Here is a 225,146-nt window from a genome sequence, read left to right as displayed (position 1 = left end):
GCGCAGCCCGACACGCTGGTGTGCGATGCCCTGCTGGACCAGGACCTGTTTGCGGGGGTGGGCAACATCATCAAGAACGAGGTGCTGTACCGCATCCGCCTACACCCGCTTTCCACCATCGGTGCCTTGCCCGCGCCCAAGCTGCGCGAGCTGGTGAAAGAGGCCCGGCAATACAGCTTCGACTTTCTGGCGTGGAAAAAGGCGTTCGTACTCAAGCAGCACTGGCTGGCCCACCGCAAGACGCTGTGCACCCGCTGCAATGTGCCGCTCGCGCGGGCCAAGCTGGGCACGCACATGCGGCAAAGCTACTTTTGCGAAGTGTGCCAGGTGCAGTACGGCGCCCCGGCACCCGCGTCCGGTGCGGGTGCCGCCCGTGCCGAACCTTCCGCCAAAGCGGCTAAGCCTCGAAGGCGCAAAGGTGCAGCGCAGGGCACAGAACCTAGCACGCACAAGCGTTAGGACACGCCGGCACCAGGTACAGCCACCAAGGCGACAGCCCGCCGCGCTGTACGCCAGTACCGCCGAATACCATTGCGGCACGAGCGCGCACCACGCGCCCCCTGTGTTTGCATCGTCCCTACCTCGATCCGCCGTCTGCGCCTGCCCTGCGCCACTGCCATGTACATCCCGACCAAGCCCTCTCGCAGCAGCACCCTGGCCATGCGCCATCTTCAATACCACGTACGCCACTGGGGGCCGGAAGCGTCTGGCGATGGGTTGCCCACGCTTGTGCTGCTGCACGGCTGGATGGATGTGAGCGCCTCATACCAGTTTGCGGTGGACGCGCTGCAGGGCGACCGCCGCATCATCGCGCCCGACTGGCGCGGCTTTGGCCTGAGCTCGGGCGGGCCTGTGGACCACTACGTGTTTGCCGACTACCTGGCAGACCTCGACCTGCTGCTGGACCACTACGCACCCGGCGAGGCCGTGGACCTGGTGGGCCACAGCATGGGCGGCAACGTGGCCATGATGTATGCCGGCGTGCGCCCCCAGCGTGTGCGCCGCCTGGTCAATCTGGAGGGCTTTGGCATGCCCGCCACCCGGCCCGCCCAGGCCCCCACCCGCTATGCCCAGTGGATCGACGAGATCAAGCACCTGCATGCAGGCGACAAGACGCTGAAAAGCTACGACACCGCCGAGGGCGTGGCGCAGCGCCTGATGAAGACCAACCCCCGCCTGTCGCGCGACAAGGCCGAGTGGCTGGCGCAGCACTGGGCCCGCCCCAACGCAGAGGGACGCTGGGAAATCCTGGGCGACCCGGCGCACAAGATCACCAGCGCCCAGCTTTTCAGGCTGGACGAATCTTTGGCCATCTATGAGCGCATCACCGCCCCCGTGCTGGCCGTGGAGGCCGACAGCGACAGCCTGGGCCAATGGTGGAAGGGCCGCTACGACCTGAATGAATACCACCAGCGGCTGAGCCATGTGCCTGACTGCCGGCAGGCGGTGGTGACCGAAGCGGGGCACATGCTGCACCACGACCAGCCGCAGCAGGTCGCACGCCTGATCGAGGACTTTCTGGCCCTCCCCTGAGCGTTTTCAAGCCAAAACGGGCTGTAGCGCTTGATTCATATGCCCCCATTGCTATCATTTTCGATTAGTCAGAACTGAAGGGCGCTAGCCTTCCGGCACATCGTCACGCTGCGCAGCCATGCCAAGGGCCATTGGCTGGGCCGCACCCCATCCCATGAGAAAATCGCGGGTTACTCCACAGAACACCCAAGGCAAGCATCATGGACGCAGAACGCATCAACCTCATCGGCAACACCCTTTCTGACCTGGCGGTGCGAACGCAAGAGTTACGGAGGTATCTTTGACTTCGATGCCAAATTTGAACGTCTGCGCACGGTAAACGCCTCGCTCGAAGACCCTGCCGTCTGGAACGACCCCAAGAAGGCGCAGGAGCTGGGCAAGGAAAAGAAATCGCTCGATGGCGTGGTGCTCACGCTCGACCGCCTCACGCAGGAACTGGCCGACAACGCCGAACTGTTCGAGATGAGCAAGGAAGAAGGCGATGACGATGGCCTGATGACCATCGAGACCGAAACCGCCAAGCTCAAGCCCGAGATCGAGCAGCTGGAGTTCCGCCGCATGTTCCGCATGGAGGCCGACCCGCTCAACTGCTTTGTCGACATCCAGGCAGGTGCCGGCGGCACCGAGGCCTGCGACTGGGCCAGCATGCTGCTGCGCCAGTACCTCAAGTACGCCGAGCGCAAGGGCTTCAAGACCACGGTCGAGGAAGAAACCGCGGGCGACGTCGCCGGCATCAAGAGCGCCACCATCAAGGTCGAGGGCGAGTACGCCTACGGCCTGCTGCGCACCGAAACCGGCGTGCACCGCCTGGTGCGCAAGAGCCCGTTCGACTCGTCCGGCGGCCGCCACACCTCGTTCGCCTCGCTGTTCGTCTACCCCGAGATCGATGACTCGATCCAGATCGACATCAACCCGGCCGATGTGCGCACCGACACCTACCGCGCATCGGGCGCGGGCGGGCAGCACATCAACAAGACCGACTCGGCCGTGCGCCTGACGCACATCCCCACCGGCATCGTGGTGCAGTGCCAGGACGGCCGCAGCCAGCACGGCAACCGCGACATCGCGTGGCAGCGCCTGCGCTCGCGCCTGTACGACTTTGAAATGCGCAAGCGCCAGGAAGAGCAGCAAAAGCTGGAGGACACCAAGACCGACGTGGGCTGGGGCCACCAGATCCGCAGCTATGTGCTGGACAACAGCCGCATCAAGGACCTGCGCACCAACGTCGAAATCTCGGCCACGCAAAAGGTGCTGGACGGCGACCTCGACGCGTTCATCGAAGCCTCGCTCAAGCAGGGCGTGTAAATGACGCAACCCACGCCCCTGGCCGCGCTGCGCATGTACACCGACGCCATCATCTTCGACATGGACGGCACCATGATCGACTCCATGCCCTGGCACGCCCAGGCATGGGTCGAGTTCACACGCCGCCGCGGCATGCAGATTGACGTGCCCGACCTGATGGCCCGCACCACGGGCAAGAACGGCACCGAGTGCATCGTGGAGCTGCTGGGCCGCCCCGTGTCGCAGGACGAGGCAGACGCCCTCACGCACGAGAAGGAAACCATCTACCGCGAGCTGTTTGCGCCGCGCTTTGCCGAGGTGGCGGGCTTTCGCCAGTTTGCGGGCCAGGTGCACGCCCGCGGGCTGAAGGTGGCGGTGGGCACGGCCGGCGACATGGGCAATGTGGAATTCGCGATGGGCCACCTGGGCATGGCGCCTGCGCCGCTGGCTATCGTGCGTGGCGACGAAGGCCTGCCCGGCAAGCCGCAGCCTGCGATTTTTCTGGAGGCAGCGCGCCGCATCGGCGTTGCGCCCGAGCGCTGCATCGTGTTTGAAGATGCACCCTTTGGCATCGAGGCCGCGCGCCGCGCCGGCATGCGCGCCGTGGCCATCTGCAGCACCCACACGCCCGAACAACTGGCCGGGCCGCATGTGCTGGCCGCCGTGCGCGACTACACCGAACTCATGAACACCGACTTTCTGGAGAGCATCCATGTTGCAACTGCATAACGCAGACGGAAGCGGCGACGGCGCAGGCCCGGCCATTGCCGTCCGGCGCGAGGATTACGCCGCCCCCGCCTACTGGATCGACAGCGTCGACCTCACCTTCGACCTGGACCCGGCCAAGACACGCGTGCTCAACCGCATGACGCTGCGGCGCAATCCGGCGGTGGCAGCGCAGCCGCTGCGCCTGGACGGTGAAGACCTGAACCTGGCGCGCGTGCTCGTCAACGGCCAGGGCACGTCGTTCAAGATGGACGGCTCGCGCCTGGTGCTGGAGAACCTGCCCGAGGGCGAGGAACCCTTCGCGCTGGAAATCTTCACCACCTGCTGCCCCGCCAAGAACACGCACCTGATGGGCCTGTACGTGAGCCAGGGCACGTTCTTCACGCAGTGCGAGGCCGAAGGCTTCCGTCGCATCACGTACTTTCTGGACCGCCCCGACGTGATGGCCAGCTACACCGTGACGCTGCGGGCCGACAAGGCGCAGTACCCCGTACTGCTGAGCAACGGCAACCTGGTGGACAGTGGCGATCTGGAAGACGGCCCTAACGGCGCAAGACATTTTGCCAAGTGGGTGGACCCGCACAAGAAGCCCTGCTACCTGTTTGCCCTGGTGGCGGGCAAGCTGGTGGCACGCGAGCAGAAGATCAAAAGCCGATCGGGCACCGACCACCTGCTGCAGGTGTATGTGCGCCCTGGCGACCTGGGCAAGACCGAGCACGCGATGAATTCGCTGATGCACAGCGTGGCCTGGGATGAAGCCCGCTTCGGCTTGCCGCTGGACCTGGAGCGCTTCATGATCGTCGCCACCAGCGACTTCAACATGGGCGCCATGGAGAACAAGGGCCTGAACATCTTCAACACGAAGTACGTTCTGGCCAGCGAATCCACCGCCACCGACACCGACTTTGCCGACATCGAAAGCGTAGTTGGCCACGAGTACTTCCACAACTGGACGGGCAACCGCGTCACCTGCCGCGACTGGTTCCAGCTGAGCCTGAAGGAAGGCCTCACTGTCTTCCGCGACCAGGAATTCAGCATGGACCTGGCCGCCAGCCCGTCGGCCCGCGCTGTCAAGCGCATTGAAGACGTGCGCGTGCTGCGTACCGCCCAGTTCCCTGAAGACGCGGGCCCTATGGCCCATCCGGTACGGCCCGACAGCTACGTCGAAATCAATAACTTCTACACCGTCACCATCTACGAAAAGGGTGCCGAGGTGGTGCGCATGCAGCACAACCTGGTAGGTCGCGACGGCTTCGCCAAGGGCATGAAGCTGTACTTCGAACGCCACGACGGCCAGGCCGTGACCTGCGATGACTTCGTGCAGGCCATGGCAGACGCCAACCCGGCCAGCGCACTCACGCAACACCTGGCGCAATTCAAGCGCTGGTACAGCCAGGCAGGCACCCCGCGGGTGCAGGCCGTGGGGCATTACGACGCCGCCACGCGCTGCTATGCGCTCACGCTGTCGCAAAGCTGCGCAGCCACGCCGGGTCAAAGCGAAAAGCTGCCGTTCGTGATCCCGATTGAACTGGGATTGGTGAATGCGTCCACCGGCGCCGCCCTGCCCCTGCATCTCGCAGGCGAAGGCAGTGCAGACGCAGCATCGGCCGCCACGTCGCGCGTGGTGGTGCTGACTGAGGCATCGCAGACGCTGACATTCACCGGCATCGACGCCGAGCCCGTGCCATCGCTCTTGCGCGGCTTCAGCGCGCCGGTGGTGCTGGACATCGACTACACCGACGCACAACTGCTCACCCTGCTCGCCCACGACACCGACGCCTTCAACCGGTGGGAAGCGGGCCAGCGCCTGGCACTTCGATTTGCTATCAATTCAATAGCTTCTGAGGCAAATGATACAAGCGCTACCGGCCATTTTGACCTCAAAATCCTGCCTGACGCCTTTGTCGAGGCCCTGCGGACGGTATTGCGCAATCCGGGGCTGGATGCCGCGTTCAAGGAACTGGTCCTCACGCTGCCGTCAGAGACCTACATCGCCGAACAGCTCGACGTGGTGGACCCACAGCGCATCCACCTGGTGCGCGAAGCCATGCGTGCGCAACTCGCCCTGGCGCTGCAAGCCGACTGGGCATGGGCGTGGGAGCAGCACCATGACACCGGCGGGTACAGCCCCGATCCCGTCTCATGCGGCCGCCGCGCGCTGAGCGGCCTGGCACTGCACATGCTGTGCATTGCCGCCCAAGCCAACGGTGATGCGGTGTGGCCCGGCAAGGCATTCCAGCGCTTCAAGGATGCGGGCAACATGACCGACCGTTTCAACGCACTCACGGCTCTGGTGGCCAGCGGCAGCGAGCTGGCGGCCCCTGCGCTGGCGCGGTTTCATGCATTGTTCAAAGACGACCCGCTGGTCATCGACAAATGGTTTGCCCTGCAGGCCGGCGCGCCCGACCGCGGCGGCAACATCTTGCCGGCGGTCCGCAAGCTCATGCAGCACGCCGACTTCAGCCTCAAGAACCCCAACCGCGCCCGCAGCGTGATCTTCAGCTACTGCAACGGCAACCCTGGTGCCTTCCACCGCGAAGACGCAGCGGGCTACACCTTCTGGAGTGATCGCGTCATCGAACTCGATGCCATCAACCCGCAGGTCGCCGCCCGCCTGGCGCGCGCTCTCGACCGCTGGAAGAAGCTGGCCGAGCCCTGGCGCAGCGCAGCCCGCGAAGCCATCGCCCGCGTCGCCGCAAGACCGGATCTGTCCAACGACGTGCGCGAGGTCGTCAGCCGCGCGCTGGCCGGCTAAACCAACAATAAGGAACCCACCAACATGGCAAAAAACATCAGCCTGACCCGTTACCTCGTTGAACAGCAACGGATGGACGGGCTTATCCCTTCGCAACTGCGCCTGCTGCTGGAAGTGGTGGCCCGCGCCTGCAAAAGCATCAGCCACGCCGTGAACAAGGGCGCGCTGGGCGGCGTGCTGGGCGCTGCCGGCAGCGAAAACGTGCAGGGCGAGATCCAGAAAAAGCTCGACATCATCGCCAACGAGGTGCTGATCGAAGCCAACGAATGGGGCGGCCACCTGGCCGCGATGGCGTCTGAGGAAATGGACGGTATCTACCTGGTCCCCAACCGCTACCCCCAGGGCGAATACCTGCTGCTGTTTGACCCGCTCGATGGCTCGTCGAACATCGACGTGAACGTGAGCATCGGCACCATCTTCAGCGTGCTCAAGAAGCCTGATGACGACCGCGGCGTGGAAGAAGCCGACTTTCTGCAGCCTGGCACACAACAGGTGGCGGCCGGGTACTGCATTTACGGCCCGCAGACCACCCTGGTGCTCACCGTGGGCGACGGCGTCGCCATGTTCACCCTGGACCGCGAACAGGGCTCGTTCGTACTGACCGAAGAGAACATCCGGATCCCTGAAGACACCAAGGAATTCGCGATCAACATGAGCAACATGCGCCACTGGGACGAGCCCGTGAAGCGCTACATCGACGAATGCCTGCAAGGCCGCGACGGCCCGCGCGGCAAGGACTTCAACATGCGCTGGATTGCCAGCATGGTGGCCGACGTGCACCGCATCCTGACCCGCGGGGGTGTCTTCATGTACCCCTGGGACAAGCGCGAGCCCCACAAGCCAGGCAAGCTGCGCCTGATGTACGAAGCCAACCCCATGGGCTGGCTGGTAGAGCAGGCCGGCGGCGCTGCCACCAACGGCAAGCAGCGCATCCTCGACATCCAGCCCAGCCAGCTTCACGAACGCGTCAGCGTGATCCTCGGGTCGAAAAACGAAGTCGACCGCGTGACCAGCTACCATTCCACGCTATAATCGAAGGCTTAAGCCGGTGTAGCTCAGTCGGTAGAGCAGCTCATTCGTAATGAGAAGGTCGGGTGTTCGATTCATCTCTCCGGCACCAAGTCAGCAAAAGAAACCCCGCTATCTTATTGATAGCGGGGTTTTTCATTTCTTGGTACTTACAGACTGTTTACAGACTGTGAAGCAGGGTTTTGGGAACCGAAGGTGGTGTCCCAATGCAGGCGCTGAACGACGAGCAACCCGCGTGAAGAAGCCAGAAACAACTTGAGCTGCCCGACATATGTGCACGCTCGTGGATCCGCTTGTCGAGCTCGATCACGACCACCCAACCTCAACGTTTGACCTTTCATGAGCAGAAAGTCCAACACTCCCCCAGATGCCGTCGAGCGCGCCCTACTCACAACCGAGACCACGCAATCTGCGATCGAACTTCGCCGCGCGTTAGCGGTGACGCTACCAGCGCTCCACGGATTGCCTCTCAAAGAAACAGCGAGCGTGCTTGGTCGGTCAGTGACCTGGGTAGCCAAAGAGCGCCGTGCGTTCATCCATGAGCTCAAGGAGCCGGAGACAAAGGTCGGCCGGGGCGGGCGACGAAACCAGCTCATCCCGGCGGATGAAGAGGACGCGTTTGTAGAAGCGATATGCGAGCGCTACTTACGGATGAGTGCAGAGTGGCGGTCGCCTTTTCTACGTTCAAAACTTTCGTATGAAGAAGCTACTCAACCCTTTGTGGAGTTTGCTCACGCCGAGCTTGAGCGGCACATTCAACGGAAAACTACAAGAACTTCTGTCTACAACCTTCTCTCTCGTACAGGCAAGCGCATCTTCCCGATCTATCAACCGTTTAGATGGAAATCCAAATGCGAAGAGGAAATTTACAAGCGCCTAAATCGCTGTAATGAACCGCCCCGGGTTTCGAGGAGGCTCAACACTCTGAGAGGATTGAGCCATGAAGAAGACGAACAAGTTCTCGCCTGAGGTGCGTGAGCGCGCAGTGAGGATGGTGCAGGAGCAGCGCGGGGAGTACCCTTCACTGTGGGCCGCCATCGAGTCCATCGCCGCCAAGATTGGCTGCGTGCCACAGACACTGAACGAATGGGTCAAACGCGCCGAAGTTGATGCAGGTACGCGAGAAGGTGTCACCACGGCCGAAGCCCAACGGGTCAAGGAGCTGGAACGCGAGGTCAAAGAATTGCGCCGGGCCAACGAGATATTGAAGCTGGCCAGCGCGTTTTTCGCCCAGGCGGAGCTCGACCGCCGGTTGAAGTGATGTACCGGTTCGTGGACGAACACCGCGAAGTCCACGGGGTCGAGCCGATGTGCAGGCTGCTGCAGATCGCCCCGTCGGCCTATCGCAGGCATGCAGCCCGGTTGCGCGACACCGGCCTGCTCAGCCACAGGGCCCGGCGCGATGCGGTGTTGATGCCGACCATCGAGCGGGTGTGGAACGCCAACTTGCAGGTCTACGGCGCCGACAAGGTGTGGATGCAGCTGAACCGCGAGGGCGAGGTCGTTGCTCGGTGCACGGTCGAGCGCCTGATGAAGCGAATGGGGCTGCAGGGTGTCAGACGCGGTAAGGTGATTCGCACGACCATCAGTGACCGTAAGGCACTGTGCCCGCTGGACAAGGTGAATCGGCAGTTCCATGCACAGCGGCCGAACCAGCTGTGGGTCTCGGACTTCACCTATGTCTCTACCTGGCAGGGCTGGCTCTATGTGGCATTCGTCGTTGACGTCTTCGCCAGGCGCATCGTGGGCTGGCGCGTGAGCACATCGATGACCACGGACTTCGTTCTCGATGCTCTGGAGCAAGCGCTGTACGAGCGGCAACCCGAGCGCGACAGCAGCCTCATTCACCACTCGGATCGCGGCTCGCAGTACGTTTCGATTCGGTACTCGGAACGCTTGGCAGAGGCAGGGGTCGAGCCGTCTGTGGGCAGCAAAGGCGACAGCTACGACAACGCCCTGGCCGAGACGATCAACGGCCTGTACAAGGCCGAGGTGATCCACCGACGGACTTGGAAGACCCGCGAGGCAGTCGAGCTCGCCACGCTGACGTGGGTCTCGTGGTTCAACAACCATCGTCTGATGGGGCCGCTGGGCTACATCCCGCCTGCTGAAGCTGAGGCAAACTACTACCGCCAACTCGTCGAGCAATCAGCTGCAGTGGCATGAGCACTTAAACCAAACAGCCTCCGCGAAACCCGGGGCGGTTCACCTTGGTTGTTTTTGTTGCAACGACCTTGATAGGTTTTGCAGCAACAGCCTTGCCGGCCACTTGCTTGGAACGAGTGGAGGGAGTCGAAATGAGTTTTACCGCTCCGCCACCCAAAGCACCAGCGCCTGCCGCTCCTGCCGCAGTAACTACTGCGGTACCTCCCGCCATCCCTAGTCCCCCTGCTGCGAGACTTCCTCCACCAAGCGCAGCAAGCCCTGCAGATGAAGCAGCTGCCCCCGACAAAGATCCTGCAGCGACTCCCAAACCAGCTGCGCTTGCCATGGCTCCTATTGCCGGAGCGACAGCCCAGGCAGCGGGTCCACCAATAGCCACCCCTGCTGCAACGGCAGACTTGATCGGATTGTCCGCGACGAAATCCACTGCTTCGGACAGCTTGTCACCCAAGTAATTGAACAACGACATATTTGCTCCTAAATCATAGAAATTGCGGTCAGGAATCACTCAAAAAAGTTCGATAACAGTTTGCCTGCACCGTACGCCAGAGTACCGACAGCCGCACACGCAAGCGTACCGGCAACTATCGGGCCGCCGATGGTGGCGATTCCCACGCTAAGGGCTGCCCCGCCTAAACTCGTGCCCGTCGCCGCACCTATCGCTCCAGCTACCTGCTGGGCAACGATGTATCCACCGAGGTTCGCCGCAGGCCCGGTCAAGCTCGCCGTCGCCGTTGTAAGAACTGCACCCGTCAAGGTAGTACCCGCTGCTCCCGCTGCTACAGATTTGTCCATCACGTCCTCACATGCATGAAAAAGGAATGCACAAATCTTACATTAAAGATTTCACAAAAGTCAAACTGACTTTTTCATGAGCTAAATTGTCTATTACATTAGACAATAGATGTAGCTTACACTGGATTAAACTGACGGGACTGCATATGGCAATAGACAACAACAAAGCCGCCCAAAAAGATGAAGAGCTTGATCAGCTTACACATCAAATTGGACGCGTCATCGCATCAAAACGTGCCACGCGCCGGATGAGTCAAGTGGATCTGGCAGCTGCATCCGGTGTCTCCCGAGCAGCGATTGCACTCTTGGAGCGCCCAGGCAAAGGTGGCGATCCGAAGCTGTCCACTTTACTTTCAATAGCACGTTCTTTGAACACGACTTTGCCGATGTTGCTGTACGAGGCCCAAGCGTCAAATGTTTCGGAACCAGGCTCTGGTGAGGGTACTGTTGCGCAAGGGGAGGCTCCCTTGATCAATCCGAATACAGCAGTTCTACTCGGGGCGCTCGGCGGTCCACTCGGTTTGGGATTAGGTGCCCTTTTAGGAGCTATCGCTTCTCGGCCCGATCGAGCACCACATTCGCCTCAAGTATTGCCAAACGCAGCCCCATCGCCAGAGTTTCCGTCCGCGACTGTTCCAAATCGAAAACTAGATCAGCCTTGATAGCAAAACTCCTCACCTCTAGCTTCGGCGACTCAAGAATCAACGACCCGAGTCACGCGCCCTGAGCGCTTCGTACAGTTGACCAGGGCCTAATAGGACGTCCTTGAGCCCGGCACGTACTCTTTCACTGTCTAGGGCCTGTTTGCTCATCGAGGTGTAGGCCCCGAAGGCATCGATAATCGCGTCGGTCAAGGCGCTGTCAAGGTCGGGCGAGTTGTCGAACTGGCCCTTGCTGTTGTTGCTGGCCTGCTGGACCAGGATGTCCGATTCCAAGAGCTTCGTCTTGACGTGGTTCACGTACACCAACCGGTCATCATCGCTGAGCTCACCGTCGAACAGATCGTTCACCTTGGCCAGGATCTCGGAGAGCAAAACCTTCTGCTTTTCCTGAACGGCACCAGCGCCGGTGTCGGTCAAGGGCTGGAGCTTGTGCTCGCCGGCACCGTCCTCATCACCGAGCGCCAGGGTGCGCTGGCCCTGCTCTTTCAGCCGGTGGTGGGTCAGCACCACCTTCGACAGGTCCACGCCCTCACGCTCGCGCCCAAAGTCCAGCAAGGGCAACAGACGCTTGAAGAACATGGCGCGCTTTTCGATCGCGGTGTTTCCGTAGTCGAAGACCTGCGCCAGAAATGCGTACACGCGCACGAAGGTGCCCAGATCACGCTTGAACAGCAGCAGGGCCGCCAGGTCATCCTTTGCCTCTTGCGTCGCGGGACCGTCCTGCGTTGATTGCTGGGCGTACGCAAGGTCTTGCTGGGCCGCCTTGTAGCGCTTGAGCAGTCTGTCAGCGACAGGCTCGATGGCGGCCGCCAGCATGGCCTGCGTGGCCTTGGGGTTCATCTCGACCTGTACTACCCGCTCGACCTCAAACTCGTCGTAATGGCCCGAGGCATCGAGCTTGGCGCGCAGGTCGTAAACCAGGTTGGGGTCGGTCACTCCGGCCAGCTCGGCGGTCTCGTAGTAGGTCTTGAAGGCGGCCAGAACGTCGTCCGGCTCGTTGATGAAGTCCAGGATGTACGTCGTGTCCTTGAGGCCGTACGGGCCGCTATAGGCCCGGTTCAAACGGCTGAGTGTCTGCACCGCCTGGATGCCGCCCAGGCGCTTGTCCACGTACATGCCGCACAGCAAGGGCTGATCGAACCCGGTCTGGAACTTGTTGGCCACCAGCAGGATTTGGTACTCATCGGTGGCGAATGCTTCGCGCATGTCACGGCCTTTGAGGTTCGGGTTCAGCTGGGTGCTGTTTTCTGTCACCGGGTCGGGCAGGCTTTGCGGGTCGTTCACCTCGCCAGAGAAAGCCACCAGCGCACCGAGCTTGTAATTGTTGTCCTGGATGTACTTCTCGATGGCGAGCTGCCAGCGCACGGCCTCTTGCCGGCTGCCTACCACCACCATGGCTTTGGCATGGCCATCCAGCAGGGGCTGCACGTTTTCCCGAAAGTGCTCGACCACCACCGCCACCTTCTGGCTGATGTTGTACGGGTGCAGGCGCACCCACCGCATGAGGCCCTTCATGGCCTCGCTGCGCTCGACGGACTTCTCGTCCCACTCCTTGCCTTCGTTGGCGAGCTTGAAGGCCAACTTGTACGGCGTGTAGTTCCTGAGCACGTCGAGGATGAACCCCTCCTCAATGGCCTGCCGCATGCTGTAGGTATGGAATGGCGCCGGCAGGTTGCCTGGCCCTGCGGGCAGGTCAGGCTGGGGCCGACGGCCAAACAGCTCCAGCGTCTTGGCCTTGGGTGTCGCGGTGAACGCCACGTAGGTGATGCCTTTGTCGTTGGCCCGGGCCGCCATCTGGGCAGCCAGCAGGTCCTCGGTGCTCACCTCGCCGCCATCGGCCAGGTCCTTGATCTCTTCAGCGCTCAGCAGCTGCTTTAGCTTGCTGGCGGCCTCGCCTGTTTGGCTGCTATGCGCCTCGTCCGCGATGACGGCAAAACGCTTGCCCTGCGTAGCAGCCAGCTCCTGCACGGCCTTGAGCGCGAACGGAAAGGTCTGGATCGTGCAGACCACGATCTTCTTGCCGCCACCGAGCGCTTCGGCCAGCTCGCCGCTCTTGCTGCCGGCGTCGCCCTTGATGGTGGCCACCACGCCCTTGGTACGCTCGAAGTCGAAGATGGCCTCCTGCAACTGCGCGTCCAACACGTTGCGGTCGCTCACCACCAGTACGCTGTCGAACAGCTTGTTGTTCTGCTCGTCGTGCAGGTCCGCCAAGAAATGGGAAGTCCAGGCGATGGAGTTCGTCTTGCCGCTGCCGGCACTGTGCTGGATTAGGTACTTCTGCCCTGCCCCTTCGGACAGCACGGCCGCCTGCAGCTTCCGGGTCGCGTCGAGCTGGTGGTAGCGCGGGAAGATGAAGCCTGTGACCTTCTTCTTGCTGTCGCGCTGGGTGACGAGGTAGCGCCCGATGATCTCCAGCCAGCTGTCGCGCTGCCATACCTGCTCCCACAGGTACGCGGTGCGGTGCCCGTTGGGGTTTGCTGGGTTGCCGGCACCGCCGTGATCGCCTTGGTTGAAGGGCAGGAACCGCGTGGCAGGGCCTTGCAGACGCGTGGTCATCATCACCGTGCGGTTGCTCACCGCGAAGTGCACCAGCGCGCCCCGGGGGAAGTCCAACAAGGGCTCGGCAAACGGCCGGCCCTTGGGTTTCGGGATGCGGTCAAAGCGGTACTGGTCCACCGCGGCATTCACGTCCTGCGTAAAGTCGGTCTTGAGCTCCGCCGTGGCGACCGGGATGCCGTTCAGAAAAAGCACCAGATCAATGATGTCGTCGTGGTTGGTACGGCACTGGCGCACCACACGCAGGCGGTTCGCTGAGTAGCGGGCCTGCAGCTCCGGGTTCATGGCGAGCGCGGGCTTGAACTGGGCGAGCTTGAGCGGGCTTTTAAGGCCCAGCATGTCGATGCCCACGCGCAGCACCTCCAGCGCGCCGCGCTCGTCCAGCGCCTTGCGCAGGCGGTCCAGCAGCATGGCTTCGGCAGCGGCGCCGTGGTTTTTGCTCAGTGCCTCCCAGGCTTGAGGCTGCGTGGCCTGCACCCAGGCCAGCAGGTCGGCGGGGTATAGGGCGCGGGGGGTGTCGTAGCCCTTGGCATCGCCCTCGACACCTGGTGGGGCATATAGCCAACCCTGGTCCGCGAGATGGTTGCAGATGTCGAGCTCGAACTGGATCTCGTTATGCAGTGAGCTCATCACGACGCTACCTTCAAATTGTTTTCGTATTCGGCTCGTGCCGACTGGTTGACCATGCCCACGTAGCCGGGGAGATCCGGATCGACGCCGTACTTGGAGCGGAATGCTTCGCGCGCCTCAAGGCGAACGATCATGAATGCCTGCCGCTGGTTGGGCGTGAGCTGCTCCAGCCACTGACAGAAGCCCATCCGAGGTTTGGCAGGCTCATCGCCGCGCTTCTTCAAGCTCCGCTGAGGTCCGGCGGTTGAGCCCTTTGCAGGGACAGGACGAGGTTCAAACTCCAGCTGATGCAGACGCTCCGCTTCGAGCTGCTCGATGAACTGTCGTGTGTTTTCTAGAAGCATCTGGCGCTCTGCATCGGTCAGGCGCCTTCCGCCCCAGGAGCCATACTGCGGCGTTGCGGCATCCACATCCAGATGCCCGTAAAGGCGGTGAAAGCAGCTCTCGCCCAGTGTGGTCAGTCGGCCTTGGTCTTCGACAACATGGATGCGCTTGAATACCCCGCGACCGCAACCCTCCGCCTGGCAAAGCACCTTCTTTTCCTCCGAGACCTCGACGACAGTCAGCAGGCGTGCAGTGCTCATGGTGACTAGTCCACGGTTACCTTGATCTGGCCGGTGACGGCGGCAGAGATCAACGCGGTGCGGCGTTCTTGGAGCAGGGTGACGGCGGTGCGGGCTTCGGCCGTCAGGGTGTCGAGCTTGGCGGTTTCGCGGTTTAGGAACGCAATAATGATTCGCTGCTCTTCAAGAGTTGGAACTGGCAGCACCAAGTTTGCGTATTTTTCTGCACTTACATTTTGAATAGTCGATTGAATCTGACTTCCAACCACATACACCCAATAAGAATCAGTTCGACAGAAATAGTTAAACCATTGCGGAAGGCACCGTCTCTGGCTAAGCCGCACGCGAATCAAGTAACCAGCAAAGCATGCCTCACCCCAGTGACGCTCATACATGAAGCTCTTACCGACAGTGGCACCGCTGCGAGCTAACAATACATCCCCCTCCCTCAATAAAAATGGTTCTGCAATTTCACGGGGAAGTGATCTGAATGTTTCGTCTCGTAAGGCACCGCTTTCGGTCACGTCCGTGATTCGGACAAACCTAGGAAGCGATGGATCGTCCAGCTCTGCAGCCTCATTGGCTCCGTACTTCAACGGCTCGTCGGCTAGGTTCTTGAGGCGCTCGACTTCCCAATGCCCCGGCACCGCCTCCAGCCACTCCACGCCTGAGTCCTTCATCGGCACGCTCGAGTCCAGCCCCTTGGTCACGGCGTGGGATATGACGGCTTGGCGCTTTTCCTGCAGCAGGGCAATCAGCTTTTCCTGCTCGGACACCAGCGCGTCGATCTTGGCGGTTTCACGGTCGAGGAATTTTGCAATCGCTGCCTGTTCCTCAAGAGGAACTACGGGCAGATCTACCTGTGCAAAGTTGGAATACCGCAGCTCTTGCCCGTCACGAATCAGGTCCGTGGTTGTACGAAGCGCTTGAATGTAAAGGCTAGATTTGAGGAGGTGGGCGAAGAAGGGGGGGTGAACCTCCTTCACCGGTTTCAGCATCACGTAGTGGAAGCTGGTCGATCCTCGCAATTTGCACCATTCGATGCCACCCTGAAAGCTCCTCATGCTGATGATGAAGTCATCTGGCTCGACATGTTTTAGGTTGGCAATGCCCAAAATCACTTCAACAACACGACGCCCTTCTCGTTCAACAAAGTCGGACTGGTACAAGACACCATGTTTTTGAGATGCGGTGAGCATCTCGTCCGACTCCAGAGCCGGCTCGCTTCTGACTGCAAACATTCGCCTGCTTTGGGAGACACCCCAATGCGCCGGCACCTCCCCCAGCCACTCCACCCCGCTGTCCTTGTACTCCGGGTATCTCGGAAAGCTCATGCCGACAGCCCCTTGATCATGTCCAGGATGCGGTCTGTGGTCTGCTTGAGCTCGGCGTCAATCTCCGCCAGCGCGCGCGGTGGTTTGAACACGTAGAAGTGCCGGTTGAACGGAATCTCGTAGCCCACCTTGGTCTTCTCGGCATCAATCCAGGCGTCGGGCGCATGGGGCAGCACCTCGCGCTTGAAATACTCGCCCACGTCTTCGGTGTACGGGACGTTCTCGGTGTCGCGCAGTGCGCTATCGGGCTGCGGCTTGCCCTTTTGCTTGCCCTTGACCCCAAGCACCACGTTGCCCTCGTCGTCGCGCAGCGGGCGCTCGACGGTGATGGTGTGGTAGCCGAACGCCTCGTTGTCGAAGATACGGCTGATGGGGGTGCCGTCGTCTTCATGTGCCTCGACGAAGTCGCCGAACAGCCGGGTGATTCGGTCGATGTGCGCGTCGCTCAGCTCCTTACGCTTTGACCCCAAGCTCTTGCGCATCTTCTGCCACATCCCGCTGGCGTCGATCAGCTGCACCTTGCCCTTGCGCGCAGCCGGCTTGCGGTTGCTGATCACCCAGATGTAGGTACTGATGCCCGTGTTGTAGAACATGTCTGTAGGCAGACCCACGATGGCCTCGCACAGGTCGTTCTCCAGCACGTAGCGGCGTATTTCCGATTCGCCCGAGCCCGCGCCTCCGGTGAACAGCGGCGAGCCGTTGAGCACGATGCCGAATCGGCTGCCGCCCTCTGAGGCAGGCCGCATTTTGCTGAGCAGATGCAGCAGGAACAGCATCGACCCATCCGAGACGCGGGGCAGGCCCGGGCCGAATCGGCCGTTGTAGCCCTGCTGTTCGTGCTCCTTACGAACTTCTTTTTCGACCTTTTTCCATTCCACGCCGAAGGGCGGGTTGGACAGCATGTAGTCGAACTTCTTGTGGCTATGGCCGTCGTCGCTCAGGGTGTTTCCGAATGCGATGTTGGCCACGTCCTGGCCCTTGATGAGCATGTCGGCCTTGCAGATGGCGTACGACTCAGGGTTGAGCTCCTGGCCAAAGACCGTCAGGCGCGCCTTGGGGTTGTGCTCAGCCAGGTACTCGCCGGCAACGCTGAGCATGCCTCCTGTGCCCGCGGTCGGATCATAGATGGTGCGAACCACGCCCGGCTTGCTCAGGATGTCGTCATCCTCGATGAAGATCAGGTTCACCATGAGCCTAATGACCTCGCGCGGCGTGAAGTGCTCCCCGGCTGTTTCGTTGCTGATTTCCGCGAACTTGCGGATCAGTTCCTCGAACACCAAGCCCATCTGCATGTTGCTGACGACCTCGGGATGCAGGTCGATCTGGGCGAATTTTTCAGTGACCTGGTACAGCAGCCCAGCCTTCGCGAGGCGTTCGACCTGGATGTGGAACTCGAAGCGCTCGAACACGTCACGCACTGCGGGCGAGAACGCCTGCACGTAGCTGAAAAGGTTCTGCGCGATGTAGTCGGGGTCGCCGAGCAGCTTTTTGAGATCCAGCGTGGAGGTGTTGTAGAAGCTCTGGCCGGCCTTGCGCAGCAAGAAGGGCTCGGGGTTGAGGTCCTGGGCCTGCTTGGCTGCCAGCTCGGCCAGCACGGCGGGCTTCGTCGCTTCCAGCACGCAGTCAAGGCGGCGTAGCACGGTGAACGGCAGGATGACCTTGCCGTAGTCGGACTGTTTGTAATCGCCCCGCAAGAGATCGGCGACGGACCAGATGAAGGCAGAGAGGGTTTGTTGGTTCATTCGAGAGCGGCACTGACAATTTTTTACCAGGGGCAGTATGCCAGTGCCATCAGGTCGAACAACCCCCGCACACCCGCGTTTCCCTCGCAGATTCCGCCCTGCGATCCAACCTCAGCAATCTCTAATGAATGCAGTCGGTCACACGTTGCAGACCGCGATTTTTGAGGTATTGATGAAGGACAAAAGTACGCCGCGGTGGCTGCCAGATCAACGGGTTTCGAACAGCGGTCCAAGCATGGGATGGGCCGGCGCCCTGGACTGCGCATCTCGCTACCAGGAGCCATGGTCCTGTCCTTTTTCAGCGGGGCCCCCTCGGCACTTCAGTGGTGGAATGACTTGGAGAGGTCAGGTGCTCGATAGGCCCAGTGCCGTACTCAAGCTGTGTGCCGATGGGCAACGCCTGTCACCGTTAAACCGCATCTTGGAAGGGTGCAATGTCACCGTTGCACTATGCCTGTCACCGTTAAACCGCATCTTGGAAGGGTGCAATGTCACCGTTGCACTATGCCTGTCACCGTTAAACCGCATCTTGGAAGGGTGCAATGTCACCGTTGCACTATGCCTGTCACCGTCAAACCGCATCTTGGAAGGGTGCAATGTCACCGTTGCACTATGCCTGTCACCGTCAAACCGCATCTTGGAAGGGTGCAATGTCACCGTTGCACTATGCGTGTCACCGTCAAACCGCATCTTGGAAGGGTGCAATGTCACCGTTGCACTATGCGTGTCACCGTCAAACCGCATTTTGGAAGGGTGCAATGTCACCGTTGCACTATGCCTGTCACCAGGGCAATCAGAGACCAGGCCGAATCTTGCAGAAAGAAACGCCATCTTCACCGCGATGCTTCAGGTCGAGGCTTTGGACGGTCGCAGCGACAACAGAACGTGTATCGGCGGAAGCGCCAGAGCAGACCTTCGACATTGAACAACCAACACCTTGCACCCCCTACGCCGACCTGCACACGGTTGTGGCCCCTCATGCCGTTTTTCCTGGCATTGCCAGGAGCGTCCTTATAGGGCCAGTGCAGAGCGGGCCATCGGAGTTAATCGGCCTCCTCACTGCGGCGCGGTACGGCTTGCATGTGCGGCGCAGCTCCGCCAAGGGCTGCCAGTCTTTTCGCATTCTGAACTCGAACAAAGGTTTTCAGGGCTTCACTGACGAGCTCGCTCGGATCCAAACCAGCATCCGCGAGGTCCATGGCCCTTGCGTACAGCTCGTCATCGATGGTCATCATCACCTGCATAGATGGCCTCTTACCTGAAAGTAAATGCCGACGCGCTTACAGCGTTTGAGTAACTGGCAATGCCACAACCAGTGTCGCATCCAAAGGACCATGGGTAAACCTTTCAATCGACGGCGGGCGGATTAGCGGATCAGCTTGGTCGATGCTACCGTGCAGCCAAGCATCCCAGTCATCCTTTTCCAGCGGCACCACGGTACGCTTGTCCTGCATGTCGGGGGCGCGCTTAGGATCGGGCCGGTGCATCAGGTTAAGTACCGGCGTTTCATCACAGTTCTGCGTGATCATGGTGTAGCTGGGTATCACCTCGCCCGTGTCCGGGTCGGTCCACTCGCTCCACAGCCCAGCAAGGCCCCAAGGCTCTCCATCGGCTCGCGAGAACCGCCAAGGGATATGCTTGCCCGTACCCCAATAGGGCTCCACGTACAGCTCCGCTGGGATGATGCAGCGCTGGCCTCGGCGCCATGGGCCTCCATAGGTCCACGACTTGGACATGCCCTCGCGCCTCGCGTTCACGGTGCTCAAGCGTTTCCCGTCTTTGGCGGAAGGCATATGCGTTTGCGAGTTTGGAGGAATCATGCCCCACTGCCCGACGACCAGCTCGCGAGACTGCCCCTTGGCGCGAAGAAAGGGCCCACGGTAGAGCGGGCTCATCTTGTCTCGCCACTCACCCTGCGGGAGCTCCCGAAATGAAGGACCAGACGCTCCCGGCCCGGGACCTCGTAGTAGGTACACATGGCAACATTCTGGCAGCCGACAGATATACTGTGTATATGCACAGTATTTTCGACTCTCCCCTGCCCGTTCCGTACGACCAAGCAGTAGAGGTCCTCGCCCTGCCCGTCGGTGGGGTAAGCGTACGTGCAGGCTTTCCCTCCCCTGCAGATGACTTCGTCGTCGAGCGGCTGGACGTGATGCAGCTGCTGGTCAAGCATCCGCAGGCCACCTACTTCTGGCGTGTCCGAGGTGACTCCATGCGCGAAGCTGGCATCGATGACGGTAGCATCATTGCCGTGGACCGCGCCGTGCGACCCAAGCACGGCTGCATCGTTGTAGCGCTCGTCGATGGGGAGTGCACGGTGAAGTTTCTGTACCAGCGCGCCGGCCGGATCAAGCTGAAGGCCGCCAACCCGACGTATCCCGACATCGTTCCGCGCGACAGCCAGACCATTGAGGTTTGGGGTGTCGTGCGAGGCTGTGTGAAGCTATTCATCACGTCCTGACCGACAGATCTCCGAGGGCTCCGGCATGTACGCGCTCGTGGACGGAAATAATTTTTACGTGAGCTGCGAGCGCGTCTTCCGGCCCAGCCTGAACGGTCGGCCTGTTGTCGTGCTCAGCAACAACGATGGGTGCGCTATCGCACGCAGCAACGAAGCCAAGGCCCTGGGCATCAAGATGGGCGCCCCGTGGTTCCAGATCAGGCACATGGAAGAGACCGACGGCCTGGTAGCCCTGAGCGCGAACTTCACGCTGTACGGCGACATGAGCGACCGGATGATGAGCTTGGCGGCGGGCCTGGGACCTACCCAGGAGATCTACAGCATCGACGAGTCGTTCATCGGGCTGCAAGGCGTGCGCGGCGACCTGACCGAGCGCAGCCGTGCGATCCGCGACCGCATTGACAGGTGGGTAGGCATCCCATGCGGTGTGGGCATCGGCCACACTAAGACTTTGGCGAAGCTGGCAAACCACATCGCAAAGACGGCCGAGCGCAAACCAGGCAGCTACCCGACCGAGCTGGCCCAAGTGTGCAACTTGACCGCCCTGCCGGCTCAGGACCTCGAAGATGTGCTGGCAGCCATACTGGTCGAAGAAGTCTGGGGCGTGGGCCGCAAGATCGCAGCCCAGCTGCACGAGGGTGGCGTGCACACCGTTCTGGACCTGGTCCGCATGGACCCGGCGACCGTACGCAAGCGATGGAGTGTGGTGCTGGAACGCACTGTGCGGGAGCTGCAGGGCATGCAGTGCATCGACCTGGATGACGCACCGGCGCCCAAGAAGGAGATAGCCTGTACCCGGTCGTTCGGTCAGGCGGTCACAGAGCTGCCGCCGCTGGTCGAGGCCGTGAGCGAGTTCGCCAGTCGTGCAGCCGAGAAGCTACGCAAGGAGGGTAGTTTGGCCAGCCAGCTGCTGGTGTTCTGCCACACATCGCCGTTTCGGCCCGGGCCCCGTTTCAACCGCAGCGTCGTGGTTCCGCTGCGCCGGCCCACCGCGGACACTGGCAAGCTGGTGTGGGCAGCCACCGCTGGCATGCAGCGTATCTATGAGCCTGGCTACAAGATGGCCAAGGCCGGGGTGATGCTGCTGGACTTGATACCGGACAGCGTCATGCAAGGCGAACTGGATCTGGAGCAGGAAGACCAGCGGGACCGCAGCAAGCTGATGGTGGCGCTCGACGCCCTCAATCAGCGCTACGGCAAAGGCACCGTGCACTCGGGCGCCACGGGCGGCACCAACGCGAGCAAGGACTGGGGGATGCGGCAGGAAAGGCGCACGCCTCAGTACACGACGCGGTGGGAGGATGTTCCGATCGCGCGAGCCTGACCCGAGCAGCGAACCTGCATGTGAGAATGAACTCGTCTAGCTTGCCTAGCCTGTATAGCTTGTATAGCTTGTCTAGCTTGTCTAGCTTGTCTAGCTTGTCTAGCTTGTCTAGCCTGGATAGCCTGGATAGCCTGGATAGCCTGGATAGCCTGGATAGCCTGGATAGCCTGGATAGCCTGGATAGCCTGGATAGCCTGGATAGCCGCCGGTCGCTCTAAAGCCCTGCGAAGTTTGAGCAATCCAGCCGCAATTGAGAAACTAAAAGTGCTCCAATCGAGCACGTCTTTACTTCACTCGCTCGACCCATCCTGTGAATCGCTTGTTCTCTTCTGCGTGCCGTGTGCGTCTGGCAGCGATGCTTGCCCTAGCTCTCGCTGGTGCAGCTCTCCCCCAGCTTTCCTGGGCACGGTCTCCACAGTTCGACAGTGCAGCCCTGCTCACGCCCGAGCCCACTTCCTTCGCACACTGCCCGCAGTTCTTTGCGAATGGCGTACCACCCGCCATAACGCCCCGGCCGCAGCTGCGGGAGCTTTGCTATGAAGCGTTTGCGGTGCTGCACTCCGGGACGACCAAGACACCGGTGTTTGTGGCCCAGCGCCTGAACCGCAGGCTCATCGAGGATGCTGACGAAAAGCGGGCGAAGCGATTCTTCGCCGATGCTCGCCTGCCAAGCGGCGAGCGGGCCGAGCTGGAGGACTACAAGAACTCAGGCTACTCCCGAGGGCATATGGCGCCAGCGGGAGACATGCCGACGCCGACGGCCATGGCCCAGAGCTTCAGCTTGGCCAACATGGTTCCGCAGAATGCCCAGCACAACGGTGGCGCCTGGAACAAGATTGAGCAGGACACGCGGCACTACGTGAAGCGGGCCAAAGGAGATGTGTTTGTGATCACCGGGCCGGTGTTCACGGATGCAGGACCGCGCATTGGGGCCAATGGGGTGAAGGTGCCGGCCTATCTGTACAAGCTCGTATACGACGCCACAACCAACAAGGCGTGGGCGCACTGGCAGGAGAATCGCGAAGGGGAGATGGTGGGTCGGCCGATCAGCTACCAGGAGCTGGTGAAGAAGACAGGAGTGCGGTTTCTCATGGGGGTCTCAGCGCAGCCCTGACAGGCATTCCGTCACCCGACCTATCCAGCACATCTGGTGAAGGGAGGGAACGCCAAGAAGTGCAGCATGCCATGTTTTGAATTGCAAATCGGCAAGCAAACACCCATGGTGATTGGGCCTCGAAGTGTCTCGAAGCTGGGAGCTGTCATTCGCGTCTACGTTGGTGACCGACTGCCGTCGACGGCTCGCGACCTCATACTGAGCCAGTTGTATCGAGGTGAAAAGCGCTAAGGGTCCCGCACATCAACTCCCGACAATGACAGAGCTTACAACGCTATATTCCATCGGTATACGCGCTCCGGTGTCACTGTGAACAGCGCGAGTCCAGAGATAGTGTCCACGCGGCCAACGATGAGCATCAGCAGTGCATTGCTGTTCAGCTGGGACCGCGCCAACAGCAGTTGCATCGCTTCATCGTCCAAGCCCGACGCGTCAGGGTAGTCCTCGGCGTGGGTGTGCCACTCGCCAAGGTACAGGAGGCTCGTTCGCGACTGCTCTTGGATGGCAAGCTGTGCCGCGACAGGATTAGACCGATATCGATAGCGCGAGCGCTCGTCGCCGGAGTATGGGCCAGTGGCCTTGGTCACCTCGATGAGTTCTGGCGTGATCGTTCCGAACAGTTGGCCACCTGCCTCCGTTGCTCTGGATGAGAGCTGTCGATGCGCTCGTACATGCGACAGGACATCCACACCCAGGCAAACACGCTGATTGACATTCGCGAGACGCCCCACCACTGGCATCACCGCAACACGCATTTGGCGGAAGAGGGTCACCACGAATACTGCCTCACGGCATTGACTTCGGTGAAGCTTTTGCGGACGACTCCACCGAGGATAGCTACTGTCTCCCGGTCACCGAACCAGACGCGGCGACACGAAGCGGGAACCCTGCCAAGCAGGGCGTCCAGCGCAAGCTTGGCAGCCATGGCTATCGGCGTCTGAAGGTCGACCGCGCCGTGAGGCTGAAAAACATTGCCGCAGCCCGCCTCGACGATGAGGGCGCCTGAGCCCGCAGGCCAGTCAGTCAGGCGAAAAGCAGGATGTTCGCCCTCGAACCGGGACATCAGATCGTCCTTCCCGAAGAGCAGCACTGCATGGCCGGCGAGCGCGTACGCTTCCACCCATATGCTGAGATATGCGGGCGGACGGTCGAGCGTTTGCCGCCAAGAGTTCACAGCCGCCTCACCCTCAATGTCGAGCCCAGCCGTGACGATCATGTCCATGCCCGCGAGCTTGTCGAGGTCCGCAGGTCTGAGATGTTCAAACTTCGACGTAAATGTAGAGCCGATCCTCAAGTGCGGCAGCCTCCGCCGCAACTCGGTAGCTACGGCAATGGCCTTGTTCCAACCGAGGTAGGCGATTCCCAGCGTGTGGCGGCTCAAATTTGCGGACATCAGACTGTCGCTGTCAACGAAGCTCAGCTCGCCGACGCCGGCCTTGGCCAGCAATCCTGCGACTTCCGAGCCGACTGAGCCGCAGCCGATGAACCCAACCTTGCGAACCTGAAGCGACGTCTGGTCGGAGAAGTGGCCTCGGCCGTGGACCCATGGTGCATCGACGCGGCTGACCACTACGCGCTCAACGCGCTGCTGCGCCATGGCTCGCTTGATGTGCTCAGTGGGCACCTTGTTCCAACTGCGGAATCCGTTCTTGATCTTGTCGCTTTTGGCCCCGCTCGCAAGCACCGCCGCGAATACTGGTCCGGTGGCAGTTGTAGCCTCGAAAAGGAATACCGACTTCCGACTGGGCAGGAGCGTAGCGCGCACGGCATCCTCAGGCAGGCCGTTCACGGTGTCGCCCACGGTCTTCGGAAACTCAGCTGGAGCCCAAGGCTTCTTTAGCCGCACGAGAAGACACGGTAAGACGTCATGGTCACCGATCGGCGCTCCCGCGCCGACAAGCCATGCCTGGACATCCGCCTTGGTGTCAGCGACAACTAGCCTGGACATCCGGCTGTCTAGATGAAATGACACTTGGCGGGATTTCCCACCTGGCTTGACCAGGCTGACCACGCGCAAGTTCTCTTGCGGCCGAGTTGCCTGCTGAGCCCAATACGCTCCGAACTCTCGCGCGAACTCCATTGCGCATTTCTCCTCGGAGTAGTTCAAAAGCTCAAGCGCATCGCCAAAGTGGTGGCGGACGCGATCGGCGGCAGGTGCCGCCACTGTTGTGGGGCGTAGGCACAGCAAACCCTTGGGCTCAACATGAGGCCACCGGAAGTCACTACCCATGCCGGGCGCAAGAATTCGCAGTTGCGAATTCGGAAACGCCGCGTCGACGACCAAAAGGAAGTGATCAACACCAACCGGCCGGATCTCATTCTCAGATATCTCTACCCGCCACCCGTATTGAAAAATACGTGGAGACTGCTCGCGCAATTCCTCGGCGCTCATACGCCGCCAGCGTCCGGGACGTAGGCTCTGGAGTTCGGCCTCTATGGCCGAGATCAACTCGTGCGACGTCATCAGCCGAAGCGACCTCCGCCATCATCGCGCCGCGCGGGTTCGACCTTCGTCACGTTCATGACTGAGCCGCCGCCGGCGGCCTTCTTGGCTGCATCTGGATCGGGCTGGTCGGAAAAGAACGTCGTGTCAAAAACATCATCCCACGCCTGGCGGGCCTGCGCGCGGGTGCAGTCGTCCTTATCGAGCACGGCGAGCGAGTCGAGTGCCACCTGCAGGCAGGTACGGAAGTGCGTCACTTGCTCGTCGCCGTTCTCCGCTAGGTTCTTGTCGACGACGGGGTGAGCGATCTGTGTGGACCTGGCTATTGCCGCGTGGATCTTTCTCCAAGTCTCGCGCAGCGCAGTGTCGTCGCGGTTGGCACTAACCATGAAATGGTCGACGACCAGCTTGGTAATAGTGATGCCGCTGGTGGTCTTGGCCTTCCAGTCAGCGCGCCGCGCGAACTTCTTGGTCAGCTTGGTGATGCGTCGCAGCTGACTGCCGTCGGACTGGCCCTCGTCCAGTTCGCCGTCGTTTTGGTTGAGTCTCTTTACCTTGTCGTTGAACCAGCGTGTCACAGCCCGCGCGTCCGAAGTGATCCATTCATCGCCGCTAGCCAGTTCGTAACGCTCGGTTTCATTGCCCTGCCAGTCCTTCACGAAGATGATGCGGTACACGGGAACATCGATGTGATAGCCCACGGCGTAGGCTTGGCGGACACAGTTATTTTTGACCTCGGCCTCTTGCTTGAAGCGGCCGTCCCACTTAAGGGCATCGCAAACTCGTTGACGGGCGGCCAGCGGCGTCAAATGCAGGCCATCACCGTCCTTCAGGTCGTCATTCTGAAAGTAGGCTCCGTCATCGATGTCGTAGTCGTTCTCCGGGTCCTGCACCATGGTGCGCATCTGGTAGGACCCCTGGGACCGGACCTCTCGCGGCTGAGGTTTGCCAGCGGTGTCGAGGCCGTTATGAAGCCGCGTGCGACCGGCGTCGCGTCGCGTGCGCATATCCTGCTGCTGCTTCAGTGATAGCGTGACCTCGTCACTGTGGTAGGCGGTCATCTCGGCGTTGCAGTTGATATCAGCCATGGCTCATCCTGTTCTATGGGTGCAGCGGGGACTCGGAAAGCGCGGTCCGGAAGGCTTGCATGTGTGGGTTGTGCGCCTGGCCTGCCCAAGCGTAGTCGACGTCGGAAATGGCCTGACGCGCAAGCGCGTTGAGCAGCTTCGGCCGAGCATCGTCCATGTTGGATATCAACTCCTGCAACACCTTGGACGGGCACTGGGCAGGAAGGCGGTACGCGAAACTGCCGTCGTGACGTAGCTCCGCGACCTTGTTAGTAAGGTAGCCGTAGCCTACGGCCTGGGCATTCATACCCGCCTCGATGGCTTTTAGGCCGAATTTCCATCCCGGCGCGCCACGGTAGCGACCGCTATCGGTGACTTCTTCGCCGCCTTGGGCAGGTAGCGTGCCCAACATGAAGAGCTGGATTGGGCGCTCCTCCTCACGGTCATGAAGGATTTCGACCGCTTCCATCATGCCGACCAAGCCGGGATTGTTTGCCCACAGGCCCCCGTCGACGTAGGTGGCCGTGGTCGCACCATCACCGCCTGGTTCCTCAAGTTGGGCCATTGAGCGCAGGATGGGAGCTGCAGTGCTTGCCATGCAGAGATCGACCAGTGTGCGGCGATCGTCGCGGCCGTTCAAGCGACTCAGGTGCTTGGTTTTGAAAACTACCGCTGAATGGCGGTTGAGGTCGAGAGCTGGAATAGCCAACGCGATCTTGCGAGTCTCGTAAACCTCGCCAACCGTCGTTGTGCCCAACTTCGAGCTGAGGGCCTCACGCAAGGCCGCTTCGCCCTCGCGCAGGCCGCAACCGAAGTTGCGGATCAGGAAGTTCCCGATGACAGGCATAGACCGTAGCGTTTGGTACGGAAAGATCTTGCTCCCGTACTGTGCGTAGAGGTCCTGCACTGCCTGCAAAGGGATGCCTTTGGCCAGAGCGCTCGCGACTATGCCTCCTGTGCTCGTGCCGACGATAAGGTCGAATGCCTTGCCGATGTCGAGAGAGACGTTGTCGTGCCCCGCCTGCTTGGCAATACGCCCAGCGAAAGTAGAAAGGTAAGCGGCCTGATAGACCCCTCGCATGCCGCCTCCATCAAGGCACAGTACTCGAAAGGGTTTGCTTTCTACCGAATCATTCACCGCAATTTCCCATCAAATGTGTATTTTAGGATTGCACCTCAATTCAAGTGCAGCAACTTTTAAGGTCTTCCCTTGGGTTTTCTCTGAGCTAGACCAAAGTCCACAATGCTCCAGATGCCTTACTAGCTTTCTCATGACTAAACACGTATGAACTCTTTCCCCTCGTAGTAAACACTGATGTCTCCATCAGAGCTTATCTTAATGGCAAGCCCGTAGAATGAGGCCCCAATTGCAGCTTTAGTTCGGCTTCCCTCAGAACCATGTAATTCTCCAGGCGATTGTGGCTGGAGTACCGCGCCATATGCGGCGACTTCACCAGAATTCTTCAGCACCACAGCACCGTCTAGCGAAGCAAGCTCAACCGCTACAGATCGCGGCAGCGACTGAAACATTCGCGGTGCAACGACTTCATCAAAAGATGCGTCCGTGCTCTGACGGCCGGGATCACCAATCGCGTCGCCTAGTCGGACGATTTCGTGCAGCTTCTGCTTGTTGTGCAGAATTACAAGCAGTCCACCCGAACGCCGAAATGAAACATCTAGTGCAACGCGGTAGATCTTACCTACTACTCTCCCAAGGACCTGCTTGCGCACGCGCTGCGCCTTGGCTCTGTCACGAAGCAGCTTGATGAGATGCACATGGTTCCAATACTGCCACTGACCAAACCGATAAGAAAGCCGTAAGGTGCCTTCATCGAACACAAGAATGTCACCCTGGCGGCTCAGGGCGATTCCGCAACGACCGCCTCGGCTGGCTTTGGCGATTGACTCGGTCCAGTCAGGGAAATGATGCTTCTCCGATAGAGTTGCGGAATTTGCTCGGTCCAAGTCAATAAAGTCAACAAGGGCGCCATTTGTGGAGATGAGGTATGCCGTGCGAAAACCATCAGATAGTGCCTTGTACTTCTTACTCCGTAGGAAATCGCCGGGGAAAATATCAGAACCTGCAGGAGCGGGGTTATCTGGATCAAGGATACAGCCGAAGGTCAACGCCTTATTTTCATAACTCTGTTCCGACAGTGTGTGCAGCGTACGCAACACTTTTGAGACCGGCAACTTGAGTTTGTGATGCTGTTGTATGTGATCCGAAACAATGGATTCGTCAAAATCCCGAGACACCGCCTGTAGGGAAATCGGATCAAGGCGAAGAGTTGGAGAGTTTGAAAGAATTTCAGATATTCGCCGAGCAATCAAATCGCAGATATGGTGCTCTCGAATATCGATAATTTCAGAAGCCACGGAGCTGGCACCAGGAATGCTCCGGCGTCTCACTAAGGCACTGAGAGATACTGAATTTGGATTGACCTTTGCTCCAAAGGTAATCGTGATCCGAACTTCTCGTCTCTTGGAGTTTGTCCATACACACCCTGCATTGGCCCAAGAGGCTTCATGCCAACCTGTAATTTCCACGTGGGGAAGAAGGCGTTGCACTGCGCCTGCCGCGTGGTATACAAATGTGATTCCATGCTCTCCGAGATTTTTTTGCAATGAAGCCGAAAGCGCGAAATTTAACATTACTACAAATTTTTAACGAATAGTGATTGACATTTCAACTCAATCCCGGCACGCCGATCGGCAATATCCACCGCAAAAAATTGACGTAGACGAGTATCCGCTCTTGGCAAAGAGCTATGTTCTAAGCGAAAGGAAGATGAACCGCAATCACCGAACAGCCGAATTGGTTAAGCACCCAACGCGCTAAGACCTCGTTTACGCGAGGTTCCAAAAAATTCATAATAGTTCTCTACCCACCGGCCCGCTCATAAAGAACATGTCGGCCTTTACGGCTTCCAGCGCTGTGGGGTCAGTTTGGGCAATAAGCTCCTCCAGCGTGGAGCGGGGTGTGACCTTGGGCTCGATGATGACCATCTTGGATGGACATGCTCACAGACGCCCCGGCGTCAAGGCGCAGCTGGTTAAGGAACCAGGGCGGAATAGCCAACATGACAGAACCGCCTACATTGCGTAAATGAGTGATGTACATGGCTCGCTCCAGCCTGTTTGCTTTGGCTTAAATGCGCGTCTTGCAAGGGCACTGTGCTGCATCACAGCCAACCAAACCCTCGCAAACGCAATGAATGTAAACGAGATGTCGGTCAGCGACTAACTTCTACCCTCTCGTCCGAACCCACATCTGCAACGGCAAGACCTGAGAGCTTGAGGATATGCCTCTCAATGGTCAGTGCAAATGGCCTCAAGTCATCCAAAGGTAGGATGGCATACCCATCAGCGGTCCCAGATGGCCTATGGCCCTGCATTTGATCAACAGCTCCATGGGGAGCTACAGACCGTCCACGCTGCTTGTAAGCGCGACGCAGACCATGCAGAGTGAGGTGATCGATACCCGCCGCCTTGAGTGCCTTGGAAAGACTGGCACGAGCATCAACAATATGTCCACGCTTTCCGGTGCCTGCGAAGATGAACTCATTGATTTTTGGCTGGGCACTCAACAGCTTCGCGAGGAACGGAGTAAGGGGTATCACCCGCGCGCCCTCGACTTTGTCTGCCACGGTCAACTTCATCCAGCGGAAATCCACATCTACCCATTTGAGCGCCGCAAGCGCTTCTCTGCGAACCCCCGTCAGGAGCAGCGCCTGTAGATAACGCGCCGCCGTTCGATTCGGGAGCTGATCAACAGCATTCCACCAGGGCACCATCTGAGCGGTTTCAAGCACATCCGTCCGACGCGTCATTGGCGGCAAATTCTCCAGAATCGCGGCAGAGCGACCGGCATCCCTATTGACGATACGACGATACTCTGGACGACCAGAACACCAGCGAAGGAAGCCTCTGAACATCATCAAGGCCCTGGCAGCTTGATGCCGGCCACGAAGTGACTCTTGCTCGTACCAACCTTGGAGTACGTCTTCATCAACGGATGCCAATGGCTGCCCCATCAGTGGAAACAATGGCCCTGACTTGGTCAGCCCTGCGCCCCGCTTTTTCTTGACGCCACCTGGGCTGGACATTGCGTGGAGATCAGCAAGATAACGAGGCTTCCAACCGTCTTTGCGCTTGGGCTTACCTTGGACTAGGTACAACTCCCATACATCCCCAACCAAGATCGACTGGGCTGCAGCCTGCTCAGCCTCCTGCTGGACTGTCCTCGCGAGCTGGGCTGCTTTTTCAGCTTCGCCAAGCCTAGGGTCAACACCTTGCTCAGTCAGACCCCGCAAGCGGTGGGCCTCAGAACGTGCATCGGCAATGGAGATAGTGGGCCATTCACCAAGGGCGCGGGTAAAGAGCTTGCCTTTCACCCGAGTCTCAAACTGCCAGTGCTTTCCACCAGCAGCCGTCACTCTGAGGCGTAGTCCTTTCTTCTCTGCATCCTTGATGAGAACAAATGATTTGCCAGGTGGGCAGACCGCGCGATCAAGCAAGCCATGAGTCAGGTCGTGAGAAACGGTGAAATCGATGATCGCGTTTTTGCTGGGGCGTGCCATAAAGCCATGTCCGTAAAATTTACAGACATTTTACAGACTGACAGTTTCAATTTTTAGGCATTCAAATCAACAGCAACGTTTACGGCGCGTGCATGTTTCGGACGTATGTTGTTGTTCTATATAGGATTTATAACATACATCAATTGCCATCAACACATCAAACATCTCATTCGTAATGAGAAGGTCGGGTGTTCGATTCATCTCTCCGGCACCAGTCAGAAGCCTTTGGTTCGCAAGAACCAAAGGCTTTTTTGTTGGGGCACGTAAAAACACCCTAGAAGCCCCCTCCGCGCACTGCACTGCAGGGCTGCGCATTTTTTGTTTTGCAACAGGCAAGCTGTGCGACAGACTTGCAGATGCGCAGCGTACGCGTGGGGCACCTGATACCGCGCGTACCAAGCATCCATCCATTGCAGAGCATCACCATGACATTCGAGCGCAGGGAGCCTGTTGACCGGCGATCCGGAAGCGACCGGCGACAGCAAGAACAAGGGCCACCCAGCACCTTTGAGCGCAGGCGTGCGGTGGAAGCGCGGCAGCCTGAGCTCACAGAACTGCACCTGACCGAAGATGAACTCAAAGCGCTGGGCTTTGCGCCGGTGAAGCCGATGAAAATAACGGCCAAGCCGAACAATTAGCCCAAGCGGGTGCACCCGGTAATGCCTGGCCACGCCACCTTGCCAGCAGTGCTGGTATGCCGTATTCAGTCCTGGGCTGGATTGGATTCGAGCAGCGATTCGGTGACAAGTGCTCTATGGGCCACCATGTCGAGCGCAGGGCGCGCGTTGCCTTGCTTGTCCGTCCATACGCGCGGCGTCAGGGCCCCGGCCAGCGCTACCGCGTCGCCTTCACGCAGCCGCCGGAGCCCATCCTGGCACGCCGCGTCGAAAGCAATCACATTCACCAGGACGCCCTCGCCCTCTCCCGTGCTGGCCTTCATCTTGACCACGGTGAAAGCCTTGCCAAACTTGTCGACGCGCTGCTCTGCATCGGTGTGGAGCCGGCCGGCGACGATTCCGTCAATCATGTCGATTCCTCAGCCCGGTGGGCAGATCTGTTGGGTCAGGCAGCAGTGCGCTGCGTGACAAGTCGCGGGAGGTGCATTACGCGACAGGTCACGGCGCAAGATCGGCGCGCCACCCGGACAATGGCGCCCACTCCCCGGCAAGCATTCGAACGCACAGCAAAAAAGCCCAGAACCTTTCGATTCTGGGCTTTTGCTATCAATGGTCGGCGTGGCGGGATTCGAACTCGCGACCCCTTGCACCCCATGCAAGTGCGCTACCAGGCTGCGCTACACGCCGACAGGACTTAGATTATATGCAGAAAAACAGGTCAGTTCGGGGAAAGCAGCGCACGGATTTCAAATAATTCCTTGCGCATTGCGTGGGCGTCGAACGCCATGTCCCGCGTCTCAATGGAAAGATCCTGAAGTCCATCCCTCAACAACTCGGGGGGCACGGAATCGGCAAAATCCTGATCACCGCCTGCCTCCGGCGCCCGGCCACTCTGCACCAGCTCCTGAAGGCGGTTGCGCGCCCCACTGATGGTGAACCCCTGGTCATATAGCAGATCGCGGATGCGCCGGATCATCAGCACTTCATGGTGCTGGTAGTACCGGCGGTTGCCCCGGCGCTTCATGGGGCGCAACTGCGTGAACTCCTGCTCCCAGTACCGCAAAACGTGCGGTTTGACGCCGCACAGCTCCGCAACCTCACCGATGGTGAAGTAGCGCTTGGCAGGGATGGAAGGAAGGGCGGTTGCCATGTTGTGCGGATCCAGACCGGTGAGCCGGCAAGCGTACTGCAGACGTGCAGTTGCCGCCAGCCACCGATGGCTATCCCATCAGGTATTTGACAAAAACATCACGTCGCAGATGCAGACTGGATCTGTTCTTTGAGCTTGCTGCTGGCGTGGAACGTGACCACACGCCGTGCCTGAATGGGAATGGCCTCACCAGTGCGCGGATTCCGACCGGGACGCGGAGCCTTTGTACGAATCTGGAAATTGCCAAAACCCGAGAGCTTGACGTCGCGCCCTTCGACCAGGCTTTGGGACACTAGGTCGAAAAACGCATCGATCATGTCCTTGGACTCGCGCTTGTTCAAACCGATCTGGTCAAACAGGAGGTCGGCCAGCTGCGCCTTGGTCAGCGCAGGAGTCTCCAGAGACTCCACTGCAAATTCGATCATGGGTCGCACCTTTGCTTCATCAGCCATGTGTCAGACGCGCAGCCGTGCGCCGGCGCGCTCTTTGAGCTGCGCGATCACCAGCTGCACTGTCGACTCGATTTCCGCGTCGGTCAACGTGGCTTCGTCCCGGCCAAGCGTCAGCCTGACTGCGAGGCTCTTCTCGCCCTGCCCTACCTGCGCAGCAGCAGGCGCTGCTTCACCGTCGCGCAACGGCTTGGGGCGGTATACGTCAAAGAGCACGGCAGAGCGCAGCAAACCGCCAGGTACCGCTTCGCGGACTGCTGCCATCACCTCGGCATGCGTCACGCGCTCGGCCACGACCACGGCCAGATCACGCTCCACAGCTTGGTGCTTTGCCACCGGCTTGAACACGGGAACCGACCGGGCGAGCACAGCGTCCAGATCCAGCTCGAACATCAGCGGGGCCTGCGGAAGATCCCAGCCCTGACGCCACTGCGGATGAAGCTCGCCCACGAAGCCGATGGCGCGCCCATTGAGTACAACCCGCGCACAGCGGCCGGGGTGCATGGACGGATGATTGCCCGGCTCAAAAGATGCCTGCAGCGGAGCCAGCAAGGCTTCCACGTCACCCTTCACATCGAAGAAATCCACGCCCTGCTCGGTGCGGCCCCACTGGAGTGCATCGGCAGGACCATAGGCCAACCCTGCAACCCGCATCGGCTGGTGGAAACCCTCCACCGTGGTGTCGGTGTTGCGCACGCCCTCGTCACGCAAGAACACCCGGCCGAGTTCGAATACGCGCACCCGCTGAGCCTTGCGGTCCAGGTTGAACTTCAAAACTTGTAGCAACGAACCCAGCAAAGACGAGCGCATCACGTTCATCTGGCTTGCAATCGGGTTCAGCAGGCGTATGGGCGTGTCGTTGCCGGCCAGCTCGCGCTCCCAGCGTTCTTCCACAAAGCTGAAGTTGATGGTCTCCTGATACCCGAAGCCAGCCAGCGCATGGCGCACCGCAAACGCGCTGCGGGTGGCTTCTGCCGGTAGCTTGGGCGTGATGGGGGCCAGCGGCGGCGTGGTGGGCAGGCTGTTGTAGCCAACGATCCTCGCGATCTCTTCGATCAGGTCTTCTTCGATGTTGATGTCGAAACGGTAGGCGGGAGGGATAACGGTGAGCGTGCCTTCGCCTTGTGCGACGTCCAGGCCCAGGCGCTGCAGTGCACCTGCGCACTGCACTTGGCTCAGAGGCATGCCAATCACCTTGGCGGCGCGTGCCACACGCAGCGTGACCGGCTTCGCCGCCGGCATGTTGACAGTCTGGTCATCGATAGGGCCGCAGGCAGTGTCGGGAGTGCCGCAGATGTCGATGATCAACTGCGTGATGCGCTCAATGTGCTCCACCGTCAGGCTCGGGTCCACGCCACGCTCGAATCGGTGCCCCGCATCGGTCGAGAAGTTGAACCGGCGCGACCTGCCGGCCACAGCCTTGGGCCACCAGAATGCAGCTTCCACGTAGATGTGGCGTGTGTCATCGGACACCGCCGTGGCGTCGCCGCCCATGATGCCGGCCAGCGATTCCACCGCCTGGGCATCGGCAATGACGCCGACCTTATCGTCCACCGTGATGGTGTTGCCGTTGAGCAGCTTGAGCGTCTCGCCCAGCTTTCCCCAGCGAACGTCCAGACCGCCGTGGATCTTGTCGAGGTCAAAGATGTGCGAAGGGCGGCCCAGCTCGAACATCACGTAGTTGGAAATGTCCACCAGCGGCGACACACCGCGCTGGCCGCAGCGTGCGAGGCGGTCCAGCATCCACTGCGGCGTGGCCGCGCGGGTGTTGACGTTGCGCACGATCCGGCCGGAAAAGCGGCCACACAGATCCGGCGCGCTGACCCGCACAGCGAGCTTGTCCGCCAGCGTGGCTGAAAGGGACGGGTACTGGGGTTGCACCAGCGGCGCGCCGGTCAGCGCCGACAGCTCGCGCGCGATGCCAAACACGCTCAGGCAATGCGCCAGGTTGGGCGTGAGCTTGAGCGTGAAAAGCGTGTCGTCCAGATCCAGGTGCGCCCGGATGTCTTGCCCCACGGGCGCATGGGCCGCGAGCTCGAGTAGCCCGCCATGGTCTTCTGACAGCTTGAGTTCGCGGGCAGAGCACAACATGCCCTGGCTTTCCACACCACGCAGCTTGCCCACCTTGATGAGAAACGGCTTGCCGTCATCGCCCGGCGGAAGCTCGGCCCCCACCAGCGCGCAAGGCACCTTGATGCCCACGCGCGCATTGGGCGCGCCACACACGATATTGAGCATCGAGCCCTGCCCCACGTCCACCTGGCAAATGCGCAGACGATCGGCATCAGGGTGCTGCACAGCCTCCTTGATTTCGCCCACCACGATCTTGGAAAAAGGCGGCGCCACGGGGCGCAGCTCTTCGACTTCAAGACCAGCCATGGTGAGCGTCTCTGCAAGCTCGGCAGTCGTCAGAGGTGGGTTGCAAAATTCGCGCAACCAGGATTCAGGAAATTGCATAGTCAGACATGTATTCGGTGGGTGCCGACACGGCACGGGCGCATTTCAGGCGCGGCTGTCTTACTGGAACTGCGTCAAAAAGCGGATGTCGCCGTCAAAGAACAGGCGCAGGTCGTTCACGCCGTAGCGCAACATGGTCAGGCGGTCGGGCCCCATGCCAAACGCAAAGCCGATGTATTTTTCAGGGTCCAGCCCCATGTTGCGCACCACGTTCGGGTGCACTTGGCCCGAGCCAGCCACTTCCAGCCAGCGACCAGCCAGCGGGCCTGTCTGGAACTGGATATCGATCTCGGCACTGGGCTCGGTGAACGGAAAGAAGCTCGGACGGAAACGCAGGACCAGGTCGTCGCTTTCGAAAAAGGTACGGCAAAAGTCCGTGAAGATGACCTTGAGATCCTTGAAGCTCACGTTCTCGCCGATCCACAGGCCTTCGCACTGGTGGAACATGGGCGAATGGGTGGCGTCGCTGTCCACCCGGTAGGTGCGGCCGGGTGCAATCACGCGGATCTCGGGCATGGCCTGCCCGGCATCCAGTGCCGCACGGTGCTTTTTGACGTGCTGGACCGCATGGCGGATTTGCATGGGGCTCGTGTGCGTTCGCAGCAGGTTGGGAGCGGTGGCAGTGCCGCCCTCAACATAGAAGGTGTCGTGCATCGAACGCGCCGGATGATCCACGGGCGTGTTGAGTGCCGTGAAATTGAACCAGTCGGTCTCGATCTCGGGGCCCTCGGCCACGTCAAAACCCATGGAGCCGAAGATGCGCTCAATACGCTCAAGGGTGAGCGACACAGGGTGCAGACCGCCCTGGCCACGCTGGCGGCCCGGCAGGCTCACGTCGAGCGCTTCGGCTTTCAGCTGGGCCTGCAACTCCGCGTCGGCGAGCGCCTGACGACGGGCGGTCAACGCAGCTTCGATCGCCTGCTTGGCGACATTGATGGCTGCCCCGCGCGATTTCTTTTCCTCGACGGAAAGCTGCGCCATGCCTTTCATGAGCTCGGTCACGCGGCCTGACTTGCCCAGAAACTGGGCCTTGGCATTTTCGAGCTCAGCAGGAGTGTTCGCTTGCGCAAACAGTTGCGCAGCGCTTTCGACCAGGGAATCCAACTCGTTCATATCGACTCTTGAAAATAAACAAGGGCTAGTGCCTTTTCAAGCTCTAGCCCTTACTGTTATTGCGCAAGAAGCTATCAAAAAGATAGCCCCTTATCGTGATCTCAAGCAGCCAGCTTGGCCTTGACTTGGTTCACGATGCTGCCGAAGGCAGCCTTGTCGTGCACGGCGAGGTCGGCCAGCATCTTGCGGTCGATCTCGATGGATGCCTTCTTCAGGCCGTTGGCGAACTGGCTGTAGGTCAGGCCCAGTTCACGGGCAGCGGCGTTGATACGGGCGATCCACAACTGGCGGAACACGCGCTTCTTGGTGCGGCGGTCACGGTAGGCATATTGCCCAGCCTTCATTACCGCCTGTTTGGCGATACGGTAGACATTACCGCGGCGACCACGGAAGCCCTTAGCAAGGGCGAGAACTTTCTTGTGACGGGCACGGGCCGTTACACCACGTTTGACGCGAGGCATGTATGTACTCCTTGTTCGTCAGTAAATTAAACGCCCATGCCGGGCAGCATCTGTGAAATCGAGCCCATATTGGTCTCGTGCACAGCGACTGCACCACGCAGGTGGCGCTTGTTCTTGGTGGTCTTCTTGGTCAAGATGTGACGCTTGAAGGCTTGACCGCGCTTGACGGTGCCACCGGGACGAACGCGGAAACGTTTTTTCGCGCTGCTCTTGGTCTTCATTTTGGGCATGTGAATGCTCCTTTTTCGTTGTGCTCGTGAGGCGTTTGCAAACCGATCTGCAAACTTGTTGGCCCCGAGCCACTTTTACGAAAGGCTTTCGCCTTTCGGTGTGGCAGCGCTTGCGCACTGCCTTTTGACGCCATCTCCCCAAAGGGAGGCAGCGCGCAAATTTCTATCGATCATCCTCGCCTGACGCCGCGAGCGTCAGGCTGCAGATCCTTCAGCTGCAGGCTTGGCGGCAGCCGGCTTCTTCTTGCCGGGTGCAATCATCATGATCATCTGGCGACCTTCCAGCTTGGGAAACTGCTCGATGATGATGGTGTCGGCCAGCTCGTCGCGAATGCGGTTGAGAAGTGCCAGACCCAGCTCCTGGTGCGTGATTTCACGGCCACGGAACCGCAGCGTGATCTTGCACTTGTCACCATCCGCCAGGAAGCGACGGATATTGCGCATCTTGATGTTGTAGTCGCCATCGTCCGTACCCGGACGGAACTTGACTTCCTTGATCTCGATGACCGTTTGCTTGGCTTTGGCCTCAGCCGCACGCTTTTGCTCCTGGTACTTGAACTTGCCGTAGTCCATCAGGCGGCACACCGGAGGGTTTGCCGTGGCAGCAATTTCAACCAGATCCACGTCCAGTTCACCAGCCATGCGCAAGGCCTCCATCAGGCTCACAACGCCGAGGGGCTCATTTTCCGGTCCGGAAAGTCGAACTTCCGGGGCCATGATTTCACGGTTCAGGCGGTGCTTGCGCTCTTCACGGTGGCGACGATCACGAAATTCAGTAGCGATGGCTATCTTCCTTCAATCAAAACACTACAAATCTTGTAGCAACAACCGCAAGCAAGGCGCGCGTCAAAGCAGGTTTCAATTAAAAAATCAGGCTTTGTTGGCGATGTCTTGGGCAATCAGCTCTGCGAAGGCCTCTACCGACATCACTCCGAGGTCTCGATTACCCCGGGCACGCACCGCTACGGCTCCAGCAGCCTTCTCCTTGTCGCCCGCGACGAGGATGTAAGGCAGCTTTTGCAACGAATGCTCCCGTATTTTATACGTAATCTTCTCGTTACGCAGATCGAGGGCCACCCTAAGGCCTTGATTGGGCAGCGCTTTTTCCAGTTTTGCAGCGATTTCGCGACAGTAATCGGACTGAGCGTCGGTAATGTTGAGCACTGATACCTGCACAGGAGCGAGCCAGGTGGGCAACGCGCCTGCGTGCTGCTCGATCAGGATCCCGATGAAGCGCTCCAGGCTGCCCACGATCGCCCGGTGCAGCATGATGGGCCGGTGGCGTGCACCGTCTTCGCCCACAAACTCGGCATCCAGCCGCTCAGGCATGTTGGGATCAACCTGGATCGTTCCGCATTGCCATGGGCGCCCCAGCGCGTCCTTGAGCGTGTACTCGATCTTGGGGCCATAGAACGCGCCTTCGCCAGGCAGGTACTCGAACTCGCAACCGGACGCCCGCAGGCCTTCTGCCAGCGCGTTCTCGGCGCGGTCCCAGCTTTCTTCGCTGCCGATACGTTTTTCAGGCCGGGTGGACAGCTTGTAGATGATGTCCTTGAAGCCGAAATCCCGGTAGACCTTTTGCAGTAACGTGGTGAACGCAACCACTTCCGACTGGATCTGGTCTTCGGTGCAAAAAATGTGGCCGTCGTCCTGTGTAAATGCACGCACGCGCATGATGCCGTGCAGGCCACCGGTCGGCTCGTTGCGGTGGCACTGACCAAACTCGCCAAAGCGCAACGGCAGGTCGCGGTAGCTCTTGATACCCTGCTTGAAGATGATGATGTGCCCGGGGCAGTTCATCGGCTTGAGCGCGTAGTCGCGCTTTTCCGATTCGGTCACGAACATGTTCTCGCGGTACTTGTCCCAGTGGCCAGTTTTTTCCCACAGCCCCTGGTCCAGAATCTGCGGCCCCTTGACTTCCTGGTAGCCGTTGTCGCGGTACACGCGGCGCATGTACTGCTCCACTTCCTGCCACACCGTCCACCCCTTGGGGTGCCAGAACACCGTGCCTGGCGAGTGCTCGTCGATGTGGAAAAGGTCCAGCTCACGGCCGAGCTTGCGGTGGTCGCGCTTCTCGGCCTCCTCCAGCATCGTCAGATACTGCTGCAGCTCATCCTTGGTAGCCCAGGCCGTGCCATACACCCGCTGCAGCATCTCGTTGCGGTGGTCCCCGCGCCAGTAGGCACCTGCGACCTTCATGAGCTTGAAGAACTTGAGCTTGCCGGTGCTGGGTACGTGGGGTCCGCGGCACAGGTCTTCAAAATTCCCTTCGCGGTACAGGCTCACATCTTCATTGCTGGGGATGCTGGCAATGATTTCCGCCTTGTAGTGTTCACCCAGGCCTTTGAAGTACGCCACCGCCTCATCGCGCGGCAACACACGGCGTACCACCGGCTCGTCCTTGGCTGCCAGTTCGGCCATGCGTTTTTCAATGGCGACCAAGTCTTCAGGCGTGAAAGGACGCTTGTAGGCAAAGTCGTAATAAAAGCCGTTCTCGATCACCGGACCGATGGTGACTTGCGCATCGGGAAACAGCTCTTTCACGGCATAGGCCAGCAAGTGCGCGGTGGAGTGGCGGATCACATCCAGCCCATCTGCATCCTTGGCCGTGATGATGGACAGCGGGCTGTCTGCCGTGATCTGGTGACTGGTGTCCACCACCTTGTCACCAATCTTGCCTGCCAACGCGGCCTTGGCCAGGCCCGAACCGATGGAGGCAGCAACTTCGGCCACCGTGACGGGGCCTGGAAAATCGCGCTGGGAGCCGTCGGGAAGCGTGATGTGAACCATGGAAAAACTCTTTCTTTTCAATCAGTGCAATGGGTACGGGCACGCGCCAGGCCCAGAAAACAAAAAAGCGCGGAACGGGTCCGCGCTTTCTGGAGGGTGTGCAATCTCGTGCAGGCGCGAACAGCCAGCCTTAGAGGCCGGTCAACATCTCCGATGTAGTTCGCGGTGTCATAACCAGATTGCCTTTCTCGCTCTTGTGCAGTGAATTTGCCCCGATTTTAACCTGACTACCCAGTAAAAAAGCCCGAAGCAGCTGCTTCGGGCTTTTGGCGAGTGCATTTTGCGCCACAGCAGAGCGGCACAAAAAGCCCTCAGATCAGTGGAACTGCTCTTCTTCGGTCGAACCCGTCAGGGCCTTCACGGAGGACGAACCGCCCTGGATAACGGTGGTCACGTCGTCGAAGTAGCCTGCGCCCACTTCCTGCTGGTGCGACACAAAGGTGTAGCCCTTTTCACGGGCTGCGAATTCAGGCTCCTGCACCATGTTCACGTAGTGCTTCATGCCTTCGCCGTTGGCGTATGCATGGGCGAACTGGAAGGTGTTGAACCAGTTGATGTGGATACCGGCCAGCGTAATGAACTGATACTTGTAGCCCAGCGCCGACAGGTCTTCCTGGAACGAAGCGATCTGGCTGTCGTTGAGGTTCTTCTTCCAGTTGAACGATGGCGAGCAGTTGTACGACAGCAGCTTGCCTGGGCAGGCAGCGTGCACGGCTTGCGCAAACTCACGGGCGAAGCCGATGTCTGGCACGCCGGTTTCGCACCACACCAGGTCAGCGTAGGGGGCGTAAGCCACGCCGCGGCTGATGGCTTGCTCCAGGCCGTTCTTGACGCGGTAGAAACCTTCTTGCGTGCGCTCGCCGGTCAGGAAAGGCTTGTCGTTGGCGTCATGATCGGACGTAATCAGGTTGGCGGCTTCTGCATCGGTGCGCGCCAGCACGATGGTGGACACGCCCATCACGTCGGCTGCAAAGCGGGCAGAAATCAGCTTTTCGCACGCTTCTTGCGTAGGCACCAGCACCTTGCCACCCATGTGGCCGCACTTCTTCACGGCGGCCAGCTGGTCTTCAAAGTGAACGCCTGCTGCGCCCGACTGGATCATGTTCTTCATGAGTTCGAATGCGTTCAGCACGCCGCCGAAACCGGCTTCTGCGTCAGCAACGATGGGCAGGAAATAGTCGATGAATTCCTTGTCGCCGGGGTTGATACCGCGGCCCCACTGGATTTCGTCAGCGCGCTTGAAGGTGTTGTTGATGCGGCGGACCATGGTGGGCACCGAGTCGTAGGCGTACAGCGACTGGTCGGGGTACATGGTTTCCGACGTGTTGCCGTCCGCTGCAACTTGCCAGCCAGACAGGTACACAGCTTCCAGGCCAGCCTTGGCCTGCTGCATGGCCTGGCCGGCGGAGATGGCGCCAAAAGCGTTGACGTAGCCCTTCTTGGCGCCGCCGTTGATCTTGTCCCACAGCTTTTCAGCGCCGCGCTTGGCCAGCGTGTGCTCGATAGGCAGCGAACCGCGCAGGCGCACCACGTCGGCTGCGGAGTAGCCGCGCTTCACACCCTTCCAGCGTGGGTTCTGGGCCCAGTCTTTTTCCAGGGCGGCAATTTGCTGTTCGCGGCTGAGTTGTTCGTTCAGGGATTGGGGCATGAGATCACTCCAAAGGTAGGTTGAAAACGGCGGGCTGCCTTTGCCGCCCTTGGGGTGTACTTTAAGTCTTCTATAAGACTCGCGCAAGCTCTTATGTCTTATAGAAGAGATAAATTATTTGCTTATGAATCAATGACTTGCATATCGCATTTCTCAATACGGGAAACAATCTCTCATATTGAGAAAATTTGACGCATTGCAGCAGAACAGAATTCCGCAATACAAAAGCCGTTTTCCGTATCGCAAAAAATCAGCGGCCTACTTCCGCCAGCCAGTCACCCCCCGATATCGCTGCGGCCGTCGCCACATAAGCAGGATTGATTTCATACAAGAAACACTCGACATCCACACCATCCACCCCGACTAAAACGCTCCGCTTGGCGTACTCATCGGTAGGCTGCGGTCCAAGGTCCTCAATGATGTCGAGCACGGCTTCGAGCGCCGGCTCCACCTCGTAGACCTCGCCGACGACCCAACCTCCGGCTCCAAGCTTCAGACCTGGATAGGCGCCGAGGCAATACAGCGTGCCCTGCACTTTTGACATCCCGATAAACCGCGGCGCAGGCTGCAGCCGAGTGATGTCGTTGGAGCCCCCACGGCGCAGCGTACCGTAGACGAAAACGCGTCGTGCGTGATCTGACCCTGTGCGTCCATCAGGCATGATTCGGTCACCTTTGATGTTGAAGAAACCGCAGTCTAGTGAACACGCCTTCCCGTCCCGTTGCCTACGCTTGTCTGGCCCTGAGCATGGCGCTCGTGGGCAGCTATGTGGCGCTCTCCAAACCGCTGGCGGCCGTGTTACCCGTCTTTTTGCTCGCATGGCTGCGCTTCGGCATCGGTGGCCTGGCGATGCTTCACTGGCTGAAGAAGCCTGCAGACGAGCCACCGCTCACACCGCACACCAAGCGCCTGCTGTTCCTCGAATCGTTTTTGGGCAACTTTCTCTTCACCATCTGCATGATCTACGGCGTCAGCATGACGGATGCCGTTTCTGCGGGTGTGACCATGGCTGCCATTCCTGCGGCCGTGGCGCTGATGGGGTGGGCGTTTCTCAAGGAACGCGTGGCGCCCCGCACCTGGGGCGCTATCCTGTGCGCGGTGGTGGGCATCGCCCTGTTTTCGCTGGCCAAGCCAGACGCTGCGGCGCACGGCGGTGCAAGCACGCCCCCGCCGGGCGGCGCTGACCGGGCATGGATGGGGCAACTGCTGTTGATAGGTGCCGTGCTGTGCGAGGCCGCGTATACGGTCATTGGCAAGAAGCTGACCGGGGCCATGGGCCCTAAGCGCATCACCTCGCTCATCAACGTGTGGGGCTTTGCGCTGACCACGCCGTTCGGCCTGTACCTAGCGCTAGGCTTCGACTTTGCGGCCGTGGGAACAGGCACGTGGCTGCTGCTCGTTTTTTATGCCCTGGCGGCCTGCATGTGGACGGTGTGGCTCTGGATGACAGGCCTGAAGGTTGTCCCCGCAGCACAGGGCGGTGTGTTCACGGTCATGCTGCCGGTCAGTGCCGCCGCCGTCGGCGTGGTGGCACTGGACGAGACGCTGACCGGCCTGCAGGTGCTCGCGTTTGCAATCGCGCTGGCCAGCGTCCTGCTGGCAACGCTTCCATCGCGGGCGGCCTGGCGCAGCGGGCGCAAGCCATAAAAACCTGTTCAAAGGCCAGGCTGCATCAAACTGACAGCGGCCCTGTGCTCACCACCATGCCGTCAGCGTCGGCATACAGCCAGTCGCCCGGCTGAATGCGCACCCCCTGAATATGGACTGCAACGTCGCGCTGCCCTTCGTTGCGGCGCTCGGTAGGCAGCGGAATCAGCGCCAGGGCGGCAATGCCCACCTGGGCCGCATTGAGTTCGGCGACATCGCGCACGCACCCGTCCACCACGATGCCGGCCCAGCCGTTGCGTGCAGCGGCTGCGGCAAGGTTGCCACCCACCAGCGCCCGCCGCAGCGAACCGCCACCGTCCACCACCAGCACCCGGCCCTCTCCGGGTGATTCCACCGCTGCCTTGACGTGCGTGTTGTCCTCATGGCACTTGACCGTGCTGACCGGCCCTGCAAACGCCGCAAACCCCCCATAGCGCTTGAAAACCGGCGGCAACACGCGGAATGACCCGGACGTATCCGCCTTGTGGACATCACAGAAATCGCATGTGCTGAAAGCGTGGACAACAGAAGCCGACATGGTGAAAAGACCTTTCTGAAAATCACGAAAAAACCGAGCGACGGTGCTGCGGGCGTGGGCTCCACCGCAAGAATGGCCGACGCGCATGCCAGCGCATCAACGCGAGCGCAGCAGTTTGCCGCAGCGAAAAGACTGCAGGCCATCACGGGCAAGCACTGCTGCGCCTCCCCAGCCCTGCCCACTGGCCCCGTAGTGCCACCAGCCGGGCGCAGCACCGCAGCTACAAATTGAGGCAAAAAAGCATTTTCTCCCTTGGAAACGCGATTTTTTCCCAGTAGCATCGCCATGCCAGAAGAAAGCACGGTTTTCGCTGGTGACACACTTACCTCCAACAAGGAAAACCCAACATGGCAACTGCAAAAAAGGCTCCGGCAAAAACAGCAACGGCAGCCAAGAAGGCGCCCGCCACCAAGGCCGCCGCCGCCCCCACCAAGAAGCGCACACCCAATGCCGCGTTCATGAAGGCGCTTACGCCCAGCCCCGCATTGGCCGCTGTGGTGGGCTCGCAGCCGCTGCCCCGTACGGAGATCATCAGCAAGCTGTGGGTCTACATCAAGGCGCACAACCTGCAGGATGCAGCCAACAAGCGCAACATCAATGCAGATGCCAAGCTCAAGGAGCTGTTCGGCAAGCCACAGGTGTCGATGTTTGAACTGGCTGGCCTGATTGGCAAGCACGTCAAGTAATCCCGCTGCCCCCCCGAAAAAGCCGGCACCGCCGGCTTTTTTTCGTCTGTACGGCGCGCAAGTGTGGCGCAATAGCGTCAATGCAAATGAGAATGACCCGCATTCGTTGTAACATTCTGGAGTTCGACCCCGCACAGCCATGTTGATCTAGCCACTGCCAGTCGCCCTTTCGCGGCGCGCCCTGCGCCGATTTGCACATTTCCACCGAAGGAGGCCATCTTGGCTCAATCACGCGCTGCGCGCCGCCGTTCCCTGTCGCGCCCCGACGCATCCCCCACACTCCAGCAAGCCACCACGCCGGCACGCGTATCCCCCGCAGACCTCTCGCTGATTCCCCTGGGCGCGCTGATGCTCGCCGCATCCATGGGCGCCATTGCGCAGGGCACCACGCCCGAAACCACCATGTCGACGGTCACCGTCAAGGAGTCGGCCGAAGTCCAGGGCAAGGACACCCTGCTTATCAAGAAGACCACGGTGGGTAAGGGCAAGCAGGACATCAAGGACATCCCGCAGTCCGTCACCGTCTTCACCGAAAAGCTGATGAACGACCGCAACCAGGATGACTTCCGCGAAGTGCTGCGCACCACTGCTGGCGTCACCTTCCTGGCGGGCGAAACGGGCGAGGAGGACGTCCGCCTGCGCGGCTTCTCGCTGGGCCAGGCCGGAGACATCTACATCGACGGCATGAAGGACGCACCGCTGATCGAGCGCGACACCTTCAACCAGGACCGCGTCGAAGTACTCAAGGGCTCGGCCTCCATGCTGTTCGGCAAGGGTTCCACCGGTGGCGTGGTCAACCAGGTCAACAAGTACCCCCTGCTGATCGACCAGCACGAGGCGGGCTATACCTTTGGCACAGGCAACTACCACCGCGCCACGGGCGACTTCAATTTTCTGACTGGCGAAAACCAGGCCTTCCGCCTGAACGCCATGGTGCAGGAGGCCGACAACTACGGGGCCAAACAGGACAAGCGCGGCATTGCACCGACCTATGCGTGGGGCATCGGCACGCGCGACGAGTTCTCGATCGGGCTGTATTACCTGGAAGCCAAGGGCCGTCCCATTTACAACCACCCATGGCGCCTTTCGCCCGACGGCAAGATCAACACGCCGCTGCCCGCGCGCAACTTCTACGGGCTGGAGAGCGACTACAACAACACCTCGTCGCAGTACGCGACGCTGGGGCACATCCACCGCTTTGGCGATGGCGGCGAATTGAACACGCGACTGCGCTACGGCACCTACAAGCGCGACATGCTGGCCAGCACCATCGGTTTTCAGAACAGCGCCATCACGCTCGACCAGATCAATGACAGCACCGTGCTGACGCGCGGCTCCAAGGGCCGGATCGGCGAAAGCGACGTGCTGCAGGTGCAAAGCGATTACTCCAACACCTTCAACTGGGGCGGGCGCAAGCACGCCATCCTGAGCGGCGTGGATTACTACGACGACGACGCCAAGCGCAACCAGAACTACGCCAACACCGCCACGCGGCCCACCACCACGGTGGGCACGCCAGACAACGGCGCATCAGTGGTGGACGCCCGTGCGCCGGTGCAATGGAACACGTTCAAGTCGCGCAACCTGGGCCTGTATGTGCAGGACACCATGTCGATCACCGACACGGTCAAGATCGTCGCCGGCCTGCGGTACGACAATTTCAAGGCAGCCTACCGCAACGCGGCGGGCAACCTGAGCAACGAGCGCTCCGACAGCCTGTTCAGCCCCCGCCTGGGCGTGATCTGGCAGCCTGACGAACTGTCTTCGTACTACGCGTCGTACGGCACCTCGTACAACACGTCGGGCGACACGTACCAGTTTGCAAACCCGGGCAATCTGACGGCCCGCGCCGCCAACACGCCGCCCGAAAAGAGCCGCAACATCGAGATCGGCAGCAAGTTTGAACTGTTCGAGCGCCGCGCGCTGCTGGGCGTGGCGATGTTCTACAGCGAGAAATACAACGAGCGCAACACCGATCCCGACACTGCAGCCGCGCAGGAGTTGCTGTCCGGCAAGCGCCATGCCACCGGCATGGAGTTCAACCTGGCCGGCCGCCTGACGCCGAAGTGGGAAGTGTTCTTCAACCACACCTGGATCCCGAGTGCCAAGATCGACCGCAGCAACGTGGTGCGCAACGCGACGGGCACTGGCGCACAGCTGCAGGGCGACCGCCCAGGCCTCACCCCCAAGCACAGCGGCAGCATCTGGAGCACCTACGCCATCACGTCCAAGATCCGCGCTGGTGCGGGCCTGACGTACCGCGGCAAACAGGCCCCCGAAGGCCAGCGCACGTACTACGCCAGCGGCTTTGCCACCGTGGACGCCATGGTCGAGTACGCGTTTGACGACAAGACCTCCCTCAAGCTGAACGTGAGCAACCTGACCGATCGCGTCTACGCCGATGCGCTGTACCGCGGCTTCTACACCCCTGGCGCGGCACGCACGGTGCAGATGACGCTCAAGACGCGCTTCTGATCTACAGCACTGCTGCGCCCCACGCATCCAACCTTTAACCAGAGCCCCGCCGATGTTCCTGCACATTCCTGATGTCCTTACGCCGCAGGAGGTGGCGGAATTCCGCGAGGCTCTGGGGCCGGATGCGCCTTGGGTGGACGGCGCGCGCAGCGCGGGCGGGCAGGCCGTGCACCACAAGAACAACCTGCAGCTTTCGCAGGGCAGCGCGCAGTCGGCCAAGCTGCAGGCGCTGGTGCGTGCGGCGCTGCAGCGCAATGCGCTGTTCTTTTCGGCCGCCCTGCCGCGCCGCACGTTCAACCCGCTGTTCAACAAGTATGGCGATGGCGCCAACCACTACGGCGACCATGTCGACAGCGCCGTCATGCACTCGCGGGCCGACAGCTGCTGGGTGCGCAGCGACCTGTCGTGCACCCTCTTTCTGACCCCGCCGGACGACTATGAAGGCGGCGAACTGCTGATCGCCGAGGGCATGGGCGACAAGCGCATCAAGCTCCCCGCAGGCGACATGGTGCTGTACCCCAGCAGCACCGTGCACCAGGTCACACCCGTCACCCGGGGGCACCGCATCAGCAGCTTTTTCTGGGTGGAGAGCATGGTGCGCGGGCTGGAGCAGCGCAAGCTGCTGTTTGACATGGACATGGCGCTGCTCCGGCTGCGCCAGCGCGTTGGCGAAACCGACCCCTCGGTGATTGCGCTTTCGGGCACTTACCACAACCTGCTGCGCATGTGGGCCGACGTCTGACTCCACAGCCCCAAGCCCCAGCTTGACACTACTATTTTGATAGCAAATGGTGCATATGAATCAAGCGCCTGGGGCTTTTTTGACCATGAAAAGCACTCCAGCACTGCAAAAAGTCCCTCCCGGGCTCTTCACGCTCGCCGACCACGAGCGGCATGCCCTGCAGGCGCTGGATGACAACGCTGCCGCCTACTTCTGCGGCGGTGCTGCAGACGAAATCACGCTGCGCAGCAACCGCGCGGCCTGGGACAGCCTGCAGCTGTGGCCCCGCGTACTGCGGCCCCTGGCAGGCGGCCACACCCGCGTGCAGCTGCTGGGCCGTGAGCTGGCCCACCCCATCATGCTGGCGCCCGTGGCGTACCAGCGCATGGCGCACCCCGACGGAGAACGCGCCACCGCCTTTGCCGCCGCGGCCCTCGGCGCGGGCATGGTGCTCAGCACCCAGGCCAGCGAATCGCTGGAGGACGTAGCCGCCACCGTGCTGCCCGACCCGGGCCGCGGGCCGCTGTGGTTTCAGCTCTATCTGCAGCACGATCGGGGCTTCACGCAGGCACTAGTCCAGCGCGCAGAGGCAGCGGGCTATGAAGCGCTGGTGCTTACGGTGGACGCCCCCACCAGCGGCATCCGCGACCGCGAGCGGCGCGCCGCCTTCCGGCTCCCCGCGGGCATCCACGCTGTGAACCTGCGCGGCCTTGCACCGCTGCCTCCGCGCCCGCTTGCGCACGGCCAAAGCGCTTTGTTCGACGACCTGCTTCACCATGCCGCCACCTGGGCTGACGTCGAATGGCTGCAGTCCATCACACGGCTTCCAGTGCTGCTCAAGGGCGTGCTGCACCCGGCCGACGCACGCCAGGCGGCCGCTCTCAACGTCGCTGGCCTGGTGGTCTCCAACCATGGCGGGCGCACGCTGGATACCGCGCCGTCCACCGCAGCCGCCCTGCCCCGCATCGCACAAGCGGTACAGGGCTGCATGCCGCTGCTGGTAGATGGCGGCATCCGCCGCGGCACCGACGTACTCAAGGCCATGGCGCTGGGCGCCACGGCAGTGATGGTGGGGCGCCCGTACATCCACGGGCTGGCCAACGCGGGCGCAGCTGGCGTGGCGCACGTCATCCGGGTGCTGCGCGATGAGCTGGAGGTGGCCATGGCGCTGACCGGTTGCGCCACGCTGGCTGGTGCCACGCCGGACATGCTGACAGCGGCAGACCGCAGCTAACCACGGCGCCACACCGGCCCAGGCAGGCCGCTCGCGTCACCTCAAACCCATAGCCAACGGGTACGCGCTACACGCTGCAACGGCCACCCGCGGGGCGACTGCCCGCCATTCCGGCGCAGAGGCCGCTCCGCAAAAGCCTGCGTCAGGCTCAGCGCTGGCGGGCCGTTGCCTTCGCTGGCAGGCCGTCGAGCAACGGCGCGTTGGCGCTGCTGGCAAGGGTCAGGGCCAGGCTGTCGCTGGCCACCAGCCCGCCCCATTGCTGGTTGGCGCCCCCGGTGCAGTTGTAGGTGATCAGCCTGCCGACGTTGTTCGTCAACGACCCCCCGCTCAGATCCAGGCAGCGCCCTCCCCTGGCAATACGCAGGGAAACACTGGTATCCCAGACCTGGTTGTCAGCACGTGTGTCGCACGGCGTAAGCCGCACCGCATTGGCTCCGCCCTGGTCCGCCAGGCACAGCGACAGGTCCGCACGGCTGCGGATACTGCCTCGCCCGTCCAGAATCCACTGCTCGCCTGCCCCGCCAGAGCACAGCGATTTCGCCGCCACCTGCACTTCGCTGCCGGTCTTTTGCACGCAGTTACCGTTGGGCATGGTCATGGGCTGTGCGGCAGGCACCAGCGGCGGCTGGTAAAGCCCGAGCGTGCTCAGAAACTCGATGAAAGCCGTCTGCGCAGCAGGCGCTCCTGCCTTGAGCGCAGGCCCGTAGGCATTCATCCAGCGGTTGAGCCGCATGGCCTGCTGCTGTTGCTCCTGGTAGCGCTGCAGCTGCGCGCGGGCAGGCGCCGAAAGCTCCTGGGCATGTGCCGAATGGCTGTCGAGCAACACCTGGGAGGCCGCGCTCAGCGAAAGCACTCTCTTGCCATCCAGCGCCAGCAGCGCCGATTCCAGCGAAGGCAACTCGCTGCGCCGCAACGCCGTGTACCCCGCTTCCTTGCCTACCACCACCGGTGGGTCCATCGCTGGATGACTGGTGGGGATATCGACCGTGTACAGATCCTCGGCCGCAAGACCAGGCGTCTGGCAGGCCAGCGTGGCGCGGGTGGGCTGCTCGCTCTGCGCCAGGTTCACGTGCAGCTTGTTCACCAGGTCGGCCTGCATGCGCCGCCCCGCCAGTGCAATGCGCTGCGAAGCCTGGGCCGCAAAGTCCACACGCAGCCAGCACTGGCGCGGCTCGGTCGTGTCCACGGCCTTGTCGGGCAGCGCAAACACGTTGCCCCAGTTGGAGCGCAGCGGTGCATAGACAAGCGCCTTGCCGGTCACGGGGTCGTACCCACCCAGCAAGGTCACCACAGGCACGCCGTGCAAACGCGGCGCAGGAAACTTGCCGGTGGCGCTGTTGAACCACACGGCACTCTGGCTGGGCACTGGCGGGGCAAATTCGGCCATGGTGCGCGTCGCCGCATTCCACTTGCGGTAGCCGGTAGCCGACGTGGCCGAGGGCACGGATTTGTCCAAGCTGGGCTGGATGGCCCGGCGGGTGCTGTAGCCGGTGTAGTGCGTGTAGCGCGACAGCGCACTGGTGAAGTCGCCACCCGCCATGGCGTCTGGCGCAAAGCGATAGGTGTTGTCGAGCACAGGCACACCGCCCAGGCCGCCCGTGGTGGCGCGGTTCCACAGCACGTTGCCGCGCATGCGCTTGCGGTGCCCCATGTAGCCCCACCCGCTGTCGTGGTGGTGCGCCGCCCAGAAGTAGTTGTCGCCCACCTGCCCGGGGTAGTGGCCCAGGCCGAAGTGATGGCCGATCTCGTGGCTGAACTCGTTGCCCTGGCTGCTGATGAGCGTGAGGATGCTGTTGCCGCCGCTCAGCCCATGCGTGACAACGCCGTTGGTGTACACGCCGCGCGCATGGTGCACCACCACGCTCTGGAACACCTGTGGCTGCTGCTGCGACTGCATGCCCGAACTGGTCACGCCATAGTTCGCCAGATTGATGCCGACGCTGAACGTGGACTTGGCGGTGTTCTCGCGCATGTCCCCGCTGTAGACATCGCCGCTGGTGGCGCTGGCGCTGTCATAGATCGCGCCCGAGGCCACCATGACCTTGGGCAAGGTGACGTCTTCGTAGTAGGCGGCCGTGAGGCGCGCTGCCGGAATGGTCTGGAAGTAGTCGGTGGCAGCCGACGCTGGCTGGCTCAGGAACCACTGGTTGGCATCGTTGCGCTCGGGCGCCGTGAGCATGCCCAGCCGCACGCTGTGCACGACAAGCTCCGCCGCCGATGCGAATTCGATACCTGCGGCGCCCAGACTGCCCGAGCGGCTGCGGTTGTCGCTCACGCGCAATTCAAGGCCGGGCTGTACCCAATCCCACGGCAGCACCACCGACCAGGCCCTGCGCGAGTACACATAGTCGGGCCGGCCGTCGCTGGCGGCATAGTCTGACCGGTAGATCTCGTTGGGATGCCGCATCGGCAGCGTGCCCTTGCTCAGGCCGTTGACCGACACCTGCACCTGAAGGCTGTCGATCTCGCCCAGCGAAGGGTCGGGCGTGACCAGCAGCAGGGCCTCGCGTTCCATCGTGAGCATCGGCATCTCACGCGCCGCATTGCCCGAAGGGTCGACCGTATGGCTTTGCGCAAACTGCACCATGGCCGGCAGGGAGCCGCCCAGGTCGTTGCGCACTATGCGGGTCTGCCCTGCCTTGTCGCGGTCGTAAAAGCCCACGGCATCGACCGGCAGGTACTTGGCGCCAACGGGCTCCATGTACGGACCGGGGCCCGGGGGCGGCGCGGGCACGGGCGAAGGAGCGGGACCTGGGATTGGTGAGGGAGACGGCACGGGTACAGGCGCCGGGCCGGGCGCCGGTGCGGGGACGGGCGCCAGCGGTGGCGGGCCGCCCGGTGAGGGCGATGGTGCCGGCGGTATCGACCCCGGCGGTGGCGCCAGCGGTGGCACCGCCGGTGGCAGGCCGGTAGCGCCCGGGTTATTCCCGCTATCCCCGGGGTTCCCCCCGCAACCTGCCAATGCGGCAGCCCCCATGAGCAGCGCGAGCAGTGCCCCCCGTTTTTTGTTTTTCATTGTTTTACTGCGTGGTAACCAGGCCGCGAATTCTAGGTACGGCTCGGTACCACCCCTCAGTACCGGCCGCACCGTTTCAAAGATTTACATCGCTGCCCCTCAGCCATTCCACCTTTACTCGAATGGGTCAATGGTCACGATTGCAAATACAACCAATTCGCATTTATACTTTCGCTATCGTATTGCCAGCCCTTGCTGCTCCACCCCATGATCGTCTGTGTCTGCCGCCGGATCTCCGACCGCGAAATCGCCCGCCATGCGCGTGCTGGCATGAGCTTTGATGAAATCCAGTTCGAGCTGGGCGTAGCCACCCAGTGCGGCTGCTGTGAGGGTTGCGCGCGGGATGTGGTGGCGCAGTGCAGCCCCACCCGCCCCGTGGCGGCCTTGCACAATGAAGCGGCTGCACACACCATGGCGGGCGCCTGCCCCGCTCGGTAATGCCAGGCTCAGATCTGGTTTTTACACTCGCCGGCAGTGTGGTCCTGGTGGCTGCATCGGCCTGGTGGATTTTTCGCGGCTGAACCGCATTTTCGAACCCCGTTTGAGGTCTTTTGGCCGCTAGCGCTTGCTCCATAAGCGCTTAGTGCTATCTTTTTTATGTCGAACCCAGATCGTTTTGCCAAGCCCGGTGGCGTCAGCCGCAATGCCGTCATCGTCGGCTCGGTGGTGGCGCTGCATGTGGCTGCCCTGTGGGCACTGCAATCGGGTCTGTTGCGGCGCGCGGTTGAAGTGGTGGTGCCTGCCGAACTGATCAGCGAGTTCATCGCGCCGCCAGCGCCCAAGGCGGCGCCGCCTGCTCCGCCCGCGCCGTCTGTGCCGCCTCCGGCTCCGCGTCCTAAGCTAGCGCCGCCGCCACCCCCGGCGCCGCTGGCCATTGCGGACCCCACACCCGCACCCAACGCACCCACCGGTGTGACGCGGCCGCAGCCCCCCGCGCCCTTGGCGGAGGCGCCAGCCCCGGTAGCACCGCCTGCCCCCGCCGCGCCCCTGGCGCCGCCCGCGCCTCCCGCACCGCCGCGCATCGAGATGCCCTCCAGCGATGCGGCCTACCTGAACAACCCCAAGCCTGCCTATCCCGCCATCAGCAAGCGCATGGGCGAGCAGGGCAAGGTCGTGCTGCGCGTGCTCATCGGCACCGACGGCCTGCCGCAAAAGGTCGAAATCAGCCAATCGAGCGGCTTTGATCGCCTGGACCGCCAGGCGCAAGAGGCCGTGATGCGCTGGCGCTTTGTGCCAGGCAAGCGCAACGGCATCCCCGAAGCGATGTGGAACCTGGTTCCCGTCAACTTCGTCCTCGAATAAACACCATTACCGCACAGGGAGCTCTCTCATGGAATCGCAATTCGGCATCGCCAACGTCTGGATACAGGGCGACTTCGTCACGCGCGCCGTTGCCGTCATCCTGCTGGCCATGTCACTGGCCTCGTGGATCGTCATCCTCATCAAGGCGCTGGACATCATCAAGTTCAAGAAGCACACCCGCAGCGCGCAGGACTTCTGGCACAGCGAGGACTTCGCGGCAGGCCTGGCCAAGCTCGGCAACGACCCAACCAATCCATTCCGCCACCTGGCCCTGGAGGGACGCGAGGCTACGGCCCACCACCGCAATACCAAGGCGCACCTGCACGACGCGCTGGACGTGAGCGACTGGGTCACGCGTTGCCTGCGCAACTGCATTGACGAGTTCACCGCGCGCCTGCAGTCAGGCCTGGCCATACTGGCGTCGGTGGGGTCGACTGCGCCGTTCATCGGGCTCTTTGGCACGGTGTGGGGCATCTACCATGCACTGCTGGCCATTGGCACATCCGGCCAGTCCACCATCGACAAGGTGGCCGGGCCGATTGGCGAGGCGCTCATCATGACGGCGCTGGGCCTGGCGGTGGCCATCCCGGCCGTGCTGGGATACAACGCGCTGGTGCGCGGCAACAAGTCCATCCTGGGCGGGCTCAACAGCTTTGCCCACGACCTGCACGCCTACTTTGTGACCGGCGCCCGCGTGAACGCTGGTGGTGACCAGGGCAGCAAGGTACTGCCCCTGAAGAAAGGCAACTGAGCCATGGCTTTCGGAACACAGGACGATGCCGACGAGGTGATGAACGAGATCAACATGACGCCGCTGGTGGACGTCATGCTGGTGCTGCTCATCATCTTCATCATCACGGTGCCGGTGATGAAGCACTCGGTCAACGTGGACCTGCCACGCGCCACCAACCAGCCCGAGGACATCAAGCCCGAAACGGTGCGGCTGTCCGTGGCAGCCGACGGCAAGTACTTCTGGAACGAATCGCAGGTGAGCGACGAAGACCTTCTGGCCCGCCTGCAAGCCGAAGCCGCCAAGCAGCCCCAGCCCGACCTGCACATTCGCGGCGACAAGGAAGTGCGCTACGAACGCGTGGCCCAGGCCTTGGCCGCAGCGCAGCGGGCGGGTGTGCGCAAGATCGGCTTTGTGACTGAGCCGCAGCCCTGAACTCGAAGGGCACGCGGAGCGCAGGCAAGGCAGGCCTGCCGCGCACCGATTCAGTGACCCAGAGGTCCGTTCCGTCTGGCTGACGCGGCACGCATACCCGCACCGAAGAGCTGCCAAAAACGCGGCACGCCAGCGACTGCCGGATGTTTGTAGCGCCCTGCGCCTCCCGATTCACACACTGAAACGAAAATCCCGGTTGACTTGTAATTGCGAATCGTTATCATTAGCGATATTGCAGAAACATCTCACCTGCCACAGGAAAACTTCATGCAAGCCACCTTGACCGCCGCCTCGATCATGCTCCGCACACCCGGCGATGACTGCCAGGCAGCCGCCCGCCCCCATGCGCTCAATACCAGCGAACCCTCAGCCGCCGTGGACAGCAGTGCCCTGCTGCAGGGCCAGAAGGCAGTGTCCATCAGCCACAACGGGTCGGTATACCGCCTGCAGGCTACCAAGCTCGGAAAACTCATCCTTACCAAGTGACGGATGTGCGGGCCCGACTACCGGCCTCGCACCCACACCGGTTCACTACTCATCTGCACAAGGTTTCATCGTGGGGCGACTCCGGGGCTGATCGCAGTCCCAAAGGGTCGTTTTTGCCAGCCAACGGGGCAACCCGCGTAGCCAGGCTTTTTTTCAGGTGCCCACACGATGCCACTGCACGCAAAACGCAAAAAACCGGCACTTGGCCGGTTTTTTCATGGGTCTGAAGCCAAACTGGCCTCAAGCGCTTGCAACTGAATGCCCAATTGCTATCAATTAAATAGCAATCCATTCTGGCGGCAGTCACCGCAGCTCTGGGGGCCGCGTGCTGGCCGCCACGCGTATCAAAGCCCGATGGCAGCGATGCCCGCGCGGGCCACTTGCGCATCTTCGGTCGACTTCACACCGCTGACGCCCACAGCGCCCAGGCACTGGCCGTCCTTCATGATGGGCACGCCGCCTTCCAGCAGGCCGTCAATGGTCGGAGCGCTCAGGAACGAGGTGCGGCCGCCGTTGATCACGTCTTCATACACCTTGCTTTCGCGGCGGCCCAGCGCAGCGGTACGCGCCTTCGACGGCGCGATGTGGGCCGACACGGCAGCGGCGCCGTCCAGGCGCTGCAGCCACAGCAGATGGCCGCCATCGTCCACGATGGCGATGGTCACGGCCCACTGGTTCTTCAGGGCTTCTGCTTCAGCGGCAGCGGCAATGGCCTTGACGTCGGCGAGTTCGAGTTCGGGTTTGGTTTTCATGGAAGCAAGAGGTGCTGGATAAAGGGCGCGCCCGCCGGCGCGGGCCGGCAGCAACGGGGAAGTCCGAGCATATCGGGAAGTACCGGGCTGCTCACCCCCACCCAGGGTGAAAGAACCCTTACCAAAAGTAGGTAACCGGGCGTGGATTTAGGGGTCCCAAAATGCCGCGCGCCGTAAAATTGCGGCTGTCTGCGACTTGCAGGCCAACTAGGAGAGACGCAAGATGATGAACGAACAAGTCACCACCCTGGGCCACTCTGCGGGTTATGGCATCTCGCAGGAGGAGCGCCACAAGGTGCTTCGCAATACATACTGGCTGCTTGCCCTGAGCATGCTGCCTACCGTGCTGGGCGCCTGGATTGGCGTGGCCACCGGCATTACACGCTCGCTGAGCGGCGGTCTGGGGCTGATCGTCTTCCTGGGCGGCGCCTTTGGCTTCATGTATGCCATCGAAAAGACCAAGCGCTCGGCGGCAGGCGTGCCCGTGCTGCTGGCATTCACGTTCTTCATGGGCCTGATGCTGTCGCGCATGATCGCCATGGTGCTGGGCTTCAAGAACGGGTCGGAGCTGATCATGACGGCGTTTGCCGGCACGGCAGGCGTGTTCTTCGTAATGGCCAGCCTGGCCAGCGTGATCAAGCGCGACCTGTCGGGCATGGGCAAGTGGCTGACGGTGGGCGCGCTGGTACTGATGGTGGGCGCTGTGGTCAATGTGTTTGTAGGCTCCACCGCCGGCATGATGGCCATCTCGGTGGCTGCCATCGGTATCTTCAGCGCCTTCATGCTCTATGACCTCAAGCGTATTCTGGACGGCGGCGAGACGAACTACATCAGCGCCACCCTGGCCCTTTACCTGAGCGTTTTCAACGTGTTCCAGAGTCTCCTGGCCCTTCTGGGCATCATGGGCGGCGAGCGCGAGTGACGACTGGGGCATCGCTTTGATGCCCTCACCCTGCAAAAAGGCTCCTCCGGGAGCCTTTTTTCTTGCGCGGCGAAAGGTCAACGCTCAATACGGCGGTGGACGTGCCGATAATGAAAGCACATGTATCGCAAACCTGCCCTTCCCGTGGTCCGCCTGCTGGCTGCAGCCGCCGCCGTGTTGGTGCTGTCTGGCTGCAACAAGATTCCGGGCCTCGGACCCGATCCGCGGGTAGCGCAGCGCGAGGAAGAAGCCAAGGCCATCGGCGGCGCCTGCCGCCACGCACTGCGCGGGCTGGAAGACTGCTACACGCTGAACCCCAAGTCGGGCAAGGCTGCCATCTTTGCGGGCTGGAAAGAAATGGATGCCTACATGCGCGAGAACAAGCTGGAAGGCGCGCCCTCCGTGCTGGGCAAGGCCGAAAAGCCCGCGCGCGACAAGCCGGCCCGTTCGGACGATATCGAAACCGAGCCGCGCGATTCAGGTACTGGGCGCAGCCGCAGTTAGCTTACTTACCCGGTAGCAGGGCAGCGGCGCACGGCCCGTCCTGACTGCCCACCTTCCCCAGCGGACACTTCCAAGGCAAGCCTGCCGGCCTCCATTCCAGGCTGGCCCGCTGATCCTCAAACCCGGTCGAACACCGCCATGCTTTCCACATGCGCTGTGTGCGGGAACATGTTCACCATGCCGGCTGCCGTGCACTGGTAGCCGCCCAGGTGCACCAGCAGGCCCGCATCGCGCGCCAGCGTGGCGGGGTTGCAGCTCACGTAGACAATGCGCTTGGGCGGCGTCCAGCCCTCGGCGCCCGCGGGCAATGGCTCGGCGCCCTCGGCACCAATGCGGGCTTGTTCCAGGTCGGCCAGCGCCTTGGCCAGTGCAAACGCGCCCTCGCGCGGCGGGTCTACCAGCCACTTGTCGGCCGATCCATCTGCCACCAGCATCGCAGGTGTCATCTCAAACAGGTTACGCGCTACAAATTGTGTAGCTGCCAACGCTTTATGGTCGTGCGCTACCGCCCTATTGAGCTCATAATTTTCGCGCGAGCGGGCCACCAGGGCCTCGCTGCCCTCGATGCCCAGCACCTCACGCGCCTGCGTGGCCAGCGGCAGCGTGAAGTTGCCCAGCCCGCAGAACCAGTCGATCACGCGCTCGTGCGGCTGCACATCCAGCAGGCGCAGCGCGCGCGAAACCAGCACGCGGTTGATGTGCGGGTTGACCTGCGTGAAATCGGTGGGCTTGAACGGCATGGTGATGCCGAAATCGGGCAGCGCGTACGAGAGCTGCTCGCCGCCCTCATCCAGCAGATGCACCGTGTCCGGCCCCTTGGGCTGCAGCCACCACTGCACGCCGTGCTCGGCCGCAAAGGCGCGCAGCCGGGTCAGGTCGTCGGCGCTCAGGGGTTCCAGGTGGCGCAGCACCATGGCGGTCACGGTGTCGCCGCAGGCCAGTTCGATCTGCGGGCAGGTGTCGCGGGCGTCCATGCCGGCGATGAGTGCACGCAGCGGCATCAGCATGGCGTCCACATGGGGGGGCAGGATCTTGCAGGTCTGCATGTCTGCGATGTAGCGGCTCTTGCGCTCGTGGAAACCCACCAGCACCTGGCCCTTCTTGATGACATGGCGGACAGCTAGGCGCGCGCGATAGCGGTAGCCCCAGGCGGGCCCCTCGATCGGCCGCAGCACCATCTGCGGGCGCACTTTGCCCAGGTGCCACAGGTTGTCTTCCAGCACCCGCTGCTTGACGGCTACCTGCCCCCCTACATGCAGGTGCTGCATCTTGCAGCCACCGCAGGCGCCGCCATGCAGGCCGAAGTGTGGGCAGCCGGGACGCACGCGCTGGGAGGATTCGCGGTGGATGGCCGTCAGGCTGGCCTGCTCCCAGTTGTTCTTCTTGCGGTGGGTGTTGGCAGTGACCTGCTCGAACGGCAGGGCGCCATCGATGAACACCACTTTGCCGTCAGGCCGGCGGGCCACGCCCTGCGCCTCCAGGTCCATCGACTGCACCTGCAGCCAGCCCGGTGGCAAGTCATCCGCTCCCTGGACGGCGGGTTCAAACGAGGGGGATAGTTCTTTCGGTTCGCTCATCCCCCGATTGTCTCAGGCTGCAGGGCCTGCCCGGCTGCCACAGCCTGACCGGGGTCCCGTGCAGCGCGCAGCCCGAAGCGGGCCGCTCAGCCGCGGTCAGCCCGGGCGGCGCGGGCCATGGGCGTGGCGGTGGAGGCCCCTTGCGATGCCATCAGCGGCAGCTTGTTGATGGTGATCTCGCAGCCAGTGTTATCCGAAGAAAACACCAGGGTCGCACCGGGCGCCACAAAGGGCAGGGTTTCATGGATCTGGCGCGACATGTCGACCGGCGGCTCGGGTGCACGGTAGATGATTTCCTGGCCGGGGCTGTACACCACATAGCAGGCTGCGGCGGCGTTCTGGGCGAACAGGGCTGCCAACAGGGCGGCGGCAATAGGCAGGGCTTTGTGCAGTGCTTTCATGGGCTTTTCTCCTCACGGGCGAAGGGTCCGTTTCGGCGGATTATGCGGGCATTGGCCTGCAGCCCCAAGGCGGCGCAAAGGCCCTTTGTTTCCGTGCTGTCCCTAGCGCAGATGCAGGTGGTTGGTGTGCTTGACCTCTTCCATCACGGCATAGGTGCGTGTCTCGCGCACGCCGGGCAGCTGCCACAGCACGTTGCCGGCAAACACCCGGTAGGCGTTCATGTCGGCCGAGCGCGTCTTGAGCAGGTAGTCAAAGCCGCCCGCCACCATGTGGCATTCCATGATCTCGGGGTGCACCTGCACGGCAGCCTTGAACTGGTCGAACACGTTGGGCGTGGTGCGGTCGAGCAGCACCTCCACAAACACCAGCATCCCGGCGCCCAGCTTCAATGGATTCAGGCGCGCCTCGTAGCCCAGGATGAAGCCATCGCGCGTGAGGCGCTGCACGCGCGCCAGCACCGCCGTGGGCGACAGGGCTACGGCTTCGGCGAGCTTGAGGTTGGCGATGCGCCCGTCTTCCTGCAGGATTGACAGGATCTTGCGGTCAATGCGGTCCAGATCGGGCTGGTTTTCAGTCATGGCTAGATTTTTGTGCGGTGCTTCTACCGATTTTCGAACATTTATTCATCGAATGCTCGTACATCATCGCATTCATGCCGCCGCACGCAACGGTCGGCCACACCCCCCGAAAGACCGCCATGACGCAACCCACCGCCGTGACCGCAATGACCGCCGCCGCACCAGCAACCCCTTTCGCGCAATTTGCGCCGCGCACGCCGCTGGCGAGCCCTTTACGGGCAGCCATCACGGCCGCGTATCGCCGCCCCGAACCCGAGGCGCTGGCGGCCCTGCTGGCCGAGGCCCGCCTGCCGCAGGATCAGGCCGCAGCGGCCGGCCAACTGGCGCTGCGCATTGCCAAGGCACTGCGCGAGCGCAAGGCCAGCACCGGCCGCGCAGGCATCGTGCAGGGCCTGCTGCAGGAGTTTTCGCTGTCGTCGCAGGAAGGCGTGGCGCTGATGTGCCTGGCCGAGGCGCTGCTGCGCATTCCCGACAAGGCCACGCGCGATGCGCTCATCCGCGACAAGATCAGCCACGGCCAGTGGGATGCCCACCTGGGCAAGAGCCCGTCGCTGTTCGTCAACGCCGCCACCTGGGGCCTGCTGATCACCGGCAAGCTGGTGGCAACGCACAGCGAAGGCAGCCTGGGTAACTCGCTCAGCCGCCTGATCGGCAAAGGCGGCGAGCCCCTGATCCGCAAGGGCGTGGACATGGCCATGCGCATGATGGGCGAGCAGTTTGTGACCGGCGAAACCATCGACGAAGCCCTGCGCAACGCCCGCACCATGGAGGCCGAGGGTTTTCGCTATTCGTACGACATGCTGGGCGAGGCGGCGCTGACCAGCGAAGACGCCAAGCGCTACTACGCCTCCTACGAGCAGGCCATCCACGCCATCGGCAAGGCATCTGCCGGGCGCGGCATCTACGAAGGCCCGGGCATCTCCATTAAACTGTCTGCACTGCACCCGCGCTACAGCCGCGCCCAGTTTGGCCGCGTGATGGACGAGCTGTACCCGCTGGTGTTGCGCCTCACGGCCCTGGCCAAGCAGTACGACATTGGCCTGAACATCGACGCTGAAGAAGCCGACCGGCTGGAGTTGTCGCTGGACCTGCTGGAGCGCCTGTGCCACGAGCCCACACTGGCGGGTTGGAACGGCATTGGCTTCGTCATCCAGGCCTACCAAAAGCGCTGCCCCTTCGTCATCGACTACGTGGTGGACCTGGCCCGCCGCACCCAGCGCCGCCTGATGGTGCGTCTGGTCAAGGGCGCGTACTGGGACAGCGAGATCAAACGCGCCCAGGTCGATGGTCTGGAGGACTACCCCGTCTACACCCGCAAGGTGCACACCGACATTTCTTACATCGCCTGCGCACGCAAGTTGTTGGCCGCACCCGAAGCCGTGTACCCCCAGTTCGCCACCCACAACGCCGAAACGGTGGCCACCATCTATCAACTGGCGGGCAGCAACTACTACGCCGGGCAGTACGAGTTCCAGTGCCTGCACGGCATGGGCGAGCCTTTGTACGAGCAAGTGGTGGGCGCCGTCACCGCGGGCAAGCTGGGCCGCCCGTGCCGCATCTATGCACCCGTAGGCACGCACGAAACCCTGCTGGCCTACCTGGTGCGCCGCCTGCTTGAAAACGGCGCCAACACGTCGTTCGTGAACCGCATTGCCGACGAAACGATTGCGCTGGATGACCTGGTGCGAAGCCCTGTCGAGGTGGTGGACGCGCAGGCAGCGGCCGAAGGCACCGCCGGGCTTTCGCACCCACGCATCCCCCTGCCGCAAGGCCTGTACGGCGCGCACCGCACCAATTCACGGGGGCTGGACCTGTCCAACGAAAACACGCTGGCGGCACTGGGTGCGTCGCTGCAGGGCTCGGCTGATCACGGCTGGATGGCCAGCCCGCTGCTGGGCGATGACGGGAACGACCACCCTGCAGGCCCCACGCTGCCCGTACGCAACCCTGCCGACCACAGCGACCTGGTGGGCCATGTGCGTGAAGCCACCGACCAGGATGTCGATCAAGCCCTGGCCTGCGCACAGGCGGCGGCGCCTGGCTGGGCCGCCACCCCGCCTGCAGACCGTGCGGCCGCTCTGCTGCGTGCGGCCGACCTGCTGGAAGACCGCACGATGCCGCTCTTGGGCCTGCTGATGCGCGAAGCCGGCAAGAGCGCCGGCAACGGCGTGGCCGAAGTGCGTGAGGCCGTGGACTTCTTGCGCTACTACGCTGCGCAGGTGCAAGGCACGTTCGACAACGCCACCCACGTCCCGCTAGGCCCGGTGGCCTGCATCAGCCCGTGGAACTTCCCGTTGGCCATCTTCATGGGCCAGGTCGCTGCAGCGCTGGCCGCAGGCAACCCCGTGCTGGCCAAGCCCGCCGAGCAAACCCCGCTGATTGCCGCCGAGGCCGTGCGCCTGCTGTGGCGCGCGGGCGTGCCCCGCGCCGCCGTGCAGCTGCTGCCCGGCGAGGGCGAAACCGTGGGTGCCCGGCTGATTGGCGATGCCCGCGTGATGGGAGTGATGTTCACGGGCTCCACCGAGGTGGCGCGCATTCTGCAGCGCACCGTGGCCGGTCGACTGGATGCCTCAGGCCGCCCTATCCCGCTGATTGCCGAAACAGGCGGGCAAAACGCGATGATCGTGGACTCGTCTGCCCTGGTCGAACAGGTGGTGACAGACGCCGTGTCGTCGGCCTTTGACAGTGCAGGCCAGCGCTGCTCGGCCCTGCGCGTGCTGTGCGTGCAGGACGACGCCGCCGACCGCGTGGTGGAGATGCTGCAAGGCGCCATGGGCGAGCTGCGCGTGGGCAACCCCACCGAGCTGCGCGTGGACGTGGGCCCGGTGATCGACGTCGAAGCGCAAGCGGGCATCGTCCGGCACATCGACCGGTTCAAGGCCAAGGGCCATCGCGTATTCCAGCACCCAAACCATGTCTCGGCAGCGAGTGCACACGGCACCTTTGTGTCGCCCACGCTGATCGAGCTGAACCACATCGGCGAGCTGCAGCGCGAAGTTTTCGGCCCCGTGCTGCACCTGGTGCGCTACGCCCGCAATGACCTGGACCAGTTGCTCGACCAGATCAACGCCACCGGCTACGGCCTCACACAGGGGGTGCACACCCGCATCGACGAAACCATTGCCCGGGTGGTAAACCGCGCTCATGCGGGCAACGTGTACGTCAACCGCAACATGGTGGGTGCCGTGGTCGGGGTGCAGCCCTTTGGTGGCGAAGGCCTGTCGGGCACGGGCCCCAAGGCGGGTGGGCCGCTGTACCTGCTGCGCCTGCTATCGCAGCGCCCGGCGGATGCCCTGGCCCGCACCTTTGCAGAGGCCGACCGCGCCACCGCGCCCGACGATGTCCAGCGCCAGCGGCTGCTGCAACCGCTTGCCATGCTGCAGCAGTGGGCGCAGAGCGAGGGCAACGCTGAACTGGCGGCCGCCTGCCAGCGATTTGCAGCCGACACGCAAAGCGGCACCGCACGCACCCTGCCCGGACCCACCGGAGAGCGTAACGTGTACACCCTGGCCCCACGCCAGCATGTGCTGTGCCTGGCGCAGAGCGAGAGCGACCTGCTGGTCCAGACCGCGGCAGTGCTGGCCACTGGCGGCGCCGCGCTGTGGCCTGGCGAGCGTGCAGCACTGCGCAGCCGGCTACCCGCGGCCGTTCAGGCCCAGGTGGCCCTGCAAGACTACGTGCTGGAAAGCGGCTCGGCGGCGCTGGACGCGGTGCTGCACCATGGCGACGCCGCTTCACTGCAGAAGGTCTGCCAGGCACTTGCCCGGCGAGCCGGCCCCATCGTGAACGTGACCAGCCTGGCGCCCGGTGCCACCGATGTCCCGCTGGAGCGGCTGATCATGGAACGGGCGCTGAGCGTGAACACCGCGGCCGCGGGAGGCAATGCCAGCCTGATGACCATCGGTTGACGACCCCGGAGGCCGATTTCAAGCCAAATCGGCCTGTAGCGCCTGATTCATATGCCTCTATTGCTATAAAACATATAGCAACTCACACAGGGCTGGCCAGCGGCAGGTTCAGCAGCAGGTTCTGCGGCTTGATGCGCACCACGCCATCGGCGGTGGTGGCCAGGCCCAGGTACACCGGCTTGCCCGCCACATCGGCCCGCATCTCTGCGGGATTGGCAAACGTCAGCGTGAACAGGCTGATCAGGCGCTGCATGCGGTCGGCATCCACCGGGCGGTCTTCATACAGATCGTTCAGGATGGCCGTAGACTCCACATCCAGCCCCACATGCCAGCGCCAGGCGCTGTCGGTGATCTGGTGCGCAGGCTCGATACGCACCTGTACACCCAGCAGGTGCGCCACCCAGCGCTCCAGCACGCGGGCCAGGCCCTTGAGGCCCGACCGCGAATGGGTCATCTTGAAGGTCAGGCCGTGGCTCAGGTCTTGCGTCAGCTCGTGCGTGAGGTCCAGCAAGAAACGGAAGCGGGTGCTGTCCTGCCAGTACTGCGCGTCCGTGTCAGCGCCCAGCACCTGCAGTTCGATGCGCGGCTGCAACGCGCCACTTTCCAGCAGCAGCCGCCCCATTTCGCCCAAGCCCGCCGTCTCGTTGAACATGTCCAGCGTGGCACGGTCTCCAGCCAGCATGCGCCCGTCCTGCCGCGTCACGCGCTGCGGGCGAAACAGCATCTCGGCCGCGCGGGCCTCCACGGCGTCGTTGCAGTCGTTCAGCAGATTGCGCAGCATGGCCTGCACCAGCGCGTCGATAAACACTGCCGGCACGTTGACCGATCCGCCGCGCATCAGTTGCAGGTAGTACGCCTCCAGCGTTCCGGCGGCGCACAGCGCATCGCGAAAACGCAGAAACACCGCGTAGTTCTCGCGGGCATCGGCGTCCTCCAGCGCTTGCAGCTCGGCGGGCGCCACGGGCCGCAACGGCTGCGCGGCCAGAGATCCGTGCAATGCGACCTCTGCAGTGCAGGATTCAGGCACCAGCGCGAGCTCGGGCCGCGCCAGCAGCCACTGCACATACTCCGCGGTGGGCACGAGCCAGCCGCGTGCGTTGCGCTCAAGCCCGGTAAAGCCGCAGTCTGGCCAAAAATCGTGAGGGGATGGCATGAAAAATAGGTTCAGATAAAACTTGAGCCATCGCTCGGGTTGTGAGTCTCGCACACAGCACTCAAAGCTGTTGCCGCCTTGCGCGCCAGGCCTGCAGTAGGGTCGGAAATCCGGCATAGGCGGGAAATGAACCGTTATTCGACCGCTCATGCCGCAATCAAGGAAGGGCCTGAAGCGGATCATTGGACCAAAGCTCTATCCACGCTGCGCAGCTCCAGCCGAGCGATCAAGCTAACCTAGGAGTCATCCGATGCTAGGGAAGGTCTGCACAACGCTCGTTGCGACGAGTGCTGATGCGCGAGTTTTCAGATGGCGGCAACTGCGCCCTGATTCGGGTCATTCGAGGGCCGATTCGCGCCCCGTTATTGGCCCTTTCGGCCGCTGCGGACGCACTCATCCCCGGGCCCCCTGCAAAAGCGTTCGCCGCACCATCCACAGGTTGGAGAGCGCAAACAGCGTGTGCAGCTGCGCCGTGTTCTTGGCCAGGCCGCGGTAGCGCACCTTCACATGCCCGAACTGGCGTTTGATGACACGGAACGGGTGCTCCACCTTGGCGCGGATGCTGGCCTTCACATGTTCGAGCTTGTCCATGATCGCGCCCATCGGCTTGCTCTTGTCCAGGGCTCTGCGTTTGCCCGGGCGCAGCGCCACGTGCCAGTTGGCCTCGATGCCTTGTGTCTCTTCGCGTTTAGCCACGCCTTGGTAGCCTGCGTCGGCGAACACATCAGCTTCTTCGCCATGCACCAGCGCGCCGGCCTGCGTCACATCGTTGACGTTGGCCGCCGTGCCAATGACCGTGTGCACCAGGCCCGAGTCGGCGTCCACCCCGATGTGAGCCTTCATCCCGAAGTGCCATTGGTTGCCCTTCTTGGTCTGGTGCATCTCGGGGTCGCGCTCGCCGCTGCTGTTCTTGGTCGAGCTCGGCGCGGCAATGAGCGTGGCGTCCACCACCGTGCCGCTCTTCAGAAGCAGGCCCTTGGCGCTGAGCGTGGCGTTGACGGTAGCCAGGATCTGCAAGCTCAGGTTGTGCCGCTCCAGCAGGTGGCGAAAGCGCAGGATGGTGCTCTCATCGGGCAGGTTGTCCTCGCCCATGTCCAGCCCGGCGAATTCACGAAACGTCGGCGTGTCGTACAGCGCTTCTTCCATCGCCGGGTCCGACAGGTTGAACCACTGCTGCAGGAAGTGGATGCGCAGCATCGTCTCAACAGCAAACGGCGGGCGGCCACCCTTGGTGCCCGGGGCCGGCGCGTGCGGCGCAATCAGTGCCACCAGCTCGGCCCACGGCACCACCAGGTTCATCTCGTCGAGAAACTCGCGCTTGCGCGTGCGCTTGGTCTTGCGCTCGTATCCGCTCTCGCCCAGGCTCATTTGCTTCATGTCGGCAATGTCTCACATCACGAGGGTGGCGGCAGGGTTGTGCAGACCTTCCCTAGACATTTCCCAGACAACCAACCTGCTGACATCCATCGGCGTGACCGGCACTTTGGCTGCGCGAGCGGCAGAGCGTACCGCCCGGGACCATCCGCAGGCGGATCCGCTCACGTTTCTCAAGGAGCTGCGGAACACGCTCGAGCAGCTGGGAGGCACGGCCGCCGCAGGCAGCCCAGAACCGACAGCGACACCTGCTGCTCAGGCAACCGCGTACAAACCAACGGCAGGCGCCTTCAGTCAGAGCGTGGTGCAAGCACCGAGCGCGGCTGTCGCACTGAATACCAAACCTGCTAGCGCGCCGGCGGCCGCACCATTCAACAACCTGGAAGAGTTTAGAGCATGGGAAAAGGGCTTGGGCGATACATTTGCCGCCGACTATGAGCCGCCAGACTACATCCGCGTGGTCTCTATGGTCATGAGCGGTGGAGAAGACACTGTCGTCGACCGCTACATGTTCTTCAAGAACCATCCAGAGTTCGCTGCGGATTACGAAGCGGTCCGCAACGGGCAGCTGTCCAAATTCCCCACAGATGGATCGACGCTGGTAAAAAGCGACCTTACCTCCATGTCGCCAGAGATCGCCGCATATTACGAGGAACATCCGGAAGCACTTCTGGCTGCCGAGGGCTTCAGCATGGACCCGACCCTCGCGAGGCAACGAATGACCGGAGAGATCGAGTCCCCCTTCGGCGTCAACATCTCGGAATGGCTGACCCAAAACAAGTGGACCCCTGAGGGCGTCGTGGCAGAGAACAACCGGGTCAAGTACGCCAATGCCGACTACATAGGCATGGACGGCAAGGGCGCCGGTACATACAAGCTGCCCCGCCTGGACCTGGCCACCGGCAACATCATCAATTTTGATGGCCGGATCTACGACCCTGTGACCGGCGAACCCAAGGCCTGAAGCCCTCGCAATACCAGCGTCAACGCTCCTGACAGAGGATGACCGAACCTGCTCTTATTCATGCCCGTCATTCTTCAGGTGGTTGACGGACTCAGCCCCTCCAGATCGGTAGGGCTGAAGGGAGGGCAGATTCATTCCATGTTTTTTATCCGGCCTGTCAATCAGCTCTCCTTGTGAAAGCCGATCTACAGGATGACGCCACAGAAGTGTATTGATCGCACCAGAAATCACGCGGCCACGAGGAAGCGAGCGATTGAAGCCGCAAGCGCACCCACCTCCGTACAGTCTGAGGCGCGTTGAATTGGGCCCATTCCCTGCAGCGGTTATCGATCAATGATCATTCAGCTCGCGGCGAATAAAGTCAATCGCCTTGGCGAAATCCATTGTCTGAACGACGTCATCCAGGGGCGCCCACCGGCCGGTGACCCCTGTGGCCAGAAGATTGTCCATTTCGGTAAATACCTCCATGTCTGACTCCTCCAGCAGAGGCAGCATCCGCACAAGGATCTCGTGCTCGGCACTTGTCAGTGTGGATTGCTTAGGCTCGTATTCAGCCTGCTCTTGAGGTGGTGCGTCGATACCCAGATCCTGAAGGCCCTGGCGGGTCTGTGAGGCGATGGCCTGCAACCGTTGCAGATCCCACTGTGCACCTTGCTTGCAGGACTGTTCTGCCTGTCGTGCCACATCAGCCAGAGCATCTGCGCCAACCACTGAAGCCACACCTTTCAAAGTGTGTAGCGAACGCTGCGCTTCGGCGGCACCGCCAGCGCGGTGCGCGTCTTCGCAGGCCTGGAGCAGTGTCGGCAGATCGCCCAGGAACTGGGCACTGAGCTTGTCGAGCAGGCTGTCGCTACCACCGACCCGCGCCAGGGCAGCAGCCCGGTTGAGCAGCGGCAGGCTTACCTGTGGGTCGGCCATCGGCTGGGGATCGGACGACAGCCCTCCCCCGATGGTCTCGCCATTGAACGGCGCGACCCCCATCTCTCCCCGGGTCCATTGCAAAAGGGTGGCGGTAAGCCGAGCGAGGTCGAAGGGCTTGCCGACGTGATCGTTCATGCCCGCGGCCAGGCAGGCCTCCCGGTCACTGGCCATGGCGTTGGCGGTCATCGCGATGATGGGCAGGTCGGCCAGGCAAAGCCGTTCGCGTATGGCACGGGTCGCGTCCAGTCCGTCCATCACAGGCATCTGCATGTCCATCAGCACCGCGTGGTAAGGGTTGTGTGCCGTCATCGACGCTTGCACCGCCTCCACGCCGCGCAGCCCGTTGTCAGCGATATCGACCAGAGCGCCCTGGCCAGTGAGGAGTTCTTCTGCCACCTGCTGGTTGATGGCATTGTCTTCCACCAGCAGGATGCGCAGGCCCGCCAAAGGGCGCACGGCGCTTTTGGTGACCCGGGGGCCCGAGGGCTTGCTGTCCACATTGAGCGCGTCGCGGATCGCGTCGGTCAGCATGGAGGCCGTCACGGGCTTGACCAGGTAACCGTCGATCAGCGCCTGCACCTCGGTGGTTTGCTGGGCCAGCATTTCGCGCCCATTGGCGCTCACCATCAGGATCACCGGTGGCAAGCCTCCACCCGGCTCTTGTGCTGCCAGCTGGCGGATTCGGGCACTGGTCTGCCAGCCATCCATGTCAGGCATCTGCCAGTCGATGAAGATCGCCCGGTAAGGCGTACCCTGATCCAGGCGCGCGTGAACCTGCGCAAGACCCGCTTCACCGCCTTCTGCCACCTCGACTTCCCAGCCGATGGTGCGGCCCATCGTCGCCATGAGCTCCCGCGCCAGGGGGTTGTCGTCCACCACCAGCACCGGTCCGTCCAGTGCGGGCGATGCGCCGGTATCGCCAGACCCGGGCGCAAAGGCGGCGGTCTCTTCGATGCCAGCGTTGCTGACCAGCGGCAGCGCAATGGTGAACGAAAAGGTGCTGCCATGTCCCATGGCGCTTTGGAGTGCCAGTTGCCCGCCCATCATCTCGATCAACCGCCGGCAGATCGACAGGCCCAGTCCCGTGCCTCCAAAGCGCCGGGTCGTGGACGCCTCCGCCTGGGTGAATCCTGTGAAGATCTTGTCTTGGTGTTCGGGCGCGATGCCAATGCCGCTGTCTCGCACGGCAAAGTGCACCCGCGCATGGCGGGCGCTGCCTTCGCCTTCAAGGCCCTCAAGGCGCACGTGCAGCACCACTTCGCCGCGCTCGGTGAATTTGATGGCATTGCCGCCCAGGTTGATCAGTATCTGCTGCAGCCTCAGGCTGTCACCCACCAGATGGCGCGGAACGCGCGGGTCGATGTCGAACAGGACCTCCACGGGTTTGTTGCCCACGCTGGCAGCAAAGATGACCGACAGATCGCGCATCAGCTGGTCGGTATTGAAAGGCTGCGGGTCCAGCGTCATCTTGCCCGCTTCCACCTTGGAAAAATCCAGGATGTCGTTGAGCAAGCCCAGCAGTGATTTGGCTGCGCCTTCCGTCTTGCTCACATAGTCGACCTGGCGTGGTTGCAAAGGGGTGTTGTGCAACAGCTTGAGCATGCCGAGGATCGCGTTCATCGGCGTTCGGATCTCGTGGCTCATGTTGGCCAGAAACTGGCTCTTGAACTGGCTGGCCTGCTCGGCGTGGGTTTTGGCCGCCAGTAGCGCTTGAGCTTGCAGGTGCCGTTCGGTCACGTCCTGGATGCAGCCGATCAAGGCGACCGGCTCATCGTTTTGCACCTCCACCTCGCCCAGCATACGCACCCAGATGGGTCGGCCCTGGGCCGTGACTACGGGCAGCACCACATCCCAGCTTTCGCCCGTCTCCAGTCCGCGGGCTACCAGGTCCTGTATGACGGGCCGCGCCTCGGGCGTGAAATAGTTGAGGGCCTCGTCCAGGCTCGGCTGATCGCCCACGGGTACCTCGTGGATACGGCAAGTCTCGGCCGACCATTCGAGCACCCGGGTGCGGAGGTCTACGCGCCAGGCGCCGACCCTGGCAATCTGTGCGGTACGGTCCAGCAGAGCGGCCCCGCGCGCAATCTCGAACTCGGCATTCTTGCGGTCACTGATGTCCGAGCCCGAACCGATGTAGCCCACAAAGTCGCCCGCCTCGTCATACCAGGGCGCGCCGTTGATGGACCAGTAATGCACCCCGTCCGCATCGGTACGCCGGTACTCGAAATCGCGAATGACCATGCGGCTCTCCATGAGGGCCTGGTGCTCAGCCCAGGTGGAGCTGATGGGCTCAACGTCCATTTCCCACCGCCGCTTACCCACTGCCAGGGTATTGAGCTGCTTCAGCAGCGCCGTGTCACCGCATTGGAAGCGTGTGAACCGAAACTGGGCATCCGTTTCCCAGAACCACTGTGCCGAAAGCTCGGACAGGGTTTTCGTCCGGGCCTCGCTCAGGCGCAGCGCGAGTTCGGCCTGTTTCTGTGCCGTGATGTCCTGGTGCGTTCCATACATCCATCCGGGAGACCCATCTGTTTCGCGGCTCGCGAGCTGGCCCCTGTCGTGCACCCATACCCAGTGCCCGTCCCGATGCCGCATCCGCCCCTGCACTTCGTAATAGTCCGACTGTCCGGAAAAATGTCTCTCCAGAGCCTCCTGTGATGATTGAAGGTCATCCGGGTGCGCCAGTCTGGCCCATGTATCAATGGACACGGGCTGCAGTTCCTCAAGGGTGTAGCCGACCATCGCAGCCCAGCGCTCGTTGAAAACCGTCTGCCCGCTCGGGACGTGCCACTCCCAGGTGCCTACGTTGGTACCACGGATGATGTTGTCCAGGCGCGTGCGCTGCGTTTCGATCTCCAGCTGTGCACGTTTGTGCGCGGTGATGTCGATGCGGATGGAGATGTATTTCTCAACCAGGCCATCCACTCCCAAGAAGGGCACGATGGTCGAATCGACCCAGTACAGCGAGCCGCCTTTGGCGCGATTGCAGACCTCGCCGTGCCACACCTGACCTGTCGAGATCGTCGACCATGCCTCGTGCCAGAGGCTGTCGGATTGCACTCCGGACTTGAGCAACCGGTGATTGGCGCCAATCAACTCCTCGCGGTCATAGCCACTGATGCGTACAAACTCGTCGTTGAGATCAACGATGGTGCCTTGCAGATCGGCCACCGAATAGATGGTGCCCTGATCAATCGCATTCATGAGCGCCTTGTTCTCGCTCAAGGCTTGACGCAGCTTCATTTCCTGCCGCTTCTGCGCTGTCGTCTCACGTGTTGTTCCCCGGTAACCCACGAAGTGTCCGAAGGTGTCGAACACCGGAAAGCCACTGGCAGCGTAGAAATGGATTTCGCCGTTGGGCAACTGCCGCAGGTACTCGAAATTGCGGTAGCTGGCCCGGCGGTCATGGGCGGCGATGTGCTCGCTCCAGTCGCCATTCAGAGGTTTGGCGCCCGGGATCTCCCAGCGCCGCTGGCCAACGTCCGGCATGGTGAGAGCACCCGCGTCTGCGTCATACGTAACTACAAGATTGGTGAAGAGGTAATCGGAATCGGTCTCCCAGTACCAGTCGGATGCCACTTCCAGCAGGCTCTTGAAGTGTTGTTCGCTTTCGCGCAGGGCACGTTCGGCCTCCTTGCGGTCGGTGATGTCGGACTCGATGGCCATGAAGCCGATATGCTGGCCTTCGCTGCTGTAACGCGGCTGAATGGCCAGCGCCAGCCAGTACAGCCGGCCATCCTTCGCGCGGTTGAGGATTTCTGCCTCGCACGGCCGCAGCGCTGCTATGGCCTCGTGCAGTTCCCGCACAGTCACGGGGTCGGTTCCGGAACATTGCAGGAAGCTCCCGGGCTTGCGACCTCTCGCCTCTTCTAGGGTATAGCCCGTAATGCGCGTGAAGCCCTCATTGATCCATTCGACAAGACCCTCGGTATCGGTGAGCACGACCGCATTGGTCGCCTCGCGTGCCACCTGCGCCAGCAGATCCAGCTGCTGCTGCTGAACGTCTGATTCCAGCAGCGCCTGCAACAGCCGTTCATTGGTCTCGCGTTCTTTTGTGATGTCCAGCCCGATCTCGATGAAACCGGTCAGCTGGCCCGTCTCGTCGCGGATGGGTTGCACCTCGGTATCGATCCAGTATTCCCGTCCGCTCTTTGCCCGGTTGAGGATTTCGACGCGGCAGGCCGTGCCTCGGGTGCTAGCCTCCGTCAACGCCGCCAATGCGGCGGGGTCTGCCTTGCCGCTGCTCAGCAGTTCACCGGGCGTTTTGCCCCGTGCTTCATCCAGGCTGTAGCCAGTGACGCGCGAAAAGCCATCATTGACCCAGACGATACGCAGGTGCGGGTCGGTCATCAGCACGCTATTGGCAGTGCGCTGAGCCACCAGGGCAAGCTTGCGCAGTTCCACAGTCATGCGCTGGGCCGTGGCGATGGCCCGTTGTCGGCCGCTGGTGAGCTGCCAGATAGACAAGGCCAGCAGAACGCTGAGCACCAAACCGGCAGCACCCAGGCCATACACCATCGGGCGATTGGCAGTGGCCTCAAAAGCCGGCGTGCTGTCGGCTGTGAGATACAGCGTTTCGCCCAAAAGCTCAAGCGCCTGCTCCTTTCGCAGCCCTGAGTGGCCTGCGTCATTCGCGCCAAGTTGGATCAGTACCTTCCCGCCTTTGGACGCTGGCTCGTCCGTCAGCTGTAACCGCAAATCACTGGCCAGCAGCGAACCCAGACCAGGCTCCAGCAGTTCTTCAAGCACGATGGGCGCATAGGTCGCGCCGCGAAAAGCCGCACGACGCTGTTCGGGCGTGCCCAATGGCTGCCCCGGGTGGTACACGGGGACGAACAGCAGGAAACCTGGACGCGACAGCTGGTCCTGCACCAAGGTGATGATTCCGGTCAAGGCAGGCTGTCCGCTGCGCGCGGCACGTTCAATCGCTTCACGTCGCACCGCTTCGGATCCGACATCCAGGCCCTGGGCAGCGCGGTTGCGTGCCAGCGGTGCGATGAACTTGATCACCATGAGGTCGGCGGCGTCACCCTGCGTGCGCACCTCGAATTCGGGCGCACCATCGGCACGCTCACGTGCAATGAAAGCCGCCAACTGAGCGCGTTCGACCCGCTCGATGAAGCCGATGCCGCGCACACCGGGAAATTCCTGCTCCAGGTTGCGCGAGGCCACATAGCGATCGAAGGCCGCCCTGTCGACAGACCCGTTGACTGCGTACACCCCCCGCGCACCGGCCAGCCCGTAAACGGGTGTCTGGAAACGCCGTGTGATGTCGTCGCTCACCCGGCTCATTTCGCTGTCAAAGCGCGTTTGCAGACGCTGGCTCTGATAGTTGTACAGCGTCGCGGACATCCACGCCGTCAGCGCGAGCCCCAAGCAAAGCGCGAGGGCGGCCCACAACAGGGGAGGTAGTAGATCGCGTCGGTCCGCCGGGACGGCGGTTTCAGTGGAAGGGGCGTGAAACATGGGACGCGACGACGTGACCTTCAGATTCTGTTCGCCGCACTCTATCAAATTGGTTTACATTGAAAACACATTGTTACGCAATGACGGGGCCTCCGCCATACTGAGCGGGCGCTCAGTTGCCAAACATTCAAGCCCCATGAACGCAACAAGACTTGACGTGGTGAAGCTAACCCCTTTAGATCATCGGGAGCGGTACATCGTGTTGTCGCACCCAGCATGCCGGTCTCACTTCACCAGTTGGCAATCTGTGCCCGCGCGCCAATCCATTGAAGCGAAACGAAGATTGAGCTCGCCGGTTCGCGCCAATGCATTGACAAGCAACACAGCGAGCCCGTCGGCGTCGTGCAGCCGCGGGAACGATCCCGTTCAACGGTGCGGATTCGCAGAGGCAGTGGCGCAGCTGGAAGACCCGCCGACGATGGTGCCGCAGTCGTTTCACAACGGCTCGCTCAAATCGCTCGCAAGCCAAGCGTGCGAACAATCGCCCACATTTCATCGGGTCCCCGATGAGAAGTACACCAGGGGCCATGATCGCCTTGACGTGCCGCACAAACGCCTCCCCTGTGCATTACGTGCAACGCTCGTTGCACAAACCGACGGGCTGGATCTGCTTGATGTGTCCGCAGCCGCGGCCGTGAGCCAAACGCGGCAATACCCTCCTTTGGCAATCCCGTCATGAGCCTGGCCCCACCTAAAAAACTGCGAGTCCTGGTCGCTGATGACCACCCCCTGAACCTGCGCCTGGCGGTGCGTGTTCTGCGTGATATGGGGCATGGCGGGGTCGTGGTATCTGATGGCGCTCAGGCGCTGCGCGCCATGGAAGCGCAGGATTTCGACCTCGTTTTGATGGACGTCACCATGCCCGTGCTCGACGGGGTGCGCGCCCTGCACGCGATCCGCCAGCGTGAGGCAGGTGCGACCCGCACGCCGGTCATCATGATCACCGGTCACGACTCCGCCGACGACCGTGCCCGGCTGCTTGGGGAAGGGGCCGATGGCTACCTCCCCAAACCGCTAGACAGCAATGCACTGCAGGGAGAGTTGCAACGCTTGAAACTTGTGTGAGGTGGTGGCCTGTGTGCTTGTTTCGCCTGTAAAGATGCCGCTTTTGATCGTTTTGCCAATGTTGACGTGCCCCATATTCAGTTTCCTGGGGCGCTGTAACGGGCGCCCATCGTGTGAGAAGCCAGCGTGGGTCGTAAGACCGGATCCTTTTGGAGACAACGAATGAGAAACAACCAACCCGTAACGGGAAAGGCGTATCGGTTTCCAGCCGATCAGACATTGATTTCGGTGACGGACCTGAAGGGCAGGATCACGTACTGCAACAACAACTTCACCATGACCAGCGGCTTCCAGCAGGACGAGCTGTTAGGCCAGCCGCACAACATGGTGCGGCACCCCGACATGCCGGAGGAAGCCTTCCGTGACATGTGGGACACCATACAAAACGGCCGCCCATGGAGTGCGCTGGTGAAAAACAGGCGCAAGGACGGCGACCACTACTGGGTGCGAGCCAATGCCACGCCGGTGCGCAGTGGGGACAAAACGGTGGGGTTTCTGTCGGTTCGCACCGCGCCGGACGACGACGAGGTGGAGGCCGCGGAGCGGCTCTATGCCACCATGCGGGCCGAAGCTGCGGCAGGCAAACGCATCACGGTGCTCAAGCAAGGGCGAGTGGTGCGCAACAGCCTGATGGGGCGCATGGCGCAATGGTTGAACCTTGGCACCGGTACCCGGATTGCCGGCCTGATTGCCCTGCCTGCCGTGGTGGCGATTGCGCTGGAGGCGCTGGGACTGCCGCTTTACCTGGGGCTCGCAGCCACCGCTGCCATCGTGGCGCTGAGTACCGCACTGGCCTACCGCATGCTGGTCCAGCCCATGGTGGATCTGCTGGACACCGCCAACCTGCTGGCTGCCGGCGACCTGACCCGTGCCGTCAAAGTCAATGCCAGCGGACCAGCGGGCGAATTTCAGCTCGCCCTGGCTCAACTGGCAGTGAGCGTGCGCACTGTGGTGCGCGACGTCCGCCATGAAGTGGCCAACCTGCGCGGAGGCACCCAGGAAATCGCTGCGGGCAACAACGACATGTCTGGACGGACAGAGTCGCAGGCGAGCAGCCTGGAGCAGACCGCTGCATCGCTGGAGGAAATTACCGGCACCGTGCGCAATACCGCACAGATGGCCACCGAGGGCGCTGATCTTGCACAGGAGGCCGCAGCCACGTCGCGGCGCAGCCATGAAGCGGTGCAGCTGGTGGCAGAGACCATGAAGGAGATCTCACAGTCGTCCAACAAGATTGGTGAAATCCTTCAAGTCATCGAAGGTGTGGCGTTTCAGACCAACATCCTTGCTCTCAACGCAGCGGTCGAGGCCGCGCGCGCCGGCGAACAGGGTCGAGGCTTTGCGGTGGTAGCGGCCGAGGTGCGGGCGCTCGCACAGCGCACGTCAGGCGCGGCCCGTGAAGTGCGCGAGCTGATCACCGACTCCCGCGCCCGTGTCGAGGCCGGTACCCGTATCACCGGCGAAGCGCAGTCCCGCATGGACGAGGCGATGGCGTCGGTCGAAAAGACCGTCAACCTGCTGGTCCAGATACGCACCGCCAGCACGGAGCAGGAAACAGGGGTAAGCCAGATCAACGAGGCAGTGGCGCAACTGGACGGCATCACGCAGCAAAACGCCGCGATGGTCGAAGAACTGGCCGCTGCTGCGCAGTCACTGGACCGCCAGGTGGCGCTGGTGCACAACACCATCCGGGTTTTCAAGCTGACCGACAAAGACATCACCCTGGCCGAGGAAGATGCCGTGGCCATGCGCAAGGAACGGGTGAGCTCGCATGTGGAAGAGGACGAACTGGATTTCGAGAAAGCCCTCGCGGCCCACCAGCAGTGGCGCATCACCCTGCGCAACGCCGCCTTGAAAGGTGGCAAAGTGGATGCAACCAACCTGCGGCGCGACGACTGCTGCGAACTGGGTACCTGGATCTATGGGGGCGGTGGTCGCAAGTGGGGCCGGGTGCCGGCGTTCAGCGAACTGGTGCGCCATCACAAGAGCTTTCATGAAGAGGCTGGCAAGGTGGCTGACCTGCTCAACCAAGGACAGGCCAGCCGCGCCCAGGCCCAGCTGGAGACTGGCACGCCGTTCATGAAGTCTGGCCAGATGGTGGGCAGCAGCCTGCGGCAGTTGCGCGGCATCGTGCAGGCAGGCGGTGCCACGCCAATGGTCCACGATGTGCAGGCCGCCCCGACGCCCGTCAGGCGTGCCGCCACTGCGGCGCCGAAAACTCTGCCGGTTACGGCGGGGGCCGGCAGCAACAACGACGACTGGACGTCGTTCTGATGCAGGCTGTTTCGCCGCCGTGAATATGCGGTCAGGCGGACAGGTCGGGCGATGAGCACCTCGACAGGGCGCGACTTCATGCAGGGGAGCGCCAACCGCAAGACCGCGGTCGTCAGGAGCAAGGCGACTGCGCCTGCCCCCGGCCGGCGGGCATTCGCCTCCGCACGCCGAGGTGCAGCATTGCGTCGATGAAGGCCTACGCAGCTCACGGCGTTCGCCGCACAGCAAGCCGTTGGCATGCATTGGCCAGTGCGTGAGGCAGCTGCGGGAAGTGCGGCGAGATCTTTTGCGCAGGGTTGCAGCCGACACAGGGACTAGCGATGCCCCGGCCCCGTGCCGGGTGTCGGCAAGTCGACCGCGGTTACGGTGGTCGCTTCAGGCCATGGTCCCCATCGTGCTGGGCCCCTGGCGATAGCCCACCCGGCGAACCGCCCTGACATCGCGAACATCTCGCGCCGCCGCTCAACGCCGTGAAATCTCTGCGCACTACTCCCACTCAATTGTCAACCGGAACGAAAGCTTGGACTTCTTCGTTCGGTGTTGCATCAATTGAGATGGTACGAGCGATTCGTCCAAAGTCGTCCATACCGTCAGCTTTACCGTCATGGTTTGTTGTCGATTTGGGCGTAGTCCAGAAAAACCCAACTACGCCCTACTCCGTCCGAACATACAGCAAACTTAACGGCATTTGGTTGTTCATCGAAATCCCATGGGATTGAGTATGTCCGCGGCTACGGCATCGCTTCGCGTAGCATCGCTTCTAGAGCCGCGCGTACAGGCGCCGGGTCACTGCGCTTTGGGCAGATGTCTCTCAACAAACGTCAACATCTCGCTCCGCGTAATGTCCGTGAACTTGTTGCTGCTGCAGATGGGGAACGGGTTGTATTTGTTGAGCGCCCGAGTGCACACGTTGTCTTCCGCCCGACGACCGACACCTCGGGTTGGCGAGTCCCATGCATGCGTGGCGCCCTCAAAGTTCGTCCACTTCTCGACGCCCTTGAATACTTTGTCCACGTTGCACTGAGACAGCGGCGTGGCGGTGTCGGCAGTTCCGGTGAAAGCGATCACAGGTGCCACATAGTTGCCTAGCGGAGGAGCGTCTTCCTTGTCCGTACTGCCGCTAGGCGAACGACCGAAGATGGACTCCTTCACGTAGCAGTTGGGGTAAAGCGACACACCACCGGCTAGCAACGCCTTCACTTCGCCACTGAGGTTGTGATTGGAGAACGTGAACCGCCCCGGGTTTCGAGGAGGCTCAACACTCTGAGAGGATTGAGCCATGAAGAAGACGAACAAGTTCTCGCCTGAGGTGCGTGAGCGCGCAGTGAGGATGGTGCAGGAGCAGCGCGGGGAGTACCCTTCACTGTGGGCCGCCATCGAGTCCATCGCCGCCAAGATTGGCTGCGTGCCACAGACACTGAACGAATGGGTCAAACGCGCCGAAGTTGATGCAGGTACGCGAGAAGGTGTCACCACGGCCGAAGCCCAACGGGTCAAGGAGCTGGAACGCGAGGTCAAAGAATTGCGCCGGGCCAACGAGATATTGAAGCTGGCCAGCGCGTTTTTCGCCCAGGCGGAGCTCGACCGCCGGTTGAAGTGATGTACCGGTTCGTGGACGAACACCGCGAAGTCCACGGGGTCGAGCCGATGTGCAGGCTGCTGCAGATCGCCCCGTCGGCCTATCGCAGGCATGCAGCCCGGTTGCGCGACACCGGCCTGCTCAGCCACAGGGCCCGGCGCGATGCGGTGTTGATGCCGACCATCGAGCGGGTGTGGAACGCCAACTTGCAGGTCTACGGCGCCGACAAGGTGTGGATGCAGCTGAACCGCGAGGGCGAGGTCGTTGCTCGGTGCACGGTCGAGCGCCTGATGAAGCGAATGGGGCTGCAGGGTGTCAGACGCGGTAAGGTGATTCGCACGACCATCAGTGACCGTAAGGCACTGTGCCCGCTGGACAAGGTGAATCGGCAGTTCCATGCACAGCGGCCGAACCAGCTGTGGGTCTCGGACTTCACCTATGTCTCTACCTGGCAGGGCTGGCTCTATGTGGCATTCGTCGTTGACGTCTTCGCCAGGCGCATCGTGGGCTGGCGCGTGAGCACATCGATGACCACGGACTTCGTTCTCGATGCTCTGGAGCAAGCGCTGTACGAGCGGCAACCCGAGCGCGACAGCAGCCTCATTCACCACTCGGATCGCGGCTCGCAGTACGTTTCGATTCGGTACTCGGAACGCTTGGCAGAGGCAGGGGTCGAGCCGTCTGTGGGCAGCAAAGGCGACAGCTACGACAACGCCCTGGCCGAGACGATCAACGGCCTGTACAAGGCCCAGGTGATCCACCGACGGACTTGGAAGACCCGCGAGGCAGTCGAGCTCGCCACGCTGACGTGGGTCTCGTGGTTCAACAACCATCGTCTGATGGGGCCGCTGGGCTACATCCCGCCTGCTGAAGCTGAGGCAAACTACTACCGCCAACTCGTCGAGCAATCAGCTGCAGTGGCATGAGCACTTAAACCAAACAGCCTCCGCGAAACCCGGGGCGGTTCACAACTTGCCTCTCCTTGAAGCCAGATTCACCCAGTCAGATAGAACGACACGGCATCCGCATAGCAAGCTCAATCCATCTGTAGCGCAAGTGATCTGTACCCATGATCTCGAAGGCGTCTTGCACGCTCAAGTTGTTTGCGAATAGCGCTTGTATGTTCCTGTGATGTTGCTAAATCTGGCCTTATGGGATCAACGTAGCTCCTGTGCTCTTTTCCTTGGGCGTCTGTGTAAACTTCTCTTTCAAGTTTTCTGAGCTTTATCGCAATATCTAAATCAGATACCCCTTGGTCATGGAGATCGAGAATTGCAACATATGAAGCAAAAACACCTTGGCGGCCTTTCCTTGACGGAAGCGCATCAATAAAGCCTGCTTCCTGCAACTCTTTTTGTTGCTCAGCCAAGTAATTTTTAACAGCCTCTATCTGGTACTCGATAGGGAGGCGAGCATCAAAGGTAGCACGAACCAGCGTGTCGCCGTCAAGTGAAAGTGGTTCGGGATCGCGTCCAATGGGTATTCGCTGACCATCAACTGGATGAAAAGACGGGGGCGAGGAAAAATTGTCCATTATAAAAATAGCGCCATTAATTCCCCTTTTCAAAGGAAGTATTTCAGACTGAACTGGTCTATTTATTTTATTCTTCACACCGCCTGAATCAATCTCTACCGCCTCTTTAATACCCAAAAGAACTTCCCTGCCTACCCCTTTCCAATCGGACTTTTCAAAGCTAATGTCTTTATCATCAAGCCAAGGCGCTCTCACCAACGTTGCTTCCATGGGGACTGAGTAGAACCAAATCGCATCTGCCTGTTCCGCGGTCATTTCTTCAATGCCTGGATCGATCCATTCAAACAATCCGTATTGATCTGCACGAAACTCAGGCATGACTCGCAAAATGAGATCATCGACGTCTTCAGCAATCGACAGGTAATGCTTTTTTGCTTTTAAAAATCGCTTTCTCGAAATCTTGACATATTCATCGAGAGTCTTATTTTCGTCTTTTTCGTTCCACAAATAGTTGCGATCAAAGAGCTTTACTGGCAGCGATCCAAGTTGGGACCAATTCTCAGCATATGAATCCAGCTGTCCACGGATTAGCTTTTCAAACACTGCTCGCTGCTCTTCCCTAAGTGAGGCTAAGAAAGCGTAAGCATCCCGATAAACACGATTACGCCGTAAAAACTGCCAAGCCCATTGACGATTTGTTTTATTGACAATCGAAGATAATTTCTTTGTTGCCATAAAAATATCATCCTATTTTCATATCAACATCCGCCGCAGCCACTTTTGCAGCGCGAACGATTTCTCGCACGCTTTCGTCACGGCTCCAAGCCTCGATCATGTCGGCCCAGGCTTGGAGCATGACTCGCCGTTGCTCGCCATACTCGGCTTTGTTGTAGACACCCCGGATACTGCCCTCTTCGTACGCGAGGCATTTTTCGATCCAATCGCGGTTAAAGCCAGCCTCGTTCAGTAGCGAAGATGCTGTGCGCCGCAGGTCATGGACCGTGAAGTTCTGAAAGTCTTCACCCTTGGCTCGAATGGCTTCCACTGCAACCTCAATCACAAGGTTCAATGTTGCGTTGCTGATGGGCGTATCCATGTCGTATCGACCGGGATGCAGATAGCGTGATGACGCAAAGCAGGTTTTGAACGTCACCAGCACGTCTTGCGCCTGTGTGCTGAGATACACCACATGAGGTTTGCCTGTCTTCATTCTCTCTTTGGGGATCGTCCAAACGGCGTTGTCGAAATCGACTTCACCCCATGTTGCGTTCACAAACTCACCCTTGCGCACCATCGTCAGCATTACGAACCGCAACGCCAAGCGCAGGGTCGCAGAGGTTGCCGTTGTGTCCAGTACGGCAAGGAAGCGACGAATTTCTGTGGGATTCAGCGCACGGTCGCGTGCCTTGAATGTGGCAATGTCGCTGGGTCTGATGGCTTCAGCAGGATTCGTCACAGTGAGTGACTTGTCCTTGGAAACAGCGAAGCGGTACACCAGCAAGACGATTTCCCGGACTTGGACGGCTGGGGCAGCGGCACCCTTCTCGCGGATGCTCTCGCAATGCTTCATCAGTTGGGCAGGATTGATTTCGTCCAGCTTGAGCTTGCCGAACGGTCCTTCCAGATACCGCTTGTAGACCGAGCGCCGCATTGCCAGCGTGGAGTCGGCCAGACGAGCACCGTTGTTGGGATCGGCCTTGTCTGCGAAGTATTTTTCTGCCCAGCGCCCGAATGTCAGGGAGTCTGCTGCTTCTTGGCGCTTTTCGACTTTGGTTCTGGAGGGTGACTCACCGCGTTCCACACACCGTCTGGCAACCGTGAGCAATGAACGGGCTTCGGCCAACGAGACCGTCATGCCGAAGTCGAGTTCAGCCGGGTCACGGGGATGCTTGGCACCCGCCGTGTCGTCGTATCGGCCAATCGTCAGTGTTTCTCGTCGGCCATTGAGGCGGTAGTCATAGCGAAACGACTTCGTACCTGCGGTCGAGACGGTCACGTACATGCCGTCTCTGTCAGCGACTTTGAAAGTTTTTTCTTTTGGGCGCAGTTTGCGCAGTTCTGTGTCTGTGAGCATGGTGGCTTTCCTTGTAAAACTTTACCGTCAAGGCCCTTGTCGGTAAAGGAAAGCAGCGCCTCAGAGATTCACAGATTTACCGTCACAGCTACCGTCTAAAACTTTGGCTTTGGCTGCATCCCGCTAGGTGCCTTTGGATGCATAAGCTATTGATTCTCAATGTAATTTTGTGAAATTCAAGACGCTGCTGAACGTCTTGAAGTCACTGTACATTATTCCCACTCAATCGTCGCAGGCGGCTTGCTCGACACGTCGTACGTCACGCGGTTGATACCACGCACTTCGTTGATGATGCGGCCAGACACCTTCTTGAGCAGCGCGTAGGGCAGCTCGGCCCAGTCGGCAGTCATGAAGTCGCTGGTCTGCACGGCGCGCAGCGCCACCACGTAGTCATACGTGCGGCCATCGCCCATCACGCCCACGCTTTTGACGGGCAGGAACACGGTAAAGGCCTGGCTGGTGAGGTCGTACCAGGTCTTGCCGGTGGCGTCGTCGACAAAGTTGCGCAGCTCTTCGATGAAGATCGCGTCAGCGCGGCGCAGCAGGTCGGCGTATTCCTTTTTCACTTCGCCCAGGATACGCACGCCCAGGCCGGGGCCCGGGAACGGGTGGCGGTAGACCATCTCGGGCGGCAGGCCCAGGGCCACGCCCAGTTCACGCACTTCGTCCTTGAACAGGTCCCGCAGGGGCTCCAGCAACTTCAGGCCCAGCTGCTCGGGCAGGCCGCCCACGTTGTGGTGGCTCTTGATGGTGACGGCCTTCTTGCTCTTGGCGCCGCCGCTCTCGATCACGTCGGGGTAGATGGTGCCCTGGGCAAGGAAAGTGGCGCCCTTGTGGCCGCCGTCGCCAGCCTTCAGCTTGGCCGCTTCGGCCTTGAACACGTCCACAAACAGACCGCCAATGATCTTGCGCTTGGCTTCGGGTTCGCTCACGCCGGCCAGCTTGCCCAGAAAGAGATCCGCCGCATCCACGCGGATCACCTTGGCGTGCAGCTTGCCGACAAACATGTCCATCACCATGTCGCCCTCGTTGAGGCGCAGCAGGCCATGGTCCACAAACACGCAGGTGAGCTGGTCGCCAATGGCGCGGTGGATCAGCGCTGCGGCCACGGACGAGTCCACGCCGCCCGACAACCCCAGGATCACTTCCTCGTCGCCCACCTGCTGGCGGATCTGCTCCACGGCCTCGGCAATGTGGTCGCGCATGACCCAGTCGGGGCGCGTACCGCAGATGCCCAGCACAAAGCGCTCCAGCAGCGCCCTGCCCTGCACGGTGTGCGTGACTTCGGGGTGGAACTGCACGGCGTAGAAGCGGCGATCTTCATCGGCCATGCCTGCGATGGGGCAGCTCTCGGTGCTGGCCATGAGCTTGAAGCCCGGGGGCAGCTCGGTGACCTTGTCGCCGTGGCTCATCCACACGTTGAGCATGCCGTGGCCTTCGGCCGTGGTGAAGTCGGCAATGTCCTTGAGCAGCGCGGTGTGGCCGCGTGCGCGCACGGCCGCAAAGCCGAACTCGCGCTTGTGGCCCGTTTCGACCTTGCCACCGAGCTGCTGCGCCATGGTCTGCATGCCGTAGCAGATGCCCAGCACGGGCAGCCCGAGGTCAAACACCGCTTGCGGTGCGCGGTCGGTGGTGTCTTCGGTCACGCTGGCGTGGCTGCCCGACAGGATGATGCCCTTCAAGCTGCCGTCGGCGGCGTATTCGCGCACCCACTCGTCCGTCACATCGCAAGGATGCACCTCGCAGTAAACATGCGCCTCGCGCACACGGCGGGCGATGAGCTGAGTGACTTGCGAGCCGAAATCGAGGATGAGGATTTTCTGGTGTTGCATGGCAGGCGGCGGAAAAGGGCTGAAGGCTGGGGCTTGAAAAACGACAAAGGCCCGAACACCTGGGAAACGGGTTCGGGCCTATGGTGGCTGGGAGGTCAGTCCGCGCGGTAGTTGGGCGCTTCCTTGGTGATCTGCACGTCGTGCACGTGGCTCTCGCGGATGCCGGCGGTGGTGATCTCCACGAACTCGGCCTTGTTGTTCATCTCTTCGATGGTGGCGCAACCGCAGTAACCCATGGAGGCACGCACGCCGCCGGCCATCTGGTACACGATGGAGACCATCGAGCCCTTGTACGGCACGCGGCCTTCAATGCCCTCGGGCACGAGCTTGTCGGCGTTGGGGTTGCCGGTGCTTGACTCCTGGAAGTAGCGGTCGGCACTGCCCTGCTGCATGGCGCCAATCGAGCCCATGCCGCGGTAGCTCTTGTAGCTGCGGCCCTGGAACAGGATGACCTCACCGGGTGCCTCTTCGGTGCCCGCAAACATGCCGCCCATCATCACGGTGCCCGCGCCTGCGGCCAGGGCCTTGGCGATGTCGCCGCTGTAGCGGATGCCACCGTCGGCAATCAGCGGCACGCCCGTGCCCTTCAGCGCCGTGGCCACGTTGTCGATGGCCATGATCTGAGGCACGCCCACACCGGCCACGATGCGCGTGGTGCAGATGGAGCCCGGGCCGATGCCGACCTTGACGGCGTCTGCGCCCGCCTCGACCAGCGCCAGCGCCGCCGCGCCGGTGGCAATGTTGCCGCCGATCACGTCGATTTGCGGGTAGTTCTGCTTGACCCAGCGCACGCGGTCGATCACGCCCTTGCTGTGTCCGTGGGCGGTGTCCACCACGATGGCATCGACGCCGGCCTTCACCAGCGCTTCGACGCGCTCCTCGGTACCCTCACCCACGCCTACCGCTGCACCCACGCGCAGGCGGCCAGCGGCATCGCGCGCGGCATTGGGGAAGCTGGTCTGCTTGGTGATGTCCTTCACCGTGATCAGGCCCTTGAGTTCGAACTTGTCGTTGATGACCAGAATGCGTTCGAGCTTGTGCTTGTTGAGCAGCGCCTTGGCCTCGGCCGGCGTGGTGCCGTCTTTTTCATTGACCGTGATGAGCTTTTCGCGCGGCGTCATGATCTGGTGGACCTTGACGTCGTAGCGCGTCTCAAAGCGGAGGTCTCGGCCGGTCACGATGCCCACCACCTTGCCGCCGTCGCACACCGGAAATCCCGAAATACCCAGTTGTTCGGACAGTTGCAGTACCTGCAGCACCGTGTGCTCTGGGGTGATGACGACAGGGTCGCGCAACACGCCCGACTCGTAGCGCTTGACCTTGGCCACATGGGCAGCCTGCTCCTGCGCTGTGAGGTTCTTGTGCACGATACCGATGCCGCCCTCCTGGGCAATGGCAATGGCCAGGCGCGCTTCCGTCACGGTGTCCATGGCGGCGGACACGAGCGGCAGGTTCAGCTGGATGTTGCGGGAGAGTTTCGTCGCGAGGGACGTGTCCTTGGGCAGGACCTGGGAGTACGCTGGCACCAGCAACACATCGTCGAAGGTGAGCGCTTTTCCAAGAAGGCGCATGAGAAAGCTCCAAAAGACGGATTGTACCCGTGCAGCTGTGGTGCAAAGCCGACGTTGTCCTGCACGCCGGACCCGCGCGCCGCCCTTTGCGCCCGGCCTTTTGCCCGACGCACGGTCGCAGCCCTTTGCAAGGGCGAGCCAAGCCACTGGCGGGCCACGGGTGGCACCGCTAAACTTGCCCGCATGAAAATGCACAAGCTTCTCCTGCTGGCCGTGGCCTGCACCTGGGCCATGGGCGCATCGGCCCAGTGGCAATGGATCGACAAGGATGGCCGCAAGGTGTTCAGCGACCGTCCGCCTCCACAGGAAATCCCTGAAAAGAGCATCCTCAAGCAACCGGGAGGTCCGCGTCCTGCACGCGCAGCAGCGCCAGCGGCCGGGACTGAAGGCGCGGACGCGCCGCAGCCCGGTGCAGCGCCTGCGGCTGCTCCCAAGGTGGCTGCGAGTTCCACCAAGGACAAGGAACTGGAGCAAAAGAAGGCCGCGGCTGAAGCTGCCGAGGCGGCCAAGGCAAAGGCCGAGCAGGAAAAAATCGCGAAAGCCCAGGCAGAAAACTGCACCCGCGCTCGCCAGGCCAAGGCCACCTATGACAGCGGTCGCATCATCACGCAGACCAATGCCCAGGGCGAGCGCGTGTTCATGGACGAAGCCGCGCGCAATGCAGAGACGAAGCGCATTGACGGCATCATCGCCACCGACTGCAAACGCTGATCCCAGACGGCGGCCTTGTTGCCGGCGGGGTGGACGCCCCGGGCACTGCGCCGCTCAGTAGCCCGCCTTGCCGCCCGGGCGCTGGCGCGCAAACAGGCCGGTGGTCCGCGCACCCTGGCGTGCAAAGCGCTCGCGGCGGGCGACCTTGGGGTCGACCTTGAGCGGGCGGTAGACCTCCACACGGTCGAGATGAGCCACCGGAGCATCCAGCCCGGCGCTGCGGCCCCAGATGCCTGCGGCGATCCCGTTTTCTGCTGGCGCCCCATCGTCCCCGAGCAGCGCCTGGACCGCAGGATCTTCACAAGCCAACAACGCGTCGCGCAGCGTGGCGGGCGCTGCAAGGCGCACCACCCACTCCCTTGTCTCCCGCGGCCCGACACACGCGACGATGGTGACCTCCATGCCTTGAGGGGCTGCCGCGTCAGCCATACACCTGCTCTGCACGCTTGACGAAGGCGTCCACCATGCTGCTGGCGATGCGGTCGAAAACAGGGCCCACCAGCGCTGCCAAGGTGGCGCTTTCAAAGCCATAGTTCAGGCGTAATTCCACCTTGCACGCCCGCTGGGTTCCGTCCCCCACCGGATGAAAATGCCAGTCGCCGTCGAGCCGCGAGAACGGGCCCTTGATGAGGTGCATCTGCACACGTCGCCCGTCTTCGTGGGTGTTGCGCGTGACGAAGGTCTGGCGGATGCCGCTGAAGGCAATGCCCACCTCGGCGGTCATGCCGTCTTGCACGGTTTCGAGCACGGCCGAGTGATCGCACCACGGCAGGAACTGCGGGTAGTGCTCCACCCCGGTGACCAGGGCAAACATTTCTTCGGGGCTGTACCAGATCAGGACGGACTTGTGGACGGTTTTCATGCAGACAGGGCCGGCGGATGCACCGCCAGGGGCGGGCGCGAAGGCCGGAGAAATTAGAATCGCCAGCTTGCGAGATGGCATCCATTGTAGGGAGGGCCTTTTATCTTGCGGAGCGGACCCTATCTTCGATGGGTCCGCAAGACTTTCATGGATCAGGGCACCGGCGTCTGCAAGACGCGATCTGACCGGAAAGCCCTGCGACACGAGGTCGTGAAGCTAGTTGTCCCCCGACCCTGATGGCTGGGCTCCTGTGGCCCGACCCGAACACTCCAGCGCATACAACCCTGCCGCCTGACCGACCGATTAGCCGACCGAAGTGTTCTACTCGCTGATGCGCCTGCATCCTGCGGTCAGGCAGACAACCAGAATTTCGCGGCACGCAAAGTGCGAAACACGCTCAATCCCATGGCCAAAAAACCTGACCCCACCGCCCGCATCGCTGACAACAAAAAGGCGGCTTACAACTACTTCTTCGAGGAGCGCCTCGAAGCCGGCATGGTGCTGTACGGCTGGGAAGTCAAAGCCCTGCGGGAAGGCAAGGTGCAGCTGACTGACGGTTACGTTCTCATCCGCGAAGGCGAGCTGTTTCTTCTGGGTTGCCAGATCAACCCGCTCAAAACCGCGTCGACGCACGTGAACCCCGACGCCATACGCACGAAAAAGCTGCTGCTCAAGAAGGACGACATCAAACGGCTGATCGGCAAGGTTGAACAAAAGGGCTACACGCTGGTGCCGCTTAACCTGCACTGGAAGAACGGCTTTGTGAAATGCGAGATCGCCCTGGCCAAGGGCAAGGCCGAACACGACAAGCGCGACACGATCAAGGACCGCGAAGGCAAGCGCGAGGTCGAGCGCGCCATGAAGAGCCGCAACCGCTGAGCAGGGTACGCCCAGCGGTGCTACCTGCCAGATTGCGCTGAGCGCCGTGACCCTGGATCACAGCCGCAGGGCCCGCGCCACCCACCATCGGTGGACAGCGCGGTGCGCATAGCCATCAGACCAGGGAGACCAGCGGGTGCGCGTGTGCCGGCCAGGGGCTGGCAAAGAAAGGCGCCACCATGTCGGGCGTCACGTCTTCAATGCGGGCCGGGTTCCACTTCGGAGCGTGGTCCTTGTCTACCGCCAGGGCGCGGATGCCTTCCACCGTCTCGCTCTGCCCCGGGCGCAGGTAAAAGCAGTGGCGCACCATGTCGCGCTCCATCCGCAGATCGTCGGCCAGGCCCATCGCGTGGGCACGGCGAATCTGCTCCAGCACCACATGCAGCATCAGCGGGGAGCGCTTGCGCAGCGTGGCCGCCGTGGCGCGCGCCCAGTCAGACGAAGCGCTTTCAAGGGCCTGGACGATCTCGCCCACGGTCGGCAAGGCGAAATATTGGTCAATTTCGGCCCTGGCCCCGGTGATATTTGCCTCACAAGCTATTATTTTTGTAGCAACATATTCTTTTACGGCGGCGCCGCTGGCAAAGTGCTGCGTGCCCAGCGCTTCCCACAGAGGCGCCTGCTGGTCCGAGGGCAGGCAGCCATCGGCCAGGCCCACGGCAATCGCATCGCCCGCGCCGATGGTGTCGCCCGTCAAGGCCAGCCACTCACCGGTACGGCCTGGACAGCGGCTGAGGAAGTAGCCACCGCCCACGTCCGGGAACAGGCCAATGGCTGTTTCGGGCATGGCCATCTTCGTGCGTTCCGTCACCACGCGCAGGGCTGCGCCCTGGCTGATGCCCATGCCCCCCCCCATGACGATGCCGTCCATGAAGGCGATGTAGGGCTTGCCGTAGTTGTGGATGAGGTGGTTGAGCGCGTATTCCTCGGTAAAAAAGTCTTCGAGCTGCGGATTGCCCTGGCTGCCTGCCTGGTGCAAGAAGCGGATGTCCCCGCCCGCGCAAAAAGCGCCAAACGGGCCCTCCTTGTTGCTGCCGCGTATGGCCACCGCGAGCACCTTGTCGTCGTGCTGCCACGCCAGCAGCGCGCCCATCAGTTCGCGCACCATGCCCAGCGACAGCGCATTGAGCGCGCGCGGGCGGTTCAGCGTGATGAAACCAACCTGGCCCCGCACTTCACTCAATACTTCCGACACAACCGTCTCCGTCATCGTTGTTCCTTCCAACCCAAAAGTTCATTGAAAACCAGCGCACCAATCACCAGTGCACCGCCTGTCAGCACCGCAGTGTCAGGCCGTTCGCCGGCGCCCAGCCACGCAAGCAGGATGCCAAAAATCACCTCCAGCAGCCCCAGCAAAGCCATTTCCGGCGCCTTGAGCACGCGGCCGCAGCGCACCGCCAGCACGCAGGGAATGGCCAATTGCACCACGCCCAATAGTGCCAGCAAGGCCAAGTCATGGCCTGACGCCTGAAACGGCAGCGCCAGCGGCAGCGTGGCCACGACGGAAATCACCGCGCCTACCAGCACGGCGGGCACCAGATCCACCGCATGGCCGTGGCGCTGCGAAAGCTGCACCACCGTCCAGTTGACGGCTGCCGCCACCGGGACACACAGTGCCACCAGCGACCCGGCCAGCGGCAGGCCAGCCACCTGGGACCCGTACATCCAGGCAATGCCCATCCCGGCAACCGTAATGGCCGCCCAGGTGCGCGGAGCAATGTGGTGACCGATGAAAACCCGTGCAAACAGCGCGGTGAGCAAGGGCCCCACCGCCATCGTCACCAGCACGTTGGCTACGGGCATGAGCACCAGCGCCACCATGAATGCCGTGAACATCACGCTCCAGCACACGCCCGAGATCCACAGCGCGCGGCCACCCTGGCGCATCGACGCAAACACGGCGCGCCCCTGCAGCACGGGCAGGATGACCAGGAGCGCCAGCAGAGTGAAAAGGCTGCGCCAGAAGGTCACCTCAAAACGGGCCGCATGCTCCAGGTGGCGCGTGACCACGCCGGCGATGGACCACATCAGGGTCACGGCCACCATGAGCAGCACGGCTCGGGAATGTGTGAGTTTCAGCATGGACCTTGCAGTTCAGACGGAAAAAAGGCCACTGGAGTGCAGTGGCCTTTTGCAATGCGCGAGTGATCAGGAACGGCCTGCGCGCTTGCGCTCATTTTCCGTCAGGAACCGCTTGCGGATACGGATGGACTTGGGCGTGATTTCGACCAGCTCGTCGTCCTCGATGAATTCCACGGCGTATTCCAGCGTGGCATCGATCGGAGGCGTGATCTTGATCGCGTCTTCCTTGCCACTGACGCGGAAGTTGGTCAGCTGCTTGGTGCGCGTGGCGTTCACGATCAGGTCGTTGTCACGGCTGTGGATGCCGACGATCATGCCTTCGTACACGGGGTCGTTGGCCTTCACGAACATGCGACCGCGGTCGTCGAGCTTGCCCAGGGCGTAGGTGAAGATTTCACCGTCGTCCATGGAAATCAGCACGCCGTTCTTGCGACCGCCGATGTCACCCTTGTGCGGCTCGTAGCTGTCAAAGATGTTGCTGATGAGGCCCGAGCCACGCGTCAGGTTCAGGAATTCGTTGGTGAAGCCGATCAGGCCGCGCGCAGGAATGCGGTACTCCAGGCGCACACGGCCACGGCCGTCCGGCTCCATGTTCACCAGCTCGCCCTTGCGCTCGCCCAGAGCCTGCATCACGCCACCCTGGTGGCCTTCTTCGATGTCGACCGTCACGAGTTCGATAGGCTCGTGCTTTTCGCCGTTCACGGTCTTGAAGACAACGCGGGGCTTGGAAACGGCGAGCTCGTAGCCTTCGCGGCGCATGTTTTCCAGCAGGATGGTCAGGTGGAGTTCACCGCGGCCCATCACTTCAAAGATGCCTTCTTCGTCGGTTTCCGAAACGCGCAGCGCCACGTTGTGCTGGAGTTCCTTTTGCAGGCGGTCCCAGATCTGGCGGCTGGTCACGAACTTGCCTTCACGACCGGCCAGTGGCGACGTATTCACGCAGAAGTTCATGGTCAGCGTGGGCTCATCCACCTTGAGCATGGGCAGCGGTGCGGGGTTGGCCGGGTCGGTCACGGTCACGCCGATGCCGATGCCTTCGATGCCGTTGATCAGCACGATGTCGCCAGGGCCGGCCAAAGGCGTCTGCATACGGTCCAGGCCCTGGAAGGTCAGCACCTGGTTGACACGGCCCTTGATGGTCTTGCCTTCGGGGCCTTCCATCACCAGCACGTCCTGGCCGGGCTTGATGGTGCCCTGGCTGATGCGGCCCACGCCGATGCGGCCCACGAAGCTGGAGAAATCCAGCGCCGAGATTTGCAGCTGCAGCGGAGCGGCCGGGTCACCGGAGTTCGGTGGCACGTGGCTCAGGATGGTGTCGAAAAGGGCCGACATATCGGGGCCCCACTGCTCGCCCGGTGCGCCCTCTTCCAGCGAAGACCAGCCGTTGATGCCCGAGGCATACACCACGGGGAAGTCCAGTTGTTCGTCGGTGGCACCGAGCTTGTCGAACAGATCGAACGCGGCGTTCACGACCTTGTCGGGGTTCGCACCGGGCTTGTCGACCTTGTTCACTACCAGGATGGGGCGCAGGCCCAGGGCCAGGGCCTTCTTGGTGACGAAACGCGTCTGGGGCATGGGGCCTTCCTGCGCATCGATCAGCAGCACCACACTGTCCACCATCGACAGGGCGCGTTCGACTTCGCCGCCGAAGTCCGCGTGGCCGGGGGTGTCCACGATGTTGATGTGGGTGTCTTTCCAGCTCACGGCGCAGTTCTTGGCCAGGATGGTGATGCCCCGCTCTTTTTCGATGGCGTTGTTGTCCATCACGGTGTCGACGACCTTTTCGTGGTCGGCAAAAGTGCCGGACTGGCGCAGCAGCTGGTCAACCATGGTGGTCTTGCCATGGTCAACGTGGGCAATGATCGCGATATTGCGGATTTGTTTAGTCATAGTTTTTCCAATGTGCCGCTGTGCGCCATCGACGCGGAATGCGGCGTGCTTTCCAAAATCTGTTGAATTTCCAGCGGACTCAGGAGCCTGTCCGGCACCAGCTCCCCGCCCACGATATGGCCCACCCCCAGCAAGGCCGGGGGGGATTCGCCAAACACCGCCACGGCACTGGCGTCAGGCCAGTTGCCACGTCGACGCACGCCCGACAGGAATCGGGCTGCATTTTCACCATCCAGCGTGACACGCATGTGCTGCGCCAGCAGCGACTCGGGTGCCTCCAGGCTGGCCAGGCGATCCGCCTCGGGCATGGCCTCCAGCTGCGCCAGCGTGACACAGCGCTCGACCCCCAACCCACCCGTATCGATGCGACGCAAAAAGGTGAGATGGGCACCACAACCCAACGCCGCACCAATGTCTTCGCCCAGGGTGCGGATGTAGGTACCCTTGCTGCAGGTTACTACTATTTTAATAGCAAACAGTGCATGTTCTGTCTGCACCAGGGCCAGTTTCAATGCATGAATGACCACATCGCGCGCTTCGCGCTCCACGGTCACGCCAGCCCGCGCGTACTCGTACAGCGCTTTGCCGTCCTTCTTGAGCGCGCTATGCATCGGAGGCACCTGGCGGATGGGGCCGGTGAACTGCTGCTGTACAGCAGCCAGGCGCTCAGGCACCAGCTGGGCTGGGTCTACATCGCAACGCTGCACCACATCACCCTCGGCATCTCCGGTGGTGGTGGTAACGCCCAGCAATGCAACGGCTTCGTAGGTCTTGGGGGCATTCAGCTGCAACTGGCTGAACTTGGTGGCGGCACCAAAACACAGGGGCAGCACCCCGGATGCCAACGGATCAAGCGTACCGGTGTGCCCTGCCTTTTCGGCGCGCAGCAGCCACTTGGCCTTTTGCAAGGCATCGTTGCTCGAAAGGCCGAGCGGTTTGTCGAGCAGCAACACCCCATGCACAGGGCGCCGCTGCACCCTGGTGCGTGGCGCGTGCATGGACTATTCCTCTTTCGCGCGCGAAGAAACCGCCTTGGCGATCAAGGCGTTCATGTCGGCCGCACGCTCGGAGGTGCGGTCGAACACGAAGTGCAGCGTAGGCACGGTGTGAATGTGCAGCCGCTTGAACAGGCCATTGCGCAGGAAACCCGCAGCCTGGTTAAGCGCCGCCTGCGTTTCCACAGGGTCGCCCGTCAGCAGGCTGAAGAACACCTTGGCGTGGGCATAGTCGGGAGTGACCTCCACGCCTTGCAACGTCACCATGCCCACGCGCGGGTCTTTCAACTCGCGCGCGATCAGCTCCGTCAGATCGCGCTGGATCTGATCGGCGACCTTGAAGGCCCGGTTGGGGGTGGAAGATTTCTTCGCAGCCATGTCGTCGTCACCGATGCTTTACAGCGTCCGTGCGATTTCCTTGATGTCAAAGAATTCGAACTGATCACCTTCCTTGATGTCGTTGTAGTTCTTGAGCTTGATACCGCACTCAAAACCTTCCTTGACATCACGAACATCGTCCTTGAGGCGCTTGATCGAGTCGACTTCGCCGGTGTAGACCACCACGTTGTCACGCAGCAGGCGGAAGCGTGCGTTGCGATGGACCATGCCAGAGGTGATGTACGAACCGGCAATCGTGCCGATCTTGGTTGCCACGAACACAGTGCGAATCTCGGCCGTACCGATGATTTCCTCGCGCTGCTCGGGGGCCAGCATGCCGGACATTGCAACCTTGAGCTCATCGACAGCGTCATAGATGATGCTGTAGTAGTGCAGATCGACGCCATTGTTCTCGGCAAGCTTGCGCGCACCGGCATCGGCGCGCACATTGAAGCCGATCACGATGGCCTTGGAGGCAATCGCCAGGTTGATGTCGGACTCGCTGATGGCGCCCACAGCGGCGTACACCAGTTGCACCTTGACTTCGTCGGTAGACAGCTTGAGCAGCGACTGGGCCAGTGCTTCCTGCGAACCCTGCACGTCGGCCTTGACGATGATGGGCAAGGTCTTGACCTCGCCCGCTGTCATGTCGGCGAACATGTTTTCCAGCTTGGCAGCCTGCTGCTTGGCCAGCTTGGTGTTGCGGAATTTGCCCGCGCGGTACGTCGAGATCTCGCGGGCACGGCGCTCGTCGGTCATCACCATGAAGTCGTCGCCCGCCTGGGGCACTTCGGTCAGACCCTGGATTTCCACCGGGATTGATGGGCCTGCCGTCTTGGCGGTCTTGCCGTTTTCGTCCAGCATGGCACGCACGCGGCCGTAGGTCTGGCCTGCCAGCACGATGTCGCCGACTTTCAGGGTACCCGACTGCACCAGCACCGTCGCCACAGGACCGCGTCCCTTGTCGAGCTGGGCTTCAATCACAAGGCCCTTGGCCAGTGATTCGACCGGGGCGCGAAGCTCCAGCACTTCAGCCTGCAGCAGCACCTGCTCCAGCAGTGTGTCGATGCCCATGCCGGTCTTGGAGGACACCGGCACGAATGGTGAGTCGCCACCGTATTCTTCAGGCACGACCTGCTCCACCACCAGCTCCTGCTTGACGCGTTCGAAGTTGGCATCCGGCTTGTCGGCCTTGGTGATTGCGACCACGATAGGAACGCCGGCCGCCTTGGCGTGCTTGATGGCTTCCTTGGTCTGGGGCATGACGCCGTCGTCGGCAGCCACCACCAGAATCACGATATCGGTGGCCTGTGCACCGCGGGCGCGCATGGCCGTGAAGGCTTCGTGACCAGGGGTGTCGAGGAACGACACCATGCCGCGTGGCGTTTCCACGTGGTAGGCACCGATGTGCTGCGTGATCCCGCCGGCTTCGCCTGCAGCCACCTTCGCACGACGGATGTAGTCGAGCAGCGAGGTCTTGCCGTGGTCCACGTGGCCCATGACGGTGACCACAGGTGCGCGTGGCAGCAGTTCGACGTCTTGCTGCGCCGTATCGTCGTCGGTAAAAGCTTCCGGATCATCCAGCGCCGCCACCACGGCCTTGTGGCCCAGTTCTTCCACCACGATCATCGCGGTGTCCTGGTCCAGCGGCTGGTTGATGGTGACCATCTGGCCCATCTTCATCAGCGCCTTGATGACCTCGTTGGCCTTGATCGACATCTTGTGCGCAAGTTCGGCCACCGTGATGGTTTCCGGCACGTGCACTTCAATGATGCGCGCCTCGACCGGTGCCGACTGCTGGTGATCGTCACGCTGGTCGCGGTTGTCGCCACGGCGGCCACGCGGGCCACCGCGCCAGTTATTGCGACCGACACCGCCGCTGCTGTCGCCGCGGGTCTTGATTTCTTTCTTCTTGGCCGTGTCGTTGGCCCAGCTGGAGGACAGCTTGGCAGACTTGACTTCCTTGCCTGCACCAGGGGCCGCAGGCGCGGCAGCGCCGGCACCGGTGCGGGGCACGGCAGAGCCCACTGCGGGCTTGTGCAGCGTGCCCTTCTTGGCGTCACCCACGGCAGCTGGCTTGGCCACTGGCTTGGGCTCTTCGGGCTTCTTGGCGACCATGACCGCCTTCTTGGGCGTGGCCATCATCGAGCGGATAGCCGCTGCCTCGGCCTCGGCCTTGCGACGACGCGCGTCGAGGTCGGCAGCGCGTGCAGCCTCTTCGTCAGAACGGGCCTTCGACTCGGCGGCAGCCTTTTCGCGCGCTTCGACCTGGGCTGCACTGCGTGCGGCCGTTTCGGCAGCCTGCTCGCGAGTGGCTTCCTGCTTCACAGCCGATGCCTGAGCCTTCTTCTCGGCTTCCTGGGCAGCGTAGGCGGCGGCACGCTCTTCGGCTTCGCGCTCGCGCTTTTCGCGGGCTTCACGCTCGGCACGCTTTTCGGCCAATTCAGTTTCCTGGCGGCGGATCAGCTCGGCCTGGCGGCGGGCTTCTTCCTCGCGGCGGGCCAACTCCAGGTCTTCACTGGAAGGCGCGGGCTGCTCGAAGGCCTCTTCGCGGTTTTCCACCGTGGCTTCGGCGCCGTCTTCGCGCTGGATGAACGTGCGCTTCTTGCGCACTTCCACCTGGATCGTGCGCGCCTTGCCCGTGGCATCGGCCTGCTTGATCTCGCTGGTGGATTTTTTCACCAGCGTGATCTTCTTGCGGTCCGCCGAAGCAGTGCCATGGCTGGCCTGCAGGTAAGCCAGCAGTTTTTGCTTGTCCGACTCGGTGAGCGGATCCGCAGGGGAAGCCTTGCCCACGCCGGCAGCCTTGAGCTGGTCGAGCAGGGTTTCAGGCGATTTCTTGAGTTCGGTAGCGAACTCGGCGACAGTATTACTGGACATATTTGGTTCGTGCCTCCCTGACCTTTACTCTTGCCCCGCGAACCAGTGTTCGCGCGCCTTCATGATCAAGGCTTTGGCATCTTCTTCAGACTGTCCGGTCAGGTCGGTCAGTTCATCAATGGCCAGGTCGGCCAGGTCGTCACGTGTATGCACACCGCCGTCGGCCAGCTTGGCAATCAGCTCGGGTGTGAGGCCTTCGAGGTCGCGCAGGTCCTGGGAGACCTCTTCCACGCTTTCCTCGCGGGCGATTTCCATCGTGAGCAGCGCATCCTTGGCGCGGGCGCGCAGCTCGTTGACGGTGTCTTCGTCAAAAGACTCGATCTCCAGCATTTCCTGGAGTGGCACATAGGCCACCTCTTCCAGGCTGTTGAAGCCTTCAGAGATCAGGATTTCGGCGATTTCCTCGTCGACATCCAGCTTTTCCATGAACAGCTTGCGGGCGGTGTCGGTTTCGTTGGCTTGCTTCTGGGCGCTTTCAGCAGCGTCCATGATGTTGATCTTCCAGCCGGTGAGGTCGGAAGCCAGGCGAACGTTCTGACCGCCGCGGCCGATGGCAATGGCGAGGTTTTCCTCGTCCACCACCACGTCCATGGCGTGCTTTTCTTCATCCACCACGATGGAGGACACATTGGCAGGCGCCAGTGCACCGATGACAAACTGGGCCGGGTCTTCAGACCACAGCACGATGTCAACACGCTCACCCGCCAGCTCGTTCGTCACGGCATTCACACGGGTGCCACGCACGCCGACGCAGGTGCCGATGGGGTCCACGCGCTTGTCGTGGCTCAGCACGGCGATCTTGGCGCGGGAGCCGGGGTCGCGAGCGCAGGTCTTGATCTCCAGCAGGCCTTGCTCGATCTCGGGGACTTCCTGGCGGAAGAGCTCGATCATGAACTCGGGGGCCGAACGCGACAGGATGATGGGCGCGCCGCGCAGGGTCAGGTCGACCTCCATGATCATGGCGCGCACACGGTCGCCACTGCGCAGGTTTTCCTTGGGGATCATCTCGCTGCGGCGCAGGCGGCCTTCCACGCGACCAGACTCGACGATGATGTCGCCCTTGTCCATGCGCTTGACAGTACCCGTGAAGATCTTCTCGCCGCGCGACATGAAGTCGTTGAGCAGCATCTCGCGCTCGGCGTCACGGATCTTTTGCAGGATGACCTGCTTGGCCGCCATGGCACCGATGCGGCCGATGGGCACGGACTCGACACCCTCTTCGATGTATTCACCGACTTCGATGTCGGCGATCCGGTCGCGCGCATCCATGAGCAGCTCTTCGGCTTCCGGATTCTGCAGGCCGGCGTCGTCAGGAACCACCAACCAGCGGCGGAAAGTCTCGTAATTGCCGCTGTCGCGATCGACAGACACGCGGATGTCCACCTCGCCCTGGTACAGCTTCTTGGTGGCCTGTGCCAAAGCGGATTCCACGGCACCCAGCACCACGTCCCGCTCGACGTTCTTTTCGCGCGAAATGGCCTCAACCAACATCAACAATTCGCGATTCATGCGACGACTCTCCTGTTTCAATCATGCGAGAGCGCTCTGCGTGCAGCAGCCAGCGCCCGTTCATTCAGCAGCCAACAATCAGGTTCAGGCAGGCGCAGCCCCCGCCTTGCCCGCGCGACCCTTGAAATCCACAATGGGCGCGAGACGGGCATCCCGTATCTCATCAAGGGTGAAGCCCAGTGCCTGCAAAGGGGCCGGAGCCCGCTTCTTGCTCACTTTCTGACCTGGTTTGACCGGGGGCTCCTCGCTCCAGACGATTTGCCAGCCACCGGATTCGGCCCGCGAGAGCAGGCCCCGAAATTTCTTGCGCGTGGCGTTGACCTGGCCCGCCGCGGCAGCAACGCCGATGGGCGCCTTCAAGGTAATGTCGATGACCGAACCTGCGAAGCGGGTGAAATCCTGCTCGTGGCGAAGGGGGCGGTCGATTCCGGGGGAGGAAACTTCAAGGCGCTTGTACTCGGCGCCATCGACTTCCAGCGCAAATTGCAGCTGGCGCGTGACTTTCTCGCAGTCTTCCACCGTCACGAACTGATCGAGCGCTGGCGCCACCGTATCTGCAGACGGCCGCACCCACGGCAAGTCAATGGTGACACGCAACAGACCACCCGCGGAGCGCTCGATCTCCACCAGGTCATACCCCAGGCCGGTAACGGTTTGTTCTACGACTTGCTGCAGTGCCACGTGATTCAGTTCAATCCCGGAAAAACAAAAAACCCGATAACCCCCGGAGACTTCCCCGACAGCTTCGAGCTCGAAAAGCAATCGACCAAAAAAAACGGGCGGTTGGTACCCGCCCGCTTGGTCGTGAGGCTCTTATTGTAGCGCGTAAAGCATTGATTTGCAAAGAGACGCGGGCGCAGTAATCACTCATCCGTGTTGTTTGCACGCCAGCAGGCGAGAGCCAGGCAAACCCGGAACGCTTTACAGACGAAGCGAGGATCGATCTCAGGCCCCAGAACCACCATCGGCCTGCCCACGGACGCCGCCGCCAGGCCAGAACGCGTCTCAAGTCATCTGGCGCGCGCCGTTCGCACCCGCTCGAAAACGGCCTGGGCATCGTGGCCCGCGCTGGCGGGCTCATTCGCAGCCTGCAGGCTGCCGAGCAAGCGGGTGAACACCGGGGCCTGCGGGAGCAAAGGCCCCAGAAAAAGGGCCCGCGCCCCGTCGGCGATCAACAGGGTCGGGAATGTTTCCACATCAAGGTCTCCCGCCAGTTCCGACTCATCCTCGATGTCCACCCACTCAAACCGCACGCCAGGATGCGCACGGGCCAGGTCCTCAAAGATGGGGCGGTAGTCGCGGCAAGTGCCACACCAGCCAGCACACAGGCACACCGCCCACCACGTGCGCGCTGCGTCCGTGCCGGGGCGTGCAGCGAACTGGGGCGAGACTGGGGTGCTGTCCATGGGGAAAAATTTCCTGATGCGGTGGTGTGAGGTGCGCCGCTGTCCTGCTGGGACGTGGCGGCTACAGGCCGCGACGCTCGCGCGCGCGGTACACCTCAATGGTACCTACAGCCGGCGCCCGGTTGCCCCAGCTGTTGCGGATGAAGGTCGCCACGGCGGCAATCTCTTCATCGCCCAGAAGGTGCTGAAACGGCGGCATTCCATGCGGTCGCGGGTTGCCGGCCGTGGCCGGCAAGTACCCACCCTGGAGCACCACGCGCACGACGTTGGTTGGATCGCCCAGCACAACGGCGCGGTTGCCCTTGAGCGGGGGGAACGCTCCAGGCTCTCCGCCCCCCTGCTCCCCGTGGCACTGCGCGCAATGCTGCTCGTACACCTTGGCGCCGCGCTCCAGCGCCGACGCGGGCGGGTTCGACACAGCCACGGCAGCTGGCTCGTGCGGTGGCAATGCCTGCAGGTAGACGGCCATGGCCTGGGCGTCTGCCTCGCTCAGGTACTGCGTACTGCGGAACACCACTTCGGCCATCGGCCCCAGTACCGACCCTTGCGGGCCCACACCCGTTTTGAGCAGCGCAACCACGTCATCGGTGGGCCACTGGCTCACGCCCGCCTCAGACGCTGCATTCAGCGCGGGTGCATACCAGTTCTGCACCGGGATCAGCCCGCCGGTGAAGGCCTTGGCGTCTGTGGTGGCGCCCAGGGCGTTGCGGGGCGTGTGGCAGGCAGTGCAATGGCCCAGCCCGTTGACCAGGTATGCGCCGCGGTTCCATTCGGCAGTCTGGGCTGCGTCGGGCTCGATAGCGCCCGGCGCAAAGAACAGCGCCCGCCACACGCCGAGCGCTGCCTGGGTGCTGTACGGAAAACGCAGCGCGTGCGGGCGGTTGGGCTCGGCCGCAGGCGGCACGGTTTTCAGGTAGGCGTAGATGGCGTCCGAATCCTCACGCGTGACGTGCGTGTAGTTGGGGTACGGGAATGCGGGGTACAGCAAGCGGCCGTCCTTGCTGCGGCCGTGGTGCATGGCGCGCCAGAATTCGGCCGAAGACCAGCCGCCAATGCCGTGGGCCGCATCGGACGTGAGGTTGGAGCTGTGCACCACCCCAAAGGGCGTTTCGATGCCCCGGCCGCCGGCAAAGGGCGCACCGCCCTGGGTGGTATGGCAGGCCATGCAGTTGCCTACGCGCGCCAGGTATTCGCCCCGCGCCGCCAGTGCCGGGCTGAGCACAAGCGTTTCCGCGGCTGGCAGTTCGGCCTCGCCGCGCAGGTTGAGTGTGACCACTGCAGCGGCGACAACGCCGAGCGTGGCCATGGCTGCAGAAATCGTCCAGAGGATGCGTTTCATGGCGGCACCCCCTCAGCGCACGGCCACGGGCAATGCCGCGCCCGCAGTGGCAGAAGCGGCAGGTACCTCGGCTACCCCGCCGCAGCGCAACGGCATGGGCGCAGGCAACGCTGCCACGGGCTTTCCGCCGCCCGGCACCGGCTGCGCCGCCAGCCAGGCAGACACGGCACTCACATCATCTGGAGTGAGCTTGCGTGCAATGGCTGCCATGCAGTCGGGCGCTTGTGCACGGCGCTGGCCGGTCTTCCAGGCGCCGAGCTGGCTGTTGAGATAGTCGCGCGGCAGGCCCAGCAAGCCAGGGATGAACGGCTGCACACCGGTCATGGCTGCGCCATGGCAAGACACACAGGCCGGGACGTCGCGGGCTGCATCACCGCGCTCGACCAGCAGGCGGCCACGCTCCAGCACCGCGGCCGGGGCCTGCGGGGCGGGGGGCGGAGCGTAGGGCAGGTCCAGCGCGGCAAAGTGCGCTGCCATCTCGTGCAGGTACGCATCGGTCAGGTGCTCGATCAGGTACGTCATCTGCGGATAGCTGCGCCGACCGTCCCGGAAGTTGATCAGCTGATTCGCCAGATAGCCCGCGGGCTTGCCCGCAATGCGCGGAAAGTAGCCTTCTTGTGTGGCCCTGCCCTCCTTGCCATGGCACGCCGTGCATGCCAGCACGCGCGGCGCCATACCCTCGGGTGACTTGTCGGTCGCTCGCATTGCGGGGGCAACGGCGGCAGCGAGAGCACCGCCCGCCGGTGCGCTGGCCGCCGCGAAAGCTATCGAGCCCCCTACGCCCAGGCACAGCACACCGAGCAAGGCCGTCGCCACTCGCCCGGGAATACGCAAACGGACCCCGCACACAGGAGTTTTTGAATGAAAGGGAAACATTGGAAAACGATAGCGGGAAAAACAGCGAAGAAAGAGTGCGTGCAATACCGGGCGGCGTGTCAGGCACCATGCCGATCCTTACAGGACGCCATGGGGGGCACGCAGTCGATGCACCATCAGCAATGTGATAGGTGAATCACGGAATCGCTTGCAGTTGCAAGCTCCACAGCACACCAGGCAGGCAGCCAGAGACCCACGGGCAAGAATACCTGACCTCCTCTTGCTTCGCAGACCACGGGATTCACGGCCACGGTGGCCTGCAAAGTTGCGTTGATCGCTGCACACAAGGTGTCACATGCGCCCAAGTGCTATAAAAACTATAGCAATCTGATCAATCAATGAAGCGCTCACGGGCAATTTACCCGGACATGATGCGTTGACGGTCGCTGAAGTGCTCGCCGGGGCAATGCCCGCCGCTCGCGTCCTTACGCCGGACTACCCACGACCCGCTTTCATACCGCTGACAGCGCACCCCCGCCGTTGTCTGGTCCCCACCTTCGGGTTCACCCTGCTTTCGGGAAGCCTACCGGCGCGCATACTTGCCGCCGCCGCACTGCGGCATCCCTCACCGCACCGCCCTCTCCTCCATCCTTGCCTCTACCCTGCATTCATGGCAGCCCCACAGCCTGTTCCCGCCCTGACGGTGGAAGACGAAGATGACTGGATCGTCCGGTTTGCCCTGGGAACCCCGGGTGGAGGGCATCTCACGCTCACGCGTGCGCCACGTCTGGAGTTCATGGTCCAGCCGGAACGCCGTGGCGTGTCGGTCGGCGGAGATGCGGGCCAGCGCGCCGCATTGCTGGTAGCGGTGACTTGGGGCAAGACCAGCGTGGATGTGGTGTCCACCGAGCGGCGCTACTGCCTTGATATCACCCGAATCGATCAATCCAGCCGTGCTGCGGCATTGCGGGTGCTGGGCAAGATGAACTTCGATCAGCGGTTCCAGCTCGCAGGAATCCAATAAGCCCGTGATAACGGGGGCAGCAGCAGAGCGCTGTTGATGCTGGCACCGGCCTCTCGGGCGCACAAAACGCATCATCAATCCGCCCCGCCCGCAGATCCTGACGAGGATTGCAGATCATGGAGGACCCAGCGACGCCGTACCGGCCGGGCCGGTCGTAAACATTCCTCTTGTGGGCCTGGCCCTCCGCAGACGGTCCCTGAACGGGTGACGCCACCTACCAGCCCATGGAGCATGGCCCATGCGCCACGTTGCTGGTCACGCAGACGACTTGTGCGCAAGCAGCGCCATTGCATACTGCCCGCCCGCCAGACAGCAAGAGCTACCCGGCACCGAAACCCAAACAACAAACGACGGGAAGAATTTCATGCGATCCAACACACGCCTGCTGGTGCTTGCAACCAGTGTTTTCGCGGTGGCGACACACGCCACTGCCCAGACGGCGACGTCCGTCTCACCGCCGCAGCAGGCAAAGCCCGCAGCTGCCAAGCCCGCAGCCGCTGCACTTGCGGCCCCTGCCTTCAGCGGCCTGCGCGAGAAGCTGGTGGTGGCCATGCCCAAGACCTATGCAAAAAGCGAAACCATGCTGCTGTGGGGCGACTACTTCAACCACCTGGCCCGGTGCGGGAACATCGACCTGCAGAATGCGCAGGGCGAATCGCTGGACCGCAGCACCAATATCGACACCCTCAGCGAAAAGGAGCTGATTGACGGGGTTGCCAGTGGCCGCGTGCAACTGGCGCAGGTCAACCCTGGCCTGGTGCCGCAACTGGTGGCGCTGGGACAGCCCGCGCCTTTTGCGGTGCCCGGCAACAAGGCGAGCGGCCAGCGCAACTCGTACAAGCTGATCCTTATCGCGCGCGTCGACAGCCCGTTTACCAAACCGCAAGACCTGGTGGGCAAGAAGATCGCGCACACCACGCCCACGTCCAACTCGGGCAACATGGCACCGCGTGCGCTGTTCCCGGCACTGGGGCTGGTGCCTGACCAGAACTATGAGGTGGTGTTCTCCAACGGCCATGAGCGGTCGGTCACGGGCGTGATGCATGGCTTCTACCCTGCGGCGGCGGTGGCCAGCGACCTCTACCAGCGCATGGTCGTCAAGGGCGACGTGAAGGGTTCCAGCATTCGCACGCTGTGGGAAAGCCCGCCGTTCATGACCGAGACATGGACCCTGAGCAAGGATGTGTCGCCCGAGCTGCAAAACCGTGTGAAGAAGTGCTCTTACAGCTATGCGTTTTCGCCCAAGCTGCGGCAGCTGCTGCCGGGCAACGACACCTTCCTGCCCATCAACTTCGAGCGCGATTTCGCCACCGTGATGGAAGTCTTCAACAAGACGCAGAAGGCCCAGACGCCCAAGCCCGGCTGATCACTGCGGCTCAGAAGCACGGCGGCAGCCGCGCCAGGCCCCGGGCGCCGACAGCGAGTGACAGCCGCGGCCTACACCACCAGGGCCGGGCGATTTCTACAGTGCATACACCCGCTCCAGATGCATTCCGCGCCTGGCGGCCGCCGGAGACGCACCGCCATGCCTGCAGCACAAGCCACCCCTCCCCGCCGTTCCGCCTGGACCATCGCGGCGGGCGCCGTCCTGCTTCTGGGCGTGGCAGCACTGGCAGCATGTTCGACCCCGCGCGTGCCCGATGGCATCCAGGCCGTCATCGGGTTTGACGTGAACCGCTACACCGGCCACTGGCACGAGGTGGCGCGCATCGACCATTCCTTTGAACGCGGCCTGACCCGCACCAGCGCCACATATTCCCGCAATGACGACGGAACCATCAAGGTCGTCAACCGGGGCTACGACGCGCGGCGCAAGGCATGGAAGGAAGCCGAAGGCACGGCGCAATTTGTGGGCGACCCGGAGCGCGCGGCACTCAAGGTGTCTTTCTTCGGGCCGTTTTACGGTGGTTACAACGTGGTGGCCCTGGACGAGAACTACCAGTGGGCCATGGTGGTCGGTTCCAGCCTGGACTATCTGTGGATCCTGTCCCGCACGCCATCGCTGCCGGCCGACGTGCGTGAGCACCTGCTGGAGCGTGCCACCCAGATGGGCGTGGACGTGAACCGCATCCTGTGGGTGCCCACCGCTGGTGAGCAGCTGGCCGTGCGCCCCATGCAACGCTGACGCGCCGCGCGGGGGCAGACTGCGCTTGTTTGCAGGACGGACGGGGATCTAACGCAAGGCAGCTAAATTGCTATAAACAACATAGCAATCAAGGCATATAGATCAAGCGCCACAGGCCAATTTCAATCAAAAATCAGCCTTCGACGCCTGCAGCAGCCACCAGCCGCTGCGTGTAGGGGTGGCCTGGCGCATCCAGCACCTGCGCCACGGTCCCGGTTTCCACAATCGCGCCGTCCTTCATCACCACCACGTCATGGGCCATGGCGCGGATGACCTGCACGTCATGGGTAATGAGCAGGTAGCTCAGGCCCTTTTCCTTTTGCAGGCGCTGCAGCAGGCTCAGCACCTGCTGCTGGATGGTCACGTCGAGTGCACTGGTGGGCTCGTCAAGCACCAGCACCTGCGGCTGCACGATGAGTGCGCGTGCAATGGCCAGGCGCTGGCGCTGTCCCCCTGAGAACTCGTGCGGATAGCGCTCCAGCAGGCGCGGGTACTGCGCTTCAGCCAGGCCCACCTCGTGCAGGGCGGCCTCGACGCGCGTGCGGCGCTGGGCCACGTTCAGCCCGGGCTCGTGCACTTTGAGACCCTCGCCCACGATCTCCTCGACCGTCAGGCGCGGCGAAAGCGACGAAAACGGGTCTTGAAACACCACCTGCACCCGGCGGCGCAGCTTCTGGTTGGCCGGGGTGTTTCGCATGGCCGGCTGCTGCCACGCGCTGCCGCCCACCTGCAGATCCCCCGCATACGGCAGCAGCCCCAAAATGGCCTGCGCCAGCGTCGACTTGCCCGAGCCCGACTCGCCTACCACCCCCAGCGTCTGCCCCGGCAGCAGCTGCAGCGTGGCGGCCTGCACCGCCACAAACTCGCCCTTCTTGAACCAGCCCTTGATGCCGGGTAGCGGCGTGGGGTACACCACGCGCAGGTCCTGCGTCCGCACCACGGGCGGTGTGCCCGCAGGCGGGTCGGCCTCGGCGACATCGCGGCGGGGCTGGCTGGCGATCAGGCGGCGCGTGTAGGCGTGCTGGGGCGTGCCGAACACTTCGCTCACCGGTCCCTGCTCCACCAGCACGCCCTGCTCCATCACCGCCACGCGGTCGGCAAAGCGGCGCACCAGGTTCAGGTCGTGTGTGATCAGCAGCACGGCCATGCCGGTCTGGCGCTGCAGGTCGCTCAGCAGGTCCAGGATCTGGCCGCGCAACGTCACATCCAGCGCGGTGGTGGGCTCGTCCGCCAGCAGCAGCTTTGGACTGCTGGCCAGTGCCATGGCAATCATGGCGCGCTGTCGCTGCCCGCCAGAGAGCTGGTGCGGAAAGCTGTTGGCACGCCGCGCGGGCTCAGGGATGCCAGTCTGCGCCAACAGTTCGATGGCGGCCTGCGCGCACTGCGCGCCCGTCAGGCCCTTTTTCAGCTGCAGGATCTCGGCGATCTGCATGCCGATGGTCATCAGCGGGTTGAGGGCGGTCATGGGCTCCTGGAACACCATGGCGATGTCGCCACCGCGCACGCCGCGCATCTCGCGCTCGGTCAGCGCCAGCAGGTCGCCGCGGCCCTGCAGATGTGCATGGCCGGTAATGACCGCATCGCCCGCCAGCCGCAGCAGGCTGAGCGCGGTGATGGTCTTGCCCGAACCGGATTCGCCCACCAGCGCGAGCTTTTCGCCCGCTGCAATCGAAAAGTTGACGCCCCGCACCACGTCCTTGGTGCCAAAGCGAACGTACAGGTCCTGCACCTGCAGCAATCGAAGATGGCCCGGGGCGTTCACTGGTCGGCCTTTCGAGGATCGAGAGCGTCGCGCAGCGCGTCCCCCATGAAGGTGAGCAAGAGCAGCGTGGTCACCAGCACTGCAAAGGTGGAGAGCGATATCCACCAGGCATCGATGCTGTTCTTGCCCTGGCTCAGCAGTTCGCCCAGCGATGGAGTGCCGGGCGGCACGCCCAGGCCCAGAAAGTCGAGCGAGGTCAGGGCCAGGATCGCAGCGCTCATGCGAAACGGCAGGAAGGTGACCACGGGCGTCAGGCTGTTGGGCAGGATGTGGCGCCAGATGATCTGGCTGTTGCTCACGCCCAGCGCGCGCGCGGCCTTGACGTAATCCAGCTGGCGGTTGCGCAGGAACTCAGCACGTACATAGTCGCTCAGCCCCATCCACCCAAACAGGCTGAGCAGGATGAGCAGCAGCGAAATGCTGGGCGCAAACACTGCGCTGAAGATGATGAGCAGGTACAGCTCGGGCATGGAGCCCCACACTTCGATGAAACGCTGGAACGCCAGATCGGTCTTGCCGCCAAAGAACCCCTGGATGGCGCCGGTGATCACGCCCAGCAGCACACCCGTCACCGTCAGCGCGAGGCCAAACAGCACACTCACGCGGAATCCGTAGAGCAACTGCGCGAGCAGGTCGCGCCCCCGGTCGTCGGTGCCCAGCCAGTTGGCCGATGTGGGCGCCGACGGGTTGGGCGACTTGGCAAAGTAGTTGAGCGTGTTGGGGCCGTAGCGGTTGAGGGTGTACAGCGCCCAGTTGCCGTCCGCGCTCAGGCGCTGCTGGATAAATGGGTCGAGGTAATCGGTGGGGGTGAGGAAATCCCCGCCAAAGGTGGTCTCGGGGTAGTCCTTGAGCATGGGGAAGTACGTCTGCCCCTCGTAGCGCACGACGAGCGGCTTGTCGTTGCTCACCAGCTCGGCAAACAGGCTGACCACCACCAGGGTGCAGAAGATCAGCAGGCTCCAGTAGCCCAGGCGGTTGCGCTTGAAGCGCAGCCAGGCGCGGCGAGATGGGGAAAGGGATGTGGCTGGGGCGGTGCTCATGAGGGGCGGTCCGTCCGGTCCTAGTCAAACTTCACGCGGGGGTCTACCCACACGTAGCACAGGTCGCTGATGAGCTTGGTCACCAGGCCGATCAGCGTGAACAGGTACAACGTGCCCAGCACCACGGGGTAGTCGCGGCGGATCACGCTTTCGTAGCTGAGCAGGCCCAGGCCGTCGAGCGAGAACAGGGTCTCGATCAGCAGCGATCCGGCAAAGAACGCGCCGATGAACGCGGCCGGGAAGCCGGTGACGATGGGAATCAGCGCATTGCGGAACACGTGCTTCCACAGCACCTGCCGCTCAGAGAGGCCCTTGGCGCGGGCCGTGAGCACGTACTGCTTTCGGATCTCTTCCAGAAAAGCGTTCTTGGTGAGCATGGCCGTCACGGCAAAGCTGCCCAGCACCATGGCCGTGACCGGCAGCGTGATGTGCCACAGGTAATCGACGATGCGCGCACCCCAGCTCAGTTCTTCCCAGTTGGAGGACGTGAGCCCGCGCAGCGGAAACCACTGCAACTGGCCGCCAAAGATCACCAGCAGCGCGACGCCCAGCACAAAGCCCGGGATGGCGTAGCCCACCAGGATGATCAACGTGGTGACCAGGTCAAACCGCGAACCGGCTCGCACGGCCTTGGCCACGCCCAGCGGCACGGCCACCAGGTAGCTGATGAAAAACGTCCACAAGCCCAGGCTGATGGACACCGGCAGCTTTTCCTTCACCAGCGTCCACACGTCCTTGTTCTGGAAGAAGCTCTTGCCCAGGTCAAACCGGGCGAACTGGCCCAGCATCTGAAAGAAGCGCTCGTGGGCGGGCTTGTCAAAGCCGTACAGCGCCTTGATCTGCTCCAGCCGCTTGGGGTCCACGCCCTGCGCGCCGCGGTAGCTCATGCCGCCGCCTTCCGTACCACCAGAGCCCGCGCCGGCTTTGGCTTCGGCCATGTATTGCTCCACCGGGCCGCCGGGCACGAACTGGATCACGACGAACGTGAGCAGCAGCACGCCCAGCAGCGTGGGCAGCATCAGCAGGACGCGTTTGAGGATGTAGGCAAGCATATGGATTCAACCTCTGGGAATGGTCGCCACGCGGCCGGCCGCCGCGTCGGGGCGCCCCCAGCAAGGCCAGCCCCGTTGGGGGGCAGCGACCCGTGCAATGCCGGAGCGTGGGGGCATCATTTGCGCGCCCACCAGGTGTCGATGACCCAGCCCTCGCCCGTCGAATACGGCGGCATGGTGGGCGGCTTGTCCAGCCGCCAGGCGTTGTAGGCCATGCGGTGGGTGCCAGCCGTCCACTGCGGAATGAGGTAGTGGCTGTGGGCAATGATGCGTTCGAGCGCATGGCAGGCGGGCAGCAGCTCGGCTTCGGTCTTGGCGCTGGTCATGGCCTTCACCATCGCGTCCACCGCCGGGTTCTTCACCCCTGGGAAGTTGCCCGAGTCTTCCGTGTCGGCGGCCGCGCTGCCGAACATGTCGGCAAACTCCTGGCCCGGGTTGTTCGTGCCCTGGTAGGCCATGGAGGTGATGTCAAAGTCAAACTTCTGCAGCCGCTGCTGGTACAGCGCAAAGTCCACCGCGCGGAATTTCAGCGTGACGCCAATCTTCTCCAATGCCCGCATCCACGGCGTGATGGTGCGTACGCCGCCATCGTTGCTGTCCATGTATTCGAGCACCATGGGCTCGCCCTTGGCGTTGCGCAGGGCGCCGTCACGCACTTCCCAGCCGGCTTCCTTGAGCAGGGCCTGCGCACGGCGCAAATTGGCGCGCAGGGATGAATCGCCATCGGTGCGGGGCGGCACCGTCATGGGGCCGAACGCCGCTGCGGGGATGTGCTTGCGGTACGGCTCCATCAGCGCCAGCTCCTGCGGGCCGGGCACGCCACGCGTCTCGCAGGCCGTGTTGCCAAAGAGCCCATTCACACGCTGGTAGGCACCGTAGAAGAGCTGGCGGTTCATCCACTCGTAATCGACGGCCAGACCCAGCGCCTCGCGCACGCGGGCGTCCTGCAGCATGGGACGGCGGGTATTGAGCACGTAGCTCTGGAAGCCCGAAGGCAGCTTGTGGCGGAACTCGCCCTTAACGAGCTCGCCGCTGTTGAACTTCTTGCCCGTCACGCGGCGGGCCCAGTCGCCCGCGCTGAAGAAGCGCATCAGGTCGAACTCACCGGCCTTCAGGGCTTCAAGCCGCGCCGTGTTGTCCTTGTAGATCTTGACCAGCACCTGGTCGAAGTTGGCCGTGCCCTTGCGCACGTTCAGGTCGCGGGCCCAGTAGTTCGGGTCGCGCACATAGGTGATGTCCTTGCCAAAGCGAACCGGCCCGATCTTGTAGGGCCCGCTGCCGATCGGCACATCGGTGACCACCTCGTTGAACGGCTTGGCCTTGCCATTTTCAACGCCCCAGTCACGGCTGAACACCGGCAGCCCCCCCACCGTGAGCGGCAGTTCGCGGTTGGGCTGCTTGAACCGGTAGCGCACCGTGCGGTCGTCCAGCACATCCACACCTGCCACTTCGATCAAAAGCGTCTTGTACGCGGGCGAGGTGTGCGGTCCTATCAGGGTGTCAAAGCTGTGCTTCACGTCCTGCGCCAGCACCGGCTTGCCGTTGTGAAAGCGCGCCCCGGGCCGCAGGCGAAACACCACCGACAGCCCATCGGCTGCAACCTCGATGTCTTCTGCCAACAGGCCGTAGCCGGTGGCCGTCTCGTCCATCGCTCCTACCAGCAGCGAGTCAAACATCAGCGTCGACAGGTACGCAGGTGCGTTGCCCTTGATGGTGAACGGGTTGTATTTGTCGAACGTGGAAGTGCGCAGGTTGCTCACCAACCGCAGCTCGCCGCCCTTGGGTGCATCCGGGTTGACGTACTCGAAGTGCGAAAAACCGGCCGCATAGCGGGGCTCGCCCCACAGCGCATACGCGTGCGCGGCCCAGGCCGGAGCCGCACATCCCAAACACAGAAAAGTCAGCCAAAACCGCATGCGACAATTCTGCACTACGCAGGCGCGGCCCAAGCCAAGGCTTCGGGCAAACCCCCGCCACACGGCGGGCTGCCTGCCCGCACACCACCGTCATCGCATTCCACTGGAGAACAACAATGGGTTTTCTGACCGGCAAGAAGCTGCTCATCACGGGCGTGCTGTCCAACCGCTCCATCGCCTACGGCATCGCCAAGGCCTGCCACGCGCAAGGCGCCGAGCTGGCTTTCAGCTACGTGGGCGAGCGCTTCAAGGACCGCATCACCGACTTTGCCGCCGAGTTCGACTCCAAGCTGATCTTTGACTGCGACGTGGGCAGCGACGAGCAGATCGAGCGCATGTTTGCCGACCTGTCGCAGACCTGGCCCAAGTTTGACGGCTTTGTGCACAGTATCGGCTTTGCGCCGCGCGAGGCCATTGCCGGAAACTTCCTCGATGGCCTGAGCCGCGAGGGTTTCCGCATCGCGCACGACATCAGCGCATACAGCTTTCCGGCCATGGCCAAGGCAGCCCTGCCCTACCTGAACGACAAGTCGTCGCTCATCACCCTGAGCTATCTCGGCGCGCTGCGTTCCATCCCCAACTACAACACCATGGGCCTGGCCAAGGCCAGCCTGGAAGCCAGCGTGCGCTACCTGGCCGAAGCCGTGGGCCGCACCGCAGACGGCCGCAGCATCCGCGCCAATGGCATCAGCGCCGGGCCCATCAAGACGCTGGCCGCCAGTGGCATCAAGGACTTTGGCAAGCTGCTGAGCCGCGTGGCCGACGCCTCGCCGCTGCGCCGCAACGTGACGATCGAAGACGTGGGCAATGTGGCGGCATTCCTGCTGTCCGACCTGGCATCGGGCATGACCGCCGAGATCACGTATGTGGACGGCGGCTTCAGCCAGACGGCCGGCCTGAGCGCTGACCAGGTCTGACGGGCTGCACCGGCGCGGTGGATACAGCCCCGTACAGAGCCTTTGCACGCTGATTTTGAACGGTTTTGGCTCCAGGTGCTTGTACTACAATGCCCGATAGCTATCAATTTTATAGCAATCATCTTTTTCGGCGCATTGCCGTGGCGCTGGCGCATGGCGACAGCGTGACGGCACAGCACCCCGAGCGCATTGCCAACGTTGACCGATGGGCGTCACTGGCGCGCCGTCGCTTGCTGGGTTGGTTGCTGGGTGGCCTGCTGTTACCGAGCACAGGCATCACCGCCGATGCGCCCGCCCTGCTGCTGGCGCACGTGTATCGCCCCGGCACACCGCTGGCCGATTACTGGGTGAGCGAAAAATACGATGGCGTGCGCGGCTTCTGGGATGGCCACGCGCTGCGCACGCGCGGTGGTGAAACCGTGTTAGCACCGGCCTGGTTCACCCACGGCTGGCCCGCCGAGCCCATGGACGGCGAACTGTGGGCTGGCCGCGGCAAATTTACCCACGCTCAGTCCACTACACGCCAGCAGCAACCCGACGATGCCGCGTGGCGCCAGATGCGCTTCATGGTGTTTGACCTGCCACGCCATGGCGGTACGTTTGATGAACGATTGCCTGCGCTGAACCGCATGGTCGAGGCCATCGGGCAGCCTTGGGTGCAGGCGGTTCCCCAGCGCAAGGTGGCGACCGATGCCGCACTGCAGGCACTGCTGCAACGCACAGTGCGCGCGGGTGGCGAGGGGCTGATGCTGCATCGTGGCGCATCGCTGTACCGCGCGGGCCGCAGCGATGACCTGCTCAAGCTCAAGACGCACGAAGACACCGAGGCGAAGGTGGTGGCCCACCTGCCCGGCACGGGCAAGCACGCCGGCCGCATGGGGGCGTTGCTGGTCGAGATGCCGTCTGGCCAACGCTTCCGGCTGGGCACCGGGTTCAGCGATGCCGAACGCGACACGCCACCGCCCGTGGGAAGCTGGGTCACCTACCGCTACCGGGGCACGCACGACGGCGGGTTGCCCCGTTTTGCCAGCTTTGTCCGCTTGCGGGAAGACATGCCGCCGCGCTGAAGCCCGCTGCGCCAGCAGGGGACTCTGGTGCTTGTCAACTCCGCCCTGCCGCTATGGCGCTGCATAGCCCAAGACCGCCTGGCGCGAAGAGCCCGGTTACGCAGTGCAAAGACTGCGCAAACCGGGCCAACGAGACACCGCCTATCAGTTAGGCAGCAAGACCTTGTCCACCACGTGGATCACGCCGTTGGACTGGTACACATCGGCAATGGTCACGGTGGCCGTGCCGCCCTTTTCATCCGTCACCATCACGGCGTTGCCGCTGGCCTTGGCAGTCAACGTGCCACCGGCCACGGTCTTCAGGCTGGCCATGCCCTTGCCATTGGCAATCAGCTTGGTGAGTGCGGCAGCGTCGTACTTGCCGGCTACCACGTGGTACGTCAGCACCTTGGTCAGCGTGGGCTTGTTCTCGGGCTTGAGCAGCGTGTCTACCGTGCCGGCAGGCAGTGCGCCAAAGGCGGCATTGGTGGGCGCAAACACCGTGAACGGCCCAGCGCTCTTGAGCGTTTCCACCAGGCCCGCTGCCTTGACCGCTGCAACCAGTGTGGTGTGGTCCTTGGAGTTCACGGCGTTGTCGACGATATCCTTGCTGGCCAGCATGGGCGCACCGCCCACCATGACCTGTGCGAAGGCAGGAAACGCCGCAGCGGACAGCGCGGCAGACAGACCGATGGCGGCAACGCGGGCATTGAAACGGATACGCATGGGAAAGGCTCCTGAAAATGGTTGGACTGCGCTTGGCGAGAGAGAGAGAGAAAGGAGAGGAAAAATTTGCGCAGCTGTCCATGAATACGCAGGGGCCCGAGGAGTGGATTCAGAAAAAGGGAGACCTGCGCGGCGAGAGTCGGTCTGAAATGCAAAAACGCCCCACGGCCAGGGCCAGGGGGCGTTATTTGGGGTCCACACGATGGCGTGCGAAGCTGACATCAGCGCCATGGAGGCGCTGGAGGTTGCAGGTAAGTCCTCAGACGTTGCGGCCGAACGGGCCGTTGTCTCCCACCTGGACCAGGTTGTCTGCCGTTGCCAGGGGCTTGGCGTTCTTCGCGGGCTTGCCGTTGGATACGCAGTCGGCGTAGTAGCGCACCTGACCGCTTTCGTCTTCCACTTCCACCAGCCCGTGAATGTCGGTTTCAAAACCCGGACACAGCTTGGCGAACTCGCGTGCGAACTTGAGGTAGTCCACGATCTTCTTGTTGAAGACTTCGCCGGGAATCAGCAGCGGAATGCCGGGCGGGTACGGCGTGACCAGGCCCACGGTGATGCGGCCTTCCAGGTGGTCAATCTCCACCCGCTCGGTCTGGCGGTGCGCAATGTGCGCGTACGCGTCCGACGGCTTCATCGCAGGCGTTAGGTCCGACAGATACATCTCGGTCGTCAGGCGCGCGATGTCGTATTTGGCGTACATCTCGTGCACGTGCTGGCACAGGTCCTTGAGGCCCATGCGCTCGTAGCGCTTGTGCTGCTGGCAGAACTCCGGAAGGATGCGCCACATGGGCTGGTTCTTCTCGTAGTCGTCCTTGAACTGCTGCAGCGCAGTCAGCAGCGTATTCCAGCGGCCCTTGGTGATGCCAATGGTGAACATCACGAAGAAGCTGTACAGGCCCGTCTTTTCCACCACCACACCATGCTCGGCCAGGTACTTGGTCACGATGGACGCGGGAATGCCGGTCTTGTCGAACTTGCCGTCCAGGTTCAGACCGGGCGTGACGATGGTGGACTTGATCGGGTCCAGCATGTTGAAACCGTCGGCCAGCTGGCCAAAGCCGTGCCACTTGGCACCGGCTTTTTTGCTCTTGCTGTCGCTGCGGATGATCCAGTCCTCGGCGCGGCCAATGCCCTCGTCCACGAGTTTTTCAGGGCCCCAGACCTTGAACCACCAGTCCTTCTTGCCAAAGTCGTCCTCGATCTGGCGCATGGCGCGGCGGAAGTCCAGCGCTTCCAGAATGCTTTCCTCGACCAGCGCAGTGCCGCCAGGCGGCTCCATCATGGCGGCCGCCACATCGCAGCTGGCGATGATGCTGTACTGCGGGCTGGTGCTGGTGTGCATCAGGTAGGCCTCGTTGAAGAGGTGGCGGTCCAGCTTGGTGGTCTGCGAGTCCTGCACCAGCACATGGCTGGCCTGGCTGATGCCCGCTAGCAGCTTGTGGATGGACTGCGTGGCGTACGTCACCGAGTGCTTGGGGCGCGTGCGCTTCTTGCCCATGGCGTGGTAGGTGCCATAAAACGGGTGGAACGCCGCGTGGGGCAACCAGGCCTCGTCAAAGTGCAGGTTGTCCACGTAGCCATCGAGCATGTTCTTGATGGTTTCAGTGTTGTAGAGCACGCCGTCGTAGGTGGACTGCGTGAGCGTGAGCACGCGTGGCTTGACCTTTTTCGCATCCACACCCTTGAGCAGCGGGTTGGCCTTGATCTTGGCCTCGATCGCCTTGGGCTCGAACTCGCTTTGCGGAATCGGACCAATGATGCCGAAGTGGTTGCGCGTGGGCTTGAGGAAGACCGGGATCGCACCGGTCATGATGATGCTGTGCAGAATGGACTTGTGGCAGTTGCGGTCCACCACCACCACATCGCCCGGCGCCACGGTGTGGTGCCACACCATCTTGTTCGACGTGCTGGTGCCATTGGTCACGAAGAAGCAGTGGTCGGCATTGAAGATGCGCGCGGCATTGCGCTCGCTTTCGCCAATCGCTCCGTTGTGGTCCAGAAGCTGGCCCAGTTCCTCGACCGCATTGCACACGTCGGCGCGCAGCATGTTCTCGCCGTAGAACTGGTGGTACATCTGGCCCACAGGGCTCTTCAGGAACGCCACGCCGCCCGAATGCCCCGGGCAGTGCCAGCTGTACGAGCCGTCTTCGGCGTAGTCGAGCAGCGCCTTGAAGAACGGCGGCTGCACGCCTTCGAGGTAGCTCTTGGCCTCGCGAATGATGTGGCGCGCCACAAATTCGGGGGTGTCCTCGAACATGTGGATGAAGCCATGCAGCTCACGCAGGATGTCGTTGGGCAGGTGGCGGCTGGTCTTGGTCTCGCCGTGCACGTAGATGGGCACTTCGGTGTTCTTGCGGCGCACTTCGCCAATGAAGTTGCGCAGGCTGAGCACGATTGGGTCCAGCCCGTCGCCACCCGAGAATTCCTCGTCGTCGATCGACAGGATGAACGCGCTGGCGCGGCTTTGCTGCTGCGCAAACTGCGACAGGTCACCGTAGCTGGTCACCCCCACCACCTCGAAGCCCTCGGCCTCGATGGCCTGCGCAAGCGCACGGATACCCAGACCCGAGGTGTTCTCGGAACGATAGTCCTCATCGATGATGATGATGGGAAAACGAAACTTCATGCGCAGCCTCCGTGCAACCGTGCCCTGCCCGGCCAAAAATCAAAAGAGGCGCGAAGTGTAAGGAATAACGTTGACATGCCTTTGTCTGGCCTGTTTTTGGGCCCAGAATGTGGTGCGCTAAATACATCAATCAAGGAGGGCTGACCATGGAGCAATCCACCATCTGGTGGCTGGCCGCAGGAGCGGTAGTCGCAGCCGAGCTGCTGACCGGCACCTTTTATCTGCTCATGGTGGCCGTTGGCCTTGCCGCTGCGGCCGTCATGGCGCACCTGGGTGTGTCGACGCCGCTGCAGATCGTGAGCGCTGCAGTAGTTGGCGGCGGCGCAGTGGTGGCCTGGCACTGGGCCAAGAAGCGGCGCCCCGGCGATCCATCGGCACGCGCAGACCGCAGCGTGAACCTGGATGTCGGTGAAACTATCTACATCGAAGGCTGGAACCCGGACGGCACCACCCTGGTGAAGTACCGCGGGGCCCAGTGGACAGCCATACACCGCCCTGGGATTACTCCGGCGACCGGCATGCACCGCGTGGCAGAGCTGGTGGGCAATCGACTTCTCGTAGACCCGGTCTGAGCGCACCACGCTCGCTGACATTTTTCAAAGAAATGAGGTTCCCGTGGAAATCGCCATCGTCATCCTGGTCATTGCCGTCATCTTCATCGTGCGGTCCGTCAAGGTCGTGCCGCAGCAGAACGCGTGGGTCAAGGAGCGCCTGGGCAAGTACGCCGGTACCCTGAGCCCCGGGCTGAACTTTCTGGTGCCCTTTGTCGACAAGGTAGCCTACAAGCACAGCCTCAAGGAAATACCGCTCGATGTGCCCAGCCAGATCTGCATCACGCGCGACAACACGCAGCTGCAGGTGGATGGCATCCTGTACTTCCAGGTGACAGACCCGATGCGCGCGAGCTATGGCTCCAGCAACTACATCATGGCCGTCACGCAGCTGGCGCAGACGTCGCTGCGCTCGGTGATCGGCAAGCTCGAGCTGGACAAGACGTTCGAGGAGCGCGACATCATCAACGCCCAGATCGTGCAGGCTATCGACGAGGCGGCGCTGAACTGGGGCGTGAAAGTGCTGCGGTACGAAATCAAGGACCTGACACCACCCAAGGAAATCCTGCACGCCATGCAGGCACAGATCACTGCCGAGCGCGAAAAGCGCGCGCTCATCGCAGCATCCGAAGGCCGCCGCCAGGAGCAGATCAACATCGCCACCGGCGAGCGCGAGGCCTTCATTGCGCGGTCAGAGGGCGAGAAGCAGGCGGTCATCAACAAGGCCCAGGGCGAGGCCGAGTCCATCAAGGCCGTGGCTGAGGCCACCGCGCAAGCGATTGAGCGGGTGGCTACCGCCATTCGTCAGCCGGGCGGCGAGCAGGCCGTGCAACTCAAGGTGGCCGAAAAGGCCGTGGACGCCTACAGCCGGGTGGCGCAAGATGCCACCACAACGCTCATCGTGCCCAGCAACATGACCGAGGTGTCTGCCCTGATCGGCTCGGCCATGAAGATGGTGCAAGCCCAGCAGCGCGCAGGGTGATTTCCGCGATGGCTACAAGAAAAGGCTCCGACGCAGCAGGCGGCCTCTGCCTTCAGAGATGCGGCAGCTTGGCGCAGGAGTGGTTTGCACTGCGTCCGCACGAAAAGCCAACCTGGAGACGCAGGACCGTACTCACCCAGCCTAGCCGGCTGGTCGCCATTACAGGACTTTTTGTTGCCGCAACATTTCTGGATGTAGCGGCGCAGCCCGCAAAAGACGCCGACCTGTGGCTGACCGTGCACGGCGATCCGAACGACCGGGCCAGCAACCTCGTGGAGGTACGCCCGGAACCCACCGGACTGGACCAGCGCGTGGTCTTGGACCTGCGGGTCTCGCGCGACCGGGAGCGCACTTCGTTTCGCGGGCAGAAGTACCGCTCGTATTACGCGAAGGCGGTGGTCAACTGCTCGACGCAGAAGGCTTGGTACCTGTGGCTCAGCTACTACGCTGAACCTTCCTGGTCAGGTCAGGCTGTGGCGCGAGAGGAGTACCGCGAGGGCGAAGCACCGGTGCTGTTCAAGGATGTGCCCGGCCAGCCCTACAAGCGCCTGATCGCGGCAGCATGCCGAGTGCGCGGCTGACGGAGCCTGGACGGAAGCAGCCAGCCCATCCGTAGCAGCTCTTAACGCTGCACAGGCATTTTTTACCCCGCCTGGGCATCGCCTGAGAAATCGCCCCACTGCCATGGTTATAATCGAGGGCTTCGGAGAGGTGGATGAGCGGTTTAAGTCGCACGCCTGGAAAGCGTGTGTGGGCTAATCCCCACCGCGGGTTCGAATCCCGCCCTCTCCGCCAGATGCAAGCCCAAGTGATTCGTCACTTGGGCTTTTTGCTTTGCGGGTCTGGAATTTTCGGGGTGTCCGCTTGTTGGGAACTGCGGCGCAGTGCGTCCTGCTTGACCGCCAAGTCGGCAGCCGTGTCGGTTTGGACCAGCGTCGGGCTGGCGCGGGACGGGTCTTTTCTGGGCACCCCGTCCGGAGAATCGATCTGGTTGGTCATGATGGGAGTCGCTTTTCGCGGTTGGGGGCGTTGATGCTGGTTCAGGAATACTTGCGGCTTACATAGAACACGCCGTCGATGCTCTCGTCGATGGCAAGAGCGATAGTCCGCGCGCCCGTCCGGGCAAAGGTGGACCAGGCCGCCTTGGCAATTTCGCCATGGTGCGCAACCACCAGGCCCAGCAACTCGGCCGCGGAACCAGTGCCGCTCTGTTGCCAACCTACATCCACACCGATGTGGTCTGCACCCTCGCGGCATTCCATGTGGATGGTAGGTGGCGCAAGGGCCTGGGCGCAGTTCTTTGCCCGCTCCACCATCGCGCGCACCGTGTCGAGTGCTGCGCCGGGGTCTTCTTCACCGGCGATCGATTCACGGATATCCGGTTGCTGCAGTCTGTGGCTTTGATGCATTGGGCTCTCCAGGTTGACTGGCCGCGGCTGCTTTCGACGCGGCGTGGTTCTCATACTTGACACCCCGCGGAACCCGTGCTGTCGGCCATCAGCCCGGCAAACGGTCAGAGCGGGCTCCAAGGTTTCATCAAAGTTCAAAGTGTGTTGCGAGTTGTTCCGCTGCGTTGTGGGCTTGCTTTCCCTTGGACACAATAAAAACCTGAATACACAGGGAGAGGACTCATGCCCGTTGAATTGTTGCGCTCGCTCGCAAGAAGCACACTGCCGATGACCGTCGAGGACATCGGCGAGATAGACCGGCTGCGTGTGTTGGCGGCAGCGGGGCTGGTGCGGGCCGTGCTGCCCGACGTGGGCGCCCGGGTGCAACGTGCCGAGGTGTTGAGCCTGTCGCCCGAGGGCCTAGAAACACTGCGGCGTGCGTTCCCGGCCCAACAGTTGAAGTTTGAAGTTCAGCGGCAACACAGCGGTTCACAGAGCGCAGCGCGAGGACAGGGGCAGGCGCAGCGGCTGGATTCATGATTCATCACCAGGCCGAGGACCCTTCTGGCGCAGCGCTACCGGTTTGAGCCGAACGGGTCGGCGCTGGTGAAACGCCTGCGACATCGCTGCGCAGATCTCGCAGCGACCTTGATGGACCGCATGCCGCGCTTGCTGACCGCGAACTCTGGCGCTTTCCTACAGACGGGCTGGATATTGCCATCCCATCATCCGGGTTCCAAAACCAACTTGTACGGAGCCCCACATGCCCACCAGCCCACGCCAGAAAGACGCTTGCGACCTGCTAGACGCAGACCACAAGGCGGTCAAGAAAATGTTCAAGGATTTCGAGGAGCTGTGCGGCTCCCGCGCCCGCAATGCAGGGCAGTTGCGGATGGATCTCGCCAAGGAAATCTGTACGGAGCTGACGGTGCATGCGCAGATCGAGGAAGAGATCTTCTACCCCGCGCTGCGCCAGGCCATCAAGGAAACCGACCTGCTGGCCGAAGCCGAAGTGGAGCACCAGACCGCCAAGGATCTCATCGCGCAGATCGAGAGCGCCGTCACGGCGGACGAGCAGTTTGATGCCCGCGTCAAGGTACTTGGCGAATACATAGACCACCATGTGAAGGAAGAGCGCAACGAGATCTTCACGAAGGCCCGCGCAGCCCGCAAGCTGGACCTGATCGCCATGCGCGAACAACTGCAGCAGCGCAAGGAAGAACTCATGGAAGCGCAGCTGGCTGCCGCCTGAAGCGGCATGACCACGCAGTGCGCTGAGGGCCGCCCATGTGGGACCTGAGCCTGCCCTGGTGGGAAATGGTTCTCAGGGCCTTGGTCTTATATGCCGCACTGCTGCTGCTCATGCGGCTGTCGGGCCGGCGGACCGTCGGCCAGTTCACTCCCTTCGACCTGCTGGTGGTGATGCTGCTGAGCGAATCGGTGTCCAACGCCCTCTCAGGGGGTGAGGAATCTGTACCGGGCGGGCTGATCAGCGCCGCAGTACTCGTGGCCCTCAACGCCACGGTGGCCACCATCACATCGCGCTCGACAGCCGTGCGCTCACGGCTGGAGGGAGATCCCATCCTGATCGGGAAAGACGGCAAGCTCCTGCACAAGGTGTTGCGGCAGGAGCGGGTGCCGGAAGCCGATGTGCACCAGGCGCTGCGCGAAGCCGACTGCGACCTCGAATCGATGCAATGTGCGTTTCTCGAAGCAGACGGGCGCATCAGCATCTTGACCCGAAAACACTGAAAGCGGGGGTGATCCATGGAGCAGGACCCCACGCCCGGGTTCGCGGGGGACGACGCAACGCTGCGACCGAGCGAAACGGTGCTCGTGATCGTGGACTTCATCAACCCCATGCAGTTTCCGGGGGCACCGGCATTGCTGGCCGGCGCCATGCAAGCCGCCTTGGCGACTGCACGGCTCAAGCGCAGACTGAGCCGTGAAGGCGCCACTGTGATCTACGCCAATGACAACTACGGCATCTGGCGGTCTGACTTCAAGGAGCTGCTCGGCCGTTGCAAGGCCATGCCCGGCCTTCGAGGAAAGATCGCGTCCATGCTGGAGCCGCAACCTTGCGACCTGACCATCCTGAAACCCCTGCATTCGGCCTTTCATGGCACGCCGCTGGAGCATCTGCTGCGGCAGATGCAAACACGCAATCTGGTCGTAGCCGGGCTCTCGGCCGACATGTGCGTGCACCTGACCGCCACCGATGCCTACATGCGTGGCTTCAACGTCTGGGTACCGTCCAATTGCACAGCGGCAGAAAGTCCGGCGCGCAAGGAGGCCGCGCTGTACCAGTTGGCGCACTCCTTTTCATGTGTCACCCGCAAAGCCTGAAAGAAGCCGCGATGCGTCTTGCTCTGAACCCCATGCACGTGACCAAGGTCGCCATCGGTACACCCTCGGGAGCTATCGCCTTTGTCTGACAGACGCTATGGGGCGGCTTTGCTGAAATTGGGCAAAAGCAGCCATTGAGGCTTGCCTGGGACCATTGAGGTCCCTCCCCGTTCTTCACGAAAGCGCACCATGAAACGCCAGCAACGTCGCCAGAGTCCCCGCTCAGCCCTGCCCTTTGCAGGCACTGTGGTCGTAGCTGTTCTGGCCGCCATGGCACTGCTGGGCACTGATCTGACCGTGCAGGCAGCCGATTCGCTGTCTTACCTGCCCGAGAGTTCCGAGCAGGTGCTCCTGGCCCGCTTGTTTGAATGAAGGCTTGTCAAAAAAGATAGCAGCGGAGTACCATGCGGCGCCGGTTGCGTTTTGCAGGCGGCAGTCTGAATGGAGAATGAGCATGGCACCATGTTTCAGCATCCCTCGCAGCGTGGCTGCCCGCACAGGGCGCTGGTCGGCCCTCGCTGTCCTTGCGCTCGGTCTTAGCGCCTGTTCTGCCCCGCAGGATCGCGCGCTGGAAGAGTTCGCGCAATGGCACGAAAACGCCCGCACACAGGCCCGCGCGGGCGTTTTGAGGTGGAGCGAGCTCTACCGCGAGAGCTTTGACAGGCTTACGGCCCTGCCCTCTTCCTTCCAGCAGGATTCGCGGCTGGAAAACACTGTTTTGCTGCTGTCTGCTGCGCGCAAGTTTGAGGCCAATGAGATGACAGCGCAGCAGTTTGCGGTGGAACAGAGCGATATCGAAGCGCGCTTGCAGGCGCGGCTCCGATAGCTCGATACCGCCCGTTCGTTAGCGCACCGGCGTGCATACGCGCGGGAGCGGCGACACGCACAAGCGCCCTTCAGCGAGTACGCAGGCTTTCCTCGGCCACGGCAATGCGGCGCTGCAGAGCGGCCGCGGCCTCCACATTGCCAGCAGCTTGAGCACGCTGGACCTCCAACGCGAGCCAAGCCAGAAGCGGCCGGCGCCACCCCTGCCTGGACGCTGTGTCCACCGCGATGGATGCGACCGCCGGGCTGGCGCCGCCGGTCTTGAACAGCACGCCAGCGGCCACCAGGCGCGACAAAGGGTCCTGGATGGCTGCCAGCGCAGTGACGCTGCCTGTGGTGGCCACTGCCCGTTGCGCCTCTGGCAGTTGAGCCGCCGCGCTCGCCACGGGCCGACCCGCCAGATAGTCTGCGTAGGTTCGTTCGGCATCGGGTGCATCGGGCCGCAAGGCCTCAAACCGGTCGCACGGTGCGGGGTCCAGGCTGGCGACCAGCGCAGCACAGCGCGTCAGTTCCACCCGTGCCAGCAGATCAACCCGGCCGGTACGCCCCACTTCGGCCCGGGCAAGGTTCCACTCCAGCACCTCCACGCGCGAATGGCCCGCAAGGTATGCCTGTGTGGCCTTCTGTATGGCGCCGTGGGCATTCATCTGCCAGTCGGGCGTGGGTGGCGTGCTGGAGCAGCCTGTGAGCGCGACGCAAACCATCAGCGCGGCAGTTGCACAGGCCGCCACAAGGCGACAAGGGCCCGGCGCAGCGCGGGCCCCCTGCTGCGCAGCATGCCGGGCGGGGCGATGCGCAAGACTGCGCACCAGAGCGAATACATCGGTCGTCATGGCAGCTTCAGTTGTGTGTCGCGCGCAAACGGCCATTTGCGGTTGATCTCGTTGACCAGGCTTTCCACCTTGCGCAGGTTGCTCTCGACCTCGGCGCGCAGAGTGCCCAGGTCATTGGTGGCCTCGCGCGCGTTGGCGCCCACGGCCTGGGCTTCGAGCAGCACGGCGTCCACCTTCTTGAGGCTGGCGCGGGTGTCTGCCAGCAGGCCGTTGAGCTGCAGCACGGTGGCGCGTACTTCGGGAACCAGCGCGTCCTGCCCGGAAGGCCCTCCAAACACCTGCCGGTCTGCCCGGGCTGCCATGCCGTCCAGCCGCGCCAGCAAGGCATTGGTCCGGTCGAGCGTGACCACGATCTTGCGCGCGTCGGCCTCGTTGCCCATCAGTACGCCCAGTGCGCCACCGGGCGCGTTCAGGCGCTCAGTCAGCCCGCGCACATTGGCCAGACTGGTACCCAGGGCGGCATCCTGCGCGGTCAGGGCGTTGAGGTTACCCAGCAGCTCGCGGGCCGATGCCATGAGCTGCGGGACCTCGGCCGTGGCATCACCGCGCAGCACGGGCCGTACGGCGCCATCCGGCAAGGGTGGATCGGTCAGGATGCCGCTGTAAGCACGGATATTGGTGCCCCCCACGATGCCGCGCACCAGGGTGAAAACGCTGGACTCACGCAGCCAGTGCGCGTCCTTGCGCGGCACGTCCAGAATGATGCGGGCATTGCCTTCGTTGGCCAGCTCGATGCGGCGCACGCGGCCGATGGGAAAGCCCGAGAACGTCATGTCCATACCCACCACCACGCCTTCGGAGTCATCCGCCGTGAGCACCAGGGTCTGCGTCGGCTCAAAGGCGCCGCGGGCGTACAGAAGGTACAGGCCAGATCCTGCGATCAGGAGCAAGGTGAACAGCATCAGCGCGGCCGCCTTGAGCTCCAGGTGCGCGACCGGGCGGAGCGTCTCCGGAGCACCGGGAAGAGACTCAGGCGACAGGCGGGAGGAGTCGGTTGTGTGTGGTTCGTTCATGCAGTCGGCGTACCGCCGGTGTCAGTAATAGTTGCCCATCAGCGATCCCACCTCGATCAGCAGCAGCACCGCAAACATGCGGGCCAGGCCACCCAGCTCGGACCCTTCAATGCTGCGCCCCTCGTCGCCATGCAGGCCGGCGGCCATGGGAATCAGCGCCACAGCCAGGCTGAAAAACAGCGTTTTCAGGACAAAAAGCAGCGTGACGCTGGGCGTGAACACCTGCCCGAACATGCGCGTGTAGCCGGGCAGGCCCGCCAGGTTGAAGCCGAACACCCCGAGGTAGGCCATCACCAGCGCCACCACGCAGCTCAGTGCAGCGAGCGTGACGCAGGCAAACACGCCAGCAATCACGCGCGGCAGCAGTTCTACGCGCACGGGGTCGGCACCATGGCGGCGCAGCGCCTCGAAGTTGCCCGCCTGCCGCAGCCGGGCCACCTGCGTGCCGTTGGGAATGGTGCAGCGCATCGCCACAAACAGCGCAGCCGTGAGCGGGATCAGCTCCAGCACCAGCACGCGGATCACCATTTCCAGGGCGTAGCGCGACAGCCCGTAGCTCAGCGCTGTGACCACCACGATGCGTGTGAGCACCAGGCTGAGCAGCGCCGCCAGGGCCGTGAAACCGACCAGCACTGGTGCGGTGTCCAGATAGATGTGGCGGGCCAGCGCCCCGCGCGTTCCGCGGCCGTAGCTGGAGGGTGAGAGCACCAGCACCAGCACCACCGCCCCCAGGTACAGGATGCGCCACCAGGCCAGCACCCAGCGGCGCGCGGTGCGCCACAGCACTTCAGGCAGCGACAAGCCGGGTAGGCGCGAGATCATCGGCGGATCATAGCGGCGACCTTGGCCCCGCGGCCTGGGTGCATCCCACAGGCCATTTCATGGTCAAAATGGCCTGTAGCGCTTGTTATTCAATACCTGATAGCTATATATTTAATAGCATCAGACGGAAAGCATTGACGGCGATGAAACAGCTGTTCACACAACCGCTGTCGCTACACATGCCGCTTGACGCCAGCCGCGGCAGGGGTGGCTGGCAGCGCGCCCGCATCGGCACGGGCGTGCAGGGCCTCGATGATGTGGCAATGCCTGTCCGAGCCATCGCAGCGGCTGCGCAGCGCCATCAGGTCCGACTCCAGCGCCTGCAACTCGGCCAGCCGCGTACGCACATGGGACAGGTGCTCGTCCAGCGTGTCGCGCGCAGCCACGCAGTCGGCCTTGCGTGTGAGCTTGAGGGACAGCAGCGTGCGTACCTCCTGCAGCGACATGTCCATCGCGCGACACAGTCGGATGAAGCGCAGGCGGTGCACGTCGTCCGGGCCATACAGGCGATAGCTGTTTTCCATGCGCAGCCCGGGGGGCAGCAACCCTTCCTTTTCGTAATAGCGGATGTTGGCGGTTGACACACCCGAGAGGCGCGCAGCGTCACCGATGCGGTGGATGGCAGGGGTCACATTCATGGCTTGACCTTCAAGTGGCTTCAAGGATTCCAATGATGCCATTGCAACCACTCCCCGAGAGAAACCATGTCTGCACACTGCTGCGATCACGAAACCCCCAGCGCCCGCGCCGCTGCCGACCCGCGCTACCGTCGCATCCTTTGGGCCGCCCTCATCGTCAACGCCTTCATGTTTGCGCTGGAGCTGGGCGCTGGCGTGCGTTCGGGCTCGGCATCGCTGCTGGCCGACGCCATCGACTTTCTGGGGGATGCTGCCAACTACGGCCTGTCGCTGTGGGTGCTGGGCATGGCACTGGCGTGGCGCGCCCGGGCGGCGCTGCTCAAGGGCGCCAGCATGCTGGCGTTCGGCGTGTTTGTGGTGGGGCGCGTGGTGTGGGGCCTGTGGCAGGGACAGCCGCCCGAGCCCCTCACCATGGGCGCCGTAGGCCTGCTGGCATTGGCCGCCAACCTGGGCGTGGCCGGTCTGCTATACGCATACCGCGAGGGGGACTCCAACATGCGCGGCGTGTGGCTGTGCACGCGCAACGACGCACTGGGCAACGTGGCCGTCATGGTGGCGGCCCTCGGTGTGTTCGGCACCGGCAACGCGTGGCCCGACCTGGCCGTGGCCGCCGTGATGGCCACGCTGGCCATTACGGGTGGCTGCAGCATCGTGCAACAGGCGCGGGAGGAACTGGCGGATGAAGCCAGGGGCTGCGCCGCCGAGCCACGCGGGCGTTAGGCTTGAGAACCGGCCAGTCCCAACCCCGACAGTGCGGGTCGCGCCCTTCTTCCGCGGCGCTCGGGAAGGCGTCAGAATGGGGGCATGAAAGTGCCTCTCTTCAACCCCTCTTTTCCGCAGGACTTCATCCCGCTCGAAGGTACATCGCAGGACTGCACCGACTGCGCCAACGCCGAGCGGCTGGGCTTCCAGTTCGACTATGCCTACCAGCCCATCGTCGACCTGGCGCGGCACGAGGTGTTTGCCCACGAGGCGCTGGTGCGCGGCCCCAACGGCGAAGGCGCTCCCACCGTGCTGTCGCAGGTCAATGACCTCAACCGCTACCGCTTTGACCAGGCCTGCCGCGTCAAGGCTATCAAGGGGGCTAGCGAGCTGGGGATGCAGCAGCCGATTTCGATCAATTTTTTGCCCAACGCCATCTACAAGCCCGAGGTCTGCATCCGCACCACGCTGGAGGCAGCGCGCGCGCACTCGTTCCCGATCGAGAACATCATTTTTGAAGTGACCGAGGGCGAGCGCATCGAGGATGGCAAGTGGTTCGCGTCAGTGCTGCGGCATTACCGCAGCTGCGGCTTCAAGACGGCCATCGATGATTTCGGCGCAGGTTACGCGGGACTGAAACTGCTGTCCGATTTCCAGCCGGACATCATCAAGATCGACATGGACCTGGTCCGCAACGTGGACACCAGCCGTGCGCGGCAGGCCATTGTGCGCAGCATGGTCGTGCTGTGCCAGGACATGGGCATCCAGGTGATTGCTGAAGGCATCGAATCGCCGCAAGAGCGCGATTTTCTGTACGACGCGGGCATCCACCTGATGCAGGGTTACCTGTTTGCCAGGCCCGCATTCAAGGCAGTGGCCGCGCTGGACCCCGCCACGCTCCACGCAAGCCGCTGATCCGTCTCCCCTGTGCGCGGACGACGGGGAAACGGGCAACGGCCGCACGAGCCCCGGCCAGCGCCGTGCGGCTAACGCCCCGCCTGCGCACCGCGCCCGCGGGCGGGCGGGCGTGTACGACGCGCCTGCTGGTGCGCCTGCTCCACCCACAGCAAGGTTTCCGCGTGAACCAGAAAGCGCTGCAAATAGTCCGGCGACACGGCCTGCATCGCAGCCAGCGCCTGCACCACCAGCCGGTGGGCATTCAGCGGGCCGGCGTTCTGCGGCCCCCGAGCCACGGCTTTCGCCACTTTCTTCTCTGCCGCGATGCGCGCCAGCGTGGTGCTGAACTGGCGCACGCTGCGCAGGTCGCGGGGGGCCAAGGCATCGGCTTCGGCTTGCAGCGCGCTGCCCATGGCATTGCCCGCTACCAGCCGGGGCGCGCCCATGTCGCGGTTGAGCTGCGCCAGGGCTGCCACGGCGGGCATTGCTGCCGCGGAGGCAGGCGCGCCGCCGGAAACTGCCCAAGGCTCAGTCACTCCGGACGTGCCGCCTTCGCTTTCCGCACGGGCCCTGGTGACATAAGCCGCCAGCGCGGCGTCCAGCCGCTGCGCTAACAGTTGCCGCACCGGTTCGGGTTGCCCGTCCATGCGAGTCGCCAGTGCCTCCAGGTACCGAAAGCGCACTGGCGCGTACCGGTCCAGGCCCTGGCTGCGCAAGACCTCCAGCGCGCCCGTTTCAGGCAGCGTCTGGGGTACCGGCAACACGTCAGCGTTCATCGCAGGGGGCCTGCAGAACTCTGCGGCGAGCGCGCCACAGGCGCCATTTCCACGCGCCGGTTCTGGGCACGGCCCTGTTCGTTGGCGTTGTCGGCCACGGGCTGCTCGGCCCCGAAAGCCGCAGCAAACACCTGCGACGACGGCATGCCCGCATCAATCAACGCCCTGGCCACCGTGAGCGCACGCTGGGCAGACAGCTCCAGGTTGTCGGCAAATCGCTGCTGGCTGCCCCGCAGCAGGGTGGTGTTGTCGGTAAAGCCGCTGACCATCAGCATCTCGTCGCGCTCGCGCAGGTACACCTGCAGCGGCTGCACCAGCGTCTTCAGCAGCTGGCGCCCTTCGGGCCGTAGCTCGTCGGAGCCCGCGGCAAACAGCACGCTGCCGCTGATGCCGATGCGCCCGTTGTTCACGGTGACCCGGCCACTGGCCAGGGGCACGGCCAGGGCTTTCTCGAGCGCCATGCGGCGCTGCTCTTCCTGCTGGCGCTTTTCCACCTCCTGCTTGAGGCTGGCCACCAGATCGATCTGGACCACCAGCACACCCACCAGGATCAGCACAAAGCAGCCGAGCAGGCCCGCCATCAGGTCACCGAACACGGCCCACACCGGCGCGGTCAGTTCGCCAGCGCCATCGTCCATGTCGTCGTCCAGCACCGCCATCACGCTGCCTCGGCCACGGCCACCGTGCGCGTCTGCGCCGCGTGCAACCTGCGCAGGTCTTCCACAATGGCCTGCTGCGATGTCATGCTCAGGTCGATGACCTCACGCGCCTGGGCCACGTAGTAGGCCAGCTGCTCGTCGCTGCGCGCCATCGACTGGCCCAGCGCCGATTCGATGCGGCCCAGCCCCTGCATGAGCCGATCGTTGCTGTCGGTGAACAGCGCCACGCCGTGCGCAAACGATTCGCCCAGACTCGACAGCTCCACCGCACTAGCGGCCACATGGGCCGCGGCGCCGTCGGCCTTGGCGGCCTGCGCATCCAGCACGGTTGCGAACTGCGCGGTGGCCTGCTCCAGCACCTGCGCGGCCGAGCCCACCATGGTTTCAATCGCTGCGCCCTGCCGGTCTGCAGCCTGGCCCACTGCTTCGAGCAGCTGCCCCAGCTGCCCGGACATGGCGGTGCGCTCGGCCAGGGCCTGCGTATCGCGCTCGGACAGCCGCGACATCTCCTGGCGCAGCTGCGTGATCACGCCCGCTGCCGCTTGCGGCACTTCAGATGCGGTCTGCAACAGCCGCGTGAGCGGTGCCTCCAGCGCCGCGCCCAGGTTCTGCAGGTGTACGGCCACGGCAGCCTGCAGGGCGTCAAGCCGCTCCACCGCCGCCTGGCCTCGCTCGGCCTCCTGATCGCGCAGGGCGGCCAGCTCGCCTTGCCATATGGCCGCCAGCGAATCCATGCGCTGCCCCTGCGCCTGCAGCCAGTCGGCCTCGGCCTCGGTGCGGACCTGTACCAGCGCTTCAGATTGCTCCAGCAGGCGGGCCGCGCCGCCCAGGGTGTGTTCCAGCTGCTGGTCCACACGCTGGCTGATACGGTCTGCCGTATCGGCCAGGGCCTGGCCCACGGCCTGCTGCTGCTGCACGGTTTCCGCAGCCGCACGCTGCCACTGCTCGGCCAGCGTGGCGGCCATTCCCGCCATGGATGCGTTCCACTGATCCACCCGTTCGCGATCGGCCTGAGCCTGGGCCTGGCGAGTGTGCTCGGAGGTGTCTTGCAGGGCCTGCAGCATGGCCGCGGTGCGTGCGTCAAACCCGTGTGCAGTGGTCTGCAGCGCGGTATCGAGTTGGCTGGCCGCCGCCTGCAAGGCCTGCGCCACGTCGCGCTGCTGCTGCGCGGCCTGCGCACCTGCATGCTCCCACTGCGCCGTCACGCTGCCCGTCATTGCGTTCAGCGACTCGGCCCAACGGGCCAGGCGCTGCCCGTCGGCAGCGGCCTGTGCCTGGGCCGACTGCACGGTGACTTCATGCACCGCCGCCAGCAGCGCATCGGACCGCTGCGCAAACGATTGCGTCACGGTCTGCAGCGCATGGTCCAGCTGCGACAGCATGGCGCCCTGCGTCTGTTCATGCATGCGCAATGCACCCGTCCAGGTGGCCGACACTTCGCGCGTGGCAGCCTCCCATTGCGCGCCCAGGGCGCGCAGATGGGTTTCGGTGGCGGCATCCAGGCGCGCGTGCGACTGCGCGGCCTGCTCGGTCAGCGCGAGCATGGCGCGCTCGACCACGGGCCGAACGATGTCGCCCGCGGCCACTGCGCCGGCTTTGAGGTTGTCCTGCAGCGAAGCGCCAACGGCGGCAGCCAGCGCGGTGTAGGCGCCGGCCGCGTCGCGGTGGAACGCATCGCTACGGGCCAGCAGTTGGGCATCAAGCTGCTCGTGCCGGCGCTCGATCCCGCTGGCCAGGGCCTCCAGGCGCTCGGCGATCAGCGGCAGCGCGCCCGCCTGCGCCTGCAGGGCTTCCAGCATGGCATCGCGTCGCTGCGCGCCCGAAAACGGCCGCAGCGCCTTGGCAATATGGCCATCCAGCAGGCGCACGGCGGCCATGCGCTCGCGCCGGGCCAGAGCCGACATCAGGCCCAGCATGGCCGACGCAGCCACCCCGGCCACGGATGTGCCGAACGACAGCCCCAGCCCCTTGATGGGTGCCGCCAGCGCGGCCCGGATGGATTCGAGCTGCGTTGATGCCTCTAGCGCCACCACGGCGCCGTTAAAGGTGACCACCATGCCCAGAAAAGTGCCCAGCATGCCCAGCATGACGAGAAGGCCCACCAGATACGGCGTGAGCGCCGGGCCTGGCAAGGCAGCGCGCTCGCCATCAATGCGGCGCAGCACGGGGCCGCGCACGCTGGCATGCAGGCCTTGCGACCACGCATCCAGGCCCGCAGCTGAATCCGGCAGCGCCGACAACGCACCGGCCAGCGACCGGGTGGCGGCGCGAAACTGCATCAGCTCCACCGCACCCAGCACATACACACCCGCGATCACCGCCGTCATGGCCAGCGCCAGCGGGCTGATGCCCACAAACCCCCAGGCCACCCATCCCACCACGGCCAGGCCCACTGCAAACACACCTGTCATCCAGCTGTTTTTCATTCCGTCAGTTCCTTGTTCTTGTGCTGCGCCGCCTCCAGCAAGCCCATCACGGGCTGCAGGCGTACGTCAAGTTCTGCCTGCAGCAGCGCCTGCAGGTCGCGTTCAAATGCGTGCAGCCAGCCACCAGGCTGCTTCCAGCGCGCGGGGTCGTCCACGCTGCCGGTGGCGGCCAGCATGTCTTCGTGCAGCTGGCGGCGGTGGGCCATGCGCCGCTCAAGGTGCCCAGCCAGCGTGGCCCACAGCCGTTGCTCGCGCGGCGCCATCACCTGCTCCATCACGGCGTCCAGCGCGGCCAGTGGGGAGGCGCCAGGCGCAGCGCTTGCAACGCCGCTGCGCACCTGCGCGCGCACCACCGCCGTGCGGGCCTCGATCTGCTTTTGTGCGGACAGGTAGCGGGCGCCATGGGGTGCAAACTCCGCCTCGGCGGTGGGGTCCGGCGGGTCCGTCGGCGTGTTGTCGGCCCGCGAGCGCTGCGGCCTGCCAGCGGCCGGACGCCCCTCAACCAGCGCTGTCAGTTCGGCCCGTGCGGTGGTGACCAGCTGCGCCAGCTGCCGCAACGCTGCGGAGCCTGTGTCTTCGAGGACGCTTGTCGGCACCACATCTTCCGTCGCCCGCACGGCCCGGCTGAGCGTGACGGCATCCACGGTGCTGAGCCACTGGCTGAGCTCTTCACCCACATCCACCTCGCGGCGCGCGCGGCCCTGCGCGGCTGGCATCCATTGCTGGAGCAGTCGAACCAGCGCGGAGCTGTGAAGGCGGTGGTGGCTGTGCAGATTCATCCCGTAATGGCCCGGCCCGCGCGGGCGTTCCTGGCTGGAACGCGCTCGCGGCAGGGATCGGGTCCCCGAAAGGCAAAGCCCGCTATTTTCGCAGGAAGCCCGACCGGCTCTCGCAGCCGGCGATGCGCATCTGTAACCGGATGAGCAAGTGCTTGGGGCAAAGCGACCTCAGCCACCGTCAGAAACGATAAAAATGCACTTGCGCAAGCGCAGCAGGCGGCCGACATTGATCCCGGACAAGCCCAGGGAACCCGGCGCGTGGTGCAATCGCCCCCGTAAGACCTTGACAGGCACCGACCAGACCCGTGCCCCCCAAACCAAGCACTTGCCCGCCCCTGCCATGTCCCGCTCCACCACCGTTCCCGCCGCTGTGGCGCCCCAGTCCGCCGCGCCAGGGGTGCCCCACACGCTCACGGAAGACGCCGTGGCGATCTTCACCGGGGTGTTGCTGATCTCGGTGGGCATCGTGTTTTTCACTAGCGCCGGGCTGCTGACCGGCGGCACGGCCGGGCTGGCGTTCCTGCTGCACTACGCCACGGGTATCGGTTTCGGAAAGATCTTTTTCGTGCTGAACCTGCCGTTTTACTGGCTGGCATGGCGAAAAATGGGCCGCGCGTTCACCCTCAAGACCTTTGCCGCCGTGCTGCTGCTGTCGGTACTGGCAGAACTGCAGTCACAGTTTTTGCAGCTGGCACAGCTGCAACCGCTGTACGCCGCAGTGGCGGGCGGTCTGATCACGGGCACCGGCTTTCTGGTGCTGTTTCGCCACCGTTGCAGCCTGGGGGGCGTGGGCATTGCGGCCCTGTACCTGCAAGACCGCTATGGCTGGCGGGCCGGCAAGGTGCAGATGGCGGTGGACTGCTGCATCGTGCTGCTGGCGCTGTTCACGGTGGAGCCAGTGCGCGTGGCATGGTCGATAGCGGGTGCGGTGGCGCTCAATCTGGTGCTGGCCATGAACCACCGCCCAGGCCGTTACATGGCCGTGTGACCGGCAGGGCTGCATCTGCTGGAATGGAACCTTCGGCCGGCGCCCCGTATCATTCAACCCATGCGGCGCGGTTTTTACATCCTGATGATGCTGGTGCTGGTCCTGCGTGGCCTCACCGGTACCGCCATGGCTGCGGGCGTCATCACGCCCCTGCAGCCCGTCAGCCCGGGTGCCGTATTCACTGCAGTGCATGCCCCCAGCATCGCGCACCAGATGGCTGCGCATGCCGGCGAGCACACGCATGCACAGGAACACCGGCACGAGGGTGGCGTGCACCCTGGGGCACAAGCGCATGACAGCCACACCGCAAAGGTACCTTGCCACGGCGCCGACCACGCCGGTTGTGCCAGTGCCGGTGCAATGCACATGGCGGGCAGCCACCACCCGGGCGAGAGCACCTGTTCGGTCTGCGAAATCTGCCACTCGGCCATGCTCGCCCTGCCGCTGGTCCAGGCCGGCACCCCCGCCCGCACGGGCACGCTGCTGCCCGACACCAGCGCGCAATTCCACAGCGCCCCAGCCGCGCTGGCCTTCGAGCCACCCATCGCCTGATCTCTGACGCCCGAAGTGCGTCTGCCTTTGTCTGGAGCTCCCTCACAGGTCGCTCCGGGCGGCAGCGCAATGCCTCGTTTCTTGTCCGGAGATCGCCATGCGCGCCCCACGTTTCCACGCCCGGTTTCACTCGCTGAACCTGCTGGCTGCACTGTTGCTGGCATCGCCAGCCGCAGTGCTGGCCCAGAGCAACCAGCCGCCAGCCACCGGCGCCCCGCCTTCCGCGTCAGCAGACGCGTCCCTGCCCAGCGCGCCCACCACGCCGCTGGCCTATCAGGCCATCGCCCCGCAGCCTCCGCTGGCTGAAGCCGCCCCCACCGCAACATCCTGGCGCGACGCGCACGGTGCGGTGGCCGCCTTCCCACGGGGCCATGCAGACATCGTGGCCTGGGAGGCCCGCAATGCGGCCCCGCCGGGCACGACGGCGGCGCAGCCGATGCAGGCCCCCGCCGCCTCGGGTGGCGGTCACAGCAGTCATGGCAACCATGGCACCAATGCCGCGGGCGCAAAGGCCCATTCCGGGCACCACCAGGGCCACTCGCCCAAGGCGCACGACACCAAGCCCGCCACGCCCATGCACCACCACGGCCATAGCGGCCACCCGCCTTCCGGGAGCAAGCCATGAGCCGCGCCCCCACCCTATCGCCGCAGGTGCGGCACCAGAGCATGCGCCTGTCGCTGCTGGCAGCGGCCGCCGTGCTGGCAGGCTGTGCGAGCGTGTCACCCGATGGGCTGCGCGGCGATGTGGCCCAGCTCACGGCCCAGCGCACGGCCGGTGTACAGGCCGCGCTGCCCGCCACTGACGCCGCCACGCGCGCCAAGGCGCAGGAATCCATCCAGCGCTGGCTGGCCGAGCCGCTGACGCACGACGCCGCCGTGCGCATTGCCCTGCTCAACAACCCTGGCCTGCAGGCACGGCTGGCCGCGCTGGGCGTGGCCGATGCCGAGCGCGTGCAGGCCATCACGCTGCCCAACCCGCACCTGAGCCTGGGGCGCTTTGCCAACAGCCACGAGCGCGAGATCGAACGCACCCTGGCCTTCAGTCTGCTGGACCTCGTCACCCTGCCCTGGCGTACCGAGCGCCAGGCAGAGCGCCTGCAGATTGCCACCGTGCAAGCTGCGCAGGATGTGGTGACGCTGGCCGCCGACACGCGCCGCGCCTGGCTGCGCGCCGTGGCGGCAGAACAGGTAGCCGCCACGCATGAGCGCATGGTGGAAGCCGCCGAGGCCGGCGCCGAGCTGGCCCGCCGCATGGCCAGCGTGGGCAACTGGAGCCGCCTGCAACTGGCCCGCGAGCAGGCCGTGCTGCACGAGGCCCACGGCCAGCGCGCCCGCGCCCGCCTGGCTGCCGCCACCGCCCGAGAGGAACTGAACCGCCGCATGGGCGTGTGGGGTGCACAGGCCCAGTACAAGCTGGCCGCCCAGCTGCCCGCCCTGCCCGCCACCGCGCTGCCGGCCGACGGCATCGAAGCCACCGCCCTGCGCGAGCGGCTGGATGTGCAGGCTGCCCGACGCCAGCTCGACACGCAGGCCGTACGCCGGGGCTGGAGCCGCGCGGGTGCCGTGTTTGGCGACATCGGCCTGGCTTACAGCCGCAACACCGCGACCGAGCGCGATGGCAGCCACCGCGACATCACCCGCGGGTGGGAACTGGAGCTGCCCCTGCCCCTGTTTGACTGGGGCGGCGCCGCCCGCACCCGCGCCCAGGCTGAGGTAGAGCAAGCCGCTGCCGAACTGCAGGACACCGCTGTGCGCGCCCGCAGCGAGGTGCGCAGCGCCTGGCTCACCTACCGCACCGCGCTCGACCTGGCGCGCCAGCAGCAAAGCGAGGTGGTGCCCCTGCGCCAGTTCATCAGCGACGAGACCACGCTGCGCTACAACGGCATGCTGGCCAGCGTGTGGGACATGCTGGCCGAAGCCCGCAACAGCACGCAGGCCGTGGCTAACGCCATCGAGGCACAGCGCGACTTCTGGCTGGCCGAGACCGACCTGCAGCTGGCCCTGACGGGCACGTCGCCCGGCAACGCCGCAGGCGCGCTCGGTGCCCCCGCATCCGGCGGTGCCGCAACCCCATCTCCCAAAGGCCACTGACATGCAAAGACGCCACTTTTTCACCGGCGCTGCCACAGCCGTGGCCGCAGCCTCCGTCAGCCGCGTCGCCATGGCCGCGCTGCCCGAGCCCGTCACGCAGACCAGCGCCGACACCGCACCACCGCTGCAGCCCGCCACCGGGCGTCCCTACAACCCCGTGGTCACCCTCAACGGCTGGACAGCACCCTGGCGCATGAACGCCGGCGTCAAGGAATTCCACCTGGTGGCCGAGCCCGTGGTGCGCGAGGTGGCACCCGGCTTTATGGTCAACATGTGGGGCTACAACGGCCAGAGCCCAGGCCCCACCATCGAGGTCGTCGAAGGCGACCGCGTGCGCATCTTCGTCACCAACCGGCTGCCCGAGCACACCACCATCCACTGGCACGGCCAGCGCCTGCCCAACGGCATGGACGGCGTGGGCGGCTTGAACCAGCCTGCGATCCCCTCGGGCAAGACCTTTGTGTACGAGTTCGAGGCACGCCGCCCCGGCACCTTCATGTACCACCCGCACGCCGACGAAATGGTGCAGATGGCCATGGGCATGATGGGCTTGTGGATCACCCACCCCAAGGGCAACCACCCGCACATCGCCAAGGTGCAGCGCGACTACGCCTTTTTGCTCAACGCCTTCGATGTGGAACCCGGCAGCATGACCCCCAAGGTCAACACCATGCTGGACCACAACATCTGGTGCTGGAACAGCCGCGTGTTCCCGGCCATCAGCCCGCTGGTGGCGCGGCAGGGCGAACGCGTGCGCATCCGCGTGGGCAACCTCACCATGACGAACCACCCCATCCACATCCACGGGCACGAGTTTGAGGTGACCGGCACCGACGGCGGCCCCGTGCCAAAAAGCGCCCGCTGGCCCGAGGTAACCACCGACGTGGCGGTGGGCCAGATGCGGCAGATGGACTTCATTGCCGACGAGCCTGGCGACTGGGCACTGCACTGCCACAAGAGCCACCACACCATGGGTGCCATGGGGCACGACGTGCCCACCATGATCGGCGTCGACCACCGCGGCCTGGTCGGCAAGATCCAGAAGATCGTGCCCGACTACATGGTGATGGGCGAGCGCGGCATGGCCGACATGGGTGCCATGGAGATGCCCCTGCCCGACAACACCTTCCCCATGATGACCGGCACCGGTCCCTACGGCCCGCTGGAAATGGGCGGCATGTTCACGACCTTCAAGGTACGCGCCAACCAGCCCGCAGGCGACTACCGCGACCCTGGCGACTACAAAGCACCCGCCGGAACCGTGGCCTTTGAATGGCAGGGCGCACCGGCCGCAACGCCGCGCCCTGCGCGCACCCAGAGCCCGGGCACGGCACCCGGCGCCGCCACCGTACGCAAGCCCGCAGCCAGCGGCCACCAGCACTGATATCGGAGAGAATCATGAAAACTATTAAATTCATAGCAACACTGGCAATTGCAACAAGCGCTACAGCCGCTTTTGCCCATGAAAACGCCCACCACGCGGCCAAAGGCCCCGTGGTCAAGGAGCAAAAGGAGTGGGGCATTGCCGGCGACGCGAAGAACGTGCGCCGGACCATCACCGTGAGCATGACCGACGACATGCGCTTTGCGCCCAGCGCGATCACGGTGCAAGAGGGCGAAACCGTGCGCCTGCGCGCGCAGAACAAGGGCAAGGTGCTGCACGAGATCGTGATTGGCACCAAGGCAGAACTCGCCCAGCACGCCGAGATGATGAAGAAGTTTCCGGCGATGGAACACGACGAGCCCTACATGGCGCATGTGCGCCCCGGCGGCCAGGGTGACGTGGTGTGGCAGTTCAACCGGGCAGGCAGCTTTGACTTTGCCTGCCTGATCCCCGGCCATTTCGAAGCCGGCATGACCGGCACCATCACCGTGGTGCCGCGCAAGCCCTGAGCGCGCGGCTGTACCGGGATCGCACTGAGCTTGAACCAAGGACACCACATGCTGAACACCACCCCCTCCACTGCCTCTGCCAGGGCCACCGTCATCGACCGCCGCACGCTGCTGGCCGCCCTGCCCCTGGCAGGCATCGCGCTGGCGATGCCAGGCCTTGCGCGCGCCGCTGCCGGCACGCCGCTCGAAGTGTGGAAAGACCCCAACTGCGGCTGCTGCCACGACTGGGTGCTGCACATGGAAGCCGCAGGCTTTACCGTGAAAGTGCATGACACCGGCAACAACGCCGTGCGCGCCCGCCTGGGCTTGCCGCAAAAGCTGGGCTCGTGCCACACCGCGCTGGTAGGCGGCTACCTGATTGAAGGGCATGTGCCCGCCAACGACGTGCGCGCACTGCTGCAGCAAAAGCCGAAGGCCCTGGGCCTGGCTGTGCCGGGCATGCCGATTGGCTCGCCCGGCATGGATGGCCCGGCCTACGGCAACCGCCGCGACCCCTACGATGTGCTGCTGGTCGCCCGCGACGGCAGCACCCGCATCTTCAAGGGCCACAACGGCAAGGTATCGACATGAATCAACATCCCCTCCCCGCTTCCATGACAGGCCTGGCACAACGCGGGCTTTACACAGCAAGCGCCCGCAACACAGCCATGGCCCTGGTGCTGGCGGGCCTGCTGGGCCCTGCGGCGGTGCTGGCACAAACCGCACCGGCCGCCGCGCCTGCCGCAGTACCCGCAGCGCCGGCTGCAGCCACGGCACCTGCAACCTCTGCCGCAGACCTGAGCGAAGGCGAAGTGGTGCGCTGGGACCCGCGCACCAGCAAGGTCACGCTGCGCCACGGCCCCATCAAGAACCTGGACATGCCGCCCATGACCATGGTGTTCGTGGTGAAGGACACCACGAATGCAGCCGCCATCACGCCCGGCGCCAAGCTGCGCTTTCGGGCCGAGCAGCAGCAGGGTGCTTATGTGCTGACGCGGGTGGAACCGGCGCCCTGACGCATTGAAAGTCTGGCCCGCCGCTGTGAGCAGCCAGGGGCTGCGCATTGACGGGCCATGCTGGCGGCGCCATGACGTGGCGGCCTGTACAGCCCCGGACGTAGGCCGGCACACACCCGCTTTTGCGCAGAGCCCTGATTCGCGGGCTGCCGCGCTCCGCTTCAGTGGCCGCCGCTGGCCTGCTGCGCCTGGTCCACGCTGTTGAGGATGGCGGCGCGCGCCACGGCGTCAAGCGCCCCGGTCACGAATGGCTCACTGGCCACGATGCGCAGCCGGCCCTCGGCCAGCAGCGTGTCGCGCACGCGGCGCGTCATCGAGCACATGTTGCCGTCGCCCTGCTTGAACAGGAAAAGCGTGCCGTGCGCACTGCACCACGACAGCTGCGACCGTACGGAGCCCTGCTCGGTCTCCATCTCGACCCAGGTGCCGACCGCCCAGTCGGCAGACGGGGCTGTGTCGGCATCGTCGAGCTCCGCACCTGAGAGGCTGTCGGGTGCGCCACCATGGTCGGGCAGCTCCACAAAGCCCGATGTCTCGGCCTCCTGTGGTGCCAGCCAGGCATCGCCCGGCAACGAAGGCCAGCTGCTGTCGCCCAGGCTGCCGGAATCGGGGGCCAAGGCTTGCTCCTCGGCATCGGCCTGCGTCTGCGCAGCGTCGCCCGCGGGCTGGTAGCCCGCCTGCAGCACCTGCATCAGGCGCTCCATGAAGGCGCTGGCCTGCTGGGCCGGGAACTGGATGGTGCGCAGCCCGCGGCGCATGTCCGACAGCAGCGCAGGTATGGTCCGCGTGAGCCGTGCCGGGTTGGCCGCCGTGGCATGTGGCGTGGCGGCCCACAGCAGATTGGACACCACGGCACGGTAGCCGCCAGGGTCGGCTTCGCCGCTGCGGTCGGACATGCGGGCTTCAGCCAGTACATGCGACCACGGCCCCAGGATGAAGTCCCGCACCTCGGGCGCCACACCCTGCATGCCCGCCATGGCCTGCAGCTCGGCCTGCAGGTTGCGTGCCGTGAGGCTGCGCTGCTCGGCGTGCTGCAGGGCTTTGACAGCTGCGTCGCGCTGCGCGGCCTGCCGGCCCTGGTCGGCGTTCCACATCTGGATGACCTGCTTGAGCGCCGAATCGAAGTGCGCCGCCTTGGCGTGGGGCAACATCGCAAAGCCCTTGAGCGCCTTGCGCACGGGGCGAAAGAACGCAGCGAAGCCGGGCGTCTCGCTGTCGGTCCAGGCCAGGCTGCGTTTGGTCACCTCGTCGATGAAGCGGCGCGCTGCATGTTCGCGGTCGCTGAAAAACCGAGCATCGTGCCGCACGAGCCCGAGCAGCACGGGTTCGAGGTCGCGCAGGGCCGCGCGCACGGGTGGCAGCAGCCGCTCGTCGCGGCCCAGGTTTTCCATCATCAGCAGGACCACTTCACGGGCGACTGCCTGGCGCGTGCCTTCGGCGTCCTGCCCCATGCGCTCGCTGAGCGCCACACGGCCTTCGCCGCGCGCACGGCCTGCCTGGAGCGCGAGGCGATCCAGTACTTCGTCCACATGGTCGGAGTGGTCCAGAGCATCCAGCTCCGCGGGCAACGTGGCGGGGAATTCGCTGGCCGGTGCGTCCTGCGCGCTGTCGGGCTCATCCTGTGCGCCAGGCTGTGCGTCAAATTCCTTCGCAAACCGCTGTGCAAAGGCTGCCATGCGGTCGGTGGACAGCGATGCAGACTGTGTGGCCGACGCAACTGCCGCCACAGTCGCAGGCGCGGTGTCGTCGTGCACCAGCAGGTCATGCAGGCTGGCGGCGGTCAGCACGGCCGGCGCTGCGGGCTCCAGCGTTTCCGTCGCACGCGCGGCGGCCAGCTGGGCCGCCTCGGGCAGCAGGTCGTTGCTGGCATGGAACCCTGCCGCAGGCGTGGGGCGAGACGCGCCGCCATAGGCCACGGGCTGCACGCCCTTTTCGCGCAGAAAAGAGCACAGCCGCTGGTAGAACACCTCCAGCTCACGGCCGAGCAGGTCACACACCTGCATCATCCACAGCATGCGGATGGCGGGCGAGGCGCCGCTGGCCGTCATCACTTCCTGGAGCACGCGCAGGTACACCTGCGGGTGCAGCGGATTGCGCTCGGCCTGCACCCCGGGCAGGCCCATCACGGCGCAGATCAGCGGGTTGAGTTCTGCCAGGGACGACTGGGCGTGGTCCAGCGTCATCTGCTGGGCGCGTGCCACTTCGACGTGGTCCTGCACCTGCCCGGCGTCCAGCAACTCCAGCTCATCGAAGCGCAATTCGGTCAGCGCCCGGCGCCGCACGGGGGCGCCCTCTGCGCGTGCGTTATCGATGGCGCGGCGCAAGGTCGGGCCAAACCCCTCAATCATGCTGCGCTGGCTCTCACGCAGGCGCATCAGTGCCTGGGCTACGGTGCGCCGGTCGCCCAGGTCGCGCAGTTCAAACTCCTGCCGCTGCAGCTGATAGCGCGCATAGTCAAACAGCTTTTCGGCAAGCAGCGCACTGTCTTTCTGGGCTTGCTCAACGCATTGCTGGTAAAGCGCGGGAAGGTCGGCAGGGTTAGCGTTGGCAGGTGCAGAGGTCATGGACCGGATGGACGTTGAGGACAACAAATGAATCCGCTATTGTTTCATTTCTAACGATTTGTTTCTAGCGAATTGACATAAAAGCGCCGAAACATGTGAGCCAGCCGGCCGACACACCGCGGACGCCCGTGGCGATCCGTGACGCAGCCCGGTACTGGGGCCGCCACAGAGCATGGTACGGGCACCATAATTCCTGCCCATGAATGCCCATTTGACCGCTGCCGACGCTGGCAGCATCACCCGCGTGGCTGGTATCGAAGTTGGCCACTTCACCGAAACACGCCGCCCGACGGGCTGCACCGTGATCATCACCCGAGAGGGCGCCGTGGCCGGAGTGGACGTGCGGGGCGCAGCGCCCGGAACGCGCGAAACCGATCTCCTCAACCCTTCGAACCTTGTCGACAAGGTGCACGCCATCATGCTGGCCGGGGGCAGCGCCTGGGGGCTGGACGCCGCTACGGGCGTTGTGCGCTGGCTGGAGGAGCGCGGCGTGGGTTTTGACGTGGCGGTGGGCCGCCTTCCCATCGTGCCGGCGGCTGTGCTTTTTGATCTGCTGGTGGGAGACATGCGCATCCGCCCCGACGCCGCAGCGGGCTATGCCGCATGCGCGGCAGCCTCCACACAAGACCCGGCCGAAGGCAACGTGGGCGCGGGCACGGGCGCTGCACTGGGCAAGATCTTCGGTATCCAGCGCGCCATGAAGGGCGGTATCGGCACGGCGTCTGTCACCGTGGATGGCGTCACGGTGGGCGCACTCATTGCGTGCAACGCGCTGGGTGACGTGATCGACCCCGACACGGCGCAGGTAATTGCCGGCGCGCGCACGGACGATGGCACGCAGCTGCGCGACACGCGTCGCGCCCTGCTGCGCGGCGATGCGCCCCAGCCGTTACTGGCGGGCACCAACACCACCATCGGCGTGGTGGCCACCGACGCCGTCATCACCAAGGTGCAAGCCCACCGGCTGGCGGTGGCCGCCCACGATGGCCTGGCCCGCAGCATCAACCCCGTACACACGATGTCTGACGGTGACACGCTGTTCAGCCTGGGCACCGGCCGCAGCGGCAAGACGCCGGGCATGATGGTGCTGGCCACCATGGCCGCCGAGGCAACCGCCATCGCCACCGCCCGGGCGGCCCGGGCCGCCTGCTCCATCACCACGGCGGAAGGGCTGTTTCTGCCGGGGATCGAATACTTTGAAGGGTTGAGGACGCGGGCCTGATGACGCCGGGCTCAGCGCGCAGCCCGGTCCGCGCCGCTGGACGGCCCCGAATGGCCCTCCACAGCAATTTTTCAGGGCAAACTGGCCTGCAGCGCACGTTTCAATTGCCTGTAATGCTATTATTTATATAGCAAATTGATGAGATGGCACCTGCCGTGCATGGCAGAAGGCGCAGCAGGCCTGCAGCGCCTGCGTTCCCCACGCGGCGCAAGGTGCAGATTGCAGCACCGGATCAGGCAAACTGGGGACCCCTTGCCCACGCAGGCGCCGCCCCAGCCCCGACCGGTGTTGATGGCCGGGCTTATCAGACACACCACCGCGGGAGCGACCCGCGCTCTTTATGCCCAAGGCGTTTCGCAACACACTGCTTTCCCTGCGCGACCTGCTCGCTTCCGCTGGCCCGCTCGCCTTTCTGGGCCTGGGGCTGCTTGCGCTGGCCTACTGGTGGCTCAACCCCAACCCGCCCAAGACCGTGACCGTGGCCACGGGGCCCGCCCAGAGCGCGTATGCAGAGTTTGGCAAGCGTTACCAAAAAGCTCTGGCGGCCGACGGCATCGAGGTGGTGCTATTGCCCAGCGAGGGTTCGTCGGCCAACCTGCAGCTGCTGCGCGACGGAAAGGCCGACGTGGCCTTTGTGCAAGGCGGCACCGCAGCGCGCCAGCCCGACGATGCCGACGCACTGATCTCGCTCGGCAGCCTGTTCGTGGAACCCGTCTGGGTGTTCTACCGCACACCAGCCTCGCAGCCCATTGCGCAGCCATCAAGTGCACCCGCGGCAGGCGCGGCAAGCGCTGCGCGGCGGCTCGGCGGCGTTGCGCAGCTCAAGGGGCTGCGGGTCAATGTGGGCACCACGGGCAGCGGCGTGCCCAACCTGATGGACCGCCTGCTCAAGGCCAACCGCATGGAGCCCGGCGACGTGAAGCTGTCGCACCTGGAAGAAACGCCCGCGACCGTCGCTTTCCTGGCCGGTCGGCTGGACGCACTGGTGTTCGTATCGGCCCCCGAATCCCCCATGGTGCAGATGCTGTTGCAGACGCCGGGCGTGCAGCTGCTCGACTTTGCCCAGAACGAGGCCTACGCGCGGCGCCTGCCGTTTCTCTCACCCGTTTCGCTGCCGCGCGGCGTGGTGGACCTGGCGCAGGACCTCCCTGCGCGGGACGTGCGCCTGGTGGCGTCCACCACGTCGATGCTGGCCCGCGCAGACACCCACCCTGCCCTGCTCACGCTGTTCGCGCAGAACGCGCAAACGCTGCACGGTGGCGCAGGCTGGTTCAACCGCGCCCGCGCCTTCCCCAGCGTCCAGCACAGCGAGCTGCCCATTGCCAGGGAAGCCGAGCGCGCCATCACCGAATCGGTGCCGCTGCTACAGCGCTATCTGCCGTTCTGGATTGCCAACCTGATCGAGCGCATGTGGCTGGTACTCGGCATCTTGCTGGCCATCATGCTGCCGCTGTCGCGCATCGTGCCGCCGCTGTACCAGTTCCGGGTGCGCTCGCGGGTATTCCGCTGGTACGGCCGCCTGCGTGAAGTCGAGGACCAGATGGAAACTTGCAGCGCGCCGCCGGCCGAGCTGCTCAGGGCCCTGGACGAACTGGAGGGCCAGGCCGAAAAGGTGTCGGTACCGCTGTCGTACGCCGACGAGCTGTATGCCTTGCGCAACCACATCCATCTGGTGCGCAAGAAGCTCCTGCGCGCGCAGGCAGCAGGCGAAGAAGGTGGGCTGCAAAAGCAGCCTTGACGCCCCAGGCATCGGCCATCGGCTGAACGCGCCCGGCCATGCGCCTGGGTGACAGTCAGTGGCGCTAGCGCGCCTTTGGCAAACACCACTGTGGTCGGATCGCGGTGCCGCGCCAGGGCTTTGCAGGTCTGCCCTGTCTGCAGAAATACAAGCGCGGAAAAAAACGCGGAAGGCAAACCGCAGGCGCAAGGAGCCAGCTACCTCGCCGTACGGTGCCGCCTCTTATCGCGTCTTGGGCGTTCTCAGGCCCCTGCCTGCGTCGGGCGAACCCGGTTTGCGCACGTCGGAGCCAGCCGCAGCCGCCAGCGGGACAGCCGCCGATGCAAGCCCGCCCGAAGTAGTGTTCGGGCTTTGGGAGGATGACGGCCGCTTGCGGTCGCCTGCCCTCGCGGCAGGCGCAGGTGCCGGCACGACCTTGAGCATTCCCTCGGAGGCCAGCTTGTCGCGCATGCGGCGCGTCATTGACTGCGTGCTGGCATCAGCCGCAGTGAAAAGGAACAGCGTGCCGTGGGGGCTCGCCCATGTCAGCTGGGTCTTGACCACCCGCCCGTTGGTCACCAGTTCGACCCAGGCGCCGATCACAAAATCGGCATACGGGTCAGGCGCGGCATCGGCTACAGGCGCCTGCGCGCTGTCTTCTGCCGGGACCACAGCTGCGGCTTCTGCAGCGGCGGCTGCAAGGGCAGCGGCCTCAGCCTCGACCTCGGCCAGCCGGGCTCTGGCGCTATCGGTAGCAGCGGCCGCATCGGCAGCACGCGGCGCGGGCTTTTCAAACGCAGCCTGGTGCAGGCCTACAAGCCGCTGCAGCAACGCACTGGTCTGCGTCGCAGGGTGATTGATGGTCTTGAGGCCCTTGCGCAGCTTGGCCAGCAGACCGGGGATGGCCTCATTGAGGCGATCAGGCTCCAGCCGGGTCAGCGCGGGTTGCGAGCTCCACAGCAGTACGGGCACCAGCGCCAGGTAACCGCCCGGATCATCGTCCTGCGCGCCGGGCTCCTTGAGCACCTGGGCCAGCGCGGCCACATCGGCCCAGGGGCCCGCTGCAAAGTCCAGGATATCGGCGGGTACGTTCCCCAGATCGGGCAGGCGGCGAATGTCCGCTGCAATCTTTTCAGCCAGCATTTCCCGCTGCTCGGCATGCAGCAGCGCCTTCTGCTGGGCCTCCTGTTCGGCCCGTGCCTTTTTCTCCTGGGTGTCCCAGGCAGACTGCAGCGCCTTGAACACGGTATCGAACGGTCCGGCATCCGTGATCTGGCTGGCTGCAAGGTGGTCGACTGCCTCGGTGACCAGGCGCATAAACCGGCTGAAACCAGGCGCCTTCTCAGTCTGGAACGCCAAGCTGCGCTGGGTCACTTCGTCGAGCAGGCGGCGCGCCGGATGCGTGCCGTCGGTAAAAAAGCGCCCGTCGTGGTGCACCAGCTGCTTGAGCGCAGGCTCCAAGCCCTGGACCGCTTTCTGTACGGGTGGCAGCAGCCGAGCATCCTGCGCAATGTTCTGCACCATGCGGCTGACCACCTCGACCGCCATGGCGGTTGACTGCATGGCAGCGTCGACCGGCAGGGCTGCATACACCATGGGTGCCACGCCCGGGCCGCGCCAGCCCGCCAGCGGCACGGGCAGTGAGCCCGGCTGGCTGACAGCCCCGGCAGCAGCCCCGCCCGCCAGCCGTCCGACCAGGCGCTCCAGCTGGGCCATATCTTCAATGGCTTCGGCAGCCGCTGCCGCCGCTGAGGGGTGAAATCCGGCGAGCGCGGCCTGTCCGCTGCCCTGGCCCACCCAACCCGGTTGCCCCGCCCCGGAAGGCGCTCCGGGCGATACGCTGCCCTGCACAGCCTGCACCGCACCGGGCCCAGAAACCATGACCGGCGCCCCGACGCCGTAGGAGCGCGGATCGAAAGGGTCACCTCCCGCCAGCATCTGCCGCAGGATGCCAACGGTGAGCAAGGCCTCTTCAGCAGCCGGCGCCATGCCGCCTTGCATCGAGTCCCCCGCCCAGCCGGTTCCTCGGCCATAACCCGTGTTGCCGTAATCGCCCATCGGGGCGTTGGCAGAGTGGCCATAGCCTGAATAGCCGCCGCCATATCCTGTACCGGGCGCGCCATACGCCTGACCGTACCCGGTAGCACCGCCGCCATAGCCGCTGGAGCCACCCCGCGCAGCCCCTCCAGGTCCGCCCAGCACCGCGTAGCCGACCGGCTGCACGCCATGCTCGCGCAGGCTGGCTGCCGTCTTCTTGTATTCATCGACAAGCAACTTGCCCAGAAGGTCGCGCATGTGCTGCATCCACAGCTGCCGCACGTCTGCAGACACGGCAGTGTCGCCCACCACCTTTTGCAAAGCGCGGATATAGCTCTCTGGCCGCAGCGGATTGCGCTCGGGCTGCACGCTGCGCAGCCCTTGCGCAGAGCTGACCAGGGTGTTGAGTTCAGCCAGGACTGCGTCTGTGGCGTGCAGGGCCGATTGCTGTGCCTTGGACAGCTCGACCTGCGCCTGCATTTCGTTTTCGTCCATCAGCGAGAGTTCGCCGAAGTCCATGCCCGTCTCGTCCGCCGGACTGCGGCCCTTGGCGGCAGCTGGCCCCTCCGCAAAGATCTCCAGCAAGGCCATCGGGTAGCCCTTTACCAGCGCCGCTTCGTGCTTGTTGAGCAGCCGCAGGCTGTCGCTGACCAGGTCGCGCCGCCGGATGTCGCGGACCGCAGACTCTTCGCCCGACAGCGCCCCCTGCGTGACCTTGACCAGCTGCTGCATCAGCGCCTCGCCGCCACGCACTGCGTTGACGACGCAGGCGCGGAAAACGGCACGCGATGAAGGCGCAGGCTGGGGCATGGTTTCAGTGTGTCAAGCAGGTGTCTGAATGCAATGCTACTTGACCTAGCGTCTTATTTCAGGGCCTTGTAACGCATCCGCTTGGGCTTTGCACCTTCTTCACCCAGACGTTTCTTCTTGTCGGCTTCGTATTCCTGGTAATTGCCGTCAAAGAAGGTCCACTGGCTGTCACCTTCGGCCGCGAGGATGTGCGTGGCAATCCTGTCCAGGAACCAGCGATCGTGGCTGATAACCAACATCGTGCCTGCAAACTCCAGCAGCGCATCTTCCAGAGCGCGCAAGGTCTCCACATCGAGGTCGTTCGATGGCTCATCGAGCATCAGCACGTTGCCGCCCGCGATCAGGGTCTTGGCCAGGTGCAGGCGACCGCGCTCACCGCCCGACAGCATGCCGACCTTCTTTTGCTGGTCACCGCCGTTGAAGTTGAACCGCCCGCAGTAGGCGCGGCTGGCCATCTGGAACTTGCCGACGTTCAGGATGTCGAGTCCGCCGGACACGTCTTCCCACACGGTCTTGTCATTGGAGAGGTCGTCGCGGTGCTGGTCCACAAAGGCCATCTTGACCGTGGACCCGATGACGACTTCGCCCGAATCCGGCTTTTCCTTGCCGGCAATCAGCTTGAACAGCGTGGACTTGCCAGCGCCGTTCGGGCCAATGATGCCGACGATGGCGCCCGCTGGAATGTTGAAGCTCAGGTTGTCGATCAGCACCCGGTCGCCAAACGACTTGGTGACGTTCTTGAACTCGATCACCTGGCTGCCCAGACGGTCTGCCACCGGGATGAAGATTTCGTTGGTTTCGTTGCGCTTCTGGTATTCGTAGTCGCTCAGTTCCTCAAAGCGGGCCAGACGGGCCTTGCTCTTGGCCTGACGGGCCTTGGGGTTCTGGCGCGACCATTCCAGTTCCTTCTTCAGGGCCTTGGCGCGGGCTTCTTCGCCTTTTTGCTCGGCCTCCAGACGGGCGCCCTTTTGCGTCAGCCAGTCAGAGTAATTGCCCTTGTATGGAATGCCGGAGCCGCGGTCCAGTTCCAGAATCCACTCGGCCGCGTTATCCAGGAAGTAGCGATCGTGGGTGATGGCCACCACGGTGCCGGAGTAGCGCTGCAGGAACTGCTCGAGCCAGTCCACCGATTCGGCGTCCAAGTGGTTGGTCGGCTCATCCAGCAGCAGCATGTCGGGCTTGGACAGCAGCAAACGGCACAGCGCCACGCGGCGCTTTTCACCGCCCGAGAGCACGCCGATGTTGGCATCCCACGGTGGAAGGCGCAGTGCGTCGGCAGCAATTTCAAGCTGGTGCTCTGAATCCGTACCGGCCGTGGCAATGATGGCTTCGAGCTCGGCCTGCTCGGCCGCCAGCGCATCAAAATCAGCGTCTTCGGCGCCATAGGCGGTGTACACCTCTTCCAGACGGGCCTTGGCAGCGAACAGCTTGCCCATTCCCGCTTCCACGCTCTCGCGCACCGTTTGCGTGGGGTCCAGTTGGGGCTCCTGGGGGAGGTAGCCGATGTTCAGGCCGGCCATGGGGATGGCTTCGCCTTCGATTTCCTTGTCGAGGCCCGCCATGATCTTCAGCAGGGTGGACTTGCCCGAACCGTTGGTTCCCAGCACGCCGATCTTGGCGCCCGGGAAGAAGCTCAGGGAGATGTCTTTCAGGATCTGCCGCTTGGGGGGCACGATCTTGCCGACGCGATTCATCGAAAAAACGTATTGGGCCATGGGTATCTAACCTGCAAAAGGGAGCAGAAATTCTGCGTGCAAACCGCGATTATCGGGCCATGCGACAATACACCCGCGGCAGGCTCCAGTTGCCCACCGCATCAGCACACCGCTGGGGACGAAGGCAGCATCCGCTTCCGGGCTCCCACCCTTGAACCTCATCAGCCTGATGACTGGCTCGGCAACCCGACAGGTTGCACGACAGGCCGATACCCAGCGTCCCGGACGGACGCATCCAACCACATGACATTTGACGAACTGAACCTGGCGCCTGCCATCCTGAAGGCTGTGCACGAGACGGGTTACGAAACCCCGACCCCCATTCAGGCACAAGCCATTCCCGCCGTTCTGGAGGGCCACGACCTTCTGGCCGGCGCGCAGACCGGCACCGGCAAGACCGCCGCGTTCACCCTGCCCCTGTTGCACCGCCTCTCGCAAAGCGCTGCCCCCAAGAACAAGTTCGGCGGCAAGGGCATCCGCGCCCTGGTGCTCACACCCACCCGTGAACTCGCAGCCCAGGTAGAAGAATCCGTGCGCGAGTACGGCAAGTACCTGGACATCAACTCCACCGTCGTCTTCGGCGGTGTGGGCATGAACCCGCAGATCGACCGCGTCAAGCGCGGCGTGGACATCCTGGTGGCCACCCCCGGCCGCCTGCTGGACCTGCAGCAGCAGGGTTTCCTGGACCTGTCGACCGTGCAGGTGCTGGTGCTCGACGAAGCCGACCGCATGCTCGACATGGGCTTCATCCACGACGTGAAGAAGGTGCTGGCCCTGGTGCCCAAGGACAAGCAGAGCCTGCTGTTCTCGGCCACCTTCAGTGACGAGATCCGCGAGCTCGCTGCCACGCTGCTCAAGAACCCCCGCAGCATCCAGGTCACGCCTAGCAACACCACCGTGCAGCGCATCACGCAGGTCATCCACCCGGTGGGCCGCGGCAAGAAAAAGCAGGTGCTGCTGCACATCATCCAGCAGCACAACTGGAGCCAGGTGCTGGTGTTCACACGCACCAAGTTCGGCGCCAACAACGTGGCCGAATTCCTGACCAAGAACGGCGTGCAGGCCATGGCCCTGCACGGCAACAAGAGCCAGAGCGCCCGTACGCAGGCCCTGGCCGGCTTCAAGAGCGGCGACATCCGCGCCTTGGTGGCCACCGACATTGCCGCGCGCGGCATCGACATCGACGACCTGCCGCACGTCGTCAACTACGAAATCCCGAACGTTTCGGAAGACTACGTGCACCGCATCGGCCGTACCGGCCGTGCAGGCGCTACCGGCGAAGCCGTGAGCCTCGTCTGCATGGACGAAGAAGGCTTCATGATGGACATCGAGCGCTTTACCAAGCAGCAGATTCCGGTGCAGGTCATCGAAGGTTTCGGTCCCGACGCAGGTGAAAAGGCGGAGCCCATTGCCATGGGTCGCCAGACCATCTGGGGCGGCGCAGGCAAGCCGCCAAGCCGTGACGTGATGCAGGCTGCCGCCAAGGCCGCCCGCAGCGAAATGATGGACCGCATCCGCACCAACAAGGCGGGCCAGGGCGCAGGCGGGGGCGGCGGTGAACGCGCTCCCCGACCAGCAGGTAGCGGCGGCCGGGGCGGCCGTACTGGTGGTGGCGCAGCTGCTGCCGGTGGCGGCAATGGACCACGTGGCGGCCGTGCAGGTGGTGGTGGCCAGGGCGGCGGCGTACGCGCCGGCGGCCAGGCACCCGCACGCGGCCGTTCTGGCGGTGGAAATGGTGGCGGCGGCTACGAGGGTGGTGGCGGCAACCGCTACGACGACTCGCAACCCCCACGCGCCAATGCCCACCTGGGTACCCACATGGGCCACGCAGGCCCAGGCCATCGCAGCTCGGGCAATGCGGGCGGCGCAGGCGGCCAACCCGACCCGATGCGCACCAGCGTGGACAGCATGAGTGGCGGCGGCCGCCGAGGTGGCGGTTATCGCGGTGGCAACGGTGGAGGTGGTGGCTATGGTGGTGGATCAGGCGCGGGTGGTGGCGGTGGCCGGGGCAACGGGCCTCGTGGGCCAGGCGGTTCTCGCGGCTCTTTCGGCCGCTGACGCGAACGGCACCGGGCACCCTGCCCGGCAAAGCGGCAAAGGCGGCTCGTGGGCCATCCAGCCCTCCTCTGCCGTGCATGTGCTCCATGCACTGGGGCGGCGTGCGCCCCCCATCGCCCACCTGCGGGTGCATGCGCACGCGGTGGACTTTTCGGCCATGCCGGCCTTGCCGCCCATCGATGATGTGTACATCACGCTCGGTACCACCATGGCCGCTGCAGGCAGCCAGCGCGCTTTCCGCGCCGTGGACTACGACGCCGTGATGGCAACAGCACGGGCGGCGCGTGCCGCCGGGGCCACACGCTGCGGCGTGGTCACGGCCATGGGGGCCAAGGCGAGCTCCGCCTTTTTCTACAACCGGGTCAAGGGCGAGGTCGAGCGCGACCTGGAGGCGCTGGGGTTCACCACGCTGGTGATTGCGCAGCCTTCTCTGCTGCTGGGCGAACGCGCGGCACTGCAACAGGCGCCACGCGCGGCCGAGTCGTTATCGATGAAGCTCTTTCAGTGGGCAGACCCGGTGATCCCGGCAGCCTACCGTGCGCGGCCTGCCGTGGATGTGGCGCGCGCCCTGGTGCGCGCTGTGCAGACGCGGGGCGCGGGTATCTTCCGCCTAAGAGGCAGCGACCTAGACCCGTTCTGAATAGATCAGCGGGTGCGTCTGCCGGCGTGAGGGTGACGCGGAGCCCCCTCTGCGCGCGGCACCTCTCAGTCCATTACTTGCTGACGACAGCGTCTGTGACCGCTTTGCAACCGGATGTACACAGCGTGTGCCGGGTCAAACCCCGCAGGTAACATCGTCGTAACACGCCGCCCTTCGACACCGCTTTAACGGCACACCCACATGACACTGCAATCACTCCGCTTGTCGCCGCTGCCCGACCAGGCAACCGCGCCCGCAGCGCGCCTTCGGCTTCTGAACCTGCGCCCTGCCGCAGCAGCGCTCGCGGCCGTGCTGCTGCTCAGCGCCTGCGCCAGCACGCCTTTGCCGCCCTGGCCCTCCACGCCGGGCACGGTCACGGCGCAGCGGCCATCCGCGCCTGCACCGGCACCTGCGCCGGTAGCGCGTGTCCAGCGCGGCACCGTAGTCCCTGCACCGCTGGGCCAGGAGCGTCCGGGCGCAGTGGCCAGCCCACTGTCGCCGCCAACGGCCCTGGTGGCGCAGGACGAAGGCCCGATTGCAGCGGCCCCTTACAACGCCGCGGTGGCCGCGCGCTTCCCCGACCCGGCGATCTCGTACGACACGCCGGGCCTGGGGCGTGACCGCCGCGCCTTCACCACAAATGCCGAACTCGGCCAGTGGCTCCGCTCGCTTGCCGAAGCCGCCCCTTCCGGTGGCACGCGGACCCAGCTGGTCAATGCAGGCACCTCGCAGCGAGGCGAGCCCATCCTGGCCTTGGTGGCCACCCGTGCGGCCGCAACCGACGCTGTAACGCTCTCCAAAAGCGGGCGCCCTACGGTGCTGCTGATTGGCCAGCAGCATGGTGACGAACCCGCGGGCGGCGAAGCCTTGCTGGTCATCGCCCGCGAGCTGGCGCAGGGCCTGCTGGAGCCGCTGCTCGACCGCGTCAATGTGGTGGTGGTGCCGCGCGCGAACCCCGATGGCGCCACGGCAGGCACGCGCGTGACGGCCAACGGGGTCGACATGAACCGCGACCACCTTTTGCTGGGCACACCCGAGGCACGTGCACTGGCCAAGCTGGTCAACGACTACCAGCCCATACTGGTGGTGGACGCCCACGAGTACACGGCCGTGGGCCGCTATCTGCAGAAGTTCAACGCCATCCAGCGCTATGACGCGCTGCTGCAGTACGCCACCACGGCCAACTACCCCGAGTTTCTGACCAAGGCTTCGATGGAGTGGTACCACCAGCCCATGGTGGCAGCGCTCAAGGCGCAGGGGCTCACCAGCGACTGGTACTACACCACGTCCACCAACCCGCAGGACAAGCTCATCTCGATGGGCGGCACGCAACCGGACACCGGGCGCAACGTCAACGGGCTCAAGAACACGGTTAGCCTGCTCATCGAGACCCGTGGTGTGGGTCTGGGCCGCATGCACATCCAGCGGCGCGTGCACACCCAGGTGACGGCCATCACCAGCGCGCTGCGCAGCACGGCCGAGCGCGCGGCCAACCTGGAGCAGGTACGCTCGTTCGTGGTGCGAGACGTGAGCGCCATGGCCTGCCGCGACCAGGTCGTGGTGGAGGCCGAAGCCACACGCACCCAGCGCGACCTTGATTTTCTGGACCCCGAGACCGGCGCAGACCGCAGCCTGAAGGTGGACTGGAATTCATCGCTGACGTTGCGCCCGGTGAAGGTTCGCCCAAGGCCCTGCGGCTACTGGCTGTCGGCCTCTTCTGCCGGCGCGGTGGAGCGCCTGAAACTGCTGGGCGTGCAGGTGCTGCGCATTGCAGAGCAGGGTTCGCTGCTGGCCGACATCTACCGCGAAACATCGCGGGAAACGGCAGACCGTCAGGATGTGATTGGCAACATTGCGGGTGGCTCAGGCATTGTGCGGGTTCAGGTCACCCCCATGCGCAGCGCCATTGATGCCCCCCCTGGCAGCTACTACGTGCCGTTGAACCAGCCGCGCGCCCATCTGGCCGTGGCTGCGCTGGAACCCGACACGCAAAACAGCTACTTCGCCAACCGTCTCATCGCCGAACTGGACCACACGGCGCGCATCATGTCCACGCCTTCGCTGGTATTTGAAGAGACGGATTGAGATTCCGTGACGGCCGCGCTTGCGTAGGTTGAGGTACCGCTTTCAGGGCTGCCCTGCAGCGACTGCGGAGTGCGTGCTCTTGCCTTGAGCAAGCGCTCAGCACCCCGCAGCTGCATCCGGCCATCACCTCATATGCCAAGGCGATGCGTAACAAGCCACGGCGATGCGGCCGGCGGCCGCGGGTGGGTATCGACTGCGTGGCGCAAACGCACCGATGGTCTGAGCCTCGGCAAGCATTGCCAGGGCAGCAAACTCTCCGGAGCCCGGGCTGTGCCTCGCGCGAGGTACTGTTAAGGGGCACTCCAACCCCTCTCATCCGGTTGCACGGTTGGCAGGGGAGTCGCAAACCGCGTCGCATCGCGGGCGAGTTGGAGACACCCTGATTTGCTATTTTATTGATAGCAAAAATACCATACAAATCAAGCGCCAGCGGCCACTTTCACTCAAAATCGGCCCCTGTCGAGCAGTGGCGCAGGGGCTGAGCCCCCTGCCAGGCGCATCTCGGTCCGCTCCAGCACATGCCGAGACATCGACTGTGCGAGCGCCTCGTCGGCCAAAAACACTGCACTGCCCGTCTCCTGCGCAATGCGTTCGGCCTCGTCGGCACTGTGGCCACGCACCACGGTTTCGATGCGCGGGTTCAGCGCCTGCGCGGTGGCGATGATGGGCTGCACATTCACACCGGCGGGCGTGGTCACCACCAGCATCGCGGCCCGGGCAATGTGTGCCTGGATCAGCACAGCGGGGTCGGCCGCGTCCCCGAACACTGCAGCCATGCCCGCCTTGCGCAGCGCCTCCACCAGTTCGCGGTTCTGCTCGGCCACCACGAAGGGGATGTCGTTTGCAGACAGGGCCTGCGCCACGCGGCGCCCTACCCTGCCATAGCCCACCAGAACCACCTGCCGCGCAAGGTAGCGTGCGTCGGTGCTCATGGGCAACTCGGCCAGCGGATCGTCGCGCTGCTCCAGCCGCCGCGCCAGCGCCGACCGGGCGAGCAGCCACTTTTGCAGCGGCGCAATCGCGTGGAATAGCAGCGGGTTGATTGCCATGGAAATGAGTGCGCCAGCGAGGACCAGGCTGGCCGCCTCGGGCGGCAGCAGCCCGAGCGATGCACCGAGCCCGATCAGGATGAACGAAAACTCGCCAATCTGCGCCAGGCTGGCCGACACAGTAAGCGCGGTGTGCAGCGGGTAGCGGAACGCCAGCACCAGCGCCGCCGCGGCCAGCGTCTTGCCCACGATGATGATGGCCACCACCGCCAGTACCTGCAGCGGGCGCTCCCAGAGCACAGCGGGGTCGAACAGCATGCCGACCGAGACGAAGAAGAGCACCGCGAAGGCGTCCCGCAACGGCAGTGACTCTTGCGCTGCGCGGTGGCTGAACTCGGATTCGCGCATTACCATGCCCGCAAAGAAGGCCCCGAGCGCAAACGACACGCCAAACAGTGCCGCCGATCCGAACGCAATACCCACCGCAGCGGTGACCACGCACAAGGTAAACAGCTCGCGCGACCCGGTGCGCGCCACCTGCCACAGCATCCACGGGAAAAGCCGGCGGCCCACCACCATCATCAGCGCGACAAACCCTCCCACCTGCAGCAAAGTCCAGCCCAGCGCCTGCCAAAGCGCAGGACCGGCGCCTGCGGCACTGCCAGGCGCATTCCCAGTGGCAGTGGCGGCCGCTGTGGTTCCCTGCCCAACGCCAGGACCCAGCCAGGCAGCCAGCGGCGGCAACAACACCAGCACCAGCACCATCGCAAGGTCTTCCACCACCAGCCAGCCCACCGCGATCTTGCCGGTGTGGCTGTCCAGCACCCCCAGTGCCTCCAGCGCGCGCAGCAGCACCACCGTGCTGGCCACCGATAGCGCCAGGCCAAATACCAGCGCGCCGCCCGGTTCCCAGCCCCACCACAAGGCCACGCCCATGCCCATGGCCGTGGCCACGATCATCTGCACGACCGCGCCAGGAACAGCTATCTTGCGCACCGCCAGAAGATCGTCCCAGGAGAAGTGCAGCCCGACCCCGAACATCAGCAGCATCACTCCGATTTCGGCCAGCTGGCTTGCGATGGCGGCATCTGCAACAAAGCCGGGGGTGAAGGGGCCGAGCAGCACCCCGGCCAGCAGATAACCCACCAGTGCCGGCAGTCGCACGCGCACCGCCACAAAACCGAACACCAGGGCGAGGCCCAGTGCGGCAGCAATGGTTTCAATGAGCGAAACGGTGTGGGGCATGGATCAGGAGCGAAGCAAAACGTGGGCCGGGACTACACGCCAAGTCTTTATAACCGCAGAGCCTCCGTGGGCCGTGCCTACGGCCTGAGAACGCCCGTCAGAGCGTGGCAGGCAAGGTATGATCCGCAGCCAGCCGCAATACGCGTCACAGTAGCCGCCGGGCCACCCCCGCCGCGCCTCTTTTCTTCTGTCTGCCCGTAGCTCAACTGGATAGAGCAATAGCCTTCTAAGCTATAGGTCGGGGGTTCGAGTCCCTCCGGGCAGGCCACACTCCCACTCACATGCACCCCCGCTGCAGCTGGCAACGCAGGCTTTCAGCCGCGTGGTACCGGGGTCAAAGGGCGCAGGTACGGCTGGGTGTACTTCGCAACGCGATCACTGACCCAACCGGCCCACCGCACCCACACGCCGCGGCACATGCCTGCGTGATGCGCGTTCCTGCAAAACACACGGCCGAATGTGCTCCGTTCACGAGAGAAACTGTGTGGGAAAGGGGCAACGCAAGGAGCGGGGCAGCCCATCGAGCCTCACGCATCGCGGGCGGTAGCCAGCATCAAAGAGGCGAGCGCGCAGCCCATGCACGCCCCGGATACGTATCGAGCTTGATACTCCGACCGAGTCGTGAAAGTAACCAAGCATCGCGACACTAAGACCATGGCCCAAAAACAAAAGCGCCCCACGAATGGGGCGCTTTTTTATCTGGGGTGGCTGATGGGGCTCGAACCCACGACAACAGGAATCACAATCCTGGACTCTACCAACTGAGCTACAGCCACCGTAGCTTTGTATTATAGCCCGGGTTTTTCACCCCGGAAGGAAACCGTTCACTTTTCTGTCGCAGCCTGTGCCACGGCATCGGGTCGAGGCGCCTTGATCTGCACCTTGAAGCGCTGCTTGAGCAGCTCGTAATAAGCAAGCCCTTCCACAGTGGTCAGCCACTGCACATACTGCTGGCGTTCTTGCAGCGCACGCTGCGCATCGGGAGCCTGGCGGGGAGTCACGCGGTTGACCTTGACCACAGCGTAGCCTTCGCTGCCAAGATCCACGCCCACCCAAGCGGGCAGCACATCCGTGGGGCTGCGCAGGGCGGCGTCAATCAGGGGACGCGGCAGGTTTTGTGGCTGTTCACGCGAGACTTCAAGCGTTGCGCCCAAACCCGTCGCACTGGCCGGGGTTGCCTTCCACGCAGCCAGCTTGGCCTCGCCTTCCTTGCGCGCCATCTCGGCGGACTTCTCGGCAACGAAAAGAGTGCGCACGCGGGCACGCACTTCCTCCAGGGGCAGGGTCTTGGCGGGTGTATAGGTCACCACCCGACCGGCCACCAGCTGGCTGGGCCCCACTTCGACCGCTTCGGTATTGCGCTTGTTGTCCAGCGAGTCGGTCGAAAAAAGCGCTTCGATGAACTTGGCATTGGCCAGAGGGCCCTGCGCTCCTGGCACCGGTGTGCGGGTAACCCCGTTTGCGGTCTGCAGCTTGAGCTTGAGCTTCTCGGCTACAGGCTTGAGGCTGTCGGCCTGCTCGTACACGCTGTTCGAGAAAACCTCGGCCACTTCTGCAAACTTGCGCTGGGCCTGCTGCTGCTTGAGCTCGGCTTCCAGCGTGGGCCGCAACTCCTCGAACGTCGGTTGACGCGGTGTCTTGATGTCCGTGAGCTGAATGATGTGGTAGCCGAAATCGGTCTCCACAACGTCGCTGATCTCACCCTTCTTCATGCCGAAGGCTGCAGTCTCGAAAGGCTTGACCATGGCACCGCGGGCGAAGAAACCCAGGTCACCGCCGGTGGCGGCAGAGCCGGTGTCATCCGAAGATTTTTTGGCGACTTCGCCAAAGCTTGAGGGCGCCTTGCGAACCTGCTCCAGCAGTTCGGTCGCACGGGCCTTGGCCTTTTCTCGGTCGGCAGCGGAGGCATCCTTGGACGCGTTCACCAGGATGTGGCTGGCACGGCGCTCTTCCTTGCCGGCCATGCGGTCCAGGTTTTCCTTGTAGTAGCTGCGCAGGTCGTCTTCGTTCAGGGTGAGGCCCGCGCGCACGGCGTCCAGGTCCAGCATGACGTACTCGATGGCTGCCTGCTCCAGTTGCTGAAACTGGGCCGGATTCGCCTTGTAGTAGGCCTCCAGGTCGGCGTCTGTGGGCGTGATCTTGCCGGCAAAATCCTGGGCCTTGAAGAGCACCACCTGCAGGTCACGGCGCTCGTAAAGAGGGTCCAGCGCCACCTTGACCTGGGCGTCGGTGCCGAAGGTCGTACCAATCACACTGCCCATCACCTGGCTGACCGAGATATCCCGGCGAACGTTGGCCTCAAAGCCCTCGGGGGTCAGGCCCTGGCTTGCCACCAGGGCGCGATAAGCCTCGGCATCCAGTGTGCCGTCGGCACGGCGCAGGCCGGCGATGGCAGGAATCTCCTGCAGGCTGCGCGCAAGGCGTGCATCGCTGGTGACCAGGTGCATGTCCTTGACGGCAGCAGCGAGGACCCGGTCACGGACCATGCGCTCCAGCGTGGCATACCGTGCTTGCGGCGAATCGAGCAGACGGGGATCCATGCCGGGCGACTGCGCACGCAGGCGGTCGCTCTCGACGCGATGGGCGTTGTCCCACTCGGCCTGCTTGATGTCGGTTCCGTCAACGCGGGCCACCACCGGGCTCTTTTCCGTGAAGTAGTTGGAATCGATGCCCACCAGCACAAAAGAAGGAATGATCAGCAAGAACAATAAGATCATCACGATCCTGGAGTGCTTGCGGATGGCTTCAAACATGGTCGATCTTTCAGAGGACAAAAAAACAAAAGGCGAACATGTGTTCGCCTTTGTCCGGTGATGGTGGGTCCTGACGGTCTCGAACCGCCGACCTACTCCGTGTAAAGGAGCCGCTCTACCAACTGAGCTAAGGACCCCACCTAAACTTTGCTTGTCAGTTCAAGGCGTCTTTGAGAGCCTTGCCAGGACGGAACTTCGGAACTTTAGCAGCTTTGATTTTAATCGTGGCGCCGGTGCGGGGATTGCGCCCGGTGCGCGCAGCGCGCTTGCCCACTGCAAAAGTGCCGAAACCGACGAGCGAGACGGTACCGCCCTTCTTCAGGGTCTTCTTGACGGCCTCGATCGTGGATTCCAGGGCACGCGCGGCGGCAGCCTTGGAGATGTCGGCGTTGGTAGCGATGTGCTCGATCAGTTCGGTTTTGTTCACAAGAGGCCTCTCGGGAAAGAGTTGATGATTGTCTCGGGGAAATCTGGTCTTCACACGTCAAACGCCCGGCCTTGCAAGCCGGGGATATCTGGACGGGGGAATGACTGGCGTACACAGCAGTGGCTGCTGCATCAGATTAAAGCCATCGAGTTTCCGGGTGTCAATACAACACGCTGTTTCGCGGCAGCGTTCGGCGTGAATTCTAGTCGCATTTCAAGGCGCGACGGGGCATGCAAGGCCGTTATGTCTCATACACGCTGTATGGGCAGCATTCCGTATTGACAGCACAGGCCTGGCGCGGCCTAGCGCCCTACTCTACCCAGTCAGATGGCGCTGGCGATGGCGCGCCCCACGTCTTCGGTGCGCGCGTTGCCGCCCAGGTCAGCTGTGCGGGGCCCGCCGCTCAACGGATCAAGCACTGTTTCGATGGCGGCAAGCACCGCATCGTGCGCCGCGCGGTAGCCCAGAAAGTCCAGCATCATCGCACCGCACCAGATCTGGCCGATGGGGTTGGCGATGCCCTTGCCCGCAATGTCCGGAGCCGAACCGTGCACCGGCTCGAACAGCGACGGCATGGTGCGCGAAGGGTTCAGATTGGCGCTGGGCGCAATACCAATGGTGCCGGTGCAGGCCGGGCCCAGGTCTGACAGGATGTCGCCAAACAGGTTACTGGCCACCACCACATCAAAGAAGTCAGGGCGCTGCACAAAGTGCGCCGTGAGGATGTCGATGTGGAACTTGTCCACGCGCACATCCGGGTAGGACTTCGCTATCTCGGCCACGCGCTCGTCCCAGTAGGGCATGGTGATAGCGATACCGTTGGATTTGGTGGCGCTCGTGAGGTGCTTTTTGGGGCGCGACTGCGCCAGCTCGAACGCAAATTTGAGCACGCGGTCCACACCATGCCGGGACATCACTGTCTCCTGCATCACGATCTCGCGCGGGGTGCCCTCGAACATGCGGCCGCCGATGCTGGAGTACTCGCCCTCGGTGTTCTCGCGCACAATCATCATGTCGATCTCGCCGGGCAGGCGGGGGCTGCCATCGCGACGCACCACGGGTGCGATCACTCCGGGCATCAGGCGCGCGGGGCGCAGGTTGACGTACTGGTCGAACTCGCGGCGAAACAGCAGCAGCGAGCCCCACAGCGAGACATGGTCGGCGATCTTCTCGGGCCAGCCCACGGCGCCGAAGTAGATGGCCTCGTGCCCGCCGATCTGGTCCTTCCAGTTGTCGGGCAGCATCTTGCCGTGCTTCTCGTAGTAGTCCCAGCTGGAAAAGTCGAAATAGTCGAACTGCAGGTCGATGCCGAAACGGCGCGCTGCGGCGTCCATGGCGCGCAGGCCTTCGGGCATGACTTCCTTGCCGATGCCGTCGCCGGCCACTACGGCGATGCGGTGCTTGGCCATCACGTTGCTCCTGAAATAATAGCTACCAGTGCATATAAATCAAGCGCTGGCAGCCGAAAAGGCTTGAAAACGCTTATTTGACGCGTGCACGGATCTCCGGCAGCGCCTTCTGCAGGTAATAGACCATCGACCACACCGTGAGCACGGCCGATGCCCAGATCAGCCAGGTGCCCCACACGCCCGTGTCGATCATGCCCAGCAGGTGGCCGTCGTACAACAAGAAGGGGATGGCCACCATCTGCACCGTGGTCTTGACCTTGCCGATCATGTGCACGGCCACGCTCTTGCTAGCGCCGATCTGGGCCATCCATTCGCGCAGGGCCGAAATCGCGATCTCGCGGCCGATGATGATGAGGGCCACGAACACATCCGCGCGCTGCAGGTGCACCAGCACCAGCAATGACGCACACACCAGGAACTTGTCGGCCACGGGGTCGAGGAAGGCACCGAAGGACGAGGTCTGGTTGAGCTTGCGCGCCAGATAGCCATCGAGCCAGTCGGTGGCGGCAAACACCACAAACATGGCGGTGGCAATCAGGTTGCGCATCGCGGGGTCAATGGGTGCGTAGAACACCCCCACGATCAAGGGTATCGCGACGATGCGCGTCCAGGTCATCAGGGTGGGGATAGTCCAGAACATGGCGGCGATTGTGTCACGTCAGGTGTGCGGGTCGGCGCATGTGCGGCGTGGGGTCTCTGCGCCATCGGGATGGGGTGGCATGGCGCGCCGCGACGGCGGCGGAATATGCCCGCGCTACCGGGCAACGCAAGCGCTGCCGCGCCTCTCGATCAGCGCAGTGCCCGGTAGATTTCTTCGGCCAGCTCGCGTGAAATGCCGTCCACCGTGGCCAGGTCTTCGATGCTGGCCGAGGCCACGCCGCGCACCCCACCAAAGCGTTGCAGCAGACGTGCACGCTTCTTGGGGCCCACGCCCGCGATCTCTTCCAGCTGCCCGCCACCCACGCGCACCTTGGCGCGCGCGGCACGCATGCCGGTGATGGCAAACCGGTGGGCCTCGTCGCGGATTTGCGCCACCAGCATCAGCGCGGCCGAGTCCTTGCCCAGGTACACCTTCTCGCGGCCATCGGCAAACACCAGCTCCTCCAGACCGACCTTACGGCCCTCACCCTTTTCCACGCCCACGATGCGCGTGAGGTCCAGGCCCAGCGCGGTGAACACCTCTCGCGCCACGCTGACCTGGCCCTTGCCGCCGTCGATCAGCACCAGGTCGGGCAGGCGCGCCACGCCCTTGGGCTTGACGGCCTCTTCGCCGCCCGGCGCAGGGTTGGCGGCAAAGTCGATGCCACCGGCCTCGCGTGCGGCCTCGGCCACCTTGCTGTAACGGCGCGTGAGCACCTGGCGCATGGCAGCGTAGTCGTCGCCGCCGGTGATGCCTTCAATCTTGTACCGGCGGTACTCGCTGCTCTGCATCTTGTGGTGGTGGAACACCACGCACGAAGCCTGCGTGGATTCGCCCGACGTGTGCGAGATGTCAAAACACTCGATGGTGAGCAGGTCCAGTTCGTCTGGCGGCAGGTCCAGCGCCTCGGCCAGGGCACGCGTGCGGGCCTGCTGCGAGCCTTCCTCGGCCAGCAGCCGGGCCAGCTGCAGGTCGGCGTTCTTTTGCGCCATGTCGAGCCAGGCGCGGCGCTGCTCACGCGGCTGATGCACGGCGTTCACCCGCACACCGCACTGCTCGCCCAGCGCCTCCAGCAAGGCCTTGTCCACCGGCTCGCTGGTGACCAGCACCGGCGGCACCGGCACGCCGATGTAGTGCTGGGCGATAAATGCTTCGAGCACCTGCGCCTCCACCGGCTTTTTGGGCCGTGGCTTGACCGGCGCGGCAGGGCTGCGCTCGGTGCCGCCATCGACGGCCTCCGCAACATCGTCCGTGGCTCCATCGGCCACTACAGACACCATCGCGCCCTGCTCTTCCTCTTCCTCGAAGATGGCGGCGGCATCTTCCACATGCACGGGGAAGTACGGCCGGTCGCCCAGGTGCCGCCCGCCACGCACCATGGCCAGGTTCACGCAGGCGCGGCCGCCCTGCACGCGCACGGCCAGCACGTCCACATCCTTGTCGTCCGCAATCTCGATGGACTGCTGGTGCAGCACGCGCGACAGCGCCTGGATCTGGTTGCGCACATCGGCGGCCTGCTCGAACTCCAAGCGATCGGAGTGCGCCATCATGCGCACCTCCATGGCGCGCAGCACCTCCTGCGTCTCACCGCGCAGCAGGGCCTCGGCGTGCTGCACATCGGCTGCATAGGCCTCGGGCGAGATCAGGTCCACGCACGGGCCGGTGCAGCGCTTGATCTGAAACAGAAGGCAGGGCCGCGTGCGGTTCGAAAACACGGTGTCTTCGCAGGTGCGCAGGCGAAACACCTTCTGCAGCAGCTGGATGGTTTCCTTGACCGCCCACGCGCTCGGGTATGGCCCGAAGTAGCGGTGCTTCTTGTCCACCGCGCCGCGGTAGTAGGCCATGCGCGGAAACATCTGGCCCGGCGCATCGCCCGCAGCGCCCGCGGTGCCGGTGATCTTGAGGTAGGGGTAGCTCTTGTCGTCCCGGAACAGGATGTTGAACTTGGGGTTCAGCGTCTTGATCAGGTTGTTTTCGAGCAGCAGTGCCTCGGCCTCGGAGCGCACCACCGTGGTCTCCAGCCGCACGATCTTGCTGACCATGTGGCCGATGCGGGTGCCGCCATGGTTCTTGGTGAAGTAGCTCGACACACGCCGCTTGAGGTGCCGGGCCTTGCCCACGTAGAGCAGGCCGCCCTGCGCGTCGAAATAGCGGTATACCCCCGGCAGCGGCGGCAGCGCGGCCACCTGCGCCAGGAGTTCTTCGGAATGCACATCAGACATGCGCATATTGTGGCTGCGCTGCAAAGCCCCGAGGGTCACCGCGCCGCGCAATGGCCTCGGACGCTTGGGAGCACACCCACCCCTTTCGCTACTATTTCGATAGCAATAGGTGCAATCAATACGTGCACTGCAGGCTCAAAAGGCTCTCAATCCGCCTCAATCTTCGATGTCTTGACCACCGTGGCCCAGTTGGCCAGGTCGGCCTTCACCTTGTCGGCCAGTTGCGCCGGGGTCTGGTAGTCGGCCGTGGCGCCCTGCTCCTGCGCCTTTTGCTGGAAGGCCGGGTTCTGCACCACCGCACGGATGTCGGCCGTGAGCTTGTCGACCAGCGCCTTGGGCACGGCCGCCGGTGCAAACACGGCAAACCACGACGTGGCATCGACCCGGGGGTAGCCCGCCTCGGCCGTGGTGGGCACATCGGGCAGGCTGGGCAGGCGCTGCTTGCCGGTCACGGCCAGCACGCGCAGCTTGCCACTGGCAATGTGCGGCATGAAGGGTGGCGCCGTCCCGAAGGTCAGGTCCACCTGGCCGCCCAGCAGGTCCTGCAACGCGGGGCCGGTGCCCTTGTAGGGCACATGCACCATCTTGATGGCGCCCTGCTGCTCCAGCATGGCGCCCGTCACATGCTGCAGCGAGCCATTGCCCGACGACGCGTAGTTGAGCTTGCCGGGGTTGGCCTTGGCATAGGTGATGAGTTCGGGCAGCGTCTTCACGGGCAGGTCGGACCGCACCACGATGATCTGGGGGGCCGAGATAACGTTGGCCACGGGCTGGAAGTCGCCCTGTTCCCACTGCTTTTGCTTGGTGATGTGGGGCGAGATGACGTGATAGCCCGAGTACTGCATGAGCAGCGTGTAGCCATCGGCCTCGGCGCGCTTGACGGCCGCGGCAGCAATGTTGCCGTTGCCGCCGCCCTTGTTGTCCACCACCACCGTCTGGCCCAGCACGGGGCCCAGCGCCTGTGCCAGCATGCGGGCAGACAGGTCGGTGGTGCCACCGGCGGCAGTAGGGACCACCATGGTGACGGGCTTGACGGGGTAGCCCGCCTGCGCCCAGGCGCCGCCGAAAGCCGTGGCGCCCAGCGCCGCGAGGGCGAGGATGGTGAAGTGTCTGCGCTGCAGGGTCATGGGTTGTCTCCGCTTGTTGTTGGTTGTGTAGAACAAATGTCTTCCGTGGGGTGCGCTCGGCGCCAGTCAGTCCACCGTCGCGCCGGTCTCCTTCACCACGCGGCTCCACTTGGGCAGGTCGGCCTGCACCAGGGCTGCCAGCTGCGCCGCCGTGCCCTTGAAGGGCTCGCAGCCCACGGTGGCCAGCTTGTCCACCACGTCCTTGTGCTCCAGCGCGCGCGCCACCTCGGCCTGCAGCTGCGCCACGATGGCCGCGGGCGTGCCGGCCGGTGCAAACAGCGCATACCAGGGCGCCTGGCCAAAGCCCTTGAGGGTCTCGCCAATGGTTGGCGCATCGGGCAGCGCAGCCACGCGCTGTTCATTGACCACGCCCAGCACCTTGAGCTTGCCCGCCTTGATGAACGCAATGGCCGACGGCAGGCTCTGCACCGACAGCGGCACCTGCCCGCCCACCACATCGGTGGCCGCTGCGGCCGAGCCCTTGTAGGGGATGTGCTGCAGCTGGATGCCTGCGGCCTTTTGCAGCATCTCGCCGATCAGGTGGTTCAGCGTGCCATTGCCGGCCGAGGCGATCGAATACTTGCCGGGGCTGGCCTTGGCCAGCGCCACCAGTTCGGCCACGTTGTTGCCCGGGAAGGACGGATGCGCCACCAGCACATAGCCCGCCGTAGCGACCGGCGCCACCGGTGCGAAGTCCTTCACCGGGTCAAAGCCGGGGTTCTTGTACAGCGCCGGGCCGATCACATGGGCGCTGTCGGCCGTCAGCAGCAGCGTGTAGCCGTCATTGCGGGCACGTGCTGTCGTCCCTGTGGCCAGCGTTCCACCGGCACCGGGCCGGTTCTCGACGATCACGCTCTGCCCCAGTTGCTCGCCCAACTTTTGCGCCAGCACGCGGGCGATGGCGTCGTTGGCGCCGCCGGCTGCCTGGGGCACCACCAGAGTGATGGGCTTGGAGGGGTACTTGTCCTGCGCGCCTGCCGCAAGGGCAGCAGAGCACAGCACTGCGGCCGTAAAAAACCGGCGAGATAGCGGGGTGGTGTAGATCATGGCTGTTGTCTCCTGTCGTTATGGAAAATGCTGGTTCGCCCGCACTCAGCGGGCTAGCGCGCGCTCACGGATCGCCCTGAAGTCGTCGGGCACCGCGTGCAGTACCAGGCGCGGACCCGCCTTGGCGATCTGACTCGGGATGTCGTGGCCGATGAGCGCTGGCAGGCGCTGGGCCGCAGCGATCAGCTGCGCAAGATGTACGCCGGTGTCGTAACCCATCAGCGCCAGCGCATGCACCACCTCTTCGCTGCACACGTTGCCGCTGGCGCCCGGCGCATACGGGCAGCCCCCCAGGCCGCCCAGCGATGCGTCGAACCGGTCTGCGCCAGCGTCAATGGCAGCCAGCACATTGGCCAGCCCCATGCCGCGTGTGTTGTGGAAATGCAGGGTGAACTCCACGCCAGGCCAGCGCGCACGGGCGACTGCGGTGACCTGGCGCACCTGCGTGGGGTAGGCCATGCCGGTGGTGTCGCACAGCGTGATGGCGCGCACGCCCAGGTCTGCAAAGCGCTGCACCCAGCCCAGTACATCGGCCTCTGGCACGTCACCTTCAAAGGGACAGCCAAACACGCACGATAGCGATACGTTGACCGCCACGCCCGCGCCCTGCGCCAGCGCCACCACCTGGGCCAGCGCAGCAAAGGATTGCTCCTGCGTCATGCGCAGGTTGGCCAGGTTGTGCGTGGCGCTTACCGACATGACGAGGTTGAGCTCATCCGTGCGCGACTCGATGGCACGTTCAGCACCGCGCAGGTTGGGCACCAGGGCGGAGTACACCGCCCCCGGGCGGCGCGTGATTTCGCGCATCACGATCTCGGCGTCGCGCAGCGCCGGGATGGCGGTGGGCGATGTGAACGAGGTCACCTCGATCTTTGCCAGGCCTGCATCGGAGAGTGCATTACACAGCGCAATCTTGTCGGCCGTGGGCACAAACGCCTTTTCCATCTGCAGGCCATCGCGCAGGCCGACCTCCTGCATGTGGATGCGGCGCCCGGCGCCCTGCCATATCGACATGTTGGGTGCGCTCACTGGATCACCCCCTTGCTGCGCAGCAGCGCAATCTGCTCTGCCGTCAAGCCCGCCTCGGCCAGCACCGCATCGGTGTCGTCGCCCAGGTGCGGCGCGCTGCTGCGGATGGTGCCGGGCGTGGCCGAGAGCTTGGGCACGATGCCGGGCACTTCCACGCTGTAGCCGTCGCGCGTCTGCTGGGTCAGCAGCATGTCGCGGGCGCGGTAGTGCGGGTCTTCGGCAATGTCCTTGGCGGTGTAGACCTTGCCAGCGGGCACGCGGGCGGCGCCCAATGCATCCAGCACCTGCTGCACGCTGCGCTGCGCGCTCCAGGCGCCGATGGCTGCGTCGATCTCTTCCACACGCGCCACGCGACCGGTGTTGCTGGCCAGGTCCGGAGCCGAGGCCAGATCGGACCGCCCGATCGCTTCCATCAGCCGCTTGAAGATGCTGTCGCCATTGCCAGCCACCAGCACCCAGCCATCCGTGCACGGGTAGGCGTTGGATGGCGCAATGCCCGGCAGCGCACTGCCCGCGGCCTCGCGTACGGCGCCGAAAGCGCTGTATTCGGGGATCAGGCTTTCCATCACGTTGAACACGGCCTCGTGCAGCGCCACATCAATCACCTGGCCCAGCCCGCCGTTGACCTTGCGGTGGTACAGCGCCGTGAGCACGCCGATGGTGCCGTGCAGCGCCGCCAGTGTGTCGCCAATCGACACACCTACACGCACCGGCACGCGGCCGGGCTCGCCCGTCAGGTGCCGCAGGCCGCCCATGGCCTCGCCGATGGCACCAAAGCCGGGCAGGTCGCGGTACGGGCCCGTCTGGCCATAGCCTGAAATGCGCAGCATCACGAGCCCCGGGTTGAGCGCGTGCAACTCCTCGGGCGACATGCCCCAGCCTTCCAGCGTGCCAGGGCGGAAGTTCTCGACCAGCACATCGGCCTCGGCAATCAGGCGGCGCGCGATGTCCTGGCCCTCTTTCTGGCGCAAGTCCAGCGCCACCGAGCGCTTGTTGCGCGACTGCACTTGCCACCACACTGATGTGCCTTCCTTGATGAGGCGCCAGTTGCGCAGCGGGTCGCCAGTCTCGGGGGCTTCGATCTTGATCACGTCGGCGCCAAACTCGCCCAGCGTCTTGCCGCAAAAGGGCCCGGCAATGAGCTGGCCCATTTCGATGACGCGCACACCATGCAAGGCTGCGGGGGAAGCGATGGAATCCATGGAAATGTGTGTCTCCTGAAAGCTGGAAACCCTGGCGGGCGTGCCGAATGATGCGCACACTCAGCCGGGCCGCAAAACGCTGATGCAACAAGCCGCCATCGCAAACCGGCATGGCACGCCAGCGGCTTGCTACCATCAAGCCCCCATGAAACTCGATCCCGTCTCCTTGCGCCTGTTCGTGGCCGTGATGGAGGAATCCACTATCGCCGCTGCTGCCGCGCGCGAACACCTGGCAGCATCGGCCGTCAGCCGCCGTCTGGCCGACCTGGAAGATGCGCTGCGCGTGGCCCTGTTCACGCGCAGCAACAAGGGCACCGAGCCCACCGCAGCGGCGTTTGCGCTGCTCAACATGGCGCGCGGCGTGCTCAACGACCTGGACGGCATCGCATCGCAGATGCGCGAGTACGGCACCGGCGTGCGCGGGCATGTGCGCGTGGTGGCCAACATCTCTGCCATCACGCAGTTTTTGCCGGTGCAGCTGCAAAGCTTCATGGCACTGCACCCCAAGGTGCAGGTGCAGCTGCAGGAGCAAGTGAGCACCGCCATTGCCCAGTCGGTGGCCGAAAACGCGGCCGACATCGGCATCCTGAACCAGGGCCAGTACGGCGAGCGCGTCACGCTGCTGCCCTACCGCAGCGATGAACTGGTGCTGGTGGTGCCGGCAGCCCACCCGCTGGCACGCCGCAAGGCGGTGCGCCTGGCAGAGGCGCTGCCTTACGACTTTGTGGGGGCCCACCCCAACAGCGCCATCAACAGCCAGCTCACTCGCGCGGCATCCGAAGCCGGGCTGCCGCTGCGCCTGCGCATGCAGGTCACCAGCTATGACGCGATGTGCCTGATGGTGAACGCGGGCCTCGGCGTGGGCGTGATGCCGCGGGGCAGCGCCGGGCTGTACCTGGGCACGCTGGCGGTTCGCACCGTCACGTTGAAGGAGCCCTGGGCGCACCGGCAACTGTCGCTGTGCGTGCGCTCGGAGGAATCGCTGTCGAGCGTTGCGCGGCTGCTGGTGGACCACCTTCGCCATCCTGCCGACCTGCCCGCCAACGAACCCGCAGCCCAGCACAGCCGGGCCCAACCATGAACGAGCCCGACACGTCCGGCCTGCCAGACACTCCCCTGCAATGGGATGTGTTCTGCCAGGTCATCGACAACTTTGGCGACATCGGCGTGTGCTGGCGCTTTGCCGCCGACCTGGCCGCGCGCGGGCAACGGGTGCGGCTGTGGGTGGATGACGCATCGGCCCTCGCCTGGATGGCCCCCGCGGGTTGCGAGGGTGTCGATGTGCGGCCATGGCATGGCGCCTTGCCCGGGGCCGATGACCCGCAGCCCGAGGTGATCGTGGAGGCCTTTGGCTGCGAGATCCGTGCGGACTTCATTGCGTACGCGGCGGCCCGGGCCCAGGCTACCGGCGTTCGGCCCGTCTGGATCAATCTGGAATACCTGTCGGCAGAAAGTTATGTGGAGCGCACCCACGGCCTGCCATCCCCGGTAATGTCCGGCCCCGCTGCCGGTTGGACGCGCTGGTTTTTCTACCCCGGCTTCACACGGCATACCGGCGGGCTGCTGCGCGAGGCCGACCTGATGCAAATGCGAGCCGCCTTTGACGCAATGGCCTGGCGGGCACGTCACCTTGACGATTGCGAGGCCGGCGGCCTGGCGGCACCGCCCCAGTGCTGGATGTCGCTGTTCTGCTACGAGCCGGCGGCCCTGCCCGGCTGGCTGCAGCAGCTGCAAGTAGGCCCCCTGCGCACCCATCTCCTGGTGACCCCGGGGCGAGCCCAGGCCGCCGTGCAGGCTGCGCTGGGCCAGAATCTGGACGAAAATGACCTGCAGCGCACGTTGCATAAGCACGGGCAGCTATCAATTTCATACCTCGCGCCGCGCCCGCAGGCGGCTTTTGATGAGTTGCTGTGGGCGTCAGACCTGAACGCCGTGCGCGGCGAGGACTCGCTGGTGCGGGCGCTCTGGGCTGGGCAGGCGCTGGTCTGGCACATCTACCCGCAGCACGACAATGCCCACCATGCCAAGCTGCACGCGTTCATGGACTGGCTGCAGGCCCCGCCAAGCCTGCGCCGGTTCCACGACACCTGGAACGGCCTGGACCACCGGCCGCTGGTGCTGCCCGATGCCGACACGCTGGCCGAGTGGACGGTGTGCGTGCGCGCGGCACGGCAGCGGCTGCTGACGCAGGACAACCTCACCACGCAAATCCTGGGGTTTGTGGCCGAAAAACGGTAAAATCCGAGGCTTTGCGCAAAACAGGCGCTGCACACCCGTGCCCAGCCTTGCGCACTTTTGCCGCAGAACATGCATTGGCACGGCGCGCCTTCTGAGCCCCAGAAGGCATCCGGCCCGCGCGTTGAGCGGCCCCAACCCAAGCAACCTGCTATGAAAATCGCTCAAGAAATCCGCGCCGGCAACGTCATCATGCACGGCAAGGACCCCATGGTGGTCCTCAAGACCGAATACGCCCGCGGCGGCCGCGGTGCAGCCACCGTGCGCATGAAGCTCAAGAGCCTGATCGGCAACTTCGGCACCGAAGTCGTGTTCAAGGCCGATGACAAGATCGACAACGTGATCCTGGACAAGAAGGAGTGCACTTACTCCTACTTCGCCGACCCCATGTACGTGTGCATGGACACCGAGTACAACCAGTACGAAGTGGAAGCCGAAAACATGGGCGACTCGCTGAACTACCTGGAAGACGGCATGACCGTGGAGGTGGTGTTCTATGACGGCAAGGCCATCTCGGTCGAACTGCCCACCAGCGTCGAGCGCGAAATCACCTGGACGGAACCCGCCGTCAAGGGCGACACCTCCGGCAAGGTCCTGAAGCCCGCCAAGATCGCCACCGGCTTTGAAGTGCCCGTGCCCCTGTTCGTGAGCCAGGGCGACAAGATCGAAATCGACACCCGCACCGGCGAATACCGCAAGCGCGTGTAAACCGGCTGGCAGTGCCCGCCCCCTCCTGCGGGCGCACCATCAAAAAAGGCTTCCTTCGGGAAGCCTTTTTTGATGGTTTCGGGCGCAAGCCCAGAAGAATCAACCACCAGATGCTATATTTTACATAGCACCTGGAGATCTTCAGATCGGCTGCGCAATCAGGTCGTGCCCTTGCACGCCCAAAATGCGCGCCCGCGTGAATTCGCCGACCTTCATGGTCTTGCTGATCTTTTCGGGCGGCAGCAGCTGCACGGTGCCGTCGATCTCGGGTGCATCGGCATACGTGCGGCCCACGCCGCCCTTGCGGCCCATGGCGGGCGCGTGGTCTACCAGCACCTGCATGGTGGCGCCCACGCGGCGCTGCAGCTTGGCAATCGACACTTCCTCGGCCACGGCCATGAAGCGCGCGCGGCGCTCTTCGCGCACTTCCATCGGCAACATGCCGGGCAGCTCGTTGGCAGCCGCGCCGGTCACATCGCTGTAGGCAAAACAGCCCGCGCGGTCGATCTGCGCTTCGCGCACAAAGTCCAGCAGGTGCTGGAACTCTTCTTCTGTCTCGCCAGGGAAGCCCGCAATGAAGGTACTGCGGATCACGATCTCGGGGCAGGCCTCGCGCCAGCGCTGGATGCGTTCCAGGTTGCGCTCGCCGCTGGCGGGGCGCTTCATGCGCTTGAGCACATCGGGATGGCTGTGCTGGAAGGGCACATCCAGGTACGGCAGCACGCGGCCGGTGGCCATGAGGGGGATGACCTCGTCCACGCTGGGGTACGGGTACACGTAGTGCAGCCGCACCCAGGCGCCGTAGGGCTCGGCGATTTCGCCCAGCGTCTGCACCAGCTCCAGCATGCGCGTCTTGACGGGCTTGCCATCCCAGAAACCGGTGCGGTACTTCACGTCCACTCCGTAAGCCGAGGTGTCCTGACTGATGACCAGCAGTTCCTTCACGCCGCCTTCAAACAGGGCTTTGGCCTCGCTCAGCACATCGCCCACGGGGCGCGACACCAGGTCGCCGCGCATCGACGGAATGATGCAGAACGTGCAACGGTGGTTGCAGCCTTCACTGATCTTGAGGTACGCGTAGTGCTTGGGCGTCAGCTTGATGCCTGCCACGCCAAAGCTGCCGGGCACCAGGTCGATGAAGGGGTCGTGCGGCTTGGGCAGGTTCAGGTGAACGGCGTCCATCACTTCCTGCGTGGCGTGGGGCCCCGTCACGGCCAGCACGCTGGGGTGCATCTTGCGCACCATGTTGCTGCCATCGTCGCCCGTGCGTGCGCCCAGGCAGCCGGTGACGATCACCTTGCCGTTTTCGGCCAGCGCTTCACCAATGGTGTCCAGGCTTTCCTTGACGGCGTCATCGATGAAGCCGCAGGTGTTGACGATGACCAGATCCGCGCCTTCAAAGGTCTTGGACGTCTCGTATCCCTCGGCGCTCAGCTGCGTGAGGATGAGTTCGGAATCCGTCAGGGCCTTGGGGCAGCCCAGGCTGACGAATCCGACTTTGGGTGTTTTGGTGGGGGCAAGTGCTTCGCTCATATCCCCGTATTGTCCCAGTTCCGGGTTGGGCGGCGTGACCTTGCCGGTTCACCGCAAGGTTTATGGCGCACAAGCGATCGAAACCGACGCCGCGGACAGCCCAAAGATCTATCGCTTCAACCCGAAGGCACCCAGCATCTGCTCGGTCTGCTTTTGCATCTGCTCCTGCATCTGCGTCAGCACCGACTGCGACTGTTCAACGTAATTGCCCATCATGCCCTTGAGCATGGGCGACTGCAGGTTCATGAACTGGGCCCACATCTCGGGCGTCACGCTTTGCGACTGCTCGGCCAGCTTGGTCTGGATGTCGGTGAAAGCCTGCACGTTCTTTTCGAGATACGCCCCCATGAAGCTCTGCATCGCGTGGCCATAGAAGCGGATGATGTTGGCCAGCACCGCCTCGGTGAACATCGGGGCGCCACCGGCCTCCTCTTCGAGAATGATCTGCAGCAGGATGCTGCGCGTGAGGTCTTCGCCGGTCTTGGCATCACGCACGACCACCACCTGGTGGTCCATGACCAGCTGGCGTACTTCAGCCAGCGTGATGTAGGTTGAGGTGTCCGTGTCGTACAGGCGGCGGTTGGGGTACTTCTTGATCACACGCTGTGCTGGCTTTGCGCCAGCGGTGCTTTGCTTGTCGGACACAACGAAACTCCCGGGGGACATGGCCCCATCTATTGCAGTGCAGCAGATTCTAGGAGGCCCACACCGTCGCACCGGGAAAGGATAACCCTAGGTCGCGGCAAGCCCCCCCCTTAGCGGGGGCCCGGACGTGCCCTTTTGGCGACGTTGGCTTACAAAGCGGGCGCCGCTCGGATTTCGACAATGGGCTTTCGATCCAAAGGTACCGTGTGTATGCCCAATCCCAAATCCGCCGAAATCAATGAAGCCGAGCGGCGCATCGGCAACGTGCTGGCCGAGCTTGAAACCCAGACAGGATCCGACGTAAAAGACATCTCACTTGAAGAGCTGGTGGACACAGACCCGGCAACCGGCCAGCCCGCGGTGCACAAGGGGGTGGAAATCAAGGTCACGCCGCGGCCGCAGACGCGCTGGGTGCGCTGACGCGCCTTGCGTTGCCGTCTTTGGGCCAGCCAGAGGCCAGCGCCGGCGCGCATTGAAGTTGCAATTGCAGTGGCTGCGATCGACAGCCTGCCGGGGGTGGTGGAAGCCGCGTTCTACAGCGAAAACCATGGTCTCGCGCCATCCAATCGGCTCGAGGCCAGCGGGCTCAGTAGCCCATCTTGAAGTAAGCCAACACGACCACAGCCAGCACAGAAACGGCTGCCGCGAACCAGAACACACGGATGTCGTACATGCCGAGTTCCGGGTCGGTGTCAAAGAACGTAGGGCGCGATGCGGGTGCCTGAGCCGGTGTTTCCATGGTGTATCCCTTGCGAGTTGGAGTTACGAAGGTAGCTCCTCACCCTGCCCTGCCCGTGTCAGACAACCGCCCATCCCCAGGACTGAAAACCCGCCCTCTGTGTACCGCCCGTCGGCACGGCTGGTTGAAAGATGCTGCAGCAGAAACAAAAAAGCCGCCCTGTGGGGCGGCTTCTGCGTCAAGCCACGCGGGCTTGGAGGGTGACCATCGTTTTGCAAGATCTGAATGCTGGTTTCATTCAGACAAAACGTGGTAGGCGCGATTGGACTCGAACCAACGACCCCCACCATGTCAAGGTGGTGCTCTAACCAGCTGAGCTACGCGCCTGTCGTTGTTTAGACCACTATTATAGCCATAAAAATAGCGCGATCCGGAAAGTCGGCTTCAATCGGGCCGCCGAGCCGAACCTCTGCATGGCCAACATACAGCCTGTTGTCAGCGGCGGCGCGCCGACCGCACCCCCTGCACGCCTGCCACGATCGACAGCACCTTGTTCAGGCGCCCCGAATCCGCGACTTCGACGGTGAAGGTCATCCACGCCGTACCTTTGACGGACTGCGTCTGAACGCCGATCACATTGGTCTTCTCGCGCGCAAAGACCTCCGAGATATCGCGCAGCAGGCCCTGCCGGTCGGCGGCCTCCACGGCCACATCCACGGGGTACACGGCTGCTGTGGCGGCGCGCTTGGGCGCGCCCCATTCGACGTCGATCACGCGTTCGATGCTTCTGGCGGCCATCTCGCGGAAATTGCTGCAGTCGGAGCGGTGCACGCTGACGCCCTTTCCGCGGGTGATGAAGCCGCGTATGTCATCGGGCGGTGCGGGCTTGCAGCACTTGGCCAGCTGCGTCATCAAAGAGTCGATGCCCACCACCAGCACACCGCCCTTGGGCCCGTTGTCCTTGGTGCGCGTCTTCTTGAGCAGCAGGTAGTCGTCAGGTTGCATGACGGGCTCGGGCGGGCGCAGCACCGTCTCGATGTTGCGCAGCGAAAACTCGTCCTTGCCCACCACCTCAAACAGGCCATCGGCCGACTTGAAACCCAGTTGCACCGCCAGGTCGTCGAGCTTGACGGCCGTCTTGCCCTCGCGCTGGAGCAGCTTTTCGACCGCTTCGCGCCCCCGCGCCACTGTCTCGTGCGTGGCCTGCGCGTTGAACCAGGCGCGCACCTTGGCCTTGGCTCGGTTGCTGGTCAGGTAGCCCAGCTCGGCGTTGAGCCAGTCGCGCGAGGGCCGCCCTTCCTTGACCGTGCTGATCTCCACCGTCTGCCCGTTTTGCAGCGGAGTGTTCAGCGGCACCATGGCGCCGTCCACCTTGGCGCCGCGGCACCGGTGCCCCAGGCTGGTGTGCACGGAGTAGGCAAAGTCAACCGGCGTCGCCCCCTGCGGCAGCTCCACCACCGCCGCGTCGGGTGTCAGCACATAGATGCGGTCTTCGAACAGGCCACCGTTGGGCACCGCACCTGACAGATCGCGCTCCCACGCCAGCAGCTGGCGCAGCACGGCAATCTTGGCGTCGTATTCACCCGTGGCCGACACGCCCGCATAGCCCTTGCTGCCGGCCTCCTTGTAGGCCCAGTGCGCTGCCACGCCGTGTTCGGCATGCTCGTGCATGGCCTGCGTGCGGATCTGGATCTCGATGGGCTTGCCCTGGTCGTCGCGCACGATGGTGTGCAGCGACTGGTAGCCGTTGGGCTTGGGTTTGGCGATGTAGTCGTCAAACTCCTCAACGATGGGTTTGAACTGCTCGTGCACCCAGCTCAGGGCGGCGTAGCAGTCCTTGACCGATGGCACGACCACGCGCAGCGCGCGGATGTCGAACACCTGGTCGAAATTGAGCGACTTGCCCCGCATCTTCTTGACGATGCTGTAGATGTGCTTGGGCCGACCCTGCACCGTGGCACTGATGCTGCGCCCGCGCAGTTCGCTCTCCAGCCGCCCGCGCAGCTGCTCCATGTAGACCTCGCGCTCGCCACGCTTTTCATCCAGCAGGCGGGCCACTTCCTTGTAGGTGTCGGGCTCCAGGAAGCGGAACGACAGGTCTTCCAGCTCCCACTTCATCTGCCAGATGCCCAGGCGGTTGGCCAGTGGCGCAAACACCTGCAGCGACTCGCGCGCCAGGTTGGGCGACACCGGCCGCTTGCTGGCCGCATGAAAGCGCAGGGTCTGCAGGCGCGACGCCAGCCGCAGCATCACCACGCGCAAATCGCGCGAGAACGCCAGCAGCATCTTGCGCACGTTCTCGGTCTGCAAGGCGGCGTCGTCCACCTGCTGGGCACCGCGCGCCTGGAGCTGCACGCGCATGAGCTTGGTGGTCTCCACGGCCAGCGCGGCAAAGTTCGCGCCAAAGGCCTTGGAGATGACTTCTTCGGGCTTGTTCAGGTGCACACAGGCATGCACCAGGTAGCTGGCCGCCTGCATGGCTTCAGAGCCGCCGATACCCCGCAGGATGGCAGCCACAGCGTCAGCATGCGCCAGCGTGTTTTCGCCCGAATCCAGCATCTCACCCACCAGCAACGGCTCGGCAAAGGCACGCGCACGCGCCAGGGCATTGACCTGCTCAGGCAAGGACTGCGACGTAGCCGCGATGAGTTGCGGGACCGCTTCGCCAGCAACCGACAGCGTGGCCTGTGCGGGAGGATTCGTCTTCATGCGGCAGCAACACCTTCCTCGGCCAACAGAAAATCAGCGACTGCCTGCACCTGGTCTGCGGCGACCAGCGTGGGGGCATGGCCCACGCCTTCAAACTCGACCAGTGTGGCCCGCGGCCCGCGGGCTGACATGGCCTGTGCGGTCTGGCGCGAGAGCAGATCCGACTGCGCGCCGCGCAGCAACAGCGTGCGCGCGGCAATGTGGTCATAGAGCTGCCACAGAGTGGCCTCGCCAGCCGCCGCCGCTTCCTGCGTGAGACCCTTGAACGGCACTGCGATGGCGGGGTCGTAGTGCAGCGTGCAACCACCGCCCGCAGGCAGCTCGCGCACCATTGCGCGCGAAAGCTCCAGCCACTGCTGCGGCGTATGCGGGCCAAAGCTGGTGGAGATGGCCCACATGGCATCTGCCGCCTGCTGCAGCGACGCAAACTGCACCGGCTGGCCCAGGTACAGGCCAATGCGCTGCAGCGCCTCCCATTGGATGACCGGGCCCACATCATTGAGCACCAAGCGGCGCACGGGCACGGGCAACGGAAGGCCCGCCTGCCCGGCCACCGCCATGCCGATCAGCCCGCCCATGCTGGTGCCCACCCAGTCCAGGGTCTGTAGCGGCGTGGTGTGGTGCAGCTGCGCCAGCAACGCCAGCATGTCGGCCGCATATTGCGGGATCTGGTAGCCCGCAGGGTCGGCCAGCCAGTCGCTCTGGCCACGGCCCACCACATCGGGGCAGATCACGCGCATGTGCGTGCTCAGCGCCCGCGCCAGGGTGTCGAAATCGCGCCCCTGCCGTGACAGGCCATGCACACAGACCACCACATGCGGATGGGCAGGGTTGCCCGTGGCATTCCACTCCCAGTAGGCCATGCGGTGCAGGCCTTCCGGCACAGGCGCGCGGCCCGGTTGCACGGGCGCGGCGGCATTGCCGGGGCACAGTACGTAGTTCAGCGTAGGTTCATTCATGGGGGCGAGATCCGGGAGCAGCGCTTGATAATGCCGTGGAAGGTCTGCAGGCCGGGGCAGCCGTTGTGGCCGGGCAGTGGCGCTTGAAAGTACATGCACTGCAACCCTGCCGTGGCCCGCCCGCCTTGTAAGCGCTGTGTGACTGCAGGGGCGTTTTTGACCAGCCGCTGAGCCATTTTTATGCCGACCTTCCTTTGCAACGCATCCTAATTCATTCGGAGAACCTCTCATGCTGAAAGGCAAAACTGCCCTCGTCACCGGATCCACCAGCGGCATTGGCCTGGGGATCGCCAAATCGCTCGCAAGCCAGGGGGCCAACATCGTCCTCAACGGCTTCGGCGATGTCGATGGCCCAAGGGCCGAGGTGCTTGCCGCCGGTCAGGCCGCAGGAGCCCAGGTGGCCTACCACGGGGCTGACATGAGCCGCGCAGCCGACATCGAAGACATGATGAAGTACAGCGCGGCCCAGTTTGGCCGCGTGGACATCCTGGTGAACAACGCCGGCATCCAGCATGTGGCCGCTGTCGAGGACTTCCCGGTGGACCGCTGGGACGCCGTGATTGCCATCAACCTCACGAGCGCGTTCCACACCTCGCGCCTGGCGCTGCCCGCCATGAAGGCTGCCAACTGGGGCCGCATCATCAACGTCGCGTCGGTGCACGGCCTGGTGGCTTCGGCACAGAAATCGGCCTACGTGGCCGCCAAGCACGGCCTGGTGGGGCTGACCAAGGTGACGGCGCTGGAAACCGCCACCACGGGTATCACCTGCAACGCCATCTGCCCGGGCTGGGTGCTCACGCCGCTGGTGCAAAAGCAGGTCGATGCCAAGGCGGCCGATCTTGGGCTGTCCAACGAGGAGGCCAAGAAGCTGCTGCTGGGCGAAAAAGAGCCGTCGATGCAATTCACCACGCCCGCCGAGCTGGGCGAGCTGGCCGTGTTCTTCTGCTCGCCCGCCGCCAACAACGTGCGCGGCGTGGCCTGGAACATGGACGGCGGCTGGGCGGCGCAGTAAGCGCATTGCCTGCGGCCGGGCGGCGACCTGACGGGGCGCGGCCCGGTTTCAGGACATCGCGTGCCGTCAGTGCCACCCGCGGCCTGCGCAAGGCTGTCCAAGCGCCTTGCTGCGGCCGAACCGCGAGCCATGTCTATTGCTACTTATTTGATAGCAATAGGGGCAATTAGCACCTGGACTAGAGACCGTTTTGATTCAAAAATGGGTTCCCCGAGCCTCCCTCGGGCACCCACGCACCGGTCAGCGCATCTGCACTGACCCCGACACGTTGACGATCACCTGGGCCTTGCCCGCCTCCACGGGCATGGGCGCATCTGCTGCCATCGAGCCCATCTTGGCCTCGGCCGCCATCATCCGCGGACGCGGTCCGGGGTTCATCTCGTTGCTGTTGACGGCCACCTCGCGCAGGCTGTAGCCGCTGAAGCCAAAGCCCTTGGCCAGCTCGGTCGCACGCGCCTTGAACTGTTCAATGGCTTGCGTCTGCGCTTCACCCTCGACCTTGGCGCGGGCCTCGCGCGAGAGGCCGAACGAGACCTGGCTGATGGCCATGGTCTGGATCTTGGCGGCCGTGGTGGTGATGCGCGAGAAGTCCCGCCCTTCCAGCACCAGCTCGGCCCTGCCCTGCCAGCCGTTGATCTTCCCGTCCTTGCCGTAGCGCGGGTACAGGCCAAACGGGCCGGTGCGCACATCGAGCTGGCCCGGCTGCGCGTTGCGCTTGGCCTCTGCCAGCGCGGCGTCAAGCGCCTGGCGCAGCTGGCTTTGCACGCCTGCGGCATCGGGACCTTCCTTGCTGGTGCCCAAGTTCAGCACCAGCAAATCCTGCTGCACCTCGACCGTACCGGTGGCAGACAACTGCACCACGTTACGGACCTCGGCAGCTGGAGGATTTTGGGCGAATGCCGCGCCAGCGCAGGCCAGCATTGCACCTGCAGCTATGAATTTTGAAAGCTTTTTCATTGCGGGAAATCTCCTCGATCATTACGGGCCGCGCCCCATGGCGGGCCTACCGACGCACCTTAACCGCAGTGCGACGTGCCCGCAAAAAAGGTGGCTCCTGCATCCTGCACGATGGGGCAAAACTTGTAACAGTTGGTCAAACCCGGCCGCAAAAGCCGAACTTCGCGGCGTCATGTGGTCAGAATTGGCTCTGTTACAAATTGGACTCAGGATACCCATGGCCACAACAACCAATCGCACCGACAAGGTTCTGGTAGTCGACGACGATGCGCGGATCCGCGACCTGCTGCGCCGCTACCTGACGCAGGAAGGCTTCGAGGTGATGGTCGCCGAAGACGGCAAGGCGCTCAACCGCCTGCTGCTGCGCGAGACGGTCGACATCATCGTGCTGGACCTGATGATGCCGGGCGAAGACGGTCTGTCGATCTGCCGCCGCCTGCGTGCCGCCAACGACCGCACCCCCATCATCATGCTGACCGCCAAGGGCGAGGACGTGGACCGCATCGTGGGCCTGGAGGTGGGCGCCGATGACTACCTGGGCAAGCCCTTCAACCCGCGCGAACTGCTGGCCCGCATCCACGCCGTGTTGCGCCGCCGACCCGCGCAGGAGGCGCCCGGCGCTCCCTCGGGCGAGAACGAAGTGGTCACGTTCGGGCCGTTCACGTTCGACCTGGGTACGCGTGCACTGCAGCGCAGTGGCGAAGAGCTGCCCCTGACCACCGGCGAATTCGCCATGCTCAAGGCGCTGGTGCGCCACCCGCGCCAGCCCCTGTCGCGCGAAAAACTGGCCCTGCTGGCACGCGGCCGCGAGTTCGAGCCCTTTGACCGCAGCCTCGATGTCCAGGTATCGCGCCTGCGCAAGCTGGTCGAGGTCGATGCGGCAGCGCCACGGTATATCCAGACCGTGTGGGGCGTGGGCTATGTCTTCGTGCCGGACGGCACGAGCTGAGCCCCCGCTCGATGACCAAACCTGCTGCGAACACCCGGCCAGACAGCGGTCTGGCCGGTGACGAGGCGCCTGACCGTTCCGAGGTCACCAGCCCCGCGCCGCTGGAATCGCTTCGCGCTGCGCGCGAGCAGCGCGCTCGGGTCGGGCTGAACCTTTTCTGGCGCACGTTCTTCCTGCTGGCCCTGCTGCTGGTCGGCAGCATCCTCGCGTGGCTGCAGACGCTGCGCGCGCTCGAATTCGAGCCCCGCACGCTGCACACCGCGCAGCAGATTGCATCGCTGGTCAACCTGAGCCGCGCGGCTCTGGTGCACTCGGACGCCATCGCACGCGTGTCGCTGATCAAGACCATGGCCGACCAGGAAGGCGTGCGCATTCTTCCCCGTGAGCCCAAGGACAGCTTTCAGCTGCTGGACCACACCGCACTGGGCAACCGCCTCACCGACGAGCTCACGCAGCGCCTGGGGCCCGACACCATCGTGGCGCAGAGCGTCAATGGGGAAAACGGCCTGTGGGTGGGCTTCAACATCAATGGTGACCCCAACTGGCTGCTGATGGACCGCTCGCGCTTCAGCCCCGCCGGTGGCCGCACCTGGCTCATCTGGCTGGTGACCGCAGCCGCGCTGTCGCTGGCAGGCGCCGCGGCCATCGCACGGCTGATCAACCGGCCGCTCAAGCAGCTGTCGTATGCGGCCAATCGCGTCAAGGACGGCGACTTTGCGGCCAGCCACCTGGATGAGGAGGTCGTCACCAGCGAGATCCGCGAGGTGAACATCGGCTTCAACCGCATGGCGCAAAAACTGGCCAAGCTGGAGCAGGACCGCGCCGTGATGCTGGCCGGTATTTCGCACGACCTGCGCACGCCCCTGGCCCGCCTGCGGCTGGAAACCGAGATGAGCGTGAACGACGAAGTCGCACGCGAACACATGGTGGCCGACATCGTCCAGCTCGACGCCACCATCGACAAGTTCCTTGACTACGCGCGGCCCGACCATGTCACGCTGACGCCCGTCAACCTGCATGCCGTGATCTCGTCGTGCGTCTACGCAGTGCAGGACCACCGCGAGCTGCTGATCACCATGTCGGTGCCCGAAGAGCTGAACGTGCTGGCCGACGAGATCGAGCTGGCGCGGGTCATCTCGAACCTGCTGGAGAACGCGCGGCGCTACGGCAAGACGGAGGCCACGGGCATCGCCCACGTCGACATTGCCGCCAAGGGGCGCGAGAACTGGGTGCTGATCAAGCTGCGCGACCACGGCAGCGGTGTGCCGCCCGAGCAACTGTCCAACCTGACCAAGCCGTTTTTCCGCGGGGACTCGGCCCGCACGGCGGCAGCCGGCGCAGGCCTGGGGCTGTCGATCGTCGACAAGACGGTGCAGCGGATGGGCGGCATCTTTGCGCTGGCCAACTCCAGCACCGGCGGGCTGGTGGCGCACCTGCAGCTGCAGCGCGCCACGTCGCTCGCCGACGGGCAGGACCCCAAGCAGCGGCTGATGCGCCCCTCGGTCAAGCGCAAGCTTCCGCAGCGCCGCGCCAACGACGCCGTGACATGAGCTGACCGGGCCTGGCACGCCGCAGTGCCGGGCCCCGCGGCGCACGTCAAGCGGTAAAGATCAGCGCTGCGGCGCGCGCCTCCATGGCCAAACCCTGGCCTACCGGCCCCAGGCGTTCGGCGGTCTTGGCCTTCACGTTGACCTGCGACACGGTCACGCCCACGGCCCGGGCAATCACCGTGCACATGGCCGGGATGTGGCTGGCCAGGCGCGGCGCCTGGGCCACCACGGTGCTGTCGATGTTGCCGATCTCAAAGCCCGCCGCGCGCACCCGCCGCGCAGCCTCGGCCAGCAGCACGGCCGAATCTGCGCCGCGAAACGCAGCATCGGTGTCTGGAAAATGCCGGCCAATGTCGCCCAGCCCCGCCGCACCCAGCAGGGCGTCGGTGATGGCGTGCAGCAACACATCGGCATCCGAATGGCCGAGCAGCCCGCTGGAATGGGGGATCTCGACCCCGCCGATCACGAGCCTGCGCCCGGGCACCAGCGCATGGACGTCCCAGCCTTCACCGATCCTGAAATTCATGGGTTAGTTGCCTTCAGCAATTGCGGCACGCCGTGCGGCCGTGTTCTGTGTGTAGGGGGGGGCGCCGGGCGCAAACGCACCGGCCTGTCAAAAAATCGACTTGCGCTCCATGGCGTCGCCCGCGTGGCCCCGTTCGCCACCAAAGCGCTCCAGGGTGGTGCCATGCGACCGGGCCGCGAGCACGGCGGAGGCCAGCGCAAAGTCGTCCGGGTAGGTGACCTTGAAGTTCTGAGCGCCACCGGGCACAAGCCGCGGGTGCAGGCCCATGGCCTCCATCGCGCCCGCTTCGTCGGTCACATTGGAGCCCACCTTGGCAATCGCATCCATCAGCGGGCCGATGCGGAACATCTGTGGCGTCTGCGCCAGCCATTTGTCGCTACGGTCTACCGTGGCAGACACGCGCACGCCGCCGGGGCCATCGGTCGATGTCTTGAGGGTGTCGGCCAGCTTGTGCGCCAGCAATCCGCCCACGGTGTCGCCCGCGCACTGGTCGATCAGGGTGTCGATCTGCGCGGTGGTCACCAGGCAGCGCGCCGCATCGTGCACCAGCACCCAGTCATCCGGCTGGGCACCGCGGCCTACCAGCGCACGCAGGCCGCCCATCACGGTGTCGGCGCGGGTTGCGCCACCGCATTCCACTGCAAACCAGGCCGGGTGGGGGTAGGCGTCCAGAAACCGGTCGCCGGGCGCCACGGCCACCAGCGTGCCCAGCAGGCGCCCGACCCCGGCAAAGGCAGCCAGCGTGTGCAGGACCATCGGGCTGCCCGCCACAGCGTGGTATTGCTTGGGCAAAGGGGGCGGCGGCGCTGCCGCCACTTCGGGGCCCGATGCCGCAAAGACAGCAGCCAACGTGGAGCCCCCATGAAGGCCGCCCGTACCCGGCGCTGCAGGCTGCCCCGCCGCAATCGCGCGCGACCCCGTACCGGCACAGGGCACGAGGGCCCAGAAACGGCCCTGGGCCGACAGGGGCGCAGGGGCAGGTTGCAGCAAGGGAGCAGTCATGGAGCGCTCATTCTAGAATCTCCGGCTGCCCTCCCCATCCGGCCCGTGCGCGTCTTGCGCCCCGGGGGATGCGGCGGGCCCACTGACGCCACCGTCCGCATGGAACTGCCCAAACTCTCCCCCGGAAAACGCTTCACCCTGCCCCGCCCCGTGGGCAGCGCCGATTCTCTGCTGCTGGCCCGCCTGGCCGAGCGTGACAAGGCTGCAGGCCGCACCACCGCCATCGTCACGGCCGACGCGACCGATGCGCAGCGCCTCATCGACGAGATGGCGTTTTTTGCGCCCGGCCTGCGCTGCGCGCTGTTCCCCGACTGGGAAACCCTGCCGTACGATACGTTCTCGCCGCACCAGGATCTGATCAGCGAGCGCCTGGCCACGCTGTGGCGCATCAGCCAGAAGGACAAGGACACGGGGGCCGATGTGGTCATCGTGCCGGCCACCACGGCGCTGTACCGGCTGGCACCGCCTTCATTTTTGGCAGGCTACACCTTTCACTTCAAGGTCAAGCAAAAGCTCGACGAAGCGAAGTTCAAGGCGCAGCTCACGCTTGCGGGCTACTCACATGTGTCGCAGGTGGTGAGCCCCGGCGAATACGCGGTGCGCGGCGGGCTGATTGACCTGTTCCCCATGGGCTCGCTGGTGCCCTACCGCGTGGACCTGTTCGACAACGAGATCGATTCGATCCGTACGTTCGACCCCGACAGCCAGCGCAGCCTGTACCCCGTGCCCGAGGTGCGCCTGCTGCCCGGCCGGGAGTTCCCCATGGACGACGAGGCGCGCGCCAAGTTCCGCAGCCGCTGGCGCGAGATGCTGGAGGGCGACCCGACCAAGAGCCGCATCTACAAGGACATGGGCGCGGGCGTGGCCACCGCCGGCATCGAGTACTACCTGCCGCTGTTCTTCGACGAAACCGCCACCGTGTTCGACTACCTGGGCGCTGAGGCCACGGTGGTGCTGCATGGCGACCTGGAACCGGCGTTCCAGCGCTTTTGGCAAGACACCAAAGACCGCTTCCGCCTGGTGCAGGGCGACCCCGAACGGCCTGCCCTGCCGCCCGAGGCGCTGTTCCTGTCCATCGACCAGTTCTACACCCGCGCCAACCACCACGCCCAGCTGTCGCTGCGCCCCGGCGTGGCGGATGTGGATGACAACCCGCACTTCCAGAAGCTGGGCGATCTGTCGGTGGTGCGGGGCGCCGAAGACCCGCTGGCGCGCCTGCACGCACACATCCGCAACACGCAGCACCGCGTGCTGCTGCTGGCCGAAAGCGACGGCCGGCGTGAGAGTCTGCTCGACTTTCTGCGCGCCTCGCAGCTCAACCCGCCTGCATTCGATTCGCTGGCCGAGTTCCAGGGCGACACGGCCGAAAAGGTCGGCATTGCCACGGCCGGCCTCACCGTGGGTTTCAGCTGGATCGAGGACGGTATCGACTTCGTCACCGAGACCGAGCTGTTTGCCGCCGGCCCCACCACGCGCCGCCGCAAGAAGCAAGAGCAGGTCAGCGATGTCGAGGCCCTGATCAAGGACCTGGCCGAGCTCAACGTGGGCGACCCGGTGGTGCACAGCGCGCACGGCATTGGCCGCTACCGCGGGCTGGTGAACATGGACGTGGGCAACAAGAACCCCGATGGCACACCCGCCATGCAGGAGTTCCTGCATCTGGAATACGCCGACAAGGCCGTGCTGTATGTGCCGGTGAGCCAGCTGCAGCTGATCAGCCGCTACACCGGCGTGAGCGCCGACGAAGCCCCGCTGCACAAGCTGGGCAGCGGCCAGTGGGAAAAGGCCAAGCGCAAGGCCGCCGAGCAGGTGCGCGACAGCGCCGCCGAGCTGCTCAACATCTACGCGCGCCGCGCACTGCGCCAGGGCCATGCCTTCCGCTACAGCCCGCAGGACTACGAAACCTTTGCCAACGACTTTGGCTTTGACGAAACGGCCGACCAGAACGCGGCCATTCACGCCGTGATCCAGGACATGATCAGCCCCCGCCCCATGGACCGCCTGGTCTGCGGCGACGTGGGCTTTGGCAAGACCGAGGTGGCGTTGCGTGCAGCCTTTGTGGCCGTGACGGGTGGCAAGCAGGTGGCGTTTCTGGCGCCCACCACGCTGCTGGCCGAACAGCACTACCAGACGCTGGTAGACCGCTTCAGCAAATGGCCGGTGAAGATTGCCGAGGTGTCGCGTTTCCGCTCCGGCAAGGAGATCACGGCCGCCATCAAGGGCATCGGCGACGGCACGGTGGACATCGTGGTGGGCACCCACAAGCTACTCTCCGAATCCACCAAGTTCCACAACCTGGGCCTCCTCATCATCGACGAGGAGCACCGTTTTGGCGTGCGCCACAAGGAGCAGATGAAGGCCCTGCGCGCCGAGGTGGACGTGCTCACGCTCACGGCCACGCCAATCCCGCGCACGCTGGGCATGGCACTGGAAGGCTTGCGCGACCTCTCTGTGATCGCCACTGCGCCGCAGCGCCGCCTGGCGATCAAGACCTTTGTGCGCAACGAAGGCACAGGCGTGATCCGCGAGGCCGTGCTGCGTGAACTGAAGCGCGGCGGGCAATGCTACTTCTTGCACAACGAGGTGGAGACCATCGAGAACCGCCGCCAGAAGCTCGAAGAAATCCTGCCCGAGGCGCGCATTGCCGTGGCCCACGGCCAGATGCCCGAGCGCGAGCTGGAACGCGTGATGCGCGACTTTGTGGCGCAGCGCTACAACATCCTGCTGTGCTCGACCATCATCGAGACCGGCATCGACGTGCCCACGGCCAACACCATCATCATGAGCCGCGCCGACAAGTTCGGCCTGGCCCAGCTGCACCAGCTGCGCGGCCGCGTGGGCCGCAGCCACCACCAGGCGTATGCCTACCTGATGGTGCCCGACACCGAAGGGCTGACCAAGCAGGCGCAGCAGCGGCTCGATGCCATCCAGGCGATGGAGGAGCTGGGCAGCGGCTTCTACCTGGCAATGCACGACCTGGAGATCCGCGGGGCGGGCGAGGTGCTGGGCGAAAACCAGAGCGGCAACATGCTGGAGGTGGGCTTCCAGCTGTACAACGAGATGCTGAGCGAAGCCGTCAAGGCGCTCAAGGCCGGCAAGGAGCCCGATTTGCTGTCACCGCTGAGCGTGACCACCGACATCAACCTGCACGCCCCCGCCCTGCTGCCCGACGACTACTGTGGCGACGTGCACCTGCGCCTGTCGTTCTACAAGAAACTGGCCACGGCCAAAACGCCGGACCAGATCGACGGGCTGCTCGAAGAAATCGTGGACCGCTTTGGCAAGCTGCCTGCGCAGGCGCAGACCCTCATCGACGTGCACCGCCTGCGCGTGCTGAGCCAGCCCTACGGCGTGGTGAAGGTGGATGCCGCGCCTGGGGTGATCAACATCACCTTCAGGCCGCAGCCGCCCATTGACCCGATGCGCATCATCGAGCTGATCCAGAAGAACAAGCACATCAAGCTGGCGGGCAACGAGAAGCTGCGCATCGAACGCGAACTCAAGGAGCCCAAGGACCGGGCCCAGCTGGTGCGCGATGTGCTGCGCAGCCTGGGGCAGCCGCTGGTTGCTGCTGCAGCATGATTTCGAGCACTTTTTGAATGATTTTGGCTGCAGGTGCACGTAACGTATGCACCTTTAGCTATTGAAAACATAGCAAATCGACCATGTGGCTGGAAGCCCTGCTTGCCGTTGTAGCCCTTGTTGCCGCCCTGGCGGCAAGGCCGTGGCGCATGCTGGCCGCCCGCCCGCCGCTGGTACACCAGACGCACGGCGCGCCCTCAGCGCTGTGGACGCCGCTGCTGGCCACCCTGGTGTTCCTGCCCTGGATGTGGGCCCTGCCCACGCTGCACGCGATGCCGCTGCAACTGCAATGGTCGGGCGCCTGCCTGGTGGTGCTGATGCTGGGCTGGCCGCTGGCAGTCCCGGTGTTCATCGGCGTGGGCGTGGCGGCGGGCCTCATCTCACCTGCCCTGGCGTGGCCCGATGCGCTGAGCGCCGTCGTGTGGCTGGGGGTGGTGCCCGCCACCCTGGCGCTGGGCCTTGGTGCCCTGGTGCGGCGCTACACAGGCACCCGGCCGTTCGTGTACGTACTGGGCCGCGCGTTCCTGGGCACGGTGGTCTGCGTGTTTGCGGCCGGTGTGCTGTCGCAATGGAGCGGCCACCTGCTGCCCGGCGTCGGGGGCGAGCTGTCCCTGGTGGCCCGCTGGCTGATGGCCTGGGGCGATGGCTTCGTCACCGGCATGCTGGCCGCCATCTTCGTGGCCTTCAAGCCCGAGTGGCTGGCCACCTGGTCTGACCGGCTGTACCTGCCTCGGCCCCGGTGAAGCTGGCTGCTGGCGCGCAACGGTTGCCTCAGCGCAAGGGGGGTGCTGCGGTCACGAAACAGGCTGGTTGGCTCGTCAGCCGTGGCCCAAGTCGCCTGCATCCAGGGCAGGTGGGCGCAACAGGTCCTCGTTGATGCCCATGACCTGGCTGGCCCGCTCCACGGCCTGCCACAGCGTTGCAGGCATCTGCAGGATGTCGTCCGGCGTCGCGGAGCGGGCAATCCAGGCGCTGATATCGCCGTGCTGCTCGGCGGTCAACAACTCAAGGTGCAGCATTTCGTCAATGGTTTTCATCGGTCATCCGTAGGGGCCGGTCGTGCCGGCCGGGTGGCGCATGGCCCAAGGCTAACCCACTGGGGCCTCCCGGCCGTAACGGTCGGCGGCAGGGCGCGCACAGCGCGCTCTGCGGATCGGCTACGGGGGCCACGGCATGGGCTTTACCATTGCGGGCTTGTGTTTAAACCCGCCTTTTTGCCTGCGCCATGACCCATGCCACCGAATTCGCCCCAGGCCTTGTTGTCCAGGGTATCGAGCCGCCCCTGTCCCTGTCGAGCTACAAGCTCATCGCGTTCGACATGGACTCCACCCTGATCAACATCGAGTGCGTGGATGAGATCGCCGACGCCGCAGGCCGCAAGGCCGAGGTGGCCGCCATCACCGAGGCCGCCATGCAGGGCCTGATCACCGACTACAAGGAAAGCCTGCGCCAGCGCGTTGCGCTGCTCAAGGGCGTGTCGGTGGCGCACATGGAACAGGTGTTCAGCGAGCGCCTGCGCTTCAACCCCGGTGCGAAGGAGCTCATCACTGCCGCCAAGGCTGCGGGCCTGACGACGCTGCTCGTCTCGGGCGGCTTCACCTTTTTTGCCGACCGTGTGAAGGCCGGGCTGGGCATCGACCTGGCGCGCTCGAACATGCTGGAGATCGACAACGGCTACCTCACCGGCCGCATGGTCGACCAGGCCTGGGGCGACATCTGCGACGGCGCCGAAAAGCGGCGCACGCTGCTGGAAGTGGCTTCGCTCATGGGCATCTCGCCGCAGCAGGCGATTGCCGTTGGCGATGGCGCGAACGACCTGCCCATGATGGGCGCCGCCGGCCTGTCGGTGGCCTACCACGCCAAGCCCGCCGTGCGTGCGCAGGCCAAGGTGGCCATCAACCAGGGCGGGCTGGACCGCCTGCTGGAAGTGCTGCGCTGAGCCCTCACCGGCTCGCCACACCGTTGTGCTGACAGCGCGCTTCACCCGCGCCGCGCGGGCCCTGCTCCGGGGCTGGAAGCAGCACCTGGCCACCCTCGCGCTCGCCTGGATCGCCATCGTGGCGGTAGACACCTGGCGCACGCGCGACCTGCCCCGGGGCCCAGCGCCCGATACACCGCTGGTGATGGCCGCAGCCGCCGACGGCACCGCCACCGCGACCACGCTGGGCGACTGGCGCGCCCAGCACCCCGGCCGGGCCGTGGCCGTGCATTTCTGGGCCGAATGGTGTTCCATCTGCAAGCTGGAAGAGCCCAGCATCGCCAGCCTGTCTGCCGACTGGCCGGTGCTGGGTGTGGCCATGCAGTCGGGCAATGCCGAGCGCGTAGCCCAGGTGCAGCGCCAGCGCGGCATGGCCTGGCCCACGGCGGTAGACCGAGCGGGCAGCCTGTCTCGCAGCTGGGGCGTGCGCGCCGTGCCCGCGCTGGTGGTCATCGACGCGCGCGGCCAAGTGCGGTTCGCTACCTCGGGCTACACACCCGAATGGGCCATGCGCCTGCGGCTGTGGTGGGCGCAGACCGTGCCGCAGTGGTATGAATTGCTATCAACACAATAGCATCTTGCGCTTGATGGACGAGCGCGGACAGCCATTTTGACCACTATTTTTGACTCCACAGGGCGCACCATGCCCTGATGCGCCCCGCGCTGCCTCTGGCGCAAATCTTCAAGACTCGCCCGCCCCAGCCTTTGCACACTGGCCCCCGTCACACCACGGAGGCCCGCATGCACATCACCCTGAACCAACAGCCCCAGCCCGTGCCCCCCGGCTGGGAGGACGAACCCCTGCTCTGGCTGCTGCGCGAGCCCCTGGGCCTGACCGGCACCCGTTTTGGCTGCGGCGTGGGCCAGTGCGGCGCGTGCACCGTGCTCATCGACGGCGTGGCGCAGCGCGCCTGCCTGCAGACGGCCCGCGGGCTGCAAGGGCGGGCCGTGACCACCATCGAAGGGCTGGCGGGGCCCGACGGCACGCTGCACCCCGTGCAACAAGCATGGCTGGACCTGCGCGTGCCCCAGTGCGGCTACTGCCAGAGCGGCCAGATCATGGGCGCGGCGGCCCTGCTGCGCGCCACGCCCCGCCCGAGCGATGCCCAGATCGACGCCGCCATGTCGGGCCACCTGTGCCGCTGCGGCACCCAGCAGCGGGTGCGCGCGGCCATCCACCAGGCCGCCCGGGGCACCAAGCGATGAGGCGCCGCCAGTTTTTGGCAGCGGCAGGCGCCGGGGCGCTCACCGTCACGCTCGCAGGCTGCGGCCTGGTCCCGGTGATACCCAAGCGCCCCACCTCCACGGCCGACGACGCGCTGGGGTGGATACGGTACGAAGATGGCCGCTACACCCTGTGGCTGCCCGGCGCCGAGATGGGCCAGCAGATCAGCACTGCGCTGCAGGGCCTGGCCGCTGCCGAGCTGGGCGTGCCGCCCGCGCACGTGCACCTGCAACTGTCCGGCACCCGCGACATCGCCCGCGTGCGCGCCACCGTGGGCAGTGCAAGCGTGCAGGACTTTGCCCTGCCCCTGGCCCGGGCCTGCGCCACCCTGCGCGAGGCGCTGGCACAGGGCCAGAACAGCGGCACGCTGGCCGCGCGCGACATCCCGGCCAGCGCGCTGCGCAGCCTGCAAGCCCGCACGGAGCCTGCTACTGCCATGCCCACCGCAACGCCCGACGCTCTCGGCCAGCTGCACGCCATCATCACCGGCAAGCCGCTGTATGCCGGCGACACGCGCCTGCCCGGCCTGCTGTACGGCCGCGTGCTGCGCGCGCCCGTGTCGGCCGAGCTGGCCTCACACCCAAAAGCGTGGGATGACACCGCAGCCCGCGCCGACCCGGCCTGCGTGGCCGTGGTGCCGCACCCGCTCCTGCAGCAGATGGGCAGCCTTGGCCTGGGCATCGTCGCCCGCACGCCCTCGGCGCTGGACCGCATCGAGGCCGCCCTGGCCGTGCAGTGGCAGGTACCGCCAGGCACCGCGTTCGGGCAGGCCGCCATCGACGAGCGCATCGACATCGACACCCACCTCCACCGTGGCCCCCTGCAGCATCGCCTCCGCAAGGACGACCTGCCCGCAGACACCGCATGGGCGCTGGACCTGCGCATGGACGTGCCTCTGGCCGCCCACGCCCCCATCGAGCCCCGCAGCGCCACCGCGCACTGGCTGGCCGCCGCAGACAAAGGCACTGCCCTGCGCGTATGGGCGGGCACGCAAGACATGTTCTACGTGCGCGACGTGCTGGCCCGCCAGCTCAGCCTTGATGTAGAACGCGTCGACGTACAGGCCTGCCGCATCGGCGGCGGGTTTGGCGGCCGCACGCTGTGCACGGTAGAGCTGGAAGCCGCCGTATTGGCACAGGCGGTGGGCGCACCCGTGAAGGTGCAGTGGAGCCGCGCGCAGGAGTTTGCCCAGGGCTTCCAGCGCCCGCCCTCCAGCCACCGCATACGGGCACGCGTGCAGGGCGGGCGCATCACGCACTGGTGGCACGCGCTGGCCAGCAGCCACATCCTGTTCACGCCCGCCGCCATGCCGGTGTGGATGCAGAACCTGGCTGACCTTGCGGGGGACAGCGGCGTGTCGCGTGGCGCGCAACTGCCGTACGAAGTGCCCCGCCAGCGCATCGAGTTCACCGCGCAGCGCCTGCCCGTGCACACCGGCCCCTGGCGCGGCCTGGGCGCAGGGCCCAACACCCTGGCGGTGGAAAGCGCCATGGACGAGTGCGCACGCCTGGCCCAGGCCGACCCCTTGGACTGGCGCCTGCAACACACCACCGATGCACGCCTGGCCCAGGTGCTGCGCCGCGCCGCTGCCGAGGCCCGCTGGCCAGAGCGCCCCGCCAGCGACGCCACCACCTTGCGCGGCCGCGGCATTGCGGGCGGCATCTACAAAGGTGTGAGCTACGCCGCCGCCGTGGCCGATGTGGAAGTGTTACGCGCCACCGGCCAGGTGCGCGTGACGGCGCTGTGGTGCGCGCACGACTGCGGCCTGGTGCTGCAGCCCGACGGCGTGCGCGCGCAGACCGAGGGCAACCTCGTGTGGTGCCTGGGCATGGTGCTGCACGAGCAGCTGCCCGTGGCCCGCTCAGGCGTGGCCGCCGCCAGTTTTGCCGACTACCCGCTGCCACGCATGGGCGACGTGCCGCCACTGCATGTGCACCTGGTAAACAGCAGCGCGCCCCCCACTGGCGCGGGGGAAACCGTCATGGTGGCCGGGGCGGGCGCCATTGCCAACGCGCTGCGCGATGCCACCGGCGTGCGCTTTGGCCGCATGCCGGTGCGCAGCACGGACGTGCTGCGGGCGCTCAAGGCGCAGGGCTGAAGGCGCCAGGCAGAATCCGCCCATGCAAGACTTTGCCAGCGCCGCCATGGTCCGCCTTCTGGTGCGCGCCATGGCCGCCCACGGGCTGGAGCCACCGCCGCCGCCTGCAGCGGACTGCCGCATGCCCGACAGCCACGTGCCCCTGGCGTACAAGCGCAGCGTGGTCGAATCCTTGCTGCGCCAGGGCGGACTGGGCACGTTGCTGCTTCTGGCCCAACGGGTGGACATGCTCGCAGGCGACCCCGTGCACGGCGCTCTGCTGGGTGCTGCCAGCGTACCGGGGCTGATCGCGCGCTGGCAGCGGCTGGAACGGTATGTGCACTCGCGCCACCAGGTGGGTGTCGTGTCGAGCGGGCCTGACTTCATCTCGCTGCAGCACCAGGCGCGCACGGGCATCACCCCCGGCCCGCTGCCCGCAGAAAGCCTGGCCGTGATCGGCGTGCTGGCGGGCGCAAGCCAGGCCATCGGTGCCAGAGCGCTGCAGCTTGAAATCGGTGCCCCGGGAGCAGGCAAACCGCTTGCCGTGCTGCACGGGAATCCTTTGGGCGCGACCGATGTTCTGACGCAGCTGGCCGCGGTGGTAGCCCAGGGCAAAGCACACCACTGGACGCTACGCTGGAAAACAGACGAAGACCGAGACAGAGCAGAGCCCCACACCAGAGCCGGCACGCCGCCGCAAGCGTTCACCACGCTGTGCGACGCCCTGCCCTGGCCACCGCTGGCCCTGCAACTGGCGCGCCGGGTTCTGCGCGACCCGGCTGCCCCGCACACTGTCGATGCGCTGGCCGACGAGGCAGGCATGTCGCGGCGCAGCTTGCAGCGCGCACTGGCCCAGTGGGATCTGGGCTGCCGCCAAGTGGTGGCCGAGGCCCGCACGCGCGTGGCGGCCCAATGGCTGCTGGAGGGCACCCATGGGCTGGCCGAAATCGGATTTGCCTGTGGCTTTGCCGACCAGCCGCACTTCACACGGGAGTTTTCCCGCTACGTCGGCCTGCCGCCAGCGCGCTACCGGCAGGCGTTTGGGGCTGCCATCGCCTCCGAAACGCTATCGCTTCAATAGCAAACGAACCAATCAGAAATTTCGCCTGCGGCCTTTTTCACTCGGATTCAGATCCTGAAAGCGCTCGCTGGCCCGGCGGTGCGGGGCGCCGGGGCATGCCACCTTTGACTGGCATCGCCACCGTTGGAAGTGCCGCAGGCACCGCATCCAAGGCCGGGATGCCCATGCGCGTGGGCGAGCCCATCAAATCTGCCAGCGTCACACCATCCAGCACCGCCAGATACGCCTGCAAGGCTTGCCACAACACGCCCTTCAGGCGGCACTGGCCGCTCAGGCGGCATTCGTCGGTGGCCGGGTCAAAGCATTCGACCAGGTTGAAATCGGTTTCGGTGGCGCGCACCACGACCCCAACGTTGATGCCAGAGGCAGGGCGTGCCAGCCGGATGCCGCCGCCTCGGCCGCGCGTGGTCTCCAGAAGGCCCTGGGCAGACAGCTGCTGCACGATCTTCATGAGGTGGCTGCGCGAAATGCCGTAGCCCTCTGCAATCTCGGTGATGGTGACAGGCTGCACCCGCCCCTGGGTCGCAGCACAGTACATCAGCACGCGCAGCGTGTAGTCGGTCCATTGGGTCAGACGCATGGATTTGCCCCAGGTCAAGTAAAGAAACACACAGAGTACATTTTATTGAATAAAATATTCACATCGAATGAATCTTTAAGGAGCCACCATGAACGCCCGTATCGACAGCCTCCATTCCACCCCCGCCGCACTCACCGCCGATCAGCAGATCGGACAACTCGCGGTGCAGATTCCCGGCGCGACAGCCGTCTTCAGGCGGCTGAAACTGGACTTTTGCTGCGGCGGCCAGGTGAGCCTGGCCAAGGCAGCGGCCGACAAGGGGCTGGATGCCACCGCCGTGCTCGCAGAGCTGCAATCCCTGCAGCGCAGCGACGCCGTGCCCGATGCCGCCACCCCCACCGAGCTCATCGATCACATCCTTGTCCGCTACCACGAAGTACACCGCCAGCAGCTGCCCGAGCTGATCCGCATGGCCCGCCGCGTGGAAGCCGTGCACCGCGACAACCCGGACGTGCCCGTGGGCCTGGCCGATCATCTGGAAACCATGCAGGAGGAACTGCTGTCGCACATGCTCAAGGAAGAACAGGTGCTGTTTCCCATGCTCAAGAGCGGCGGCAAACCGTTTGTGGGTCAGCCCATCGGCATGATGCGCACCGAGCATGTGGACCACGGCGAGGCACTGGACAAGCTCAACGCGCTGACCCACGACGCCACACCCCCGCAAGGCGCCTGCAACACCTGGCGTGCGCTGTATGCAGGCATTGCGCAGCTGGGCGACGACCTCATCAACCACATCCACCTGGAAAACAACGTGCTGTTCCCGCTGTTTGAACAATCGCCCGTACCGGCGCAAGGGTGCGGACCCTCGGGCTGCGCCTGCAGCGGCGGCGCTGTGTGACGATGGACAGTGGCGCGCCAGAGCCCACACAGAACCGGGCACCGAGCGCTGAAACCATCACGCTGCTCGTGCACGGCTTCTATGCGGACGTGCGCCAGCACCCTCTGCTGGGCCCGACGTTCGAGCAAGCCATCGGCGACCGCTGGGACACGCACCTGCAACGGCTGGTGGACTTCTGGAGCACGGTGGCCCTGGGCACGCGCACTTTTCGGGGGGATGTTTTTGGCAAACACATGGCGCTGCAAGGCGTGACCCCGGCGCATTTTGCCGCCTGGGTGGGCTTGTGGCAGGCGCACACCCAGCGCCAGTTCACCCCCGAGGTGGCGCGCGAGCTGCAGGTCGTGGCCCACGGCATTGCGCGCAACCTGTTCAGAGGCTACTTCGGCAGTGAACCGGCCTTTGCACCGCCGCGCGACGGGCACAGCGCGCATTGAGTCGCAGACCCGCGCGGGGGCTCTGCGCGCAGGCTACTTCTTCTTGTCGCCGGGCGTGAAGAACAGCGCCAGGCCCACGGCAATCAGTGCCACCGGCCACCATACGCGCAGCAGCTCACGCAGGCTGATGCTGATGAGCCCCAGATTGGTCAGCAGAAAAAACACGCCCAGCACGACCAGTACGATCGCCGCGATATTTCCCTTCATGTGGACTCCCCCCGTTTGATGTTTGGCTGATGACTCGCGGATTATGGTGGCACGCCTGACGCCACGGCAGCCATGACGCTGGCAATTTTCAAAAGAGCCGCCCAGGGGCAGTGCATGCACCGACTGCCACACCGCCCTCGCCAGCCGTGGCCCCTACCCTCGCACGGCCCCGCGAGGCGCCTGCCGCAGCGGCTTGAGCAAATCAGACAAACCGTTGTGATCGATCTCATGCATCAGCGCCAGCAGCTGGCCCAGCTCGCCCTTGGGAAATCCCTCGCGCGCAAACCAGTTCAAGTAATTGCCGGGCAAATCCGCCAGCACCTTGCCCTTGTGCTTGCCGTACGGCATTTGCTGGGTGACGAGGCGCTGCAGCTTATCGGGATCGATCACGATACTCAGCCCCCCGCACGCTTGACCTTGTGGCCCAGCTTCTGCAGCGCTGCCATCACGCGCTCCACATGGTTGCCCTGCACCTCGATCACCCCGTCCTTGACGGTACCGCCGCTGCCGCAGGCTGTCTTGAGCTGTTTGCCCAGCTGCTCCAGCGCCTCGCCAGCCAGCGGCACGCCCTTGACCAGCGTCACCGCCTTGCCGCCCCGCCCCTTGGTCTCGCGCGACACACGTACGATGCCGTCGCCCGCAGGCACGGGCGCGGCCTGCTTGCAGGTGCACTGCGCCACCGGCTGGCGGCAGCCGGGGCACATGCGCCCCGCTTCAGTCGAGTAGACCAGCCCGCCCAGGTCGGCCAGCGATTTCATCGCGAGCCCCCCACGTCGGTCTGCAGCAAATGGAAATTCAGCAGGCGCGTGGCCAGCAGCGTCTCGGTCATGAAGCACAGCAACGCGAGCAGGAACGACACCACGCCCGCCAGAAAGCCGCCCACCGCAAACCGGTTGGACGCAAGCCCTGCCGTCTCTCCCAGAAACAGCAGGATGATGGTGATACCGATGAGAAACGCGCACACCGTGAGCAGCCCGATGCAACCATTGGCAAGGCGCCCGCGTTTTTGAAGGTCGCCCAGCTCGCGGTAGGCACGTGCCAGCAACTCCGGATCGGTGCTGGTGCGCGCCCGGTCCTCGACCACTCGCGCCCGGTCGATGATCCGCGCAAGGCGCCCCGCCACCGCGCCGATCATTCCCGATACCGCGGTCAGCAGGAACACGGGCGCAACGGCCAGCTGGATGCCGTGGGTGATCACAGATGAATCAAAGTTGAAAGCCATGGATGCGGTGCCCCGTCGGGCCAAAAAGATCACATTGAGGGAAGGCGCCGATTATCTGCGCGCGACGCCTGCATTGCGCCTGCAGGTCTGCCAGCGGTCGGGTGCAGCGACAATGGCCGCTTTGGTAGCCCGCCTGCCGTCTGGCGCGGCACCATGCTGCCGCGCCATGCGCGGCGTGCTCTCGCCCCGTATCCACTGCTTCTCCTGTCCGCGCCCTGCCCATGCCCTTTTCCGCCCTCGGTCTGTCTCCCGCTCTCGTCCACGCTGCCAGCCAGGCCGGCTTCACGGCGCCCACGCCTGTCCAGGCAGAGGCCATACCGGCCATCCTTGCAGGTACCGATTTGTTAGGTGCGGCGCAGACGGGCTCTGGCAAGACGGCAGCGTTTGCCCTGCCGCTGCTGCAGCAGCTCCAGCTGAGCGCCACGGGCGGGCCGCGCCGCGTGCGCGCCCTGGTGCTGGTGCCCACGCGCGAGCTGGCAGCCCAGGTGGGCGAGGTGCTGCGCAGCCTGGGCCAGCACCTGCAGCAGCCGCTGAAGGTCGCGATCGTTTTCGGCGGCGTGTCGATCAACCCGCAGATGATGGGCCTACGTGGAGGCGCCGACATTGTGGTGGCTACCCCCGGACGCCTGCTCGATCTGGTGGAGCACAACGCCCTGCGGCTGGGCGCCGTGGCGCATCTGGTGCTGGACGAGGCCGACCGCCTGCTCGACCTGGGCTTTGCCGAGGAGCTGCAGCGCGTGCTGGCCCTGCTGCCCGCACAGCGGCAGAACCTGTTTTTCTCGGCCACCTTCCCTGATGCCGTGCAGGCACTGGCCGACAGCCTGCTGCGCAGCCCCGTGCGCGTGGAAGTACCGCACACGCCTGGCAACGAGCCCGCCATCGAGCAGCGCGCTATCGCTGTGGATGCCAGCCGACGCACCCAGTTGCTGCGCCACCTGATCAAGGAGCACGGCTGGTCCCGCGTGCTGGTGTTTGTGGCCACGCAGTACGCGGCCGAGCATGTGGCCGAAAAGCTCTACAAGGCAGGCATTTTCGCGTCGCCCTTCCACGGCGGCCTGAGCCAGGGCGCGCGCAACCAGGTGCTGCAGGAGTTCAAGGACGAGCGCTGGCAGGTGGTGGTCACCACCGACCTGGCCGCGCGCGGCATCGACATTGCGCAATTGCCGGCGGTGGTCAACTACGACCTGCCCCGCTCGGCGGTGGACTACGTGCACCGCATCGGTCGCACGGGCCGGGCGGGCGAAAGCGGCATGGCCGTGAGCTTTGTCACGCCAGAGGCCCAGGCGCACTTTCGCCTGATTGAAAAACGCCAGCATCTGACGCTGCCGCTGGAACAGCTGCCGGGGTTCGAGCCCACCGAGGCCACGCCACCGCCATCCGCAACCGACCCTCAGGGCACCGGTGGCATCAAGGGCCGCAGGCCCAGCAAGAAGGACAAGCTGCGTGCAGCGCAGGCCGCAGCAGGCGACACAGGGGGCGATACGGGTGCGGGCAGCGCCGCCAGCACTGTGGCTGTGCCAGCAACCGGGCGTAAAACCACCGGCTGATCAGCAGCCCGGATGGCACTCAGCAGCGGTGCCAAATCCCCCTGGGGGTGCTTCAGGCGATTTCGTCGTCGCCCGGGTCTGCGTCATCACCCGCAGCAGCATCACGCTCGCCGGCCGGCCTCGGCTGGCGCTTGCCCGGCTTGGCCAGGATCTCCACATACAGCTGGGTGCCGCCTTCGGCGGCTACCGCGTTGATCAGGCCGGTCAGCTGCGCCAGGTGGGCGACCTGGGCGTCTTCGCGGGTGGTGCCGAAACGGCAGTCAAAATCCCAGAAGTCGGCGCCTTCGGGCAGGTCGCGGCGGCGTTCGCGGCGGATGTATTTGCGGATTTCGTTCTTGACGGCGTCCAGGATGCGGTCAGGATTCTTGCCTTCGATGCGCAGGGGGAAAATTTTTCTCATGGGCGATGGTACCGCCCGGCGCAAATATCCCTTTAACGAAGAAAGCGCCGGTGCCACAATGCCGCACCACTTTCTGGTCCTCCCCACCCGAATGCACCCCGATCTGGCCCTGTTGCAGCGTCTTCCCGCGGCGGTACTCATCACGCAGGATGGTGCCATCCGCTACGCCAACCCGTCGAGCGTGGCCCTGCTGGAGGCCGACAGCGAACAGGCGCTGATCGGCAGGCCCTCCGCCGACTTCGTGCACCCGCTGGACAAGCCGCGCTCCACCAAGCGCATCCAGGAAGTGGCGGGCCCCGAGCAGGCGGGCCGCCCCAACCGCGCGGCCGAGTTTCGCATCTGCACCACGCGGGGAAGCCTGCGCATGGTGCTGATCTCCAGCGTGGGCATCGAATGGGATGGCGCCCCCGCCGTGATGATGTGCGGAATGGACATGACGCACCAGAGCGAAATCCAGGACCAGCTGCGCGAGAGCGAGCAGAACTTCCGGCGCCTGTTCGACAGCATGCAGGACGTGTACTACCGCACCGATGCGCAAGGCGTGGTGCAGCACGTGGGCCCGGGCGTGCGCCGCGTGCTCGGGTGCGAGCCCCACGAAATCGAAGGCCGCACGGCCGAGTCGTACTACCCGCAAAGCTCCGACCGTGATGCCTTCAAGGCCGCCATCCTTGAAAAGGGCGAAGTTTCGGACTTCCCCGGCCAGATGGTGCGGCGCGATGGCGTGGTGATCGACATCTCCATCAGCAGCCATGCGCTCTATGACCAGGCGGGCAATTTCGCGGGCGTCGAGGGCGTGTACCGCGATGTGACCCAGCGCAAGAACCTTGAGCGCGAACTGCAGCGCCTGGCCACCACCGACATGCTCACCGGCATCGCCAACCGCCGCGCCTTCCTGGACGGCGCCGAGGCGGTGTACGCGCGGTGCCTGAGCCAGAACACCCCCTTTGTGCTGCTGATGCTGGACGTGGACCACTTCAAGTCCGTCAACGACCGGTTCGGGCACCTGGTGGGCGACCGCACGCTGGCCGCATTTGCCCAGGCGGTCAAGGCGCAGCTGCGCGAGGGCGACCTCTTGGGGCGGCTCGGTGGCGAAGAGTTTGGCGCCATGCTGCCCGACACCAACGTGCATGGCGGCACCGAGGTGGCGTCGCGCATCCTGCAAGCCATTCGCGACCTGCAGCTGGTCGACCTGCTGGGCAACGGCTACGGCATCACCGTGAGCGTGGGCCTGGGCACCGCCCACCCCGGCGACCGCAGCCTGCGCGACACCATGGACCGGGTGGACCAGGCCCTGTACACCGCCAAGCACGGTGGCCGTGACCAGCTGGCGATGTTCGAGCCGCTGTAGCACCACAGGCCTTACACGCGCTGTCCCGTCCATGCGGGCCTGACGCTTTCCGCAAGCGTCCTGCCCTGCCTTGCTGGCCGCGTCCCCCAGGCATCTGTGCATGCGAAACTCAAAGCTGCACGGTGCATGAAGCAGCCCTCACCGCGGCCAACACGACGGCCTTCAACACAGCACACCGCAGTGGCCGCGCGTTCACATGGCCCGGCGATGCGGCGTAAGGGCTTTACGGCACCAGCGGCAGCCAGCGATCCCCCGGGATGGAGGATGTCAGCACGGGCCGGTGGGCCAAACCGCGGTGGTCTTGCACCGCCAGCGGCGCGGCAGAAGACACGCCGAGCGCGGCGGCAGTGGCCGCGTTGACCGCAAGCGGGAGCCGCCGTGCGGCCTGCATGAACGCCGGGCCCTGCCCTACAGCGGTTGGCTCCGTCACCGGAGGGCCTTCCGAAAGGCGAAACTGCTCCACCGTGTCCAGCAGGCTTAGGGCTTGCTGCTTCAGCCCAGTGGATGTACCGGAGTTCTCATCCACCAGCGCGGCGTTTTGCTGGGTGGCCGCGTCCAGATGCCGCACCGCCTCCCCGATCTGCGCGATGCCGCGGGCCTGCTCCTGACCCGCCTCCTTGATGGCGGTGATGAGCGAGGCCACCTGCTGGACGTGTTCCACCGTGCTGGCCACCCTCTCGCCGGCCTTGCCCACCAGCATGGCCCCGCGCTCCACACCCTGAACGCTGGCGGAGATCAGTCCACGGATCTCACGTGCCGCCGTGCCGCTGCGCTGCGATAGCCCACGCACCTCGTTCGCCACCACGGCGAATCCACGGCCCTGGTCCCCCGCGCGGGCCGCCTCCACCGCAGCATTCAGGGCAAGCAAGTTGGTCTGGAAGGCGATGTCATCGATCACCTTGATGATGTCGGTGACCTTTTGCGACTGCGACCGGATGACCTGCATGGTGGTGATCACCTCGTGCATCGCGCTGCCGCCCTCGTTCGCAACACGGCTGGCCTGCTCTGCAAGGTCGGCAGCGCGCAGGGCGTTGTCGGTGTTGTGCTGCACCGTGATGGCCAGCTGTTCCATCGAGGCCGCCGTCTCCTGCAGGCTGGACGCCTGCACCTCGGTGCGGCGGGCGAGCTGCTGCGTGCTGCCCGCCATGGCTGCAGCTTCGTGGGCAACGGTTTGGGTGCTTGTGCGCACCTGCGCAATCACGCGCGCCAGCTGCTGGTTCATGTCACGCAGCGCGCCCAGCAGCTCGGCGGTCTCGTCGGTGCCTTCCACAGGGATGCGGGCACTCAGGTCGCCGCGCGCCACCGTGCGCGCCAGCGTGACGGCACGCCGCAAGGGGACCGATATGGACCGTGTGATGACCCAGGCCATGGCGGCACCGGCCAGCAGCGCGGCGCCCGCTGCGCCCAGCATCCACCACAGGATGCGCTGGCTCAGCGCCTGCGCTGCAGCAAACTCGGCTGCAGCCACGTTCACCTGCAGGGATATCAGCTGGTCGATGGCAGCCTGCACCCGGGGTGCCGCGGGCCGGATGCGCGTGAGGTAAAGCTCGGAACCATCGTCGTACTTGCCCGCCACCAGCGCGGTTGATGCCGGCACCAGCGCCTCGGCCAGGTAGGCGTCGTTTTCGTCCGCAAATGCCTTCGCCAGGGCCTGCTCCTGCGCGCCCAGCGTTCGGGACGTGTAGGTTTTCCACAGTTCCCGGATGTGCTCGACGTTGGTGGTCAGCGCCGCGTGGCTGGCCTGCAGATTTGCGGTGCCGGGGTCCATCAGCATGTCCATCACGAGCACACGGTTGCGCTGCGTGAGGTCGCCCAGCTCTGCGAGCACCCCCATGGGTACGGTGCGGTCGGTGTACAGCGTTTCACTGCGCTCGGCCAGTCTTGTGGCGCCCGAAACGGCCCCTGCGGCCAGCGCAGAGATCAGCAACAAAAGCACTGCAAACGCCAACGCGAGACGGGTGCCTATTTTCATTTTTTGGAGCATGCGACGGTCCTTTGGGGAGTTTTGCCAAAGCCCGGCCAGGGTATTGCGGTGGAATACGGCCAAAGGGCTTGCGCCAAGCTATTCGTTTCAAGTGACAACACCGTGACGCGGGGTGAATGACCTTGCAACGCACAGGCCGTGTTACCAACGCTGTTACAAGGTTGATAAAGTACCCTTCAGACATGGATTCAAGGCCACACTGAATTCACTAGCAGAACGCCTGTCGATATGAACAGATCAGAAAATAGCTAAAAACAAATGAATATTCTCCGGCACCTCCTCTGGCTTCCACTTGTACTTTTGCAGGCTATATCTGCGCATGCTGAAACCGCCGCGGGCGCAGGCTCGTCTGCGGCTGCACCGATCTACCGCAGCTGGGCCAAGGCGTACTCGCAGGCCGTGGGCCACGCAGTGGAATACGAATCCATTGGCTCTAGCGCAGGCATGAAGAAAATCCAGCAACAGGCCGTAGGCTTCGGCGCCACAGACGTCTATCCATCCGACAAAGACCTGGCAGAGCACGGCCTGCTTGCCTTGCCGGTAGCCATAACCGGCATTGCGCCCGTGGTGAACCTGCCAAGGATGCAGGGAGCGCCCTTGCGCCTGACGGGCGAGGTGCTCAGCCGTATCTTCATGGGCGAGATCACCCGCTGGAATGCAGCCGAAATCGCTGCCCTCAATACCGACATGACGCTGCCCGACCTGCCCATCAAGGTCGTGGTACGGGCAGACGGCTCGGGAACCACTTATAACTTTGCGGATTATCTTGGCAAGGTCAACCCAAAATGGAAAGCTGCGTATGGGGCCAGGAACAGCTTTGCATGGCCCGCCGGTTTTCTGGCGTTCAAAGGAAGCGAAGGCGTAGCCAAGGGCGTGCGCGAAACGGCGGGCTCCATCGGTTATGTGGATTATGGTTATGTGGCGGACTACGGCCTTTCGGCGGTTCAGATAAAAAATGCCGACGGTGTCTATATCAAGCCATCCATGGATGCATTCCGCTCTGCGCTTTCCAACAGCGACTGGGCGGCATCGGGCAGCTTCAACACCACATTGACGCAGCGGCCCGGTAAATCCTCCTGGCCCATTACCATGGGCACGTTTGTCGTGTTTCCCAAGGTGGCTCGCAACCCTGAACAGACGGCCGCTGCACTGCGGTTCGTGATCTGGTCGTTCCTGAACGGCGACAGCCTGGTGCAGGAAAACAACTTCGTGCGGCTGCCGGACCGCGTGCAGGCGTCGGCCTTCAGGCAGATCACCGCGGTGCGCGACCCGCAGGGAAGAGCGCTGGGAATGGGGCTGTTGTCGTCAATCCACCCACCGAGCCCCTGAAACGTCATGAGCGCCAGCGCCGTGCCCGGCACGCGGGTGCGGCCGCACAGCCCGAAGCGGCAAAATGCATCGCATGAGCTCCCCACCTTTCCCCAGCGGGCCAGCACCGCAGCAGCACAGGCCCACCGCCGCTACCGCCCGGGGCGAACAGCACCCGACACCGCACAAGGACGAGATCGCGCTGCTGGAACCCTTTGAACGGCTGGGGCTGGACCGCATCACCCTGGTGACGACCGCAGCCCAGGCCGACCTTGCCTGCGCTGCGATGGCAGATGCCCCCGCGTGGGGATTCGACACCGAATCCAAGCCCACCTTCGTGCGCGATGAGGTTTCGGACGGCCCGCACATCGTGCAGCTGGCCACGCTGGAGCGCGCGTGGGTGTTCCAGCTGCACGAACCGGGCTGCCGCGCCCGGGTGGCCGAGTTGCTGGCGTTGCGTGGGGTGACCAAGGCGGGCTTTGGCCTGGGGGACGACACCAAGCGCATCCAGCGCAAGCTGGGCGTGCAGCCCGCCGACGTGCTCGAGCTGAACACCGTGTTTCGCCAGCGCGGCTACCGCAAGGACATGGGCGTCAAGGGCGCTGTGGCGGTGCTTTTCAACCGGCGCTTCATCAAGTCGAAGAAAGCAGCGACTTCCAACTGGGCAAACCCCAGGCTGACAGAAGCGCAGCTGGTCTATGCCGCCAACGATGCATGGGCAGCCTTGCGGGTCTTCCATGCGCTGGGAAGTCCTGCTGCGGAACGCTAAGCCCTGCGCATCACCAAACGCTATGAAACATATAGCATTCAGGCATTATTTATAAAAGGCCTCAGCCCACTTTGGCCTGATTTTCTGCCTGCAGCGCCTTACAGGCGCGCCGCCAGCCGGGCGGCCTGGTCGATGGCGCGCTTGGCATCGAGCTCGCCCGCCTCCAGCGCGCCGCCGATGCGGTGCGGCTTGCGGCCTGCAGCCTCCAGATCCTGAGCCAGGCTGAACAGCGGCACCTGCCCGGCACACAGCACCACGGTGTCGCACGGAATCCAGGTCGGGTCCTCGCGATTTTTGCCGTACGACACCAGCAGCCCCTCGTCGCCGATGCGCTCGTAGTTCACCCCGCTCACCATCTGCACCTCTTTCATCTTGAGCGCGGTGCGGTGGATCCAGCCCGTGGTCTTGCCCAGGCCCGCGCCCAGCTTGCCCTGCTTGCGCTGCAGCAGCGTCACCTGGCGGGCAGGAGGCGTGGCGCGCGGGCCGCTGGCGGCCAGGCCACCGCGCGCCTGGGCCGGGTCGGTGATGCCCCACTCGGCCTTCCAGGCAGGCAGGTCCAGCGTGGTGGAGGGGTGGTCGCCGTGCGTCAGGTATTCGGCCACGTCAAAGCCGATGCCCCCTGCACCGATGACCGCCACACGTTGCCCCACCGGCTTGCCGTGCCGCAGCACGTCGATGTAGCTCAGCACCTTGGCGTGGTCCTGTCCGGGGATCTTCGGGTCGCGCGGCTCCACGCCGGTGGCGACGATCACCTCGTCATAGCCCATCAGGTCCGCGGCCTGCACGCGCTGGTTCAGGTGCAGGTGCACGCCCGTGTCTTCCACGCGGTGGGCCAGGTAGCGCAGCATCTCGTGGAATTCTTCCTTGCCCGGGATGACCTTGGCCATGTTCAGCTGCCCGCCGATGGCCGCTGCCGCGTCGAACAGGTGCACCTGGTGCCCGCGCTCGGCGGCCACCGTGGCGGCGGTCAGGCCTGCCGGGCCCGCACCCACCACGGCGATGCGTTTTTTGGACGATGGCGCGGCAATGGGCCGGTACACCAGCTCCGTCTCGTGGCAGGCGCGCGGGTTTACCAGACAGCTGCTGGTCTTGTTCTGGAACACATGATCCAGGCAGGCCTGGTTGCAGGCGATGCAGGTGTTGATGCGGTCGGCCTTGCCCTGCGCCGCCTTTTTGACAAAGGCCGCATCGGCCAGCAGCGGCCGCGCCATCGACACCATGTCGGCGCAGCCGTCAGCCAGCACCTGCTCGGCCACCTCGGGCGTGTTGATGCGGTTGGACGTGACCAGCGGCGTGGTGATGCCAGCGGCCACGAACTCGGCCTTCATCTTCTGCGTGACCCACGCAAACGCCGCGCGCGGCACGCTGGTGGCTATGGTTGGCACACGCGCCTCGTGCCAGCCGATGCCGGTGTTCACGATGTTGGCCCCGCCCGTGGCCACAGCCTTGCCCAGCGTGACGATCTCGTCCCAGGCGCTGCCGCCGGGCACCAGGTCGATCATCGACAGGCGGTAGATGATGATGAAGTCCGGCCCCACGGCCTCGCGCATGCGGCCGATGATGTCCACCGGCAGACGCATGCGGTGGCTGTAGTCGCCGCCCCATTCGTCGGTGCGCAGGTTGGTGGCCTGCGACAGGAACTGGTTGATGAAGTACCCCTCCGAGCCCATCACCTCCACGCCGTCATACCCGGCCTCGCGCGCCTTCATGGCGCAGTTGACGAAAGCGCGGATCTGGCGCTCCACCCCGCGCGCCGACAGCGCAAACGGGGTGAACGGCGAGATGGGCGACTGCAGGCGCGACGGCGCCACGGCCAGCGGGTGGTAGGCATAGCGGCCGGTGTGCAGGATCTGCAGCGCGATCTTGCCGCCCGCGCCGTGCACGGCGTCGGTCACCACGCGGTGGCGGCGCGCTGCGCCCGAGGTGGCGAGCGTACCGGCAAACGGCTTGGCCCAGCCCGCGATGTTGGGCGCAAAGCCGCCGGTCACGATCAGGCCCACATCGCCCTCGGCGCGCTCGCGGAAGTAGGCGGCCATGCGCGTGAGGTCGCGCCCATCCTCCAGCCCTGTGTGCATGGAGCCCATAAGCACCCGGTTCTTGAGGGTGGTGAAGCCCAGGTCCAGGGGGGCAAGCAGGTGCGGGTACAGGGCGGCGCCGGGCATCGAGGCCGCGGCCGCAGGGGGTGCAATGGAGGAAGGATGCATGGGAACCATCGTGAACTAGAAGTATTTTCTAGAACTTTATTCTAGAATCCTGCTCCATGGCAAGCCGCAATTCCCCGCCCCCCAATGCATCCACTGCCGAAGCACCCACAGACCGCCGCCAGGACATCCTGAATGCCGCCCTGGCCTGCGCGGCCGAAGGCGGTGTGGATGCGGTCACCATCGACGGCGTGCGCGCGCGCTGCGGGGCCAGCGTGGGCAGCATCTACCACCACTTTGGCAACCGGGATGGCATCGTGGCGGCGCTGTTCTTCGAGATCTTTCACGACCAGTCGCGCAGCGTGCAGGCGCAACTGGATTCCGCCCATGGCGTAGAGGCGGGCGTGCAGGCCCTGGTCACGGGCTATCTGGACTGGGTGGTGGCGCAGCCCGAGCGGGCGCGCTTTCTGTTCCAGGCCCGCGGCGCCGTGGCTGCTGGCCCGCGCAAGGCCGATCTGGCGGAGGCCGCACGCGGGCGCAACCAGGCGCTGGTGGCGTGGTTCGAGCCGCACCGGGCGTCTGGCACGCTGCGCGACCTGCCCTGCGAGCTGATGCCTTCGCTGGTGATGGGCCCGGTGCAAAGCTATTGCCGCGCCTGGCTGTCCGACCGCTCAAGCCACGGCACGCTGCCCTCGCCTGCCACCTACCGGGCCGAGCTGGCCGACGCAGCATGGCGGGTGGTGCAGGCGTGACGGCACCCAGCGTGGCACCCGCCGAAGCAACATCACCCGGACACATGGGTCGCTTCGACGTGCAACGCTGCGGCAAGCCGCGCGTCAAAACATGCCTGATGGCGGCCGCGTTGGCGGCGCGAGCCCTGGCTCAATAGTGCGGGGGCAGTTCGTCGCGCAGGTTTCGCGCACCACCTGAGCCCGCTTCCGGCGCCTGCTTGCGCAGCTCGATCACCTCGTGGGTCAGCCGGTCGATTAATTGCTGCTGCTGGTAGATCGTCAGGTTGAGCTGGTCCAGTAGGTCTTCCATGAAGCTGGACTTGATCTCCAGGGCTTCAAGGCGGCGGAGGGTGTCTTCAGGTGTGGTGTCGGGCATGGTCAGCGGGGTACGGGTACGACGTGGAGTTCGCTGGGGTGGTCCAGCAGCCACTCCGTCAGCGCCACGGTGCAGCGGATGTCTTCATGGAGCGGCAGGTCCTTGCCCACCACGAAGCGCAGCAGGACATAACCCTGGCGCCCATCGCGCTCGATCTTGCGAAACGCGTCGCCCCAGGAACGGGCGGCGTACTGAAAGCGCGATGCATAGCCTTCCTGCCGGTCAGGCGGCCAGCAGGCAATGCGCGCCCCCGGCCCGCCGTGCGCCCAGCGCCGCGCATCTTTCGGGTCGGTGTACAGCTCCACCTGGTAAGCCGTTGCCTGGGCGCGCTGCAGCACGATGCCGGAGATGGCACGCGTATCGTTCACGTTGGGCACCGTACGCGAGAACACCGGCTCGAACGGCTGCCCCTGCACCCGCTGCACACGCGCGTTGCCGGCCTCCAGCGTGGACGTGCGGCGCGCATAGCTGGCAGCCACGCAGTCGGGCGCTTCACATCGGTTGCGCTCGCGCAGCCAGCGCAACTGGGCGCGGCGCAGCGCTGCCAGCGCTGCGTCATCGTCGGGCTTGGACTGGGCGGTGACGTACACCTGGCTCAGTTGCTGATCGGCCAGCGCCAGCGCAGGAGTGGTGCAGATCCAACGCTCCACCGCCTTGCTGGCGCGCTGGCAGTCGAACGCCGGGGTGGACGCGTCGGGAGGCTGTTCAGGCTGGGCGTGCGCGGCCAGGCTGACCAGCAGCGTGCCCACCAGCGCGGCAAGCCGATGACTCATCGCGCCGCTCAGATCGCCTGGCCCAGCCGCGCCACGCCTTCGCGGATCTTGTCCACATCAGCCGTGGCAAACGACAGGCGGAATGTGGCGTGGTCGGGGTTGGCGCAGAAAAACGGCGTGCCTGGCACAAAAGCCACGCCCTTTTCAATGGCCCGCTTGGCCAGCACATTGCCGTCGGCCACCTTGCCGCCTGCGCCCGTCAGGCGCGCCCACACAAAAAGGCCGCCCTGGGGTTGCACGAACTCGACAGCGTCACCCAGCTCGCTGCGTAGCGCGTCGCCCATGGCCTGGGCGCGCTCGGCATACACCTTGCGCACATTGGCCAGCGTGGCGGGCATGCGGCCAGCCTTGAGGTACTGGGCGGCCGTAGCCTGGGCAAAGGTGCTGGTGTGCGCGTCGCTGAACTGTTTGCACATGGTCGCCTTGCCCAGCAGCTCGGTCGGGGCAATCATCCAGCCCACGCGCAGGCCCGGGCTCAGCACCTTGCTCAAGGACCCGCAGTGCACCAGCAGCTCGCGGCTACCCGGTACCGTGGCCGACAGGGCCAGCAGGCTGGGCGGGGGTGCGTCGCCAAAGTACAGGTCACCGTAGGGGTCGTCCTCGACGACCAAGGTGTTGTGCTTCACGGCCATCTCGAGCACCGCCTTGCGGCGCTCCAGGCTCAGCATGGCGCCGCTGGGGTTGCCGAAGGTAGGGATCAGGTACACGAACTTGGGCTTGTGCTCGGCAATCAGCTGTTCCAGCTCGTCGGTCTTCACGCCGTGGCCATCGATGGGGGCGCTGATGAGTTCGGCGCCATACAGGCGGAAACACTGAATGGTGGCCAGAAAGGTGGGGCCCTCGACAATGACCTTGTCGCCGGGGGAAATCAGCGTCTTGCCCAGCAGGTCCAGCCCCTGCTGGCTGCCGGTGGTCACGATGAGGTTGTCTGCGAGCACGTCTTTCGCGCCCTTGCTGGCCATGAAAGCGGCCAGCTGCTCGCGCAACGGGTTGTAGCCCTCCGTGGCGCCGTATTGCAGCGCGGCACCGGGCTCTTCGGCCAGTGCAGCGTTGCTGGCAGCGCGGATGCCTTCCACATCAAACATGGCGCTATCAGGGAAGCCGCCCGCAAAGCTGATGATGCCGGGCTTGCCCAGCAGCTTGAACAGTTCGCGGATGGCAGAGGTTTCTACGTTGTTGAGGCGATCGGCAAATTGCATGGCGCGGACAGTGTGGAATGGTTGGACGAATCCGGCATTGTCGCCAATTGGCGAGCAGTTTTCCTGCGGCTTACACTGCGCACGCCTGCGCCGCTGCCCTCGCTCTCATCACCAAACGCCCGCACCATGACCCCCACGATCCGCAACCTGCCCCGCATGCGCCTGGCGTTCATGCGCCACACCGGCGCCTACGGCCACCCGGGCCTGACAGACCTGTGGGAGCGCTTTGGCGCATGGTGCGCCGCCAACCGGCTGAGCGAGCCCCGCCCGCGCTACTACGGCTTCAGCCACGACAACCCGGCCTGCACGCCCGCCGCGCAGTGCCGGTACGACGCCTGCGTGCAAATTGGCGTGGGCCTGCGCACCGGGCCCGACGTGCAGGTGATGGACTTTGAGGGCGGCGACTACGCGTGCGTGCGCTTTGCCGGCACCGGGCCCGACATGCCCGGCGCCTGGGCTGCGCTGGCCGCCCCAGGGCAGCTGCCCACAGGCTGGCAGCACGATGCCCGCGCCGCACTGGAGATCTACGACGAGGACTTTGCCGTAGACCCAGACACGGGCCGCTTTGCCTGCTGGCTGTGCATGCCGGTGCAGCGCGCCGCCTGACCGCAGCCGCCCCTGCGGCGACCCATCTGCAACACCCCATCCGCCTACCGACCCACCGCCCACCCGCCATGAAGACCGCCCACATCGAACCCTTCTTCGCCACGCTCAAGGCGGCCAACCCCATGCCCAACACCGAGCTGGAATACACCACCGTGTTCGAGCTGCTGGCCGCCGTGCTGCTGTCGGCACAGGCCACCGATGTGGGCGTGAACAAGGCCACGCGCCGGCTGTTTCCGGTGGCGGGCACGCCGCAGGCCATCCTGGATCTGGGGCTGGAGGGCCTGGAGGGTTACATCAAGACCATCGGCCTTTACAAGAGCAAGGCCCGGCACCTGCTGGAAACCTGCGGCATCCTGGTGGAGCAGCACGGCGGCGTGGTGCCGCGCACGCGCGAGGCACTGGAGGCCCTGCCTGGCGTGGGGCGAAAGACGGCGAACGTGGTGCTCAACGTGGCCTTTGGCCAGCCAACGATGGCGGTCGATACCCACATCTTCCGTGTGAGCAACCGCACAGGCCTGGCGCCCGGCAAGAACCCGCTGGCGGTGGAACTGCAGCTGATGAAGCGGGTGCCCAAGGCCTATGCCGTGGACTCGCACCACTGGCTCATCCTGCACGGGCGCTACGTGTGCCAGGCGCGCAAGCCGCGTTGCTGGGAGTGCGCGGTCAGCGTGTATTGCGATTACCGACCCAAGACACCCATGCCGCCTGAGTGAGCATGGCAGACCGCCATGGCGAGCCGCCACCGCGCGAGACCTGCGGTACCGCAGGGACAGGGCCTGCATGCGCGTGCCCTGGGGGGCCGCCGGTATACTGAAGCTTACCCACCATGCCTGTTCTCGACCCCCGCACCCTGATCGCCATGGCTGGCGTCATGTCGCTGTTGATGGCGCTGGTGCTGGGGCTGATGCGGCGGTCGTACCCGTCGAGCATCCGCGGTCTGGGAATGTGGGCCCTGGCGCCGCTGCTGTGGGTGATTTCCACGGTGCTTTTTTCGGCGCGTGGCGCAATTCCCGACCTGCTGGGCATCGTGGCAGCCAACTCGCTCCTGCTGATGGGAGCCATGTGCCAGCTGGCAGGTACGCGGCGTTTCCTGGGCCACCCGGTGGCATGGGGGCGCTGGGCGGTGCTGCTCGCCATTGCCGTGGCCACCATGACGGTGCTGACCATTCCGTACCCGCACTACCCCCTGCGCGTCGGCGTCTTCACGGTGGTTGTGGCTTGCGTCTATGGTTCGTTGCTGGTTTTCCTGCTGCGCCGCGGTGACCAGAGTTTTCCCATCCGGCTGGTGGAGGCAGTGCTGGTGCTGCACATGTTGGTGCTGGCAGGCCGGCTTTACACGCTGTCCACCGGCCAGGGCGGTACCGATCTGATGGACCGCAACCCAATCCAGACGCTCTACGTCAGCGCATATGTACTCACCACTCTGATGCTACCGCTGGGCAACATCCTGATGGCCACCGACCGACTGCGCGCGGAGCTGGAGCATCTGGCCACGCATGACCCGCTCCTGCCTGTGCTCAACCGCAGGGCATTCCTGCAGGCCTGCGAGCGCGAGTTGTCCCGCGCGAAGCGCAATGGCCTTGCACCAGCCCTGATCCTCATAGACCTCGACCATTTCAAGGCCGTGAACGACACGCACGGGCACCAGCACGGGGATGCCGTGCTGCGCCATGTCGTGGCGCGCCTGCAGACGGTGCTGCGCAGCACCGATGTGCTCGCTCGCTATGGAGGGGAGGAGTTCGCGCTATTGCTGCCCGAAACCGCCCTGGCCGACGCACAGACGCTGTCACAGCGGCTGCACACCAGTCTGGCACAGGGCCACCCGCTGGACTGCCACGTCAGCATGGGCGCCACGGCGTGGCGCGGGGGAGCCGACGGTCTGGACGCCATGCTTTCACGGGCCGATGCGGCTCTGTACCGCGCCAAGGCCGCCGGGCGCAACCAGACCTGCACGGACTGAATCCGGCACCTTAGAGACGGCCCAGCACATCACGCCTGCGTGGCCACCCCGGCTGACTCAAAGCTCGCCATCTCGCGCAGAACGGCGCAGGCCGACTGCAGCAGCGGCCAGGCCAGCGCCGCGCCCGAGCCTTCGCCCAGGCGCAGGCCCAGGTCCAGCAGCGGCTCGGCCTGCATCTGCGCCAGCATCAGGCTGTGGCCGCGCTCGCCCGAGCGGTGGGCGAACACGCAGCGCTGCAGTACGGCCGGCGCGATGCGGCTGGCCACCAGCACGGCTGCGCTGGTGATGAATCCATCGACCACGATGACACGGCGCTCTGCGGCGGCCTGCAGCACAGCTCCCACCATGGTGGCCACCTCGTAGCCGCCCAAGGCTGCCAGGGCATCCAGCGGGCTGGTGGCACCGGCGTTGGCGTCCAGCGCCTGCTGCAGCACCACGCGCTTGCGCTCGATGCCAGCCGCATCCAACCCGGTGCCCGCACCCACGCAGTCCGCCAGCGGCAGGCCCGCCAGGCGCGCCAGCAGGAGTGATGCCACCGAGGTGTTGCCGATGCCCATCTCGCCCAGCAGCAGTGCGTTGCCCGGCAAGCTGCGCACCACATCCATGCCGTTCGTGATTGCCTCGCTGCACTGGGCTGCGGTCATGGCCGGGCCCATCGATGCATCGGCCGTACCGGGCGCGACCTTGCGCACCAGCAGCTGGGGCTTGCCTGCCACTGCAGCGCGCGGCGCGAACGCTTTGGCCACGCCGCAGTCCACCACGGTGAGGGCCAGGCCGTGCTGGCGTGAAAGCACGCTTACCGCGGCGCCGCCGGCCAGGAAGTTTTCGACCATCTGCCAGGTCACGTCGCTCGGAAAGGCCGACACACCGCGCGCGGCCAGGCCGTGGTCGCCGGCGAAAACGACCATCTGCGGCTGCTTCAGCGCAGGGGTTTCAGTACCCAGAATCTGCCCCAGCCTGAGCGCCAGGGCTTCCAGCCGCCCGAGCGAGCCCAGTGGCTTGGTCTTGTGGTCCAGCGTGTGTTGCAGCGCCTTGGTGAGTGCGGGATTGGCGATGTCGGCAATCAGTGGGAGGCTGGTGGTCATGGTGTTTTCAGCTTTCAATAGGTTTAGGGCGCGGCCCGCATCAAGGGGCCGCGCGGATGGCGGGGCGCACCGGTCGAGGCCGGTGCCGGGAAACTCGGTCAGGCGATGGCTATCGCGACGCGCCCTTGCTGGGCGACGACCTGCTCGCGCTGACTCATCCCAAGCTCAAGGCTGGTATCAAGCGCGCGTGGCGAGGGCGCGGTGTGGCACCTCACCCGGCAAGGGTGTGGGCCAAAAATGCCTGCGCCCATCGCGGCACAAAAAGCGGGTGCGGCACGAGGACGCGGAAAAAAGGTGTGGTGTGGGCGTCGCAGGCCTGTGGTGTACAGGCGTGAACGCTGGGCGTAGCTTGCGCCGCCGCGCTGGTATTCATGGCAGTCCCCTGAGCGTGAATAGTGGCAGCGCTGCCCGGCCTTGCAGCGCCAAGAATCGCTCAGGCCGGTCTTCTGGCTTGGAGTCGTCTGCCTGCGCACACCTTCCCGGCAGTGCAGTGTTTTACGCTGGCTGGCACAAATAAAAGGACGTATTTTTGGTTCTGGCAAGGCGCTAACCACCGCGATACGAGACGGTATCGCGAGGATTTGCAACGCAGCCAGGGCCGAAAAGACGCCTTTTTATGTGTCAGACACCGTGAATCACTGCACCAGGCCGCCAGTGGCATTTGTGCGGGGCATCGTCCTTACAGCGTTGGGCACGCGGCGGATTTGCACCGCCTTCCCGATTCTCCCGTTGCCGCGAAGCGGCATTGGGCACCTGAGGCTACGGATCGTAGCAGCCCCAAGCGCCCTGCCCATGCAGGTGCTTGTCTCTCAGCTTGCCAGCACCGAACCTTCCTTGGCGCGGTCGCGGGCCAGGGCCTCGGCTTCGCTCTTGCGGCGGAAGAACACCGTGACGATGCTCGACGTGATGACGATGAAGAGCGAGTACAGCACCGGGATCAGCAGCACCTCCTGCTGCATGGAGCCGGTGAAGGTCAGCGTCACGATCAGCACCGCCAGCGGGCCGTTTTGTATCCCGGTCTCCAAGGCGATGGTGCGGCTGCGGTTCGGGTCCTGCTTGAGCAGGCGGGCCAGCCCGTAGCCCAGCGCCATGCCGAAGATGCCCAGGCCGATGGCCGCGAAGAACACGTACCACGGCGTGCCAGCCAACAGCATGTAGTTGCGCGGAATCCATGTGAACACCAGGAACAGAATCACCGCCACCCCCAGCATGCCGCCCAGCAATTCAATGGTGGCACCGATGTTGGGGTTGAGCTTGCGCAGCACCATGCCGAGGACGGTGGGCACCAGCAGCACAAACAGCACCTGCGCAACGTTGCCAGCCGGAATCTTGAAATCGCCGCTCAGCCCGGCGAGCTGCGAATAGAACTCCAGCAGCGCAGGCACCATGCCCAGTGCGACCAGCGAGGACACCGAGGTCATCATGATCGACAGCGCCAGCACCGCCTTGCTGAAGTAAGTGAAGATGTTGGACGTGGTGCCGCCCGGCATGCAGGCCATGAGGATCAGGCCCACGGTGAGGCCCTGTGACAGGCCCAGCGCCTGCGCCAGCACGAAGCCCAGCAGCGGCATGATGCCGTACTGGCACACCACGCCCACGATGACGCCCTTGGGCTTGCGAAAGGCGATGCGGAAGTCGCGCCAGGTGAGCGATGCGCCCATGCCGAGCATGATGACGATCATCATGATGCCCAGCAGCTTGGTCTCGAATTCGGAGATCATGTTGGAGTTCTCTTTGTCAGGGTGAAGGGGTGGGGCTCAACCGCGGTTCAGCTCTTCGGCCACGGCCTTGCGCAGGTCCTTGCGCAGCACCTTGCCGACGGGGCTCTTGGGCAGTTCGTCGCGCACCACCACCAGCTTGGGTACCTTGTAGGCTGCCAGGTGCTGCTTGCAGTGGGCGATCACGTCGGCCGGCATCACCTCCTTGGCGTGGTCGGGGTTCTGCACCACATAGGCACGCACCGCTTCGCCGGTCTTGGCGTCGGGCACGCCAATCACGGCCACCTCCAGCACATGGTCCATGTCCGCGATCACGTCCTCCACCTCGTTGGGGTACACGTTGAAGCCCGACACCAGAATCATGTCCTTCTTGCGGTCCACGATGCGCATGAATCCGCCATCGTCCATCACGGCCACGTCGCCGGTGGCGAACCAGCCGTTGTTCATCACCTTGGCGGTTTCTTCTTCAGCGTTCCAGTAGCCCTTCATCACCTGCGGGCCGCGCACCCAGATCTCGCCGGGTGCGCCAGCTGCCACGTCCTGGCCGTGGTCGTCCACCAGGCGCACGTCGGTGCCCGGGGCGGGAATCCCGATGCTGCCGTCGCGCGGCGTGCCGGTGAGCGGGTTGAAACTCACCACCGGGGCGGTTTCGGTCAGACCGTAACCCTCGGCGATCGGCGTCTTGGTCAGCTCGCGCCAGCGCTGCGCCACCGTGGTGTGCAGCGCGGTGCCGCCCGAGATGGACGCCTTGAGCGTCTTGGGCGGATAGGCCACGAACCACTCCTCGTTGAGCAGGCCGTTGAACAGGGTGTTGACCCCCGTCATCCAGGTGATGGGGAAATTCTCCATGGCGCGTTGCAGGCTCTGCACCGGCCGCGGGTTGGGGATCAGCACGTTGTGCCCGCCAATCGACAGAAAGCCCAGCAGGTTGGCCGTGAAGGCGAAGATGTGATACAGCGGCAGGGCCGTCAGCACGCATTCCTCGCCCATGGCCATGTGGGTCTGGCCCATGGCCCGGGTCTGCTGGATGTTGTTCAGCAAGTTGTCGTGCGTCAGCATCGCGCCCTTGCTCACGCCGGTGGTTCCGCCCGTGTATTGCAGCAGGGCCAGGTCGTGGCGGCCCACGCTTTCCCAATAGGTGCGGGCGGGTCTCTTGGCCAGCGTGGCGCGCCCCTGGGTCAATGCATCCTTGAGCCGCACATGCGGCACCGACACCGGCGGCAGCACGCGGTTCCAGTAGCGTTGCACGCCGCGCACGACGGCGCCAGGCACGGTCGGGAAGAACTCCGAAATAGCCGCCAGCACCACCTTCTCGATCCCCGTCTTGGCCAGCACCGCCGGCAGCTTGTCGGCAAACATGTCCACCATCACCAGCACCTGGGCACCGGCGTTGTTGAACTGGTGGACCATTTCGGTTTCGGTATACAGCGGGTTGGTGTTCACCAGCACACAGCCGGCCTTGAAAACGCCCAGCGCCGCCACCGGATAACCCAGGCTGTTGGGCAGCTGCACGGCCACGCGGTCGCCTGCCTTCAGGCCCACCACCGCGCGCAGATAGCCGGCAAACGCGTCGGACAGCTCGTCCACCTCGGCAAAACTCAGGCGCCCGTTCATGCCGTTGGGCACCACGCAGCTGAAGGCCGCCTTCACCTTGCTTTCAGCCTCCCACTTCCTGCAGCACTCGTGGGCCAGCTCGGCCAGGTTGCGGTACGGCAGCGCCTGTAGTTCCGGGGCAATGCCCACCTGCTGGTACGAGGGGTGCCAAGGCCTTGCGGGCAATTCGGTCATGGGTTGCTTCGTGGAAGGGTTGAAAAACGAACGGTCGTTCGCAATTGGCGGATCGTAGCCATGCCCGCTCCGGATTTCCCGAATCTCGGTTTTACGCAGGGGTTTTTGCGCTGTTGGTGGATGTCGGCGTGGCCGTGCTCGCGTTGCCGACGACAACGGCGAGCTCGCCTGAGTCAGGAACCCGGGTAGCGATGACCATGCGGGCGGCGGCAGTGCAAACCGACCCGATATCGATGCGTGCTGAAGAAATTCCTGCAGGTACCGGGGCGCCCGATTGCTCCATTAGTTGTAGCAACTAGCGCTTTATAGATAAGCGCTAGCGGCCATTCGGTTTCAAATTGACGCGCCGCGTCACGAGCGGATGCCAACGCAGGGGCATGGGGCCAGACCACACCTTGTGAGTCCGATGCGTTGCCATCAAAAAGCGCCATGCGCCGGGCACGCAGCGAATCCGGAGTGCGGCACCAACGAGGCTTGGCAGCGACGCGGATGACTATCCGGATTGACATCCGAAGCCAAGGCCATTATTCGCGCGCCACGCGTTGCGGCGCTGAGGGCGCGCGCACCGGCACACAGGCCACGCTAATCAGCGTCGCCTTGCGCGACAAGCCCGTCCAGCACACCCGGTTCGAAGTGGGGGGCAACACCGTGCGCCAGCCCGTCAAACACCGCCTCCAGCGTGGGCGCATCGGCACCAAACAGGGCTTTCATCACCGCAGGGTCTTCCAGCAAACCGTGCAGATACACGCCCAGCACATTGCCCGCCTGGTTTTGCCACGCAATGCCCGGGATGACTTCGCGCGCCACATCGCCCTTGGCGGCCATGGCCGGGTGCTGGGCCGTCTGGCCATGGTGGATTTCATAGCCGCGGACGGGCACGTCCTTCAGTGCAGCCCACCGGCCCTGCACAGCGCCAAATTGCGCCTGGGTGCGCTGCACGGTCTTGACCACTTCGAATGTGGTGACCAGCGGCAGCAGGCCCAGGCCGGGCGCGTTGCCGTCGATGCCTGCGGTGTCGATCAGGGCCTCGCCCAGCATCTGCAGGCCACCACACACGCCCAGCACCACCCCGCCCTGCGCCGCGTGTGCGGCAACGGCCTGGTCCAGACCCTGCGCGCGCAGCCAAGCCAGATCCGTAGCGGTGGACTTGGAGCCGGGCAGCACCACCCAGTCGGTGGGTTGGAGGCCCGCAAGGTCGGCCGGGCTGCGCGCCCACAGCAGGCGCACGCCGGGCACATTTTTCAGGGGCTGGAATTCGTCGAGATTGCTGATGCGCGGGTAGGCAATCACGGCCACCGTGGTGTGTACGGCGCCCGCGGACAAGGTGCGGTCATCGAACACACCGTCTTCCTCGGGCAGGCCGTGGCGCCATTGCATGGGGATGGTGGCCACGGTGGGTACGCCGGTCAAATCCTGCAGCATCTGGGGGGCCGGGGCCAGCAGGCTGGCGTCACCGCGGAACTTGTTGAGCACGAAGCCGTGGATCAGCGCGCGCTCATCCTCGGGCAGCAGCGCCCAGGTGCCGTACAGGTGGGCAAAGGCGCCGCCGCGGTCGATGTCGGTCACCAGCAGGCAGCGGGCATGGGCGTGGCGCGCCACGCGCATGTTCACGATGTCGCTGGCGTGCAGATTGATTTCAGCGGGCGAGCCAGCGCCTTCGATCACCACCACATCGTTTTCGGCGCGCAGCGCATCCAGTGCGGCAGCGATGTGCGGCCACACCTTTTCGCTGCGGCCGCGCCAGGGCATGGCCGTGAGTTCGGCGCTCACCTGCCCCATCAGCACGACCTGGCTGTGGGTGTCGGCCTCGGGCTTGAGCAGCAGCGGGTTCATGCGCACCTCGGGCTCGGCGCGCGCTGCCAGGGCCTGGAAGTACTGGGCCGAGCCGATTTCGCCCTGGCCGGTTGCGCTGGCCACCACCCGCGCGTTGTTGCTCATGTTCTGCGCCTTGAAGGGCGCGACCCTGAGGCCCAGGTTGCTGTAGTAGCGGCACAGCGCGGTGGTGAGCCAGCTTTTGCCGGCACCACTGGTGGTGCCCAGAACCATCACGCAGCGGGCGGGGGATGAACCGGTTTTGGAAGGCTGGGACATGGAACTGAAGAGAAAAAGATGGGCGCGATCAGCGCAGCGGCAGCACCATGCGCTGCATGACGTGCGCGAGCGCGGCGGCAGGGTCGGTGCAGCGGCCGGTGTGCACGGGTGATGTCTGGATGACGGCGCTGCGCCGGGCCGTGAGCCAGTGAAAGCGCGCGCGGTACGGCAGCTGCGCAATGGGCCCGCAGGCTGCATCGCCCGCGCAGATGGACACGATGGCTGCCAGATGGCGGCGCACGGTGTCCACGTCGGCATGCGGGTCCAGCGCCAGCAGGCGCGGCTCGTCCAGCACCACGGCCGCCTGCAGAAACCCGCTGCGCTGGCACGACAGGATCACACCGGCGTTGATGAACTCCTCGCGCTCCACGCGGGGCACCACGCGCACGATGGCGTAGTCGTACACGTCATGCCGATCCATACACAGCCTCCTCCAGTGCGGTCAGCCAGACATCGCGGCCAGCAATGCGGGCCGTGAAGTAGTCAGCGTAGGCTTGCCGGTGCGCCGCTGGTGTGGCCAGCGGGCCATCGCCCTGCCCGGCCGCAGCCAGCTGCAGGAACTCATCGGGCACATCGGCCAGCACCGCCTGGAGCACGCCAGGCGCAAGGCGCTCGGCCAGCTCGCCATCCACCTCCGCGAGGACCGTGGCCTGGGCCAGCAGCACATGTTCGAAGATGGGCGCGAAAGGCTTGGCGGGCTGTGCCACCGTGCCGTTCCAGGCGTGGTGAAACGTGAGCGCCGCACCATGGTCGATCAGCCAGGGCTGGCGGTGCCACACCAGCAGGTTGGTGTTGCGTGCCGAGCGGTCCACATTGCCCACCAGCGTGTCGAACCACACCAGGCGCGAGGCGAAGTCGCTGGTCACCACATCCACCGCTGGGTCGAAGTTGAGCGCGCCCGAGAGGTAGTCCATGGCCACGTTCAGGCCGGCGCTGGCGCGCACCAGGTCCTGGATCTCAGGGTCGGGCTCGGTCTGGGCCAAAGCGGGGTCAAGCTGCGCCAGCACGATCTCGGGCACCGGCAGGCCCAGCGCGCGGGCGATACCGCCGGCAATGATCTCAGCCATGAGGGCGCGCACGCCCTGCCCTGCGCCGCGGAACTTCAGCACATACACGCCCAGGTCGTCGCCTTCGACCACGGCGGGCATGGAGCCGCCTTCACGCAGCGGCGTGACGTATCGGTTGACGGTGATGGTTCGCAATGCGTTGCTCCTCAAGGGTTTGCCGGTGCAGCCGGGATGCTGCGCCCACCGCGCAGGGCCAGCCATGCTGTACGGAGCGCATCTTGCGCCTGCGGGGCCAGCACCCCCAGGCGCACCGAGCCGGGCAGGCCGAACGATGTGCAGTCGCGCAGCTTGATGCCGGCCTGGCGCAGCGCCGCCAGGCGGGCCTGCAGTGCACGCAGGTCGCCCGCAGTATCCGGCTGCGCACAGAAATAATTGGCCAGGCTGCCCGAGTGGATGGCCCAGCCCAGATCGATGCACAGCGCTTGCTGGCGCGACTTCCAGGCGCGCAAGGTCTCAAGGCTGTACACCAGCCAGCGCTGCACCACCGGGTCCACCCAGGCCTGCAGCAAGGCTACGCCGTGCGCGCCCACCGGCCATGCCGGGGCCAGGGCATCCAGCATCTCCACCCAGTGGCCTGCAGCGGACGGTGCGATGGCGTACGCTGCCCGCACGCCCGTCATGCCCAGGGCCTTGTTTGGGCTCCAGAGCTGCCAGGCACCGGGCGGCAGGTCGCCACGGGGTGAGCCCGTCCACGCGTTGCCCCCCTCCAGCCGCAGCGGGGCGTAGGCGCAGTCCACCACGCGCAGGACCGGTTGTTCGCTCGGCACCCGCGCCCGCGCATCATCCACGGCCGTCATGGCAGCCCACTGCTGCAGGGCCAGGTCGGGCAAACCCAGCGGGCTGGAAGGCTCGCAGGCCCATTGCAGCGGTGCGTGCAGCGGGCCGCTGCGTGGCTGCTGTACCTCCATCCCTCGCGCCATTGCGGCGCGTGCGTATTCGCCAAAACCATGCAGCGGCACCTGCACCGCATGCGCGCCCTGCTGCGCTGCCACGTCGGTGATGCGGTGGATGAATTCGCTGGCGCTGGCTGCCAGCACCACGCGCGCCGGCGACACGCCATGGAAGGCGCCCAGTGCCTCGCGCAGCGCGGTGTAGGCCGGGTCCGGGTAATGGCAGGGGTCGGCTGCACGCACTGCCCGCAATGCCTCATCGCAGGGGCCAGCGGCGTTGCGGTTGGTCGAGAAGTCGTGCAGCGGCACGCCGGCAGCGTCTGGTCCTCCGTGCACCACAGGCAGCGCGGGCAGCCGGGCCACTTGATCGACGTTACTGGATCGGGTCATGCCATCGCCTTGCCCACCAGCACCCACACCAGCGCCTGCAAGGCAGCCAGCACCGGCAGCAGGGCCAGCAAAGCCGTCTTCGCCACGCGCACCGCGCGCTGCGTGTCGGCGGCCCCGGGCACACGGCCCTGGCTGTGCAGCACGTATACGCCGGGCTTGGCCAGGCGCACACCGAGCGCCAGCGCCATGGCCGCCATGGGCCAGCCGCTGTTGGGCGACGGGGTCTTACGCGCCTCGTGCACCAGCGGGCGCAGCGGCAAACCACGGGCGGCCAGCGCCAGCAGTGCGGCCGTGATGCGTGCAGGTACCCACGAGAGCACGTCGTCAGCCCTTGCAGCCCATTTGCCGGCCCATTGCCAGTAGCGCCCGCCGCGCACGCCGGGGTAGCCCCACATGGCGTCGGCCGTGTTGGCAAAGCGGTACAGCGCCGCGCCGGGCAGGCCGGCCAGCGCAAACCAGAACAGCGGTGCCACCACCGAGTCGTTGAGGTTCTCGGCGAGCGATTCGATGGCCGACTCGCGTACCTCGCCCGTGCTCAGCGCCGACACATCGCGGCTGACCAGCCGGGCCAACTGCGCGCGCCCGGCCTCCAGCGACTGGCCCAGGGCAGCCTCCACCGCCAGCACTTCGTCGCGCAGCATCCGCCAGGCCAGCAGCGGTTTGAGCGCCAGTGCCAGCAGCACCGCGGCCAGCGCGCCGGGCAACACGGACAGCGCCGCCTGGAAAGCACCAAATGCTATACAAATAATAGCTGCCAAGGCAATCCAAACGAGCGCTGCACGCCAAAAACACCCCAAATCGCGCCGCGGCACCGCCCCTGGCGTGTTGGGCGCCAGCGGGGCCAGCCTGTCGCCCCACCACTGCAAGGCACGCCCCATCCATACCACCGGGTGCCAGCGCAGCGGCGGCTCGCCCCAGCGGTGGTCCACGCACAGCGCAAGCGCGGGCACGCACAGCAGAGCCGCCAGCGCCCACCAGGGCTGGTCCGCCAGCAACGAGGGCGCGATCCACAGTGCCATGGGAGCAGCAAAGTCCATCAGTCTTCAATGCCCCGCTGCGCCGGAACGCCGGCCTTGAACGCATGCTTGACCATCTGCATCTCGGTCACGGTGTCGGCCAGCTCGATGATCTCGGGCGGGCAGCGGCGGCCGGTGAGGCACACATGCACATCCTTGGGCCGGTCGCGTAGCGTCTGCAATACGCCTTCCAGCGGCAACCAGCCGTAGATCAGCGGGTAGGTGATCTCGTCAAGCACCACCAGAAAGTGTTCGCCCGACAGAATGGCGGCCTGCGCCTTCTCCCAGCCGTCGCGCGCCAGCTGGGCCGAGTGTTCCAGGTCCTGGCTTTTCCAGCTGAAGCCGTCACCCAGGCCTTCGATCGACAGGCCCAGTTTTTCAAACGTCCGGTGCTCGCCAAATCGGGCCGTGGGTACCTTCATGAACTGGAAGATCTTCACGGCCTTGCCCCGGCCGTGGGCACGCAGCGCCAGGCCAAAGGCCGCAGTGCTCTTGCCCTTGCCGTCACCGGTGTTGACGATGATGAGGCCGCGTCGTTCGCCCTCGGGTTTTTCGTAGCGCTTTTCGGTGGGTGCGGATTCGAGTTGCATGGGTGGCTCCAGAAAGGAATGGGTGTCAGGAAAGGACTAGGCCGGCCCTCGGATATGGCGCAGACAGACGGCGCGCCTGCCATGCGGCACCTGCCGCGACGATAAGGACCATCATCAGCCCGGCGAGCATGCCCGCCAGTCGCTCAACGGGCGTTGGCTCCAGAGCCGGCCCGGCGGCATCCCGCGGGGGCTGGCGCTCCAGAAGCACCCCCATGGCCGGCGTTGAGGGCGCGGCGGCGATGGCTGGGCTCAGCACAGGTGGAGCTGGCAACGGCGGCTGGGCGTGCGCGGCCGGCGCCTGTGGTGTAGCCACCGCCATGCCTTGCGGCGTGGGGCCTGCGGCCTGCCCTGCGCGCACGGCCTGCTCCACCCAGCGGCGCACGCCGGGCAGCTCGGCGGCCAGAGGCGCGGCGCGCGTGAGCGCCTGGTAGGTCTGCGCCAGTTCCTTTTGCGTGCCGGCATCGGCCTGCCAGTAGCCCTGGCGCTGGGCCTGCACCAGGCGCTCCAGCGACTGGGCGTACGCCTGCGGGTGCTCCTTGAGCCACTCGGGCAGGCCCAGCTGGTGCTTGTCGCGCACCAGCACGTCGTAGAAGCTTTGCCAATGGTCGCTGCGCACGGTGTCGGGTGCCACAGCCTGCCAGCCCCAGGCGAACTGCACGGCCTTCAGGACCTGCAGCGTGCCCGCGTAGCCCTCTGCCTTTTGCGCTTTCAGCCACCCGGCGTGCAGGTAACGCGACTGCATCTCCAGCGCAATGGCGCGCTGCGCGGTTTCGGTGGTGGGCTCGCCCGCATCCTGCAGCTGCGCCACGTGCAGCTCCAGCCCTTGCGGACGGCCGGCCACGCGGGCTGCGGCGGACAGGCCGCCCAGATACTGGAACGGGTCGTCCGAGCTGACCATGGCATACAGGTGCGAGCTGCGCGAGAGGATGGCGGCATCGGTAAGGCGCAGGTGGGCACCCAGGGCCTGGGCCGCCGTGCTGCCTGCCACGCCGGCCACGGGCTCGCCGTCCAGGTAGGGCTGGCTCATGCGCTGCAGGAACATCTGGCCAAGGCGCGCATCGTTGGTTTGAAGCCCGTCGCTTTGCACCGCATCCGACAGGCCGGTGCCATAGTCACCCGCCGCATTGCCGAACGAGCGCACCCGGGCCAGCTGCTCGGCCTCTGCGCGGGGCACGCCCTGCTTGCGCAGCGCTTGCCCGATCTGGTCGGTATTGCGAGCGATGGCGTTGCCGGGCTCTGCGCTGGCTGCCTGCGCCACGGCACGGTCGAGCAGCGCCATCAGGCCGGGGAACTGGTCGCGGTACGAGCCGGTGACGCTCATCAGCACATCGACGCGAGGGCGCTTCAATTCGTCAACCGATATGGTCTCCACCCGCACCGGGCGGCCCGCGTCGTCCCAGACTGGGCGCATGCCTAGCGCCACCAGCGCCTGCGCTTCCATGATGCCCTGGTGGCGCAGGGTTTCGCCTGCCCACAGCGATAGGGCCATGCGCTGTGGTGCCTGCCCGCCATGGCGCGCCAGGTAGCTTTTGAACCAGTCGTTGAACAGCGTCTGCGCCACGGCATAGGCCTGGCGCGTGGGCAGGCGGCTCGGGTCCAGCCCCGTGAGGTTGCGGCCCGTGGGCAGGCTGTCGGGGTTGCGGATGGGGTCGCCACCGTAGGCTGCGGGCAGGTAGCGGCCCTCCAGCGCAGCCAGCAGGCCGGGCAGCTCCCCCTCGGTGGCGAGCAGACGTTCCAGCGCTTGCGCACGCCCGGCCAGTTGCAGCAGGGCGGGCGTGTCGATGGGCTTGCGCGCGGCGCGGTTGGGCACATGGTCTTCGGCCCGCACCACGTCGGACACAGCCTGCGCGGGCAGCGCGGGGCGCAGGTCGAGCACGCTCGCAGCCTGCGCATCCGTCAACGCCACTTCCAGCCAGCGCGCGGGGCGGGCAGCCAGCACCGCGTCGTGCCGGATGAGGAAGGCTTCGTCGATGTCTTCGCCCAGCGCGTCGATCAGCGGCTTGCGCAGCGCCTGCAAAATGGTCTCGCGCCGCTGCTCGGGCGCGGGCACGCGGCCAAAAACGGCCAGGCCGCGGGGCTGCGAGCTTTGCGCGAGCTGGTCCAGGTAAGGGTGCAGTATTTCGAGGAATCCGCTGAAGTCGGCCGCAATACGGTAGGCAGTCCAGCCCAGGTCGCGGTGGAGCTGGTGCTCCACAAACTGCGACACCAGCTGCTTTTCGAGCGCGCGGCGCGTGGGGCCTTCGTCCACGGTTTCCCACTCGTGCATCACCTCGTGCATCTGGGCCATGCGCGCCTCGAAACCCGCCGGGGCAAATACGGGTGTGCGGTGGCTCACCAGCACGGCCCGGCCCCTGCGCTTGGCGGTGAGGGCCTCGCCCAGGTTGTCAACGATGTATGGATAGACAACGGGCAGGTCGCCCAGCGGCAGCAGTGCGTCGTCGTACATATCCAGCGCACGCGACTTGCCGCCCGCCCATTCCTGCGTGCCGTGGGTGCCGAAATGGATCAGCGCATCGGCCTGCAGCTGCGCCCACAGGTACACCGCCAGGTAGTGGTGCGACAGCGGCGCCTTGGACTTGTGCATGAACGGGTTCTGGCCCAGGCGCAGCGTTTCCTCGCGCGGGGGCTGGGGCAGCACGGCCAGATGGCCGACCTGCAGGCGCGGGATGGCGAACACCTTGTCGCCCTGCCACTCCACCACGTAGCGGCTTTTTTCAGGCGCACCCCAGTGCGCATTCATGCGCTCGCGCACGGCCCTCGGCAGCGTGGCCAGGTGTTGCTCATAGCGCGCCAGCGGCAGCGCGGCGGCCCGCCCGCTCTGCAGCAGGGCGCGCAGGTCGGCGCCGGGGTAGTAGGCAGCGATCAGGGGCTTGAGGCCATCGATCCAGCCCTGCTCGGGCACCTGCTGCGTGCGGTAGCCCGCTTGGACCAGCCCACCCGACACCTGCTCCAGACTGCGCGGCACGTTCAGAAACGAAGCGCCGAAGTTGGTGCCGCCAGGCGGATAGTTGTAGACCATGGCCACCAGGCGCTTGTCCGCCGCAGGCAGCCTTTGCAGCGTAATCAGCCGCCGCGCCTTGGCGGCTACGGCCTGGGCCTGGCGGTCGATGAGCCGATGATCGCGCCCCCCGGCGCCGTGCGCCACCATCAGGACAGGGTCGATGGCTCCAGCAGCTTCGGGCTGCGCAAGGTAGAAAGGCACGTCGGACAGAGACAGGCCCGAGTCGCTGGCCTCCCAGGCTGCGGCATCGCCCGCACGATAGGGCTGGGTCGCCAGCAGGGGAACTCCCCAGCGCTGCAGCAGCGGCTGCAGGGCCGCGGCCTGCGGCACCAGCTGGTGCAATACCAGAGCCGCCGCATACAGGCGACGCGGGCCGATGCCGTCGGCAGGCTGGACCTCCAGCACCTCCGCCAAGGTACTGGCCGTGAGCTGCTGGCCGAAGACGGCATAGGCGAACAGCCCTTGCTGCCGGAACATGCGCAGCCACGCCTCCAGCCAACCGGTGCTGCCGTCCACAAAATGGTGGCGGTGCACCAGCACCGCCACTGCCGGCAGGTCGCGCAGCGCGGGCTGGCGCTGTTGCCAGGCCTGCAGCGCTGCCGCGTGGGGCATCAGCGCGGGCGCATCAGGGTGATAGACGCCCCGCGCGGGCAGGATCTCCGGGGCCTGCAGCTCCGGCAGCGCCGCATTGTTGGCAACGGCCTTCGCCAGTGCCAGAGCGCTGCGCAGGTTGCGCTCGCCGCCTGCCTGCAGGTAGGCCACCATGCGCCCCTGGGCATCCAGGGGGGCAACGTCAAGCGCAGGCGGGGCTGCAGGCACCCAGAGCACACGGCCAGGCGCACGTGCAGCCCGGGCGTCCAGCGCGGGGCCGACCATGCGGCGCAGCCGCGCCTCCACGCTTGCGTGCGGCACATCCACCCACACCAGGGCAGCACCGGCCAGGGCTCGCTCCAGCGTCCGCGTTTCGGCCGCATCCAGCAGGGCCGGCCTCCCCAGGGGATAGTCGATGTGTGCGAAATCCAGACCCGCCTCCAGCGCCAGGCGCTGCACCATGGCTGTACGGGTAGCGGTCGTGATGTCGGACGTGAGCCACAGCAGCACCGGGGCCCCCGCGGGGGCAGCCCCTGGGTTGCGAGTCTGCGCGGCGGCATGCACCAGAGGTACGGCCAACCACAGGCAGTACAGAGCGCTGCGTACAAGCCGCATCATCATGGCCTGGAGGAAACGTCCTGGGACGCCGCGGACGCGCCGCGAGCGCCCGCGATG

196 protein-coding genes, 7 tRNA genes, 1 riboswitch and 2 other annotated features (2 of these 206 cut by a window edge) are annotated in these 225,146 nt (G+C 64.4%); of the genes, 88 read left to right on the top strand and 115 right to left on the bottom strand.

Features of this window, described 5'->3' with window-relative positions:
• The 9 genes from ACTPOI_RS18900 to ACTPOI_RS18860 all read left to right on the top strand — a co-directional run.
• Positions 1-459: the 3' portion of a DNA-formamidopyrimidine glycosylase family protein gene (locus ACTPOI_RS18900; protein ID WP_440111544.1), read on the top strand. It extends 390 nt beyond the left edge of the window; 459 of the gene's 849 nt are visible here — the last part of the coding sequence; its start codon lies off the left edge, out of view; its stop codon occupies positions 457-459.
• A gap of 159 nt (positions 460-618) precedes the next feature.
• A complete protein-coding gene (locus tag ACTPOI_RS18895; RefSeq protein ID WP_440111542.1) occupies positions 619-1,533 on the top strand; it encodes an alpha/beta fold hydrolase in 915 nt (304 codons plus the stop codon).
• A gap of 200 nt (positions 1,534-1,733) precedes the next feature.
• A protein-coding gene (gene prfB / locus ACTPOI_RS18890) for a peptide chain release factor 2 (RefSeq protein ID WP_440111540.1) occupies positions 1,734-2,838 on the top strand; the annotation gives its coding sequence in 2 pieces (ribosomal slippage) (positions 1,734-1,814 and positions 1,816-2,838; 1,104 coding nt in all).
• Positions 2,839-2,871: 33 nt separating this feature from the next.
• Positions 2,872-3,546 carry an HAD family hydrolase gene (locus tag ACTPOI_RS18885; protein WP_440112691.1) on the top strand — a complete coding sequence of 225 codons (675 nt, stop codon included), beginning with the start codon at positions 2,872-2,874 and terminating at the stop codon, positions 3,544-3,546.
• Positions 3,530-6,298 carry an aminopeptidase N gene (pepN, locus tag ACTPOI_RS18880; RefSeq protein WP_440111538.1) on the top strand — a complete coding sequence of 923 codons (2,769 nt, stop codon included), beginning with the start codon at positions 3,530-3,532 and terminating at the stop codon, positions 6,296-6,298. The genes ACTPOI_RS18885 and pepN overlap by 17 nt, the downstream gene beginning before the upstream one ends.
• Before the next feature lie 24 nt (positions 6,299-6,322).
• Positions 6,323-7,330, top strand: a complete 1,008-nt coding sequence (locus tag ACTPOI_RS18875; protein WP_440111536.1) for a class 1 fructose-bisphosphatase — start codon at positions 6,323-6,325, stop codon at positions 7,328-7,330.
• Positions 7,331-7,342: 12 nt separating this feature from the next.
• A tRNA-Thr gene (locus ACTPOI_RS18870) sits at positions 7,343-7,418 on the top strand.
• A gap of 248 nt (positions 7,419-7,666) precedes the next feature.
• On the top strand, positions 7,667-8,296 hold the full coding sequence (locus ACTPOI_RS18865) for a hypothetical protein (RefSeq protein WP_440111534.1): 630 nt from the start codon (positions 7,667-7,669) through the stop codon (positions 8,294-8,296).
• A protein-coding gene (locus ACTPOI_RS18860; protein WP_440108155.1) for an IS3 family transposase occupies positions 8,268-9,493 on the top strand; the annotation gives its coding sequence in 2 pieces (ribosomal slippage) (positions 8,268-8,556 and positions 8,556-9,493; 1,227 coding nt in all). The genes ACTPOI_RS18865 and ACTPOI_RS18860 overlap by 29 nt, the downstream gene beginning before the upstream one ends.
• Positions 8,546-8,662 (top strand) — a sequence feature (AL1L pseudoknot). It overlaps the preceding gene by 117 nt.
• A 4-nt stretch (positions 9,494-9,497) precedes the next feature.
• Here ACTPOI_RS18860 and ACTPOI_RS18855 read toward each other — a convergent pair.
• Entirely contained in the window at positions 9,498-9,998 is a 501-nt protein-coding gene (locus ACTPOI_RS18855; protein WP_440111532.1) for a hypothetical protein, read from the bottom strand.
• Between the two features lie 433 nt (positions 9,999-10,431).
• On the opposite strand from ACTPOI_RS18855, the gene ACTPOI_RS18850 reads away from it, so the two are divergent.
• The gene (locus tag ACTPOI_RS18850; RefSeq protein ID WP_440111530.1) at positions 10,432-10,947 is read left to right on the top strand and encodes a helix-turn-helix domain-containing protein; all 516 of its coding nucleotides are present in this window, start codon (positions 10,432-10,434) and stop codon (positions 10,945-10,947) included.
• 39 nt (positions 10,948-10,986) lie between these two features.
• Here ACTPOI_RS18850 and ACTPOI_RS18845 read toward each other — a convergent pair whose 3' ends face one another.
• The 6 genes from ACTPOI_RS18845 to ACTPOI_RS18820 all read right to left on the bottom strand — a co-directional run bounded on the left by ACTPOI_RS18845 (position 10,987) and on the right by ACTPOI_RS18820 (position 19,667).
• Positions 10,987-14,133 carry a type I restriction endonuclease subunit R gene (locus tag ACTPOI_RS18845; RefSeq protein ID WP_440111528.1) on the bottom strand — a complete coding sequence of 1,049 codons (3,147 nt, stop codon included), beginning with the start codon at positions 14,131-14,133 and terminating at the stop codon, positions 10,987-10,989.
• Positions 14,133-14,717 (bottom strand): hypothetical protein, encoded by a 585-nt coding sequence (locus ACTPOI_RS18840; RefSeq protein ID WP_440111526.1) that lies wholly within the window; start codon positions 14,715-14,717, stop codon positions 14,133-14,135. The genes ACTPOI_RS18845 and ACTPOI_RS18840 overlap by 1 nt, the downstream gene beginning before the upstream one ends.
• A gap of 5 nt (positions 14,718-14,722) precedes the next feature.
• Complete coding sequence (locus tag ACTPOI_RS18835) at positions 14,723-16,030, bottom strand: restriction endonuclease subunit S (RefSeq protein ID WP_440111524.1); 1,308 nt, start codon at positions 16,028-16,030, stop codon at positions 14,723-14,725.
• Positions 16,027-17,772, bottom strand: coding sequence for a type I restriction-modification system subunit M (locus ACTPOI_RS18830; RefSeq protein WP_440111522.1), 1,746 nt, complete (start codon positions 17,770-17,772; stop codon positions 16,027-16,029). The genes ACTPOI_RS18835 and ACTPOI_RS18830 overlap by 4 nt, the downstream gene beginning before the upstream one ends.
• Positions 17,773-18,815: 1,043 nt before the next feature.
• The gene (locus tag ACTPOI_RS18825) at positions 18,816-19,016 is read right to left on the bottom strand and encodes a type II toxin-antitoxin system VapB family antitoxin (RefSeq protein ID WP_440111520.1); all 201 of its coding nucleotides are present in this window, start codon (positions 19,014-19,016) and stop codon (positions 18,816-18,818) included.
• 36 nt (positions 19,017-19,052) lie between these two features.
• Entirely contained in the window at positions 19,053-19,667 is a 615-nt protein-coding gene (locus ACTPOI_RS18820) for an SOS response-associated peptidase (protein WP_440111518.1), read from the bottom strand.
• Between the two features lie 119 nt (positions 19,668-19,786).
• Here ACTPOI_RS18820 and ACTPOI_RS18815 point away from each other — a divergent pair, with 119 nt between their 5' ends.
• The 3 genes from ACTPOI_RS18815 (at position 19,787) to ACTPOI_RS18805 (ending at position 22,674) form a co-directional block, all read left to right on the top strand.
• Entirely contained in the window at positions 19,787-20,236 is a 450-nt protein-coding gene (locus tag ACTPOI_RS18815) for a LexA family protein (RefSeq protein WP_440112689.1), read from the top strand.
• A 25-nt stretch (positions 20,237-20,261) separates the two neighbouring features.
• Positions 20,262-21,560, top strand: a complete 1,299-nt coding sequence (locus tag ACTPOI_RS18810; RefSeq protein ID WP_440111516.1) for a Y-family DNA polymerase — start codon at positions 20,262-20,264, stop codon at positions 21,558-21,560.
• 355 nt (positions 21,561-21,915) lie between these two features.
• Entirely contained in the window at positions 21,916-22,674 is a 759-nt protein-coding gene (locus ACTPOI_RS18805) for a DNA/RNA non-specific endonuclease (RefSeq protein WP_440112687.1), read from the top strand.
• Positions 22,675-22,940: 266 nt separating this feature from the next.
• Here the strand turns inward: ACTPOI_RS18805 and ACTPOI_RS18800 are convergent, their stop codons facing one another.
• The 6 genes from ACTPOI_RS18800 to ACTPOI_RS18775 form a co-directional block, all read right to left on the bottom strand.
• Entirely contained in the window at positions 22,941-23,447 is a 507-nt protein-coding gene (locus ACTPOI_RS18800; protein ID WP_440111514.1) for a hypothetical protein, read from the bottom strand.
• Positions 23,444-25,138 (bottom strand): ThiF family adenylyltransferase, encoded by a 1,695-nt coding sequence (locus ACTPOI_RS18795; protein ID WP_440111512.1) that lies wholly within the window; start codon positions 25,136-25,138, stop codon positions 23,444-23,446. Before ACTPOI_RS18795 ends, ACTPOI_RS18800 begins: the two co-directional genes overlap by 4 nt.
• Entirely contained in the window at positions 25,138-26,205 is a 1,068-nt protein-coding gene (locus ACTPOI_RS18790; RefSeq protein WP_440111510.1) for a cyclic GMP-AMP synthase DncV-like nucleotidyltransferase, read from the bottom strand. Before ACTPOI_RS18790 ends, ACTPOI_RS18795 begins: the two co-directional genes overlap by 1 nt.
• A gap of 13 nt (positions 26,206-26,218) precedes the next feature.
• Positions 26,219-27,322 carry a patatin-like phospholipase family protein gene (locus ACTPOI_RS18785; RefSeq protein WP_440111508.1) on the bottom strand — a complete coding sequence of 368 codons (1,104 nt, stop codon included), beginning with the start codon at positions 27,320-27,322 and terminating at the stop codon, positions 26,219-26,221.
• A 137-nt stretch (positions 27,323-27,459) separates the two neighbouring features.
• Complete coding sequence (locus ACTPOI_RS18780) at positions 27,460-28,560, bottom strand: hypothetical protein (RefSeq protein ID WP_440111506.1); 1,101 nt, start codon at positions 28,558-28,560, stop codon at positions 27,460-27,462.
• Positions 28,561-29,417: 857 nt separating this feature from the next.
• Complete coding sequence (locus tag ACTPOI_RS18775; RefSeq protein WP_440111504.1) at positions 29,418-30,764, bottom strand: tyrosine-type recombinase/integrase; 1,347 nt, start codon at positions 30,762-30,764, stop codon at positions 29,418-29,420.
• Between the two features lie 425 nt (positions 30,765-31,189).
• Here ACTPOI_RS18775 and ACTPOI_RS18770 point away from each other — a divergent pair, with 425 nt between their 5' ends.
• Positions 31,190-31,402, top strand: a complete 213-nt coding sequence (locus tag ACTPOI_RS18770; protein WP_440111502.1) for a hypothetical protein — start codon at positions 31,190-31,192, stop codon at positions 31,400-31,402.
• A gap of 65 nt (positions 31,403-31,467) precedes the next feature.
• Here the strand turns inward: ACTPOI_RS18770 and ACTPOI_RS18765 are convergent, their stop codons facing one another.
• The 12 genes from ACTPOI_RS18765 to ACTPOI_RS18710 form a co-directional block, all read right to left on the bottom strand.
• Entirely contained in the window at positions 31,468-31,791 is a 324-nt protein-coding gene (locus ACTPOI_RS18765; RefSeq protein ID WP_440111500.1) for a single-stranded DNA-binding protein, read from the bottom strand.
• Positions 31,792-31,991: 200 nt separating this feature from the next.
• Positions 31,992-32,068 (bottom strand) — tRNA-Pro (locus ACTPOI_RS18760).
• 31 nt (positions 32,069-32,099) lie between these two features.
• Positions 32,100-32,531 carry a MerR family transcriptional regulator gene (locus ACTPOI_RS18755; protein WP_440111498.1) on the bottom strand — a complete coding sequence of 144 codons (432 nt, stop codon included), beginning with the start codon at positions 32,529-32,531 and terminating at the stop codon, positions 32,100-32,102.
• Positions 32,532-32,629: 98 nt separating this feature from the next.
• Entirely contained in the window at positions 32,630-32,956 is a 327-nt protein-coding gene (locus ACTPOI_RS18750; RefSeq protein WP_440111496.1) for an integration host factor subunit alpha, read from the bottom strand.
• Positions 32,957-32,986: 30 nt separating this feature from the next.
• Positions 32,987-35,437, bottom strand: a complete 2,451-nt coding sequence (gene pheT, locus ACTPOI_RS18745; protein ID WP_440111494.1) for a phenylalanine--tRNA ligase subunit beta — start codon at positions 35,435-35,437, stop codon at positions 32,987-32,989.
• Positions 35,438-35,497: 60 nt separating this feature from the next.
• The gene (pheS, locus tag ACTPOI_RS18740) at positions 35,498-36,550 is read right to left on the bottom strand and encodes a phenylalanine--tRNA ligase subunit alpha (protein ID WP_440111492.1); all 1,053 of its coding nucleotides are present in this window, start codon (positions 36,548-36,550) and stop codon (positions 35,498-35,500) included.
• A gap of 101 nt (positions 36,551-36,651) precedes the next feature.
• On the bottom strand, positions 36,652-37,011 hold the full coding sequence (gene rplT / locus ACTPOI_RS18735; protein ID WP_121420463.1) for a 50S ribosomal protein L20: 360 nt from the start codon (positions 37,009-37,011) through the stop codon (positions 36,652-36,654).
• Between the two features lie 26 nt (positions 37,012-37,037).
• Positions 37,038-37,241: a 50S ribosomal protein L35 gene (gene rpmI, locus ACTPOI_RS18730; RefSeq protein WP_008904041.1), complete on the bottom strand. Its 204-nt coding sequence runs from the start codon at positions 37,239-37,241 to the stop codon at positions 37,038-37,040.
• 195 nt (positions 37,242-37,436) lie between these two features.
• Positions 37,437-38,030, bottom strand: coding sequence for a translation initiation factor IF-3 (gene infC, locus ACTPOI_RS18725; protein WP_083235507.1), 594 nt, complete (start codon positions 38,028-38,030; stop codon positions 37,437-37,439).
• Positions 38,031-38,111: 81 nt separating this feature from the next.
• On the bottom strand, positions 38,112-40,031 hold the full coding sequence (thrS, locus tag ACTPOI_RS18720) for a threonine--tRNA ligase (RefSeq protein WP_440111489.1): 1,920 nt from the start codon (positions 40,029-40,031) through the stop codon (positions 38,112-38,114).
• Positions 40,032-40,347: 316 nt separating this feature from the next.
• A complete protein-coding gene (gene aceA / locus ACTPOI_RS18715; RefSeq protein ID WP_440111487.1) occupies positions 40,348-41,679 on the bottom strand; it encodes an isocitrate lyase in 1,332 nt (443 codons plus the stop codon).
• Positions 41,680-41,929: 250 nt separating this feature from the next.
• Positions 41,930-42,340, bottom strand: coding sequence for a gamma-glutamylcyclotransferase family protein (locus ACTPOI_RS18710; protein ID WP_440111485.1), 411 nt, complete (start codon positions 42,338-42,340; stop codon positions 41,930-41,932).
• A gap of 86 nt (positions 42,341-42,426) precedes the next feature.
• Here ACTPOI_RS18710 and ACTPOI_RS18705 point away from each other — a divergent pair, with 86 nt between their 5' ends.
• Entirely contained in the window at positions 42,427-43,326 is a 900-nt protein-coding gene (locus ACTPOI_RS18705) for a DMT family transporter (RefSeq protein ID WP_440112684.1), read from the top strand.
• 25 nt (positions 43,327-43,351) lie between these two features.
• Here the strand turns inward: ACTPOI_RS18705 and rraA are convergent, their stop codons facing one another.
• Positions 43,352-43,864 carry a ribonuclease E activity regulator RraA gene (rraA, locus tag ACTPOI_RS18700; RefSeq protein ID WP_440111483.1) on the bottom strand — a complete coding sequence of 171 codons (513 nt, stop codon included), beginning with the start codon at positions 43,862-43,864 and terminating at the stop codon, positions 43,352-43,354.
• Between the two features lie 347 nt (positions 43,865-44,211).
• Here rraA and ACTPOI_RS18695 point away from each other — a divergent pair, with 347 nt between their 5' ends.
• The 4 genes from ACTPOI_RS18695 (at position 44,212) to ACTPOI_RS18680 (ending at position 48,980) form a co-directional block, all read left to right on the top strand.
• Positions 44,212-44,550: an SWIB/MDM2 domain-containing protein gene (locus ACTPOI_RS18695; RefSeq protein WP_069106125.1), complete on the top strand. Its 339-nt coding sequence runs from the start codon at positions 44,212-44,214 to the stop codon at positions 44,548-44,550.
• Positions 44,551-44,898: 348 nt separating this feature from the next.
• Positions 44,899-47,025: a TonB-dependent receptor gene (locus ACTPOI_RS18690; RefSeq protein WP_440112682.1), complete on the top strand. Its 2,127-nt coding sequence runs from the start codon at positions 44,899-44,901 to the stop codon at positions 47,023-47,025.
• A gap of 52 nt (positions 47,026-47,077) precedes the next feature.
• Positions 47,078-47,767, top strand: a complete 690-nt coding sequence (locus tag ACTPOI_RS18685; RefSeq protein ID WP_440111481.1) for a Fe2+-dependent dioxygenase — start codon at positions 47,078-47,080, stop codon at positions 47,765-47,767.
• 85 nt (positions 47,768-47,852) lie between these two features.
• Positions 47,853-48,980, top strand: coding sequence for an alpha-hydroxy acid oxidase (locus ACTPOI_RS18680; RefSeq protein WP_440111479.1), 1,128 nt, complete (start codon positions 47,853-47,855; stop codon positions 48,978-48,980).
• Positions 48,981-49,128: 148 nt separating this feature from the next.
• Here the strand turns inward: ACTPOI_RS18680 and ACTPOI_RS18675 are convergent, their stop codons facing one another.
• Positions 49,129-51,681, bottom strand: a complete 2,553-nt coding sequence (locus ACTPOI_RS18675; RefSeq protein WP_440111477.1) for a M66 family metalloprotease — start codon at positions 51,679-51,681, stop codon at positions 49,129-49,131.
• 522 nt (positions 51,682-52,203) lie between these two features.
• Here ACTPOI_RS18675 and ACTPOI_RS18670 point away from each other — a divergent pair.
• The 5 genes from ACTPOI_RS18670 to hemP all read left to right on the top strand — a co-directional run bounded on the left by ACTPOI_RS18670 (position 52,204) and on the right by hemP (position 54,949).
• Complete coding sequence (locus tag ACTPOI_RS18670; protein ID WP_440111475.1) at positions 52,204-52,434, top strand: (2Fe-2S)-binding protein; 231 nt, start codon at positions 52,204-52,206, stop codon at positions 52,432-52,434.
• A gap of 159 nt (positions 52,435-52,593) precedes the next feature.
• Positions 52,594-53,298: an energy transducer TonB gene (locus ACTPOI_RS18665; protein WP_440111473.1), complete on the top strand. Its 705-nt coding sequence runs from the start codon at positions 52,594-52,596 to the stop codon at positions 53,296-53,298.
• A 28-nt stretch (positions 53,299-53,326) separates the two neighbouring features.
• Complete coding sequence (locus ACTPOI_RS18660) at positions 53,327-54,049, top strand: MotA/TolQ/ExbB proton channel family protein (protein WP_440111471.1); 723 nt, start codon at positions 53,327-53,329, stop codon at positions 54,047-54,049.
• Between the two features lie 3 nt (positions 54,050-54,052).
• A complete protein-coding gene (locus tag ACTPOI_RS18655) occupies positions 54,053-54,463 on the top strand; it encodes an ExbD/TolR family protein (protein ID WP_440111469.1) in 411 nt (136 codons plus the stop codon).
• A 267-nt stretch (positions 54,464-54,730) separates the two neighbouring features.
• A complete protein-coding gene (hemP, locus tag ACTPOI_RS18650; protein ID WP_440111467.1) occupies positions 54,731-54,949 on the top strand; it encodes a hemin uptake protein HemP in 219 nt (72 codons plus the stop codon).
• A 344-nt stretch (positions 54,950-55,293) separates the two neighbouring features.
• Here the strand turns inward: hemP and ACTPOI_RS18645 are convergent, their stop codons facing one another.
• On the bottom strand, positions 55,294-55,701 hold the full coding sequence (locus tag ACTPOI_RS18645) for a GlcG/HbpS family heme-binding protein (RefSeq protein WP_069106132.1): 408 nt from the start codon (positions 55,699-55,701) through the stop codon (positions 55,294-55,296).
• A gap of 226 nt (positions 55,702-55,927) precedes the next feature.
• Here ACTPOI_RS18645 and ACTPOI_RS18640 point away from each other — a divergent pair, with 226 nt between their 5' ends.
• Complete coding sequence (locus ACTPOI_RS18640; RefSeq protein WP_440112680.1) at positions 55,928-56,623, top strand: Bax inhibitor-1/YccA family protein; 696 nt, start codon at positions 55,928-55,930, stop codon at positions 56,621-56,623.
• A 120-nt stretch (positions 56,624-56,743) separates the two neighbouring features.
• Complete coding sequence (locus tag ACTPOI_RS18635; RefSeq protein WP_440111465.1) at positions 56,744-57,127, top strand: hypothetical protein; 384 nt, start codon at positions 56,744-56,746, stop codon at positions 57,125-57,127.
• A gap of 116 nt (positions 57,128-57,243) precedes the next feature.
• Here the strand turns inward: ACTPOI_RS18635 and rlmD are convergent, their stop codons facing one another.
• From rlmD to ACTPOI_RS18620, 3 genes are all read right to left on the bottom strand, one after another.
• Complete coding sequence (rlmD, locus tag ACTPOI_RS18630; RefSeq protein ID WP_440111463.1) at positions 57,244-58,704, bottom strand: 23S rRNA (uracil(1939)-C(5))-methyltransferase RlmD; 1,461 nt, start codon at positions 58,702-58,704, stop codon at positions 57,244-57,246.
• A gap of 86 nt (positions 58,705-58,790) precedes the next feature.
• The gene (locus ACTPOI_RS18625) at positions 58,791-59,105 is read right to left on the bottom strand and encodes a hypothetical protein (protein WP_440111461.1); all 315 of its coding nucleotides are present in this window, start codon (positions 59,103-59,105) and stop codon (positions 58,791-58,793) included.
• Between the two features lie 102 nt (positions 59,106-59,207).
• Positions 59,208-59,684, bottom strand: a complete 477-nt coding sequence (locus ACTPOI_RS18620) for an Lrp/AsnC ligand binding domain-containing protein (RefSeq protein ID WP_440111459.1) — start codon at positions 59,682-59,684, stop codon at positions 59,208-59,210.
• Between the two features lie 119 nt (positions 59,685-59,803).
• On the opposite strand from ACTPOI_RS18620, the gene putA reads away from it, so the two are divergent.
• Positions 59,804-63,592, top strand: a complete 3,789-nt coding sequence (gene putA / locus ACTPOI_RS18615; RefSeq protein ID WP_440111457.1) for a trifunctional transcriptional regulator/proline dehydrogenase/L-glutamate gamma-semialdehyde dehydrogenase — start codon at positions 59,804-59,806, stop codon at positions 63,590-63,592.
• A gap of 82 nt (positions 63,593-63,674) precedes the next feature.
• Here putA and ACTPOI_RS18610 read toward each other — a convergent pair whose 3' ends face one another.
• Together ACTPOI_RS18610 and ACTPOI_RS18605 are read right to left on the bottom strand one after the other, a co-directional pair.
• A complete protein-coding gene (locus ACTPOI_RS18610) occupies positions 63,675-64,745 on the bottom strand; it encodes a DUF6352 family protein (RefSeq protein ID WP_440111455.1) in 1,071 nt (356 codons plus the stop codon).
• A gap of 393 nt (positions 64,746-65,138) precedes the next feature.
• On the bottom strand, positions 65,139-66,122 hold the full coding sequence (locus tag ACTPOI_RS18605) for an IS5 family transposase (protein ID WP_440111453.1): 984 nt from the start codon (positions 66,120-66,122) through the stop codon (positions 65,139-65,141).
• Between the two features lie 7 nt (positions 66,123-66,129).
• Between ACTPOI_RS18605 and ACTPOI_RS18600 the strand changes: the two genes are divergently transcribed.
• Positions 66,130-67,083: a hypothetical protein gene (locus ACTPOI_RS18600; RefSeq protein WP_440111451.1), complete on the top strand. Its 954-nt coding sequence runs from the start codon at positions 66,130-66,132 to the stop codon at positions 67,081-67,083.
• A gap of 330 nt (positions 67,084-67,413) precedes the next feature.
• Here the strand turns inward: ACTPOI_RS18600 and ACTPOI_RS18595 are convergent, their stop codons facing one another.
• Positions 67,414-73,518, bottom strand: coding sequence for a PAS domain S-box protein (locus tag ACTPOI_RS18595; protein WP_440111449.1), 6,105 nt, complete (start codon positions 73,516-73,518; stop codon positions 67,414-67,416).
• Between the two features lie 627 nt (positions 73,519-74,145).
• Between ACTPOI_RS18595 and ACTPOI_RS18590 the strand changes: the two genes are divergently transcribed.
• Both ACTPOI_RS18590 and ACTPOI_RS18585 read left to right on the top strand, forming a co-directional pair.
• Complete coding sequence (locus ACTPOI_RS18590; protein WP_440111447.1) at positions 74,146-74,535, top strand: response regulator; 390 nt, start codon at positions 74,146-74,148, stop codon at positions 74,533-74,535.
• Between the two features lie 162 nt (positions 74,536-74,697).
• Positions 74,698-76,809: a methyl-accepting chemotaxis protein gene (locus ACTPOI_RS18585; RefSeq protein WP_440111445.1), complete on the top strand. Its 2,112-nt coding sequence runs from the start codon at positions 74,698-74,700 to the stop codon at positions 76,807-76,809.
• 786 nt (positions 76,810-77,595) lie between these two features.
• Here ACTPOI_RS18585 and ACTPOI_RS18580 read toward each other — a convergent pair.
• The gene (locus ACTPOI_RS18580; RefSeq protein ID WP_440111443.1) at positions 77,596-78,105 is read right to left on the bottom strand and encodes a hypothetical protein; all 510 of its coding nucleotides are present in this window, start codon (positions 78,103-78,105) and stop codon (positions 77,596-77,598) included.
• Between ACTPOI_RS18580 and ACTPOI_RS18575 the strand changes: the two genes are divergently transcribed.
• A protein-coding gene (locus ACTPOI_RS18575) for an IS3 family transposase (RefSeq protein ID WP_440110987.1) occupies positions 78,089-79,314 on the top strand; the annotation gives its coding sequence in 2 pieces (ribosomal slippage) (positions 78,089-78,377 and positions 78,377-79,314; 1,227 coding nt in all). The two genes, ACTPOI_RS18580 and ACTPOI_RS18575, sit on opposite strands and share 17 nt — an antisense overlap.
• Positions 78,367-78,483, top strand: a sequence feature (AL1L pseudoknot). (Overlaps the previous gene by 117 nt.)
• A gap of 110 nt (positions 79,315-79,424) precedes the next feature.
• Here ACTPOI_RS18575 and ACTPOI_RS18570 read toward each other — a convergent pair.
• From ACTPOI_RS18570 to guaB, 4 genes are all read right to left on the bottom strand, one after another.
• Positions 79,425-80,597 (bottom strand): hypothetical protein, encoded by a 1,173-nt coding sequence (locus ACTPOI_RS18570; RefSeq protein ID WP_440111442.1) that lies wholly within the window; start codon positions 80,595-80,597, stop codon positions 79,425-79,427.
• A gap of 7 nt (positions 80,598-80,604) precedes the next feature.
• Positions 80,605-81,936 carry a tyrosine-type recombinase/integrase gene (locus ACTPOI_RS18565; protein ID WP_440111440.1) on the bottom strand — a complete coding sequence of 444 codons (1,332 nt, stop codon included), beginning with the start codon at positions 81,934-81,936 and terminating at the stop codon, positions 80,605-80,607.
• Between the two features lie 212 nt (positions 81,937-82,148).
• The gene (gene guaA, locus ACTPOI_RS18560; protein ID WP_440111438.1) at positions 82,149-83,768 is read right to left on the bottom strand and encodes a glutamine-hydrolyzing GMP synthase; all 1,620 of its coding nucleotides are present in this window, start codon (positions 83,766-83,768) and stop codon (positions 82,149-82,151) included.
• Between the two features lie 95 nt (positions 83,769-83,863).
• Positions 83,864-85,339, bottom strand: a complete 1,476-nt coding sequence (gene guaB / locus ACTPOI_RS18555) for an IMP dehydrogenase (RefSeq protein ID WP_069106140.1) — start codon at positions 85,337-85,339, stop codon at positions 83,864-83,866.
• 183 nt (positions 85,340-85,522) lie between these two features.
• Between guaB and ACTPOI_RS18550 the strand changes: the two genes are divergently transcribed.
• A complete protein-coding gene (locus tag ACTPOI_RS18550) occupies positions 85,523-86,050 on the top strand; it encodes a DUF4124 domain-containing protein (protein WP_440111435.1) in 528 nt (175 codons plus the stop codon).
• Positions 86,051-86,104: 54 nt separating this feature from the next.
• Here ACTPOI_RS18550 and ACTPOI_RS18545 read toward each other — a convergent pair whose 3' ends face one another.
• Both ACTPOI_RS18545 and ACTPOI_RS18540 read right to left on the bottom strand, forming a co-directional pair.
• The gene (locus ACTPOI_RS18545) at positions 86,105-86,479 is read right to left on the bottom strand and encodes an RnfH family protein (protein WP_440111433.1); all 375 of its coding nucleotides are present in this window, start codon (positions 86,477-86,479) and stop codon (positions 86,105-86,107) included.
• Positions 86,472-86,912: a type II toxin-antitoxin system RatA family toxin gene (locus tag ACTPOI_RS18540; protein ID WP_440111431.1), complete on the bottom strand. Its 441-nt coding sequence runs from the start codon at positions 86,910-86,912 to the stop codon at positions 86,472-86,474. Before ACTPOI_RS18540 ends, ACTPOI_RS18545 begins: the two co-directional genes overlap by 8 nt.
• A 405-nt stretch (positions 86,913-87,317) precedes the next feature.
• Here ACTPOI_RS18540 and smpB point away from each other — a divergent pair, with 405 nt between their 5' ends.
• On the top strand, positions 87,318-87,791 hold the full coding sequence (gene smpB / locus ACTPOI_RS18535) for an SsrA-binding protein SmpB (RefSeq protein ID WP_440111429.1): 474 nt from the start codon (positions 87,318-87,320) through the stop codon (positions 87,789-87,791).
• Positions 87,792-87,906: 115 nt separating this feature from the next.
• On the opposite strand, the gene ACTPOI_RS18530 is transcribed toward smpB, so the two are convergent.
• The 11 genes from ACTPOI_RS18530 to ACTPOI_RS18480 all read right to left on the bottom strand — a co-directional run bounded on the left by ACTPOI_RS18530 (position 87,907) and on the right by ACTPOI_RS18480 (position 100,975).
• A complete protein-coding gene (locus ACTPOI_RS18530) occupies positions 87,907-89,001 on the bottom strand; it encodes an enoyl-CoA hydratase/isomerase family protein (RefSeq protein WP_440111427.1) in 1,095 nt (364 codons plus the stop codon).
• On the bottom strand, positions 88,998-89,873 hold the full coding sequence (locus ACTPOI_RS18525; protein ID WP_440111425.1) for a DMT family transporter: 876 nt from the start codon (positions 89,871-89,873) through the stop codon (positions 88,998-89,000). Before ACTPOI_RS18525 ends, ACTPOI_RS18530 begins: the two co-directional genes overlap by 4 nt.
• 66 nt (positions 89,874-89,939) lie before the next feature.
• Positions 89,940-91,763: a translational GTPase TypA gene (gene typA / locus ACTPOI_RS18520; protein WP_440111423.1), complete on the bottom strand. Its 1,824-nt coding sequence runs from the start codon at positions 91,761-91,763 to the stop codon at positions 89,940-89,942.
• Positions 91,760-92,761, bottom strand: a complete 1,002-nt coding sequence (gene truB / locus ACTPOI_RS18515) for a tRNA pseudouridine(55) synthase TruB (RefSeq protein WP_440111421.1) — start codon at positions 92,759-92,761, stop codon at positions 91,760-91,762. Before truB ends, typA begins: the two co-directional genes overlap by 4 nt.
• A 3-nt stretch (positions 92,762-92,764) precedes the next feature.
• Entirely contained in the window at positions 92,765-93,136 is a 372-nt protein-coding gene (gene rbfA / locus ACTPOI_RS18510; RefSeq protein ID WP_010458038.1) for a 30S ribosome-binding factor RbfA, read from the bottom strand.
• Between the two features lie 18 nt (positions 93,137-93,154).
• A complete protein-coding gene (gene infB, locus ACTPOI_RS18505) occupies positions 93,155-96,016 on the bottom strand; it encodes a translation initiation factor IF-2 (RefSeq protein WP_440111419.1) in 2,862 nt (953 codons plus the stop codon).
• Between the two features lie 24 nt (positions 96,017-96,040).
• Complete coding sequence (nusA, locus tag ACTPOI_RS18500; RefSeq protein ID WP_440111417.1) at positions 96,041-97,525, bottom strand: transcription termination factor NusA; 1,485 nt, start codon at positions 97,523-97,525, stop codon at positions 96,041-96,043.
• An 84-nt stretch (positions 97,526-97,609) separates the two neighbouring features.
• Positions 97,610-98,206, bottom strand: coding sequence for a ribosome maturation factor RimP (gene rimP / locus ACTPOI_RS18495; RefSeq protein ID WP_440112678.1), 597 nt, complete (start codon positions 98,204-98,206; stop codon positions 97,610-97,612).
• Between the two features lie 329 nt (positions 98,207-98,535).
• On the bottom strand, positions 98,536-98,931 hold the full coding sequence (locus ACTPOI_RS18490; protein ID WP_440111415.1) for a thioredoxin family protein: 396 nt from the start codon (positions 98,929-98,931) through the stop codon (positions 98,536-98,538).
• A gap of 61 nt (positions 98,932-98,992) precedes the next feature.
• Positions 98,993-100,270, bottom strand: coding sequence for a c-type cytochrome (locus tag ACTPOI_RS18485; RefSeq protein WP_440111413.1), 1,278 nt, complete (start codon positions 100,268-100,270; stop codon positions 98,993-98,995).
• Positions 100,271-100,282: 12 nt separating this feature from the next.
• Complete coding sequence (locus tag ACTPOI_RS18480; RefSeq protein WP_440111411.1) at positions 100,283-100,975, bottom strand: c-type cytochrome; 693 nt, start codon at positions 100,973-100,975, stop codon at positions 100,283-100,285.
• Between the two features lie 781 nt (positions 100,976-101,756).
• Between ACTPOI_RS18480 and ACTPOI_RS18475 the strand changes: the two genes are divergently transcribed.
• The 3 genes from ACTPOI_RS18475 to ACTPOI_RS18465 all read left to right on the top strand — a co-directional run bounded on the left by ACTPOI_RS18475 (position 101,757) and on the right by ACTPOI_RS18465 (position 104,235).
• Positions 101,757-102,110, top strand: coding sequence for a hypothetical protein (locus ACTPOI_RS18475; RefSeq protein ID WP_440111409.1), 354 nt, complete (start codon positions 101,757-101,759; stop codon positions 102,108-102,110).
• Positions 102,111-102,474: 364 nt separating this feature from the next.
• Positions 102,475-103,476 carry a PhnD/SsuA/transferrin family substrate-binding protein gene (locus ACTPOI_RS18470; protein ID WP_440111407.1) on the top strand — a complete coding sequence of 334 codons (1,002 nt, stop codon included), beginning with the start codon at positions 102,475-102,477 and terminating at the stop codon, positions 103,474-103,476.
• Positions 103,477-103,635: 159 nt separating this feature from the next.
• Entirely contained in the window at positions 103,636-104,235 is a 600-nt protein-coding gene (locus ACTPOI_RS18465) for a lipocalin family protein (RefSeq protein WP_440111405.1), read from the top strand.
• A gap of 133 nt (positions 104,236-104,368) precedes the next feature.
• On the opposite strand, the gene ACTPOI_RS18460 is transcribed toward ACTPOI_RS18465, so the two are convergent.
• From ACTPOI_RS18460 to ACTPOI_RS18445, 4 genes are all read right to left on the bottom strand, one after another.
• Entirely contained in the window at positions 104,369-105,997 is a 1,629-nt protein-coding gene (locus tag ACTPOI_RS18460) for an ABC transporter ATP-binding protein (protein ID WP_440111403.1), read from the bottom strand.
• Complete coding sequence (locus tag ACTPOI_RS18455; protein ID WP_440111401.1) at positions 105,994-107,037, bottom strand: ABC transporter permease; 1,044 nt, start codon at positions 107,035-107,037, stop codon at positions 105,994-105,996. Before ACTPOI_RS18455 ends, ACTPOI_RS18460 begins: the two co-directional genes overlap by 4 nt.
• A 20-nt stretch (positions 107,038-107,057) precedes the next feature.
• Entirely contained in the window at positions 107,058-108,089 is a 1,032-nt protein-coding gene (locus ACTPOI_RS18450; RefSeq protein ID WP_440111399.1) for a microcin C ABC transporter permease YejB, read from the bottom strand.
• A 116-nt stretch (positions 108,090-108,205) separates the two neighbouring features.
• Positions 108,206-110,005 (bottom strand): extracellular solute-binding protein, encoded by a 1,800-nt coding sequence (locus tag ACTPOI_RS18445; RefSeq protein ID WP_440111397.1) that lies wholly within the window; start codon positions 110,003-110,005, stop codon positions 108,206-108,208.
• A gap of 116 nt (positions 110,006-110,121) precedes the next feature.
• On the opposite strand from ACTPOI_RS18445, the gene fabI reads away from it, so the two are divergent.
• The gene (gene fabI, locus ACTPOI_RS18440; protein ID WP_440111395.1) at positions 110,122-110,922 is read left to right on the top strand and encodes an enoyl-ACP reductase FabI; all 801 of its coding nucleotides are present in this window, start codon (positions 110,122-110,124) and stop codon (positions 110,920-110,922) included.
• A gap of 215 nt (positions 110,923-111,137) precedes the next feature.
• Positions 111,138-111,989: a DNA ligase gene (locus ACTPOI_RS18435; RefSeq protein WP_440112676.1), complete on the top strand. Its 852-nt coding sequence runs from the start codon at positions 111,138-111,140 to the stop codon at positions 111,987-111,989.
• Positions 111,990-112,133: 144 nt separating this feature from the next.
• On the opposite strand, the gene ACTPOI_RS18430 is transcribed toward ACTPOI_RS18435, so the two are convergent.
• Positions 112,134-112,694, bottom strand: a complete 561-nt coding sequence (locus ACTPOI_RS18430; protein ID WP_440111393.1) for a fasciclin domain-containing protein — start codon at positions 112,692-112,694, stop codon at positions 112,134-112,136.
• Positions 112,695-112,953: 259 nt separating this feature from the next.
• Positions 112,954-115,320 carry an Orn/Lys/Arg decarboxylase N-terminal domain-containing protein gene (locus ACTPOI_RS18425; protein ID WP_440111391.1) on the bottom strand — a complete coding sequence of 789 codons (2,367 nt, stop codon included), beginning with the start codon at positions 115,318-115,320 and terminating at the stop codon, positions 112,954-112,956.
• Positions 115,321-115,466: 146 nt separating this feature from the next.
• Between ACTPOI_RS18425 and ACTPOI_RS18420 the strand changes: the two genes are divergently transcribed.
• The 4 genes from ACTPOI_RS18420 (at position 115,467) to ACTPOI_RS18405 (ending at position 117,648) form a co-directional block, all read left to right on the top strand.
• Positions 115,467-115,892 carry an NfeD family protein gene (locus tag ACTPOI_RS18420; RefSeq protein ID WP_440111389.1) on the top strand — a complete coding sequence of 142 codons (426 nt, stop codon included), beginning with the start codon at positions 115,467-115,469 and terminating at the stop codon, positions 115,890-115,892.
• 43 nt (positions 115,893-115,935) lie between these two features.
• Complete coding sequence (locus ACTPOI_RS18415; RefSeq protein ID WP_069106162.1) at positions 115,936-116,853, top strand: SPFH domain-containing protein; 918 nt, start codon at positions 115,936-115,938, stop codon at positions 116,851-116,853.
• Positions 116,854-116,921: 68 nt separating this feature from the next.
• Positions 116,922-117,434 (top strand): surface-adhesin E family protein, encoded by a 513-nt coding sequence (locus ACTPOI_RS18410; RefSeq protein WP_440111387.1) that lies wholly within the window; start codon positions 116,922-116,924, stop codon positions 117,432-117,434.
• 124 nt (positions 117,435-117,558) lie between these two features.
• A tRNA-Ser gene (locus ACTPOI_RS18405) sits at positions 117,559-117,648 on the top strand.
• Between the two features lie 21 nt (positions 117,649-117,669).
• On the opposite strand, the gene ACTPOI_RS18400 is transcribed toward ACTPOI_RS18405, so the two are convergent.
• Together ACTPOI_RS18400 and ACTPOI_RS18395 are read right to left on the bottom strand one after the other, a co-directional pair.
• Positions 117,670-117,852, bottom strand: a complete 183-nt coding sequence (locus ACTPOI_RS18400) for a hypothetical protein (protein WP_440111385.1) — start codon at positions 117,850-117,852, stop codon at positions 117,670-117,672.
• Positions 117,853-117,893: 41 nt separating this feature from the next.
• Positions 117,894-118,262, bottom strand: coding sequence for a hypothetical protein (locus ACTPOI_RS18395; RefSeq protein WP_440111383.1), 369 nt, complete (start codon positions 118,260-118,262; stop codon positions 117,894-117,896).
• A gap of 222 nt (positions 118,263-118,484) precedes the next feature.
• Between ACTPOI_RS18395 and ACTPOI_RS18390 the strand changes: the two genes are divergently transcribed.
• The 6 genes from ACTPOI_RS18390 (at position 118,485) to ACTPOI_RS18365 (ending at position 121,413) form a co-directional block, all read left to right on the top strand.
• A complete protein-coding gene (locus ACTPOI_RS18390) occupies positions 118,485-118,781 on the top strand; it encodes a hypothetical protein (RefSeq protein ID WP_440111381.1) in 297 nt (98 codons plus the stop codon).
• 223 nt (positions 118,782-119,004) lie between these two features.
• Positions 119,005-119,493 (top strand): hemerythrin domain-containing protein, encoded by a 489-nt coding sequence (locus ACTPOI_RS18385; protein ID WP_440111379.1) that lies wholly within the window; start codon positions 119,005-119,007, stop codon positions 119,491-119,493.
• A gap of 35 nt (positions 119,494-119,528) precedes the next feature.
• Positions 119,529-119,993 (top strand): DUF421 domain-containing protein, encoded by a 465-nt coding sequence (locus tag ACTPOI_RS18380; protein ID WP_440111377.1) that lies wholly within the window; start codon positions 119,529-119,531, stop codon positions 119,991-119,993.
• A gap of 15 nt (positions 119,994-120,008) precedes the next feature.
• Positions 120,009-120,587, top strand: a complete 579-nt coding sequence (locus tag ACTPOI_RS18375) for a cysteine hydrolase family protein (protein WP_440111375.1) — start codon at positions 120,009-120,011, stop codon at positions 120,585-120,587.
• 189 nt (positions 120,588-120,776) lie between these two features.
• A complete protein-coding gene (locus tag ACTPOI_RS18370; RefSeq protein ID WP_440111373.1) occupies positions 120,777-120,959 on the top strand; it encodes a hypothetical protein in 183 nt (60 codons plus the stop codon).
• Positions 120,960-121,041: 82 nt separating this feature from the next.
• On the top strand, positions 121,042-121,413 hold the full coding sequence (locus ACTPOI_RS18365; protein ID WP_440111371.1) for a hypothetical protein: 372 nt from the start codon (positions 121,042-121,044) through the stop codon (positions 121,411-121,413).
• 70 nt (positions 121,414-121,483) lie between these two features.
• Here ACTPOI_RS18365 and ACTPOI_RS18360 read toward each other — a convergent pair whose 3' ends face one another.
• From ACTPOI_RS18360 to ACTPOI_RS18345, 4 genes are all read right to left on the bottom strand, one after another.
• Positions 121,484-122,116 carry a hypothetical protein gene (locus ACTPOI_RS18360; protein ID WP_440112674.1) on the bottom strand — a complete coding sequence of 211 codons (633 nt, stop codon included), beginning with the start codon at positions 122,114-122,116 and terminating at the stop codon, positions 121,484-121,486.
• 125 nt (positions 122,117-122,241) lie between these two features.
• Complete coding sequence (locus ACTPOI_RS18355; protein ID WP_440111369.1) at positions 122,242-123,258, bottom strand: MlaD family protein; 1,017 nt, start codon at positions 123,256-123,258, stop codon at positions 122,242-122,244.
• Between the two features lie 21 nt (positions 123,259-123,279).
• On the bottom strand, positions 123,280-124,080 hold the full coding sequence (locus ACTPOI_RS18350; protein ID WP_440111367.1) for an MlaE family ABC transporter permease: 801 nt from the start codon (positions 124,078-124,080) through the stop codon (positions 123,280-123,282).
• A 173-nt stretch (positions 124,081-124,253) separates the two neighbouring features.
• Positions 124,254-124,718 carry a Cd(II)/Pb(II)-responsive transcriptional regulator gene (locus ACTPOI_RS18345; protein ID WP_440111365.1) on the bottom strand — a complete coding sequence of 155 codons (465 nt, stop codon included), beginning with the start codon at positions 124,716-124,718 and terminating at the stop codon, positions 124,254-124,256.
• A 66-nt stretch (positions 124,719-124,784) separates the two neighbouring features.
• Between ACTPOI_RS18345 and ACTPOI_RS18340 the strand changes: the two genes are divergently transcribed.
• Both ACTPOI_RS18340 and ACTPOI_RS18335 read left to right on the top strand, forming a co-directional pair.
• Positions 124,785-125,438, top strand: coding sequence for a cation transporter (locus tag ACTPOI_RS18340; RefSeq protein WP_440111363.1), 654 nt, complete (start codon positions 124,785-124,787; stop codon positions 125,436-125,438).
• 84 nt (positions 125,439-125,522) lie between these two features.
• A complete protein-coding gene (locus ACTPOI_RS18335) occupies positions 125,523-126,335 on the top strand; it encodes an EAL domain-containing protein (RefSeq protein ID WP_440111361.1) in 813 nt (270 codons plus the stop codon).
• Between the two features lie 71 nt (positions 126,336-126,406).
• On the opposite strand, the gene ACTPOI_RS18330 is transcribed toward ACTPOI_RS18335, so the two are convergent.
• The 4 genes from ACTPOI_RS18330 to ACTPOI_RS18315 are packed head-to-tail and all read right to left on the bottom strand — an operon-like array spanning position 126,407 to position 130,957.
• Positions 126,407-127,093, bottom strand: coding sequence for a DUF2894 domain-containing protein (locus tag ACTPOI_RS18330; protein ID WP_440111359.1), 687 nt, complete (start codon positions 127,091-127,093; stop codon positions 126,407-126,409).
• Positions 127,090-127,752: an OmpA family protein gene (locus ACTPOI_RS18325; protein WP_440111357.1), complete on the bottom strand. Its 663-nt coding sequence runs from the start codon at positions 127,750-127,752 to the stop codon at positions 127,090-127,092. Before ACTPOI_RS18325 ends, ACTPOI_RS18330 begins: the two co-directional genes overlap by 4 nt.
• Positions 127,752-130,178, bottom strand: a complete 2,427-nt coding sequence (locus tag ACTPOI_RS18320; protein ID WP_440111355.1) for a DUF802 domain-containing protein — start codon at positions 130,176-130,178, stop codon at positions 127,752-127,754. The genes ACTPOI_RS18325 and ACTPOI_RS18320 overlap by 1 nt, the downstream gene beginning before the upstream one ends.
• Positions 130,175-130,957 carry a DUF3348 family protein gene (locus ACTPOI_RS18315; protein WP_440111353.1) on the bottom strand — a complete coding sequence of 261 codons (783 nt, stop codon included), beginning with the start codon at positions 130,955-130,957 and terminating at the stop codon, positions 130,175-130,177. Before ACTPOI_RS18315 ends, ACTPOI_RS18320 begins: the two co-directional genes overlap by 4 nt.
• Positions 130,958-131,297: 340 nt before the next feature.
• Between ACTPOI_RS18315 and ACTPOI_RS18310 the strand changes: the two genes are divergently transcribed.
• The 8 genes from ACTPOI_RS18310 (at position 131,298) to ACTPOI_RS18275 (ending at position 137,476) form a co-directional block, all read left to right on the top strand.
• Positions 131,298-131,945, top strand: a complete 648-nt coding sequence (locus ACTPOI_RS18310; RefSeq protein ID WP_440111351.1) for a YitT family protein — start codon at positions 131,298-131,300, stop codon at positions 131,943-131,945.
• 60 nt (positions 131,946-132,005) lie between these two features.
• Positions 132,006-132,497 (top strand): hypothetical protein, encoded by a 492-nt coding sequence (locus ACTPOI_RS18305; RefSeq protein ID WP_440111349.1) that lies wholly within the window; start codon positions 132,006-132,008, stop codon positions 132,495-132,497.
• A 97-nt stretch (positions 132,498-132,594) separates the two neighbouring features.
• Complete coding sequence (locus ACTPOI_RS18300; RefSeq protein ID WP_440111347.1) at positions 132,595-133,122, top strand: hypothetical protein; 528 nt, start codon at positions 132,595-132,597, stop codon at positions 133,120-133,122.
• Complete coding sequence (locus ACTPOI_RS18295; RefSeq protein ID WP_440111345.1) at positions 133,119-134,588, top strand: TolC family protein; 1,470 nt, start codon at positions 133,119-133,121, stop codon at positions 134,586-134,588. The genes ACTPOI_RS18300 and ACTPOI_RS18295 overlap by 4 nt, the downstream gene beginning before the upstream one ends.
• 1 nt (position 134,589) lies before the next feature.
• The gene (locus ACTPOI_RS18290; RefSeq protein ID WP_440111343.1) at positions 134,590-135,972 is read left to right on the top strand and encodes a multicopper oxidase family protein; all 1,383 of its coding nucleotides are present in this window, start codon (positions 134,590-134,592) and stop codon (positions 135,970-135,972) included.
• A 14-nt stretch (positions 135,973-135,986) separates the two neighbouring features.
• Positions 135,987-136,481 carry a cupredoxin domain-containing protein gene (locus tag ACTPOI_RS18285; RefSeq protein ID WP_440111341.1) on the top strand — a complete coding sequence of 165 codons (495 nt, stop codon included), beginning with the start codon at positions 135,987-135,989 and terminating at the stop codon, positions 136,479-136,481.
• 48 nt (positions 136,482-136,529) lie between these two features.
• Entirely contained in the window at positions 136,530-137,051 is a 522-nt protein-coding gene (locus tag ACTPOI_RS18280) for a DUF411 domain-containing protein (protein WP_440111339.1), read from the top strand.
• Complete coding sequence (locus tag ACTPOI_RS18275) at positions 137,048-137,476, top strand: copper-binding protein (protein ID WP_440111337.1); 429 nt, start codon at positions 137,048-137,050, stop codon at positions 137,474-137,476. Before ACTPOI_RS18280 ends, ACTPOI_RS18275 begins: the two co-directional genes overlap by 4 nt.
• 161 nt (positions 137,477-137,637) lie before the next feature.
• On the opposite strand, the gene ACTPOI_RS18270 is transcribed toward ACTPOI_RS18275, so the two are convergent.
• Positions 137,638-140,040: a DUF1631 family protein gene (locus tag ACTPOI_RS18270; protein ID WP_440111335.1), complete on the bottom strand. Its 2,403-nt coding sequence runs from the start codon at positions 140,038-140,040 to the stop codon at positions 137,638-137,640.
• 199 nt (positions 140,041-140,239) lie between these two features.
• Between ACTPOI_RS18270 and ACTPOI_RS18265 the strand changes: the two genes are divergently transcribed.
• Complete coding sequence (locus ACTPOI_RS18265; protein ID WP_440111333.1) at positions 140,240-141,262, top strand: P1 family peptidase; 1,023 nt, start codon at positions 140,240-140,242, stop codon at positions 141,260-141,262.
• A 340-nt stretch (positions 141,263-141,602) separates the two neighbouring features.
• A complete protein-coding gene (locus tag ACTPOI_RS18260) occupies positions 141,603-143,000 on the top strand; it encodes a TAXI family TRAP transporter solute-binding subunit (protein WP_440111331.1) in 1,398 nt (465 codons plus the stop codon).
• Between the two features lie 222 nt (positions 143,001-143,222).
• Here the strand turns inward: ACTPOI_RS18260 and ACTPOI_RS18255 are convergent, their stop codons facing one another.
• Positions 143,223-145,826 carry a DUF1631 family protein gene (locus ACTPOI_RS18255; protein ID WP_440111329.1) on the bottom strand — a complete coding sequence of 868 codons (2,604 nt, stop codon included), beginning with the start codon at positions 145,824-145,826 and terminating at the stop codon, positions 143,223-143,225.
• A 53-nt stretch (positions 145,827-145,879) separates the two neighbouring features.
• Positions 145,880-147,541: an energy-dependent translational throttle protein EttA gene (gene ettA, locus ACTPOI_RS18250; RefSeq protein ID WP_440111327.1), complete on the bottom strand. Its 1,662-nt coding sequence runs from the start codon at positions 147,539-147,541 to the stop codon at positions 145,880-145,882.
• Positions 147,542-147,784: 243 nt separating this feature from the next.
• Here ettA and ACTPOI_RS18245 point away from each other — a divergent pair, with 243 nt between their 5' ends.
• The 3 genes from ACTPOI_RS18245 (at position 147,785) to ACTPOI_RS18235 (ending at position 152,324) form a co-directional block, all read left to right on the top strand.
• Positions 147,785-149,599 (top strand): DEAD/DEAH box helicase, encoded by a 1,815-nt coding sequence (locus ACTPOI_RS18245; protein ID WP_440111325.1) that lies wholly within the window; start codon positions 147,785-147,787, stop codon positions 149,597-149,599.
• Complete coding sequence (locus tag ACTPOI_RS18240; protein WP_440111323.1) at positions 149,511-150,239, top strand: nucleoside-diphosphate sugar epimerase; 729 nt, start codon at positions 149,511-149,513, stop codon at positions 150,237-150,239. Before ACTPOI_RS18245 ends, ACTPOI_RS18240 begins: the two co-directional genes overlap by 89 nt.
• A gap of 201 nt (positions 150,240-150,440) precedes the next feature.
• Positions 150,441-152,324 (top strand): M14 family metallopeptidase, encoded by a 1,884-nt coding sequence (locus ACTPOI_RS18235; RefSeq protein ID WP_440111321.1) that lies wholly within the window; start codon positions 150,441-150,443, stop codon positions 152,322-152,324.
• Between the two features lie 443 nt (positions 152,325-152,767).
• Here ACTPOI_RS18235 and ACTPOI_RS18230 read toward each other — a convergent pair whose 3' ends face one another.
• The gene (locus ACTPOI_RS18230) at positions 152,768-154,558 is read right to left on the bottom strand and encodes a cation:proton antiporter domain-containing protein (RefSeq protein ID WP_440111319.1); all 1,791 of its coding nucleotides are present in this window, start codon (positions 154,556-154,558) and stop codon (positions 152,768-152,770) included.
• Positions 154,559-154,749: 191 nt separating this feature from the next.
• Here ACTPOI_RS18230 and ACTPOI_RS18225 point away from each other — a divergent pair.
• Positions 154,750-154,826 (top strand) — tRNA-Arg (locus tag ACTPOI_RS18225).
• Positions 154,827-155,258: 432 nt separating this feature from the next.
• Here ACTPOI_RS18225 and ACTPOI_RS18220 read toward each other — a convergent pair.
• From ACTPOI_RS18220 to ACTPOI_RS18170, 11 genes are all read right to left on the bottom strand, one after another.
• Positions 155,259-155,334, bottom strand: a tRNA-His gene (locus tag ACTPOI_RS18220).
• A 48-nt stretch (positions 155,335-155,382) separates the two neighbouring features.
• Positions 155,383-157,311 (bottom strand): SurA N-terminal domain-containing protein, encoded by a 1,929-nt coding sequence (locus ACTPOI_RS18215; RefSeq protein WP_440111317.1) that lies wholly within the window; start codon positions 157,309-157,311, stop codon positions 155,383-155,385.
• Between the two features lie 61 nt (positions 157,312-157,372).
• Positions 157,373-157,448: transfer RNA gene (locus ACTPOI_RS18210), tRNA-Val, on the bottom strand.
• A gap of 17 nt (positions 157,449-157,465) precedes the next feature.
• Positions 157,466-157,738: an HU family DNA-binding protein gene (locus ACTPOI_RS18205; protein WP_008906675.1), complete on the bottom strand. Its 273-nt coding sequence runs from the start codon at positions 157,736-157,738 to the stop codon at positions 157,466-157,468.
• A gap of 323 nt (positions 157,739-158,061) precedes the next feature.
• A complete protein-coding gene (locus tag ACTPOI_RS18200; RefSeq protein ID WP_440111314.1) occupies positions 158,062-159,147 on the bottom strand; it encodes a tartrate dehydrogenase in 1,086 nt (361 codons plus the stop codon).
• 73 nt (positions 159,148-159,220) lie between these two features.
• Complete coding sequence (gene pgsA / locus ACTPOI_RS18195; protein WP_069106224.1) at positions 159,221-159,787, bottom strand: CDP-diacylglycerol--glycerol-3-phosphate 3-phosphatidyltransferase; 567 nt, start codon at positions 159,785-159,787, stop codon at positions 159,221-159,223.
• A 149-nt stretch (positions 159,788-159,936) separates the two neighbouring features.
• Positions 159,937-162,009: an excinuclease ABC subunit UvrC gene (gene uvrC / locus ACTPOI_RS18190; RefSeq protein ID WP_440111312.1), complete on the bottom strand. Its 2,073-nt coding sequence runs from the start codon at positions 162,007-162,009 to the stop codon at positions 159,937-159,939.
• A 146-nt stretch (positions 162,010-162,155) separates the two neighbouring features.
• The gene (locus ACTPOI_RS18185) at positions 162,156-163,136 is read right to left on the bottom strand and encodes a Bug family tripartite tricarboxylate transporter substrate binding protein (protein WP_440111310.1); all 981 of its coding nucleotides are present in this window, start codon (positions 163,134-163,136) and stop codon (positions 162,156-162,158) included.
• 66 nt (positions 163,137-163,202) lie between these two features.
• Entirely contained in the window at positions 163,203-164,183 is a 981-nt protein-coding gene (locus ACTPOI_RS18180) for a Bug family tripartite tricarboxylate transporter substrate binding protein (RefSeq protein ID WP_440111308.1), read from the bottom strand.
• 45 nt (positions 164,184-164,228) lie between these two features.
• Complete coding sequence (locus ACTPOI_RS18175; RefSeq protein ID WP_440112672.1) at positions 164,229-165,197, bottom strand: hydroxymethylglutaryl-CoA lyase; 969 nt, start codon at positions 165,195-165,197, stop codon at positions 164,229-164,231.
• Positions 165,198-165,208: 11 nt separating this feature from the next.
• Positions 165,209-166,414, bottom strand: a complete 1,206-nt coding sequence (locus tag ACTPOI_RS18170; protein ID WP_440111306.1) for a CaiB/BaiF CoA transferase family protein — start codon at positions 166,412-166,414, stop codon at positions 165,209-165,211.
• A gap of 145 nt (positions 166,415-166,559) precedes the next feature.
• Here ACTPOI_RS18170 and ACTPOI_RS18165 point away from each other — a divergent pair, with 145 nt between their 5' ends.
• The 3 genes from ACTPOI_RS18165 (at position 166,560) to efp (ending at position 169,357) form a co-directional block, all read left to right on the top strand.
• Positions 166,560-167,495 (top strand): LysR substrate-binding domain-containing protein, encoded by a 936-nt coding sequence (locus tag ACTPOI_RS18165; protein ID WP_440111304.1) that lies wholly within the window; start codon positions 166,560-166,562, stop codon positions 167,493-167,495.
• Positions 167,492-168,652 (top strand): elongation factor P maturation arginine rhamnosyltransferase EarP, encoded by a 1,161-nt coding sequence (gene earP, locus ACTPOI_RS18160; protein ID WP_440111302.1) that lies wholly within the window; start codon positions 167,492-167,494, stop codon positions 168,650-168,652. The genes ACTPOI_RS18165 and earP overlap by 4 nt, the downstream gene beginning before the upstream one ends.
• 150 nt (positions 168,653-168,802) lie before the next feature.
• Positions 168,803-169,357, top strand: a complete 555-nt coding sequence (gene efp / locus ACTPOI_RS18155) for an elongation factor P (RefSeq protein WP_056642658.1) — start codon at positions 168,803-168,805, stop codon at positions 169,355-169,357.
• A gap of 141 nt (positions 169,358-169,498) precedes the next feature.
• Here the strand turns inward: efp and rimO are convergent, their stop codons facing one another.
• Both rimO and phaR read right to left on the bottom strand, forming a co-directional pair.
• Positions 169,499-170,890, bottom strand: coding sequence for a 30S ribosomal protein S12 methylthiotransferase RimO (gene rimO, locus ACTPOI_RS18150; protein ID WP_440111299.1), 1,392 nt, complete (start codon positions 170,888-170,890; stop codon positions 169,499-169,501).
• 108 nt (positions 170,891-170,998) lie between these two features.
• Entirely contained in the window at positions 170,999-171,556 is a 558-nt protein-coding gene (gene phaR, locus ACTPOI_RS18145; protein ID WP_440111297.1) for a polyhydroxyalkanoate synthesis repressor PhaR, read from the bottom strand.
• A 189-nt stretch (positions 171,557-171,745) separates the two neighbouring features.
• On the opposite strand from phaR, the gene ACTPOI_RS18140 reads away from it, so the two are divergent.
• On the top strand, positions 171,746-171,955 hold the full coding sequence (locus tag ACTPOI_RS18140; RefSeq protein ID WP_440111295.1) for a hypothetical protein: 210 nt from the start codon (positions 171,746-171,748) through the stop codon (positions 171,953-171,955).
• A gap of 166 nt (positions 171,956-172,121) precedes the next feature.
• Here ACTPOI_RS18140 and ACTPOI_RS18135 read toward each other — a convergent pair whose 3' ends face one another.
• The 4 genes from ACTPOI_RS18135 to ACTPOI_RS18120 form a co-directional block, all read right to left on the bottom strand.
• Complete coding sequence (locus tag ACTPOI_RS18135) at positions 172,122-172,274, bottom strand: hypothetical protein (RefSeq protein ID WP_440111293.1); 153 nt, start codon at positions 172,272-172,274, stop codon at positions 172,122-172,124.
• 250 nt (positions 172,275-172,524) lie between these two features.
• Positions 172,525-172,601, bottom strand: a tRNA-Val gene (locus tag ACTPOI_RS18130).
• 108 nt (positions 172,602-172,709) lie between these two features.
• Positions 172,710-174,923, bottom strand: coding sequence for a RelA/SpoT family protein (locus tag ACTPOI_RS18125; protein ID WP_440111291.1), 2,214 nt, complete (start codon positions 174,921-174,923; stop codon positions 172,710-172,712).
• On the bottom strand, positions 174,920-175,882 hold the full coding sequence (locus tag ACTPOI_RS18120; protein WP_440111289.1) for an alpha/beta fold hydrolase: 963 nt from the start codon (positions 175,880-175,882) through the stop codon (positions 174,920-174,922). Before ACTPOI_RS18120 ends, ACTPOI_RS18125 begins: the two co-directional genes overlap by 4 nt.
• Positions 175,883-176,111: 229 nt before the next feature.
• Between ACTPOI_RS18120 and ACTPOI_RS18115 the strand changes: the two genes are divergently transcribed.
• Complete coding sequence (locus tag ACTPOI_RS18115) at positions 176,112-176,894, top strand: 3-hydroxybutyrate dehydrogenase (protein ID WP_440111287.1); 783 nt, start codon at positions 176,112-176,114, stop codon at positions 176,892-176,894.
• A 240-nt stretch (positions 176,895-177,134) separates the two neighbouring features.
• Here ACTPOI_RS18115 and ACTPOI_RS18110 read toward each other — a convergent pair whose 3' ends face one another.
• Positions 177,135-177,851 carry an SIMPL domain-containing protein gene (locus ACTPOI_RS18110; RefSeq protein ID WP_440111285.1) on the bottom strand — a complete coding sequence of 239 codons (717 nt, stop codon included), beginning with the start codon at positions 177,849-177,851 and terminating at the stop codon, positions 177,135-177,137.
• A 217-nt stretch (positions 177,852-178,068) separates the two neighbouring features.
• Between ACTPOI_RS18110 and ompR the strand changes: the two genes are divergently transcribed.
• Together ompR and ACTPOI_RS18100 are read left to right on the top strand one after the other, a co-directional pair.
• Complete coding sequence (gene ompR, locus ACTPOI_RS18105; RefSeq protein ID WP_440111283.1) at positions 178,069-178,800, top strand: osmolarity response regulator transcription factor OmpR; 732 nt, start codon at positions 178,069-178,071, stop codon at positions 178,798-178,800.
• An 11-nt stretch (positions 178,801-178,811) separates the two neighbouring features.
• Entirely contained in the window at positions 178,812-180,350 is a 1,539-nt protein-coding gene (locus ACTPOI_RS18100) for an ATP-binding protein (protein ID WP_440111281.1), read from the top strand.
• Positions 180,351-180,396: 46 nt separating this feature from the next.
• Here the strand turns inward: ACTPOI_RS18100 and ispF are convergent, their stop codons facing one another.
• The gene (ispF, locus tag ACTPOI_RS18095) at positions 180,397-180,876 is read right to left on the bottom strand and encodes a 2-C-methyl-D-erythritol 2,4-cyclodiphosphate synthase (RefSeq protein ID WP_069106239.1); all 480 of its coding nucleotides are present in this window, start codon (positions 180,874-180,876) and stop codon (positions 180,397-180,399) included.
• 87 nt (positions 180,877-180,963) lie between these two features.
• Positions 180,964-181,878, bottom strand: a complete 915-nt coding sequence (locus ACTPOI_RS18090) for an IspD/TarI family cytidylyltransferase (RefSeq protein ID WP_440111279.1) — start codon at positions 181,876-181,878, stop codon at positions 180,964-180,966.
• Between the two features lie 99 nt (positions 181,879-181,977).
• On the opposite strand from ACTPOI_RS18090, the gene mfd reads away from it, so the two are divergent.
• Positions 181,978-185,460 carry a transcription-repair coupling factor gene (gene mfd, locus ACTPOI_RS18085; protein WP_440111277.1) on the top strand — a complete coding sequence of 1,161 codons (3,483 nt, stop codon included), beginning with the start codon at positions 181,978-181,980 and terminating at the stop codon, positions 185,458-185,460.
• An 83-nt stretch (positions 185,461-185,543) separates the two neighbouring features.
• Positions 185,544-186,203, top strand: coding sequence for a hypothetical protein (locus ACTPOI_RS18080; RefSeq protein ID WP_440111275.1), 660 nt, complete (start codon positions 185,544-185,546; stop codon positions 186,201-186,203).
• 75 nt (positions 186,204-186,278) lie between these two features.
• On the opposite strand, the gene ACTPOI_RS18075 is transcribed toward ACTPOI_RS18080, so the two are convergent.
• Positions 186,279-186,497 (bottom strand): hypothetical protein, encoded by a 219-nt coding sequence (locus tag ACTPOI_RS18075; RefSeq protein ID WP_440111273.1) that lies wholly within the window; start codon positions 186,495-186,497, stop codon positions 186,279-186,281.
• Between the two features lie 188 nt (positions 186,498-186,685).
• Here ACTPOI_RS18075 and serB point away from each other — a divergent pair, with 188 nt between their 5' ends.
• The 5 genes from serB (at position 186,686) to ACTPOI_RS18050 (ending at position 191,821) form a co-directional block, all read left to right on the top strand.
• Positions 186,686-187,399, top strand: a complete 714-nt coding sequence (gene serB, locus ACTPOI_RS18070; RefSeq protein ID WP_440111271.1) for a phosphoserine phosphatase SerB — start codon at positions 186,686-186,688, stop codon at positions 187,397-187,399.
• Positions 187,400-187,424: 25 nt separating this feature from the next.
• Positions 187,425-188,012, top strand: coding sequence for a redoxin domain-containing protein (locus ACTPOI_RS18065; protein WP_440111269.1), 588 nt, complete (start codon positions 187,425-187,427; stop codon positions 188,010-188,012).
• 167 nt (positions 188,013-188,179) lie between these two features.
• Positions 188,180-188,644: a (2Fe-2S)-binding protein gene (locus ACTPOI_RS18060; RefSeq protein ID WP_440111267.1), complete on the top strand. Its 465-nt coding sequence runs from the start codon at positions 188,180-188,182 to the stop codon at positions 188,642-188,644.
• Positions 188,641-190,761, top strand: a complete 2,121-nt coding sequence (locus ACTPOI_RS18055) for a molybdopterin cofactor-binding domain-containing protein (RefSeq protein ID WP_440111265.1) — start codon at positions 188,641-188,643, stop codon at positions 190,759-190,761. The genes ACTPOI_RS18060 and ACTPOI_RS18055 overlap by 4 nt, the downstream gene beginning before the upstream one ends.
• 22 nt (positions 190,762-190,783) lie before the next feature.
• A complete protein-coding gene (locus tag ACTPOI_RS18050; protein ID WP_440111263.1) occupies positions 190,784-191,821 on the top strand; it encodes a helix-turn-helix transcriptional regulator in 1,038 nt (345 codons plus the stop codon).
• A gap of 37 nt (positions 191,822-191,858) precedes the next feature.
• On the opposite strand, the gene ACTPOI_RS18045 is transcribed toward ACTPOI_RS18050, so the two are convergent.
• On the bottom strand, positions 191,859-192,401 hold the full coding sequence (locus ACTPOI_RS18045) for an RrF2 family transcriptional regulator (RefSeq protein WP_440111261.1): 543 nt from the start codon (positions 192,399-192,401) through the stop codon (positions 191,859-191,861).
• Between the two features lie 88 nt (positions 192,402-192,489).
• On the opposite strand from ACTPOI_RS18045, the gene ytfE reads away from it, so the two are divergent.
• Both ytfE and ACTPOI_RS18035 read left to right on the top strand, forming a co-directional pair.
• Positions 192,490-193,239: an iron-sulfur cluster repair protein YtfE gene (ytfE, locus tag ACTPOI_RS18040; RefSeq protein WP_440111259.1), complete on the top strand. Its 750-nt coding sequence runs from the start codon at positions 192,490-192,492 to the stop codon at positions 193,237-193,239.
• A 2-nt stretch (positions 193,240-193,241) separates the two neighbouring features.
• Positions 193,242-193,673 carry a group III truncated hemoglobin gene (locus ACTPOI_RS18035; protein WP_440112670.1) on the top strand — a complete coding sequence of 144 codons (432 nt, stop codon included), beginning with the start codon at positions 193,242-193,244 and terminating at the stop codon, positions 193,671-193,673.
• A gap of 33 nt (positions 193,674-193,706) precedes the next feature.
• On the opposite strand, the gene ACTPOI_RS18030 is transcribed toward ACTPOI_RS18035, so the two are convergent.
• The 4 genes from ACTPOI_RS18030 to ACTPOI_RS18015 all read right to left on the bottom strand — a co-directional run bounded on the left by ACTPOI_RS18030 (position 193,707) and on the right by ACTPOI_RS18015 (position 195,102).
• Positions 193,707-193,880, bottom strand: coding sequence for a LiaI-LiaF-like domain-containing protein (locus ACTPOI_RS18030; protein WP_197506377.1), 174 nt, complete (start codon positions 193,878-193,880; stop codon positions 193,707-193,709).
• A 153-nt stretch (positions 193,881-194,033) separates the two neighbouring features.
• Positions 194,034-194,267, bottom strand: coding sequence for a DUF3820 family protein (locus tag ACTPOI_RS18025; RefSeq protein WP_440112668.1), 234 nt, complete (start codon positions 194,265-194,267; stop codon positions 194,034-194,036).
• An 8-nt stretch (positions 194,268-194,275) separates the two neighbouring features.
• Positions 194,276-194,638, bottom strand: a complete 363-nt coding sequence (locus ACTPOI_RS18020; protein ID WP_440111257.1) for a translation initiation factor Sui1 — start codon at positions 194,636-194,638, stop codon at positions 194,276-194,278.
• The gene (locus ACTPOI_RS18015; RefSeq protein WP_440111255.1) at positions 194,635-195,102 is read right to left on the bottom strand and encodes a DUF2721 domain-containing protein; all 468 of its coding nucleotides are present in this window, start codon (positions 195,100-195,102) and stop codon (positions 194,635-194,637) included. Before ACTPOI_RS18015 ends, ACTPOI_RS18020 begins: the two co-directional genes overlap by 4 nt.
• A gap of 221 nt (positions 195,103-195,323) precedes the next feature.
• Between ACTPOI_RS18015 and ACTPOI_RS18010 the strand changes: the two genes are divergently transcribed.
• On the top strand, positions 195,324-196,649 hold the full coding sequence (locus tag ACTPOI_RS18010) for a DEAD/DEAH box helicase (RefSeq protein ID WP_440111253.1): 1,326 nt from the start codon (positions 195,324-195,326) through the stop codon (positions 196,647-196,649).
• A gap of 52 nt (positions 196,650-196,701) precedes the next feature.
• Here the strand turns inward: ACTPOI_RS18010 and ACTPOI_RS18005 are convergent, their stop codons facing one another.
• A complete protein-coding gene (locus tag ACTPOI_RS18005; RefSeq protein ID WP_440111251.1) occupies positions 196,702-197,049 on the bottom strand; it encodes a DUF6172 family protein in 348 nt (115 codons plus the stop codon).
• A gap of 91 nt (positions 197,050-197,140) precedes the next feature.
• On the opposite strand from ACTPOI_RS18005, the gene ACTPOI_RS18000 reads away from it, so the two are divergent.
• Complete coding sequence (locus ACTPOI_RS18000) at positions 197,141-198,397, top strand: sensor domain-containing diguanylate cyclase (RefSeq protein ID WP_440111249.1); 1,257 nt, start codon at positions 197,141-197,143, stop codon at positions 198,395-198,397.
• 223 nt (positions 198,398-198,620) lie between these two features.
• On the opposite strand, the gene ACTPOI_RS17995 is transcribed toward ACTPOI_RS18000, so the two are convergent.
• On the bottom strand, positions 198,621-200,369 hold the full coding sequence (locus ACTPOI_RS17995; protein WP_440111247.1) for a methyl-accepting chemotaxis protein: 1,749 nt from the start codon (positions 200,367-200,369) through the stop codon (positions 198,621-198,623).
• 270 nt (positions 200,370-200,639) lie between these two features.
• On the opposite strand from ACTPOI_RS17995, the gene pstS reads away from it, so the two are divergent.
• Both pstS and ACTPOI_RS17985 read left to right on the top strand, forming a co-directional pair.
• Positions 200,640-201,710 (top strand): phosphate ABC transporter substrate-binding protein PstS, encoded by a 1,071-nt coding sequence (gene pstS / locus ACTPOI_RS17990; protein ID WP_440111245.1) that lies wholly within the window; start codon positions 200,640-200,642, stop codon positions 201,708-201,710.
• A gap of 73 nt (positions 201,711-201,783) precedes the next feature.
• Positions 201,784-202,458 carry a 3'-5' exonuclease gene (locus ACTPOI_RS17985; RefSeq protein WP_440111243.1) on the top strand — a complete coding sequence of 225 codons (675 nt, stop codon included), beginning with the start codon at positions 201,784-201,786 and terminating at the stop codon, positions 202,456-202,458.
• A 98-nt stretch (positions 202,459-202,556) separates the two neighbouring features.
• On the opposite strand, the gene ACTPOI_RS17980 is transcribed toward ACTPOI_RS17985, so the two are convergent.
• Positions 202,557-204,620 carry an oxidoreductase gene (locus tag ACTPOI_RS17980; protein WP_440112666.1) on the bottom strand — a complete coding sequence of 688 codons (2,064 nt, stop codon included), beginning with the start codon at positions 204,618-204,620 and terminating at the stop codon, positions 202,557-202,559.
• 98 nt (positions 204,621-204,718) lie between these two features.
• Between ACTPOI_RS17980 and ACTPOI_RS17975 the strand changes: the two genes are divergently transcribed.
• Positions 204,719-205,351 (top strand): TetR/AcrR family transcriptional regulator, encoded by a 633-nt coding sequence (locus tag ACTPOI_RS17975; protein ID WP_440111241.1) that lies wholly within the window; start codon positions 204,719-204,721, stop codon positions 205,349-205,351.
• A 130-nt stretch (positions 205,352-205,481) separates the two neighbouring features.
• Here ACTPOI_RS17975 and ACTPOI_RS17970 read toward each other — a convergent pair whose 3' ends face one another.
• From ACTPOI_RS17970 to ACTPOI_RS17960, 3 genes are read right to left on the bottom strand one after another with little or no spacing between them, the layout of a single operon-like run.
• Positions 205,482-205,706 (bottom strand): SlyX family protein, encoded by a 225-nt coding sequence (locus ACTPOI_RS17970; protein WP_440111239.1) that lies wholly within the window; start codon positions 205,704-205,706, stop codon positions 205,482-205,484.
• 2 nt (positions 205,707-205,708) lie between these two features.
• Complete coding sequence (locus tag ACTPOI_RS17965; RefSeq protein ID WP_440111237.1) at positions 205,709-206,479, bottom strand: lysozyme inhibitor LprI family protein; 771 nt, start codon at positions 206,477-206,479, stop codon at positions 205,709-205,711.
• Positions 206,480-206,487: 8 nt separating this feature from the next.
• Positions 206,488-207,678 (bottom strand): PLP-dependent aminotransferase family protein, encoded by a 1,191-nt coding sequence (locus ACTPOI_RS17960; RefSeq protein ID WP_440111235.1) that lies wholly within the window; start codon positions 207,676-207,678, stop codon positions 206,488-206,490.
• 126 nt (positions 207,679-207,804) lie between these two features.
• Here ACTPOI_RS17960 and ACTPOI_RS17955 point away from each other — a divergent pair, with 126 nt between their 5' ends.
• The 3 genes from ACTPOI_RS17955 to ACTPOI_RS17945 all read left to right on the top strand — a co-directional run bounded on the left by ACTPOI_RS17955 (position 207,805) and on the right by ACTPOI_RS17945 (position 210,244).
• Entirely contained in the window at positions 207,805-208,284 is a 480-nt protein-coding gene (locus ACTPOI_RS17955) for an AraC family transcriptional regulator (RefSeq protein WP_440111233.1), read from the top strand.
• 68 nt (positions 208,285-208,352) lie between these two features.
• Positions 208,353-208,997 carry an endonuclease III gene (nth, locus tag ACTPOI_RS17950; RefSeq protein WP_440111231.1) on the top strand — a complete coding sequence of 215 codons (645 nt, stop codon included), beginning with the start codon at positions 208,353-208,355 and terminating at the stop codon, positions 208,995-208,997.
• 113 nt (positions 208,998-209,110) lie between these two features.
• Complete coding sequence (locus ACTPOI_RS17945; protein ID WP_440111229.1) at positions 209,111-210,244, top strand: GGDEF domain-containing protein; 1,134 nt, start codon at positions 209,111-209,113, stop codon at positions 210,242-210,244.
• A 29-nt stretch (positions 210,245-210,273) separates the two neighbouring features.
• On the opposite strand, the gene cobT is transcribed toward ACTPOI_RS17945, so the two are convergent.
• The 11 genes from cobT to ACTPOI_RS17890 form a co-directional block, all read right to left on the bottom strand.
• A complete protein-coding gene (cobT, locus tag ACTPOI_RS17940) occupies positions 210,274-211,329 on the bottom strand; it encodes a nicotinate-nucleotide--dimethylbenzimidazole phosphoribosyltransferase (RefSeq protein ID WP_440111227.1) in 1,056 nt (351 codons plus the stop codon).
• A 419-nt stretch (positions 211,330-211,748) separates the two neighbouring features.
• A riboswitch (cobalamin riboswitch) is annotated at positions 211,749-212,101 on the bottom strand.
• 37 nt (positions 212,102-212,138) lie between these two features.
• Positions 212,139-213,050, bottom strand: a complete 912-nt coding sequence (locus ACTPOI_RS17935) for a bile acid:sodium symporter family protein (RefSeq protein WP_440111225.1) — start codon at positions 213,048-213,050, stop codon at positions 212,139-212,141.
• A gap of 36 nt (positions 213,051-213,086) precedes the next feature.
• Positions 213,087-214,835 carry an AMP-binding protein gene (locus tag ACTPOI_RS17930; RefSeq protein WP_440111223.1) on the bottom strand — a complete coding sequence of 583 codons (1,749 nt, stop codon included), beginning with the start codon at positions 214,833-214,835 and terminating at the stop codon, positions 213,087-213,089.
• A gap of 582 nt (positions 214,836-215,417) precedes the next feature.
• Positions 215,418-216,881, bottom strand: coding sequence for a cobyric acid synthase (locus ACTPOI_RS17925; protein ID WP_440112664.1), 1,464 nt, complete (start codon positions 216,879-216,881; stop codon positions 215,418-215,420).
• A gap of 73 nt (positions 216,882-216,954) precedes the next feature.
• A complete protein-coding gene (locus ACTPOI_RS17920; protein WP_440111221.1) occupies positions 216,955-217,347 on the bottom strand; it encodes a DUF3037 domain-containing protein in 393 nt (130 codons plus the stop codon).
• Complete coding sequence (locus ACTPOI_RS17915) at positions 217,334-218,128, bottom strand: HipA family kinase (RefSeq protein WP_440111219.1); 795 nt, start codon at positions 218,126-218,128, stop codon at positions 217,334-217,336. The genes ACTPOI_RS17920 and ACTPOI_RS17915 overlap by 14 nt, the downstream gene beginning before the upstream one ends.
• Before the next feature lie 11 nt (positions 218,129-218,139).
• Complete coding sequence (locus ACTPOI_RS17910) at positions 218,140-219,273, bottom strand: aminotransferase class I/II-fold pyridoxal phosphate-dependent enzyme (protein WP_440111217.1); 1,134 nt, start codon at positions 219,271-219,273, stop codon at positions 218,140-218,142.
• On the bottom strand, positions 219,270-220,292 hold the full coding sequence (gene cbiB, locus ACTPOI_RS17905) for an adenosylcobinamide-phosphate synthase CbiB (RefSeq protein WP_440111215.1): 1,023 nt from the start codon (positions 220,290-220,292) through the stop codon (positions 219,270-219,272). Before cbiB ends, ACTPOI_RS17910 begins: the two co-directional genes overlap by 4 nt.
• Before the next feature lie 17 nt (positions 220,293-220,309).
• Positions 220,310-220,879, bottom strand: coding sequence for a cob(I)yrinic acid a,c-diamide adenosyltransferase (cobO, locus tag ACTPOI_RS17900; RefSeq protein WP_440111213.1), 570 nt, complete (start codon positions 220,877-220,879; stop codon positions 220,310-220,312).
• 25 nt (positions 220,880-220,904) lie between these two features.
• Entirely contained in the window at positions 220,905-225,092 is a 4,188-nt protein-coding gene (gene cobN, locus ACTPOI_RS17895) for a cobaltochelatase subunit CobN (protein ID WP_440111211.1), read from the bottom strand.
• Positions 225,089-225,146 carry the end of a DUF2149 domain-containing protein gene (locus ACTPOI_RS17890; RefSeq protein ID WP_440111209.1) on the bottom strand. The gene runs 344 nt beyond the window's last position, so the window shows 58 of its 402 coding nt (coding positions 345-402); its start codon lies off the right edge, out of view; the stop codon is at positions 225,089-225,091. Before ACTPOI_RS17890 ends, cobN begins: the two co-directional genes overlap by 4 nt.

Source organism: Acidovorax sp. BL-A-41-H1 (assembly GCF_051942715.1).
This window is presented reverse-complemented; position numbering and strand designations above follow the sequence as displayed.

What these genes read in the sequence shown, in the direction of transcription:
- ACTPOI_RS18125 (WP_440111291.1), bottom strand. Translation starts at nt 174,923, where the DNA reads ATGAAGACGAATCCTCCCGCACAGGCCACGCTGTCGGTTGCTGGCGAA.
- ACTPOI_RS18670 (WP_440111475.1), top strand. Translation starts at nt 52,204, where the DNA reads ATGATCGTCTGTGTCTGCCGCCGGATCTCCGACCGCGAAATCGCCCGC.
- ACTPOI_RS18005 (WP_440111251.1), bottom strand. Translation starts at nt 197,049, where the DNA reads ATGAGAAAAATTTTCCCCCTGCGCATCGAAGGCAAGAATCCTGACCGC.
- ACTPOI_RS18080 (WP_440111275.1), top strand. Translation starts at nt 185,544, where the DNA reads ATGTGGCTGGAAGCCCTGCTTGCCGTTGTAGCCCTTGTTGCCGCCCTG.
- pheS (WP_440111492.1), bottom strand. Translation starts at nt 36,550, where the DNA reads ATGAACGAGTTGGATTCCCTGGTCGAAAGCGCTGCGCAACTGTTTGCG.
- ACTPOI_RS18420 (WP_440111389.1), top strand. Translation starts at nt 115,467, where the DNA reads ATGGAGCAATCCACCATCTGGTGGCTGGCCGCAGGAGCGGTAGTCGCA.
- ACTPOI_RS18660 (WP_440111471.1), top strand. Translation starts at nt 53,327, where the DNA reads ATGGAATCGCAATTCGGCATCGCCAACGTCTGGATACAGGGCGACTTC.
- ACTPOI_RS18030 (WP_197506377.1), bottom strand. Translation starts at nt 193,880, where the DNA reads ATGAAGGGAAATATCGCGGCGATCGTACTGGTCGTGCTGGGCGTGTTT.
- ACTPOI_RS18705 (WP_440112684.1), top strand. Translation starts at nt 42,427, where the DNA reads ATGGCGCTCGTGGGCAGCTATGTGGCGCTCTCCAAACCGCTGGCGGCC.
- ACTPOI_RS18565 (WP_440111440.1), bottom strand. Translation starts at nt 81,936, where the DNA reads ATGCTCACAGACACAGAACTGCGCAAACTGCGCCCAAAAGAAAAAACT.
- ACTPOI_RS17980 (WP_440112666.1), bottom strand. Translation starts at nt 204,620, where the DNA reads ATGCCCGGCGCCGCCCTGTACCCGCACCTGCTTGCCCCCCTGGACCTG.
- ACTPOI_RS18350 (WP_440111367.1), bottom strand. Translation starts at nt 124,080, where the DNA reads ATGATCTCGCGCCTACCCGGCTTGTCGCTGCCTGAAGTGCTGTGGCGC.
- pstS (WP_440111245.1), top strand. Translation starts at nt 200,640, where the DNA reads ATGAATATTCTCCGGCACCTCCTCTGGCTTCCACTTGTACTTTTGCAG.
- ACTPOI_RS18100 (WP_440111281.1), top strand. Translation starts at nt 178,812, where the DNA reads ATGACCAAACCTGCTGCGAACACCCGGCCAGACAGCGGTCTGGCCGGT.
- ACTPOI_RS18875 (WP_440111536.1), top strand. Translation starts at nt 6,323, where the DNA reads ATGGCAAAAAACATCAGCCTGACCCGTTACCTCGTTGAACAGCAACGG.
- ACTPOI_RS18775 (WP_440111504.1), bottom strand. Translation starts at nt 30,764, where the DNA reads ATGGCACGCCCCAGCAAAAACGCGATCATCGATTTCACCGTTTCTCAC.
- ACTPOI_RS18685 (WP_440111481.1), top strand. Translation starts at nt 47,078, where the DNA reads ATGTTCCTGCACATTCCTGATGTCCTTACGCCGCAGGAGGTGGCGGAA.
- ACTPOI_RS18045 (WP_440111261.1), bottom strand. Translation starts at nt 192,401, where the DNA reads ATGCGTCTGACCCAATGGACCGACTACACGCTGCGCGTGCTGATGTAC.
- ACTPOI_RS18355 (WP_440111369.1), bottom strand. Translation starts at nt 123,258, where the DNA reads ATGAACGAACCACACACAACCGACTCCTCCCGCCTGTCGCCTGAGTCT.
- ACTPOI_RS18050 (WP_440111263.1), top strand. Translation starts at nt 190,784, where the DNA reads ATGCAAGACTTTGCCAGCGCCGCCATGGTCCGCCTTCTGGTGCGCGCC.
- ACTPOI_RS18455 (WP_440111401.1), bottom strand. Translation starts at nt 107,037, where the DNA reads ATGAGCACCGCCCCAGCCACATCCCTTTCCCCATCTCGCCGCGCCTGG.
- fabI (WP_440111395.1), top strand. Translation starts at nt 110,122, where the DNA reads ATGGGTTTTCTGACCGGCAAGAAGCTGCTCATCACGGGCGTGCTGTCC.
- ompR (WP_440111283.1), top strand. Translation starts at nt 178,069, where the DNA reads ATGGCCACAACAACCAATCGCACCGACAAGGTTCTGGTAGTCGACGAC.
- ACTPOI_RS18750 (WP_440111496.1), bottom strand. Translation starts at nt 32,956, where the DNA reads ATGATCGAATTTGCAGTGGAGTCTCTGGAGACTCCTGCGCTGACCAAG.
- ACTPOI_RS18530 (WP_440111427.1), bottom strand. Translation starts at nt 89,001, where the DNA reads ATGACGGAGACGGTTGTGTCGGAAGTATTGAGTGAAGTGCGGGGCCAG.
- typA (WP_440111423.1), bottom strand. Translation starts at nt 91,763, where the DNA reads ATGACTAAACAAATCCGCAATATCGCGATCATTGCCCACGTTGACCAT.
- ispF (WP_069106239.1), bottom strand. Translation starts at nt 180,876, where the DNA reads ATGAATTTCAGGATCGGTGAAGGCTGGGACGTCCATGCGCTGGTGCCC.
- ACTPOI_RS18090 (WP_440111279.1), bottom strand. Translation starts at nt 181,878, where the DNA reads ATGACTGCTCCCTTGCTGCAACCTGCCCCTGCGCCCCTGTCGGCCCAG.
- ACTPOI_RS18655 (WP_440111469.1), top strand. Translation starts at nt 54,053, where the DNA reads ATGGCTTTCGGAACACAGGACGATGCCGACGAGGTGATGAACGAGATC.
- ACTPOI_RS18000 (WP_440111249.1), top strand. Translation starts at nt 197,141, where the DNA reads ATGCACCCCGATCTGGCCCTGTTGCAGCGTCTTCCCGCGGCGGTACTC.
- ACTPOI_RS18185 (WP_440111310.1), bottom strand. Translation starts at nt 163,136, where the DNA reads ATGACCCTGCAGCGCAGACACTTCACCATCCTCGCCCTCGCGGCGCTG.
- ACTPOI_RS18540 (WP_440111431.1), bottom strand. Translation starts at nt 86,912, where the DNA reads ATGAAAACCGTCCACAAGTCCGTCCTGATCTGGTACAGCCCCGAAGAA.
- ACTPOI_RS18255 (WP_440111329.1), bottom strand. Translation starts at nt 145,826, where the DNA reads ATGCCCCAGCCTGCGCCTTCATCGCGTGCCGTTTTCCGCGCCTGCGTC.
- ACTPOI_RS18180 (WP_440111308.1), bottom strand. Translation starts at nt 164,183, where the DNA reads ATGATCTACACCACCCCGCTATCTCGCCGGTTTTTTACGGCCGCAGTG.
- thrS (WP_440111489.1), bottom strand. Translation starts at nt 40,031, where the DNA reads ATGGTTCACATCACGCTTCCCGACGGCTCCCAGCGCGATTTTCCAGGC.
- ACTPOI_RS18015 (WP_440111255.1), bottom strand. Translation starts at nt 195,102, where the DNA reads ATGGCTTTCAACTTTGATTCATCTGTGATCACCCACGGCATCCAGCTG.
- ACTPOI_RS18850 (WP_440111530.1), top strand. Translation starts at nt 10,432, where the DNA reads ATGGCAATAGACAACAACAAAGCCGCCCAAAAAGATGAAGAGCTTGAT.
- ACTPOI_RS17965 (WP_440111237.1), bottom strand. Translation starts at nt 206,479, where the DNA reads ATGAGTCATCGGCTTGCCGCGCTGGTGGGCACGCTGCTGGTCAGCCTG.
- ACTPOI_RS18815 (WP_440112689.1), top strand. Translation starts at nt 19,787, where the DNA reads ATGCACAGTATTTTCGACTCTCCCCTGCCCGTTCCGTACGACCAAGCA.
- mfd (WP_440111277.1), top strand. Translation starts at nt 181,978, where the DNA reads ATGGAACTGCCCAAACTCTCCCCCGGAAAACGCTTCACCCTGCCCCGC.
- ACTPOI_RS17955 (WP_440111233.1), top strand. Translation starts at nt 207,805, where the DNA reads ATGACCCCCACGATCCGCAACCTGCCCCGCATGCGCCTGGCGTTCATG.
- ACTPOI_RS18755 (WP_440111498.1), bottom strand. Translation starts at nt 32,531, where the DNA reads ATGGCAACCGCCCTTCCTTCCATCCCTGCCAAGCGCTACTTCACCATC.
- pepN (WP_440111538.1), top strand. Translation starts at nt 3,530, where the DNA reads ATGTTGCAACTGCATAACGCAGACGGAAGCGGCGACGGCGCAGGCCCG.
- ACTPOI_RS17925 (WP_440112664.1), bottom strand. Translation starts at nt 216,881, where the DNA reads ATGGTTCTGGGCACCACCAGTGGTGCCGGCAAAAGCTGGCTCACCACC.
- ACTPOI_RS18640 (WP_440112680.1), top strand. Translation starts at nt 55,928, where the DNA reads ATGAACGAACAAGTCACCACCCTGGGCCACTCTGCGGGTTATGGCATC.
- ACTPOI_RS18200 (WP_440111314.1), bottom strand. Translation starts at nt 159,147, where the DNA reads ATGGCCAAGCACCGCATCGCCGTAGTGGCCGGCGACGGCATCGGCAAG.
- earP (WP_440111302.1), top strand. Translation starts at nt 167,492, where the DNA reads ATGAACGAGCCCGACACGTCCGGCCTGCCAGACACTCCCCTGCAATGG.
- ACTPOI_RS18710 (WP_440111485.1), bottom strand. Translation starts at nt 42,340, where the DNA reads ATGCCTGATGGACGCACAGGGTCAGATCACGCACGACGCGTTTTCGTC.
- ACTPOI_RS17960 (WP_440111235.1), bottom strand. Translation starts at nt 207,678, where the DNA reads ATGCAATTTGCCGATCGCCTCAACAACGTAGAAACCTCTGCCATCCGC.
- ACTPOI_RS18170 (WP_440111306.1), bottom strand. Translation starts at nt 166,414, where the DNA reads ATGGATTCCATCGCTTCCCCCGCAGCCTTGCATGGTGTGCGCGTCATC.
- ACTPOI_RS18240 (WP_440111323.1), top strand. Translation starts at nt 149,511, where the DNA reads ATGGTGGTGGATCAGGCGCGGGTGGTGGCGGTGGCCGGGGCAACGGGC.
- ACTPOI_RS18270 (WP_440111335.1), bottom strand. Translation starts at nt 140,040, where the DNA reads ATGACCTCTGCACCTGCCAACGCTAACCCTGCCGACCTTCCCGCGCTT.
- ACTPOI_RS18805 (WP_440112687.1), top strand. Translation starts at nt 21,916, where the DNA reads ATGCTTGCCCTAGCTCTCGCTGGTGCAGCTCTCCCCCAGCTTTCCTGG.
- ACTPOI_RS18485 (WP_440111413.1), bottom strand. Translation starts at nt 100,270, where the DNA reads ATGAAACGCATCCTCTGGACGATTTCTGCAGCCATGGCCACGCTCGGC.
- phaR (WP_440111297.1), bottom strand. Translation starts at nt 171,556, where the DNA reads ATGTCCCCCGGGAGTTTCGTTGTGTCCGACAAGCAAAGCACCGCTGGC.
- ACTPOI_RS18260 (WP_440111331.1), top strand. Translation starts at nt 141,603, where the DNA reads ATGCCCAAGGCGTTTCGCAACACACTGCTTTCCCTGCGCGACCTGCTC.
- ACTPOI_RS18810 (WP_440111516.1), top strand. Translation starts at nt 20,262, where the DNA reads ATGTACGCGCTCGTGGACGGAAATAATTTTTACGTGAGCTGCGAGCGC.
- ACTPOI_RS18360 (WP_440112674.1), bottom strand. Translation starts at nt 122,116, where the DNA reads ATGGTTTGCGTCGCGCTCACAGGCTGCTCCAGCACGCCACCCACGCCC.
- ACTPOI_RS18450 (WP_440111399.1), bottom strand. Translation starts at nt 108,089, where the DNA reads ATGCTTGCCTACATCCTCAAACGCGTCCTGCTGATGCTGCCCACGCTG.
- guaA (WP_440111438.1), bottom strand. Translation starts at nt 83,768, where the DNA reads ATGCAACACCAGAAAATCCTCATCCTCGATTTCGGCTCGCAAGTCACT.
- ACTPOI_RS18295 (WP_440111345.1), top strand. Translation starts at nt 133,119, where the DNA reads ATGAGCCGCGCCCCCACCCTATCGCCGCAGGTGCGGCACCAGAGCATG.
- ACTPOI_RS18140 (WP_440111295.1), top strand. Translation starts at nt 171,746, where the DNA reads ATGCCCAATCCCAAATCCGCCGAAATCAATGAAGCCGAGCGGCGCATC.
- truB (WP_440111421.1), bottom strand. Translation starts at nt 92,761, where the DNA reads ATGCACGCGCCACGCACCAGGGTGCAGCGGCGCCCTGTGCATGGGGTG.
- ACTPOI_RS18490 (WP_440111415.1), bottom strand. Translation starts at nt 98,931, where the DNA reads ATGGACAGCACCCCAGTCTCGCCCCAGTTCGCTGCACGCCCCGGCACG.
- ACTPOI_RS18680 (WP_440111479.1), top strand. Translation starts at nt 47,853, where the DNA reads ATGAAAAGCACTCCAGCACTGCAAAAAGTCCCTCCCGGGCTCTTCACG.
- ACTPOI_RS18375 (WP_440111375.1), top strand. Translation starts at nt 120,009, where the DNA reads ATGGAGCAGGACCCCACGCCCGGGTTCGCGGGGGACGACGCAACGCTG.
- ACTPOI_RS18305 (WP_440111349.1), top strand. Translation starts at nt 132,006, where the DNA reads ATGCGGCGCGGTTTTTACATCCTGATGATGCTGGTGCTGGTCCTGCGT.
- ACTPOI_RS18590 (WP_440111447.1), top strand. Translation starts at nt 74,146, where the DNA reads ATGAGCCTGGCCCCACCTAAAAAACTGCGAGTCCTGGTCGCTGATGAC.
- ACTPOI_RS18795 (WP_440111512.1), bottom strand. Translation starts at nt 25,138, where the DNA reads ATGACGTCGCACGAGTTGATCTCGGCCATAGAGGCCGAACTCCAGAGC.
- ACTPOI_RS18525 (WP_440111425.1), bottom strand. Translation starts at nt 89,873, where the DNA reads ATGCTGAAACTCACACATTCCCGAGCCGTGCTGCTCATGGTGGCCGTG.
- ACTPOI_RS18330 (WP_440111359.1), bottom strand. Translation starts at nt 127,093, where the DNA reads ATGAACGCTGACGTGTTGCCGGTACCCCAGACGCTGCCTGAAACGGGC.
- ACTPOI_RS18230 (WP_440111319.1), bottom strand. Translation starts at nt 154,558, where the DNA reads ATGCCCCACACCGTTTCGCTCATTGAAACCATTGCTGCCGCACTGGGC.
- rplT (WP_121420463.1), bottom strand. Translation starts at nt 37,011, where the DNA reads ATGCCTCGCGTCAAACGTGGTGTAACGGCCCGTGCCCGTCACAAGAAA.
- ACTPOI_RS18060 (WP_440111267.1), top strand. Translation starts at nt 188,180, where the DNA reads ATGCACATCACCCTGAACCAACAGCCCCAGCCCGTGCCCCCCGGCTGG.
- ACTPOI_RS18385 (WP_440111379.1), top strand. Translation starts at nt 119,005, where the DNA reads ATGCCCACCAGCCCACGCCAGAAAGACGCTTGCGACCTGCTAGACGCA.
- ACTPOI_RS18290 (WP_440111343.1), top strand. Translation starts at nt 134,590, where the DNA reads ATGCAAAGACGCCACTTTTTCACCGGCGCTGCCACAGCCGTGGCCGCA.
- efp (WP_056642658.1), top strand. Translation starts at nt 168,803, where the DNA reads ATGAAAATCGCTCAAGAAATCCGCGCCGGCAACGTCATCATGCACGGC.
- ACTPOI_RS18275 (WP_440111337.1), top strand. Translation starts at nt 137,048, where the DNA reads ATGAATCAACATCCCCTCCCCGCTTCCATGACAGGCCTGGCACAACGC.
- ACTPOI_RS18245 (WP_440111325.1), top strand. Translation starts at nt 147,785, where the DNA reads ATGACATTTGACGAACTGAACCTGGCGCCTGCCATCCTGAAGGCTGTG.
- ettA (WP_440111327.1), bottom strand. Translation starts at nt 147,541, where the DNA reads ATGGCCCAATACGTTTTTTCGATGAATCGCGTCGGCAAGATCGTGCCC.
- rraA (WP_440111483.1), bottom strand. Translation starts at nt 43,864, where the DNA reads ATGTCGGCTTCTGTTGTCCACGCTTTCAGCACATGCGATTTCTGTGAT.
- nth (WP_440111231.1), top strand. Translation starts at nt 208,353, where the DNA reads ATGAAGACCGCCCACATCGAACCCTTCTTCGCCACGCTCAAGGCGGCC.
- ACTPOI_RS18425 (WP_440111391.1), bottom strand. Translation starts at nt 115,320, where the DNA reads ATGAAGTTTCGTTTTCCCATCATCATCATCGATGAGGACTATCGTTCC.
- ACTPOI_RS18370 (WP_440111373.1), top strand. Translation starts at nt 120,777, where the DNA reads ATGAAACGCCAGCAACGTCGCCAGAGTCCCCGCTCAGCCCTGCCCTTT.
- ACTPOI_RS18035 (WP_440112670.1), top strand. Translation starts at nt 193,242, where the DNA reads ATGGACAGTGGCGCGCCAGAGCCCACACAGAACCGGGCACCGAGCGCT.
- ACTPOI_RS17975 (WP_440111241.1), top strand. Translation starts at nt 204,719, where the DNA reads ATGGCAAGCCGCAATTCCCCGCCCCCCAATGCATCCACTGCCGAAGCA.
- serB (WP_440111271.1), top strand. Translation starts at nt 186,686, where the DNA reads ATGACCCATGCCACCGAATTCGCCCCAGGCCTTGTTGTCCAGGGTATC.
- cobN (WP_440111211.1), bottom strand. Translation starts at nt 225,092, where the DNA reads ATGATGATGCGGCTTGTACGCAGCGCTCTGTACTGCCTGTGGTTGGCC.
- cbiB (WP_440111215.1), bottom strand. Translation starts at nt 220,292, where the DNA reads ATGGCACTGTGGATCGCGCCCTCGTTGCTGGCGGACCAGCCCTGGTGG.
- uvrC (WP_440111312.1), bottom strand. Translation starts at nt 162,009, where the DNA reads ATGTCTGATGTGCATTCCGAAGAACTCCTGGCGCAGGTGGCCGCGCTG.
- ACTPOI_RS18620 (WP_440111459.1), bottom strand. Translation starts at nt 59,684, where the DNA reads ATGACTGAAAACCAGCCCGATCTGGACCGCATTGACCGCAAGATCCTG.
- ACTPOI_RS18325 (WP_440111357.1), bottom strand. Translation starts at nt 127,752, where the DNA reads ATGGCGGTGCTGGACGACGACATGGACGATGGCGCTGGCGAACTGACC.
- ACTPOI_RS18550 (WP_440111435.1), top strand. Translation starts at nt 85,523, where the DNA reads ATGAAAATGCACAAGCTTCTCCTGCTGGCCGTGGCCTGCACCTGGGCC.
- aceA (WP_440111487.1), bottom strand. Translation starts at nt 41,679, where the DNA reads ATGCCCCAATCCCTGAACGAACAACTCAGCCGCGAACAGCAAATTGCC.
- ACTPOI_RS18285 (WP_440111341.1), top strand. Translation starts at nt 135,987, where the DNA reads ATGAAAACTATTAAATTCATAGCAACACTGGCAATTGCAACAAGCGCT.
- ACTPOI_RS18110 (WP_440111285.1), bottom strand. Translation starts at nt 177,851, where the DNA reads ATGAAAAAGCTTTCAAAATTCATAGCTGCAGGTGCAATGCTGGCCTGC.
- pheT (WP_440111494.1), bottom strand. Translation starts at nt 35,437, where the DNA reads ATGCAATTTCCTGAATCCTGGTTGCGCGAATTTTGCAACCCACCTCTG.
- guaB (WP_069106140.1), bottom strand. Translation starts at nt 85,339, where the DNA reads ATGCGCCTTCTTGGAAAAGCGCTCACCTTCGACGATGTGTTGCTGGTG.
- ACTPOI_RS18645 (WP_069106132.1), bottom strand. Translation starts at nt 55,701, where the DNA reads ATGAAAACCAAACCCGAACTCGAACTCGCCGACGTCAAGGCCATTGCC.
- ACTPOI_RS18770 (WP_440111502.1), top strand. Translation starts at nt 31,190, where the DNA reads ATGACATTCGAGCGCAGGGAGCCTGTTGACCGGCGATCCGGAAGCGAC.
- ACTPOI_RS18600 (WP_440111451.1), top strand. Translation starts at nt 66,130, where the DNA reads ATGTCTCACATCACGAGGGTGGCGGCAGGGTTGTGCAGACCTTCCCTA.
- ACTPOI_RS18335 (WP_440111361.1), top strand. Translation starts at nt 125,523, where the DNA reads ATGAAAGTGCCTCTCTTCAACCCCTCTTTTCCGCAGGACTTCATCCCG.
- ACTPOI_RS18625 (WP_440111461.1), bottom strand. Translation starts at nt 59,105, where the DNA reads ATGAAAGCACTGCACAAAGCCCTGCCTATTGCCGCCGCCCTGTTGGCA.
- ACTPOI_RS18690 (WP_440112682.1), top strand. Translation starts at nt 44,899, where the DNA reads ATGCTCGCCGCATCCATGGGCGCCATTGCGCAGGGCACCACGCCCGAA.
- ACTPOI_RS18840 (WP_440111526.1), bottom strand. Translation starts at nt 14,717, where the DNA reads ATGAGCACTGCACGCCTGCTGACTGTCGTCGAGGTCTCGGAGGAAAAG.
- ACTPOI_RS18545 (WP_440111433.1), bottom strand. Translation starts at nt 86,479, where the DNA reads ATGGCTGACGCGGCAGCCCCTCAAGGCATGGAGGTCACCATCGTCGCG.
- ACTPOI_RS18400 (WP_440111385.1), bottom strand. Translation starts at nt 117,852, where the DNA reads ATGACCAACCAGATCGATTCTCCGGACGGGGTGCCCAGAAAAGACCCG.
- ACTPOI_RS18695 (WP_069106125.1), top strand. Translation starts at nt 44,212, where the DNA reads ATGGCAACTGCAAAAAAGGCTCCGGCAAAAACAGCAACGGCAGCCAAG.
- ACTPOI_RS18475 (WP_440111409.1), top strand. Translation starts at nt 101,757, where the DNA reads ATGGCAGCCCCACAGCCTGTTCCCGCCCTGACGGTGGAAGACGAAGAT.
- ACTPOI_RS18635 (WP_440111465.1), top strand. Translation starts at nt 56,744, where the DNA reads ATGTATCGCAAACCTGCCCTTCCCGTGGTCCGCCTGCTGGCTGCAGCC.
- ACTPOI_RS18470 (WP_440111407.1), top strand. Translation starts at nt 102,475, where the DNA reads ATGCGATCCAACACACGCCTGCTGGTGCTTGCAACCAGTGTTTTCGCG.
- ACTPOI_RS18895 (WP_440111542.1), top strand. Translation starts at nt 619, where the DNA reads ATGTACATCCCGACCAAGCCCTCTCGCAGCAGCACCCTGGCCATGCGC.
- ACTPOI_RS18265 (WP_440111333.1), top strand. Translation starts at nt 140,240, where the DNA reads ATGAATGCCCATTTGACCGCTGCCGACGCTGGCAGCATCACCCGCGTG.
- ACTPOI_RS18115 (WP_440111287.1), top strand. Translation starts at nt 176,112, where the DNA reads ATGCTGAAAGGCAAAACTGCCCTCGTCACCGGATCCACCAGCGGCATT.
- ACTPOI_RS18835 (WP_440111524.1), bottom strand. Translation starts at nt 16,030, where the DNA reads ATGAGCTTTCCGAGATACCCGGAGTACAAGGACAGCGGGGTGGAGTGG.
- ACTPOI_RS18380 (WP_440111377.1), top strand. Translation starts at nt 119,529, where the DNA reads ATGTGGGACCTGAGCCTGCCCTGGTGGGAAATGGTTCTCAGGGCCTTG.
- ACTPOI_RS18280 (WP_440111339.1), top strand. Translation starts at nt 136,530, where the DNA reads ATGCTGAACACCACCCCCTCCACTGCCTCTGCCAGGGCCACCGTCATC.
- ACTPOI_RS18300 (WP_440111347.1), top strand. Translation starts at nt 132,595, where the DNA reads ATGCGCGCCCCACGTTTCCACGCCCGGTTTCACTCGCTGAACCTGCTG.
- rbfA (WP_010458038.1), bottom strand. Translation starts at nt 93,136, where the DNA reads ATGGCTGCGAAGAAATCTTCCACCCCCAACCGGGCCTTCAAGGTCGCC.
- rlmD (WP_440111463.1), bottom strand. Translation starts at nt 58,704, where the DNA reads ATGAGCGAACCGAAAGAACTATCCCCCTCGTTTGAACCCGCCGTCCAG.
- ACTPOI_RS18605 (WP_440111453.1), bottom strand. Translation starts at nt 66,122, where the DNA reads ATGAAGCAAATGAGCCTGGGCGAGAGCGGATACGAGCGCAAGACCAAG.
- ACTPOI_RS18135 (WP_440111293.1), bottom strand. Translation starts at nt 172,274, where the DNA reads ATGGAAACACCGGCTCAGGCACCCGCATCGCGCCCTACGTTCTTTGAC.
- ACTPOI_RS18395 (WP_440111383.1), bottom strand. Translation starts at nt 118,262, where the DNA reads ATGCATCAAAGCCACAGACTGCAGCAACCGGATATCCGTGAATCGATC.
- ACTPOI_RS18585 (WP_440111445.1), top strand. Translation starts at nt 74,698, where the DNA reads ATGAGAAACAACCAACCCGTAACGGGAAAGGCGTATCGGTTTCCAGCC.
- ACTPOI_RS18825 (WP_440111520.1), bottom strand. Translation starts at nt 19,016, where the DNA reads ATGCAGGTGATGATGACCATCGATGACGAGCTGTACGCAAGGGCCATG.
- ACTPOI_RS17995 (WP_440111247.1), bottom strand. Translation starts at nt 200,369, where the DNA reads ATGAAAATAGGCACCCGTCTCGCGTTGGCGTTTGCAGTGCTTTTGTTG.
- pgsA (WP_069106224.1), bottom strand. Translation starts at nt 159,787, where the DNA reads ATGTTCTGGACTATCCCCACCCTGATGACCTGGACGCGCATCGTCGCG.
- cobO (WP_440111213.1), bottom strand. Translation starts at nt 220,879, where the DNA reads ATGCAACTCGAATCCGCACCCACCGAAAAGCGCTACGAAAAACCCGAG.
- ACTPOI_RS18675 (WP_440111477.1), bottom strand. Translation starts at nt 51,681, where the DNA reads ATGGAGCCCGTTGGCGCCAAGTACCTGCCGGTCGATGCCGTGGGCTTT.
- ACTPOI_RS17920 (WP_440111221.1), bottom strand. Translation starts at nt 217,347, where the DNA reads ATGGATCGGCATGACGTGTACGACTACGCCATCGTGCGCGTGGTGCCC.
- ACTPOI_RS18765 (WP_440111500.1), bottom strand. Translation starts at nt 31,791, where the DNA reads ATGATTGACGGAATCGTCGCCGGCCGGCTCCACACCGATGCAGAGCAG.
- ACTPOI_RS18390 (WP_440111381.1), top strand. Translation starts at nt 118,485, where the DNA reads ATGCCCGTTGAATTGTTGCGCTCGCTCGCAAGAAGCACACTGCCGATG.
- ACTPOI_RS17970 (WP_440111239.1), bottom strand. Translation starts at nt 205,706, where the DNA reads ATGCCCGACACCACACCTGAAGACACCCTCCGCCGCCTTGAAGCCCTG.
- ACTPOI_RS18320 (WP_440111355.1), bottom strand. Translation starts at nt 130,178, where the DNA reads ATGAAAAACAGCTGGATGACAGGTGTGTTTGCAGTGGGCCTGGCCGTG.
- hemP (WP_440111467.1), top strand. Translation starts at nt 54,731, where the DNA reads ATGCAAGCCACCTTGACCGCCGCCTCGATCATGCTCCGCACACCCGGC.
- ACTPOI_RS18215 (WP_440111317.1), bottom strand. Translation starts at nt 157,311, where the DNA reads ATGTTTGAAGCCATCCGCAAGCACTCCAGGATCGTGATGATCTTATTG.
- smpB (WP_440111429.1), top strand. Translation starts at nt 87,318, where the DNA reads ATGGCCAAAAAACCTGACCCCACCGCCCGCATCGCTGACAACAAAAAG.
- cobT (WP_440111227.1), bottom strand. Translation starts at nt 211,329, where the DNA reads ATGACCACCAGCCTCCCACTGATTGCCGACATCGCCAATCCCGCACTC.
- ACTPOI_RS18480 (WP_440111411.1), bottom strand. Translation starts at nt 100,975, where the DNA reads ATGCGAGCGACCGACAAGTCACCCGAGGGTATGGCGCCGCGCGTGCTG.
- ACTPOI_RS18465 (WP_440111405.1), top strand. Translation starts at nt 103,636, where the DNA reads ATGCCTGCAGCACAAGCCACCCCTCCCCGCCGTTCCGCCTGGACCATC.
- ACTPOI_RS18020 (WP_440111257.1), bottom strand. Translation starts at nt 194,638, where the DNA reads ATGAAATCGCTGGCCGACCTGGGCGGGCTGGTCTACTCGACTGAAGCG.
- ACTPOI_RS18235 (WP_440111321.1), top strand. Translation starts at nt 150,441, where the DNA reads ATGACACTGCAATCACTCCGCTTGTCGCCGCTGCCCGACCAGGCAACC.
- ACTPOI_RS18790 (WP_440111510.1), bottom strand. Translation starts at nt 26,205, where the DNA reads ATGGCTGATATCAACTGCAACGCCGAGATGACCGCCTACCACAGTGAC.
- ACTPOI_RS18570 (WP_440111442.1), bottom strand. Translation starts at nt 80,597, where the DNA reads ATGGCAACAAAGAAATTATCTTCGATTGTCAATAAAACAAATCGTCAA.
- ACTPOI_RS18175 (WP_440112672.1), bottom strand. Translation starts at nt 165,197, where the DNA reads ATGTCGATATGGCAGGGCGCCGGGCGCCGCATCCACATGCAGGAGGTC.
- ACTPOI_RS18365 (WP_440111371.1), top strand. Translation starts at nt 121,042, where the DNA reads ATGGCACCATGTTTCAGCATCCCTCGCAGCGTGGCTGCCCGCACAGGG.
- ACTPOI_RS17985 (WP_440111243.1), top strand. Translation starts at nt 201,784, where the DNA reads ATGAGCTCCCCACCTTTCCCCAGCGGGCCAGCACCGCAGCAGCACAGG.
- ACTPOI_RS18665 (WP_440111473.1), top strand. Translation starts at nt 52,594, where the DNA reads ATGTCGAACCCAGATCGTTTTGCCAAGCCCGGTGGCGTCAGCCGCAAT.
- ACTPOI_RS17935 (WP_440111225.1), bottom strand. Translation starts at nt 213,050, where the DNA reads ATGATCTCCGAATTCGAGACCAAGCTGCTGGGCATCATGATGATCGTC.
- ACTPOI_RS18120 (WP_440111289.1), bottom strand. Translation starts at nt 175,882, where the DNA reads ATGAATGAACCTACGCTGAACTACGTACTGTGCCCCGGCAATGCCGCC.
- putA (WP_440111457.1), top strand. Translation starts at nt 59,804, where the DNA reads ATGACGCAACCCACCGCCGTGACCGCAATGACCGCCGCCGCACCAGCA.
- ACTPOI_RS18885 (WP_440112691.1), top strand. Translation starts at nt 2,872, where the DNA reads ATGTACACCGACGCCATCATCTTCGACATGGACGGCACCATGATCGAC.
- ACTPOI_RS17945 (WP_440111229.1), top strand. Translation starts at nt 209,111, where the DNA reads ATGCCTGTTCTCGACCCCCGCACCCTGATCGCCATGGCTGGCGTCATG.
- ACTPOI_RS18845 (WP_440111528.1), bottom strand. Translation starts at nt 14,133, where the DNA reads ATGAGCTCACTGCATAACGAGATCCAGTTCGAGCTCGACATCTGCAAC.
- rimO (WP_440111299.1), bottom strand. Translation starts at nt 170,890, where the DNA reads ATGAGCGAAGCACTTGCCCCCACCAAAACACCCAAAGTCGGATTCGTC.
- ACTPOI_RS18315 (WP_440111353.1), bottom strand. Translation starts at nt 130,957, where the DNA reads ATGAATCTGCACAGCCACCACCGCCTTCACAGCTCCGCGCTGGTTCGA.
- ACTPOI_RS17910 (WP_440111217.1), bottom strand. Translation starts at nt 219,273, where the DNA reads ATGACCCGATCCAGTAACGTCGATCAAGTGGCCCGGCTGCCCGCGCTG.
- nusA (WP_440111417.1), bottom strand. Translation starts at nt 97,525, where the DNA reads ATGAATCGCGAATTGTTGATGTTGGTTGAGGCCATTTCGCGCGAAAAG.
- ACTPOI_RS18610 (WP_440111455.1), bottom strand. Translation starts at nt 64,745, where the DNA reads ATGCCATCCCCTCACGATTTTTGGCCAGACTGCGGCTTTACCGGGCTT.
- ACTPOI_RS18865 (WP_440111534.1), top strand. Translation starts at nt 7,667, where the DNA reads ATGAGCAGAAAGTCCAACACTCCCCCAGATGCCGTCGAGCGCGCCCTA.
- ACTPOI_RS18075 (WP_440111273.1), bottom strand. Translation starts at nt 186,497, where the DNA reads ATGAAAACCATTGACGAAATGCTGCACCTTGAGTTGTTGACCGCCGAG.
- ACTPOI_RS18055 (WP_440111265.1), top strand. Translation starts at nt 188,641, where the DNA reads ATGAGGCGCCGCCAGTTTTTGGCAGCGGCAGGCGCCGGGGCGCTCACC.
- rpmI (WP_008904041.1), bottom strand. Translation starts at nt 37,241, where the DNA reads ATGCCCAAAATGAAGACCAAGAGCAGCGCGAAAAAACGTTTCCGCGTT.
- ACTPOI_RS18445 (WP_440111397.1), bottom strand. Translation starts at nt 110,005, where the DNA reads ATGCGGTTTTGGCTGACTTTTCTGTGTTTGGGATGTGCGGCTCCGGCC.
- ACTPOI_RS18830 (WP_440111522.1), bottom strand. Translation starts at nt 17,772, where the DNA reads ATGAACCAACAAACCCTCTCTGCCTTCATCTGGTCCGTCGCCGATCTC.
- ACTPOI_RS18345 (WP_440111365.1), bottom strand. Translation starts at nt 124,718, where the DNA reads ATGAATGTGACCCCTGCCATCCACCGCATCGGTGACGCTGCGCGCCTC.
- ytfE (WP_440111259.1), top strand. Translation starts at nt 192,490, where the DNA reads ATGAACGCCCGTATCGACAGCCTCCATTCCACCCCCGCCGCACTCACC.
- ACTPOI_RS17930 (WP_440111223.1), bottom strand. Translation starts at nt 214,835, where the DNA reads ATGACCGAATTGCCCGCAAGGCCTTGGCACCCCTCGTACCAGCAGGTG.
- ACTPOI_RS18340 (WP_440111363.1), top strand. Translation starts at nt 124,785, where the DNA reads ATGTCTGCACACTGCTGCGATCACGAAACCCCCAGCGCCCGCGCCGCT.
- infB (WP_440111419.1), bottom strand. Translation starts at nt 96,016, where the DNA reads ATGTCCAGTAATACTGTCGCCGAGTTCGCTACCGAACTCAAGAAATCG.
- ACTPOI_RS18310 (WP_440111351.1), top strand. Translation starts at nt 131,298, where the DNA reads ATGTCCCGCTCCACCACCGTTCCCGCCGCTGTGGCGCCCCAGTCCGCC.
- ACTPOI_RS18820 (WP_440111518.1), bottom strand. Translation starts at nt 19,667, where the DNA reads ATGAGCCCGCTCTACCGTGGGCCCTTTCTTCGCGCCAAGGGGCAGTCT.
- ACTPOI_RS18010 (WP_440111253.1), top strand. Translation starts at nt 195,324, where the DNA reads ATGCCCTTTTCCGCCCTCGGTCTGTCTCCCGCTCTCGTCCACGCTGCC.
- ACTPOI_RS18165 (WP_440111304.1), top strand. Translation starts at nt 166,560, where the DNA reads ATGAAACTCGATCCCGTCTCCTTGCGCCTGTTCGTGGCCGTGATGGAG.
- ACTPOI_RS18430 (WP_440111393.1), bottom strand. Translation starts at nt 112,694, where the DNA reads ATGCGTATCCGTTTCAATGCCCGCGTTGCCGCCATCGGTCTGTCTGCC.